Genomic DNA, 224530 nt, shown 5'->3' on the forward strand with positions numbered 1-224530 from the left:
GTTGCGGATGGACTCGATGATCATCGCGATGAACAGGGACACCACGGTCACCGGCAAGATGCCGCCCTCAAAGGGGATGACGCCCAGCTGCTTGAGGATGGCGGAGACAATGATGAGCAGCAGCGGCATGAGCGGCAGGATGGCGTAGAAGCCCGGCAGGGAGGCGGCGCGCGCGATGGCTTCCTCGGTGGCCTTATCGCTTAAGGACTCCGCGGTAACGTCGCCGGAATTGAGGGCCTTGCGCTCATCCGCCTTGTCGCAGCGACGCTGCCACCACATGTGGACGAAGGCGGTGATGAGCAGGGTAGGAACGGTGGCGTGGGCGACGGCGCCGTAGACGAACTCAGTCGGCGTCATGTTCGTCAGATCCGCGCCTTGAATGAGGCCGGCTTCCAGCGGAGTAGGGACGATGGTGGAAGACGTCACCACGATGGCGCCGACGGTCAGTGGGGTGAGGCCGGCGGCGATGAGTGCTGGGAGGAGCGTGGCGACCAGCAGGAGGGAGAGCGCTGCAGCAGAAGGGATAACGAGCGAGAGCAAAGTGCCCAAAATGAAGCCCACCGGCACGAGCCAGTAGGAACCTCTAAAGCGCTTGAGCGGGGCGGAAAGAATCACCACGGTCTTGGCGTCCGCGCCGATGTGGCGCATGTAGGACACGAAGCCGAAGAGCACCATGATGGCCATGCCGATGCCGGAGAAGCGGGACTTGAACAGGGCGTCGACCACCAGGAGTTGGTCGTAGAAAGCATTGCCGGTTGCTTCAATTTCTGTGGTGCGGAACTCCGCGCGGCCGGTGAGCGCGGCGAGCATGAGCAGGACTACGCCGACGGCGAAGATGGAGGCCGCGGCGTTGACCTTCTTGTAGATGAGATAGACAACGGCGGCGATGGCGAGCAGCGCGATGAGAAGATAGAGCATATCTGGTCCTTCTTCTGGTTATAACCAATTACCTTTTTAACCTAGCATCATGCAATAGTTCTGTCGCATTAGAGCCCACGGTTATGATGAAAAGCATGCAGATTGATGATCTTCTTGACCGCGCCCACGTGGTCTCCCTCCCCCTCGCCGTGCGGTTCCGTGGCATTACGACGCGGGAAGCGCTGCTTATTGAAGGCCCTGCGAGCTGGGGCGAGTTCGCCCCCTTCCTGGAGTACGGTCCGAAGGAATCCGCGCGCTGGTTGGCGGCCGGCATCGAGGCCGCCTTCGAGGGCTTCCCGGAGCCCGTGCGCGAATGGGTCGAGGTCAACGGCACCATCCCGGCCGTGCCTGCGAAGCAGGTGCCGGAGGTCATGGCGCGCTACCCGGGCTGCCGCACCTTCAAGATCAAGGTGGCGGAGAAGGGGCAGACACTGGCGGACGACGTTGCACGCGTTCGCGCCGTGCGCGCCCATATCGAGGCCCAAGGCCGCGTGCCGGTCCTGCGCGTGGACGCCAACGGCGGCTGGAGCGTGGAGGAGGCCGTGAACGCGGCGAAGGAGCTCATGCCGTTGGACTACATGGAGCAGCCCTGTAAGAGCGTGGAGGAGCTTGCGGAAGTGCGCAGCCAGCTCATGCGCGCCGGGCTTTTCGTCCGCGTGGCGGCCGATGAGTCCATCCGGAAGGCCAGCGACCCCTACCGGGTGGCGCAGCTGCAGGCAGCCGACGTCGCGGTGGTCAAACCCGCGCCGCTGGGCGGCGTGCGGCGCGTGCTGGAGGTGGCCACGCACCTGCGCGAGCGCCACATGGACATCACGGTGGCCTCCGCGCTGGATACGTCGGTGGGTATCTCAATGGGCTTGGCTGCCGTGGCCGCGTTGCCGCAGATTTACGACGACGAGGATGTCGACGTCACCCCGGCCGCCGCGGGCCTAGCCACGGGGTCACTGTTTAAGGAAGACGTCACCGCGCCACGCGAGCTTGTCGACGGCTTCCTGCGCGCCCGCCCCCTTGCACCCGAGCCGGATCGGCTGACTGCGCTGGCGGCCCCGGCAGATCGCCGCGACTGGTGGTTCGAGCGCGTGCGGCAGTGCTGGCCGCACCTCGAAAACTCCTGATAGCGGTCCGTGTCCGGGCAGCCGCGTACGCTGGTTGACATGACCATTTCTGTGAGAGACGCCCACCTGCACAACCTCCGCAATGTCGATGTGGACATCCCCCGCGGCCAGCTCGTGGCCGTGACGGGCGTGTCCGGTTCCGGCAAGTCCTCCCTGGCGTTCGGCACCATCCACGGCGAGGGCCAGCGCCGCTACCTCGAATCCGTCGCACCCTTCGCCCGCCGCCTCATCGCTTCCGCGGTGGACCCACAGGTCGGGGGCATCGAAGGGCTGCCGCCGACGGTGGCGTTGCAGCAGTCGGCGTCGGCAGGCGGCGCGCGCTCCACGGTGGGTACGATTTCCGCCATCTCCAACTCGGTGCGCCTGCTCTACTCGCGCTGCGGCGATAACCCCGAGGGGCTCTATTCCGATTCCTTCTCACCCAATACCCCGGAGGGCATGTGCCCGGAGTGCCAGGGCACCGGTGTCGTGCACGAGCCGACGGAGGCCTCCATGGTCCCGGACCCCACCTTGAGCATTGAGGACGGCGCCATCGCCGCCTGGCCGGGCGCCTGGGCGGGAAAGAACTTCCACGACATCCTGGAGGAGCTGGGCTACGACCTGGACTCCCCGTGGCAGGACCTGCCGCAGAAAGACCGCGACTGGATCCTCTTTACCGAGGAACGCCCGGTTGTCACGGTGAAGCCGCACCGCGGCGCGGACCAGATCCAGCGCAATTACGAGGGCACGTGGCGTTCCGTGGCGTCCTACCTGCGCAAGACCTACGCGGAGACGAAGTCGGACACGCTGCGCGCCCGCGCGCTCAGCTTCATGGAATCTCATGAGTGCACCACGTGCGACGGCCGTCGCCTCAACCCGCGCGCGCTCAAGGTGACCTACGCCGGGCTGCCTATCGACGAATTCAATAACCTCCCGCTAGACTCCGCCCTGGAGCGCCTTAACTCCCGCAGCCCGCAGCCGAACGATGCCGAGGACCTGCTGCTCAAGGCCATTCGCCCTGCGCTGGAATCGGCCCTGGAGCTGGGTCTGGGCCACCTGAGCCTGGACCGTCCCACCGAGACACTGTCCGCCGGCGAGGTGCAGCGACTGCGCCTGGCCGCGCAGCTGCGCTCCGGCCTCTTCGGCGTGACCTACGTGCTCGATGAGCCCTCCGCGGGCCTCCACCCGGCGGAGCGCGGAGCAGTGCTCGATATTTGCCGCCGCTTCATTGAGGAGGGCAACTCGGTCCTGCTGGTGGAGCACGACATGAACCTGGTCAAAGAGGCGGACTGGCTGGTGGATGTGGGCCCGCTCGCTGGTGAGCGCGGCGGCCAGGTGGTCTACTCCGGCCCGGTCGGGGACTATAACGATGACACCCCGACGGCCCGCGCCCTGGCCCGCCCGCACCCGGAACCCAACGCCGAGCCCCGCCCAGCCCACGGCAGCCTCGCACTGCGCTGCGTGCAGTCCCACAACATCGACGGCCTTGACGTGGACCTGGGGCTAGGCCAGTTCACGGTCCTGACCGGCGTGTCCGGCTCCGGCAAGTCCACCTTGCTGGGCGCGGTGAACGAGCTGCTCACGGGGGAGGACAGCCCCAAGGAGGTCAAGCGCGTGGTCTCCATTACCCAAAAGCCTATCGGCCGCACCCCGCGCTCCACGGTGGCGACCTACACCAACCTCTTCGATAACGTGCGCAAGCTCTTCGCCGCCACACCGGAGGCCAAGAAAAAGAAGTGGACCGTCTCGCGTTTTTCCTACAACGTGAAGCAGGGGCAGTGCCCTACGTGTGGTGGCGCCGGCCAGATCGAGGTCGAGCTTGTCTTCCTTCCCGGTTCCTACACGCAGTGCCCGGATTGCCACGGCCAGCGCTACAACGATGAGACCCTGTCCATCCGCTGGCAGGGCCGCACCATCGCGGATGTCCTGGACCTCACCGTGGAAGAGGCCCTCGAGGTCTTCGCCGACGAACCGGCGATTCTCCACGCGGCGCAGACTCTCGACGCCGTGGGGCTGGGCTACCTACGCCTAGGCCAAGGCGCCCCGGAGCTTTCCGGCGGCGAGGCACAGCGCATCAAGCTGGCCACCGAGCTGCAGCGCTCCCGCAACTCGCGCCGCGGCCACACCGTCTACCTGCTGGATGAGCCGACCACGGGCCTCCACCCGGCGGATATCGATCTGCTCATTAAGGAGCTGCACTCGCTCGTGGATGCCTCCCACACCGTCATCACCGTGGACCATGACGTGCACCTGATCGCCGGCGCGGACCGCGTTATCGAGATGGGACCAGGCTCCGGCGCCGAAGGCGGCCAGGTGGTGGCAGACGGCGCGCCGGGAGACGTTGCCCAGGGTGAGACTCCGACGGGCCGGGTACTCGCCGGCGCTCCTGCACGCTAAGGCACGATAAGGTAAGGCTCATGACCTACAACAATGGCAATTACGGCCGCAACGGCGATAACGAGACGCGCCAGTTTGGCCGCGTCACCGGTGACAACGAGACCCGCCAGTTCGGAGCGCCCGAGCAGCGCCAACAGCGGCCCCAGCAGTACTTCCCGGAGCCCGGAGCGCAGAGCACACCGGCGGGCCAGGGCGGTACCGGCTACGGGCAGGCCGCCGGCTACGGACAGCAGTCGCAGTATGACCCGGTACCGTCGAGCTACCAGGTGGAAGAAGAGAAAAAGGGCGGCGGCGCCCTAGCGTATGTCTTCGCAGCGATTGCGGCCATCGCCGTCGCCGTGGCTGCTGTGCTCTTTTTCCTATGGCGGGGCGCTGCGGCGGACGCCAACAAGCCCGCCCCCGAACCGGTGACCCAGACCCAGACCGTCACCACTGAGGTCCCCACCACGGTGACCACCACCGAGGATGCCCCGCAGGACGAGATTCCTACGGAGCTCCCCAGCGAGCTGCCCACGGATATCCCGCCGGAGCTCCAGGACCAGCTGGATCAGGGTGGCGAGGAGCTCGATAGCCTCCTCAACGATCTTCTCAGCGGCCTCGACCCGGAAGGCGGCGATAATGCCTAGCTCTGAGACCACCGATGCGATGCAGCTGGCCCAGTCGCTGGCGGCGCAGCTTTCCCGGCACATGACGGACATCGTGCTGTGCCCGGGCTCGCGCAACGCGCCGCTGGCCTTGGCGCTGCTGGCGCGCAACGACATACGCGTCCACACCCGCTTGGACGAGCGTTCCGCCGCCTTCGCCGCGCTCGGCATGGCGCGCGTGCAGCGCCGCCACGTCGGCGTAGTGGTGACCTCTGGAACCGCGGTGGCCAACGCCCTACCGGCGATGGTGGAGGCGCACTACTCGCACACCCCGCTGGCCGTTATCAGTGCGGACCGTCCCGCCCGCCTGGTGGGCACGGGAGCCTCACAGACCATTGAGCAGCCCGGGCTCTTCGGCGTCTTTGCCGAGACCACCCAGGTCACCCAGATTTCTGACATCCCCTTCGTGGCCGAGCGCTTCCTGGCTGACTGGCAGGTGCACATCAACGTGGCGCTCGACGTGCCCCTGGTGGGCACTACGCTGCCCGGCGAGCCCGCCGATCGCACTCAGCACCGGGCCCGCACGCCGCGCTGGTCCAACCACGGCGAGGTGGCCGTGGACCTGACCCGCAACACGCTGGTGGTGGCCGGCGATGAGGCATGGGAGGTCGAGGGGCTCGAGGACGTGCCGACCATCGCGGAGCCCACCGCGCCGGCGCCGTATCACCCGGTGCATCCGGCGGCAGCGCACATCTTCCGCCGCGCGCAGGTCTCCGCGAATGACTACGTGGTCAACACCAAGGTGGAGCAGGTCATTGTCGTTGGCCATCCCACTCTGCACCGCGGGGTGCTGGCGCTGCTTAGTGATCCCGACATTGACCTTGTCTGCCTGTCCCGCACCGAGGACTTCACCAACCCGCGCGGCGAGTCCGCGCAGCTGGGCACCACGGTCAAGACCAGCGGTGAGCCCACCGCAGAGTGGATGAAGATCTGCGATGGCGCAGCGCAGATGGCGGCCGACGGTGTGCGCGAGGTGCTCGCCGGCGAGGACGGGTCTGACCTGGGCTTCACCGGCCTGCACGTGGCTGCCGCGGTAGGGGATACCCTCGCCGTGGGCGACGTGCTGGTCTTAGGCGCGTCCAACCCGGTACGGGATGCATCGCTCATCGGCCTGCCCTTCGACGGAGTAGAGACCTACTCCCCGCGCGGAGCCGCCGGCATCGACGGCACCATTGCCCAGGCCATCGGCGTTGCTCTGGCTACCCAAGCCCGCGAGGCCGCAGCGCCCCGCGCCCCGCGCACCGTGGCGCTGCTGGGGGACGTCACCTTCCTGCACGATGCCACCTCCCTCATCCTGCCGGAGGACAATCCGCGGCCGGAGAACCTCACCATCGTCGTGGCCAATGACAACGGCGGCGGCATCTTTGAAACGCTGGAGCAGGGTGGGGAGGCTTTCCGCCCCGCGTTCGAGCGGGCATTCGGCACGCCGCACGGCGTGAGCGTGGCCCAGCTCGCGGAGGCCTGCGGGGCCGAGCACCGCGAGGCCAACTCGCCGCAGGAACTGCTGGACATCCTGGCAGAACTCAAGGAGTACTCCACCGGCATCACCGTGGTGGAGGCGCACACCACCCGTGCCTCGCGTCGCGCGCTGCAGGAAGCCCTCAACGCCAAGGTGGGCCACTAAGGTGTCGCAGCGGCGCGTGCGCCAGCTCATCCTGGTGCTCTACGCGGCGGCGTTGGTGGGCATGGCCGGCATGGTCATCGGCCCGTACCTCAACGATCGGACCATCAATGCCCATCAGGCCCGCGCGCTAGCCACGGTCACGGACGTCGGGCGCCTGCGTACCTTCGTGGATTTCCAGGACTCCGAGGGCATCTATCACACGCCGACTACCGGCCTGCTTTATCCCACGGGATTGGGCGAGGGCCAGCAGGTCTGGGTCCTCTACGCCACCACCAACCCGGACCTGGTGAAGGTGGAGGGCCGCGAGTGGACCTTGTCCATCATTCCGGCGCTGTCCTCCGGGGTCGCCGCCACGGTCATCGCCGGTGCTGCGTGGTGGGGGAGTGGGAAAATTAACCGAAACTTTGCGAAGGTGTTACCAACAGCCCACGAAGACAAGGAATGATAGGCGCTATGCGTGTAGCCATCGTCGCAGAATCCTTCCTCCCCAATGTCAACGGTGTGACTAACTCGGTGCTGCGTGTCCTGGAGTACCTGCACGAGCACGGTCACGAGGCCATCGTGGTCGCCCCCGGTGCCCGTGACGGTCAGGAAGAGATTCCTGATTACCTGGGGTTCAGCATCGTCCGCGTTCCCACCGTGCGCGTCCCGTTGGTGGATTCGCTGCCGGTGGGCGTGCCGACTTCGGCCGTGGATGAAGCGCTGCGGGAATTCAAGCCGGACATCATCCACCTGGCCAGCCCCTTCGTGCTGGGCGCGGCGGGTGCTTTCTCCGCGCGTCAGCTGCGTATCCCGGCGGTGGCGCTCTACCAGACGGACGTGGCGGGATTCGCCACCAAGTACCACGCCTCCGCGCTGGCCTACGGGGTCTGGGAGTGGCTGCGCACCATCCACAATGCGTGCCAGATGACGTTGGCGCCGTCGTCGCTCACCATCGCCGACTTGGAGAAGCACCACATTAAGAACGTGCGCCACTGGGGCCGCGGCGTCGACTCGCAGCGCTTCCACCCGTTGAAGCGCTCTGCGGTATTGCGCCGCCAGTGGGATCCCACCGGCCGCAAGCACATCGTGGGCTTTGTGGGGCGCTTGGCCGCGGAGAAGGGCGTGCACCGCCTCACCGCGCTCAATGACCGCGAGGATATCCAGCTGGTCATCGTGGGCGATGGCCCGGAGCGGCCCCTGCTGGAGGCGCAGCTGCCTAACGCGTTCTTTACCGGGTCGTTGGGCGGCGAAGAACTGGCGGCGGCCTACGCCTCGCTGGATATCTTCGTCCATGCAGGAGAATTTGAGACCTTCTGCCAGGCCATCCAGGAGGCGCAGGCTTCCGGCGTGCCCACCATCGGCCCCCGCGCGGGCGGTCCGGTGGATCTCATTGAGGAGGGCTACAACGGCCTGCTGCTTGACGTCGCAACGTTTGTGGAGGACCTCCCCAACGCCGTCGATGCGCTGCTCAACCCGGAGGTGCACCAGGAGCTGCGGGACAACGCCCGCCAGTCCATCGCTTCCAAGACCTGGCCGGCCCTGTGTGAGCAGCTCATGGGTTACTACGAGGAGGTGCTGGAGGGCGTTCGCGAGGTGCCGCTGACGATCTTTGGCCAGCGCCCGGAGCTGCCGCGCTGGGCCGCTCGCGCCCTGGGCGCGCGCGTGGCCTAGACTAGGCGCTTGTGTCTAAGGCAGATCTGGATAAAAAGCCCTTCGATGTCGCGCGCATGTTTGACGCGGTGGGCAAGAACTACGACATCACCAACACGGTGCTGTCCTTTGGGCAGGACGCACGCTGGCGCCGCCTGACCCGTGAGCGGCTCAACCTCCAGCCGGGGGAGAAGGTTCTAGACCTCGCCGCCGGAACCGCGGTGTCCACGGTGGAGCTGGCCAAGTCCGGCGCATGGTGCGTGGCGTGCGACTTTTCGCGCGGCATGCTCGCCGCGGGCGAAGACCGTGACGTGCCCAAGGTGGCCGGCGATGGCATGCGCCTACCGTTTGCGGATAACACCTTCGATGCCGTCACCATCTCCTACGGCCTGCGCAACATCCACGACTTTGAGCTGGGGCTGCGGGAAATGGCGCGTGTGACCAAGCCCGGCGGCCGCCTGGCGGTTGCGGAGTTTTCCAAGCCGGTCATCCCGGTATTCGGCACGGTGTACAAGGAGTACCTCACCCGCCTGCTGCCGCCGATTGCGAAGGTGGTCTCCTCCAACCCGGAGGCCTACATCTACCTCGCGGAGTCCATCCGCGCCTGGCCGGAGCAGCACGAGCTGGCCGCGGCCATCAACCGCAACGGCTGGTCGCAGGCCGGTTGGCGCAACCTCACCTTCGGCATCGTGGCGCTGCACTCCGCGATCAAACCTGCAGACTAAGGCGGCGAATTAGGGGAGTGCTCTAGGCCCAGAGCGGGGTATCGCGGCGCAGGCGCGTGACCGTGCCGCCGGCCAGGCGCCACGCGCGGGCCACGAGGTCCTTGTCCTCGGCAGTAATGAGGTTGCCCATGAGCCGGGCGGCGGCCGGCATGAGGAGGCGCCCCACCGGGCCGCGCATGGCAAGCGGGCCGGCCAGCGGCAGGAACTGGGGGTAGGTCAGAAGCCGGGCGGCGGTGCGGGCGAGCAGGAAGGCCTCGCCGTACTCGGCGCGCAGACGGTCCGGCCAGGCCAGCGTGAAGTCCTTGGAGCCGAGCATCTCCACCGCCAGGGCAGCGGTTTCGAGTCCGTAGTCAATGCCCTCACCGTTGAGCGGGTTGACACACGCCGCGGCGTCACCGATAAGCATCCAGTTCGCGCCCGCCACGCCGGAGACGGCACCGCCCATGGGGAGGAGGGCCGAGGAGACGTCGGAAAGCTGGCCCAGCCCCCACTCCGCGCGCTGCTGCTCGGCGTAGAAGCGCAACGCCTTCTTAGTGTTGAGGTGGGCGGGACGAGACTGAGTCGACAAGGCGCCGAGGCCGATGTTGACGCAGCCCTGGTCCCCAAGCGGGAAGATCCAGCCATAGCCCGGCTGCACCACCCCGTCCGGGTCCTTGAGCTCCACGTGGGAATGCATCCAGGGCTCGCCAGCGTGCGGGGACTCGGCGTAGGCGCGTGCGGCGATGCCGTAGACCTCCTCGCGGTGCCACGTGCGGCCCAGCTGCTTGCCAAAGGTGGAGCGCACGCCGTCGGCCACGATGACCCAGCGGGCGGTGACGCGCTGTTTGCCCACGACGAAGGAGGTCAGCCGGTTTCCGCGGAGCTCCGGTGCGGTGGCCGTCCCGGTGATGAGCCGGGCGCCGGCGTCCCGGGCGGCGTCCACCAGTACTGCATCAAACTGGTAGCGCGGCAGGGCCGTGCCCACCTGGCTGGGGTAGGTGGCGGGCCAGGGCGCGGTGACGGTGCCGCCGAAGCCGTGGAGCTTCAGCCCGCGGTTGCGGTAGGTGGCGTTGACGTCGACGCCCAGCAGATCCAGCTGATGCATGGCGCGCGGGGTGAGGCCGTCGCCGCAGGTCTTATCGCGGGGGAAGGGGGCGGAATCGATCAGCAGCGTATCGTGACCGGCCCGCGCGGCGTGCATGGCTGCGGCGGCACCGGCGGGACCAGCGCCGACGATGGCGACGTCTGCAAGGATGGAATCGAACTGCTCCGGCATGGCCACTATCATTACATGGGATAGCTGCCTTGAGTGTGTTCAGGTCCGTGCTATGGGTTACGGTATGTAAATAATACGATTTTTGAGTTAAAGGAACGCGTTTAATGTCACACGGCCAGACTCACGCCACGCATGTGGACTTGGGTGATGCGCAGCTCACCGAGCGTATTAACGCCGGAATGGCTGCCGTTGAGGAGAAGCTGCGCAGCGAGATCGACCGCGGGCCGGACTTCCTCAAGGACAAGGTAAGCCACCTCTCACACGCCGGTGGCAAGCGTTTCCGGCCGATGATGGCGCTGCTGGCCTCCGAATTTGGCAAGCGCCCCCAGTCCCCGGAGGTTGTGAAAGCCGCCACTGTCGTGGAAATGGTCCACGTGGCCACGCTGTACCACGACGATGTCATGGATGAGGCCGAGCGGCGCCGCGGCGTGGAGTCCGCGAACTTCCGCTGGTCCAACTCCGTAGCCATCCTGGCCGGTGACGCCCTGCTGGCGCACGCCTCCCGTCTGATGAGTGAGCTGGATACCCGCACGGTGGGACACTTCGCGGAGACCTTTGAGGAGCTCGTTACCGGCCAGATGCGAGAGACCATCGGCGCGGGGGAAGCCAATGCCGTGGAGCACTACACGGCCGTCATCCGGGAGAAGACCGCGGTGCTCATTGCTTCCGCCGGCTACCTGGGCGCTTACCACTCGGGGGCAGGTCCGGAGCAGTGCGAGGCGCTGCGCCAGATCGGCTCCGCGGTGGGCATGATCTTCCAGATTGTGGATGACATCATTGACATCTTCTCCGATCCGAAGGACTCCGGAAAAACCCCGGGCACCGACCTGCGGGAGGGCGTGTTTACCCTCCCCGTGCTCTACGCCCTGGAGGAAGAGGGAGAGGTCGGCGACGAGCTCCGCGCGCTGCTCACGGGCCCCTTAAGCGACGATGCCTCGGTCCAGCGCGCCATCGAGCTGCTCTGGAAGTCTGGGGGCAGGGACAAGGCGCTTGCCGACGTTAACGCGTACCTCCGCGTCGTCGAAGACCAGCTCTCCCTTCTCCCGGAGTGCACCGCGAGCGAAGCGCTGCGCCAACTGGCGGACTACACCGTTCAGCGCGTGGGTTAAATGGCCTCCTGCCTGCCGATTTGCATGGCGGCCGGGGCTTCGTAGTAAAGTACATAACCGCACTTGATAGTGCATGCCAGGTTGCCCGAGCGGCCAAAGGGAGCGGACTGTAAATCCGCCGGCATTGCCTTCAGAAGTTCGAATCTTCTACCTGGCACAGAATGAATCCCGCAGACACCATGCAGTGTCTGCGGGATTTTTCGCGTCTGCGGGTTCTGGCCTCCGAGAGAGTTAAGGGTGGGCTACCAAGCACACGCCGACAAGCCCCGACGTTCACGGCAAATAGCGGCCAAAAGTTCGAAATTTTTCGCCCTTATCTACCGTGAACGACAGTGAGGCTTAAGGGACACTTCGTGTGGATTTGCGGCGTATGCCGGGCCGCTGCCACCTCTGGGCCTTCGGTGAGGGGCTGGTGGAAGGGTAGTGCGTTACACGCGTTCTATAGGGCCCGAAAACGTGCGGTGTACTGGCGATTTGTGTTGTTTAAGCGTTTCGGGTTAATCTTTTCAAGGCTTCAACGAGAGCACAGCGGAGATACTCCGTTACTCAAAGAGGCTGTGCCCCCTTAGCTCAGTCGGCAGAGCGTTTCCATGGTAAGGAAAAGGTCGACAGTTCGATTCTGTCAGGGGGCTCCATTCATGTTTCCACCCAGTTTGGGAAAATGAATATGGCGGTGTAGCTCAGTGGTAGAGCAAGCGACTCATAATCGCTGTGTCGCGAGTTCAATTCTCGCCATCGCTACCGGGAAAGGAAAGCGCCCGTAACCCGGGCGCTTTTTTATTACCGACTCCCAGCCCAGCAAGGCGGGTGGTTTCCATGCGGAATCACCGTTCTGGTAGGGTTGTGCGTTGTCCCAAAAAGGACACGCAAAGGGGCGTGGCGCAATTGGTAGCGCAACGGTCTCCAAAACCGTAGGTTGCAGGTTCGAGTCCTGTCGCCCCTGCCACATCACTTCCAAGGAGGATTCGCCGTGAGCGATGAGAAGCAGCCCGGCACCGGCGCCGCACGCCCGACCGGTAAGCGCCAGCTTTCTGGCGCGGCTACCACCTCTACCGAGTCCTACAACGACAAGCGCGTCGTCCGCGTCGAGGACAAGAAGGAAGAATCTACTGGCGGTTCCATCGCCGCCTTCCCGGGTGAGGTCGCTTCCGAAATTAAGAAGGTTGTATGGCCCACCGGCAAGGAGATGCTCCAGTACGTGCTGGTGACCTTCGCCTTCCTCGTGGTCCTCACCGCGCTGGTGTGGGGCGTCGACACGCTCACCGGCCTCGGAGTTGAAGCGGTCCTCGCGCCGAAGTAAACTGACGTACATACTTTCATCCCGCCGAATCCCCTAGGGGAACGGCGGGATACTTTTTGCCCTGACCACGCGGGGAGCTCGGCCGAGTACCCTGGTGTGGACTAGAAAAACCTAGATGGAGAAGACAATGAGCGACGAAACCACCGGCACCTCCCTCGAGCAGGCCATGATCGACAACGTCCAGGATCAGGCCGCCGAGGCTGCGGAAGCCGCCGAATCCTCCGACGCCCAGACCGCCGGCGAGCCTCAGGACGCCCCGCAGGAGGCCCAGGAGGGCCAGGAAGCTCAGGAGGAGCTTAGCCCGGAGGAGAAGGAAGCTGCCGAGAAGGAGGCGGCCACCAAGGCTGCGGAGGCAGCGCTCGGCGGAAGCGCGGACGATGCGGAAGGTGCGGTCGAGGAGGCGTCGGAAGGCGCAGAAGCAGGCGCCGCAGCTGCCGCCGAGGCCGAGTACAAGACCCGCCTGCGCGCATTCACCCGTGAGCTGAAGAAGCAGCCGGGCCAGTGGTACATCATCCAGTGCTACTCCGGCTACGAGAACAAGGTGAAGACCAACCTGGACATGCGTGCCCAGACCCTCGAGGTGGAGGACTCCATCTTCGAGGTCGTCGTGCCGGTGGAGCAGATCCTGGAAAAGAAGGACGGCAAGAAGAAGGTAGTCAAGCGCAAGCTGCTGCCGGGCTACGTCCTGGTGCGCATGGAGCTTAACGACGCCGCCTGGTCCGTCGTCCGCGATACCCCGGGCGTGACCTCCTTCGTGGGCAACGAGGGCAACGCCACCCCGGTGAAGATCCGCGACGTGGCAAAGTTCCTCATGCCGAACGACGCCACCGTGACCCCGGAGAGCTCGGCTGCTGATTCCGACGGCGAGCAGGTCGTGGCCATGCCGGAGAAGGAGGCCGCCAAGGCCTACGCTCACGACTTCGAGGTCGGCGAGGCCGTCACCATCCTGTCCGGCCCGCTGGCCTCCGTCTCCGCCACCATCTCCGAGATCGATCCGGAGACCGGCAAGATGCAGGGCCTGGTGTCCATCTTCGGCCGCGAGACCCCGGTGGAGCTGTCCCCGACGGAGATCGAGCGCATCTCCTAAAAAGCGATTTTGAGCTGGGCGCACGGTGTTCTAAACTTGAACGCCGTGCGCTTTTGCGCATGAGAAAACGTTCATCCTCCGGTGGCCCACAACGCGTGAGCATCCGGACGGGGTGCAGTTATTCATCGTGGCGGCACCTCGGTACCACAGGAAAGAGGTAATTCGATGGCTCCCAAGAAGAAGGTTACTGGCTTCATCAAGCTCCAGATCGAGGCAGGCTCCGCTAACCCGGCCCCGCCGGTTGGCCCGGCACTCGGTGCCCACGGCGTCAACATCATGGAGTTCTGCAAGGCCTACAACGCTGCGACCGAGTCCCAGCGCGGCAATGTCGTCCCGGTGGAAATCACCGTGTACGAGGACCGCTCCTTCGACTTCAAGCTGAAGACCCCGCCGGCTGCGAAGCTGCTGCTGAAGGCCGCTGGCATCAAGAAGGGCTCCGGCGTTCCGCACACCGACAAGGTCGGCTCCGTGACCTGGGATCAGTGCAAGGAGATTGCACAGACCAAGTTCGAGGACCTCAACGCTCGTGACATCGACAACGGCGCCCGCATCATCGCTGGTACCGCTCGCTCCATGGGCATCACCGTTGACGGCATCCCGGCTAAGTAAATAACTTCACATCAGCGCGGTACATCACGTATCGCGCGTGGTAGGGCCAGCTACGGCCCGCATTGACCACATCAATCCAAGAAAAGGAATTGCATCATATGAGCACCAAGTCCAAGGCTTACAAGGCTGCTGCCGAGCTGGTAGACAAGTCCCGCCTGTACCGTCCGATCGACGCTGCCAAGCTGGCCAAGGAGACCTCCTCCAAGAACTTCGACGCCACCGTGGACGTTGTCTTCCGCCTCGGCGTTGACCCGCGCAAGGCTGACCAGTTGGTCCGCGGCACCGTTTCCCTGCCGAACGGCACCGGTAAGGACGTCCGCGTGGCCGTCTTCGCCGAGGGTGACAAGGCTGAGGCCGCCAAGGCTGCCGGCGCCGACATCGTGGGCACCGACGAGCTGATCTCCGCCATCAACGAGGGCAACATCGACTTCGACGTTGCTATCGCTACCCCGGACCAGATGGCCAAGGTCGGCCGCGTGGCCCGCGTCCTCGGCCCGCGTGGTCTGATGCCGAACCCGAAGACCGGCACCGTCACCGCTGACGTGACCAAGGCTGTTGCTGACGTCAAGGGCGGTAAGATTTCCTTCCGCGTGGACAAGGCCTCCAACCTGCACGCCATCATCGGCAAGGCTTCCTTCGACGCTGAGAAGCTGGCTGAGAACTACGGCGCGCTGTACGACGAGATCATTCGTCTGAAGCCGGCCTCCTCCAAGGGCATCTACGCCAAGAAGATCACCATCTCCACCACCTCCGGCCCGGGCATCCCGGTCGACGCTTCCGTGGAGAAGAACTACACCGAGTAATCCTCTCAGTGTTAACGGCGTCAAGGCCTCCGCTCGCGTGCGAGCGGGGGTCTTTTCCCGTTTTCTGGTCGGTGTTTATCCAGTGTATGTGCTGTTTTCTCACTAACAGGCAATTGGCAGGTTCGTGGTATGGCATTACAAGGAATGTGCCGCATAATAATGTTGTGCGTTTGAGAGAGGCGCATGAGAGATAGAGAGAACACCCTGAGTCTTGCAGGGCGGGCGGCGTGAGAAACCGCCTGATAAACAAGACCCTTTGCACCGCGGGTTCCGGATTCGTCCGGGGCCCGCGTTGTGCTGTGTGCTGCACTGTGGGGGTCAGCGTGGGGGGGCAACGTGGTCTCGGGCTTATGGGACCAACCTAAAGATGCCATTTGTGGCGCCACATCACGAAAAGACCAGGTGAATGGATGCGAGGGTGTGCATAAGGTGCCATTACTTCGGTCCCATTGCCCGTCGCACATCCCGAGCGCTACGGCTAGGAGGTGGCGTCCTTCATCTCCGCGTAGGCGTCGAGGGCCGCGCGGCGGGATTCCTTGAGATCCACGATGGGTGGCGGCGAAAGCGGCGGGGCCCAGCGCTTCACGTAAGCGCCGTCCGGGTCGAATTTCTTGGACTGGAGCTCGGGGTTAAAGATGCGGAAGTAGGGTGCCGCGTCATCGCCGCAGCCGGCCACCCATTGCCAGTTGAAGGGGTTTGAGGCTGGGTCGGCGTCCACGAGGGTGTCCAAGAACCACTCTTCTCCGTGGCGCCAGTCGATACCCAAGTTCTTTGTCAAGAAGGAGCCGACGACCATGCGGGCACGATTGTGCATGTAGCCGGTGTGCCAGAGTTCGGCCATGGCGGCGTCGACAAGCGCGATGCCCGTCTGTCCCCGGCGCCATGCCTCGAGCGGGGCGTAGGCGTGTGGGCGGGGATCGGTGCCGTCGGTGCGCACGCCCTCGGTGTCGCGATACCAGTCGAAGGCGCGGGACTGCTCGCGCACGGGTTCGGTGGCCAGTGTGGGGACGTGGTAGAGGCGGTGCCAGGCAAAATCGCGCCACAGTAGCTCGGAGTGGAAACTAGAGGCATCGCCAGGCAGCTCGCTGGCGGCGTGCCAGACTTCGCGGACAGAGATTTCACCAAAGCGTAAGCGTGGGGACAGCCGGGAGGTGGCAGGGCGGGCAAAGAAGTCCCGGTCGCGGTCGTAATGGTCAAGCTCAAGGTCTGCCACCGTTTTCCGCGCGGCGAGTTCACCGGGTTCCCAGTGGTCTGCAAGGCGTTGTTGCTAGGGGAGCGGGGCAGCGGTAGGGAATGGCTCGGTCAGTTCGGCAAAGGCGTGTGCGCCCGGGCCGCTGAGCGTGGGGATGGGTACCGGTTCGCCAAGAGAATGGTCGTGAAGGTGCTGGCGCGCGGCGCGTGCAGAGGGATTAGGGCCGCGGCTTCCCGTTCATCCAATACACGGACCAGATGACGTCCTCGCGCGGCACACCCCAGTCGTGCACAGCTATGGCGCGTACTGCTTTGGCGAGGTCCCCTTCGCCGGATACCCATACCGAATCGGGTGCGGTATCCGGGGTGAAACGAGAGTCAAGGAGCTGTTTGGCACGCGCAATGTGGTCCTCGTGCGGAGCGGAAACCATAGTGAGCGAGCGAACCTTGCCGCTCCACGTTTCCTCAAATTCATCCTCAATTTCGTCGTCGCTTGCGACCAGAGCAACGACGTCGACGCCGTCCAAGGAGTCCGGTGAAAAAGCTTCGTAATGTTCCAGGATGTGCCACAGCGCCGGAAGAGCGGAGGCGTCCGCGAGCAACAGTTGTGACTTCCTAGGTTCCTGCCACCGTGCTTGCCCGGTATATATTCCAGCGCTATCCCCGGGTTGGGCGTTGAGGATCCAGCGTGAGCCGGGGCCATTGTCGCCATGGGTCACTACGTCGACATCGATGGTGCACGCTTCCTGGTTGAGCTTGCGAATTGTGTACCACCGCAGTGCTGGGCGAATCTTGGCGGGCAATCCCGTGACGGCGGCGCGAACATTGGAATTTTCAACCGGAAATGGCGAAAAATCCTGCCCATCTTGGGGCATGAGGAGCCCAAAGTATTCGTCAGGCCCGGCTAAGGGGTAGGAACCAAACGCTGGTGAGTGAAAAGTTAGTCGGTGTAGCCGTGGCTTGAGGCGAGTGTTCCCGGTGAGGGTGACGGGTAGTAGGCGGTGATATGTCAAGGGGAGTGATCCTAGGTAGGAGGGAGATTTGAAACCATCATAAAGCCTAAGTTAGGCTAGCCTCAAATAAATTAGGGGTTGCGTATGCTCACGTGCTCGTTCCCAGCGAAGGAAAGGTTTATCCCATGGTTGCCATCAACCGGCGCGCGAAAGCCGTGCTTGCGATTGTCTCGGCGGCAGCGATTGCTCTGACGGGCTGCTCACGCGGAAGCGGCGATGACAGCGCGGGCGTGGCCGGCGCAGACGAGCCCAGGGTTGCAAGCCTTGGGCTGGGAGATGCCGATACCGTGCTGGCACTCGGACTCACTCCCGTTGCTGTGGCGCCGTGGGGTGCGAAAGGGGATGGTGATCCCTCCGGAGTTGGCCCCTGGGCGAAGGAGCTTTTGGGAGACGCCCAGCCCGAGGTGATCTATAACACCGCTTCCGGTTTCACGGCCGAGGTTCTTGAGCAGGTCACTGCCTCGGACCCCACACAGATCATCGCCGTGAACCAGGCAGTGGACCAAGAAGCAAAGAAATCCCTCGAGGATATCGCCCCGCTGACCGTGAAGCCCGAAGGTTTCGAGGACTGGCAGGTGCCCTGGGAGGAGCAAGTTAAGACCATCGCCTCTGCCGTGGACAAGGAAGAGGAGGGGGAGAAGCTCATTGACCAAGCGGAGGACGCCTTCGCGCAGTTCAAGGACTCCCACCCGGAGCTGCAGGGCAAGCGAGCAGCCATCGTCATGCCTTATGACGGGAAGCTGGGTCTCTACACAGCAGAGGACGGCCGCGGCCAGTTCATCGAATCTCTCGGCTTTGACATTCCGCAGGAACTGCAGGGTGATGGCTCCAGCTTCTTCGTGGACTATGCACCGGAAAACTACTCCCAGCTCAACAACGTGGACTACCTGTTCGTCTTGGATTACAACGGCGCGACCGATGAACTGAAGAAGGACTCCACGTTCCAAGGCCTCGACGTGGTCAAGGATGGCCGTGTTCGCTACCTGGGCACGGACACCGGCAATGCGATGAGCATGCCGAACCCGCTGACGATTCCGTGGGCCGTCGACAAGTTCGAAGAGAAACTTTAAGTGCTCGCGCTACCGAGGAAGGCTGACGCTATCCACGGTGCTGCGGGCACACACCACGGCGACAAGGCAGCCACACTGGACTCGCGGGGGAGAAGCCGCGCACTGCTTACCACGGCACTCGTTGTAGCGACCCTTCTCCTTTTCCTGTGCTCGCTAGTAGTGGGGTCCAGGACTATCCCGTTGCCTGATCTGTTCTCTGCCCTCCTTCACAGGGGCGAAGCAGATATTGAGAACATCGTGTGGGACTTGCGCATCCCCCGTACGTTCTTGGCCTACTTCGCGGGAGCGGCCATCGCGGTATCGGGTGTAATCGCCCAGTCCTGGACTAGAAATCCCCTGGCTGATCCGGGCTTTATCGGTATCACTGCGGGAGCCTCGTTCCTTGTCGCCCTCGGGACAACACTAGGAATCGCCACCTCAACTGGGATGCGGACAGCGCTCGCCCTCATAGGCGCCGGTATGGCCACAGCAGTGGTACTGGGTGTGTCCCGCAGGTTTCAGGATCCTTTGACGCTGGTCCTAGTCGGCGCAGGTGTTGCTGCTGCCTTGAGCTCTAGCGCCATGTTGCTCGGCCTGTACTCCACGGATGTCCTCGATAGCATGCGCCGGTGGACCATCGGCTCCACGTTTGGACGCGGCCCAGAAGATGTCGCCATCGCAGGTGCCGGCCTGCTTGTCGGACTTATTGTCGCCGCACGAGTGGCACGCCCGCTCGACCTTTTGGCAATGGGGGAGGAATCCTCGGTCGCACTAGGTGGCTCACCCATGCTGACGCGGCGCGGTGCGGCCTTGAGCATCGTTATCTTAGCGGGATGCGCTACTGCGGCGACGGGGCCCATTGCCTTTGTCGGATTTGCCATCCCGCATCTGCTGCGCCGGTTCACGGGGCCAGAAGTTACCGCGATGATCGCTCCGGCCGCATTACTTGGTGGTTGCTCCGTACTCGCTGCGGATATTCTCGGACGCCTCATCGCAGGCCCATCAGAGTTGGAAATGTCCATCGTCTTGGCCTTTGTGGGCGCGCCATTCCTCATCTGGGCCGTACACCGCGGGGAGCGCACGCTATGAGTGGGTTGCAGAAAGGGGACGTCGTCAAGCATCTGCGTTCCCACGAGCGGCAGCGTCGGACATGGATATGGGGAGCTACCTGTTTCTTTGTCCTAGTCGCGGCAAGCTCCTATGTCCTCCTGCTGGGACAGGGGCCTGTGGCCTTGAGCCCGGGGCGGGTCCTGGAGATCCTCAACGGCGGGGGAAGCCGTAGCGAAATCCGCGTTGTCTGGGACCTGCGCATGCCCGTAGCACTAGCGACCCTCATCGTGGGTGCCGCGCTCGGTTTGGCTGGTTCGTGGACGCAGTCGATGTCGCGCAATCCGCTGGCTTCGCCGGACATCCTGGGCGTGACTGGTGGCGCGTCTGTCATGGTGGTTCTCGGGACGGTATTCTCCCGGCCTGTGCTTGTCGAAGGGCTCTCGATGTTCTGGTGGCGGGCGGGACTCGCGCTACTGGGTGCCGTGCTAGCGGCCATTCTGCTGGTGGTGCTTGGGGGAATTGGCACGAGCAATCGCATCGTCATCGTCGGCATCGCGCTCTCACTTCTATTCCAAGCGCTGGTGGCGTATCTCTTGCGCGCAGCTGAGCTCCTCCGCGCGGCGCAATCGCAGCTGTGGCTGGCGGGAACCACGGGCTTCGTGCGGATGGAGGTCATTGTTCCACTGCTCGTGGGGTTAACACCTTTCGTCATCCTCGGCCTGTGGTGTGCTCGGGAGCTGCCGCTTCTTGCGCATGATGATCTCTCGGCCCTTTCCCTCGGGGTCAACATCACGCGAACACGCACGCTCCTGCTGGTGGCAGCTACGGGCATCTGCGCGGTGACTGTATCCGTGGCCGGTCCCATTGGTTTCATCGCGCTACTGGCCCCTCATCTTGGTCGCATTGCGGCCCGGACGCCCTCGCCTGTGCCGGTGGTGTCGTGTGCTGCTGGCGCCGCCTTGCTGAGCGCGTGTGCTGTCATTGCTGGAGCGTTGCCAATGGACGCTCCAGTGGGCGCCGTTACTTCCATTATCGGAGGGTGCGCCCTGGTCATTGCGGTGTGGAATGCCGCCCGGCGGAGAGGATAAAAGCTTATGAAAGACAGAGGAATTACGGCCACTGGTATTCATGCTGGCTATAAGGATGGGGAAGACATTCTGTCGGGCGTTGACTTGGTGGCCCGCCCGGGCGAAATCACTACGCTCATTGGGCCGAATGGTTGCGGCAAGTCCACGTTGCTGAAGACCTTGTCTAAAATTCTTCGCCCGCGCCAGGGGAGCGTGCACATCGGCGAATTGGACGTGCACGCCATGAGCCCGAAGGAAGCAGCTGCCCACGTGGCACTGCTTCCGCAGCAGCCGACGGCGCCGGACGGGCTACGGGTAGGCGAGCTCGTCGCTCGTGGCCGATACCCGCACCTGGGCCGTGGCCGGGGACTGTCTACGAAAGACCGCGACATCATTGCGCAGGCCTGCGTGGAGACTGGCATTACGGACTTCATCGACCGTGACATCGCCGCACTCTCGGGTGGCCAACGCCAGCGGGTGTGGCTCGCGCTTGCTTTGGCGCAGGATACGCCTGTGCTGCTTCTCGACGAACCCACAACTTTCCTCGATCCAGCCCACGCCATTAGCGTTCTGGAACTTGTGCGCAGACAAGCCGATGTGGGGAAGACCGTTGTCGTCGTGCTGCACGACCTGATGTTGGCTGGGCAGTACTCCGACACCATGGTGGTCATGAACAATGGCGAGGTCATCGCGCGGGGCACTCCCCGCCAGGCATTGACGAAAGATGTGCTGGCAGCTGCCTATGGCATCGACGTTGAAATCTGGGATGACCCGCGAAGCGACGCCCCCGTCATCGTTCCGCGTGGGGTGCTCGGCACGTCAGCATCCCCATAAAGAAACCCAAGTAAAAAGCCCTCAGGGGAGCGATTTGGAGTTTCAGCAGGTCGGGTTGTAAAGTACCTAGCGAAGTTTGAACGGCCCGATGAGGCCGAGTCAAAGTTCACCGAAGACCGTCGGTCATCCTTTTAAAGGATCGAAGGTCCCTCATTCTAGAGGGCGGCCCACGCAGGAGACACTTTGCGAATTACCGCGGATTTCCGCGCGCGCCCTGTGCTCTTGCACGGGGCTTTTGTTATTTCGGTTGTCGTTAACGACAACCGAGGTGGGAAAGGTCCCGGCGGAAAACACAAGAGATGTTTCGAAAGGAGGCGAAGTAGAAGATGGCAAACCCGAAGAACACCGCAGACCTCGCGGCACTGAAGGAGAAGCTCGATGGTGCTAACTCCATCGTGCTCACCGAGTACCGTGGCCTGACCGTGGGTCAGCTCCAGGAGCTGCGTAACAACCTCGGCTTTGACGTTGAGTACTCCGTCGCCAAGAACACCCTTTTCAAGATCGCTGCCAACGAAGCTGGCATCGAGGGTCTTGACGAGCACCTGACTGGCCCGACCGCTATCGCGTTCATCAAGGGCGAGGCAGTGGATGCTGCGAAGGTCATCACCAAGTTCGCTGATGACAACAAGGCACTCGTTATCAAGGGTGGCTACATGGACGGCAACGCTCTGTCTGCCGACCAGGTTGAGGCCATCGCCAAGCTGGACAACCGCGAGACCACCCTCGCAAAGCTGGCTGGCGCCATGAAGGGTTCTATGGCAAAGGCTGCCGCCGTATTCAACGCTCCTGCAACCAAGATGGTCCGCACCGCTGCGGCCCTGCAGGACAAGAAGGCTGCGGAAGCTTAAGACGCCGATTAAAGGCGCACAATTACACACACAAATTCATCTGGCTGCCTAAGGCGGCCAGGAAAACTGAGAAAGGATGCCAATCATGGCTAAGCTCACCAAGGACGAGCTCATTGAAGCTTTCAAGGAAATGACCCTCATCGAGCTCTCCGAGTTCGTCAAGGAGTTCGAGGAGGTCTTCGACGTGGAGGCCGCCGCTCCGGTTGCTGCTGTTGCTGCTGGTGCCCCGGCTGCCGGCGGTGCCGCTGAGGAAGAGAAGACCGAGTTCGACGTCGTTCTGACCGACGCTGGCGCTAAGAAGATCGGCGTTATTAAGGCTGTCCGCGAGCTCGTCTCCGGCCTGGGCCTGAAGGAAGCTAAGGAAATGGTTGAGGGTGCTCCGAAGGCCATCCTCGAGGGCGCTTCCAAGGACGACGCTGAGGCCGCTAAGGCTAAGCTCGAGGAGGCTGGCGCTTCCGTCGAGCTCAAGTAATTCACCTGAGTTACTTCAGCTTTTCCGCGCAGCACATTCGCTGCGCACCAACAACCCCGACCGCTCTGCGCGGTGCGGGGTTGTTCCCGTTTTGAGGGCCGAAGTGTTATGTATTGACACTAGTGTCGGGAAAGGACACTATTAGGGTCGCGCAATTTCGGAGTAGGAGTTTGGAACGGCGGGCTCAATTCGCAGTGGCGCATCATGTTCCAGTGGACACCCGAAGGAGCTGTTGACGTTGACTTTATCGACTACCACTGACGCGCAAACTCATGTTGATGTTGTTCCCGTTCCCCATCCTGGGGAAATTCTTCTTCTAGAATTCCTTAACCCGTGCGGTATTACCCAGTATCGACTGGCCAACGACATTGGCACTACTCGTTCCCAAATTTCCAAAATCACGCGCGGCGCGCTCGGTATCAGTGCTGATATGGCTTTGCGTTTGTCGGCCTATTTTGGGAATTCCGCGGAGTTCTGGTTCGGACTCCAAGAGGAATACGATCTGTGGAAAGCTCGCCAGACCACCGATGTCAGCACCATCGTTCCGTGGAATCACAAAGAAGACGCTGACTCGCGTTCGAGGTAGGGGCCGCCCCTCGCAGCAGCCCCATAAATCTGAAACGCACCATCCGGGAAAATGTGTTTTGAGCAAGCGAATCGGTAGGATAAGCCACCATGCTGCCCAAGTCCCGCATCTTTTCCGTCCTCCTGCTCGGCCTCGGCGTTGCGCTGATTGCCGCCGGCCTGGCGGCGTCGAGCTTTTTGAGCTTTAGCCCGCGCCTTCCGCTGGACATTAAGGGCACCACGTGGACGCTGCAGGATGACAACGCTTCGGCCCAGCAGCTGTCTGCCGACGGCACCACGCAGTACGAAGGTCCGATGACCTATCAGCTCAACCTGGACGTCCAGGACCCGACGGACAAGGACACCGCGACGCTGCGGGTGGGGGAGTCCGCCATTCGCGGGGGTACCGGCAACGTAGAGGACTTAAGCTTTGCGCGCGTGTGGACCTACCCGGTCGATCGCTTAAGCGGTGAGGCCACCGGCCCGGCCGCCTTGTCCCACACGTTGGGTTCGCCCACGGCCGAGGTGCCGGTGGAGGGCTACTGGATGAAGTTCCCTGCTGAGGCCGAGCAGACCACCTATCCGGTCTTTGACCCGGTGCTGCGTAAGGCCGCGGATGCTGTCTTCGAGGAGTCCCTCGACATCGACGGGCGCACGGTCTACCGTTACCACCAGGAGATTGAGCCCACGAACGTGGCCACGCTGTACGCGGGAGGGACCACGACCACGTTGGAGAACGAGGACGGCTCGACTGAGCAGGGCTACCTCTACCACGGCGCCAGCCGGGACCTGTACGTGGACCAGGTCACCGGGCTCGTGGTGGGCATGGAGGTCGATATCCGGGACTACTGGGGCGACCGCGCGGGCGCCGAGCGTGAGGTGCAGTTCGCGTTTGCTGGCGCTACCGACGAGGAATCCCGCGCGGAACTCCTCCAGCAGGCAGAGCGCTTCCCGCGCAGCGCGGTGGGGCAGTGGCTGCGCTGGGGGGGCATCGGTCTCGGTGCGGTGTTGGCTCTGGTGGGGCTGCTGGGTGCTTTCCGACGACCCACGGCTCGCCACTCCGACTAGACTCCCCCAGCTAGCCTCCCGGGCGCTGCTCGCGTGGGAGCGACACGCCATAAAGGCGTTTGCTCTTTACAAGTTGGCCTTTATGCTATAGGCTATTTCGTTGCGCTGGAATCTGGATCTTCGGTGCGCATTTAGCCTTTCGAGCGGTGATGGCAAAACCGGCTTGACAAGGTGATTTTGTGCATTCTGAACCCAGTCGTTCCACAGCAGACCGAATGCTAAATTTACCAGCGGTTTTGCGCTTCGTCGGCCAGGGCGAGGTGGCAATCCGCGAGAGGTACTGGAAGGACCCATCTTGGCAGTCTCCCGCCAGACCAAGTCAGTGGCCAACATCCCTGGAGCCCCGAAGCGATACTCCTTCGCTAAGATCAGCGAGCCCATCGCTGTCCCGGGCCTCCTTGATCTACAACTCGACTCCTACGCGTGGCTCATCGGCACCCCCGAGTGGCGCGAACGCGAGCAGGCAGAGCGCGGCGATGACGCACGCGTGACGAGCGGCCTTGAGGATATCCTCGAGGAGCTTTCTCCGATCCAGGACTACTCGGGCAACATGTCCCTGTCCCTGTCGGAGCCTCGCTTCGAGCCGGTGAAGAACACCGTGGACGAGTGCAAAGAGAAGGACATCAACTACTCGGCGCCACTGTACGTCACCGCAGAATTCATTAACAACGACACCCAGGAGATTAAGTCCCAGACCGTCTTCATCGGCGATTTCCCGATGATGACCGATAAGGGCACCTTCATCGTCAACGGCACTGAGCGCGTTATCGTCTCGCAGCTCGTGCGTTCCCCGGGTGTGTACTTCGATCAGACCATCGATAAGTCCACCGAGCGCCCGCTGCACTCCGTGAAGGTCATTCCTTCCCGCGGTGCGTGGCTCGAGTTTGACGTCGACAAGCGCGACACCGTCGGCGTCCGTATCGACCGTAAGCGTCGCCAGCCGGTGACGGTGCTGCTCAAGGCTCTGGGCTGGAGCGAGGAGCAGATTAAGGAGCGCTTCGGCTTCTCCGAGCTCATGATGTCCACCCTGGAGTCCGACGGCGTGTCCAACACCGACGAGGCTCTGCTGGAGATCTACCGTAAGCAGCGCCCGGGCGAGCAGCCCACGCGTGACCTTGCGCAGGCTCTGCTGGATAACTCCTTCTTCCGCGCCAAGCGCTACGACCTGGCCAAGGTGGGCCGCTACAAGGTCAACCGCAAGCTGGGACTGGGCGGCGACCACGACGGTCTCATGACCCTGACCGAGGAAGACATTGCTGTCACCCTCGAATACCTGGTGCGCCTGCATGCCGGCGAGCGTGAGATGAAGGCTCCGAACGGCGAGACCATCGCCATCCACACCGACGACATTGACCACTTTGGTAACCGTCGTCTGCGTACCGTGGGCGAGCTAATCCAGAACCAGGTCCGCGTCGGCCTGTCCCGCATGGAGCGCGTCGTCCGCGAGCGCATGACCACCCAGGACGCGGAGTCGATCACCCCGACCTCCCTGATTAACGTCCGCCCGGTTTCCGCTGCCATCCGCGAGTTCTTCGGTACCTCCCAGCTCTCGCAGTTCATGGACCAGAACAACTCCCTGTCCGGCCTGACCCACAAGCGCCGCCTGTCCGCGCTGGGCCCGGGCGGTCTGTCCCGTGAGCGCGCCGGCATTGAGGTGCGAGACGTGCACGCTTCGCACTACGGCCGCATGTGCCCGATTGAGACCCCCGAGGGTCCGAACATTGGTCTGATCGGCTCGCTGGCGTCCTACGCCCGCGTCAACGCCTTCGGCTTCATCGAGACCCCGTACCGCAAGGTCGTGGACGGCAAGGTCACCGACCAGGTGGAGTACCTGACCGCCGATGAAGAGGATCGCTTCGCCATTGCCCAGGCGGAGGTTGAGAAGGATGCCGATGGCACCCTGACCGGCGACCGTATTGAGGTCCGCCTCAAGGACGGCGACATCGGCGTGACCGACGCTTCCGGCGTGGACTACGTCGACGTGTCCCCGCGCCAGATGGTGTCTGTGGCAACCGCCATGATTCCGTTCCTCGAGCACGACGATGCTAACCGTGCCCTCATGGGCGCGAACATGCAGCGTCAGGCCGTGCCGCTGGTGCGTTCCGAGGCCCCGTACGTGGGCACCGGCATGGAGCAGCGCGCTGCGTACGACGCCGGCGACCTCATCATCACCCCGAAGGCGGGTGTGGTGGAGAACGTCACCGCAGACCTCATCACCATTATGGATGACGAGGGTCAGCGCGATACCTACATGCTGCGCAAGTTCGAGCGCACCAACCAGAACACCAACTACAACCAGACCCCGCTGGTGTCCCTGGGTGAGCGTGTGGAGGCAGGCCAGGTGCTTGCCGACGGCCCCGGTACCCACAACGGTGAAATGTCCCTCGGCCGCAACCTGCTGGTTGCCTTTATGCCGTGGGAAGGCCACAACTACGAGGACGCCATCATCCTCAACCAGCGCATCGTGGAGGAGGACATCCTCACCTCGATCCACATCGAGGAGCACGAGATCGATGCGCGCGATACCAAGCTGGGCCCGGAGGAGATCACCCGCGAGATCCCGAACGTCTCCGACGACGTCCTGCGTGACCTCGACGAGCGCGGCATCGTCCGCATCGGTGCTGACGTTCGCGCCGGCGACATTCTGGTGGGTAAGGTCACCCCGAAGGGTGAGACCGAGCTGACCCCGGAGGAGCGCCTGCTGCGCGCCATCTTCGGCGAGAAGGCCCGCGAGGTGCGCGATACCTCCATGAAGGTCCCGCACGGTGAGACCGGTAAGGTCATCGGCGTCTCCCGCTTCTCCCGCGAGGACGACGACGACCTGGCCCCGGGCGTCAACGAGATGATCCGCGTCTACGTGGCTCAGAAGCGCAAGATCCAGGACGGCGATAAGCTGGCCGGCCGCCACGGTAACAAGGGTGTTGTGGGCAAGATCCTGCCGCCGGAGGACATGCCGTTCATGGAGGATGGCACCCCGGTGGACATCATCCTCAACACCCACGGTGTGCCGCGTCGTATGAACATCGGTCAGGTCCTCGAGGTCCACCTGGGCTGGCTCGCACACGCCGGCTGGAAGATCGACACCGAGGATCCGGCCAACGCCGACCTGCTGAAGAAGCTGCCGGAAGAGCTGTACGACGTCCCGCCGGAGTCCCTCACCGCGACCCCGGTCTTCGACGGTGCCACCAACGAGGAAATCTCCCGCCTGCTGGCCTCCTCCAAGCCGAACCGCGACGGTGACGTCATGGTGGATGAGCACGGTAAGGCCCGCCTCTTCGATGGCCGCTCCGGCGAGCCGTACATGTACCCGGTCTCCGTGGGCTACATGTACATGCTCAAGCTGCACCACCTGGTGGACGAGAAGATTCACGCCCGCTCCACTGGTCCGTACTCCATGATTACCCAGCAGCCGCTGGGTGGTAAGGCACAGTTCGGTGGCCAGCGCTTCGGCGAGATGGAGGTGTGGGCAATGCAGGCATACGGCGCTGCCTACACCCTGCAGGAGCTTCTGACCATCAAGTCCGATGACGTCGTCGGCCGTGTCAAGGTCTACGAGGCAATCGTCAAGGGCGATAACATCCCGGATCCGGGCATCCCGGAGTCCTTCAAGGTCCTCCTCAAGGAGCTGCAGTCCCTGTGCCTCAACGTGGAGGTTCTCTCCACCGACGGCACGCCGATGGAACTGTCCGGCTCCGACGATGACGACATGGATGGAGCACCGTCCCTGGGCATTAACCTGTCCCGCGACGAGCGCTCCGACGCTGACATCGCCTAAGAGCTGCCTCATAGCTGCCTAGTTGCTTGGTCCGCCTCCGTAAACGGGGCGGGCATAAAGAATTATTTAACTCATAACAAGCCATCAACTTCCCCCGCCACGGGGGATGAAAGGGAGACATTACGTGTTTGACGTAAATCTCTTCGACGAGCTCCGTATCGGTCTGGCCACCGCCGACGACATTCGCCGCTGGTCCAAGGGCGAGGTCAAGAAGCCTGAGACCATTAACTACCGAACCCTCAAGCCGGAGAAGGACGGCCTCTTCTGCGAGCGCATCTTCGGCCCCACCCGCGACTGGGAGTGCTCCTGCGGTAAGTACAAGCGTGTCCGCTACAAGGGCATCATCTGTGAGCGCTGTGGCGTCGAGGTGACCAAGTCCAAGGTGCGTCGTGAGCGCATGGGCCACATCGAGTTGGCCGCTCCGGTCACCCACATCTGGTACTTCAAGGGCGTTCCTTCCCGCCTGGGCTACCTGCTGGACCTGGCTCCGAAGGACCTTGAGCGCATCATCTACTTCGCGGCCAACATCATCACCTCCGTGGACGAGGAAGCTCGCCACAACGACCAGCCCACCCTGGAAGCTGAAATGCTGCTGGAGAAGAAGGACGTGGAGGATGACGTCGAGTCCGAGATCGCTGAGCGCGCTGCCAAGCTCGAGCAGGATCTGGCCGAGCTGGAGGTCGCCGGTGCCAAGGCCGACGCGCGCCGCAAGGTCCAGAACGCTGCCGACAAGGAGATGCAGCACATCCGCGAGCGCGGCGAGCGCGAGGTTGCTCGCCTCGACGAAATCTGGAACACCTTCATCAAGCTGGCTCCGAAGCAGATGATCATCGACGAGACCATCTACGAGGAGCTCGTTGACCGCTACGAGGATTACTTCACCGGCGGCATGGGCGCTGAGGCCATCCAGACCCTGATCCGTAACTTCGACCTCGAGGCCGAGGCTGAGGTTCTCAAGGAGATCATCAACAACGGCAAGGGCCAGAAGAAGATGCGTGCCCTGAAGCGCCTCAAGGTCGTCGCGGCCTTCCTGCGCTCGGGCAACGACCCGGCCGGCATGGTGCTGGACGCCATCCCGGTGATCCCGCCGGAGCTGCGCCCGATGGTGCAGCTGGACGGTGGCCGCTTCGCTACCTCCGACCTCAACGACCTCTACCGTCGCGTGATCAACCGCAACAACCGCCTCAAGCGCATGATCGACCTCGGCGCCCCCGAGATCATCGTGAATAACGAGAAGCGCATGCTGCAGGAGTCCGTGGACGCGCTCTTCGACAACGGCCGTCGCGGCCGTCCGGTCACCGGCCCGGGCAACCGCCCGCTGAAGTCCCTGTCTGACCTGCTCAAGGGTAAGCAGGGCCGCTTCCGCCAGAACCTGCTGGGTAAGCGCGTGGACTACTCCGGCCGTTCCGTGATTATCGTCGGCCCGCAGCTCAAGCTGCACGAGTGTGGTTTGCCGAAGCTCATGGCTCTGGAGCTGTTCAAGCCCTTCGTCATGAAGCGTCTGGTGGAAAACGACTACGCGCAGAACATCAAGTCCGCCAAGCGCATGGTGGAGCGCCAGCGCCCCGAGGTGTGGGACGTGCTGGAAGAGGCCATTTCTGAGCACCCGGTCATGCTGAACCGTGCGCCGACCCTGCACCGCCTGGGTATTCAGGCCTTCGAGCCGAAGCTGGTGGAGGGTAAGGCCATCCAGCTGCATCCGCTGGCCTGTGAGGCCTTCAACGCCGACTTCGACGGCGACCAGATGGCAGTCCACCTGCCGCTGTCCGCCGAGGCACAGGCAGAGGCCCGCGTGCTCATGCTGGCTTCCAACAACATCCTGTCCCCGGCATCCGGTAAGCCGCTGGCTATGCCGCGTCTGGATATGGTTACCGGCCTGTACTACCTCACCATGGATAAGGGTGAGGACGAGATCGGTGGCGCGGGTCGCTACCGCGAGGCCACCGAGGATCAGCCGGCACAGGGCGTGTACTCCTCCTACGCGGAGGCCATCATGGCCCGTGACCGTGGCGTGCTGGGCCTGCAGGCCCCGATCAAGGTGCGCATCTCGCACCTGCGTCCGCCGGCAGACATCGAGGCCGAGCACTTCCCGGACGGCTGGCAGAAGGGCCAGGCCTGGATGGCAGAGACCACCCTGGGCCGCATCATGTTCAACGACCTGCTGCCGTGGAACTACCCGTACCTCGAGGGCGTCATGGTCCGTAAGGGCGGCGCCGGCAACAAGATGCTGCTCGGTGACGTCATCAATGACCTAGCCGCGAAGTACCCGATGATCACCGTTGCCCAGGTGCTGGACAAGATGAAGGACGCTGGCTTCTACTGGGCCACCCGTTCCGGCGTGACCATCACCATGGATGACGTTCTGGTCCTCCCGAACAAGCACGAGGTGCTCGAGTCCTACGAGAAGGAAGCAGAGCGCATCGAGCGTAAGTACTGGGAGCAGGGCGCTCTGACTGAGCGCGAGCGTTACGACCGCCTGGTGGAGCTGTGGAAGGACGCAACGGACACGGTGGGTAAGGCCGTCGAGGACATGTACCCCGATGACAACCCGATTCCGATGATCGTGAAGTCCGGTGCTGCCGGTAACATGCGTCAGATCTGGACCCTGGCCGGCATGAAGGGCATGGTTGTGAACTCCAAGGGTGACTACATCACCCGTCCGATTAAGACCTCCTTCCGTGAAGGCCTGTCGGTTCTGGAGTACTTCAACAACTCGCACGGTTCCCGTAAGGGGCTGGCGGATACCGCTCTGCGTACCGCCGATTCCGGCTACCTCACCCGTCGTCTGGTGGACGTGGCGCAGGACGTCATCGTCCGCGAAGAGGACTGCGGCACCCGCCAGGGCGTGCGCGTCCCGCTGGGCGTCGAGGTGGCTCCGGGCTCCTACGACCTGCACGAGCTGTGGGAGACCTCCGCATCTGGCCGCGTCGTGGCTAGCGACGTCAAGGATGAGAACGGCGAGGTCATCGCTGAGGCCGGTTCCGACCTCACCGAGGAGCTCAGCCGCAAGATCGTCAACGCTGGCGTGCTGGAGATCAAGGTCCGCTCCGTGCTGACCTGCCAGACCCCGTCCGGCGTGTGCGCGAAGTGCTACGGCAAGTCCATGGCCTCCGGCCAGCTGGTCGATATCGGCGAGGCCGTCGGCATCGTGGCTGCCCAGTCCATTGGTGAGCCGGGTACCCAGCTGACCATGCGTACGTTCCACCAGGGCGGTGTCGGTGGCGATATTACCGGTGGTCTGCCGCGTGTTCAGGAGCTCTTCGAGGCCCGTAACCCGAAGAACCGCGCTCCGATCGCCTCCGTTGACGGCACCGTGTCCCTGTCCGATGAGGGCAACTTCTGGACCCTGACCATCACCCCGGATGACGGTTCCGACAACGTGGTCTACGAGAAGCTGTCGAAGCGCCAGGGCCTGGCTCAGGTTCGTCGCCCGATGGAGTCCAACCCGGATGCCATGATTGAGCGCTCCCTGCGCGACGGTGACCACGTCACCACCGGTGACCGCCTCATGCGTGGCGCGGCTGATCCGCACGACGTGCTCGAGGTCCTCGGCCGCCGCGGCGTGGAGAAGCACCTCATCGACGAGGTTCAGGCTGTCTACCGCGCACAGGGTGTGGCCATCCACGACAAGCACATCGAGATCATCATCCGCCAGATGCTGCGCCGCGGTACCGTCATCGACGCCGGTACCACGGACCTGCTGCCGGGTAACCTCATTGACCTCTCTGAGGCCAAGCAGGTCAACGCGGCACAGGTTGCGGAGGGCGGCCAGCCGGCTCAGCTCCGCAGCGAGATCATGGGTATTACCAAGGCCTCCCTGGCTACGGAGTCCTGGCTGTCTGCGGCCTCCTTCCAGGAGACCACGCGTGTGCTTACCGACGCCGCCATTAACAAGCGCTCGGACCAGCTCATCGGCCTGAAGGAGAACGTCATCATCGGTAAGCTGATTCCGGCCGGTACGGGTATTTCCCGTTACCGCAACATCAGCGTCAAGCCGACTGAGGCTGCACGCAACGCCGCGTACTCCATCCCCACCTACGGTGATTCCATCTACGGCGACGACGGTTTCGGTGAGTTCACCGGCGCCTCCGTGCCGCTGGAGGAGGACTACACCTTCTAAGGCCACCGGCTAGGCGCACGCACGCCGTGCGCTGTAGTCTTGAACCCCCGCTTTACCCTTCCTGGGTGAGCGGGGGTTCTTCTTTTGAGCTCGGATTCACCGGTGCCATAGACCCGTCGATGGCTTGGGTACTTGCAGTGGTGCTAGTCGGACCGTGTGTTAACCTTCCGCCAGCTCGACGTGTTAGGGGAACTCGTCGCGGCTATTTTCGAGCAGAATTCTGTGAGGGTCATGGTGGCTGCCTACCTAAGGGACAGCGTCGTGCGCCACATTGCGTAGGTCAGAAAACGCGGTGGGGTGCACTTGCGCGGCTAGCGGGAGACACAGTGCTTGTCGACGTCTTCTCCCGCCCCTACGATTCCGATGACATCACCAACGCCGCTCAATATAAGAGGGAACAAAGTGGGACACGGCAAAAGAGTCCGCAAAACCTCAGGTAAACTTTGGGTGTGATACTAGTAACCTTTTAATGTTTCTGGCGTTTCACTGGGTGGAATTTGGGGGTAAATATAAGTAATTGACCACTTGATATACGGAAGTATTAATGTATAGTGAGCTCACCTTAAGTTATGTGCAAAAAGTTAAATGAATGTACACGTTGTGCACATGGCGTAATCTCAGTAAGATTTCAGCTTGAGTCCAGTCGAATACGTGGACATCCCGAATAATCCAGGGCTGTCAGTGGCTGCTCTGGACCGTTCTCTAAATTCCCTAAGGAAAGGACTTCTTCATGAAGGTGAAGAACTTCAACGGCACTGTACGCCGTCGTGGAACCACGATTGCTGCTGCCGCGCTCTCTGTTTCTTTGATTGCACCGTTCGTGCACCCGATTGCTGCTCCGCAGACTGCTGCGGTTGCTCAGGCTCAGGATGCTTCTGCCTCGGAAACCGCAGGGGATGCAAAAATCATCGACGCAGATGCTATTGCAAGCGGTCAGGTGACTAGGGCCTCTAACCTTACTGACTCCCTGGGGGTTGGTAAGAATGTCGTGTCCGGTCGAGCTCAGATTATTAACCCGGTTCAGGCCGCACAGCTGACTTCTACGTGGGATGGCTTCCAGCCGGTTCCTGGAAATCAGAAGGTATATCTTCAGTGGATTGACGCGAATGGCGCCGTCTCGCCGGTTTACTCCGCTGTCACGCATGACCTGAAGGGTGCTGGTGAGGGCGTCTATGCCTTTGAGCTTCCTACGTGGACGGATGGTGCTGGTAAGGAGCACAAGTTTGTTGCTGCGGCTTCTCAGCGCTACCGCATTTGGGGCGAAGATTTTGTGAACCCTGAAACCGGTAATGAACTTCGTCAGCTGCGTAGTGCGCCTGGTTACACTCCGTTCACTTACGGAAGGGGTTCGGGTGAGGGCCTCGGAGACTTCCCGGGTAGTGCAGGCACCGCTTCGAACACTGCAAAGACGGGTATTTGGTTCTACGAAGCGCCGAATGACTATGTGAAGTCTGACAACTTGGTCGAAACCACGGAAGACGAGTTCGTCGCTCCGGCAATCGTTTCCCCTGGTAAAATCTCCGGCCAGGTTTGGCTTGAGACGGACCGAAACCTTGAAAATCAGCTTCTGTCCGGTGCAACCAAGAATGCGAAGGATCCGGTTGCTTCGGGCTCGACCGTTTGGGCCTCTGTGCTGAGCGACGCTGGAATTCAGCGAAATAATGAGATTTGGAGCCTCCCGGCTGAGCAGCGCGCATCTGCTACCAAGGAGATGCTGCAGGATAAGAACAATCTTGCAAAGACGGGCTACGCGGTTGTTAACGAGGATGGTAAGTACACCATCGACCTCGGTGAGGACTACGATCCTGACAACCTCTACATGTGGGTGACTGATGCAAACGGCGACGTTATCTCCACCTACTCGTCGTTTACTCAGCCTGTGTTTACGAACCCGCGCAAGAACTTGGCTTGGGCACCGACTTCTGACCCGCTCGTGTACAGGAACTACGCATACAACGTAAACTTCGCGGCTATTGCCCTCCGAGAAGCTTCTCTTGACATCACCAACTTCGACATGACTGATAAGCCGGCTGCCCCCGGTGCAACGGCCAAGCTTGAGCTGAGTGGTCGCCTCGGTGAGGTCGACAACGTTATCGAGTGGAGGAACTCCAAGGGTGACGCCTTGAAGTCCTGCGATGTAGCCTCCGTGTCCGAACCGGGCGACTGTGCAACGTTTGAAGTTCCTTCCGACGCGAAGGACGGCGAGGTATTCCACGCAGTTCTGATTTCCAATGGAAACGAGGCGTCAGCAGACTCGTTTATCGTGTCTCTGAAGACCTCTGTTGATGATTCTGGCGTGAAGCCGGTTGAGCCGACTGCTGATGAGCAGGATTCTGGCATCAAGGTTTCTAACCGTGATGATGACACGAAGGTGTCTGCTAAGGATGAGGACGGTAAGGACGTTCCGGCCAAGATTGATGACAACGGCAATGTTGTTGTTACTCCGGGTGAGGATGTTGATGGTCCGATTACCGTGACTGTTGAGGATCCGGATCTTGATGGTGGTAAGGCCGTGGTTGAGGTTCCGGTTAATGGTCACAAGAAGGGCCAGGACGACAACAACTCGGATAAGGCTCCGGCTACCTCTGTTGATGATTCCGGTGTGAAGCCGGTTGAGCCGACTGCTGATGAGCAGGATTCTGGCATCAAGGTTTCTAACCGTGATGATGACACGAAGGTGTCTGCTAAGGATGAGGACGGTAAGGACGTTCCGGCCAAGATTGATGACAACGGCAATGTTGTTGTTACTCCGGGTGAGGATGTTGATGGTCCGATTACCGTGACTGTTGAGGATCCGGATCTTGATGGTGGTAAGGCCGTGGTTGAGGTTCCGGTTAATGGTCACAAGAAGGGCCAGGACGACAACAACTCGGATAAGACCGAAGAGCCGGGTACCAACCCGACCACTCCGGAAGGCCCGAAGGATACCGATGGTGACGGCATCCCGGATTCTGAGGACACCGACGATGACAACGATGGTGTCAACGATAAGGATGAAGAGGCTGCTGGCCTGGATCCGAAGAACCCGGATTCTGATGGTGACGGCACGAAGGACGGCGACGAGGACGCCGATGGCGATGGCAAGACCAACGCTGAGGAGTCTGACGCTGATTCCGACAAGATCACCGATAAGGACGGCGATAAGAAGGCCGACCTGATTGATGAGGACAACGAGGATGGTCCGACCGGTGACAAGGACGGCGACGGCATCGAGAACAAGGATGATGCTGATGCTGACGGCGACGGTGTCAACAACGATGACGAGAAGGAAATCGGCACTGACCCGCTGAAGACCGACTCTGATGGTGATGGCAAGTCTGACGGTGAAGAGGACTACGACAAGGACGGTAAGTCCAACGCTGAGGAGTCCGATGTTCCGGAAGATGGTCGCGCTGACGACACCGACAACGACGGCCTGGGTAACCCGGGCGTAACCGACAAGGGCGTCAATGGTAATGGCGAGGGGCCGAACGGCACCCCGGATATCCGTGAGACTGACACCGAAGAAGTTGCGCCGAAGGATACTGACGGTGACGGCATCCCGGATTCCGAGGACACCGACGATGACAATGACGGTGTCAACGATAAGGATGAAGAGGCTGCTGGCCTGGATCCGAAGAACCCGGATTCTGATGGTGACGGCACCAAGGACGGCGAGGAAGACAACGATGGCGATGGCAAGACCAACGCTGAGGAGTCTGACGCTGATTCTGACAAGATCACCGATAAGGACGGCAACGGTGTTGCTGACCTGACGGAGAAGGACACCGACGGCGACGGCATCCCGGATTCCGAGGACACCGACATTGATGGCGATGGCGTCAACAATGAGGATGAGAAGGCTGCTGGCCTGAATCCGGAGAAGAAGGATTCCGACGGCAACGGTGTTGAGGACGGTCAGGAGGACTCCGACGATGACGGCATCAAGAATGCTGACGAGTCGGATGAGAACTCCAAGACCATCACCGACAAGAACGACAACGGTGTTGCTGACCTGACGGAGAAGCCGGATGACGCTGCCGAGAAGCCGTCCATCGACGCTGGTTCCACCACCGACAAGGTTGTTGCTGACGGTGAGTCCCACGAGCTGGATGACACGGTCAAGAACCCGACCGAGGGCATGACTGGTGAGGTCATCGGTGAGAACGGCAAGGCTATCGACGGTGCCGAGGTCACTGTTGACCCGGAGACCGGCGAGATTTCTGTGACCGTCCCGGAGGGCACCAAGGCCCAGAACGCCACCGTTGAGGTCAAGGACAAGGACGGCAAAAAGGTCGGTGACATCGACATCGAGATCACCGAGCCGAAGGACAACACCGGCACCGGCGCCGCCGCTGGTGACGACGAGGGTGACGAGAGCCTGTCCTCCAAGATTGGTGAGCGTTGCTTGGCTACCGGCCTGGGCGCTGGTATCCCGCTGCTGTTCCTCATCCCGGTTGGTCTGGCTTCCCAGCTCAACATTCCGGGTCTGAAGGAGTTCGTGGCACCGATTGATGCACAGATTCAGGCGCTGAACACCCAGCTGCAGAAGCAGGCTGGCATCTTCCAGGGCCCGCTGGCTGGTCAGGCTGCTGCGTTCGACACTCAGCTCAAGCGCTTCGGTCTGAACGCTAGCTCCATCGCCCTGATTGCTGCTGGTGCGCTGGCTATCGGCCTCATCGCTGATGCCTGCACCCCGGGTGCTGGTTCTTCGGACGGTTCCTCTGAGGGTTCTTCCAAGTAAGAGGAGCAACAGGCTGCGCCACCTGTGATGGCGCCGCCGTTCGGGAAGGGCGTTATCTTCCCGCTCCTTAAAGTCGAAGGGATTTCCAGTAGTTCCGCAGTCACGGCGTTGCTGTGGCGGCGGGGGCTGCACACTATGGCCTTTAACTACTGCCTCTCACTGTTTGAGTAGGGACGGTTCGCGTAGGGGAAGAGCATATGCTACTTTCCTAACGCGTAACCGTTCTGTTATCCTCTCGAAGAATAATTTGCATAGAGTTAATTCTGCTGAAATACAGTAACGATATTTCAATACAGACTTGGGGCTTTCGAGAAGCTTTTCCTTTCCTTAAGCACTACACGAGAGTTCCCTTGGTGGCCGGCGCACTTAGAACCGGTCTCAGAGTGCCCCGTCGCGTAGGTCAGAGGACGCGACGGGGCACTGCGCAGTTTTCTGGCGTTCGGGGCTGGTCCCGGGTCGCTAGAAGTGGGGGAGTTGGGCTGGTCCCGGTAGACGTCGGCAAGCACATGCGTATCGGTAGTCTCGTTAGGCTGCGGGGAGCGGTGGCTGTTGCTGGGCGGACGCGAATACTGAGTGGTGTGGGCGCGCGGGCGCTTGCTAAGCTGTGGATGCTTTTTCGAAGTGTTCTTTCACTGGCTGTCGGCTTTCCTTGGGGAGGCGGTGCAGCCAATCAATTTTAACGTCACGGGTGCTTTTCCTGAACGCTTTGTGCTGTGTGCGCGGCTGCGCATGCGGGCACGAGGGGTGTTAGGGGAGGCTGAGACGCCGCGGGAGCGGTGAACCGTCGAACCTGATCCGGGTAATGCCGGCGAGAGGGAGGAAAAATGAATTCTGTATCTACTACCGGTGCCGCAGGTGCCACGCCGCAGCGCAGCCTGAACTGGCGCATCGTGGACATCGTGGTGGCATCCGTGCTCGGTGTGGCCTGTGGCCTCGTGTTCTTTGTGTGGAACACGGTGGGCTACGCCTGGTTCCAGGCCATGGACGCGCTCACGCCGGGTCTGGGCGGAATCGCCACGGGTATCTGGCTCATCGGTGGTGTGATCGGCGGGCTGGTTATCCGCAAGCCGGGTGCGGCGCTGTACGTGGAGTTGATTGCCGCGGTTGTCTCCACCCTGCTGGGCTCGCAGTGGAGTATTAGTACTGTGTACTCCGGCATCGCGCAGGGCATCGGTGTGGAGATCGTCCTCGCTATCTTCCTCTACCGCCGCTTCGGGTTGGGGGTAGCCATGCTCGGCGGCATGGCGGCCGGCTGGGGCGCATTCGTCCTGGAGCTGTTTACTTCCGGAAACCTGGGCAAGACGCTGCAGTTCAACATCATCTACTTCATTACCCTGAGCATCTCCGGAGCGATTCTGGCCGGAGCCGTGGGCTTCTTCGTGGTCAAGGCGCTGGCGAAGACCGGCGCGCTGGACCGCTTTGCGGTGGGCCGAGAACAGCACACCGTGTAGGCGTCGCCCCGCATTCCCTGTATTTTCCTTTCACTCCTTTGTCACGGGTAGGCCAATCCCCTTGGGCCTACGCGTGACTGTAACCCCCCTGTGCCTTAAGCCTATGGAGAATTTTGTTGCCGGTGCTACGCGGATTTCTGCCCGCGGGTACGGCTGGACGCACGCTGGGCGCACCGCGCCGGCGCTGGCGGATATTGATCTGACCATCGAGCCGGGGGAGAAGGTGCTGCTGTGCGGCGACTCCGGCTCCGGAAAGTCCACGCTGCTCGCCGCCATCGCCGGCGTGCTGGGCGGGGACGATGAAGGTACTCGTGTCGGCGAAATCCTGCTGGAGGACTCCCACGGGCAGGTAGAACAGCCCGGCCGGACCATCCCGGTGGGTCTGGTGCTCCAGGACCCGGACTCCCAGGTCATTGCTGCCAGGGTTGGAGATGACGTGGCTTTTGGCTGCGAGAACCTGGCCTACCCGCGCGAGGAGATCTGGCGGCGCGTCGGCGCGGCCCTGGATATGGTCGGTCCGTACGTCGACCTGGATTTTCCCACCGCGCAGCTCTCCGGCGGACAGAAGCAGCGCCTTGCCCTGGCGGGCGTCATTGCCATGGGCGCGGGCGTGGTGCTGCTGGATGAGCCCACAGCCAACCTCGATCCGGAGGGTGCCCGCGAGGTCATCGAGGCAGTAGCCGCCATGGCGGAGCGCACGGGTGCCACACTCGTCGTGGTGGAGCACCAGCACGCGGCGTGGCACGGGGTGCTCGACCGTGCGGTGGAGCTCAAGGATGGGCGCATCGTGGCGGACGGGCCGCTCGCTGAGGTCGTGGCTGAGCGCACGGTGGCGGATCTCCCGTCGGCGCGGGGCGCGGGCGTGGGCCGTGAACCCGCCCTGTGGAGTACGGACCTGGTCACGCGCTTCGGGCCGCCGCGCAGCTTTAGCCTGCCGCGGGGCGCATCCACGGTGCTCACCGGGCCAAATGGTGCGGGCAAGACCACGTGGATGATGACGGTGGCCGGGCTGTTGCCGGCGGAGTCGGGCGAGATTGGCGTGGCGGACTTCGTGCGCCGCGGCCTCAAGGGCTCGCCGCTGCAGTGGAAGTCCCGTCAGCTGGCTGATCGCATCGGCTTCGTCTTCCAGAACCCCGAGCACCAGTTCGTCGCCCGCACCGTGGCGGAGGAGCTGCGCGTGGGCCCGAAGGTCATGCGCCGCGAGGTTCCGGAAGCGCACATTGCGGAGCTTGTCGACGCCCTCCGGCTCTCCCACCTCCTCAACGCCAACCCCTTCACCTTGTCCGGCGGGGAGAAGCGCCGCCTGTCCGTGGCGACGGCCCTGGTAAGTGCGCCGGAGGTGCTGCTTCTCGACGAACCCACCTTCGGCCAAGACCCCCGCACTTTCAGCGAGCTGGTGTGGCTGTTGCGCCGCATGGTGGACGACGGCACGACGATTGCCTCAGTGACGCACGATCCGCTCTTCATCGCCGCCCTTGGCGACCACCGAGTGGAGGTGACCCGTGGCTAATCCGACGTCCGTGAGTGCGAAGGGTGCGTCGCCCGCCGGTCTTCTCACCAGGGTGAACCCGCTGACTCGCATCTTCCTCATGTTTGCGTGGGTCAGCCCGCTGCTGCTGTCGGTGGACTGGGTCTCCGCGGCGGTCTCCCTGGGGCTGACGCTGCTGCTGGGGCCGTTGTGCGGGGTGTCCTGGCTGCGCATGGTCAAGGCCGCCTGGTTCCTCTTCCTTATCGCCCCGATTTCAGGCATCTCGATGCTGCTCTACGGTGCCCCGGGTGGGCGCGAATACTTCACCCTGTGGCTCATCACGGTCAGCGATAACTCCATTGAACTCGCCATCGCCATCACCCTGCGCGTGTTCGCGGTGGCGCTGCCCATGGTGGTGCTGGCCCGCGCGATCGACCCCACCGAGCTGGGCGACGCCCTCTCCCAAATCCTCAAGTTGCCTTCCCGCTTCGTCATCGGCGCGGTGGCGGGCGTGCGGATGATGACGCTGTTCAAGTCAGATTGGCAGTTCTTGGGCATGGCCCGGCGAGCGCGCGGCCTGACTGATGAGGGCCGCATTAAACACCTCATCACCATGTCCTTCGGGCTGCTGGTGTTGGCTTTGCGTCGCGGCGGCAAGCTCGCTACGGCGATGGAGGCGCGCGGCTTTGGGCGCACACCACCCGGTGGCGGGCAACGCACGTGGGCGCGCCCCTCGCGCCTTGCGGCGCGGGATTGGCTGGTCATGGCCTTTGGCGTAGTGCTAGCCGCGCTTCCGGTGGTAGTTTCGGTGCTCAGCGGAGCCTGGAGATTCTTCGGGCTCTAAGGGCCAGAGCACGATTGAACCCAGAAGTGGTGATGAACCCCCATGCAGGACGCGCACGACGCCGACTACGACGACCAGCTAGAAAGGCTGCTGGAGGACGTGGTCAAGCTCGCGGCCTCCCGCAAGCGCCCCATGCGGCCGGTGACCGTGCTGATCGACGGCCCCTCGGGCGCCGGCAAGACCTGGGCATCGGCGTCCCTGGCGGACCGCACCGGCTGGCGCGTAGTACACCTCGACGAGTTCTACCCGGGCTGGCGCGGGCTGGAAGAGGGCTCCGCCATGGTGGCCGAACAGGTCCTGCGGGAAAACAACCCGGGCTACTGGCGCTGGGACTGGGAGGCCAACGCCCCGAAGGACTGGGCCAGCTTGGATGTGCGCGACGACCTGATTGTCGAAGGCGTCGGGTCAGTCACCGAGGCCAACATTGCCGCCGCCCGTGAGCGTGGCTCCGTGGTCACCGTGCGCATCGACGGCCCGCGCGAGCTGCGCCGCGAGCGCGCCTTGCAACGCGATCCGGACTACGAAGAATGGTTCGAGACCTGGGAAGAGCAGGAAAAGCAGTACTTTTCTCACCAGGCTGCCCAAGCCGATCTGTCCTGGGAGTGGAGCTAGCGGGATCGGGGATTTGGGGGAACCCGCGCGCCGGTGGTAGTCTACGTGAGGTTTCATCTTTGTATGAGATGAAAAGTCTGATCAGTTTCTCGGCCCACACGGCTGAGGGAAGATCTGGACATGCGGAAGGGCCCCGGAGAAGAGCCCCTATTTTTGCATGTTTGGCTCACCTTCCATGGTCAGTTGAAGCCGAAGTCATACAGAAAGACTAGATTTATGCCAACTATTCAGCAGCTGGTCCGCAAGGGCCGCCACGACAAGAAGGCCAAGGTTGCTACGGCCGCCCTCAAGGGCTCCCCGCAGCGCCGCGGCGTGTGCACCCGCGTGTACACCACCACTCCGAAGAAGCCGAACTCGGCACTCCGTAAGGTCGCCCGTGTGCGCCTGACCTCCGGTATCGAGGTCTCCGCCTACATCCCGGGTGAGGGTCACAACCTGCAGGAGCACTCCATGGTGCTCGTCCGCGGTGGTCGTGTGAAGGACCTCCCGGGTGTTCGTTACAAGATTATCCGTGGCGCACTGGATACCCAGGGCGTGAAGGACCGTAAGCAGGCTCGTTCCCGCTACGGCGCAAAGAAGGGACAGTAATCAACAATGCGTAAGAATGCTGCACCGAAGCGTCCTGTAGTTAAGGACCCGGTTTACAACTCCGAGCAGGTCACCATGCTCGTGAACAAGATCCTGCAGGACGGCAAGAAGTCCACCGCTGAGCGCATCGTCTACGGCGCGCTCGAGGCTTGCCGCGAGAAGACCGGCACCGATCCGGTTGGCACCCTGGAGAAGGCCCTGGGCAACATCCGCCCGGACCTCGAGGTACGCTCCCGCCGTGTCGGTGGCGCCACCTACCAGGTGCCGGTTGAGGTCAAGCCGGCCCGCGCCAACACCCTGGCGCTGCGTTGGCTGGTGACCTTCACCCGCCAGCGTCGTGAGAACACCATGATCGACCGTCTCGCTAACGAGATTCTGGACGCATCCAACGGCTTGGGTGCATCCGTGAAGCGTCGTGAGGATACTCACAAGATGGCAGAGGCCAACCGCGCCTTCGCCCACTACCGCTGGTAGTAGCGGCACGCCGTCGCTTCTAGCCCGAACAACGACATCAGTCTGTACCTGCGCTGTTGCTGCTTGGAGACGTCCCACCTGGGGGCGTCGCCAAGCACAGCGCACCGCCGCAGGACAAATACGTGAATACCGTTGTTCGGGCTATTTTTGTGTCCGGAGGGCCTTTAAAGACCCTGCGAGCACGGCCGCTGTGAGCATGCAGTAGCATGCAGGGCGGGGCGACGACTGCACAGGTGTGAGGCGCCGGAGGTGACTCACGCTGCCGCGTTGGCCCAGACGTGGCAAAATAGATCAAGACCTATCCATGAAGACGTCATTTTAAGATGAGTCGGTGAAGTGCTGGCTCGCGGCGTCGACGACAATTAAGTTGGGGTATAAACCGTGGCACAACAAGTGCTTAAGGATCTGCACAAGGTCCGCAACATCGGCATCATGGCTCACATCGATGCTGGTAAGACCACCACGACCGAGCGTATTCTCTTCTACACCGGTATCAACCGTAAGGTCGGCGAGACCCACGATGGTGCCTCCACCACTGACTGGATGGAGCAGGAGAAGGAGCGCGGCATCACCATTACTTCCGCTGCCGTGACCTGTTTCTGGGACAACAACCAGATCAACATCATCGACACCCCGGGCCACGTCGACTTCACCGTCGAGGTTGAGCGCTCCCTGCGTGTTCTCGATGGCGCCGTCGCCGTCTTCGACGGCAAGGAGGGCGTGGAGCCGCAGTCCGAGCAGGTGTGGCGCCAGGCCGCTAAGTACGACGTTCCGCGTATCTGCTTCATCAACAAGATGGACAAGATGGGTGCGGACTTCTACTTCACCGTGGACACCATCATCGAGCGCCTCGGCGCGAAGCCGCTGGTTTTGCAGCTGCCGATCGGCGCTGAGGACGACTTCGACGGTGTTGTCGACCTGATCGACATGAAGGCCATCACCTGGCGCGGCAAGGTCGAGACCGGCGCTGAGCCGACCATTGAGGAGATCCCGGAGGACCTCAAGGAGAAGGCTGAGGAGTACCGCGAGAAGCTGCTCGAGGACGTTGCTGAGTCCGACGAAGAGCTCATGGAGAAGTACTTCGGTGGCGAGGAGCTCACCAAGGAAGAGATCCAGGCTGCCATCCGCAAGATGACCATCAGCTCCGAGGTATTCCCGGTTCTGTGTGGTACCGCATACCGCAACAAGGGCGTTCAGCCGCTGCTCGACGCTGTTGTTTCCTACCTGCCGAACCCGCTGGACATCGGCGAGATCACCGGCCACGCTGTGGGCAACGAGGACGAGGTCCTCACCCGTAAGCCGTCCGTGGAGTCCCCGTTCTCCGCACTGGCCTTCAAGATTGCCGCTCACCCGTTCTTCGGTCAGCTGACCTTCACCCGTGTGTACTCCGGCCAGGTCGTGCCGGGTACCGAGGTGATGAACTCCACCAAGGGCAAGAAGGAGCGCATCGGTAAGCTCTTCCAGATGCACGCCAACAAGGAGAACCCGGTGGATCAGGCAGATGCCGGCAACATCTACGCCGTCATTGGTCTGAAGGAAACCACCACCGGCGACACCCTGTGTGACAAGGACAACCAGATCATCCTGGAGTCCATGGACTTCCCGGACCCGGTTATCAAGGTCTCCATCGAGCCGAAGACCAAGGCCGACCAGGAGAAGCTGGGTACCGCTATTCAGAAGCTGGCTGCCGAGGACCCGACGTTCACCGTCGAGCTCGACGAGGAGACCGGCCAGACCGTCATCGGCGGTATGGGCGAGCTGCACCTCGACGTCCTGGTTGACCGCATGAAGCGCGAGTTCAAGGTCGAGGCAAACATCGGTAACCCGCAGGTTGCTTACCGCGAGACCATCCGCAAGAAGGTCGAGTCCCTGGACTACACCCACAAGAAGCAGACCGGTGGTTCCGGCCAGTTCGCAAAGGTCATCTGCACCATCGAGCCGTACAACCCGGACCCGGAGACCCTGGAAGAGGGCGAGTCCGCAACCTACAAGTTCGAGAACGCCGTTACCGGTGGTCGCGTGCCGAAGGAGTACATCCCGTCCGTCGACGCTGGTATCCAGGACGCTATGCAGTACGGCTTCCTCGCTGGCTTCCCGCTGGTGAACATCAAGGCCACCCTGGAAGACGGCGCTTACCACGACGTCGACTCCTCTGAGATGGCCTTCAAGCTCGCCGGCTCCCAGGTCCTCAAGGAGGCCGTGGCCAAGGCGAAGCCGGTTCTGCTCGAGCCGGTTATGGCCGTCGAGGTCGTGACCCCGGAGGAGTACATGGGTACCGTGAACGGTGACATCTCCTCCCGTCGTGGCCAGGTCTTCTCCATGGAGGACCGCTCCGGCGCCAAGGTGGTTAAGGCTAAGGTGCCGCTGTCCGAGATGTTCGGCTACATCGGTGACCTGCGTTCTTCCACCGCAGGCCGCGCAAACTTCACCATGGTCTTCGATTCCTACGCAGAGGTTCCGTCCTCCGTGGCTCAGGAGATCATCGAAGAGCGCACCGGCAGCAAGGACTAACTTGGCCGGGGTTTCCCACCCCGTTGCCTAAGCCCCAGCGTGGGGCTGGTAGTCTTCGCCAGTAGACCGCCAGCTTGCTGGGGCGGGGTAGCGGTCGGCTGAGCGCGCACGCGTTGTGCGTTGAGCCGGCCGTTACCCTCCCAGGATCCTTAATAATGATTCTTGTCGAGGGTCAACGTCCGCACTACATGCGCGGGGTTACCTCCTATTTGGGCAGTTTGAAAAAACTGCGGCATAAATCTAGGATCGTGTAACTGGCACGTAAAGAAAGCGTCATTAGCGCTTATGGGCCGCGCGCCCGAAGTGCCAATGGCAATACAAACCACGTGGCTGCGAGATTCGTAGCCGCCATAGAGTCCAGGAGGACAAAACAGTGGCAAAGGAGAAGTTCGAGCGTACGAAGCCGCATGTGAACATCGGCACCATCGGACACGTCGACCACGGCAAGACCACCACCACCGCAGCGATCACCAAGGTTCTGGCTGACGCTTACCCGGAGGAGAACACCGCTTTCGCCTTCGACATGATCGACAAGGCTCCTGAGGAGAAGGAGCGCGGTATTACCATCAACATCTCCCACGTTGAGTACTCCACCCCGAAGCGCCACTACGCACACGTGGACGCCCCGGGCCACGCCGACTACATCAAGAACATGATCACCGGCGCTGCTCAGATGGACGGCGCTATCCTGGTTGTTGCTGCAACCGATGGCCCGATGCCGCAGACCCGTGAGCACGTGCTCCTCGCTCGCCAGGTGGGCGTTCCGTACATCCTCGTTGCACTGAACAAGTGCGACATGGTTGACGATGAGGAAATCATTGAGCTCGTCGAGATGGAGATCCGCGAGCTGCTCGCCGAGCAGGACTACGACGAGGAAGCTCCGATCGTTCACATCTCCGCTCTCAAGGCTCTCGAGGGCGACGAGAAGTGGGCACAGTCCATCGTTGACCTGATGCAGGCTTGCGATGACTCCATCCCGGATCCGGAGCGCGAGCTGGACAAGCCGTTCCTGATGCCGATCGAGGACATCTTCACCATTACCGGCCGCGGTACTGTTGTTACCGGCCGTGTTGAGCGTGGCTCCCTGAACGTCAACGAGGACGTTGAGATCATCGGTATCCGCGACAAGGCTACCAACACCACCGTCACCGGTATCGAGATGTTCCGCAAGATGATGGACTACACCGAGGCTGGCGACAACTGTGGTCTGCTTCTGCGTGGTACCAAGCGTGAGGACGTCGAGCGTGGCCAGGTTGTCATCAAGCCGGGCGCTTACACCCCGCACACCAAGTTCGAGGGTTCCGTCTACGTCCTGAAGAAGGAAGAGGGCGGCCGCCACACCCCGTTCATGGACAACTACCGTCCGCAGTTCTACTTCCGCACCACCGACGTTACCGGCGTCATCAAGCTGCCGGAGGGCACCGAGATGGTCATGCCGGGCGACAACGTTGAGATGTCCGTCGAGCTGATCCAGCCGGTCGCTATGGACGAGGGCCTGCGCTTCGCTATCCGCGAGGGCTCCCGCACCGTCGGCGCTGGCCGTGTTACCAAGATCCTGGACTAATTCTTGATTAGCCGGATGTTGTAACATCTGTCGAGCCGCTCAATCCCTTCTGTGGGGTTGGGCGGCTTTGTCGATCCTAGGGGTATTAGGCTGGTGTCCTATGGATGATCCCACTCGCATTGACCGCACCCTCGCTGCCCTTCGCGCCGCCTGGGAGGGCCAGCCGGACCTGCCTCTGGGCACGCTCTTCGGCATGCTCGCCGCCGAGGGCTACGGCTGGGGAGTGGCCGACTCCGAGCTCACACAGAGGCTGGAGGCCATGGCTCAGGTGCATCCGCCTTTGCTTGCGCTTGCCGACGACCACCTGCCCACCTCGGGCCGCTGGCTCCTCATCACTGAGACTCACCGCATCACCCTGGCGATGGTGTCCGGCTCCTGGCGTGCGGTGGTGCGCCCAGTGTCTCGCTCGGGGGAGAGGGGCCAGGCGGTGTCGTGGGAGGCCTCAGCCTTGCGTCCGGTGGGCCCAGGCCGCCCACTGGTCATTAAGGATGGTGAGGGCTTCGAGCACCGCTTCGGAGTTGTTGAGTCCATAACCCGACTCCGCGACGATAGCCGCGACCTCGCCGGCCTCAAGCGCCGCAGCGTCGGCGACCGCGTGTGGTTTATCCGCACCGACGCCGAGACCATCATCCTCGACCACGGCCTCCACACCACCCAGCGCAAGAACCGGGAGCTGGTGCGCACGGACTTTTCCTGGTCCCGTATCGCCGACTGCGCCCCTGGGCAGCTTCTCAGCGTCGAGCTTTCGAGAGGAACGACGCACACCTTCGGCAGCGTGGTGGAGGTCATCCTCGTGGAATCGGAGCCCTGGTCCGTGCCCACGCACGCCGAGTAGCCCGTCAACCTGGTGTGGTTGGCGGGTTTCGTTGTGGCTCTGCGCAGGCGCTTAGCCTGCGCCTGGTGGTTGTTCTGCGGTTAGTCTGGCGAGGGCTTGTTGGTATTCGGGTGTGGCGGTAATCGGTACTCCCCAGGGTGGTACGTATCCGATGCCGCCGGGCATTCTGAAGACGTAGCCTCTTCCGGTGGGTTTCGACGGGTCATCGTCGTTGATGCCGTTGTGATAGGCACACAAGAACGTCAGGTTCTTGATGTTGGTAAGCCCGCCTGCTTGCCAGGGGATGATGTGGTGGACCTGGCAGTAGTCAGCCGGCTTGTTACAGCCGGGGCGTGAGCAGGTTTGGGTTTCCGCGCATAGGGTGAGGCGTTGTTTCCAGTTTGCGTGGCGCTCAATCCGGTAGGAGTTGATGGGTCCTTCTACGGGGTGGGTAATGGTGGCGTAGCCAATCTCTGCAAACTTGTGGGTGAGGAATTCCGCCCCGGTCATGCGGGCACCGTTGGTGAGTTGGAGTTCGATTTCGTCGCCGTCGCCGTTGATGATGCGGTCGAATTCGTTGAGGGTGACTACGACTTGGGCGTGCACGGCGGGCTTGGTGCCGGTGGTGTTGCCACCCAGGAGGATGGTGGTGGCGGCGTCGAGCAGGTTGGTGGGGTTGACTGATTCGAGGGTGCCGCGGATATCGGCAATGACCGTTGGGGTGTCGGTGATGGTGACGGAGTTGGGGCCTTGTTTGCGGTAGGTAAAGCGCACCCCGGGTTTGTGTTCGCGTTTCGACCTAAGCTCTTTAAGCTTCTTTACGGCAACCTCACGGATGCGATGGGCTGGTGTGGCAGCCAGGCGTGCGCGCAGGTTCCAGGCGTCGAGTTCCTTCTTTACCCGAGAGGCGTAGGACTCGATGAGGTTTAGGGTGCTCAGGCCGTGGGCGTTGTTTTGGGCCGCGGTGCGGGCTTTGCGTTGCTTACCAGTAAAGCGGGTGGGGCCGAAGTAGATGCGGTGCAGGCGTGCGAGCTCGGCCGCGTCGGCTGTATCGGCGCCGAGCGCGCGGAGCTTGTCGGGTGAGCTGGATGCATGTTCCACTAGCGTCATCCCCGAGTTGCGGTAGTGGAAGTAGGTTTCTAATACCCCCATGACCACAGAGACTAAAGCAGGTCCACCAACCCTGCAACCGGAAGAGGAAAAGCCCCTCCGAAGAGGGGCTTGAACAGGGCGTTTATGCCACTGCGCGGCGGACCTGGCTGAAGTGCACCTTGTAGGTGGTGTCCAGGTCGGCATCGGGGAAAGCGACGCGGAAGTCTTGGTCGTTAACCTCGATAGCATCCTTGATGCGCAGCAGCGGCGTATCCGGGTCTGCGAGCACCTGGTACTGCAACGTCGGGCGGGCACGGTCGTAGGCCACGAGGCGCGAGACCTTTTCCACGCCCTCCACCTGGGCCAGGGTGTCGGCCACCGCGCCGGCGATGGCGGTCATGCTGGTCTTGATGGCGCCCTCCTCGTCGGAGGCGTCGGAATGCACTGTGTTGAAGCGGTGGTGGCGCAGGTTGGAAATGATCAGCCACAGGCCGAGCAGCGCGAGCACGATGGTCGCCGCACCCAGGGCGTAGACCCACCAGCTTTGGTGGGGCAGGCCGGCCCACGTGTCGTGGTCGACCCACTTGGCCAGGTACGTGGCGAACTCCACGTTGAAGTGGATGAGAATCGGCCACACGCCCAACGCAATGAGCACGATGCCGAGAAGTGCAAGGATGAGGCGGTCCACGCCAGCGAGTGTCTTAGACATTGGCAATGTCCTCCTGATCGTTCTCGATGACCACGGTGAGTTCCGGGGTGGGACGCACCGCTGCCAGCGCCGCGGTGACGGCCTCAGTGACGCGCTTCTTCAGCTGCTCATCCTGGGCGTCGCCAGTCGCGGTCACCGTAACGCGGGCGCGCTTGGACGAAATCTTGGCGCGGCTGCGCGCCGCCGTCGCTCCCGGTACGCGGCGCGCGTGGGCCGAGGCCACCCGGGCAATATCCACCGCGCGCAGCCACATTGATGCCTCGTCGGACTCTATGCGCACGTGCGTGGTCTTGCGGGGAGCGAATGCCGCCCACAGCAAGATGAGGCCGACCACGATGCCGATGCCACCGCCGACGAGCATCCACGTCGAGATGTCGGGCTGAGACATGACGTCAATGAAGGGCTGCAGCCAGGACGCGCCACCCTCATTGGCGCCCACCACCCAGGTTTCGTGACCGGCCACCACGGCGGCAGCGAGCAGCACGATGCCGAGGATGACCGTCCACGTGCGGGCCGGCGGTGAAGCCTTTGGGCGCTGGCCGAATCCGACGGGCAGGTTCTTCTCACTCATGGCGGCCTCCTTCGTGGAACGGCGTGATGGTGATGGCGCGCAGCGGGGCCGGACGGGGAACGTCGACCCGGCGGGTGAACTCCGCCGAGGGGCGAATCTCTACCGGGCGCAGTGCGGTGGCGCGGGGTACGGACACCGGACGGGTGCGCAGCGGGCGCGGGGTCTCCACGCGGCGCGGGCGCACCGGACGCGGGGCTTCCACACGCCGCAGCGAGAACTCACCGGGCAGCGGCACCGAGCGCACGGCCACCGGTTCCGGATCCCGTACGGCGCGCAGGGGTTCAGCCGGGGCCGTGGTGACCGGGCGCAGCTCGTCGTAGCGGTGCGTGGAAGGACCGAAGTCGGAGGTGCGCACTGAGACGTCGCCAAGCACTGCCACTGACTGCACCGGCGCTTCCGCCGGCGTGCGGACCCCACGGACTGCCGCGGCCGCGGGAGTGGCGACGTGGCGAACGCCCACGCCGGGCGCGGTGGTAACAGGGCGCAGTGCGTGCTCGGGCACGATGGCGGGGACCTGCGCGCGCAGCGGTGCGCGAGTGGAGACCTCGAGCGCGGAGGTGCGCTCGCCCGCCACAGCGCCGCCCACAGTGACGTTGACGCGGGTGGTGCGGAAGCCGGTGAAGTCCCGGACGGCATCACTCACCGCAGTACGGACCGCGGCCGCCACGTCGGTGACGGGGGAGGGCCAATACACGGCGATGGTGGTGTCCACGGCCACTACGCGCGCGTCCGGGTCCATCTGCGCCATGATGCGCGGGAAGGCGCGGCCGGCGAGGCCGGCCAGTTTGGCGTCGACAGCCGCGGTGCCGGGCACGCTCGCGATGGCCGCCGCGATGACCCGCTCCATCGCGCGCAGCGACAGTTGAGTCTTACCTGAGCTCGCCGGAGCAAGCTCGTTGAGCGGGGGCGTCACTATCCTTGGCCTCTATCCTGGCCGACCACGCCCTTCCACACGGCGGTCAGATCAATGCGGCCGTCGAAGTGCGCGCCGACCACACCGCCAATCGCGGCAAGCAGCACGGCAAGTACGAGGTACCAGATGCCGAGGTAGATGAAAAAGGCGAGAACCAAGCCGGCGATGACGCCGAGGGAGGTGTAATTCTTCATGGTTTTCCTTTAGTTCTGTGGGGAGGCGGAGGCGACGGCGTCGGCAAAAACGACGTCGACAGTCCGGGCGGCGGGCCACGTGGTGCGGACGGTGTCACGGACGGTCTCACCCAGCGCCGCCAGCGGCACGCCCGCGCTGACGTCGACGACGACGTGCAGCTCAAGGTGGGTGTCATCGCGCGGGGAGGGGCGGGAGATGCCGTGGATGCGCTCGCCTGGGAACAGGAGGGAGACCTCGCCGAAGCGGCCGGGGCTGAGCTTGGCGACGCCTTCGAGGCCCACCACCGCGGCCGCAATCGCGCGGGCGGTATCTGCCGTGAGCTCCGCCTTCTGGGTGGTCTGCTGGCTCACTTAGGCCTGGCCCTGCGTTACCGCCGGGGTGGTCTCGGCGGACTCGTCCTCGTCCTTCGGCAGCTTGACGTCGTGGACCACGACATCGACGCGCTCGACGGACAGGCCGGTCATGCGCTCCACGGCGTTCATGATGTTGCGGCGGATGGCCTCAGCCAGTTCGTGGATGGCCACGCCGTACTCGGCGATGATCGCAATCTCGATGGCGGCGACGCCGTTGGCGACCTCCACCGACACGCCCTGGCGGACGTCCTCGGAAGCGCCGAAGGACTCGCGGATGGAGCCCATCATGCGGGCGCCGCCGCCACCGAGGGCGGCCACGCCGGAGACCTCACGGGCGGCGATGCCGGCGATCTTGGACACGACGACATCGTCAATGCTGGTGGTGCCGAAGTCGGTCTCCAGGTTCTTGTTGCGCTCCTGGGCGGTGGCCGGGGTGGCGTCGGTGGTGGTCTGCTCGGCGACGTCCTTCGGGGTGGTGTTCTCAGCCATGATGAATCCTTCTCAATACTTATAGGGGTGGTTTGTGTGAGCGCGCCTGGCGCGCTCCCTTCCCCCGAGCTTATAGACGAAGCGCCCCGCCTGTAGGGCGCGCAGCAAAACTTTGTCCAAATCGTGATTTCTGGCACGGTTTCGGTAGCGGTTTGGAAAACGCGAGGTTACGTGCTTAAATACAAGGGTTGCTTTAACACAGCGGCGTGGCCACGAGCTGGTCTCGCAGGGCGTCGTTGCTGGTAGAGCGAACATGACACCTTTGTTGTGAGGCTTGAAAGAGTCGCACTCGAAGGTCATCAGATCGGGCTAGGTCCGCGCTAGAGCAGAGACATCCCGAGACGATGGACCGGAGAAGGAGCATGGCAAATAAACAGCGGCAGTATATGAATAAGACTTTGGTTGCAGATCTGTGATCGAACGCCCCAGTCTTCTTCCTATTGACTTTGACTACGGGTCTTGTACCCCGTCATGAGCACTGCACGGTGGGCATTTGCCTAGCGCTGTATCTCGTGGTCGTCATGGCAGTCAGACAACTGGCGTTGTGCCTAGGCTCCTGGCCCGGACAACGTTATAGAGAAATCGAGAAGCAATTTCCCACCGCTTCACGCCCCGGATAGGCCGGGAATGTGAAAGTGGGGAAGCGAGGAAGAGGATAAGCGTGGCGGGACAAAAGATCCGCATTCGGCTGAAGGCCTACGACCACGAGGCTATCGACGCTTCTGCAAAGAAGATCGTAGAGACCGTTACCCGTACGGGTGCTCGTGTTGTCGGCCCGGTGCCGCTCCCAACTGAGAAGAACGTATACGCCGTTATTCGTTCTCCGCACAAGTACAAGGACTCTCGCGAGCACTTCGAGATGCGCACTCACAAGCGCCTCATCGACATTCTCGACCCGACCCCGAAGACCGTTGACGCTCTGATGCGCATCGACCTTCCGGCAAGCGTCGACGTGAATATCCAGTAAGCGATCGACACAACGTATTTGGTGGAGAACTAACTATGAGTGAAAACGAGATCAAGGGAATTCTGGGCACCAAGCTCGGTATGACCCAGGTCTTCGACGAGGAGAACCGCGTTGTGCCGGTGACCGTCGTCGAGGCTGGGCCGTGCGTGGTTACCCAGATCCGTACGAAAGACACCGATGGCTACGACGCCATCCAGATCGCCTTCGGCGAGATCGACCCGCGCAAGGCCAACAAGCCGGCCGCTGGTCACTTCAAGAAGGCTGGCGTGACCCCGCGTCGCCACGTGGCTGAAATCCGCATGGATGACACCTCCGCATACGAGGTGGGCCAGGAGGTCAAGGTGGACATCTTCGAGGGCGTGACCTTCGTTGACGTCACCGGCACCACCAAGGGCCACGGCTACGCCGGCGCCATGAAGCGCCACGGCTTCCAGGGCCAGGGCGCTGCCCACGGTAACCAGGCTGCTCACCGCCGCGTCGGCGGTATCGGCGGCGCTTCGTTCCCGGGCCGCGTCTTCAAGGGCAAGCGCATGGCTGGCCGCATGGGCCAGGACCGCGTGACCACCCAGAACCTGAAGATTCAGAAGATTGATGCCGAGTCCAACCTGCTGCTCATCAAGGGTGCTATCCCGGGTGCGCGCGGTGGCCTCGTCACCGTTAAGACCGCAGTGAAGGGCGGTGCACACGCATGAGCAACCTCAAGCTAGACGTCCAGACCGCTGACGGTAAGACCAACGGCTCTGTTGAGCTGCCGGCCGAGATCTTTGACACCGAGGCATCCATTCCGCTGATGCACCAGGTTGTCAACGCTCAGCTCGCTGCTGCTCGTCAGGGCACCCACAAGACCAAGACTCGCGGCGAGGTCCGCGGCGGTGGCCGTAAGCCGTTCCGCCAGAAGGGCACCGGTCGCGCACGCCAGGGTTCCATCCGTGCACCGCACTACACCGGCGGTGGCACCGTGCATGGCCCGGTTCCGCGCGACTACTCCCAGCGCACCCCGAAGAAGATGATCAAGGCTGCTCTCTACGGCGCACTGTCTGACCGTGCACGTAACGAGCGCATCCATGTCGTCGAGGAACTCGTCCCGGGCCAGACCCCGTCCACCAAGCAGGCCAAGGCCTTCATCGAGCGCCTTACCGACCGTAAGAACGTGCTTCTGGTCATCGGCCGCGAGGACATCAACGCCCGCCGCAGCGCCAACAACCTGCCGAACGTCCAGATCCTGGACGCCGGCCAGCTGAACACCTACGACGTTCTCTTCTCGGACGACGTTGTGTTCTCCGTTGAGGCTCTGCACACCTTCGTCGAGCGCGCCACCGGCGCTGCCGAGGAAGCTAAGGAGGAGAAGTAATGGCTAAGCTCGCTAACCCGCGCGACATCATCATCGCTCCGGTTGTGTCCGAGAAGTCCTACGGCCTCATGGAGCAGAACGTGTACACGTTCTACGTCTCCACGGATTCCAACAAGACCCAGATCAAAGATGCCGTCGAGCAGATCTTTGGCGTAGAGGTTGCTTCCGTGAACACCGTGAACCGGGCTGGCAAGCGCAAGCGCACCCGCACCGGTTTCGGTCAGCGTAAGTCCACCAAGCGCGCCTACGTGACGCTCCGTGAAGGCAGCGACTCCATCGACGTCTTCGGCGCCGGCGCTTAAGCGCCACCGGAGAGCCGAAAGGAAAAGGAAGAATTATGGCTATTCGTAAGTACAAGCCGACAACTCCGGGTCGCCGCGCATCCTCCGTGTCCGAGTTCGAGGAAATCACTCGTTCCACTCCGGAGAAGTCCCTGCTGCGCCCGCTGAGCAAGACTGGTGGTCGCAACAACTACGGCCGCATCACCACCCGCCACATCGGCGGTGGCCACAAGCGCCGTTACCGTCTGATCGACTTCCGTCGTACCGACAAGGACGGCATCCCTGCCAAGGTCGCTCACATCGAGTACGACCCGAACCGTACCGCTAACATCGCCCTGCTGCACTACGCAGACGGCGAGAAGCGCTACATCATCGCCCCGAAGGGCCTGAAGCAGGGCATCGTCATCGAGTCCGGCCCGAACGCAGATATCAAGGTGGGCAACAACCTGCCGCTGCGCAACATCCCGACCGGTACCACCATCCACGCTGTGGAGCTCAAGCCGGGCGCTGGCGCTAAGCTGGCCCGCTCCGCTGGTGCCTCCATCCAGCTGCTGGGTAAGGAGGGCAAGTACGCCATCCTGCGTATGCCGTCCTCCGAGATCCGCCGCGTCGACATCCGTTGCCGCGCTACCGTCGGTGAGGTTGGCAACGCTGACCAGATGAACATCCGCTGGGGCAAGGCCGGCCGCATGCGCTGGAAGGGCGTTCGCCCGACCGTCCGCGGTGTTGTCATGAACCCGGTTGACCACCCGCACGGTGGTGGTGAGGGTAAGACCTCGGGTGGTCGCCACCCGGTGTCGCCGTGGGGCCACAAGGAAGGCCGCACCCGCAACCCGAACCGTTACTCGAACAACATGATCGTGCGCCGTCGTCGCCCGAACAAGAAGCGCTAAGAGGAGGTAAACAATGCCACGCAGCCTTAAGAAGGGCCCGTTCGTCGATGAGCACCTCCTCAACAAGGTTGATGCTCAGAACGAGGCCGGCACCAAGCAGGTCATCAAGACCTGGTCTCGCCGCTCCACCATTCTGCCCGATTTCATCGGTCACACCTTCGCCGTCCACGACGGCCGCAAGCATGTGCCGGTGTTCGTCGAGGACTCCATGGTGGGCCACAAGCTCGGCGAGTTCGCACCCACCAAGACCTTTAAGGGTCACGTCAAGGACGACAAGAAGGGACGTCGATAAGCGATGAGTGACACCATCACCTCCGCATCCGCTACGGCTCGCTACGTCCGCGTCACCCCGATGAAGGCACGCCGCGTCATCGACCTGGTTCGCGGAAAGTCCGTATCCGAGGCACTTGCAATCCTGAAGTACGCTCCGCAGGGCGCCGCTAAGCCGGTTGCCAAGGTTGTTGCTTCCGCAGCAGCCAACGCTGAGAACAACTTCGGTCTGGATCCGCGCACCCTGGTCATCTCCGAGGCATACGCCAACGAGGGTCCGACCATGCGTCGTTTCCAGCCGCGCGCACAGGGCCGCGCATTCATGATTCGTAAGCGCACCAGCCACATCACCGTGGTTGTCGAGAGCCAGAAGGAAGGGGCCAAGTAATGGGCCAGAAGATCCATCCTCACGGCCTACGTTTGGGTATCACTTCCGACTGGAAGACCCACTGGTACGCCGATAAGGACTACGCCAACTACGTAGCTGAAGACATCAAGATCCGCCAGTACCTAGAGAAGGGCCTCGACCGCGCCGGCATCGCCGACGTCGTCATCGAGCGCACCCGCGACCGCGTACGCGTCGACATTCACACTGCCCGCCCGGGCATCGTGATCGGCCGCCGCGGCGCCGAGGCTGACCGCATCCGCCGCGAGCTGGAGAAGCTCACCGGCAAGATGGTCGCCCTCAACATCCTCGAGGTCAAGCAGGTAGACGCCAACGCAACCCTGGTTGCGCAGTCCGTCGCCGAGCAGCTGGTCAACCGCGTGGCCTTCCGCCGCGCAATGCGTAAGGCCATCCAGTCCGCTATGCGCCAGCCGCAGGTTAAGGGTATTAAGATCCTCCTGTCTGGTCGTCTGGGCGGTGCTGAGATGTCCCGCACCGAGCGCTACCACGAGGGTCGCGTTCCGCTGCACACCCTTCGCGCCGAAATCGACTACGGCACCGCAGAGGCCCACACCACCTTCGGCCGCATCGGCATCAAGGTGTGGATCTACAAGGGTGACGTCGTCGGTGGCGTCCGCGAGTCCGAACTGAACGCTCCGTCGCAGGGCCGTGGCCGCGGTGACCGTAACGGTCGTCCGCGTCGTGGCGGCCAGCGTCGTCAGCGCGCACAGCAGAAGCAGGAGGGCTAATCCATGCTGATTCCTAAGCGCGTCAAGTACCGTCGTCAGCACCGCCCGACTCGTCGCGGTGTGTCTAAGGGCGGTAACCGCATCAACTTCGGTGACTACGCCATCCAGGCCCTCGAGCCGGCGTACATCACCAACCGCCAGATTGAGGCCGCACGTATTGCCATCAACCGCCACGTCAAGCGCGGTGGCAAGGTGTGGATCAACATCTTCCCGGACCGTCCGCTGACCCAGAAGCCGCTCGGTGTTCGTATGGGTTCCGGTAAGGGCCCCGTCGAGAAGTGGGTGGCCAACGTTAAGCCGGGCCGCGTCCTCTTCGAGATGACCTACCCGAACGACGAGGTCGCCATCGAGGCTCTGCGCCGCGCCGGCCAGAAGCTTCCGTGCAAGGTCCGCATCATCAAGAAGGAGGACCAGTTCTAATGGCTACCGGTACCCCCGCCCACGAGTTCCGTGAGCTCGACAACGCTGAGCTGGAGACCCGTCTGAAGGACGCGAAGGAAGAGCTCTTCAACCTTCGTTTCCAGAAGGCCACCGGCCAGCTGACCAACAACCGCCGCATCGGCACGGTTAAGCGCGACATTGCCCGCATCTACACCGTTCTGCGCGAGCGCGAGCTGGGCCTGTCCGTTGCTCCGGGAGCTGAGGCTTAATCATGAGTGAGGCAAACGTGAACACTAAGAAGGAAAAGGGCGCTCGCAAGACCCGCACCGGCATCGTTGTCTCCGACAAGATGGACAAGACCATCGTTGTCGAGCTCGAGGACCGTAAGCAGCACGCCCTCTACGGCAAGATCATGCGCTCTAACAAGAAGGTTAAGGCGCACGACGAGAACGAGACCGCCGGCATCGGCGACCGCGTTCTCATCGCCGAGACCCGCCCGCTGTCCAAGGACAAGCACTTCCGTCTCGTCGAGATCGTGGAGAAGGCTAAGTAAAATCTAGCCCTCCCACCCAAGTAAAGCCCCCACGTGGAAACGCGTGGGGGCTTCTTGCATGCCCGGGGAGGGCTTCCCGCGCGCACCGCGATTGCCCTCAGCGGCTGATAATCTGCTGGAGGTTCGCTCACAGAAAGGCTCTCACCGACATGAATTATCGCGCCCCGCTCGCCCTTACCGTCACCGCCGCGCTCGCTCTTGCCGGGTGCTCCAACCAGGACGGCCCTGAGCCTGCGCTTAACGACGCCTCCCCGGCCGCACAGCAGCAGACCTCCGCTAACGCCTCGGAGGCGGGTACGGATCCGCAGGACAGCGCGCGCAGCGTCTACGAGGAGGTTATCGCCCACCCGGGAGACATTGAGTTCAACTACCCGAACGAGGACGCTGGTCTCAGCAACGGCACCAAGTCCACTCCCTCCGGTTTCCAGTACGCGATTGTGGAGGCCACCGGGGACGACATTCCGGAGCTGCTGGTGCGCCGCGGCACGCTGGAGACCAACCCAGTGGCGGTGTTTAGCACCGAGAACGACGGCCAAGACCTAGTCACGGTGAAGGACGTGCTGGTGGACGGCGCGGCCTCTGCCGGCGGATACCGCGCCAGCGTGATGGCGGCGGAGTCAGGCGTGGGGCTTATCCAGGTCGAGGGCCAGTCCCTCAGCCGCTCCCACGACGCCACCGAGTTCACCATCGATGGCACGAAGCTGGTCGCGGGCCCCAAGGCCTCTTTTGACCCTTCCTCCAGTGGCCCGGCGGGCGCGAAGGCCATCGAGTGGACAGACACCGGCGATACGTCCGCCCTGGATACCATCAGTGCCGCCGGCGCGGGGACCGACTCTGCGGACAACGGCGCTGAGGCCGAGGTGGCGGAAGGCCCGAACCCGACCCCGCCGGCCGGAATGGCGCCCGGGGGAAGCGACGCGTCCTCCGGCGCAGACCCCGCACCTGATGAAGGTGCTACCAGCGCGGGCGACCTCGAAAAGTGCACGTACCGCAAGAACCGCCAGCGGGTCGACGGCAATCCAGCCGATGTGCCCTCTACCGTGACTGGTACCGTCCGCAAGGCAAAGGCACGAGAACTGGCTGGCGATGACCCCAACATCGTGTCGGAAGGCTATGGGTCCACCGAGGTCTGGATGCTGGTTCTGGATTCGCCGGTGACGTTGAGCGGCGAGAAGAGCGGCTCGCGGGGCAAGGTGCTGGTCAGAGCAAACCAGGAATGCATCGGCCTCAACAAAGGGGATGCGTGGGACGGCTACGAGGGCACGAAGGTCACCTTGCCGGTTGATGGCGCGGGCGGATACTGGCAAAGCGATGTCAGCGTGCCCATGGGCTCGCTGCGCATGCCCTACATACCGGCAGACATCCTTTAGCGAACCCGGCGGTGGGTCAGCGCGATGGCGATGCTAAAGACGCTGAGCACCGCGCCCACCGCGAGCAAAAAAGTCCCGACGCGGTAGGGCGCGCCGCTGACGAGGTCGATGGTGCGGAAGACCTTGAGCCACACCAGCCAGCCGGCGATGAGCGCTAGTGCGCCCAGCGCGGAGACGGCGCGCAGCCCGCGCGTAGGGCGCTGGGCGGGGGCGAAGGCATGGAAGGAGGCGTCGACAAGCGCGGCAATGCCCACCAGCACGGACAGACCCATCGCAGCCGGCACCGGCAGCAGCGCGCCCGTCCCGAAGACGACGGGGAGAATGAAGGACACCGCGACGACGAGGAAGAGCAGTCCGTGGAGCGCGCCCGTGCGCAGGGGATAGGTCACAGCTTCTCCTCCACCTCGGCGCGGGTAGGCGGCTGCGCGCCGGTGCGCGAGACCGTGATTGCCGCTGCGGTGGCCGCGAAGTGGAGTACGTCGCGCCACTCGGATTCACCCAGCGCGCCCGGGTCCGTCTGCGCTAGCTGCGCGAGTAGGGCGGCCATGACGGTATCGCCCGCGCCGATGGTGTCCGCCACCTCCACGGTCACCGGTGGGACAGAGACAGTCACCGAGCCGGCGCGCACGCTGAGCCCCTCCCCGCCGCGGGTGGTCACCACCACGGGAACCGACTTGAGGGCCTGGGCGCCTAAGAAGTCGACCTCTTCCTCGCTGAGCTTGAGCAGCGTGACGTGCGGCAACAACGACAAGAGGAATTCGCGGTGATCCTCGGTGGCAAAGAAGGGGCGGATGTTCGGATCCAGAGCCACCTTCGTGCCGCGGGCGGCCAGCTCCTTAAGCAGCTCCGCGTAGCGTGAGGCTCCCGGTTCCAGAGCAAGGGAGACGGTGCCGAAGCAGGCCCAGGAGACGTCGTCAAGCACCGGCTCCACCAGCCGGTCCGCCGTGCCCTCAGTGTAGAAGGAGTAGGTGGCCGAGCCGTCGTCGGCGATAGCGCACGCCGCCAACGTGGTGGGCTCCTCGCCGCGCTGCACCAGGGAGGTATCCACGCCCTCCTCCTGCAGGCGGTCCACCATCGCGCAACCGTACGCGTCCGTGGACAACCGCGATTGAAACCCCACGTCAGCGCCCAAGCGCCCCGCCGCCACCGCGACGTTGAAGGGGCCACCGCCCAGCGCCGGGGTAAGGTCCGCCAGCCGCCCGCGGCCGCGCGGAACGAGGTCAACGAGTCCTTCGCCACACACCATAATGTCCATAAAGCCCATAGTATCGAGGACATGAACTACCGTCCGCGTTACCATCTCTCCGCCCCCACAGGCCGCCTCAACGACCCGAACGGCCTCTTCCTCGACGGCACCACGCTGCATGCTTATTACCAGCATGATCCCTGCTTCCCGCACGCGCCGAAGCAGACCGGCTGGGGGCATGCGGCAGCCTCCGTGGAAGCGCCGGAGCCGTGGCGGCACTACCCGGACGCCCTGTATCCCATCCGTGGGCACGACGCGCACGGCTGCTACTCCGGCGGCGCGGTGGTCGACGGGGAGGACGTGTGGCTCTTCTACACCGGAAACCTCAAGCGCGACGGCGAGCGCATCCCGTCGCAGAACCGGGTGCGCGCGGTGGATGCCTCTGGCCCGGAAGGCGGCTTCTACGAGCACGACGCCGCGAACCCGCTCATCAATGGGCCCGCGGAGGGCTTTACCGGGCATTACCGCGACCCGCAGATTACCCGCGATGCTCAGGGCTGGCGCATGGTCCTTGGCGCCCAGAGAGAGGACGAGACCGGGCACGTGGTGCTTTACCGCTCCGCGGACCTTGCTTCATGGTCCTTCCAGGGCGCGCTGACCTTCGACACGTCTGGTGCGCAACCGGGCTTAAGCCCGGACATGGTGCCGGGCGGCTACATGTGGGAGTGCCCCAACCTCCTCACGCTGCGGGACCGCGCGACGGGTCAGGACAAGGAGGTCCTGGTCATCTGCCCGCAAGGATTGGAGCCGGTGCTTGCCGACGGCACTACGCACTACGCCTCCTCCGACCAGTGCGGCTACCTCGTGGGACGCCTCGAAGGAACCGTCTTCCACGTCGAGCGCGGCTTTAGCGAGCTGGACTACGGCCACCAGTTTTATGCGCCCCAACTGCTGGAGCGTGACGGTGAGGCGCTCATGCTGGGCTGGATGGGGCTGCCCGCCCAGGACGACACCCCGACCGTGGCCCAGGGCTGGGTGCACACGCTCACCCTGCCGCGGCGCGTGTGGTTGGAGGCGGGGGAGCTGCGCCAGGCACCGGCGTGGTCGCTGGCATCAGTGCCGCCGGAGCCGGCCCGCGAGGGCTTCGGGTCGGTGGCCACGCTGACCGCGGGCGAGGGCACGTACGCGCTTGTCGATTCCTCCGGGGCCGAGGCCTACCGCGTCACCTACGGCGGGGGAGAGCTGCGCCTGGCCTCTGGTGATGATGAGCGCGTGGTGCCCTGCCCGGCCGGAGACCTGGAGCTCATCGCGGACGGCTGCGCGGTGGAGGTCTTTGCGGGGGAGGGGCGGATCGCGGCGGCGTCGGCAGTCTTTGGCGCCCGCGATGCCCGCTGGCGGGGCTGGGAAGCCCGTTAGGGCGTGAAGTTTCCTACATATAGGTCCGAATAGTTGGCTTTATGTTGGTGTGTCGGGTCTAATGAGAGGTGACGCTATTTAGTTCATCTCACTCTAGGAGGCACGGCGGCATGGATCACTCTCAAGTCGCGCAGCGAACCCTCACAGCCATCGGCGGCGAAGACAACATCGTCGCCCTCGCGCACTGCGCCACCCGCCTGCGCATGGTGCTCAAGGACAGCAAGAAGGTCGACACGGCCGCGCTGGAAAATGACCCGGACCTCAAAGGCATCTTCGAGGCCGGCGGCATGTTCCAGGTCATCGTCGGCCCGGGCGACGTCAACATTGTCTTTGACGAGCTCAACAAGATGACCACCAAGGACATCGCTGTCTCCACCGACAAGCTCAAAGACATCGCCGCGAATTCCGGCAACTGGTTCTCCCGCGCGGTGAAGATCCTGGCGGACATCTTCGTGCCGCTCATCCCGATTCTGGTCGGCGGCGGTCTGCTCATGGCACTCAACAACGTCCTGACCGCCAACGGCCTGTTCGGCGAGCAGTCCGTCATCGAGATGTACCCGGCCATGGCGGACGTGGCGGGGCTTATTAACCTCCTAGCCTCCGCGCCGTTTGCCTTCCTGCCCATCCTGGTGGGCTTCACCGCCACCAAGCGGTTTGGCGGCAACGAGTTCCTCGGCGCGGGTATGGCCATGGCGATGGTGATGCCGGACCTGGTCAACGGCTACCAGGTCGCCGCCACCATCGACGCCGGGGAGATGAACTACTGGAACATCTTCGGCCTCGACGTCGCCCAGGCAGGCTACCAGGGCACCATCTTGCCCATCCTGGTTATCGCCTGGATTCTGGCCACCATTGAGAAGTTCCTGCACAAGCACCTCAAGGGCACAGTGGACTTCATGCTCACCCCGCTGCTCACGCTGCTGGTGACGGGCTTTATCACCTTCATCGCGGTGGGCCCGGTCCTGCGCACCGCCGGCGACATGCTGGGTGCGGGCCTCAACGACCTCTACACCTTCGCCGGCCCGGTCGGCGGCTTCATCTTCGGTCTGTTCTACTCGCCGATTGTCATTACCGGCCTGCACCAGTCCTTCCCGCCGATTGAGACGATGCTGTGGAACGAGGGCGGCTCCTTCATCTTCGCGGTGGCCTCCATTGCCAACATCGCGCAGGGTGGCGTGGCCCTGGCCGTGTACTTCCTCACCAAGTCCGAGAAGCTCAAGGGCCTGTCTGGTGCCTCGGGTGTCTCCGCGCTCTTCGGTATTACCGAGCCCGCCATCTTCGGTGTCAACCTGCGCCTGCGCTGGCCGTTCTACATCGGCATGGGTGCTTCCGCCATCGCCTCGACGCTCATTGCGCTTCTCGACGTCAAAGCCACCGCCCTCGGCGCCGCCGGCTTCATCGGCTTCGTCTCCATGCGCCCGGAGGACTACACCCAGTTCTTCATCTGCGCCTTCGTCTCCCTCCTCCTATCCTTTGGCGCTGCCTTTGCCTACGGCCGCTACCTGATTGCCAAGAACGGCTCCATCGACCCGGATGAGGCGTCTGCCGCCGCCGGTGCGGGCGGCGATGTTCCCTCCGCCACCGCCGACCCGAACGCCTACCGCGTGGCCTCCCCGCTGGAAGGCACCGCCGTGGCGCTGTCCTCTGTCTCTGACCCGATGTTTGCCGCCGGCAAGCTCGGCGCCGGCGGTGCCATCGAGCCCACCGAGGGCCGCCTGGTTTCCCCGATCGACGGCAAGGTCACCGTCACCTTCCCCTCGAAGCACGCCTACGCCGTGCGCGGCAAGGACGCCGACGGCAACAACGTGGACATCCTCATGCACATCGGCTTCGACACCGTGAACCTCAAGGGCGAGCACTTCACCTCTCACGTCTCCAAGGGTGACGAGGTGAAGGCGGGTGACCTTCTCTGCGAGTTCGACATCGACGCCATCAAGGCCGCTGACTATCCGGTGACGACCCCGGTTGTCGTGTCCAACTCCAAGAAGACGGGCACGGTCCTGCCGGCTTACCACTCGGGTGCGGACGTGAGCTTCGGCGACGCCCTGCTCACCGTCGATCCGAAGCCGGCCCCCGCCGCCGAGGCAGGCAGCGCGGCCTCGACTGCGGGAGGCTCGGCCGTTCCGGCCTCGAACGCCTAACCCCTGATCAGCACCCGGCCCCGGCATTCGTCGGGGCCTTTGCCATTGGTGCAGGAATGACATGCGTCCAGACCTGCAAGGCGAACCACGCTGGTCGTCGTCAAGCACTGCGCCGGCGCTTGATTCCACCGGGGCGGTGGCACAGCGAGGAGGGGGAGCGCGTGGCGCGCGTGCGGGATTTGGGGAAATGGGGTATGGCGTGGTTGAATGTACGGGTTGCATATGGCCGGTCGGTGCAGCGCGATGCGTTTCCGAATCGCCGCACCGAGACCCTTCGACCGCTGTGAACAGCGCGTTCGTCGCACAACCTATGCCACGCAAGCAAGTAGACCAGGTGTGTCAAGGACGGAAATCTTGACGCACGTTAATCCAGGTCAGGAGACCCATAGTGATTCAGCAAGAATCGCGTCTGCGCGTCGCCGACAACTCCGGTGCACGAGAGATCCTCGTCATCCGCGTTCTCGGCGGCTCCGTTCGACGTTTCGCTGGCATTGGTGACATTGTCGTCGCCACTGTCAAGGATGCCACCCCGGGTGGCAACGTAAAGGAAGGCGATGTCGTCAAGGCTGTCATCGTCCGTGCCAAGAAGGAGACCCGTCGCCCGGACGGCTCCTACATCGCATTCGATGAAAACGCCGCAGTTATTCTGAAGGGCGACAGCGAGCCGCGCGGTACCCGCATCTTCGGCCCGGTTGCTCGCGAGCTTCGTGATAAGCGTTTCATGAAGATCGTTTCTCTCGCACCGGAGGTGATCTAGTCTTATGAAGATTCATAAGGGCGATATGGTGATCGTTATTTCGGGTCCGGATAAGGGCGCGAAGGGCAAGGTCATCGAGGCATACCCGAAGCGCGACAAGGTCCTCGTTGAGGGCGTTAACCGCGTTAAGAAGCACGTTGCTAACTCCGCTACTGAGCGTGGCGCCGAGTCCGGCGGAATCGTGACCCAGGAAGCTCCGATCCACGTCTCCAACGTTGCGATCGTTGACTCCGAGGGCAACCCGACCCGCGTGGGCTACCGTTTCGATGAAAACGGCAAGAAGGTCCGCATCGCACGTAGCAACGGGAAGGACATCTAAAATGAGCGAGAACTACACTCCGCGTCTGAAGACCCGCTACCGCGAGGAAATCAAGAAGTCTCTGAACGACGAGTTCAAGTACGACAATGTGATGCAGATTCCGGGCGTCACCAAGGTTGTTGTCAACATGGGTGTGGGCGACGCTGCCCGCGACTCCAAGCTGATCAACGGCGCTCTCGAGGACCTCACCGCGATCACCGGCCAGAAGCCGCAGGTGCGTCGTGCTAAGAAGTCCATCGCTAACTTCAAGCTCCGTGAGGGCATGCCCATCGGCGCACGCGTTACCCTGCGCGGCGACCGCATGTGGGAGTTCCTGGACCGCCTGCTGACCATCGCGCTGCCGCGTATTCGTGACTTCCGCGGTCTCTCCGACCAGCAGTTCGACGGCCACGGCAACTACACCTTCGGTCTTACCGAGCAGACCATGTTCTACGAGATCGACATCGACAAGGTGGACCGCCCGCGCGGTATGGACATCACCGTCGTGACCTCCGCTACCAACGACGAGGAGGGCCGCAAGCTCCTGCGCGAGCTCGGCTTCCCGTTCAAGTAAATAGCGCTTGAGGCAATCCCCCGGCACTCCGTGAAGGAGGCCGGGGGATTTGTGCGTTTTAGTGGCGAAACCACACAGCTGCGCCGACAACGAAGAGGGCAGCGCACACGATGGCAACGATGGGCGACATTCCTTGGCCGAGGGAGTTGCCCAGTGGCGTGGTCTCTCCCACGTACCAGGGGAAGAGGGGCGCCAGTAACGACAGCGGGAGCGAAACTCCCGCAGAGGTCTTCGACCCCAGGCGGCTACGCAGTGCTAGCACGAGCCCAACTGCAGCGAGACAGAAGAGCAGCGTCGATGCAGAATGAATTGCTACCACCCCAATGAGCAATCCGAATCCGAACACTGCAGTCCACGAAGCAGCGGCCGCACCCAACAAGGCAAGTCTTTCCCTATGTAGTGAACGTGCGGTGCTCGCAGCTTCGTAGTTCTCGTCCCACGAACTGCTCAGCAACGCCAGTATGGAGCCTGTGACGAGTACTGGGAGGAGGTTGAAAACGAAAACGGGACGGTTCAGTGGAGCTCCGAAGAGCTGTGGAATGGCCAGGTTATCCAGGAACTGTGCCCCCAACCCAAGGCTGAGGATCAAGAAGAACTCCGGCCAACGGCGAAGTGTCAGGTAAGGGCTCATTGTTCAACCTCCAGTGGCGGTAGCTCGGAGTCGCACGTCTGCATGGTGTGCACAAAGGGAGCCAGAGCCCTGGCTTGTTCCGCGGGCGAACGGTGCGAAAGCTCGTTCTCAATCCAGGCACGCGCGGGAGTAGTTGAGCCTTGTGGGCTGAGGGTAGAAAACCTGTCGTCCTGCGTTCTGAAGGCATACGTGGCCCAGTCCGAGAGCACCTGGTGTGCGTTGCGAGAGGCAGCGGTTTCTTCGCAGGGGCGCTGAGCGCGTAGGGCCGCAGCTTGCGCTTCATAAACGCGGGTATACAGGGCCGCTGGGCTAGTAATTGTGTGGGATAATTCCGTGGCGTGCGACGAGCCAGGTTGACCGTATGTGCCGGTGAGGGGAGGGAGGCCGGCGTCGACAAGCACCTGCGTGAATTCCTGCCAGTGCGCGTCTGCAGCTACGACGAGTGCGGTGTCCTCGGGCCAACTGCAGTAGCGTTGTTCGTTCGCATTCTGGGTGCAGCTTGCCGAGGCCTCCGCGGTGTCCCGTGCCCGCGTACCCTGCGGTCCCACTGCCGCGGAGCCAACAGCGGCGACGGTGATGATGACTAGAAAACTCAGCGCGGTGTAACGCGGAGCAGGGTGGTGGCGCGTTAAGGCGGCAAGGACGCAGGAGCCCAAAACGGTAACCATGACAATGGAGATCCCGATAAGAGTCATCCGTGGTTGTCGGGCTATTAGCTCGTAGCCATTGCCGGGGAAGAAAAGAAAGCGCAGGAAAGCCGGGGTGGAATCAGCACGCGCCGAAACCACGCACAGTGCTAGCGCCAGGAGTGCTGCGAGCAACGCGGCGAGAAGCCGGCGCCGGATGAGGACGCCTAAGCTCGCGCCGAGAACAGCACAAAACCCAACCCACACGAGGCTGCTGAGTATTACGAGGAACCACGGTGAGCCGCCCACGGGCGCGGTATATACAAACCCCGCCAGGATCATGAAGCCGAAAAGTATGCTGGCCAAACCCCACGCCAAAGCCGGACCGACGAGAAGTGCCGCTGTGCGGGCGCGTGAGGTGGAGGCGGAGCGCAGGAACGTAGCATCCTGACTTCCTGCGTCCCAGGCTGTAGCACTTGCGAGAAGTACGCCTGTAGCCGCGGCGACAACCGCACAGATTGCGGTGGCCTCTGGCCAGGACCCGGCGATGCTACTGCCCCGAGCAGAGGCAAAGCTCAGCAGTGCGGTGAAAAGGGCAACAGGGATGAAGCGAACGTGTCTCACGAAGCGGTATCCTCGTGTGTCCCACTGGTGGCTGATTCGGTGACGGCGCAGAATCCTTCTTCCACGGAGCCATACCGTGCGAGGAAATCTGCGACAGGAGAATCGGCTGTGATGCACCCACCATTAAGAATGAGTGCGCGGTCGGCGGAATCCATATCAGCCGCCACGTGCGTTGACATCAGGACCGTGGTGCCGTCCGATGCCATGTCACGCAATGCGCGCATGAGCGAGGAACGGTGGTGTGGGTCGAGGCCTGCGGTGGGTTCGTCGAGAAGCAGCACATCTGGCTCGTGGACAATTCCGGCCGCGACCATGGCGCGGCGCTGCATCCCGCCGGACATCGCGCGCAGACGAGTAGCGCTGTGTTCCTCCAAGCCCATCAGCTCCAAGGCATTGACGGCGCGGTGGCGTGCCGTCGCGCGGTCCAGCCCGCGCAGCCAGCCCACGGCTGCCACGAAATCCACTGCTCGCTGCGCCGGATCGAACACACTGCGTTGCGGAACCCAGCCGACGCGCTGCCGCCACGAGTCGGAACAGCGAACGTCCTCACCGCCCACAAAGATGGTTCCTGCCGGCGGGTGTAGCTCCCCGGCAATAAGCTGCATGAGGGTGCTTTTCCCAGCACCGTTGGCTCCGAGGACGACGGTCAACTCTGGGGCGAGGTCAAAGGATATATCGCGAACAACCTCAGCGCGGGCGGAATAGCCATAGCTGAGGTGCTGGACGGATAGGGGGTGCGGCATCATCCAAGGGTTTCATAAGTGAAAAATGATTGCAATTGTTGATTGCGGAGAAGGGATACTTCAGAAGGCGTGTTCTGGGCAGGGTACGATACAAAGGTCTCTGAAATCTTTATTCTGCGAGGTAAACCATGTCTCTCAATGACTCCGCGGCGGCGGCCGCGACGAAGAAGGTCGCGCTCCTTGATCAGTCTTTCTCTCGCTTTGCTGTGCGTTCTACCTTGGCGGGCGTGTACCTGGCCATCGGTACGGCGTTTGCGGCGGTGCTGGGGATGGGTGTGGAGAAGCATGTGCCCGGCATGGGCGCGCTGGTCTTTGCCTGCTTCTTCGGGCTGGGCCTGTTCGCCATCGTCCTCCTCGGTGCGGAGCTGGCCACCGGCAACATGATGTACATGGTCTACGGCGCGGTGCGCAAGGACGTGGGCTGGGGCAAAGGCCTGTGGCTGCTCGTGGTGACCACGGTATTCAACCTGGTGGGCGCGGCCGTCTTCGCGGCGGCCATGGGCATGTCGGCGAAGCTGGGCAACATTGACCCGAGCCACCTCATTGACACGCTTTCTGCCGGCAAGCTGGAAAAGGGGCCCGGCGGGCTGCTGGTGGAGGCTATCCTGGCCAACTTCGTGGTCAACATGGCTATCGTCGGCGCGGTCTTTGCCAAGGACGTGGTGTCCAAATTCTTCGTCATCGTGCCGATCATTGCCTGCTTCGTGGGCCTGGGGCTCGAGCACGTGATTGCGAACTTCTGCCTGATGACCCTGACCTTCTTCTGCTCCAGCCCGCTGCCGGAGGGCTTTACCCTGGGCGCGGTGCTGGGCAACTGGTCCATCGTGTGGGTAGGAAACCTCATCGGCGGTGGCTTCCTCATCGGCGGCGTGTACGCCTGGCTTAACTCCGGCCCGGAAGCGTACCGCGACTAAGCTCGCCCGAATAGAGGTTGAAGCGGTCCCCGCGGGCAAAGCCCACGAGCGCCATGCCGGTTTCCCGTGCGGTTTCTACCGCCAGAGATGAAGCAGCGGAGACCGCGACGAGCATGCTGAAGCCGGCCATGGCGGCCTTGTTGACCAGCTCAAAGCTGGCGCGCGAACTCATCACCAGGATGAGGTCGCTGGCGGGGAGTTTGTCCTCCATGAGTAGATGGCCGATGACCTTGTCGGCGGCGTTGTGCCGGCCCACATCCTCGCGGACTACGACGGGTTCGCCGTCGAGGGTAAACGCGCCCGCGGCGTGGATGCCGCCGGTCTTGCGAAACTGCTTCTGCTCGCGCTTGAGAGCCTCGGGCAGCTTGGCGACAACCCCCGGATCCACCGGTACCCGCGGAATCTCGTAGCGGGACTGCTTCATCAGCGCCTCGATGGAGGAGGTGCCGCACACGCCGCACGCGGAGGTCGTGGTGGTCAGGCGCAGATCCGTCAGCGCGAGCGGCTGGGCATTGGTGAGCTCCAGGTCAAGCAGGTTGTAGGGGTTGCGCCCGTCCACGGACGCGCCCGCGCAGTAGCGCGCCTCCTGGACGTCGGTGACCTTCTCAATGTGCCCCTCGGAATGCAGAAAGCCGTGGGCCAGCTCGACGTCGTGGCCGGGCGTGCGCATCGTGGTGGTCAGGGTCTGGCCACCGACGCGGATCTCCAGCGGCTCTTCGCCGGCGACGGTATCGCCGCGGGTATCGACCTGCGTGACCTGCCCGGTGTCATCGAGGCGCACCTTGGTCACGGCAAACGTGGCGTTGACGCGCCCGCTCATCGGTTCAGGGCCTCCTTCAACGTGGCGATGTGCGCGCGGGCCTCGTCGACGTCCTGGGCGGCCAAGCCCACCAGGTACGCCGTCAGTGGGGCAGCGGGGCGAGACTGCGTATGTGCCACGTCCTTAGTTAGGTCCAGCAGCTCTTTGATGAGGGCGGTGGCGTCGGCCGGGGAGACGCCAACAAGCTCGGCGGCCTCCTCGAGCCATTCGTGCGCGGTGCGGATGGGGTCCTGTTCTTCACTCATGACGTTCCATGCTAACGCGTTTTGGAAAACTGCATGTCAGGGGGTAAGGTGAAGCGCTGGACTTGCATTCAACCCCCGCGTGACGCCGCATAAAGCGGCTCCACGCTGGGAAAAGTGCGAAGCCATGAAGAATTGAACACATCTACTTTGTTGTAGGCCCCTCGCCGTAGATAGCGGACCGTTGTCTGAATCAAAGGGTGGCGAGCGCCTCACGGTATTGACCGTGGGGAGCGTGAGTAGCCCGAAATCACACGGAAAACGCTTTGGTGAGTATTGGGAACCGCAACGAGAAAGGTTACAGGTCACTCATATGACTATGACTGATCCTATTGCCGACATGCTGTCGCGCGTGCGCAACGCATCTAATGCGCACCACGACTCCGTGTCGATGCCGACCTCTAAGCTCAAGGCAAACATTGCCGAGATCATGAAGCAGGAAGGCTACATCGCTGACTACTCCGTCGAGGGCCGCGAGCTGTCCCTCGAGCTTAAGTACAACAACCGCGAGCGTTCCCTGTCGGGCCTGCGCCGCGTGTCTAAGCCGGGTCTGCGTGTGTACGCAAAGTCCACCGAATTGCCGAAGGTTCTGGGCGGCCTGGGCGTGGCCATCATCTCCACGTCGCAGGGCCTGCTCACTGACCGCCAGGCTCAGGAGAAGGGTGTAGGCGGAGAAGTTCTCGCCTACATCTGGTAAGGGAGGATTGACACATGTCTCGTATCGGTCTAGCACCTATCGCCGTCCCGAAGGGCGTCGACATCACCATCAACGGCCAGGTCGTTAACGTCAAGGGCACCAAGGGTGCTCTGGACGTGGAGATCCCGGAGCCGATCACCGCAGCTGTCGAGGACGATGAGATCAAGGTCTCCCGTCCGGACGATGACCGCAAGAACCGCGCTCTGCACGGTCTGGCCCGCTCCCTGGTCAACAACGCTGTTGTCGGCGTGACCGAGGGCTACACCAAGAAGATGGAAATCTTCGGCGTTGGTTACCGCGTTCAGCAGAAGGGCAAGGACCTGGAGTTCGCTCTGGGCTACTCCCACCCGATCCTCATTGAGGCTCCGGAGGGCATCACCTTCGCTGTGGATGGCGCAACCAAGCTCTCCGTATCTGGTATTGACAAGCAACTGGTTGGACAGGTCGCCGCGTACATTCGCCGCCTGCGTAAGGATGATCCTTACAAGGGCAAGGGCATTCGTTACGAAGGCGAGCAGATCCGCCGCAAGGTCGGAAAGACGGGTAAGTAAGCAATGGCTAACACTGAAAACGCAAAGCGCACCCCGGTCGGCAAGGACATTTCCACGCGTCGTCGTGAAGCACGCGCGCGCCGCCACTTCCGTATCCGTAAGACCCTGCGCGGCACCCCTGAGGCACCGCGTCTGGTCATTCACCGCTCCTCCCGCCACATGCACGTCCAGGTCATCGATGACCTGGCCGGCCACACCCTGGTCGCTGCTTCCTCCATGGAGGCCGACGTGCGTGCGCTCGAGGGCGACAAGAAGGCCAAGGCAGCCAAGGTAGGCCAGCTCGTTGCTGAGCGCGCCAAGGCCGCTGGCATCGAGCAGGTCGTCTTCGACCGTGCAGGCTACAAGTACCACGGCCGCGTTGCTGCGCTGGCCGACGCCGCTCGTGAAGGTGGTCTGCAGTTCTAATGATTAAGGCACACGGAAACATCAACGGAAGGAACGCCTAATGTCGGACCGTGAACAGCGTGACGGCGGACGCTCCGCCGAGAACAACAACAACGACCGTAAGGGTCGCAACAACGGCCGTCGTAACGACCGCCGCAACCAGCAGGACAACGAGCGCGATAAGTACATCGAGCGCGTTGTGACCATCAACCGCGTCTCCAAGACCGTCAAGGGTGGCCGCAACATGTCCTTCACCGCTCTCGTCGTCGTGGGCGACGGCCAGGGCATGGTCGGCGTCGGCTACGGCAAGGCCAAGGAAGTCCCGGCCGCAATCCAGAAGGGTGCCGAGGAAGCTCGCAAGAACTTCTTCCGCGTCCCGATGATTGCCGGCACCATCACCCACCCGGTTGAGGGTCGCGACGCAGCTGGCATCGTCATGATGAAGCCGGCCGCTCCGGGTACTGGTGTCATCGCCGGTGGTGCTGCTCGTCCGGTGCTTGAGTGCGCTGGCGTGCAGGACATCCTGTCGAAGTCCCTGGGCTCCGACAACGCTCTCAACGTCGTCCGCGCTACCGTGGACGGCCTCAAGCAGCTGGTTCGCCCGGAGGAAGTTGCCGCACGTCGTGGCAAATCCCTCGAAGAGGTTGCACCGGCCCAGATGCTGCGCAAGCGCGCAGGTCAGGAGGCATAAGCAATGGCTCTGAAGATTACTCAGGTTAAGGGCCTTGTGGGCACCAAGCCGAACCACCGCAAGAACATTGAGGCTCTCGGCCTCAAGCGCATCGGACACACTGTGGTCAAGCAGGACACCCCGATCGTGCGCGGCATGGTTCACAAGGTGCGTCACCTGGTCACCGTCGAAGAAGTGGCAGGGGAGTAAACCATGGCTGATATCATCAAGCTCCACGACCTGCGCCCGACCGCAGGAGCAAACAAGCCCAAGACCCGCGTAGGCCGCGGTGAGGCATCCAAGGGTAAGACCGCCGGCCGTGGTACCAAGGGTACCGGCGCTCGTAAGCAGGTTTCCGCTGCTTTCGAGGGTGGCCAGATGCCGATTCACATGCGTCTGCCGAAGCTCAAGGGCTTCAAGAACCCGAACCACGTTGAGTACCAGGTAGTCAACGTCGCTGACCTCGCAGAGGCATTCGCCAACGGTGGCGACGTCACCGTTGCCGACATCGTCGCTGCAGGCCTGGTTCGCAAGAACCAGCCGGTCAAGGTTCTGGGCAACGGCGACATCAACGTGAAGTTGAACGTCACCGCTGACAAGTTCTCCAAGTCTGCTGTTGAGAAGATCGAGGCCGCTGGCGGCACCGCCACCACCAAGTAATTCTCTCCAGGCTGTGTAGAGAGCCTTCGGACCCTCCTGCCTGCCGCCTTCACAGGTGGCCGGTGGGAGGGCCTTTGGCGTTTTAGGGACGGGGGTAAAGGTGCCTTAGGGGCGGAACCTTATGGCCGAAAGGTTATGCAGCGACGTGGGGTTTTGCCGATTGGCGGCTCTAAAGGGTATTTCTCAAACGGTCCCTTTCCTCGAGAGCCTGCGGAATACCTGATAAATTCACCAGCTTTTTGCACCTGCAGTGGGGTGTGTGGCAGCGTTGCTAGCTGTTGGAGGAGTGGGGGCCTTGGCAAAGGTCCAGCGCAGTACAGGGATCGGGAAGGCCTGAAGAATCTAAGAGAAAGTGGCAAATATTTACTGGGGGTGCTATATTTCTTGCACAGGTTACAAATATTTGATTCTCAGGAGTTCGTCGTGCCTTCATTTACTTCTTTCGTTGCCGGTCTGGTCGCGTTTATCATGTCTATCTTCGGCATCAGCGCGCCGGTGGATAACAACAAGGTTGTGGACTTCCATCCGGCCGCGGCACACGTGGAGAACGCCGTGCCGGCAGACGAGGCGCCGGCGGCTACCCCGGGCGAGCAACTCACCCCGCAGCAGGCTGTGGAGCGCGAGCTGACCCTGGCCACCCAGGAACTGGGTCACGAGTTCGTGAGCGTGCGCTTCGAGGGCACCGACACCGCCCACCTCATGTTCTTCGAGACCTACAACCCGGACACCGACCAGGCAGCTGTGGACCGCGTCATGAAGGCGCTAGCGGATAACGGCTTTACCCGCGTCGACGCGGTGGCCTAAAGGCACGACAAACCACAAGTGAACCCCGCCCCAAGCTCGTGGAGAGCATGGTGGCGGGGTTTCGCGCGCCTAAAGGCGGGGTAGCTAGGCGCAGCTAGGCGCCGTTGACCGTCTTCTCGTAGAGCCCGGGGAAGCGGTTATCTGGGTCGGTAACGGCCTTAATGGTCTCCGGCAGGGTACCGCCGTAGAGCTCAGCAAACTTTTCCGGGGAGTAGAAGGCCTCCGAATAGAGGGACTTGTGCCCGCCCAGTTCGTTGACCTTGGCTTCGATGACGCGGTTGAACGCACCATTGCCGGGGGCGGAGGGATCGACATGATTGCCCTCCACGCCGGACCAGAAGCCCACGTTGACCCAGGTCTGGCCCGGCAGCAGCGGGTAGAGCGGCCAGGGGTCGGGCGAGTCTGCTGCAATGTCGCCGGTGCCGACGAGTTCTTCCACGCCCTCGCGCAGGCGAATCGGGCACAGCCACACCGGCTGGATGTCGGAGGCCCCAAAGAACCAACGCAGGAACTCCGGCAGGTTCTTCGGGGTGACCTCGATGTCCTGGACCACGCGCTCGCCGCGGGGCAAGCCCTTCGGCTTTTTAATGAAGTTGTATTCGAGCTCGTACGTGCGGTCCAAGCGCACGAGCTTCCAGTAGAAGGAGCTGCGCCGCAGCTCGCGCGGCCAGACCTTCCGCACCTTCGGGTTCTGCGCGCCGAAGGCCCGGGAGCACCAGAACCAGTCTGTATCCCAGCGCCAGATGTAGTCGCGCACCGTCAGTCGGTCGTGGCGGATCCCCCGGGCGTGTTGGAGGCTGCGGTAGAAAATCTTGTCCCGGGTGTAGTCCGAGGTCGGGCCCTCCTCGTCGGTGAAGCGGGCCATGACTAGGTAGGCCTCTTCCGGAGAGAAGACCACGCCGTCGAGGCCATGGACGTCGATGCCGTCGTAGGTGTGGTTCCGGGAGACGTCAGCAAGCACGGCACTGAGCTCGTCCACGTCGTTGAAGCGCACCTCTCGCAGCTCCACGTAGGGCTTGACGGCGCGCAGCTCAATCTTGAGGCGCACCGCATAGCCCAGGGAGCCGTAGGAGTTGGGGAAGAGCCGAAAGAGGTCGACGTTCTCCTCGCGGGAACAGGTGACAATCTCCCCGGTGCCGGTGAGGATGTCCATCTCGAGGACGGATTCGTGCGGCAGTCCGTCGCGGAAGCTCGTGGATTCCACACCCATGCCGGTCACCGCGCCGCCCAGAGTGATGGTCTTGAGCTGCGGCACCACGAAAGGCATGAGGCCGTGCGGGAGGGTGGCATCGACGAGGTCCTCGTAGGTGCACATGCCCTGCACGTCGGCTGTTTGCCCAAGGGGATCGACCTCAATGACCCCGCCCAGGCCAGAGACGTCTAGGCCTACCTGTTCGCCGCTGCGGCCGCGGAAGAGGTTGGAAGTTTTCTTGGCCAGGCGCACGCGCTTGTCTTGGGGCACGGCGCGGAAGCTACGCAGCAGCTTATCGACACCTTCCCGGTGCGCCCGCCAGCCCACCGGCGGGATTTCCACGGCGTCGACGCTGCGGTGCTCGCTGACACGGTTGATGAGACGCGAAAGCATAATCCTCCTCCTAGAAGCGCGAATCTTCCCACCAGCGGCGCTCGGGAACGCCCGCGCGGGAGCCGCCGTCCCCCAGCTTGACGCCAAGGAAGTGGTACAGGTTGATGATGTTGTGCTCGAAGCCCCACTCGGAGCCGGCCATGTAGATGGCCCACAGGCGCGCGGTGGGCAGACCCACCAGGGAGCAGGCCTCCTCCCACGTCTCCTTGAGGTTCTCGCACCACGCGTGGAGCGTGCGCATGTAGTCGAAGCGTAGGGACTCGGTGTGGACCACCTCGAAGCCGGCGTCCTGCATGCACTTGGTGATGGTGCCGGAGCCGGAGAGCTCGCCGTCGGGGAAGATATAGCGGTCGATAAACCCGCCCTTTGGCGTTTTGTGGTTGTCCGGGTAGGTGATGCAGTGGTTGAGCATGAGCCCACCCGGCTTCAGCTTGCCGTTGAGGAAGCTGAAGAAGGCGGGATAGTTCTTCACGCCGATGTGCTCGAGCAGGCCAATGGCGGAGATGGCGTCAAAGCCCTCCTCGCTCACGTCGCGGTAGTCCATAAAGCGGATTTCGGCCAAGTCCTCGAGGCCCTCTTCCTTGATCTTGGCCTGGCCCCACTCGGCCTGTTCCTTGGACAAGGTCACGCCGAGGGACTTCACGCCGCGTTTCGCGGCGTAGCGCACCATGCCGCCCCAGCCGCAGCCGACGTCCAAGTGGCGGTCTCCCTCCTTAAGGCGCAGCTTGTCAAAAATGAGGCGATATTTGTTCTCCTGGGCCTCCTCCAACGTGGCGTCGGGAGAGGGATAGTAGGCGCAGGTGTAGGTCATCGAGTCACCGAGGAAGAGCCCGTAGAAGTCATTGCCCACGTCGTAGTGGTCAGAGATGACTTCCGCGTCGCGCTCCTTGGAGTGCTTGGACAGGCCCTCGTGCAGCTTGCGGCGCAGCCAGGAGGCGCGCTCGACCTCGGGCACCGGCTGGATCTGGAACGCGCCCATGGACGCGAGCGAGCGGACCACGCGGGCCAGGGTCTTCGCATCCGGCTTGGTGAACTTGTCATACATGACGTGCAGTGCGTCGAAGATGCCGTAGGGGTGTGCCGGGTGCTCGCCCTCCACAGTGATGCCGTCGGTAACGTAGGCGCGGGCGAAGCCCACGTCGCCCGGCCGGGTGGCAATGTAGGCCAGTCCCTCCAGGCTGTTGATTGTGACGGTGAATTGAGCGTCGACAGGCCCGGTAGCGGAACCGTCGAAGGCCTCCCAGCGGAAGGGGTTCGGGCTGGGGACGAAGGCGTTAATAATCTCGGCCACGGTCATCGGTGTGAAACGAGTGCTCATAAAACTACATACTTCTTTCGCTACGTCGTCAGGCAGATATAAAACGGCCATACTCCGAGGCGCCTCAGGCGTCGAGGGAGAGGTCGAAGAGGTAGTAAAAACTTCAAAAACCTTGTAGGAACATTGCTTGAGAGCAACACAGGCCATGGTAGGCCGCTCGACCGAATCGCGCTAAGGACATCCGGAAAAATTCGGCCTGGCCTACACCACGCGCGCTGCGAGCGCGTATGACACGCCCCAGATATGGCGAACGGGGGCAAGACTGGTAGGGTAATGGGGTCAAAAGTGTTCAACCGTTCCTTTGCAGCGCCTGAAAGGGTGCTTATACAGCAGGAACCAATGTGTTTCCACCTCCGTGCGCGGTAGCTTCGGCCCGCAGTTGCAGCGCGGTGGCCAGGAGGATTGTGTAGTGTCCGCCATTTTGCAGGCTTTCAAAGACGCCGACCTGCGTAAGAAGATCATTTTCACGATCGTCATGATCATCCTCTACCGCGTCGGTGCGCAGATCCCGTCCCCGGGTGTCGATTACGCGACCATTGCGGGCCGTCTCCGTGACCTGACGCAGGAGTCCGGCAACCTCTACTCGGTGATCAACCTGTTCTCCGGTGGTGCGCTGCTGCAGCTATCCATCTTCGCCATCGGCATCATGCCGTACATTACGGCCTCCATCATCGTGCAGCTGCTCACCGTGGTCATCCCTCACTTCGAGCAGCTGAAGAAGGAAGGCCAGTCCGGCCAGGCCAAGATGACGCAGTATACGCGTTACCTCACCCTGGCACTCGCCCTCCTGCAGTCTTCCGGCATCGTGGCTCTGGCGGACCGCGAGCAGCTGCTGGGCCAGGGCGTGCGCGTCCTGGCGGAGGACCGCAACTTCTTCACCCTCATCGTTCTTGTTATCACCATGACCGCAGGTGCCATCCTGGTGATGTGGATGGGTGAGCTCATCACCGAAAAGGGCATCGGTAACGGCATGTCCCTGATGATCTTCGCGGGTATTGCCACGCGCCTGCCTACCGATGGCGTGAGCATCCTGCAGAACAACGGCGGCCTCGTCTTCGCCATGGTCCTCGCCGGCCTCATCGTTCTGGTCGTGGGCATTACGTTCATCGAGCAGGGCCAGCGCCGCATCCCGGTGCAGTACGCCAAGCGCATGGTGGGCCGTCGCCAGTACGGTGGTTCCTCCACCTACCTGCCGCTCAAGGTCAACCAGGCCGGTGTTATCCCGGTGATCTTCGCCTCCTCCCTGATCTACATGCCGGTGCTCATCACCCAGATCGTGAACTCCGGCTCCCCGGGGGTCAGCGATAACTGGTGGCAGCGCAACGTCATTGCGCACCTCCAGGCGCCCAGCTCCTGGCAGTACATCGTTCTGTACTTCGTGCTGACCATCTTCTTCTCCTACTTCTACGTCTCGGTCCAGTACGACCCGGCCGAGCAGGCAGACAACATGAAGAAGTATGGTGGATTTATCCCGGGTATCCGCCCGGGCCGGCCGACCGCCGAATACTTGGGCTTCGTCATGAACCGCCTGCTGTTCGTCGGCTCGATCTACCTCGCGGTCATCGCCGTCCTGCCGAACATCCTGCTGGACCTCGGCGTGGGCAGAGCGGGTGCTTCTGGCACCTCCGCGTTTGGTGGTACGGCTATCCTCATTATGGTCTCGGTCGCCCTGACCACGGTCAAGCAGATCGAGTCCCAGCTCCTACAATCCAACTACGAAGGACTGCTTAAGTAATGCGTTACGTACTCCTTGGCCCTCCCGGTGCCGGCAAGGGCACCCAAGCTGCTCTCCTCAGCGAGAAGCTCGGCGTCCCGCACATCTCCACCGGCGATCTCTTCCGCGCCAATATTGGTGAGGGCACCCCGCTGGGCGTTGAGGCAAAGTCCTACATCGACGCCGGCAAGCTGGTTCCGACTGACGTCACCGCCCGGATGGTGGAGGATCGTCTGAACCAGGAGGACGCCAAGGAGGGCTTCCTGTTGGACGGCTTCCCGCGCACCGTGGAGCAGGCTGACATCTTGGAGAAGCTGCTCGCTGACAAGAGCCTGAAGCTCGACGGCGTGCTCAACTTCGAGGTTTCTGAGGACGTGGTGGTGGAGCGCATGCTGGCCCGCGGCCGCGCCGACGATACCGAGGAGACCATCCGCACCCGCCTCGGCGTCTACCGCGACGAGACCTTCCCGCTCATCGAGCACTACGGCGACGCCATCATCTCTATCGAGGCTGAGGGTTCCGTCGAGGAGATTAACGAGCGCACGCTCAAGGCGATGGGTAAGTAGCTTCTCCCATGGCTTTCCGTCGTCGCACTAAGGAAATTCCCGCCCGCACCCCGGGCGAACTCGATGCTATGCAGGCCGCCGGCGAAATCGTCGGCCGTGCCCTGCAGGCGGTGCGCGACGCCGCCGCGGTGGGCGTGAGCACCCTGGAGCTCGACGCCGTGGCGGAGCAGACCATCCGGGACGCCGGCGCCATCCCCACCTTCAAGGGCTATGGCGGATTCCCCGGATCCATCTGCGCCTCCGTCAACGATGTGATCGTGCACGGCATTCCGGGCAGCGACATCGTCCTGGCGGAGGGGGACCTGGTGTCCATCGATTGTGGCGCCACGCTCGATGGCTGGGTGGGGGACAGTGCGTGGACGTTTGGCGTCGGCAAGCTCAGCACCCAGGCCCAAGCGCTGTCCGACGCCACCGAGTGGGTCCTCCACGAGGGCATGCAGGCTATGGTGCCCGGCAACCGGCTCACGGACGTCTCCGCTGCGCTCGAGCAGGCGACCTACGCGGCCGAGGATAAGTTCGGCGTCGAGCTGTTCATCGTGGACGGCTACGGTGGGCACGGCATCGGCCACGAGATGCACGAAGAGCCCTACCTGGCTAATGAGGGCAAGGCTGGGCGCGGCCCCCTTATCCAGGACGGTTCGGTCCTGGCCATCGAGCCCATGATCACCCTGGGCACGGAGGATAACGCCGTGCTTGACGACGACTGGACGGTCGTCACCACCGACGGTTCCCTCGCCGCGCACTGGGAACATACGGTGGCCGCCACGGAGAATGGTCCCCGGATCCTGACACCCCGCTACTAGTGGGGTAGGAAATTGCCGCACGAGAGTCTATACTTCTTGCCATGTCTAAAATTCGTTCTAGCTTTGGTGCACGTACCCTACGCCGTGTCACCGCGGCAGGCCTGGTAGCAGCCTCCCTGACGGTAGCTCCGGCTGCCAACGCGCAGACCACGCCTTCCATCGATACTCTCTCCTCCGATATCCAATCGCAGTTCAACGACCTGGCAGCGCAGTCCCGCGAGGACGCATGGAACTCGCGCAACGCCATGCTCGATTCCCTCGAGGCAGCCAACCCGCAGGCCGCTGACGCGCTGCAGCCCGTCATCGACGGCGCCGTAGAGCTCATCTTCCCGGGCCTCATCGAGCAGAAGAACGCAGAGATCCGCGCCGCCCGTGAGGCGGAGGAGCGCGCCCACGCAGAGGAGATTGCTCGCGAGAAGGCGGCCGCCGAGGAGGCTGCCCGCAAGGCTGAGGCCGAGCGTCAGGCCCAGCGCTTCGACGTTGGTCCGTGCCCGGCTGATGCTCGCATCTGTGTAGACCGCGGTGGCCGCCGTTCCTGGCTGCAGGACGGCAACGGTAACGTGACCTACGTGGCGTCTGCCATCTCCTCCGGCATGGCGGGTGAGGAGACCCCGGCCGGCACTTTCTACATCAACCGCAAGATTAAGGACGAGATATCGCGTGAATTCGGTAACGCGCCGATGCCGTACGCGATGTACTTCACCAACAACGGCCACGCCTTCCATGAGGGATCCCCGGCTTACGAGTCCAACGGCTGCGTGCACCTGACCCACCAGGACGCCGTCCGCTACTGGAACGATGTTCCGATGGGCTCCAAAGTCTTCGTCTACTAATTCAGCCGCGGGGCCATCAGCCCGCACATTCCCTATCTGCCCGTCGCCTCACTGAGGTGGCGGGCTTTCGGCGTGTCAGGAGAGAATCTCGCAGTAAAGTGCGCTAGCGGCATTTGGAAAACGCGTTGCCGCAGCGTATGCTTGAGAGCTGGTGTCTGCACGTAGTGCTTCACAAGCGTGATGCACAGGCGGGCGGCATCCAGTAGTAGACATCAAACATGCAGGTGAAGGGGACGGCGCCCAGTGCGGCGCACGCCCACCGTTCATCAGAAAAGTAGAGGTTATGGCTAAGGAAGGCGCAATCGAGGTTGAGGGTCGCATCGTCGAACCACTTCCCAACGCAATGTTCCGTGTCGAGCTCGACAACGGACACAAGGTTCTTGCACACATCTCTGGCAAGATGCGTCAGCACTACATTCGCATCCTCCCGGAGGACCGCGTTGTTGTAGAGCTGTCTCCTTATGACCTGACCCGCGGACGCATCGTCTACCGCTACAAGTAAAGACAGTAAGCCTCCTCACCCACGGACGGATCTAGGTCCGTCCTTTTCACCTCAGGCTGCGATGGCCTGAGCCCGTGCTGCCAAGCGTGCCCACAGTTCCCGGCTCGGTCCGGGCGAAGCGCACGTGTGGCGCGGGACGGATGAGGAGAAAACCATCGTAACAACCCGAAAGGACACGCCACATGGCACGTCTAGCTGGTGTTGACCTCCCGCGCAACAAGCGCATGGAGGTCGCTCTCACCTACATCTACGGCATCGGGCCTGCCCGTGCCAAGGAACTGCTGGAAAAGACCGGCATTTCTCCCGACCTGCGCACCGACAACCTGGACGACGATCAGCTGTCGGCGCTGCGTGACGTTATCGAAGCTACCTGGAAGGTCGAGGGTGACCTCCGCCGCCAGGTTCAGGCTGACATCCGTCGCAAGATTGAAATCGGCTGCTACCAGGGCATCCGCCACCGTCGTGGCCTGCCCGTTCGTGGTCAGCGCACCAAGACCAACGCTCGTACGCGCAAGGGTCCGAAGAAGACGATCGCAGGAAAGAAGAAGTAACACATGCCACCGAAGACTCGTTCCGGCGCGCGCCGTGGTGGTCGTCGCGTCGTAAAGAAGAACGTGGCCGCAGGTCACGCCTACATCAAGTCCACCTTCAACAACACCATCGTGTCCATTACGGACCCGCACGGTGCTGTCATCTCCTGGGCATCCTCCGGCCACGTTGGCTTCAAGGGTTCCCGTAAGTCCACCCCGTTCGCAGCGCAGATGGCTGCTGAGAACGCTGCCCGCAAGGCAATGGACCACGGTATGAAGAAGGTTGACGTATTCGTCAAGGGTCCGGGCTCCGGCCGCGAGACCGCCATCCGTTCCCTGCAGGCAGCAGGCCTCGAGGTTAACTCGATCACGGATGCCACCCCTCAGCCGCACAACGGCTGCCGTCCGACCAAGCGCCGCAAGGTTTAAGGGAAAGGAAGAGGTAAAACAATGGCTCGTTATACTGGCCCCGCTACCCGCGTATCCCGCCGTCTGCGCGTCGACCTGGTCGGCGGCGACATGGCATTTGAGCGCCGTCCGTACCCTCCGGGACAGGCCGGCCGCAACCGTATCAAGGAATCTGAGTACCTGCTGCAGCTCCAGGAGAAGCAGAAGGCCAAGTACACCTACGGTGTGCTGGAGCGTCAGTTCCGCCGTTACTACGCCGAGGCGAACCGCCGCCCGGGCAAGACCGGTGACAACCTGGTCGTTTTGCTCGAGTCCCGTCTCGACAACGTGATCTACCGCGCTGGTCTGGCCAACACCCGCCGCCAGGCTCGCCAGCTTGTCTCCCACGGTCACTTCACCGTGAACGGCAAGAAGATCAACGTTCCGTCCTTCCAGGTCACGCAGTACGACATCATCGATGTCCGCGAGCGTTCCCAGAAGATGGAATGGTTCGAAGAGGCCCAGGATCGCCTGATTGACGCCAACGTTCCGGCGTGGCTGCAGGTCGTCCCGGACACCCTGCGCATCCTCGTGCACCAGCTGCCCGAGCGCGCTCAGATCGACGTTCCGCTGCAGGAGCAGCTCATCGTCGAGCTTTACTCGAAGTAAACTTTCGATATCTGATCCTTTACCCCTTCTACCGGCGTCATATAGTGGGCGCCGACAAGGAGAAATTCCATGCTTATTTCCCAGCGTCCTCAGCTCACCGAGGAATTCATCGACTCGTCTCGTTCCAAGTTCGTCATCGAACCGCTCGAGCCGGGCTTTGGCTACACCCTCGGTAACTCGCTGCGTCGTACGCTGCTGTCCTCCATCCCGGGTGCAGCAGTAACCTCCATCAAGATTGACGGTGTGCTCCACGAGTTCACCACCATCAATGGTGTGAAGGAAGACGTTTCCGAGATCATCTTGAACATCAAGGGTCTGGTTCTGTCCTCCGACTCTGACGAGCCGGTGGTCATGTACCTGAGCAAGGAGGGCCCGGGTGAGGTGACCGCAGGTGACATCCAGCCGCCGGCTGGCGTGGAGATCCACAACTCGGATCTGCACATTGCGTCCCTGAATGAGTCCGCCAAGCTGGACATGGAACTCGTCGTCGAGCGCGGCCGTGGCTACGTCCCGGCTGCCGCTACCTCTGGGGAAATCGGCCGTATCCCGGTCGACCAGATTTACTCCCCGGTGCTCAAGGTCTCCTACAAGGTCGAAGCTACTCGTGTTGAGCAGCGCACCGACTTTGACAAGCTGATCATCGACGTCGAGACCAAGAACTCGATTTCTGCCCGCGACGCCCTGGCTTCCGCCGGCGGCACCCTGGTCGAGCTCTTCGGCTTGGCCCGCGAGCTGAACAACGCCGCTGAGGGCATCGAGATTGGCCCGTCCCCGCAGGAGACGGAGTACATCGCTGCCTACAGCATGCCGATCGAGGACCTGAACTTCTCCGTCCGCTCCTACAACTGCCTGAAGCGCCAGGAGATCCACACCGTCGGTGAGCTCGCCGAGTGCACCGAGTCGGACCTGCTGGATATCCGCAACTTCGGTCAGAAGTCGATCAACGAGGTAAAGATCAAGCTGGCTAACCTGGGCCTGGCCCTCAAGGACACCCCGGAGGACTTCGACCCGACCCAGCTCGAAGGCTACGACGCAGAAACCGGTGACTTCAAGGACCCGGCTGCTGAGGATTCCGAGTAAAGAATTCCGCTGAATCGTAACGGCGCTCTCGCGCCCGTTGCGCGCTCAATTAATCCGCACACGAGGAGTACATAATGCCAACCCCTAAGAAGGGTGCCCGTCTCGGCGGCTCCGCCAAGCAGCAGGCTCACCTGCTGAGCAACTTGGCAGCTAGCCTGATCGAGCACGGCGCTATCAAGACCACCGATGCCAAGGCGAAGGTTCTTCGCCCGTACATCGAGAAGATCATCACCAAGGCTAAGTCCGGCACCGTTGCTGACCGCCGCGCTGTTCTCAAGCTGATCCCGCACAAGGACGTCGTTGCTCACCTGTTTGATGAGCTGGCTCCGAAGTTCGAGAACCGTGAGGGTGGCTACACGCGCACCATCAAGCTGGAGAACCGCACCGGTGACAACGCCCCGATGTCCCAGATCTCCCTCGTTCTCGAGGAGACCGTGACCTCCGAGGCTAACCGCGCTACCCGCGCTGCTGCTTCCAAGCAGGCCGAGGAAGCTAAGGCTGAAGAGGCTGAGGCTGAGTCCGCAGAGGCTACCGAGGCTGAGGAGACCACCGAGGAGAAGTAATTCTTCCCGGCTCCACCATTGGGCCCGCGCTCACCACATTGCTGGTGGGGCGCGGGCCTTTGTCGTGCGTAGTATTTATGGCGCAGCGTGGGGAGGCAAGCTGAATGATGGTCCGTTTTAACAAATAGTGTGCTGAAATCAGCGGTTTTTAGACCCTTATTTGTTAAAACGGACCTCCGGATGCCGTCTGCGCAGAGTTTCCAGCGCACGGTATCATCAACCCCCATGAGTGAAAGCGTTCGCCTGCGACTGGACTTGGCTTATGACGGCACCGACTTCCACGGTTGGGCCAAGCAAAAGGGGGATCTCCGCACGGTGCAGCAGACCGTGGAGGAGAAGCTGACGATGATTCTGCGCCATCCGGTGGAGCTCACCGTGGCGGGGCGCACGGACGCCGGTGTGCATGCCAGCGGCCAGGTCGCGCACTTCGATACCACCCACGAGGCGCTCAGCCAGCGCAGCATCGACGGCGATCCTTTCACACTCGTCCGGCGGCTGGCCAAGCTGCTGCCTGCCGACGTCCGCGTGCACGCCTGCACTCAGGTCCCTGACGCCTTCGATGCGCGTTTCTCTGCCCTGCGCCGCCACTACGTCTATCGCATCACCACCCACCCGCGCGGCGCGCTGCCTATTCGCGCCCGCGATACCGCCACGTGGTTCAAGCCTGTGGATCTTGAGCTGATGCAGCAGGCAGCCAACGAACTTGTGGGCCTCAATGACTTCGTGGCGTTCTGCAAAGCCAAGCCGCACGCCACGACGATCCGCGAGCTACTTGCCTTCGAGTGGAAGGACGTGTCCACCCCGCAGGAGCCGCAGCTCTACGAGGCTCACGTGAGCGCCGATGCCTTCTGCTGGTCCATGGTGCGCTCCCTGGTGGGCTGTTGCCTGCGGGTTGGCGAGGGCTCGCGCGATGTCTCCTTCGCGGCCCAGATGCTGCGGGAGGACAGCCGCTCCTCCCAGATCCCGCTGGCGGATGCCCAGGGCTTGAGCCTGGTGGGCGTGGACTACCCGGAGGCGGACCAGTTGGCGGCGCGGGCGGAGATGACCCGTGGCCGTCGCGCTGCGGAGGAGACCGAGGTGCGTTAATCTAGAATCCACTGCGCCGAGGAGGGCGGCGCACTTCATCGGGGGAGGATTTCTCATGGCACGCGCGTTGCCGACCACCAAGGCCCAGGTATCCGGGCACAAGTTTCTCGTACGCCGGCTTGAGCACGGCCTGGTCTTCGGGGATATCAGGATGATTCATGATCCGCTCAAGCGGCGGCGCCGCGCGCTTCTTGGGGGAGTAGCGGCGGTGGTCTTTCTCTGCGTGGGCTCCGGGCTCATCGCCTGGATGCAGCCGGATCCCCAGCCGGGTGATGCCCCGGTGGTGCGCTCCGCCGAGGGCCAGCTCCTAGCGCTGGTCAATGGCACCTATCATCCGGTGGCCAACCTGGCGTCTGCTCGCCTCATTGCGAACGAGCCGGTGGATCCGAGCGCAGCCGGCGCGGGCTTTATTGACCAGGTGAGCCTGGGGACGCCGCTGGGGATTGCAGATGCGCCAAACCTCCTAGCTGCCTCCAGCGGTCGGGTGCCCGGCTGGGCGGCCTGTTTAGAGGAAACGACGGAGGGGGAGAACTGGCAGTCAAGCACCCGCGTGGGGACCGTCACCGTGGTGGCCCACCGCGCAGTTCCTGGCTTCGATGAAACGCACGGGGCGGTCGCGGAATCCGACGGCACCCAGTGGTTGCTCACCGGCCAGGGCCGGGTGGTGCTGCCGGAAGCGTCGAGCACGCAAGGCCGCGTCGTGCGCCGCGCGCTCGGGATGACCGCGGAGACAGCGGTGTGGGCCGTGCCGCCTGAGTTGCTCAACGCCTTCGCGGAGCTGGAGCCGCTGAGCTTTCCGGCGGCCGCCCCGCAGATTTTGGATACCGGGGAAAGCCTGTGGGTGCGCACGGAGCACGGGGTCACTCCGGTGACGCCGACGCAGGCGGAGATGCTGGTGGGCGTGGGCGCGCAGCGTCTGCCCGCGCAGGCCCAGGAGGTTGCCGCGCTTGGCGACGCCCCACCGGCCTTCAACCTCCCCACCACCCGCCTGGACTTCCTGTCACCCGAGCAGGGCTGGCTGTGCGCGAATTCCCAGAATGGCGCCGGAATGACCGCGCCGGTGACCGCCACCATCGATCTGCCGGGCGATTCCGCGGCTGCCCGCTTTGCGGGGCTGCGCGCCGGGGTAGGGGCGGATAGCGGGCACGGCTTTCACGTAGTGGCGGCAACCGGCCGGCGTCATGTGGTGGCGAACCCAGCGTCGCTCCACGCTTTGGGCCTAGGAGAGCCCGAACAGGTGCCGTGGGAAATCCTGCGTCTGCTCCCGGAGGGCTCGCCGCTTAGCCGCGAGGACGCGCTGGCGGCCCAGCACTAGCGGCCCGGCACGCGGCGAAAAGCGAGAGGGCTGCGGCCCCGGCGAGGAGCCAGCGCACACGTGCCCAGCGCGGGGAGGTTTCCGCCGCTGCCGGGGATACGGCCACGCTGCGCTCGGGACGATCGCCGGTTCCAGGGCGATAGGTCACGGCCGTGAGTGGATCTACCACTCCGTGGCCCGGCTCGGCAGAGTCCATGACGCGTGCCCGGAGCTGCGCTGCGGAATCCGCGGGATAGCGTTGGGCTAAGAGCGCTACGGTGCCGCTGACCAGGGGTGCGGCGAAGGATGTTCCTTGAAAGAGCACGTCCCCCTTCGCGGTCGCCCACCCGCCGCCGGGGGCTAGCGCGAGGGGGACGGCCCCCTCGGCGCTGAGCGGGGCGGCGAGAGAATAGCCGGCGAGGTCGTGCGGCGTCTCCAGCGCGCCGACTGCTAAAACGGTGTCTCCCTCGGCGGGGAAGACGACATCGCCCTTCTCGCAGCCACCCGACGTCGCGTTCCCCGAGGCCGCCACGACCACCACGCCTTCGTCTTCCGCCCGCGCGAGCGCGGCGTCTAGGCGGGAGCGGTCCACGCGCTCGGCGGCCTCCGGCGGCACGCAGGAGACCACGGAGACGTTGATTACCTTCGCCTTTGCCTCCACGGCGTCCTCGATGGCCGCCGCTAGCGTTGCTAGCGTTCCCGAGCTGGAGTCCGAGTCTTCGCCCGCACTGTCTTCCTGCGGCGAAGGGGAGCGGTAGTGCGCGCTGGTCTGGCGGATGGAGTATATCTCCGCGTCGGGTGCCACGCCCAGCTCACGGCCCGCAATGACCCCGGCCACGACGGTGCCGTGCAGGTCGCAATCGCGTAAAGGATCGGGTTCTGCAGGAGTAACGAAATCCTGGCCGGGGACCACGCGAATCTGCGGGTGGTCGGCCACCCCGGTGTCGATGACGGCCACGCGGATTCCCGCGCCGGTGGCAAAGGAATGCAGCCGGGAGCGGTAGTCCAGGTACTGTGCCGAGGGCGCGGGGCCACGGTCGGAAAACATCGCCGATGCGCACTCGACGTCGGGCTCGCGCGCAGCAACTGGGGGCACGGAGAGCGGCAAGAGCAGCGTCGTCGCGGATACCAGGAATGTGCGGGTTGGTACGGACAGACGCATTAGCCCAACCCCCGGATGAGATCGAACAAGCCGGCCAGGTGCGCGGCCAGCGGTAGGCAGGCGGCTAGGGCTAGGGCCTCGGCGCGCTCGAACCACACGATTGTCGTCGGCTCCAGGTGGCCCACGACCTCGGCCCACACGGGCGCAGACAACGCGGCCAGCACAATGGCGCCCGCCACCGCGGTGAGCACCCAGGTGGTTGGGGTCGGCGACGGGAAGGCCTGCCACACCCGGGCAGCGACGGCCACCGCGGCAAGGGCGGCGGCGACGCCATAGAGGCCCAGCGCCCACGCCGCCACCGTGCGCGCGTGCCGCGCAGCGTGGATGATGACCGAACCGCCCACGCCCACGCACAACGCCTGGGTGGCCCAGGCCTGGCCGGTGCTGGTGGCCAGCCACACCAGGTGCAGCAGCGCGGGGAGGCCGGCGAGTACGCATCCCACAGCCACGCCCTCGTAGGCGTGGGCGGCGCGCTGTGCCTTGGTGTCGTTATCGGTGGGGAGGCTGTCGGACACGCTCAGGTCCTGGCCCGCAGTGGGCAGCTGCGGAACACGTAGGCCAGCGATCCGGGTGGTCAACACCGGCGCACCGGCGAGCACGAGCACCGACGCGGCGAGAACTGGGGCCGGGCCCAGCAGCCCGACGAGTACCAGACCGCACCAGGCGGCAGCGATGGCACGGGCACGCAGGCCACCGAGCCGCAGGATCTGCGCCGCCACGGCGACAATCGCCACTGCACACGCCGCCGCGGCGAGCGCTGCGGACAGCTTCGGCCCCAAATCCAGCGACGGTGCGCCACCAATCAAGAACCACCCGGCCGCACCCGCCGCCACGTGCGCTGCCGCGAGCAGCGCGCCCCGGCGCGTCCACGCCGATAAGACCAGCGCCAAGCAGGCGGCGATGCCTGCGCCCACCACGGGCGATACTGCCGCGGCAGCGAGGCCACCCGTTCCGGCGACGCCCGCAACGCCCCACACACTCGTGAGCGAATGCAGAGGGGAGTCGCCGCCAGTGGCGGCCAGGGCCTCCGCGGCGTCGCGCACGATGGGTGCCGGGGCCTGCGCGGAAGGACTGAGCACCAGCACCGAGCCCTCTTCCAGCGGTGTGCGCTCCAGCGGGGCGGTCATGGAGATTGACTTGCCAGCCGCCGTGGTAGCGCGCCAGAGGATGGGGGCCGGGGAGACATCGACAAGCACGAGCAACTCTCCCAGCACCTCCCCAATGCTGGAGGACAACGGCAGGGACACGTCCGCCTCTTTGTGGATGTGGCCTGCATGAATGCGGACGGTGACGTGAATGGAATGCGCGAGTGCGCGGGTCATGGAAAATACCTCCCCCGAGAAAAATTTCTGGGCTACCCCTTGCCCATTGCCCCTCATTGTGGCTTACTAGTGGCACGCTGTCCACCGCACACGGAGGCGGTGGAGTACTTCGGGGGGAAGGACTTTTCACATGCGCGTACCTACACGCGTTGTCGATGCCGGATCGGTGGCCTATCGGGAGCCAGCGCCGCCACTGCCGCAAGGCAGTATTGATGCTGAGGCCGTGCCAGAGGCCGCTCGCGCCCAGCCGGTTCCGCTGGTGCGCCTCATGATGCCGCTGGTCATGGTGGCGGCCATGCTGGGCATGGTGGCGCTGATGGTGCTCGGCGCCGGAGATGCGCGCCGGATTAGTCCCATGAGCCTGATGTTTCCGCTCATGATGCTGGCCAGCATGGCCATGATGTTCAATCCTCAAGGAAGCGGGCAGGACCCGGATGAAACGCGCAGAACTTACCTGCGCCACCTCAAGGCGCTGCGGGAGCAAGCCCTGGACCGGGCGGCAGCGCAGCGCGCGCATGAGGAACACCGCAACCCCGCGCCGGGAGAACTTGCTGCACTCATTCCCACGCCCCGGCTGTGGGAGCGGGGAGTAGACGACCCGGACACCCTGGAGGTACGCGTGGGTACCGGGCCGATGGCGCTGTGTACACCCATTACCGTGCCCGATTCGGGCGCGGCCGAGGACCTCGACCCCGTCTGCGCGGTGAGCCTACGGCAGACGGTCCGCGCGGTGGGCACCGTGGCGGATATGCCGGTTGTCATCCAGCTGCAGGCATTTCCTGTCATGGGCATCGAAGGCGAGGACGCCGCCGGCGTGGCCCGTGCCGTCCTCCTGCATCTGGCGGTGCTACACGGTCCGGAGACGGTGGGAATTGAGTACCAGGGCAGCGGCTGGGAGTGGGTGAAGTGGCTGCCGCATGCCCGCGACCCGGAGCAGGCGCGACACCGCATCCGTGTCGTCGATGCGGGCGACGACGCTGCCCCGGCGGCATATCCAGGTGATACCCGGTTAGGGGAGCCCACGACTCTGATCGCAGTGGGAGTGAGCTCGCATTCCCCGCTGGGCCGCCGCGCGGAAGAGGAGGGAATCTACCTGCGCGCTGAGGGGGTCATGACGGTGGTGACCGCCGCGGGGGAGGAAGAGCTGGGCCGCTGCGATCCGGTGGGCGTGGCGGAGGCCCTTCTGCGGGCCCGCATGATTGCGCCGTATCACCGTCCCCCAGGCAGCGATGCAGCCGCGGCCCCGCGGTACGGGCGGGATGCTGACCTTCCTGCCCTGGTGGGCTACCGCGACGTGGATGAGCTCGTGGCCTCCGGCATGTGGCACGGACGTACTTCCTCCGAACGCCTGCGCGTTCCCCTCGGAGTGGATGAGCAGGGACAGGCGGTGATGCTGGATCTCAAGGAGTCGGCACAGGGCGGCATGGGCCCGCACGGGCTGTGCATCGGTGCCACGGGAAGCGGCAAGTCCGAGCTGCTGCGGACACTCGTGGTAGCACTGGCCGCCACGCACAGTCCAGATGAGCTCAACCTCGTCCTCGTGGACTTCAAAGGTGGTGCGACCTTCTTGGGATGCGACGAGCTGCCCCATACCTCCGCGGTGATTACCAACCTGGAGGAGGAATCCACGCTGGTGGAGCGCATGTACGACGCCATCTCTGGCGAGATGAACCGCCGCCAGGAGCTTCTGCGCAAGGCCGGCAACTTTGCCAACGTGGGCGAGTTCAACGCCTCTGCCGACGCCGTGGGGGAGTACGGCCCGCTGCCCGCACTGGTCATCGTGGTGGATGAGTTCTCCGAGCTGTTAGGGCAGCACCCAGACTTTGCCGAGCTCTTCGTCGCGGTGGGCCGGCTGGGCCGCTCACTGCACGTCCACCTCTTGCTGGCCTCGCAGCGCCTGGAGGAAGGCCGGCTGCGCGGGCTGGACTCGCACCTGTCCTACCGCATTGGCCTAAAGACCTTCTCCGCTGCGGAATCCCGCCAGGTGCTGGGAGTCACCGACGCATATCACCTGCCCGCCCAGCCGGGCGCGGGGTATCTCAAGACCGACGCGGATGCCCCGGCGCGCTTCCAAGCTTCCTATGTCTCCGGCCCAGTCACGCGCCGTGTGGCGCGTGAGGGAGAGGGGAGCCCAGACCGCCCGCCCGCGCGCGTGGAACTTTTCACCGGCTGGTCCGCGGAGGAGGAAACACCCGAAGTGGCGGTGGTGGTGGATTCTTCGACCACTCTGCTGGGAGCGGTCGTGGCGGCTGCGCGGGAGGAGGCGCAGGAGCGCAGCCAGGCGGCGCGCCGGATCTGGCTGCCGCCACTGCCGCCAGTGGTGGAGCTCTCCGCGGCGGTAGCACGTGCGGGCCAGGCCGTTCAGCCTGGGCAGGCGCCCGCCGTGGCGCAGAACCCGCCGCTGTGCGCGCCGGTGGGGCTTATCGACCGGCCCTATCATCAGCGCCAGGATCCGCTCGTCGTGGACTTCACTACTGGCGGCGGGCACCTGGCCCTGTGCGGCGGGCCGCAGTCAGGCAAGTCGATGGCGCTGCGTAGCGTGGTCGCCGGCCTGGCGCTGGTGCACTCGCCGGAGCAGGTCCGCTTCTACGTCATCGACCTCGGCGGCGGGCAGCTTGGGGTACTCGACCGGCTTCCGCACGTGGCGGGTGTCGCGGGGCGAGAGGACCCAGAGAAAGTGCGGCGTGTGGTGGACGAGGTAGCAGGCCTGGTGCGCCGGCCGGAAGGGCGCCACACCTTCCTCATCGTCGATGGCTGGCATCACATCGGCACTGCGGGCGCGGACTTTGAGGATCTGGCGGAGCCGATTACGCAGCTGGTCAACGACGGTGCCTCCGCTCGCATCCACGTCATCATCGCCGCCGCCCGGTGGACCAGCCTGCGCCCCTCCATCAGGGACCTCATCGCCGCCCGACTGGAGCTGCGCTTGGGCGAGGCCATGGATTCCCTCATTGACCGCAAGGCGCAGCAGAAGTTGCCCGCCGCGCCGGGCCGCGGACTGAACCTCAGCGGGGAGAATCTGCTCTTTGCAGCGACGTCCCCGCAAGACATTGCCCATATTTGTGGCGTGCACGCGGAGTCCGCGCCGGTACCGGCGTTGAAGATGCTGCCCGCCCGGCTGCGTCAGTTGCCGTCTCGTCCGACCGCGACACCCGGGATTGCGTGGGGCATTGGCGGTGCGGACCTGGACGTTCTTACCTGGGACCCCGACGCGCAGCCGCACCTGGTGTGCATCGGCTCCCAAGGCGCGGGAAAGTCGCAGTTTCTCGGCGTCATCCTGGCCGGCATCGGTGCCCTCGACCGGGAGGCAGCGCGGCTGGTGGTCATCGATGAGAGGCGTGCGCATCTGGGGACGCTGCCGGAGGAGATGGTGGCGGCCTATGCGGCGTCGGCAAGCGCGGCCACCCACACCATCATCGACACCGTCCGCACCTTAGAGCAGCGCCTTCCCGGCCCGGATGTAACCCCGGCGCAGCTTGCTGCCCGCAGCTGGTGGGACGGCCCCGACATCTACCTGGTCATTGATGACCTAGACCTGGTCAGTGAGATTGCGCTGGCGCCCCTCCTGGAGATCCTGCCGCACGCCCGCGACGTGGGGCTGCACATGGTGCTGGCGCGCAAGTCCGGCGGCATTGGGCGCGCGCTCTTCGGGCAGTTCCTGTCCGCGGTCCGTGACCTGCAGCCGGCGCTGTTGCTTCTCGACGCCGACCGGGACGAAGGCGCCATCTTCGGCATCAAACCCCAGACCCTGCCTCCTGGGCGCGGCCAGTGGGTGGTGCGCGGCACCGCCCACGGCCTGGCCCAGGTGTATTTCCCCGACAACGACACGACTAACCCGACAGGAGACCACTCATGACTACGACCCATGCACTGCGCACCCCGGCCGAATCTTCCACCACGACGACGTTGACCGTCACGGTTCTCGACGCCGCCACCATCTACGAGGGGCCCGAAACCGTCTACCGCTACGACCTGCCCGGCACCGGCATTGTCGACGGCTGGGCGCTCGAACCCGTCCTGGACCAGATGGAAAAGGTCTGCGACACCGAGTGGCCCGACGTGGAGGTTGAGGTGGTGGCGGATCCCTCCGGCACCGAGAAGACACTGAAGGCGGTGGAGATTGTGCGCCGGCAGCTTTCCGCTACCGGAGTAACGGTGCTCGAGCCTGAACCACTCGAGCCACCCGCGCCAGCGCATACCGTTCGCAGTGCCTCGCCCGCCCCAACCAGGCAGGAGGAAAGCCCAGACGCGGTATCCGTGGAGCGTCCTCGCTCGCACCGTCGCCGCACAGGCACGCCGGCGTGGATCCCTAGTGGCATCGATCCCTTCTACATCGCCATCGCCGTAATGGTCGTGCTCGTGGCCGGGGTGTCCTGGTGGGCGGTGGGGCGCAAGGACTCTGCCTCGGCCGCCTCTGAGGCACCGGCCAGTGCCGCGCCCGCAGCAGACACAGAAGACGAGGCGGGAGGACCACCAACTACTGAACCCGCCGGCTCAGACGGAAAAGATGCGCCTGGCGCCGGTGACACGGGCCTGCGCCCTGGACAACAGGCCATTGAGGTTGAAGGTATGTCGCTGGTGCTGCCGCAAGGATTCCGCACGAGCGTAGAAGACGGCCTGGTCACCGCTACCGGGGAGGACCCGAATTTGCGCATCCTGCTCGCCGCCGACCCGTTATTCAACGTGCCCGTGGACGCCCTCTTTGGCGAAATCAAGGCCCAAATTGATGCGGACCCAGCCCTCAAGGACCCCTCCGAAGATGCCGGCCGGCTCACCTACACCGAGGACCCCGGGGACGGCTCCCGCGTGACGTGGCTGATGTGGGAGGACAAGGGCCACCAGATGTCGGTGGGCTGCCACACCAAGTTTGAGCCCAACGTGGTGCAAAAGGCAGCGTGCCGCATGGCGGCGGAGTCCCTAGTCAAACAGTAATCGCGCAGGGAAGGGCAGAGAAAGCGAAAAAGTTGGACGGCGCCGGGAACCGATTGCGGTCAGCTCCAGTCCAATAAAGGTGAGAAGGACAACAGGGTGCTTCTCGGGGGAGACACACAGTTGGGGCCCCACAGTTTAAGCCCACAGTCACAGAAAGGGACAGAAAGATTATGACTCAGACTTTCCGCACTGAAGCCGATGTCATGGTGGCCACCGCCGGCCGCGTTGATTCTACGAACGATGAAGTACAGGGTGAGCTCACCCGCCTGCAGGGTGTTGTGGACTCGGTCCGCGCCAGCTGGTCCGGACGCGCACAGGTTTCCTTTGACAACCTCATGCAGCGCTACAACACCTCCGCGCAGCAGCTGCGTGAGGCACTGACCGCCATCAGTGACAACATCCGTGACAACGCCCGCAACTTCGACACCGTCGAGGCAGACAACGCCCAGTCCTTCGACAACGTCGGCGGAGCAGGCCTGGCGCTCTAAGAAACGCCGAACGCACCACCTATTTCACGCACATCCACCGTCACGAGACATCTACGAGATAAAGGAAGACGCAATGTCAGGAATTAAGTACCAGTTTGGCGCCATCGCCGGCGCCGCCGCCGACATCAACTCCACCTCCGGCCGCATCAACGGGCTCCTCGGCGACCTGAAGGCCACCTTGCAGCCCATGGTCTCCACCTGGGAGGGCGAATCCGCCTCCGCCTACAACGCCGCACAGGCCAAATGGGACAAGGCCGCAGCGGAGCTCAACACCGTGCTGGCCACCATCTCCTCCACGGTTTCCCAGGGCAACGACAACATGAGCGACGTCAACCGTCGCGCAGCTGCCAGCTGGGGCTAAGCACTCTGCACAACGCGCTTCTTCTGCAGCCACGGTGGGCTTTAAACATTCACTGTGTTGAGCGGTCAGCGGTGTGGAGAGGAAAGAGACGGACGCACACTCTTTCTTTCACCTACACCGAAGCTACCGAGGCTTCTCAGACTGCTGAGGCCACCGAGGCTGCGGAAGGCGCCGGTATCGCTTCTCGTCAACGTTTCTGACTCCGCTTCCCCCAATCCCCGAACTGGCGGGGGAGGAAGCGTTGGCGGGGGGCGATATCGGCGTTTTGGGTTTTAACCTGCTGCGTACTAGGGTGAGACACCTATGTGTCCGCGCCTTTTACAGGCGCACGCGTGCTGCAGGTCTCCACCGGCCGCTGTATGTACCGCGTAGGGGCTTACATAGCGTTGGCCGGCAGTTCCGAGACAGACTTTCAAGGAGTCATTTTGTCTACTTTCCACCCGAAGAGCGGTGACATCACCCGCAAGTGGTACGTCATCGACGCTACCGACGTGGTTCTGGGCAAGCTTGCTTCCACCGTGGCTGACATGCTGCGCGGTAAGCACAAGCCCCAGTTCGCACCGAACGTTGATTGCGGCGACCACATCATCATCCTGAACGCGGACAAGATCCACGTGTCCTCCAACAAGCGCGAGCGCGAGATGCGCTACCGCCACTCCGGTTACCCGGGCGGCCTGAAGTCCATGACCCTTGGTCAGTCCTTGGACGCCAACCCGGTTCGCGTTATCGAGGAAGCTGTCAAGGGCATGATGCCCCACAACAAGCTTTCCAACGCCTCCATCAAGAAGCTGCACGTTTTCGTGGGCGAGGAGCACCCGTACGCCGGCCAGAAGCCGGAAACCCTTGAGTTGAAGCAGGTGGCACAGTAATGACCGAGCAGAACATCGACAACAATGTAGCCGACGCTGCCGACATCGCTGCAGCAACTGCCGCTACCGAGGAGTTCACCAACACCATCGGTGATTCCCTGGCACCGGAGACCGACGCAGAGGCTGAGACCGCTGCTCCGGCCATCCACGAGGGCCCGATCCAGACCGTCGGTCGCCGTAAGCGCGCCGTCGCTCGTGTTCGCCTCGTTGCCGGTTCCGGCAACATCTCCGTCAACGGCCGTGCCTTTGACGAGTACTTCCCGAACAAGCTGCACCAGCAGGACATCCTCACTCCGCTGACCCTGCTGGAGCGGGATGGCCAGTTCGACATCAAGGTCACCGTCAACGGTGGTGGCCCGACCGGTCAGGCCGGCGCCCTGCGTCTGGCTATCGCCCGCGCACTGAACGTCTACAACCCGGCTGACCGCCCGGCCCTCAAGAAGGCTGGCCTGCTCACCCGTGACGCTCGTGCCGTGGAGCGCAAGAAGGCTGGTCTGCACAAGGCACGTCGTGCCCCGCAGTACTCCAAGCGTTAATCTTCGCGCACTGCATTTTTCGAAAGCCACTGCTTCCTTCGCTGGAGGCGGTGGCTTTCGCCGTTCTCACCCCATAGACGAGCTATAGTGCCGGGTGCTGTCACCTGCTTATTAGTGTTTGCCCATTTCATGGGGGTTTAAACAGCAGGCTTGGGGAAGGTGCGGCTCCCGATCTGCGCTAGGCAGGACCCAGAAGGCATAATTGAAGGCTATGACTCGTATTTTTGGAACCGACGGAGTTCGCGGTCTTGCGAACAAGAAGCTCACCCCGATTCTGGCTTTGCGCTTGGGACAGGCAGCGGCGGAGGTATTCACCTCTGACCGTGAATCCTATGAACGCCGCCCGCTCGCCATCATTGGCCGTGACCCACGCGTGTCCGGTGAGATGCTGGACGCTGCTATCGCTTCGGGTTTGGCGTCGCGTGGTGTCGACGTCGTGCGTGTCGGCGTGCTGCCTACCCCTGCAATCGCGTTCCTTACCGATGACTTTGGGGCAGATCTCGGCGTGATGATTTCGGCCTCCCACAACCCGATGCCGGATAACGGAATCAAGTTCTTCTCCGCGGGCGGCAAGAAGCTTCCCGACGACGTGGAGGACCGCATCCAAGCCACCATGGACACCATCACCGAAGGTGGACCCACGGGCACCAAGATCGGCCGTATCATCTCGGAGGCTCCGGACGGTCGTGAGCGTTACCTCAAGCACCTCAAGGAGGTCGTGTCTACCGATCTGAAGGGCATCAAGGTCGTGGTGGATACCGCGAATGGTGCGGCATCCAAGGTGGCGCCGCAGGCCTATGAGGCGGCCGGCGCGGAGGTCATCGCTATCCACAACAAGCCGAACGCCTTCAACATCAACGAGGACTGCGGTTCGACGCACATTGAGAAGACCCAGGCGGCCGTCGTGGAGCACGGCGCCGACTTGGGCCTGGCACACGACGGCGATGCGGATCGCTGCCTGGCTGTCGACGCCGAGGGCAACGTGGTCGACGGCGACCAGATCATGGCCCTGCTGGCCGTGGGCATGAAGGAGGAGAACGACCTTCGCTTCAACACCCTCGTAGCCACCGTGATGTCCAACCTGGGCCTCAAGATTGCGATGAAGGAGCAGGGTATCGAGGTCAAGGAAACCGCAGTGGGCGACCGCTACGTGCTGGAGGAGCTCAACCGCGGTGACTTCTCCCTCGGCGGCGAACAGTCGGGCCACGTGGTCTTGCCCGACGATTGCACTACTGGTGACGGCACCCTGACCGGCCTGTCCATCATGGCGCGCATGGCCAAGTCCGGGCAGACCCTGAAGGAGCTGGCCTCAGTGATGACGGTGCTTCCGCAGGTGCTCATCAACGTGCCGGTATCCGATAAGTCGGGTATCCTCAACTCCTCCGAGGTCAAGGAAGCCATCGCTGCCGCCGAGGCGGAACTGGGCGATACCGGACGCGTTCTGCTGCGTCCCTCCGGCACCGAGGAGCTCTTCCGCGTCATGGTGGAGGCCGCCGAAAAGGAGCAGGCGCGCAAGGTAGCCGGCAAGCTCGCGGCGGTCGTGGCCGCGGTGTAGCGCAGCTTAAGAAGGGGGCGGTTTCTCGGAACACTTTGTGGTTCCGGGGAACCGGTTGGGGGCTTTCTCAGTCCAATAAGGGCAGGAATAACTGTTCGTTGTGGACGAGAAGGAGGGGCTCGATGCCCGACGTATTTTTTGATGAGGACGAAGCCACGCGGCTTCTCAGTCACGTAATAGATCAGACGGCGGCGCAGAGCGACGCCCATCGGAGCGACGTGCCTGACTTTCCGGCGGCGTCGGCAGGCAGAGACTTTGGCGGTCATGCGTCTCAGATCCAAGGTCTGCTGAGCCGCCTGCACGAGCGCGGTGCGTGGCGTTTAGACAACATGTCCTCCACAGCGGATGCGGCGCGAGCTCAGGTAAGGGCTTTCGGGGACGTCGACCGGGGCCTTGCCGGGCAGCTCGGCGAACCGGGTGCGGGGGTGAACTGATGACCACCATGGTGAAGTCACTGTTGGGGGACTATTCGCAGGCAGTCTCTCAATTCCAGGCAGCCAGCAAGGGCGGCTACGCCGGCCCCAGCACTCCCATCGATCTACTGGGAGACATGGTGGGCTCTGTCGACGGAATCAAGCCCCAAGACCTGGTAGGAAGTACTGCCTCCGCCATGGGGGCGCGCCGCCCGTCCGGTGGTGGTTCCGGGCTCAAAGATTTTCTCCTCGGCACGGTGGTGTCGCTGGCTGGGGAAGCGATCATGGACCACCTGCGCGGCGTACAGGATGATTACGAGGAGGAACGCCGTGAGGCCGATGATCTGGTGGAGTCGGCGCAGCAGTGCTCAGATGCGATTGAGGACGTCGTGGACGTGTCCGACTCGGCGCTGGTGGAGCTTATCTCTGCCGTCATTCCTCTGCTCAACATCTTGACGGTGCTCCTGCAGCGCCACCCGCTGGGCAAGCTCATCATCCCGGTGATTTCCGCCATCGGCGGCGACCTCATCGAGCAGACGAATGACACGATCACGCAGACCTGCCGGGACCGCGATACCGCCATCGAGAACTGCTATTGCGAGTTTGAAAAGCGCTGTTCCGAGGTATGCGAGCGCGAGCTTCCGGAGACACCACCCGAGCCTGAGTGTGGCTGCGAGGAAGAGCCGAAGCCCTGCCCGCAACCAGAACAACCGCAAGCACCGGTGCCTACTCAGCCCGGGCAGCCGGCTGCGCCTTCCCAACCCGCTCAGCCCACGCAACCTGCCCAGCCCACGCAACCTGCTCAGCCCACGCAGCCGACCCAGCCAGTGGCACCGGAGGCCCCGGCCACACCTAGCGTGCCCGACGAGCCGGACACTCCCACCGAGCCTGCTTCCGTGCCTGCTAAGGAGTGCCCGCCGCCGACGACGCCACAAAGTGTTGTCACCCCAGAGTCCGTGAAGCCAGAACCAGAGCCAACGCCAGTCGAGCAGACGGTTAAGTCCTGTGATTGCGCAGCGAAATTCGAAGAGCGGGAGTGTGAGTGCGACACGCAGGTGCGTGAAACCATCACGACCACGCCCGCTGACGCTGCTACCGAAGTGACGACGGAGACCGAGTCTCCTATCCAAGAGTCAACCGCTGATGTCATCCAGGAGGAATCCTCAGACTGCGCTGTGGTGCAAGAGGAAGAGTCAGTAGTAGAAGTTACCGAGGCCGAGGAGTGCGAGGATTCGGAGGAGACAACCACCGAGTGCGCATGCGAGCCGGAGGTATCGTGCACCGGAATCCTTGGAGCTGTCGGTGTGGGCGTGGCCATCGTGGGGATTGGGCTGTTGGCGGATGCCGCACTCGAGTGCTTGGACAATCTCCCTGAACCGGACCCTGTCCCAGAGCCAGAGCCTGAACCGGAACCACTACCTGAGCCAGAACCAGAACCGCAGCCGGAACCTGAGCATGATGATGGGGTGATGGCACCGCCGCCGGAGCTCGAAACCGTTCCGGAGCCGGCTCCGCCGGCAGAAAAGGTTGCTCACATGCAGGCAGCTGCGGCACCTGCCCCAGACCCAGCTCCCGCGCCGGAACCCGTTTCTTCACCAGATCCCGCTCCTGCTCCGGCACCGGAGCCTGGCCCTGAGCACCGTGAGGAGCCAGGACCTAGCTCAGAATCCTCATCCGTCCAAGCACGAAAGGCAGGGCAGTGGTAATGCCGCACAATGATTTCGATGAGTTCGCACGCGGATTCCGTGAGCGCACGGCCGCCAGGCTCCTAGAGTTTGAAAAGGCAATGGCTAAGGCGCAGGACGATTTAGAGAAGTCTGCGCAGCGCGCCGCGCAAGCCCAAAATACCGATACGGCTCCGGGGCGAACCCCCGCGTCGCGTTCAGTACAGCCGAATCCACGGGTTAGCCGGGGTCGCCCACGTGGGCAGGTGCAGTCCGTGTTGCGGCGTGGATAACGGTTACTGAATCCAATAATTAAAAGTTGTTGCTATTCTCGTCCACATACTTTGTACGTGATGCCGGTAAACAGTGTGGAGGAGAACGAGTGCACATTCCCGCTCTTTATGACGCGCGGTGGGTCATTCTTCCACTTGCCGCTGCCATCATGCTGGGCGTGGTGTTGTGCGTGGAACTCAAATACAGGAGTTCAGCGGCGCGGACTATCGCATGGTCAGCGGTGCAGGTGTTTCTACCGCTTATCGGATTCGTTGCCTGGCTGGTGCTTGAACTTCCGCGGCTAAAACGTACACAGCAGGACGGATAAGTCTCCGTCCTGCGTGTTCTACGTGCCGGCCGCGTAAGACCTAGCGGGGTGCTAGTGGGTGCTCTCGTGACCAGCGCGCTTCGCCAAATCTTCCCCGGCGAAGCTCTCAACGCCCTTGGCAGCAGCGTCGGCAGCCGCGAAGTCGTCGTACTTGGACTCGCCGGCCAGCTCACTGAGCAGGAAGCCGGTGACCAAGCCACGGGCGGTCTCCACCTCGGAGCCCTGGAAGAAGCCGGAGCCGAGAGCGAGCTTGAAGAATTTGTCCTCGCTGAAGCCGGATTGAGTGCCCTTGGCAATCTCGCGGTACGCCACCGGTCCGCCCCAGGCGTTCGCCAGCTTGGCGGGGTTGCCGGCACGGAAGATGTCATCCTCGCCAGAGCCGATGATGAGGCCGTGCGCCTTGACCGACGGTGCTGCCTGCACCGCGGACGGAGACGTGTCCGCCGGGTACAGTGCGGCGACCGCACGGACCTTGGGGTTATCCACGGCTGCGAGGGTGGCTACGCCGCCGCCCATGCCGTGGCCCACGACGCCTAGCTTGGAGGCAGAGACCGAAATCTTGCCCGCGCCCAGCTTGACGCCGGTAGCAATCTGCAGGGCGGACTCAACGTCCGCGACCAAGTTGCGGTGCTTGGCAAAAGCGCCGGTCTCCGTATCGGGGGCAACAACGACGATGCCCCAGCTGGCCAGGTGGCGCAGGGTGGCGTGGTAGGCCTTGACGTTCTTCGTCCAGTCGTGGGCAAAGGCCACGGCGGGCAGGCCCTTTCCCTCAGTGGGCGTGTACACCTTGCCCTCCAGACCTGCATAGGACAGGTCACCGACGAGGACGCGGTGCGGGCCGCGCTTGGACAACGTACCGAGATGCTTCTTCAAATTCGCAGACACGCTATACAGAATAGAGGAAGCACGTTGCTCGCGGTGGAAAGCATGAGGATTGCTGTCCCAGGACGACGAGAATTGTCCTAGCACTTTTGTATAAAGCCCTGTCCTGTAGGATCAGGGCCTATGTGTGGAATCGTTGGATATGTTGGCCACAACACTGATGGCCGTGATTACTTTGCCCTGGACGTAGTGCTGGAAGGCCTGCGCCGTTTGGAGTACCGCGGATATGACTCCGCTGGTGTTGCTTTGTACGCCGACGGCGAGATTAGCTGGCGCAAGAAGGCCGGCAAGGTCGCCGCGCTGGACGCGGAGATTGAGGCCCGCCCGCTCAAGGACTCTGTCCTGGGCATTGGCCACACCCGCTGGGCCACCCACGGCGGCCCGACGGATCTCAACGCCCACCCACACGTGGTGGACAGCGGCAAGCTGGCCGTGGTGCACAACGGCATTATTGAAAACTTCGCGGAGCTCAAGCACGAGCTGACGGCGAAGGGACACAACTTCGTTTCTGAGACCGATACTGAGGTTGCGGCAACCCTGCTGGGTGACGTCTTCCACGGCGAGGCCGCCGGTGACCTGACCAAGGCCATGCAGCTGACCTGCCAGCGCCTGGAGGGTGCGTTCACCCTGCTGGCTATCCACGCTGACCAGGCTGACCGCATCGTCGCGGCCCGCCGTGACTCGCCGCTGGTTATCGGCCTGGGTGAGGGCGAGAACTTCCTGGGGTCCGACGTGTCCGGCTTTATCGATTACACCAAGTCCGCCGTGGAGATGGACAACGATCAGGTTGTCACCATCACCGCGGACGACGTGGAGATCACTGACTACTCCGGCAACCCGGCGCAGGGCAAGCCTTTCGAGATCAAGTGGGACGCCGCCGCTGCCGAAAAGGGCGGCTACAACTCCTTCATGGAGAAGGAAATCCACGACCAGCCTGCCGCCGTGCGCGATACCCTGCTGGGCCGCCTGGATGAGGACGGCAACCTGATCCTGGATGAGGTCCGCATTGAGGAGTCGGTGCTCAAGTCCATCGACAAGATCATCATCATCGCTTGCGGCACCGCCGCGTACGCCGGCCACGTTGCCCGCTACGCCATTGAGCACTGGTGCCGCATCCCGTGCGAGGTGGAGCTGGCCCACGAGTTCCGCTACCGCGACCCGATTGTTAATGAGAAGACCTTGGTCGTGGCCCTGTCCCAGTCAGGCGAGACCATGGATACCCTCATGGCGGTGCGCCACGCCCGCCAGCAGGGTGCGAAGGTGATTGCTATCTGCAACACCCAGGGCTCTTCCATTCCGCGCGAGTCCGACGCTGCGCTGTACACTCACGCCGGCCCGGAGATCGCGGTGGCCTCCACCAAGGCCTTCCTGGCGCAGATCACCGCCACCTACCTGCTGGGCCTGTACCTGGCGCGCCTGCGTGGCAACATGTTCTCCGACGAGGTCACCGCGGTTCTCAATGAGCTGCGTGACATGCCGGAGAAGGTACAGCACGTCATTGACAACGAAAAGCAGGTCTACGACCTGTCCAACGCTATGGTCGACGCCGACTCGGTGCTCTTCCTCGGCCGTCACGTGGGCTTCCCGGTGGCGCTCGAGGGCGCGCTGAAGCTCAAGGAGATCGCGTACCTGCACGCCGAGGGCTTTGCCGCCGGCGAGCTCAAGCACGGCCCGATCGCGCTGGTGGAGGAAGGCCAGCCGGTCTTCGTCATCGTGCCGTCCCCGCGCGGCCGCGATTCTCTACACTCCAAGGTGGTCTCCAACATCCAGGAGATCCGCGCCCGTGGCGCCATCACCATCGTCATCGCGGAGGAGGGCGACCACGCCGTGGAGGCTTACGCCAACCACGTCATCCGCATCCCGCAGGCGCCGACGCTCATGCAGCCCCTGCTGGCCACCGTCCCGCTGCAGATTTTCGCCTGCGGTGTGGCCACGGCGAAGGGCTACGACGTGGACCAGCCGCGTAACCTGGCTAAGTCCGTGACCGTGGAGTAACACCCACGCCACATCACCCCTCAACGAGCGGGCAGCGAGCTTCAGGCTCCTGCCCGCTCGTGGCACAATGAGGGACATGTTGAAAACCCTCATTGACCTTGACGCTATTGCCCATAACGTGGCCTGCGTCAAGGAAATCGTGGCGCCTGCGCGCCTGATGTGCGTGGTGAAGGCGGATGCCTACGGCCACGGCAGCCAGCGCGTTGCGCCAGTGATGGAGGCCGCCGGCGCTGATGCGTTCGGCGTGGCCACTCTGGCTGAGGCCGTGGCGCTGCGCCGCGTCATTCCCACTACAGACATCGTGGCGTGGCTGTGGGATCCGCAGGAGGACCTTTCGGAGGCGCTTGCCGCCGGGATCCAGATCGGCATCCCCTCCCTGGAGCACGCCCGCGCGCTGGTGGCCACGGGGCTAGACGCCGAGGCCTTCTTGATGGTGGAGACGGGGATGCACCGGTCGGGCGTCGATAAGCAGGCGTGGGATGAGGCCTGTGCCGTGCTTGCCGACGCCCCCACGGTCACCCTCCTCGGCCTCATGTCCCACTTTGCGTGCGCTGACGAGCCAGAGCACCCGCACAATGACCACCAAGAGTCCGAGTTCCGCGAGGCCCTGGCCCACGCGCGCGCCGCGGGCCTGGAGTGCCCGCTGAACCACCTGGCGAACTCCGCCGCGGCGCTGACCCGACCCTCCGCGCGCTTCGAGCAGGTGCGCGTGGGCGTAGCGCTCTACGGCCTGGAGCCCGTGCCGGGGCTGGACCACGGGCTGCGCCCGGCCATGACATGGGAGAGCTCCGTCGTGGCGGTCAAGCCGATTGGGGAGGGGGAGTCCACCAGCTACGGCCTGACCTGGACTGCGCAGTCGCAGCGGCAGCTAGCCACCGTCGCGGTGGGGTATGCCGACGGGCTGCCCCGCAACATTCAGGGCGCACTCCAGGTGGGCCTGGGTGGAAAGCTGTATCCGCAGGTGGGGCGCGTGTGCATGGACCAGATCGTCGTGGACTTGGGGGAGAACCCGCACGGCGTGCGCGCCGGGGACCGCGCGGTCATTTTCGGTGACGGCGGCATGAGCGCCACACAGCTGGCGGACGCGACCGGGACCATCAACTACGAAATCGTGTGTCGCCCCACCGGGCGCACACAGCGCACCTACGGTGAAGGAGGTAACAATGCGCGGTGATATTGCCCACGAAGGAACCCGGATTGCGGCGACCGCGGAAGACACCCAGGCCTTCGGCGAGGAGCTTGGCGCAGCCCTCGAAGCCGGGGACTTGGTCATCCTCGACGGTCCGCTGGGGGCCGGTAAAACCACCTTCACACAGGGTATTGCCCGTGGCATGCAGGTCAAGGGCAGGGTCACGTCTCCCACCTTCGTCATCGCCCGTGAGCACCCCTCGACCGTGGGTGGCCCTGCGCTCATTCACGTCGATGCCTACCGGCTGCTGGACCACTCCGATGATCCTCTGGGGGAGCTCGACAGTTTAGACTTAGATACCGAAATTGAGGACGCCGTCGTCGTTGCCGAATGGGGCGGCGATTTTATGGAGCGACTCGCTGACGCATGTCTGGTCGTATCCATCAATCGTGACTCCGACGATGATGTCCGTGAGTTCTCGTGGAAATGGGTGACGTAACGTGCTGACCTTCCTTGCCCAACAACCGCTGCTCACGCTCTTTCTCATCATGGCGGTGGGCTTGGCAATCGGAAAGATTAACTTTTTCGGGATTTCGCTCGGTGCTGCCGCGGCGATGTTCGTAGCACTCGGCTTGTCCGCTGCGAACCCCGATATCGCGATCCCGCCGTTTGTGTACCAATTTGGTCTGGCCATCTTCGTCTACATTATTGGTCTCAACTTCGGGCGCAGCTTCTTCCAGGATTTCCGGCGGCGGGGCTGGAAGATGTCCGCAGTGGTGGTCGTCTTCTTCTTCATCCTCGCGGGACTGGCCGCGCTCTTTGTCCGCATCTTTGACCTCGATCCGGCCATCGGCGTGGGTACGCTGGCCGGATCCTTAAGCTCGACGCCGGGCATGGCCGCCGTGGTGGAGGCGCTCAACGGCGACAGCACCCCGGTGGTGGGCTACTCCCTGGCCTACCCGGGCTGCATCATCGGTACCATCCTCGTCGCCGCGATCGGCGCCAAGGTCTTCCGCGTCAACCACGTCAAAGACGCCAAGGACGAAGGGATGCTGTCGGAGCCGCTGGAGTGGAAGGCAGTGCGTCTGACCAAGGATCCCGGCGTGACGGTGGGCGAGCTCCCAGAGTTCACCGGGGAGAAGGTGATTGCCACTCGCTGCGTGCGTACTGACAACCAGCACGAGCTGGCGGACCCAGACATGCGGGTGAAAGAAGGCATGGAGCTTCTGCTCAACGGCACGGGCCCGGCGCTGGACCGTGCGATTGCCCTCCTGGGTAAAGAGATTGATCTGAATCTGCACGAAAAAGATGGCCTCATCTACCGCCGCGTGACGGTGTCCAACCCGCAGGTGGCCGGCCGCACCATCGAGGAGCTGGACACGATGAGCCACGGCTTCCTCATCGCGCGAATCCGCCGCGGCGATACCCAGATTGTGCCGAACGACAACACCGTCCTGTACTACTCGGACCGCGTCCGCGTCGTGACCGCACCGGGTCGCCTCAATGACGTGCGCGACTTCCTCGGTGACTCGGAGTCCAAGCTGGGCAACCTGGACCTATTCCCCTTCGCGCTGGGCCTGCTTTTGGGCTTGCTCTTCGGCGCCATCCCGATTCCGCTGCCGGGCGGCACCACGTTGTCCTTCGGCTTCGGTGGCGGCCCCATCGTGGTAGGCCTCATCCTCGGCGCGATTGGCCGTACCGGCCCGATTCACTGGCAGATGCCGTTCCACTCCAAGCAGACCATCTCCACGCTGGGCCTGACGCTGTTCCTGGCGGGCGTGGGTACCTCGGCTGGTGGCCAGTTCCGCGATGCGATGTCGGACCCGACCTCCCTGAAGTACATGGGCGTGGGCATCATCCTCAGCCTGGTCTCCGCTATCGGCCTGGGCGTGGTGTGCACCCTGGTGCTGCGCTTGAAGTTCGACGAGGCCATGGGCGTGGCCGCTGGTATGACCACCAACCCGGCGATCATGGCCTACCTCAACCCGCAGACGGGCACCCAGCTGGCGGAGCGCGGCTACGCCACGGTGTATCCCACGACGATGATCGGCAAGATCCTCATGTGCCAGATGTTGGCCTTGATTATCGTTTGATAGCCGTCGCGTAGGATATTCACGTACTGCTGATTCCCGCCACCGCCCCGGAGGAGCGAATAACACCTTTATGAACAAGTTTGGCCAATTCATCACCACTGTCGTCATCGGCGCCTTCGCCGTCTTTCTGGTCGCCCTCATCGCGCTGCCGATGGTCCGGACTCCGGAGGCGGAGTCGAAGGAGCCGTCGACTGTTGCCCAGTCCCTGAACACGTACCCGAAGCACTTGGACTACGCTACGTTCATCCCGCAGGATGTCTACGGCGAGGAGTGGAATCCGATTGTCGGCGTGTGCCCAGGCGCTACCGAAGAGCAGCTTCAGAATATCGGCGTGGAGACGGACGGCCTGAACATTGATTTCGTTGATGGTGCCGTGCCGGACGACGTGAACTATCTCCTCCGGGTCTCGGTGAACAATGAGTTCAAGGCCGAGAAGCTGCCGCGCGCGAAGGCAGACATGTGCGACCGCCTGCTTCAGCAGCTGAAGTCCCCGGAGGCCGCGGGCCAGGACATTCCGCCGTTCGTGCCATTCCAGCAGGGACAGCCGCTGCAGTTTGTGCGCGATATCCCGCAGTACGAGGAGCAGATGGGCAAGGATAACCCGGACTACGTCGATACCGACTGGCACCTCCTGGGCTAATGAAGGTTCTCGCACTCGATACCGCAACCACCGATCTGGTGACCGGCGTCGTCGACACGGAGACCGGCGAGAGCACCGACCGCGTTCTCACCGATACCCGCGCCCACAATGAGCAGCTCATCCCGACGGTGGAGGCACTGCTTGACGACGTCTCACTGACCTACGCCGACCTTTCCGCCATCGTCGTGGGCACCGGGCCCGGCCCCTTTACCGGCCTGCGCGTCGGCATGGCCACCGCCTCCGCCCTGGGCGTGGCGCTGGGCCTGCCCGTCCACGGCGTGTGCACGCTCGACGCCATCGCGCACGGCCGGGAAGGAGAGTGGCTCGTGGCTATCGACGCCCGCCGCAAGGAGGTCTACTGGGCCACCTACTCTAACGCGCGCCGCGTGAGCGGTCCCGAGGTGTCCAAGCCGGAGGAGCTTGCCGGCGCGGCTGCGCGCCTGGTGTTCCCGGAATCCATCGCCCCGCGCCTGCCCGAGGAGCTTGCCGGTCTGCCGCGCGAGTGGGCCACCCCGCGCGCGAAGGGCCTGGTGGCGTGTGCTGACCTAGACGCGGAGCCAGCCCCGCTGGTGCCGCTGTACCTGCGCCGGCCTGACGCCAAGGTACCGAAGTCCGCGCCGCGCTCGGCCGCGCTTGTGGGCGGCGACGGCCGGCCAGCATCATGAGGCTGCGCCCGCTCACGGCAGCTGATGCCCCGCGCTGCGCCGAGCTGGAAAAGGTGCTCTTCCCCGGCGAAAGCCCCTGGCCCGCTCGCGCCTTCGAGCAGGAGATCGCGGCCGGGCACACCACCTACTGGGCGGTTGACGCCAGCAGCGACCACGCGGACAGCGAAGCACTAGGCTATGCCGGGGTGGGGCGCATGGGGCCGGCCGCCTGGCCAGAGTACGAAATCCGCACCATTGGCGTGGCGCCGGAGGCCCAGCGCCGCGGCATCGCGCGACTCATGATGGACGCCATCGTGGAACTCGCCGATTCCCACGATGCGCCCGTGTTCCTCGAAGTCCGCGTGGGCAACGATCCAGCCATCCGCCTCTATGAGGCCTATGATTTTGTCATCAACGGCCTGCGCCGCAACTACTATCAGCCCTCCGGCGCGGACGCCCACACCATGTACCGACCACGAAAGAGTGAGAGATGTTAATCCTCGGCATCGAGTCCTCCTGCGACGAAACCGGCGTGGGCATCATCGAGCTGTCCGACGACGGACACATGGAGATCCGCGCCGACGTCGTCGCCTCCTCCATGGAGCAGCACGCGCGGTTTGGCGGCGTGGTCCCCGAGATCGCCTCCCGCGCCCACCTCGAGGCCATGCCGCAGGTGATGGAGGCGGCGCTGAAAGAGGCGGGCGTCGACAAGCCTGATGCGGTCGCCGCCACCGTCGGCCCGGGCCTGGCCGGCGCACTCCTCGTAGGCGCCTCCGCAGCGAAAGCCTTCGCCTCCGCGTGGGGTGTGCCCTTTTACGGCGTCAACCACCTCGGTGGGCACGTGGCGGTGGCCAACCTCGAAGGCGAGGAGCTGCCGCACTCGGTGGCCCTGCTCGTCTCCGGCGGCCACACCCAGCTGCTGGAGGTCGAGGCCGTGGGCAAACCCATGAAGGAGCTGGGCACCACGCTTGACGACGCCGCCGGCGAGGCCTACGACAAAGTCTCCCGCCTCCTGGGCCTGGGGTATCCGGGCGGGCCGGTCATCGATAAGCTGGCTGGCCAGGGCGAGCCCACCATCGACCTGCCGCGCGGCCTATCCAAGGCCGAGGACTTGCGCGGGCCGAACCGCCACAACTTCTCCTTCTCGGGGCTTAAGACTGCAGTGGCGCGCTACGTGGAAAAGGCCGAGCGTGAAGGAACCACCATCCTGGTAGAGGACCTGTGTGCCTCCTTCCAGGAGGCGGTGGCGGATGTGCTCACCGCCAAGGCCGTGCGCGCCTGTAAGGACACCGGGGCTAAGGTGCTCCTACTTGGCGGCGGCGTGGCGGCGAACTCGCGGCTGCGCGCACTGGCGGCCAAGCGCTGCGAGTCCGCGGGCATTGAGCTGCGCGTGCCGCGTTTTAAGCTGTGCACCGACAACGGCGTGATGATCGCCGCGGTGGCCGCCCAGCTCATCCACGAAGGCGCGCAGCCCTCCGGGCTTGCCTGCGGCACCGATACCCAGCTGGAGGTCGAGGTCCCGCTGGTCGCAGCGGCGCGCTAGCGGATGCGGAAAGCCCAGCGCACCGGTAGTGTGGCAGGCGACTCTTTCTCACCTGCTTAACAAGGAGCTGTCTTCATGACCACTGGTTTCCTCGTCAACCCGGACCTCACGCGCCGCACCATTGAGTTCGAGCTCGAGCACGCCAACCAGTTCCTCGGTGGCACCACCGAGGACCGCGTGTCCGTGGCCTTCCAGGAGGACGGCCGGACCTACGCTGCACTGTTCAACCCGAACGCGAAGGCCGAGGGTGCGGATCCGAACCCGGTGGCCTCCCTGGCCCGCAACGCCGCCGATACCGGCAACTCCGCCTTCCTGCAGGATCCGATCCGCTCCATCTGCGGCCAGGTCATTTTCGTCGCCGCCGACGGCGAGGACAAGCACATCGACGAGGTCGTCGAGGCCGTCGAGCACGGCATCCGTGCCGTGAAGAACTACCGCGAGGACAACCCGGAGGAGTACCAGCTGTGGCGCGCGGCCGTGCTTAACTCCCACAAGCAGGTCTAACTCCCCTCAGCACACCCGCTGCACAGACGCGACGGCTCTCCGAGAGCCCGAGCGTCTTTTTGGGTTTTAGGTCCAGCTTCGTCGAGGTCGGGGTGCGAATCGTGACAACTCTCGCGCGCGGGAGGGATGCCGTTCGCGCTGGGCGAACGTGTTAGCGCCCCGGAACGTTGAGGGCTAGCAGTCGCGCGGGTAGAGTGCTAGACAGGTTGTTTGACCCGCAGTTGTTCACCCGCGACGACGGCTGTGCTGGACACCCACAACCGGCACGCGCGCGCCCATGAGGGCGCGCATGAAGAACACTTTGGAGGAAATCATCATGGCAAACATCAAGCCGCTGGAGGACAAGGTCCTCGTCCAGATCGTCGAAGCTGAGACCACCACCGCGTCCGGCCTGGTTATCCCGGACTCCGCGCAGGAGAAGCCGCAGGAGGCCACCGTCGTGGCCGTCGGCCCGGGCCGCACCAACGACAAGGGCGAGGTTGTCCCGGTTGGTGTCAACGAGGGCGACACCGTCATCTTCTCCAAGTACGGCGGCACCGAGCTGAAGTACGACGGCCAGGAGTACCTCCTGCTGTCCGCTCGTGATCTGCTCGCTGTCATCGAGAAGTAGGCGAATAACCTTATGTCAAAGCTGATTGCATTTGACCAGGAGGCCCGCGAGGGCATCCAGCGCGGCGTGGACACGCTTGCCGATGCCGTCAAGGTCACCCTCGGCCCGCGCGGCCGCAACGTCGTGCTGTCGAAGGCCTTCGGTGGCCCGACCGTCACCAACGACGGCGTTACCATCGCCCGCGACATCGACGTGGACGAGCCCTTCGAGAACTTGGGCGCCCAGCTGGTGAAGTCCGTGGCCGTCAAGACCAACGATATTGCTGGTGACGGCACCACCACCGCGACCCTGTTGGCGCAGGCGCTCATCTACGAAGGCCTGCGCAACGTCGCCGCCGGCGCTAACCCGATCGAGCTCAACAAGGGCATCGCCGCAGCGGCCGAGAAGGTCGTTGAGGAGCTGAAGAACCGCGCCACTCCGGTGAACTCCTCCGCGGAGATCTCCCAGGTTGCTACGGTGTCTTCCCGCGATCCGGAGGTCGGCGAGATGGTCGCCGGCGCGATGGACAAGGTGGGCAAGGACGGTGTGGTGACCGTCGAGGAGTCCCAGACCATCGAGTCCGCTGTGGACGTCACCGAGGGCATCTCCTTCGACAAGGGCTACCTCTCCCCGTACTTCGCTACGGAGGAGGAGACCTACAACGCCGTGCTGGACGACGCCGCAATTCTTCTCGTCCGCAACAAGATCTCCTCCCTGCCGGATTTCCTGCCGCTGCTGGAGAAGATCGCGGAATCCTCGCGCCCGACTCTCATCATCGCCGAGGACATCGAGGGCGAGCCGCTGCAGGCCCTCGTGGTCAACTCCATCCGCAAGGTCCTCAAGGTCGCCGCCGTGAAGTCCCCGTACTTCGGCGAGCGCCGCAAGGGCTTCATGGATGACCTGGCTGTCGTCACCGGTGCCACCGTGGTGGACCCGGAGGTGGGCATCAACCTCAAGGAGGTTGGCCCGGAGGTTCTCGGTTCTGCCCGCCGCGTCACCGTGTCCAAGGAGGACACCGTGATTGTGGACGGTGCCGGTACCGCTGAGGCCGTTGAGGAGCGCCGCGAGCAGCTGCGCCGCGAAATCGAGCGCACCGACTCCACCTGGGATCGGGAGAAGCTCGAAGAGCGTCTAGCTAAGCTCTCTGGCGGTGTCGCCGTCATCCGCGTCGGCGCTGCCACCGAGACCGAGGTCAACGAGCGCAAGCTGCGTGTTGAGGACGCCATCAACGCCGCTCGCGCGGCCGTTGAAGAGGGCGTTATCGCCGGCGGTGGTTCTGCGCTGGTGCAGATTTCCAAGGAGCTCAACGAGTTCGCCGAGGGCTTCGAGGGCGAGGCCAAGATTGGCGTGCTCGCCGTGGCCCGCGCGCTGTCCCGCCCGGCCTACTGGATTGCCCAGAACGCTGGCCTCGACGGCTCCGTCGTGGTCTCCCACATCTCCGAGCTGCCCAACGGTGAGGGCTTCAACGCCGCCACCCTGGAGTACGGCAACCTGCTCGAGCAGGGCATCATCGACCCGGTGAAGGTCACCCACTCCGCCGTGGTCAACGCCACCTCCGTGGCCCGCATGGTGCTCACCACCGAGGCCTCCGTGGTGGAAAAGCCCGCCGAGGAGGAGCCGGCACAGTCCGGCCACGCGCACGCGCACTAAACCTGCGCGTGGGAAGCAGTAACTTCCCACGTTGCCCTAAGGAAGGCCCGCCCGCCCGCATAACCCGCGGGGAGGTGGGCCTTTTCGTATCCGGAGGGCGCAGCACCCCGCCCCGTCGTTAGACTGAGGCACCGTGGAACGCGAATACATTACGGTCACCGGAGCCCGCGAGAACAACCTCAAGAACGTCGACCTGCGCATCCACAAGCGCGCTCACCGTCTTTACTGGCGTGTCCGGGTCTGGCAAGACCTCCCTGGTCTTCGACACCATCGCCGCCGAGTCGCAGCGGCTCATCAACGAGACCTACCCCGGCTTCGTCCAAGGCTTTATGGACTCGCCGCCGCGGCCGGACGTCGACATGCGCCAGCTCGTCGACGAGTCCTTGTCCCTCACGACGGCGCCATCGTCTAAACCGGCAAGAAGGCGGATTCGTGGATGTGGCGCGCCTACGCCGAGTCCGGGCTGTACCCGGCTGACGTGCCCGTTAAAGACTTTACTGCGGAACGGAAGCGTGACCTGTATGAGACCGAGACCAAGGTCAAGGTCGGCGGCATCAACGTGAGCTACACGGGGCTGGTCACGCGGCTGAAGACCAGCGTGCTGAGCAAGCCCGTGGAGTCCCTGCAGAAGCAGATGCGCGCCTTTGTAGAGCGCGCGGTGGTCTTCATCGACTGCCCGAGTGCCACGGCACCCCGCCTGGCGCAGCACGCGCGCGAGTCCTACATCGACGGGGTCCCATCGCGGACGTGTGCGCCATGGAGCTTGCCGACGCGCCCCCTTAACTCACTGCTGGCTGCCGCCCCGTTGCGCGGTCGGCCTGGGCTACTTGACCCTGGAGCGCCCGACGGGCACGCTCAGTGGCGGTGAGGTGCAGCGCACGCGCATGGTCCGCCACGTCGGTTCGGCGCTCACGGACGTAACTTACGTTTTCGACGAACCGACCGCCGGCCTGCGCCCACCCGACGTTACGCAGACGAACGACCTGCTGCTGCAGTTGCGCGATAAGGGCAGCACGGTGCTCCTGGTGGAGCACAACCCGGAGACAATGGCCATTGCGGATAGCGTGGTAAAACTCGGGCCGGGCGCGGGTGTGGCCGGCGGGAAAATCGTCACCGCGGACGCTGTCGAGGTTGAGAAGGCAAAGATCAAGGAGGATGTGCGCCAGCCCCACCGGCCACCTGGAGATCCGCGGTGCGTCCCGCAACAATCTCCAGGATCTCGACGTGGACATTCCGTTGGGCGTGTTCACGGTGGTCACAGGCGTGGCAGGCTCGGACAAGTCCTCCCTCATGGAGTGCCTGCCGGACAGTGACCGCATCCTTGTGGTGGACCAGTCTTCGCTGTTTGGTTCGCGGCGCTCCAACCCGGTCACCTACACCGGCGCGATGGACGCGCTGCGCAAGGCTTTTGCCAAGGCCAACGGGGGAGCGACCCCGGCATGTTCCCCTTCAACTCCGATGGCGCGTCCCCGGCGTGCTCCGGCGCCGGAATGGTCACCGTGGAGTTCGGTGCGATGGATAGTGCGGATGTGCACTGTGAAGTCTGCGAGGGCCGCCGCTTCGCCGCCGACGTCTAGGGCTACGAGCTGGCGGGCAAGAACTTCGCGGAAGTACCGGCGCTGCTGGCTGCCGATGCCGTCGAGTACTGCAAGGTCGCCAACGTTCCGGCAGCGAGTGCCAGCGTCTCAAGCTCGCGGTGTGCTTAAGTGTTCGCAAGGCCAAGGCGGACATCATCGTGCTGGATGAGCCGACGGTGGGGTTGCACCGAAAGGACGTCGATACGCTGCTGGCGCTTTTCGACGACCTCGTGGACTCCTCCCCTCACCCTCATCTGCGTCGAGCACAACCGCGCCGCATTGACCTCGGCCCCGGCGCGGGTTCGGCCGGTGGCGAGGTGATCGCGGCAGGCTTGCCGCGGGAGTTCCTGGAAACGGACACACTCACCGCGCGCTACCTGGCCCAGGTGGTGTAGCGCCGTGATGCTACTTAAAGAAACATCACGTTTGCCCAGCTCGACCTTAAGGCGCCGAGAAAGCGTTTAGGCGCTGACGGTGGCGCGCTCGCGGCGCGAGCGCAGGGCCACGACGCGCTCGGACTCGCTCATTCCGCCCCATACGCCGTAGGGCTCGCCGGAGGCCAGGGCGTGCTCGCGGCACAGCTCGATGACCGGGCAGGTGTGGCAGATGGCCTTGGCGCGGTTCTCGCGCTGGGCGCGGGCGCGTCCGCGCTCGCCGTCTGGGTGGTAGAACACGTCAGAGTTTTCGCCACGGCATGCGCCCTGGAGCTGCCAGTCCCACAGATCCGCGTTCGGCCCGGGGAGCAGGAATGACTGAGACACGTTCGATTCTCCTTCGTTGAAGATAGAGCTCTCGGCCGGCCGGTGCCGGTCGGGGTGAGACGAGATTGAAGTGTGTACCCCCTGGGTAAACGACACGTTACGCACTTCTGAAATCCAGGTATAACCCGCTGTCTTCCCTCCTGTCTGCCCGCTGTGACCAGCTGTTATGGTTAACATGAACGCTGCGTGAACTTTCGTGGGCGCGCAGTTGTGCGCTTGTCGTTTCGGGATTCGCGCCGCCGATGTGACATGATGTGAGCCTGTGCGCCCGCGGAAGAATTCGAAGTGGCGCTATCTATTCACTACTTGCAAGGAACCTTCAGGGAAATGGCTACAACGCGCGACAGCGATAAGGAGCTGGCGGACCTCGTCCCGCTGGCTGTCGACGGTAGTCGCCGTGCCCTCCAGGACATCATGCGCATCATTCACCCGCAGGTCCTGCGCTATTGCCGCGCTCGCATCGGTGGTAACCGCCAGCCCACGGCTGACGACGTGGCGCAGGAGATTTGCCTGGCCGTGGCGACGTCGATAAGCAGCTACAAGGATAAGGGCCGCCCCTTCATGGCCTACGTATACGGCATCGCCTCTCACAAGGTGACCGACGCCCACCGCTCGCTCAGCCGCGACCACTCCCACCCCACCGATGAGGTCCCGGACGAGGCCGTCACCGACGCCACGCCCGAGGAATCAGCGCTGGTGGAAGACGGTAGTAACAGAGTGCGCGCGTTGCTCGATACGTTAAGTGACAAGGCCCGGGACATTATCATCTTGCGCGTGTTCGTGGGACTGTCGGCAGAGGAAACCGCAGAGATTGTGGATTCCACCCCTGGCGCAGTCCGCGTGGCACAGCACCGTGCGTTGGCACACTTGCGAAAGACTTTAGATTCACAGCCAGCGACGTGAACTCACGGACTCTGACGAGTCTTCGGAACTTGGCACGGATAACTACAGAATTCTCTACATAAAGGAAGGGAGGACATCATGGCAAAGAAGGACCAGGAGCTCGAGCCGGGCGTGGCGGAGCAGCTGCAGCCTTTGGTTGACGATGATGCATTCCTCACCACTCTCTCTCAGGGCACTGACCCCTCCGACGGCGCTGATGAGCTGGCTGGCCTCCTGCTCGAGCTGCGCGGAGAGGTAACCGCCCAGATGCCGCCGGCGCCGCTCATCGAAGGCGCGGAGGAGGAGCCGGAGGTTATCTCCCTCGGAGCTGCGCGCCGTCGCCGCCGCGGCAAGCCGCTGATGTACGGCCTCGTGGGCGCGGCTGCGGCCACGCTGCTCATCGCGGGCTCCGGCGCCGTGCTGGTCAATGCCGGTCCGGGCTCCCCGCTGTATGGCGTGAACCAGTCGCTCTTCGGCTCGGACGAGCAGAATGTGTCGGTGGAGCTGGCCGGCACGCTCGAAGAGATGGAGAAGCGCTCCGCAGAGGGTGACATGGATGGCACCCGCCAGCTGCTGGAGGAAGCGCGCAAGATGGTGGACCAAGCCAAGCAGGACCGCGCAGAGCAGTCCGGGCAGGCCGGCCGCGCAACCCGGGAGAAGACCCCTGCCACCGTGACGGCAACCACCACCGTGGAGACCACCGCCCCGGCGGAGGAGAAGCCGCAGGAGCAGCAGGAGCCGGTCACCGTGACGCAGACGCAGACCGAGACCGCGGTCTCCACCGTCGTGGTCACCAGCACGGTCGCACCCGCCAACCCGCTGAACCCGCCGGCGCAGAACAATCAGGAGCCGGGCGAGCAGACCGGCGGCGAGCAGCGCCCGGGCGGCCAGGACACCGGCGCGCCCCAGGGCGGCAACAACGACGCTGGCCTCCCTCCGGTGCAGATCCAGCAGTAGCCGCACGCCGCTTAAAAAAAGAACCTCTCACCCCTTGCACCAGGGGAGAGAGGTTCTTTGCCGTTCGGCTAGTAACGCGCGTCCATGCCGTCGAGGTAGCCCAAAGCGTAATCCCACGGCACGTAGCGAGCCGGGTTCGGCTCCGCGCCGGGCTCGTGCACGGGGGCCAGCTCACCCTGCAGGCTCGCCTTCATGTTGGCGGCCAGGATGTCCCATTCGTAGAAGTGATTCTCCTCGCAGTCCTCGCAGAAGAAGAAAATCCCGTCGATGCCGCGCGGGGTCAGTGCGCGCGCAAACTCCTGGACCAGAGCGAGGTCATGGATGACGTTGAGGCGGTCTTCCTCAGACAGCGGCTCGACGTGGTCGTCCTCCTCCAGGAAGGAGGCCGGGTCGTTCGGGTCATCCGCGAAAGGATCGCGGGGCATGTTGGCGAAGAAGTTCACGCCTGCGAGCCTATTGACTCTCCGCGCGCATGGCAATTTTCTCCCGCGGACCCCGCCGGCCGCACGGCTACCACTACGGGCCGCCCACGCACTACAGTGAGGATCACCGCGAAAATTTCAACTGGTCTGTTTAGGAGAGCCCCACCCTCATGAGCCACGTCCACACCGGCGGAGACAACCCCGACAAGATTGCCCTGTACGGCCTCACGTTCGATGACGTTCTGCTGTTGCCGGCGGAATCCAACGTCGTTCCCTCCGAGGTTGATACTTCGGCGCAGTTCACCCGCAACATCCGCCTCGACGTGCCGCTGGCCTCGGCCGCGATGGATACGGTGACCGAAGCCCGCATGGCCATCGGCATGGCCCGCCAGGGCGGCATCGGTGTGCTCCACCGCAACCTGTCCGCAGAGGACCAGGCGCAGCAGGTCGAGATTGTGAAGCGCTCCGAGTCCGGCATGGTCACTGACCCGGTGACGGCCTCCCCGGACATGACCATCGATGAGGTCGATACGCTGTGCGCGCGCTACCGGATTTCGGGCCTGCCGGTCGTCGACAAGCAGGGCGTCCTCGTTGGTATTTGCACCAACCGTGACATGCGCTTCGAGCCGGACTTTTCCCGCAAGGTCTCCGAGATTATGACGCCGATGCCGCTGGTGGTGGCCAAGGAGGGTGTGAGCAAGGAGGAGGCTCTGGAGCTGCTGTCCACCAACAAGGTGGAGAAGCTGCCCATCGTTGATGACGCCAACAAGCTCGTCGGCCTTATCACCGTCAAGGACTTTGTGAAGACCGAGCAGTTCCCCAACGCTTCCAAGGATGGCTCCGGGCGCTTGCTCGTGGCCGCCGGCATCGGTACGGGTGAGGAGTCCTACCAGCGCGCGGGCCAGCTTGTCGACGCCGGCGTGGACGTCCTCGTCGTCGACTCCGCCCACGCCCACAACAACCGCGTGCTGGAGATGGTCTCCCGCGTGCAGAAGGACTTCGGTGACCGCATCGACGTCATCGGCGGCAACCTGGCCACCCGCCAGGCCGCGCGCGACATGATCGAGGCCGGCGCCGACGCCGTGAAGGTGGGTATTGGCCCGGGCTCCATCTGCACCACCCGCGTGGTGGCCGGTGTGGGCGCGCCGCAGATCACCGCCATCATGGAAGCCGCCTCCGTGGCTGGCCCTGCCGGCGTGCCGGTCATTGGTGACGGCGGCATGCAGTACTCCGGTGACATCGCCAAGGCGCTGGCCGCCGGCGCGGACGCCGTCATGCTCGGCTCCATGCTGGCCGGCACCACCGAGTCCCCGGGCGACATCGTGGTGGTCCAGGGCAAGCAGTACAAGCGCTACCGCGGCATGGGCTCCATGGGCGCCATGCAGGGCCGCGGCCTGACTGGTGAGAAGCGTTCCTACTCCAAGGACCGCTACTTCCAGGCTGACGTCAAGAGCGAGGACAAGCTGGTGCCGGAAGGCGTGGAGGGCCGCGTGCCCTTCCGTGGCGATATCGACGCCATCATCCACCAGATCGTCGGCGGCCTGCGCGCCTCCATGGGTTATACCGGTTCCGCCTCCCTGGCCGAGCTGAAGACCAAGCAGTTCGTCCAGATCACCGCGGCGGGGCTCAAGGAGTCCCACCCGCACCACCTTCAGCAAATCGTCGAAGCACCAAACTACCGCTAAGGACACTTTTTCATGCGTGACTACGTAGAAATCGGCGTCGGCCGCGAAGCGCGCCGCACCTACGACCTGAACCAGGTTTCCCTGGTTCCCACCCGCCGCACCCGTTCCTCCAAGGACGTGGACACCTCGTGGCACATCGACGCCTACACCTTCGACGTGCCTTTCGTCTCCCAGCCCACCGATGCGCTGGCCACCCCGGAGTTCGTCATCGAGATGGGCAAGCAGGGCGGCCTCGGCGTCATCAACGCGGAGGGCCTGTGGGGCCGCCACGAGGATCTGGAGGGCGCGCTGCAGCGCGTCCGCGAGAACTTCGGCGACCTGTCCACGCTGCAGGAGCTGCATGCGGCGCCGCTGAATGAGGAGCTGCTGGCGGAGCGCATCGCTCAGGTGCGCGATTCCGGCGTGACCGTGGCCGTGCGCGTCTCCCCGCAGCGCGCCCGCGAGCTCGCCCCAGTGGTCATCAAGGCCGGCGCGGAGCTGCTGTTCATCCACGGCACGCTGATTTCGGCCGAGCACGTGCAGACCGGCGGCGAGCCGCTCAACCTCAAGGAGTTCATCGGCTCCCTGGACACTCCGGTCATCGCCGGCGGCGTGGCGGACTACACCACGGCCCTGCACCTTATGCGTGCGGGCGCGGCCGGCATCATCGTCGGCTCCGGCGTGAACACCAACCCGGAGACGCTCGGCATCGACATTCCGATGGCCACCACCATCGCGGACGTGGCGGCCGCCCGCCGCGATTACCTGGATGAAACCGGGGGCCGCTACGTGCACGTGCTTGCCGACGGCGACATTTTCACCTCCGCCGACATCGCCAAGGCCATCGCCTGCGGCGCCGACGGCGTGGTGCTCGGCCCGGTCCTGGCGCGTGCTGCCGAGGCCGGCGGCAAGGGCTGGTACTGGCCGTCCACGGCTGGCCACCCGCGCTTCCCACGCGGTGTCATCGAGCCGGTGGGCCTGGGCGACGCCGTCCTGGGCGCCGACGCTTCCGACGAGGATGACGCCCCGTCGCTCGAGGTCGTGCTGCACGGCCCGTCCAACGAGCCGCTGGGTGAGCTCAACCTGGTCGGCGGCCTCAAGCGCGCCATGGCCAAGTGCGGCTACACCGACCTCAAGGCCTTCCAGAAGGTCGGCCTGGCCGTCCGCTAGCCCCGCATAGAGGAACCCGTTCATCAGCCCGAGAAGGGTTGGTGGGCGGGTTTGTTGTGGGCTGGGTTAAACTAGTGGCCGTGACTACCCCAAATACAACCCCGCGTCCTGTCCTCGTGGTGGACTTCGGCGCTCAGTACGCGCAGCTCATCGCTCGGCGCGTGCGTGAGGCCAACATCTACTCCGAGGTCGTCCCCAATTCCGCGTCGGTGGAGGAGATCAAGGCCAAGAACCCGGCCGCTTTGATTCTCTCCGGCGGCCCGTCCTCCGTGTATGCCGACGGTGCCCCGGCCTTAAAGCCGGAGCTGCTGGAGCTCGGCATCCCGGTCTTCGGCATCTGCTATGGCTTTCAGTCCATGACTCGTGTCCTCGGCGGCACCGTGGCCTCCACTGGTGCGCGCGAGTACGGCCGCACGGACATGACTGTGTCCGGCGGTGTGCTGCACGAGGGGCTAGAGGAAACCCACAAGGTGTGGATGTCTCACGGCGATTCGGTCTCTAAGGCCCCGGAAGGCTTCGAAGTCACGGCCTCCTCTGAGGGCGCGCCCGTCGCTGCCTTCGAGTGCTTGTCCAAGAAGATGGCCGGCGTGCAGTACCACCCGGAGGTCCTCCACTCGCCGCACGGCCAGGAGGTGCTGACCCGCTTCCTCACCGAGGTTGCAGGTCTGGAGCAGAACTGGACCGCGGAGAACATTGCGGAGCGTCTCATCAACGATGTGCGCGAGCAGATCGGCGAGGACGGCCGCGCCATTTGTGCCCTGTCCGGCGGCGTGGATTCCGCCGTGGCGGCCGCCCTGGTGCAGCGCGCTATCGGTGACCGTTTGACCTGTGTCTTCGTGGACCACGGCCTGCTGCGCGCGGGTGAGCGTGAGCAGGTGGAGAAGGACTTCGTGGCGTCGACTGGCGCCAAGCTCATCACCGTGGACGAGCGCGAGGCCTTCCTCAACAAGCTGGCCGGCGTGACCGAGCCGGAGGCCAAGCGTAAGGCCATCGGTGCGGAGTTCATCCGCTCCTTCGAGCGCGCCGTCGACCAGGCGCTGGACGGCCAGGACGCCGCCTTCCTGGTGCAGGGCACGCTGTACCCGGACGTGGTGGAGTCCGGCGGCGGTGACGGCACCGCGAACATTAAGTCCCACCACAACGTGGGCGGCCTGCCTGACGACGTCGAGTTCGAGCTCGTCGAGCCGCTGCGCCTGCTCTTCAAGGACGAGGTGCGTGCGGTGGGCCGTCAGCTCGGCCTGCCGGAGGAAATCGTGGCGCGCCAGCCCTTCCCGGGCCCGGGCCTGGGCATCCGCATCATCGGCGAGGTCACCGAGGAGCGCCTCGAGACCCTGCGCCAGGCGGACCTCATCGCGCGTACCGAGCTGACCAACGCCGGCCTGGACGGCGAGATTTGGCAGTGCCCGGTGGTGCTGCTTGCCGACGTTCACTCGGTCGGCGTCCAGGGCGATGGCCGCACCTACGGCCACCCCATCGTGCTGCGCCCGGTGTCCTCCGAGGATGCCATGACCGCGGACTGGACCCGCCTGCCGTACGACGTGCTGGAGAAGATCTCCACCCGTATTACCAACGAGGTCAAGGATGTTAACCGAGTCGTGCTCGACGTGACGTCGAAGCCGCCGGGAACCATCGAGTGGGAGTAAGCGCGCGGGAGTAAATCTCCCTCGCGATACTGCGCGGCCGGGCCCTTGAGGAATGGGATTCGGCCGCGTTCTGCGTTTTCGCTCCTTTGTTAGGGGATGATGCTGGCATAGAGTTCGACATCGCCACCGACAGGGACGAGCTGGTCGCCCTGAACTTGGAGCTGCACGGTGGCGCGCTCGGTGACACCTTCAGCGGTAGCCCCGGCGCGGCGGCCGAGGGTGGCGTGGAGGGTGTCGGCGCTAATCACCTGCACGTCTTTGATGCTTGCTGCCGTCACACCCGTGTTAGCCAATGGGTTCGGGCCAGCCCAGACGATGAGGCCCTGGGCTGTTGACGCCGCAATCCCGTTCGGTTTCTCGAGGTCGCCATAGGAGCCGGTGAGCACCGAGTAACTCAGCGGGGCACAGGGGTCAAAACCGCCTTCGGTGACAGTGAAGTAGAAGCGCGGTACGGCGTCGCTTCGCAGTGCCGTCTCACACTCCGCGGTAGGGTCTTTCGGCGTTTCGGGCACTGGCCGCCCTAGACGGGCCAGTGTGCAGGCATAGCCTCGTCGACGGCATGCACGAGTAGCCGCACGCCGAGTAGATTTCTCAGCGAGCGGCTGGTGTTCAGCGCAAGATGACCATCGCGCGGCATGGCAATACGGGGCACGGGCGGTTAGCCCGTGGGCGGTTCTCCTGGATCTGGCGGCGTCCCACTGCCATGCGGCCGCGAATTAGCCATTGCTCCAGGCGGTGGCGCGCCGGGGTGGGAGCGCGGCGGGTGTGCTGGGCTGGGGATCGTGATTGGCGGGCCGGCCCACGGCGGCAGGTAGTGCACGCGGCCCTCGATGCGGTCCATGCGCCCGCGGCCGGTGGGCTTTTCCGGGTTATCGTCGTTGACCGCGTTGTGATACGCACACAGCGGCACCAAATTGGCCATGTTGGTCGGCCCGCCGTCTTGGAAGCGGGTGAGGTGGTGGATCTGGGAGTCGTCGGCAGGCGCGTTGCACCCGGGCCACGCGCACGTGGGGTGCTCCGCAGACAGCGCTAGGCGCTGCTTGGAGTTGGCGAAGCGGCTGGCCATGTACAGGTTGACGGGGCCGAGGAAAGGGTGGACGAGGGTGATGAGGCCGACGTCGGCAAGCTTCTCGCGCACGAACTCCGCACCCGTCATCGTGGCCCCGTTGGTCAGCTGCAGCTCAATCTCCTCGCCGTCGCCGTCGACGATGCGGTCCAGCTCATCCAAGCGCACGATGACGTTGGACTGCAGCTTCTGACCCGCACCACCCCCGCCGCGGAAGACGGTGTGCGCAGCGGTGAGCAGGTCCGCGTCGGTGGTCTTGAGCACGGCCAACAGCTTGGAGATGTTGAGCGAAGAGTCCGTGATGCTCAGCGTGTGGTTGCGGCCCTCCCGGCGGGTTACGCGCACACCCGGGGCAGGGTCGCGCGGCGGCCGCCACTCTTTGAGCTTTGCCTTCGCCACCATGGGGACTTTCTCCCGCGGCGTCGCAGCCAGCAGCTGGCGCAGCTCCCAGGCCTTACGAGCCTTGAGCTTGGAGCAGTAGCGCTCGATATCAAGGAGCGTGAACACATCGTGGCGCGTGCGGCGCGCTTTGCGCTGACGGGAGCGGAACATGGTGTCCCCGAAATACACCTCATAGAGCCCCATCAGCTTCGCCGCGAAGTCCGGCTGCGCGCCCATCTGCACCAGCTGCGCGCGCGTGACATCGGCGCACTGCTCGACCACGTCGAGCCCGTGCGCGAGTGCCTGAATGTAACCCCCCAGTTGCATAGCCCACAGCCTAAACCAGGCCGAGCAACCTCGCTACTTGAGCGCAGAATTCGCAGGGCTAGCCGGTGATGGTGAGCTCGCCGATACCTTGGTTGATGTGGATATTCAACAGCGCATCAGGGTCCTGGCGGTCCGTGCAGTTGCTGTCTCCCAGCCCGCCCTCGCACGTCACCGAGACGGGAATGTCCTTCGGGAGGATGATCTCGACGCTGCCGACTCCGATATCGATGGTGACGTCGTGCTTAGTGCGCAGGTCTTCGATGTGGCTCAAATCCACCGTTGAGGTGCCGATACCCAGGTCGTAGTGCTCCTTGAGCTCATCCGCACTGGTAGGGGCGATGTGCTGAGAACCGACGTTAAAGCGGGCACTGAAGCTGGAGTCGTCGGCCTCGGAGACGAAGGAGACTCCAAAGAAGACAATCGTCAGAGCGACGCCGACGGCGCCTAGCGCAATTGCGCCCTCAGCCCACTGCGAACCGCGCTTCTTTGTCGGTTCCTCCTGCGGCTCTGGCTCCGGCAGGTCCCAGGCATCGGGAACTGCGCCGAGCGGATCCCAGGACGGCGGGGTCTGACGCCCTGGTGGGAAAGGGTGGCCGTCTGCCGGGGTATAAGAGTTGAGATTGACCGGCTCCTCACGCACCGGCTGCTCGGCGGCCAGCAGCCCGCTGGGTGGTAGTGGCTCGCGTTGGTGAAGGGCGTACCACGCCAGCGCCATCAGCCCGAAGGTCAGCACGGCAGGGGGAAGGCCGGTGAGGAATTGTCCGTCCAAGAATAACGGGCCGGAGCTAAAGGTAAGAAGGACGCCGACAAGCAGCACCCAGCCGAGCTCCCGCTCCTCTTTGACGCCATCCTTGCCCAAGGCCGCGTCGAGTGGGCAGTAGGGCGAGCCGAAGCGTGGCATGAGAACCCACGCGGTGAGATAAGCTGCGATGCCACCGCCGAAGGCGAGTGCTGCGACCACAAAGGCCACGCGCACAATCGTAGGATCGATCTGGTAGCGCACCGCGATGCCTTCGCAGACACCGGCGAGCTGCGCGTCACCGCCCTGCTTCTTGGGAAGGCGGACGGGGCGGGTTGTCCACATGTCGTTGAGAGTGTTGTTCTTCGTCATGCTTTTAATCCTGCCGCGCAGGGCCTCGCGGTGGTATCGGTAATCGCCCTGATTTTTCGACCTCAGGGTTGTCCCTGATGTGCCCGAGGGGTGGCGCGTGGGACTATGTCTAGTATGACTTCGCCCTATGTGCCCGCAGAAAACGCGGCGCCCTATCCCGTGATGTCGCGCCCCCAATCTGGCCGCGTGGTGGCCGGCGTGGCGGCGGGGCTGGCGCAGAATCTTCGGGTCTCGGTGCTCGCCATGCGCATCGCCTTGACGGTGCTGACCCTGCTGGGCGGGGTGGGGGCGATGGCCTATGCAGGGCTGTGGATTTTCACGCCCGCGCTTGACGACGCCCCCTCCGCCCGCCGCAGCCCCCTTTCCCTCGGACTGGTGATCCTGGCGTTGGCGGGTAGCGCGGTGGGCGTGTTGGGGGTTTCGGGGGCGTCGTTAAGCGCGGCGGTGCCGTTGGCGGTCGTGGCCGTCGGTGCGGTGCTGGCGTGGCTGGCGTATGACCGCGGGCTGAACACGCCGGTGGGGCTGGTCGCTGTGGCTGCCGGTGCTGTCTTGGTTTTAGGCGGCGCTGTGGTGGCGGCGGTGACGTGGGAGAACGGCTCCGGTTCGGCGATTGTGGCTACGGTGCTGACCCTGGTGGGCTTTGGTGCACTGGTGGTGCCGTTGGTGCTCAAGCTGTGGCGTTCGCTGTCGCAGGAGCAGGCAGCGAAGGCGGTGTCGGAGGAGCGCGCCGAGATTGCGGCCCGCCTGCATGATTCGGTGCTGCAGACGCTGGCGCTCATCCAGAAGCGGGCGGAGGATCCGCGCGAGGTCACGCGCTTGGCGCGCAGTCAGGAGCGGGAGCTGCGCACCTGGCTGTTCGACGCCCCCTCGGCCACCCCGACGACGTGCTTCGGCGCCTTGGAGACGGCGTGCGCGGAGGTGGAGAACCTTTTTGACATGCGGGTATCCCTGGTGACGGTGGGGGAGGACGCCGCGCTTGCCGACGCCTCCCTGGCCGCCACCCAGGCCGCCCGCGAAGCCCTGGTGAACGCGGGCAAGCACGCCGGGGCGGAGGCCGCGGACGTGTACGCGGAGGCGCTGGCGGGCGAGTTGAGCATCTTCGTGCGCGATCGCGGGGTGGGATTCGACGTGGATGCTGTTCCCGCTGATAGGCACGGCATTCGTGACAGCATTCGCGCGCGCGTAGAGAAGGTAGGCGGGCGCGTGCGGGTTTCATCGACCCCAGGGGAGGGCACCGAGGTGGAGCTCACGGTAGCGTTATGAGCATGGTGAAGGTCTTTTTGGTTGATGATCACTCTGTCTTCCGTGCGGGCGTGCGCGCGGAGCTGGCGGCGGCGCCGGAGATTGAGATCGTGGGCGATGCGGGGACCGTGGCGGAGGCGCTGGACGGCATCGCGCGGACACGCCCGGACGTGGTGCTGCTCGACGTCCACATGCCCGACGGCGGCGGCCTCGCCGTGCTGAATGCGACCGCGCACCAGGCTGCGCGGCCGGTGTTCCTGGCGCTGAGCGTGTCGGATGCGGCGGAGGATGTCATCGCGCTGATCCGCGCGGGGGCGCGGGGCTATGTGACGAAGAATATTTCGGGCCCGGACTTGGCGCGCGCGGTCCTGCAGGTCAACAGCGGGGACGCGTATTTCTCGCCGCGCCTGGCCGGTTTCGTGCTGGATGCCTTTTCCTCCGGTGCCCCCGCCCCGGAGCCGGAGGAGGGCCAGGACCCAGCGGTGGACGCGCTCACGCGCCGTGAGCTGGAGGTCTTAAGGCTGCTGGCGCGCGGGTACACGTACCGCGAGATTGGCAAGCAGCTGTTTATCTCGGTCAAGACGGTGGAGACGCACGCCTCCAATATTTTGCGCAAGACCCAGCAGTCCAACCACCACCAGCTCACGCGCTGGGCCACCTCGCGCGATTTGGCTTAAGGCGCGCTAGGCGTAGGCGAGCTTGCGGGAGCCGTCCACGTGCGGGAAGGCCACGAAGGCCAGAGCGAAGACCGCGAGCCACACGAGGGCACTGCCCCACGCCGGCAGCGCGATGAGCGGGGAGAGCATCACCGCGAGCCACAGCAGCATGAGGGGGACAAGCTGCGAGACGGTAGGTAGCATGGTGACGTTGTGGCGCTGGGCAAACGCGCGCATCTGGCCGCGGTAGGGGTGCAGCATGACGAGGGTACCGGCGGCGACGAGGAAGAGCAGGCTTAGCCCCAGCGCCGCGCCGAAATGGATGCGGCTGGTGCCCACCGCCACGGCCGCCCCTGCCAAAAGTGAGCCGCCGAGTCGCACCCACGGCGGGGTCGGAATCGGGGTGGTATGTGCGCGCAGGGGGTTCATGGCGCCTAACGCTACCAGTGCAATTGCGCGTGTCCGAGGTGGGGTTCATAATGGGAGACATGAATCAAACGGGTGTTCGTGCAGTGGCTGGGATGCGGGGCGGTTCGCAGGCCGACCGCATCGCGGCGTTGCGCGCCCAGATTCACCGCCTGGAGGCCCCCGATTCCTCCGTCGAGGTACAGCCGGATGTCGATGTCCTTGGTGTCCCCGAGGGCCTATCATCCCTGCTCCCCGGGGGTGGACTGCCCCGGAAGCGGGTTACCTCGTGCGCGGAGTGCGCGGCACTTGTTGTCGATCTGGTCTCTCATGTTAGCGCGGCGGGCGGACACGTCGGCGTGGTGGACTGGCCAGATCTCTCTCTCGCACAGGTGGACGAGGATGGAGATCTCTCCCGGGTCATCGTGGTGCCGGATCCTGGGGCGGAGCCCTGGGCGGTGACCGGGGTGCTGTGTGAGGGGCTGGACTTGGTGGTGCACCGGGGCGTCGGCAAGCTCAGCCCCACCCGCGCACGCCCGGTGCTGGCGAAGGTTCGTGGCGGGCAGGCGGCGCTGCTCACCGTCGGTACGCGGCTGCCGGGCACGGCGATGGACATCGGGGCGGAGGTCGTCGCGGTGCGCGGCTTGGGGCGTGGTGTGGGGCGCATCCGCGGGGTCGATATTGACGTGCGCGTGGCCACCACCGGGGCGCCGCCGCAGCGCGGGCTGCTGAGCTGCGGGGCGCGCCCGGAGCGGCCGCACCTGGAGGCGGTGTGAGGGTCGCGGCCCTGTGGTTCCCGGATTGGCCTATCCAGGCGCTGCAGGAGACCGCGGTGGGGGCGTGTGCCATCGTGTCCCAGCATCGCGTCGTTGTGTGCAACGCGCCGGCGCGCCGGGCGGGGGTGCGCCGCGGCATGCGCGTGCGCCAGGCCCAGGCCGTGCTGCCGGAGCTACGGGTGGAGGAGGCTAACCCGGATCGGGATGGCGTGGTGTTTGCGGAGATCGCCGCAGGGCTTGATGCGGTGGCGTCCTCGGTGGAGGTCCTGCGCCCGGGGCTGGTCATCGTGGATGCGGGCGCGGCGGGGCGTTTCCACGGCAGTGAGGCGAAGGCGGTGGAGATGCTTGTCGACGCCGCAGCGAGAGCCCACCTCGACGCCACCGTCGGCGTCGCGGACGAGATTGCGACCGCACTCATTGCCGCGCGCCACGAGAACCTCGGCGCGGTGGTGCCGGCCGGTGGGTCGCGGGAGTTCCTCGCCGCCCAGCCGGTGGGCGTGCTGGCGGCGGAGGTGTCGCTGGGCTGCCCGCTCGACGTGGTGGACACGGTGCAGCGCCTCGGCGTGCGCACGCTGGGCGAGCTTGCGGCCCTGCCGCTGCGCCAGGTCACCACGCGCTTCGGTGAGGCGGGGCGGCGCTGCCACGCGGTGGCGTCCGCCGCCCCCGACAGGCGGGTGGCCCCGGAGCTGGCCCGCCCGGACCTGGGCGTGGAGGAGGTCTTCGAGGAGCCCCTGGAGCGCGTCGACGCTGCTGCCTTCGCCGCGCGTCAGCTGGCGGCGCGCCTCCACGCGGCGCTGGATCGCGCCGGGCTTGTGTGCGTGCGCCTGCGCATCGGTGCCGAGTTCGAAGGAGGCGAGCGCCTCGAGCGCATCTGGCGCACCCAGGAGGCCTTGAGTGAGGCCGCCACGGCGGACCGCGTGCGCTGGCAGCTCGATGGATGGTTAAGCAGCGCGCGGGCGGGCGACGGCGGGGGTGTGCTCAAGCTCGTGCTGGAGCCGGTGGAGCTCGCCCCGCCCGGGGACAGCGTGCTGTGGGGCGCGGCCGAGTCCGATGAGCAGGCCAAGCGCGTCATCGCGCGCGTGCAGTCCCAGCTGGGCGTGGACCGCGTGCTGCAGCCGCGCCCAGCCGCCGGCCGCGGGGTGGCCGAGCGCATCGAGCTCGTGCCCTACGGCGAGCAGCGCGATCCCGCCCCGGAGGGCAGCTGGCCCGGGCGCATCCCCTCGCCGCTGCCGGCCAGCCTGGCGCACCCGGCCGCGCGCATTCGGCTAGTCGACGCCTCCGCGTCCGACATCATCGTCACCGCCGAGGCCCTCCTCTCCGGCGAACCCGCAGGCCTCAGCTGGGGCCGCCACCGCTACCGGGTGACCGGGTGGGCTGGGCCCTGGCCGGTGGACGCCGCCTGGTGGGACCCGAACGCGGCGCAGCGCTGCGCGCGCCTGCAAGTGGTGGGGGAGAACGCGCAAGGACAGCGCGCCTGGCTGCTGGTGTGGGCCGGCGGGCGCTGGTCGGTGGAAGCGACCTACACCTAGGTGCGGGGTCTAATGCAGGACGTCGATAACCAGGCGCGTCGGCTCGTTGAGCACCTGCACGGAATAGGGATGGCGCCCGTCGAGGCCAATAACAAACTGCGAGCGGGCCTCGAACGTGCCGCCGCTGAGCACCTGGGTCACTACGCCGCCCGCGCCCGGGACCGTGCCGATATTCGGGTCCTCCATTTCCAGCTGGAAGGGGTAGGCGGTGCCGTCAATGCTGACGTCGAGCGCCGTGGCGCCCTGGTAGGAAATCGGGTTGCCCGAGCCCTGCTGCGCGGGGGAATCGGTGTAGTCGATGAACCAGCCGGGCGAGCCCTTACCGGTGAAGTCGAAGACCACGCGGTCGAACCCCTCGTGCTTGCCCACACGCACGCTCGTGACAACGAGCTCGGAAGGAGCGGGGGGACGCAGGGTTTTCATGGCCAGGTTGGCGTCGCCCAGCGGGGTAAGCCCAGCCGGAGCCATGGGGGTCGGCGCGTGCGCGGTCACGGACGGCGTCGACGTCGTGGCGCCGGAGAGGGTGGCGTCAAGAGTCTTGGTGGGCCCAGCGCCGGAGTCTGAGGAGGCGGCGCAGCCCTGCAGCACGAGCGCACTCGAGAAAGCGAGTGCGGCCACGGGGATGGCTGCGCGCACGAGAGTGTGAGTCGGCATAACTCCGAGCGTAGCGGCCCAGCGCGGCGAACTCGGAACGGAGATGGGCATCGTAACCACATTGTTGTGAAGGTAGTTAAACTAGCGGCATGTCCTTTTGCTCCGACACCCAGATTGAGCCCCTGCCCGGTACCGCCAAGCAGGAGTCCGTCTACGTGCTCTTCGAATGGCCCGCGGCGTGGTCCCGCGACGTCCTCGACGGCGACACCTTCGGCCCCGGCCTCACCGACAAGCTGAAGGCCAAGCTCAAGGGCGTGGCGGGGCTGCAACTGATCCGCCGCCCCGGGCGCGCCGGGCACGAGCGCGGGACCGGCCACTTCCGCTGCTTCGTGGTGTGGGCGCGCGAAGGCCTGGTGCAGGATTACGTGCTCAACGGCCCGGAGGACATCCTGGACCTCGACCTGGAGCACCCCACCGGCACGTGCCTGCCGCTGGTGCTGGTGTGTACCCACGCCAAGCGCGACGCCTGCTGCGCGGTCAAGGGTCGCCCGCTGGCGGCGTCGCTGGCCTGCGAGTTTGAGGAGACGGTGTGGGAGACCTCCCATACCAAGGGCCACCGTTTTGCGCCCTCGGTGCTGCTGATGCCCTGGGGCTATTCCTTCGGCCGCCTCAACGTGGAGGCCGGGCGCGAGCTAGTGGGCAAGTCCCTGCGCGGCGAGTACTTCTATCCCGCCAACCGCGGCAGCGGCCTGATCACCCCGCGGGGCCAGGTAGCGGAGCTGGCGGTGGCGCGCCTGCTTCTCGGCGCCGACGAGGCCCTCCACTACGGCGACCTCCGCGTCGACGCGGAGGACGAAGCCGCGGGGGAGGGCGACACCGTCGTGGTCCGCCACACCGACGGCCGCGCGTGGGACGTAGAGCTGGAAGAAAAAGAGGCCTCCGGCGTCGTCTCCTCCTGTGGAGACGAGCCGAAGACCTCTCGATACTTCGCCGCGCGCCGCGTCGCGCGGCGCGGCTAGCGGCGCATAATCTTGGCCGAGAGCCAGTTGCCGAAGAACTGGGCGGCCTGCACCAGCACGATGATGATGAGGGTGGCCACCACGGTGACTTGCCACTCGAAGGCGCGGTAGCCGTAGACGATAGCGAAGTCGCCCAGACCGCCGCCGCCGACGTAGCCGGCCATGGCGGACATGTCGACGATGCCGATGAACAGGAAGGTGTAGCCCAGCACCAGCGGGCCCAGGGCCTCCGGCACGATGACCGTGGTGATGATCTTCCACGGCGAGGCACCCATCGCGCGGGCGGCCTCGATAACGCCCGGGTCGATGGCCACCAGGTTCTGCTCCACGATGCGGGCCACCGCGAAGGTGGCCGCGATGACCATGACGAACGTGGCCGGCTCGCGGCCGATGGAACTGCCCAGCACGGCCACCGTGAGGGGCTGCGCGAAGGCGAGCAGGATGATGAACGGGATCGGGCGAATGAAGTTCACCAGGATGTTGATGATGAAGTAGATGAACTTGTTCTGCAGGATTCCGCCCGGGCGGGTGGTGTATAGCAGGACGCCGAGGACCAGGCCGATGAGGCCGGCGACCACCATGGTGGTGGCGACCATGATGAGGGTGTCCTTGATGGCGTCGACAAGCGTGCCGCTCAGCCGGTCCCAGTTGGCTTCCGCGAGGTAGGTGACGTTCATCGTTGAATCTCCTCAATGTCGGTGGTGCGTTGCATGCGGGCGTAGAACTCCTCGATAGCGTCGGCCGGGCCGTTGAGGCGCACGGTGAGCTTGCCAAAGGAGTGCTTCTGCAGGGTCGTGATGCCGCCGTGGACCACGGCGATGTCCACCCCGCGCTCGGCCAGCTGGCCGGCGGCGTCGAAGAAGCCAGACTTCTCGGTCAGGTTGATGGTGAACAGGCGGCCCTCGTGGGCTAGCAAGTCGTCGGCCTCGACCACGTCCGGGGTGTTGCGCAGGGAGGTTGCCACGAACTCTTCCGCCACGGCCGTCTTGGGCTGGGAAAAGACCTCGTAGACGCTGCCGGACTCGATGACGCGGCCGTTTTCCATGACGGCGACCTTGTCAGCGATGGAGCGCACGACGTCCATCTCGTGGGTGATGACCACGATGGTGATGCCAAAGTCGCGGTTGACCTTGCGTAGCAGCTCCAGGACTTCCTTGGTGGTGGTGGGGTCGAGGGCGGAGGTGGCTTCGTCGGCAAGCAACAGCGAAGGCTGCGTGGCCAGCGCACGGGCGATGCCAACGCGCTGCTTCTGGCCGCCGGAAAGCTGCTCCGGGTAGTTATCGCCCTTGTCTCCCAGGCCGACGAACTCAAGGAGCTCCTGCACGCGCTGGGTACGCTCTTGCTTGCCGACGCCCTGCAGCTTCAACGGGTACTCAACATTGCCCGCCGCGGTGCGCGAGGACATGAGGTTGAACTGCTGGAAGATCATGCCAATGTTGCGGCGGATGCTGCGCAGCTGCGACTCGGGGAGGGGGACAACATCGGTGTTGTCCAACAGCAGCTGCCCCGACGTGGGCTTGTCCAGGCCGTTGATCATACGCACCAGCGTGGACTTGCCGGCGCCGGAGAAGCCGATGATGCCGACGATTTCGCCGGGCTCGACGGTCAGGGAGACGTCGTTAAGCGCTGTGGTGGTGGTCTTTTTGTTCCTAAAGACCTTGGTGATGTTGCGGAACTCAATCCGGGTGCCGCTGCGGGCGCCAGTCTGTTGTGTCACGGGGTGTCCTTTGTCAGTGTGAGTAACGGCCAAATCCCCCGGCCGCGCATGTCAGCGCGACGCGGGGGCTGAGGTGGTGGGCCTACGCCGAGGATGCTTCCTCTTCGAGCCGGTCCACAATCTCTTGGAGTTCGGCCTGCGGTTTGTCCACGAAGATGGTGGTTCCACCCGTGGTGTCTTGAACTGCGGCCTTGACTTCGTCGGAGAGGTAGAGCTCGGCGAGCTTCTTGACTTTCTCGTTGTCCTTATCCTTGTCCTGAACGGCCCAGACGTTGACGTAGGGGTCGAAGAGGATGTCGGGGTCAGCGTTGGGGTTCTCCGGGTCGTCGTACAGCACGGCGGCAGCCGGGTCGATTCCCGCCCGCTTGAAGAAGGAATTGGTGATGATGGCCGGGTGGCCTTCGCCGTACGCGGAGGGGGTCTGGGAGGCATCCACCGGGGTGATGGTCACCTTGGAGGCGCCCTCATCGATGTCCGCCGGGTCCGGCGTGAGCTTGCCCTCCTCCTTGAGCTTCAGCAAACCGTTGGCGGCCAGCAGGTTGATGGCGCGGCCTTGGTTGGTGGCGTCGTTGGGAATGGCGATGTCCTGGCCCTCGATGCCGTCGATGCTGTCGTGGCCCTTCCAGAACAGTGGCATGGGGTAGACCTGCGTGGAGGCAACCGGAACGAGGTCCGTGCCATTGCCCACGTTGTATTCGGCCAAGAACTTCAGGTGCTGGAACTTATTGGTGTCCGTGCTGCCCTCTGCCAGGGACTGGTTGGGGGTGGCATAGTCCGTGAAGCTCTTCATCTCGATCTCGATGCCCTCCTGGGCCGCGAGATCCTTGAGCACGCCCCACTCCGGGAGCTCGGCATCGGTGGTGCCGATGATGATGGGATCTTCGGCAGTACCGGCGGAGAACGCAGAGCTTGACGACGAACAAGCGACCACGCTGGATGCGGCCACGAGGCTAGCTGCGGCGGCTGCTACGAGGTGGCGGATGCGCATGAATCGTCCTTTGCTGTCGTGGTGGGCTTAAACTTCCTCTTCGAGGCGGTCCAGAATCTCCTGAAGCTCCTCCTGCGGGCGGTCCACGGCCACGGCGGTGTCGCCGGAGGACTTCAATACAGCCTCGGTGACCTTCGGGTCCTTCCACAGCTTGGCCAGCTCGTGGAGGGTTTCGTTATCCGCATCTTCAGCGCGCACGGCCCAGACGTTGATGTAGGGCTCGGCCTCTTCGGAGTTCGGATCGTCCTGTGCCACAGCGGACTGCGGGTCGATGCCGGCGCGCTCCAGGAAGGAGTTGTTGATGACGGCCGGCTTGCCCTCGCCGTAGGCCGCCGGGGTCTGGGCGGCGTCGACCGGGGAGACCTTGACCTTGGACTTGCCCTCATCGATGTCCATCGGGGACGGGGTCAGCGGGCTGTCTTCCTTGAGGGTGACCAGGCCTTCCTGTGCCAGCAGGCCGATGGCGCGGCCCTGGTTGGTGGAGTCGTTCGGAATGGCGACTTCCTGGCCTTCCACGCCGGAGAGGTCCTTGTGGTCCTTCCAGTAAATAGCCAGCGGGTAAATCTCGGTGGCGGCGAGCGGGACGAGGTCGGTGCCGTTGCCCTTGTTGTACTTGGCCAGGAACTGCAGGTGCTGGAACTTGTTGGTGGTCAGTTGGCCCTGGTCCAGTGCTTGGTTCGGAGTGTTGTAATCAGCGAAGTTCTCGAGCTCGACCTTGTAGCCGGCCTCCTTGGCCAGGTCTTGGAACACGGACCACTCTTCCATGTTGGCGTCGGTGGTGCCGATGCTGATGGTGGAGTCCTTGGTGATTTCCTCTCCGGAGCCGCTGGAGTCCGAGGAGTCGGAGGAGCAAGCTACCAGGCCGGTAGTGGCGATGACGGCCGCAGAAGTGGCGGCAAGTACGCGACGGATGCTCATGATGGGGTTCACATGTCCCTTCTATATCGGGTGCGGCGAGGAAAAATCACCGCAGGTGTTTTGCACTGTTCGTCAAACTAGCAACGATTGAACCGCTTTGTCTATTCTCTGGATTGCTCAACGAAAACCTTGACAGGAAAATGTGTTCGAATATAGGGTGTGGCTCATGAGGTTTAATGGGGGGCAGGCACTGCCATGGTCGCGGGTGGAGCGGATCTTGTCCGGCCGGCCGGGGCCTACTCCCGTGCCGGTGGACCACCTGTCGCAGCGGGTGGGGGAGATTAAGGCGGGATACTCCACTGTTCCCTTCGCGGAGCTGCACGCGGTGAGTTCCTATAGCTTCCTGGAGGGGGCCTCGGAACCAGAGGAGCTGGTTACCCGGGCTGTCGAGTTGGGGCTGCGTGGATTGGCGCTGGTGGATAGGGATGGGTTCTATGGGCTGATGAAGTGTGCGGAGGCCGCCGCAAAGGTGGGGCTGCCTGCTATCTTCGGTGCGGAGCTCAGCCTAGAGCCGGCACCGCTGACTGTCTTGGCGCGAACTCCGGAGGGGTACCGCCGCCTATCCCGACTCATCTCCCGCGCCCGCATGGCGGCGGGGAAAAAGGGCGCTGTGGCCTACCCGCCGCTGGCGGAGATTGCCGTAGAGCTACAGGACGAGTGCCTCTTTCTCGTGGGGTGGGAATGGGCGGAGTATTTCGATCTTCTGCTCGATAGAATAAAAATAGACAGCATGGTTTTGGAGTACGCCTACACGCTCACTCCGGAGGACGCTGACCACCACGCGGCGCTGGATAAGCTCCCCGTGTCGCGCGCCATCGCCACCGCCCACCCGGCCGCCGCCACCCGGGATCGCGCGCGGCTGGCGGGAGCCAAGCAGGCGTTGGGCAGGCGCCTGGCGCTTGGCGACGCCACACCGGACGCCCACCCCATGGGAGCACACTGGCTGCGTTCTGGAGAACAGATGGCGCAGCTTGCCCCCGACCGGCCTGAGCTCATCGCCGAAACCGTTCGCGTGCTGGAGGAGTGCAGCTTCACCTGGGCCGCACTCGCGCCCAACCTCCCGGACTTCGAGGTACCCGCCGGCCACACCGAGATGACGTGGCTGGAACACCTCACTTTTGAGCGCGCGGAGGCGCGCTATGCCTCGCGGCCCCAGGAAATTCGAACGCGGGCATGGGAGCAGATGCGCTACGAGCTGGACGTCGTCAAGCAGCTGGGCTTTCCCGGCTACTTCCTCATCGTGTGTGACTTCGTGGATTTTTGCCGGCGGGAGAACATTCTGTGCCAGGGGCGAGGCTCGGCGGCGAACTCCGCGGTGTGCTTCGCGTTGGGGATTACGAACGCGGAGCCGATTTCCGCGGGTCTGCTTTTTGAGCGCTTTTTGTCCCCGGACCGCGATGGCCCGCCGGATATCGACATTGATATTGAATCGGGACGGCGCGAGGAGGTCATTCAGTACGTCTATGCCAAGCATGGTCGCGAGCGCGCCGCGCAGGTGGCCAACGTGATTACCTACCGCCGCAAAGGGGCGCTGCGGGATGCCGCCCGGGCGTTGGGCTATCCGCAGGGCTCGGCCGATGCGTGGTCGAAGGGGATTGCGCCCGCGCCTGGCGACGTCGAATCGTTGGCCGAGCAGTTCCTCGGCCAGCCGCGCCATCTGGGTATTCACTCTGGTGGCATGGTGCTGTGTGACCGGCCGATTGCGGATGTCGTGCCCGTGGAATGGGCGCGCATGGAGAACCGTTCGGTGCTGCAATGGGATAAGGACGATTGTGCTGCAGCTGGCCTGGTGAAGTTCGACATGCTGGGCCTGGGCATGCTCGAGGCCCTGCATCACATGATGGACTTAGTGGAGGAGACTACGGGCCGGAAGGTCAACCTGTGGGAGCTGGACCTAGCGGACCCGGAAGTCTACGACATGCTCTGCCGCGCGGATGCGGTGGGCGTGTTCCAGGTGGAATCGCGCGCGCAGCTGAGTACGCTGCCCAGGCTGAAGCCGCGAGTCTTCTTCGACCTCGTGGTGGAGGTAGCGCTCATTCGCCCCGGTCCCATCCAGGGCGGGTCGGTGCACCCGTACCTGCGCCGCCGCGATGGCAAGGAACCGGTGGAGTATGACCACCCGGTGCTGGAAAAGTCCTTAGGCAAGACGCTGGGCATTCCGCTTTTTCAGGAGCAGCTGATGCAGATTGCCGTTGATGCCGCCGGTTTTAGCGGCGCGGAGGCTGATGACCTGCGCCGCGCGATGGGCTCGAAGCGCTCGCCGGAGAGGATGGCCGCGCTCAAGCAGCGTTTCTACGACGGCCTCAAGGAAACCAACGGGATTACCGGGGAGGTCGCGGACAAGCTGTGGACCAAGATTGTCGCCTTCGCCGCTTATGGCTTCCCGGAGTCTCACTCTCAGTCTTTTGCCTCCTTGGTCTACTTTTCGGCGTGGTTTAAGCATTATTACCCGGCGCAGTTTTGCGTGGGCTTGTTGCGCGCGCAGCCGATGGGCTTCTACTCGCCGCAGTCTCTTATCCAGGATGCGCGCCGCCACGGCGTGGAGGTGCTGCCGGCCACCGTTAACGATTCGGGTCGTGAGGCCCGTGCGGTGGTGGGGGAGGATGGCCAAGTTCGTATCCGTTTGGGGCTCAACCTCATCAAGGGGTTGGGTGATAAGGCCGCTGATCGCATTGAGGCGGCCGCGCCGTTTGCTAGCGTCCCCGATCTCTCTCGCCGCGCCGATCTCACCGTCGATCATGTGGAGGCCCTCGCGGTGGCGGGGGCCTTGGATGTCTTTGGGGTGGATCGACGCCAAGCGCTGTGGCAGGCCGGTGTGGCCGCGACGGAGCGAGAGGGGATGTTGCCGGGGCTGTCGGCCATCGCGGCGCCGTCTTTGCCGGGGATGAGTGCTTTCGAGCTTATGGCGTCGGACGTGGCGAGCACCGGTGTGACGCACAATCAGCAGCCGATGGAGCAGCTTCGTGGGGCGCTGCGGGCCCGCGGGATACTGTGTGCCGCGGAATTGCCAGGCGTGGAGGATGGTACCCGAGTGCGCATTGCCGGGGTGGTCACGCACCGTCAGCGCCCGCAGACGGCGGGTGGTGTGGTGTTCTTCGGTTTAGAGGATGAGACCGGGCTGATGAACGTCATGGTCACGCCTGGCCTGTGGGCTCGGGATAAGGTCACCGCCCGTACCGCGCCCGCGCTCATCGTGCGTGGCATCGTGCAGAATGCCTCCGGAGCGGTCACCATTGCCGCGGACCAGCTGGAGCCGCTGGCTTTCGGCGAGGCGCTCTCGCGCGGCTCGCGGGACTTCCGCTAAATGGTTTACTCCTTGGAGATGAGCTCGTCGCGGTTCATCTTTCCGGCGAGGGAACGCGCCACGGAGAAGGGGACCCACACCATGAGCAGCAGGATGATCTTGAGGTAGAGCTGGGATACGAACACGCCGTCCATCATGGGCATGGTCCGCGCGCCCCAGGCGATAAGGCCAGTGACTGGCAGCAAGATGACGAGTGCGGCGAGGGAGAACTTGAGGCCGTCGTCGCGGGCTTCGAGGTGCTGCTGCATCTCGTACTCATCAAGTTCTGTCCTGGGTAGGTCTGCTGCGTTAATGGTGGTGCGCAAACGTGCAGTCAACAGTGCGCACAGCAACGTGCCGAGGCAGGCCACCATGATGGAGGTGAAGGAGTCCCAGAACTGCAGGGGGATGGACGCAATGATAAGGACGGTGGACAGGTCGGTCAGGGTGATGTAGCGCTTGCGGGTCTTAACGGAATCGGGAATAGGGGCGGACATGTGCGGGCTAGTCCTTTCGGTAGATTTCGGAGGACATGGGGGTGAATTCGGTCCGGGAGAACACGGCTTCCACGGGCAGGTCGAAGACCTCGCAGACGCTGAACGCAAGATCCAGGCTGGGAGAGTGGTCACCGCGCTCGAGTGCGCCGATGGTTTGGGGGTTGACCCCGATGGCGTCGGCAAGCTGTGCACGCGTCATGTCCCGTTCAACGCGGAGCACGCGGACCCGGTTAAAGAGTGGGCGTGTGGGTTTCTTCTTTGGGGACATGCATCACAGTGTTGTATAAACCCAACAGCTTGTCAAGAGTCCGTGTTAGAATGGTGGCATGAATCCGGTATCACCGAAGCTCACCAAGGCCCGCTACATTACGAATTTGAGCTGGGATATTGTTCTCGCCGCCGTGGCGGCCGCCGCGGCATATTTCTTCTGGGACTGGCTCTATTGGGTCGCCGGCGCGCTCGTTGTGTGGGCGCTCTACGAACTCTGGCTCATCCCCGCCCAAGTCAAGAATTTAGGCTGGCAGGAAACCGCCGACGAATTGCTCGTGACCCGCGGCAAAATCTGGCACACCTTCACCGTCGTTCCCTATGGTCGTATCCAGTTCGTCGACGTCACCGCCGGCCCCGTGGAACGGGCGATGGGACTGAAAAAGGTGAAGCTGCATACGGCGTCGCCCAGCAGCGATGCCACCATCCCCGGCCTGCCCGCAGTTGACGCCGACGCCCTGCGCGAGCGTCTCGCCATCAAGGCACGTGAGAGGATGAGCGGACTGTGAAGGATCGCGCGCTTGTCGACGCCGACGGCTACACCCGCGTCCATCGCCTCACCCCGCTGCTGCGCTTTTGGTCGCTGATTCTGGCCCTAGTGGCCGTCTTTGTTCTCAATATCAACGCCTCGATGCTCTCGGACGTTCTGTCCTACCTGCAAGGTGGCCACCTTGGTGAGGTTGGACGCGGAACGCTGCTCGGTATCGGTGGCTTCGTGCTGTTGTGCGCGGTCATCTGGTTGGTGTCCAGCATCTGGTGGCGCAAGCTGGGCTACAAGCTCACCGAGGATGAAGTTGCCCTGCGCCATGGAGTTATTTCCACGTCCTTTCGCTCCGCGCGCTACGAGCGCATTCAGGCGGTGGACGTGGTGGAATCCGTCATCGCGCGTTTGCTGGGATTGGCCACGGTGCGCGTGGAGACCGCTGGCGGTAGGTCATCCGTCATCAAGATCGAGTACCTGTCCAAGGCGAAGGCGGAAGAGCTGCGTGAAGAATTGCTGCGCCGCACGCACGGAGAGGACTCGGCAACTGCACCGAGCATGGAGGTAGAGGAAGAACCCGCCGCGGATGCCTTGATTCCGGAGATTCCTATCCTGCGCACGCTTCTTGCGGAGCTGTTTCGTCTTCCCACGCTCGTGACCGCGATCTTCATCGGTGGGTTGCTCTTTATTCCTGGCATGTGGACGGCACTTCTGCCGGTCATCGTGGGCTATGTGGGGCGCGTGTGGAGCCTGGTGGATTCTTCGTGGACGTTCACCGCGCTTCACGACGCCCTCTCCAACTCCCTCAACATCTCCTATGGCCTAGCGGATCGTCGCCGCCAGACCATCCGCATCAATCGCATCCACGGTGTTCGGGTCAGCCAGCCTTTCCTGTGGCGGCGTTTCGGCTGGTACGAGGTGCACGTATCGGTCGCAGGCTATGGCGCAAAGGGCGGCGGCAAGCAGTCCGGCTCCACGCGCATCCTGCCGGTGGGCACCCGTGAGCAGGCGCTGGAGCTGCTGGCGCTCATCTCGGATCTGGACCGCGCGCAGATTGAGGACTTCGCCCGGCCCGAGGGGCACACGCAGCCCACGTATACCTCGCCGCGCCGGGCGCGGTGGATCAGCCCGGTGGACCGCAGGCAGCAGTCGGTCACGCTGGTGGAAGCCCCGAAGCCGGTCACCATCGTCCACCGCGGCCGCGTCAACCGCCGCGTCATGGTGATTGGCACCCCGCACATTCAGGAGCTCACCCTCAAGGCGGGCCCGCTGAGCCACCTGGCAGGCGTGCGCACCGTCCGCTTCGACCTCGTGGCGGGCCCAGTAAAGATGGCCGGTCAGGACCTCACGCCTCATGATGCCGCCGAGCTCCTCACCCGCCTGCGCAGCCGCCGCTTGCCGGCTCTGGAGGGGCCGATTAGCGGTCCGCAGGGCGGCGAAGCTTAAGCAGTACCGGCCCGCGGGTGCTGCTGGGGCCGGCGCAGGCAGAGGCCGCGGAACAGGACCCGCACCCGCCCGCGGGGCACGAGCCCAGCGGCTCCATGTCCAGCACGCCGGAAGCGGTGAGGTAGTCCAGGATGAGATCCACCGTGCCAGGCTCCAGCCCGGTCTCGGCAGCTATGGCCGAACGAGAACGCACTCCGGATTCGATGGCTTTCTGCACGGCCTGGATGGGGGAGGCAGGCATTAGATAAACACCTTCAGAATTTGGAAGGCCGCCACGGCCAGTACCCACGCGGTGACAAGCTGCATGCCGAAGCCAAAGAGTGTCCAGCGCCAGCCAATCTCACGACGCTGCGCGGCAATCGTGGCCACGCAGGGAGTGTAGGCCAAAAGGAAGAGCATGTAGGCCCACACCGCCGCCAGGGTATGACCGCCGGAGGCTTGCGCGAAATCTTCGCGCACGTGGTCACTGAGCGCGCTGTGGGATTGTTCCTCGGCAGAGGCGTCGGTGACGTCGTCGACGGCGTAGGTCTGCGCCCACGTCGAAATCAGGGCCTCCTTGGCCACGAAACCAGTGACCAGCGGGCCGGCCAGGGACCAGGAATCGAAGCCAGCCGGAGCAAAGGCCGGAGCGATGGCGTGGGCAACCGCGCCGTAGGCAGAATCCTCCGGGGCTGGGGGCTCGCCCAAGGTGGTGTCGTGGACGGCAGCGCCGACCGGGATGGCCATGAGCAGCCACACCACGACCACGGTGCTCACGATGATGCCACCGGCAGTGTTCAAGAACCCTTTCAAGCGCGTCCACATCACGCTCAGCGCCAGGCGCACGGTGGGCAGCTGGTACGTCGGCAGGTCAATAACGAGCGCTTCTTCCGGGACCGCGTGCCACAGCGTCTTGCGCAGCGCCAAGCCCACGAGCACGAGCAGCGCAATCGAGATGACGTACATGATAAACACCACGCTGCCGGCATGCTCCGGGAAGAACGTGGCCGAGAGCATCACGAACACCACCAAGCGCGCCGAGCATGACGTAAATGGGATGAGCAGCGCAGTCATGATGCGGTGGGGCGGGCTGCCCAGTACGCGCGTGGCCGAAATCGCCGGCACATTACAGCCAAAGCCCACGACGATGGGGATAAAGGCCTTGCCCGGCAGGCCGATGGCGCGCATGAGGCGGTCGGTGACCACCGCCGCGCGCGCCATGTAGCCGGAATCCTCCAGTACGGCCAGGCACAAGAACATCAGTGCCATGAGTGGGGCGAAGGTGAGGACCATGCCGACGCCGCCAATGAGGCCGTCGACAAGCAGGCCCGTAATGAGGGGGTGACCCAGGCCGATGGTCTCAAGACCCGCCCGCGCCCAATCGCTCAAAGGCCCGGAGACCAGCGCCTCCAGGCCGTCCTGGAGGGGTGCGGCCACCGTCGTGGTGATCTGGAAGACTAGCCACATCACGGCCAAAAACAGCAGGGGACCGACAACCGGGTGCAGTGCTACTGCATCGAGGCGGTGTGAGAGGGGAGTGGCGTGCTCGACCTCACGGACGGAGGCTTTCGCCGCCGCATCCAGCTCCGCGAAGCGTCCCTCCAGGCCGGTATCCTCGCGCAGCTGCACAGGGTGGTGCGCCAAAGACTCAAGCACGACCTCGCGCAGCTTCTCGGCTCCCTCCCGCTTGCGCCCATCCACAACCACCACCGGAATGGAGGTGGCCTCAGCGAGCGCTGCGTCATCAACCGCCTGGCCCTAGTTGAGCGCTACATCCGTCTTCGTCAGAGCGATGATGATGCGGTAAGGCTGCTCCGCTAGCTGGAGCGCGACGTTGAGACCGCGGGCCACAGCGGTGGCGTCCACCACCACGATGACAGCGTCGGGGCGCTCATTCTCAGCGCACTCAATAAGCATGGCGCGGGTCAGCGCCTCATCTGGGCTGAGAGGATCGAGCGAATAAGTACCGGGGAAGTCGATGAGATCGGCGGTGCGATCACCCAATTTTCCACGCGCCGCGGCTGACCTCCACCGTGGTACCCGGCCAGTTGCCGGTCTGCGCCTTCGCGCCGGTGAGCGCATTAAACAGCGTGGATTTTCTGGAGTTGGGGGAGCCTACGAGCGCGAGGATGGGCGCGCCGGCAGGGGCGAGCGCGCCGCCCAGATCGCCGTGGCAGCTAGGGGAGGAGGCCATGGTTTAGACCTCGATGGCTTTGAGAGTTGCCTTGTCGATGGCGTAGCGGCAGCTACCTACCGAGACCACCCGCGCGCCACCGGCTACGCGCGGGCCCATGGTCAGCGTGGCGCCGGGGCGGATCCCCAGCTCACCGAGGCGCACCGCCAAGGCGGCATCGCAGGTGCAGGAAATGCATTCGCTACCCAAGGTTACGGTGCATCCGGTGGGGGTGGCGTCGGCGGTTTGCCGTGGGCACCCAGACAACATATGGTCGGCTCTCTTCCTATCGTGTATTCCTATATAGGCTACCCTAAGTAAAGAAGAAAGTGCCTACTCCTGAAGTGCACTTATTAGGTGATCCTCACCACGCGGCGCGACTGTGCCGCGTGGTGGTGCACTAGTTAGTCCAGCTGCCCACCTGGCGCAGCATCTGGCGATTCTTCAGGCGCGAGCGGCCGAGCTTCCGCGACATCCGGTCAAGAATTTGGATGGCCTCCGTGATGTGCGGACCTTTGTTGAGCATGACGCACTCCGCACGCAGCGCATAGCCGGCGTCGGTGATTTCGGCACGTGAGGGAAGGCCGGTCTTAGCCAAGGTCTCCAGCACCTGCGTGGCCATGATGACCGGGATGTGTGCGGCCTCAGCAAGCTTCATGATGCGCCCCGGAACCTGCACCATGCGCTCAAAGCCCAGCTCTACGGCGAGGTCACCGCGCGCAATCATGATGCCGAATTTCTCGTGGCGCATGCCCTCCAGTAGCACGGTGCCCAGCTGTTCGTAGGCTGGCACGGTTTCGATTTTGAGCACGACGCCGAGGTTGCGCACGCGCTGTGCCATATCCTCGGAGTCCTGTTCCGCAGCAATCTCTTCGATGGTGCTGAGGAGGAAGGAAACGTCAGCAGGTGTGCGGATGAAGGACACCGCTGCGATGTCGCAGTGCGTGGCGACGAAATGCAGCGCCGCAATGTCCTCCTCGGTGAGGCTGGGCAGCGGGATGTCGGTCTCCGGAAGGTTGATGCCCTTATACGCTGCCAGGTTGGTGCCGTTAGGCCCAGCGTGCTCAATAGCAATGACGGCCTCGTGGTCCTCGCCCTGAGTGCGGATTTCGGTAACACGGCCCGAAATGGCGCCGTCATCGAAAATCACGGCATGCCCCACCTCGAGCGCGGTGACGACCTCCGGGATGGTGCAGCCAATCGTTGTCACTTCGCCTTCCGCAATCTGCGCCGGCTCCTGCGAGGTGCTTAGCACCAGTTCATCGCCGCGGTGGAGGCGAATTTTCTGCTCTAGTGCTGGAACCCCGCGCACCTGTGTCGTCTCGGCACCGTGGCTGAGCACCGTACCCTCCGCTAGGTAGCAATTGCGCTCGCCGCGCAGCACCGCCACGCCCTCTTCAACAGACTCCACGGTGAAGGACCGCGAACGGCCGCGAGCCTCGGTAAAACGCACCTCGCTGCCCGGTTCCAGATCGGCCAGCCACGCGCCGTCAACCTCTACGGCGATGGCCGGGCGAGCCACGCTTGCCGACGCCCCCTTCGCCACCTCCTGGGCCTCGTTGGCCCGGGAGACGTCGTAAAGCACGAGCGTTGGATGGGCCAGAAGTTCACCCGCCGCGGAGCGCTCGCCGCGCACCCGAACCACTCGCGGCCCCGGCTCGATGGCGCCGGTGCGCACCTTGGGGCCGGCAATATCGCAGGAAATGAGAATCTCGCGACCCACCTCCGCGGCGGCGCGGTGGACGTGCTCGACCATCTTCTCCCACGCGGCCTCACCGTCGTGGGCACAGTTGATGCGGGCCAGCTCCATGCCGGCGCGCGCGAAGTCCAGCACGAGCTCATAGTCCTCTGCCGCCTCTGTGGGAAGCGTGACCATAATGCGCGCGTGCGTGCCCTCCTGCGTGGGGCCGAGCAGGGCCTGCGTGTTGGCATCCAAGAGGTCATCGGCGGCCGCATACGCCGAGGCGATGGCCTGCATGGGGTAGGTCGGAGCCTGGCCGTCGAAAGCATCGAGCACGTTGCGCGCCGCATGGAGGCGCTCCAGCACCGCCGGCTCCGGGTGGCTCAAGCTTGTCGCGCCCAGCGCGCTCAGCCCCTCCTGCAGCTCCACCGCGTCCTGGGAGCGCAGCGCCATGTAGCGCACCAGGTTTACCGCGCCCGGGCGGTGAGTGGGTGCGACCTGAGCAATCTGCTTAGTGTGAACAGCGGCAGCGTTCTCAACGCGCGTGGTGAGGGAATCAAGAAGTGGGCGTAGTGCGGTCATGGTGCTCCTTCATCGTGGACGTCACCAATATTGTGCCGCTACTTGCTAGATCGCGCCACGGAAGCCGAGCTGCCGCCAGGCCTCGTACACGGCCGTCGACGCCGCGTTGGACAGGTTCATCGAGCGCCTAGCTGGCATCATGGGGATGCGTACACGCTCGGTCACGCGCGGGTGGAAGGCGTGCTCCTCCGGCAGGCCGGTCGGCTCGGTGCCGAAGAGGAGGACGTCGCCCTCCTGGTACTCGACGTCGGTGAACCACTTATCCGTGTGGGTCGTAAAGGCGAAGACGCGCGCGCCGGGCAGGGCCTCCATGCAGGCGTCGAAGTCTTTGTGGATTTTCAAGTCCGCTAGGTCGTGGTAGTCCAGGCCGGCGCGCTTGAGGTGCTTGTCCTCGAAGTTGAAGCCCAGTGGTTCGATAAGGTGCAGGCTCGCGCCCGTGACGGCGGCGGTGCGGATGGCGTTGCCGGTATTGGTGGGGATCACGGGGTTGTCGAAGACAATGTGCAGGCGGCTCATAGGCATCAGTCTAGGATGGTGGGTATGAGCGCTACCAAACTAGACGGCAAGCTGTACCGCGACGAGATTTTTGAGGACCTGGCCCAGCGCGTGGCCGCCCTCAAGGAGAAGGGGATTACCCCGGGATTGGCCACGGTCCTGGTGGGTGATGACCCGGGCTCGCACTCCTATGTGAAGATGAAGCACCGCGACTGCGAAAAGCTCGGCATCAATTCGATTCGCAAGGATCTGCCTGCCGACGTTTCCCAGGAAGAACTCGAGCGCGTCATCACAGAGCTTAACGACGACGACGCCTGCACCGGCTACATCGTTCAGCTGCCGCTGCCGAAGCACCTGGATGAGAACCGCGTGCTGGAGCTCATCGACCCGGCCAAGGACGCCGACGGCCTGCACCCGATCAATCTGGGCAAGCTGGTGCTCAACGAGGACGCGCCGCTGCCGTGTACCCCGAACGGCTGCATCCACCTGCTGCGCCGCTTCGGCGTGGAGCTGAACGGTGCGAAGGTCGTGGTCATCGGCCGCGGTGTGACCGTGGGCCGCCCGATTGGCCTCATGCTCACCCGCCGCAGTGAGAACTCCACCGTGACGCTGTGCCACACCGGCACCAAGGACCTCACAGCGGAGACCCGTGCGGCCGACGTCATCATCGCTGCGGCCGGCAAGGCACACATGCTCACCGCCGACATGGTCAAGGAAGGTGCGGCGGTTCTCGACGTCGGAGTCTCCCGCGTCGACGGCAAACTCGCCGGCGATGTGGCCGAGGACGTGTGGGACAAGGCCGGCTACGTCTCCCCGAACCCGGGTGGCGTGGGCCCGCTGACGCGCGCGTTCCTGGTCAGCAACATCGTCGAGCGCGCCGAGAAGCTCGCCGCGCAGTAGTTAGCAGTAGTTTTATGCCCACGCAGAGCCCGCAGGGGCGTGGCCAAGCAGCACCGGCGCAGCCACCGGTGTCCTTGGCGAACCCGCACGACGCGCACCTGAAGCCCTCGCCACTGCCGCCGGTAGTGCAGTGGGTGGCCATCGGCATGGTTGTTGCGGCAGTGGCGGTCTCGGGAATCTTCGCGGTCTCCGAGCACTGGCGCCGCGCCACCATGCTGCTGGGCGGCGCACTCATGTGGCTCACCGTGGTGCGCCTGACCTGTGATTCCTCGCGGGTCGGCGTGCTGGCGGTGCGCTCGCGGCGCTTCGACGCCTGCTTTACCGGCATCCTCGGCGCGGCGATGGTGTTTTTGGCCTTGTCCATCGACGCGCTTGGATCGTAGCGAGCCCGATCTAGATGTAGTATTCGTCGCCCACGTACGCCGGGCCGACGTCGAGGCCATTCGGCGCCGAGAGCAGCAGAAAGTTGCGCAGGATGCGGTTCATCTGCCGGGTCTCGGTGAGGAAGGCATCGTGGCCCACGGGGGAGACCACCTTGGCCATGGCCAGCAGCTGATTGACGTTGCGGGAGATGTGCTCTTGCTGGTGATAGGGGTAAAGGATGTCCGTGTCCACGCCCACGACCATCGTCGGCGCCTGGGAGGCCGCCAGCGCTTTGATGAGGCCGCCGCGCCCGCGGCCGACGTCGTGGCGGTTGAGCGCCTCGGTGAGCACGACGTAGGAGCCGGCGTCGAAACGCTCGGTGAGCTTGGCACCCTGGTAGTCCAGGTAGGAGTTCACCGCGAAACGCTGAGTGTGTTTGCGGTAGGGGCCCAGCGGATTCTCGCCCTGCTGCGCGGAGGCGCCGAAGCGCTCGTCGACTTCCTGCTCGCCGCGGTACGTCAGGTGCGCGATGCGGCGGGCGGCCGCCAGCCCGTCACGTGGGGTTTTATCCGTGCGGTAGTAGTTGCCGCCGTGCCAGAACGGGTCGCGCTCGATGGCGGAAATCTGCGCGGACTGGATGCCGATCTGCCAGCCCGACGCCCTAGCGGAGACCGCGATGACGCACACCGCGGACACGCTCTCCGGGTGGAGCAGGCTCCACTCCAACGTGCGCGCCCCGCCCATCGAGCCGCCGATGATCGCGTGGACGCGGGAAATCCCCAGCTCGCGCAGGCAGGTGTGCTCGGCCTCGACGAGGTCCCGGATGGACAGTGCAGGGAAGCGCCCGCCCCAGGGAGTTCCGTCCGGGTGCAGGCTGCCCGGCCCGGTCGAGCCGTTGCAGCCGCCGAGGGCGTTGGTGGCGATAACGCACCACTTCGTGGTGTCCAACGCCTTGCCCGGGCCAACTAAATCGGACCACCACTCGGCCACGTTGGAGTCGCCGGTCAGCGCGTGCTCGACGAGGAGGACGTTGTTGACCCCGTCCGGGTCGCCGGCGAAGGCACCCCAGCGTTGGTAGGCCAGGGTGGCGTCGTCAAGCACGGCGCCTGCTTCCGTGGTGAAATCGCCGATGGAAACCTGGGTCAGCTCGCCCTCGGGCGCGAGCTCCGGGACGGCGCTAACCAATGGCCGCGAACCCGCGCTCGAGGTCAGCAATAATATCCTGGACATCCTCGATGCCCACCGACAGGCGCACCGTGGCCTGGGTAATGCCCGCGGCCTTGAGCGCCTCCTCGTCGGACTGGGAGTGCGTGGTGGAGGCCGGGTGCACAACGAGAGAGCGGGTATCGCCGATGTTCGCCAGGTTGGAGTGCAGCTTCAAGGCGTCGATAAACGCCCAGGCCTCCTCGCGGCCACCGTCGATGTCGAAGGAGAGCACGGAGCCGGTGTAGGCATAGCCCAGCTTCTCCTTGACCTCCTTATACGGCGAGGAATCCAGGCCCGCGTAGTTGACCTTCGCGACCTTGGCGTGGCCCTCCAGGTACTCAGCCACGGCCTGGGCGTTGGCATTGTGCTTCTCGACGCGCAACTGCAGCGTCTCAATGCCATTGAGCGTCAGCCAGGCGTTAAACGGGGAAATGGCAGCGCCCGTATCGCGCAGCAGGCCCGCGCGCGCCTTGATGGCGAAGGCCGGCGCACCCAGGTCGGCGTACTTGAGGCCGTGGTAAGCCTCGTCCGGGGTGACGAAGTAGGGGAAGACCGGCGTACCGTCGCGTTCGACGGTCCAGTCGAAGGAACCGCCGTCGATGATGGCGCCGCCAATGGCGGAACCGTTGCCGGTGTAGAACTTCGTGGTGGAGACCACGACGACGTCCGCGCCCAGCTCCAGCGGGCGGGCCAGCGCGCCGGTGGCGATGGTGTTGTCCACGATGAGCGGGACCTGGTTGTTGTGCGCGACCTCGGCGACGGCGAGGATGTCGAGGACGTCGGCGACCGGGTTGCCGAAGGTTTCGCCGTAGAAGGCCTTGGTGTTCGGCTGCACGGCGGCCTGCCAGGAGGCCGGGTCATCGGGGTTCTCCACCAGGGTGACGTCGATGCCCAGGCGCTTGAGGGTGACGGTAAAGAGGGTGGAGGTGCCGCCGTAGAGACGCGGGGAGGTCACGATGTGGTCGCCGGCGGAAGCAAGGTTCAAGATGGCCGCGGTTTCGGCGGCCTGACCGGAGGCGAAAGCCACGGCGGCCACGCCGCCCTCCAGCGAGGCGAGTCGCGCCTCCAGCGCGTCCTGCGTGGGGTTGGTCAGGCGGGTGTAAATCGGGCCTGCGTCCGAGAGGTTGAAGCGGTTGGCCGCGTGCTCGGCGTCGTTGAAGACGTAGGACGTGGTCTGGTAAATCGGCACGTTGCGTGCGTTGGTGGAGCCGTCTAGGTTCTGGCCGGCGTGGAGGGAGCGGGTGGCGAAAGACCACTCGGAGACTGCGGAATTATCGTACTTGGTGCTCATGCCAGGCAAGGCTAGACCAAGCGGTTCAGAACTGTAAGTGGCCTACCGGAAAATGCAGGCGAGCGGCGGAATAAAAATAGACCGAGCGGTTGGTTCGGTAGGCGTGGTTGTAGGAGGCACTATGTCTACGGATGTGACCGGCTAACGTGCAGGTCCATGCAGGTCACAGTAAGGGATCGTTTCATATGATCCCCTTTTTTATGCGCAAGCGAAGTTAACATCAGAAGAAAGTTCACATCAGGAAAGGAACTATCTCTCATGCTGACCGCACTTTTCGGACTCATCCCACTTGCTGTCCTGGCTTTTCTCACTTGGTCTTTAGGAAAACGCGACACCACCCGTCCCCGTGCTCCATGGGTGGGATTTGTTGCGGGTGTAGTTGTTACGGGCCTGTTCTTCTTGCTTCCGGATTCAGATAGCAGCTTATGGGTAGCAATTGTTGTATCAGCAATCATTGTCGCCGCAGTTGTCGCCACCGCGCATGGCTGGGCCGCCGCTTTCTTAGAGGTGACGGTTCTAGCGACGGTTGTTGTGTTCGCGCAGATTGTTTATGCCCTCCTACCAGGGGGTGACGGCTCGGGCCTCGATGCAGTGGGAGCCGTCCTGTTCTGGCTGACTATGTTCCTTCCTGGAGTACTCCTTGGGGCTATCGTGCAGGTGGTGCGTCACACGTCGATGGGCTCGCCCAGCGCGGGGCGCCGATAGCCGGTGACGCCTGCGCTGTGGAGCATCCCATCGGTGACGCGCTTGCCGACGTCGGAAAGCACCGCATCATGAATCGGCACCGTCAGCCGCGCACCGATGCGCATGGCGTAGTCCGCCGCATCCGCCCCGCGCACCCACGGCCCAGCGATGGGCAGCAACAACGCCTCGACCGTGCGCCCCTCGGGGACGCACCACTGGTCGCCCGGGTGGAGCACCCCGCCGAAGAGGTAGCCTAGGTTCTCCGGGCGTGGGATGTTGGGGTGGATCTCCTCGTGGAGGCCGCCCAGAGCCTGAATCTCAAGGCCTAGAACCGTAAACGTCTCACCCGCATGCACGGCGTTGCCGGAGCCGACGGCGTCGACGGCCTCCTGCGTTCCCCACACTGGCAGGCCGGTGGCGCGCACGGCATTGACGTCGAGGTGATCAGCATGCGCGTGAGTCAGCAACACCGCGCCGGCGCCCTCGAGGCAGCTCAAGTCGGAGAAGGGGCCCGGGTCGATGACGATGCGGCCCTCAGGCGCCTCGACGGCGACGGTGGATTGTCCATGCAGCGAAATCTTCATGGGCCCCACGCTAGCCAAAAGTAAAGGAATACAGCGAGAGCCCTTCGCTTACTTCCAGCTCGATAGTTTCGGTGTGGTTCTCGGGCTCCCGAATAAGATCCACCGTGCCGTCCTGGGTGATGTCGAAGGTGCGTACCGAACCATCAGCGCGATGCAGGCGGATGGTTCCGCGTCCAGAAGTAACCAACTGTACCCATGCGGCGCGGTAGTTGAGGCGTAGGCGTGCGTTGGAGCCGGCACTAATGGGCTGGTCAGCCAGTGTCCACGTGCCGCCCAGTGAATACTGTTCCAGCAGAGGATTACCCAGGGCGAACTGGTGCGTGCCATTGCGATAGTCGGCATGGGCGAAGAATTGCGCGCGTGCGGTGCCGAGGTACGTCTCCGGTGAACGCGGCGTGCTATGCGCATCGGCGGCCTCAATCGGTGCGGGTAGAGCCACGGAGGGGTCGCGCTCGATAAGAAGCTCACGAATGAGGCGCTCGGTCTCGGCGTAGTCACCCTCGCCATGGTGGGAGTGGCGTAGCATGCCGTGCTTATCGACGAGATAATGCGCCGGCCAGTACCGATTCTCAAAATTCTTCCAGGTGGCGAAGTCATTGTCCTGCGCCACCGGATACTCGATTCCCTGCTCGCGGGCCGCACGGCGCACGTTGTCGGCCTCGTGCTCGAAGGCGTACTCCGGTGCATGGATGCCGATGATGTCGAAGCCGTAGTCCTTGTAGTGTGCATAAAGCTTGGTCAGGTGGGTGTTGTTGCGCTGACAGTTGATGCACGCGTAGGCCCAAAAATCGATGAGCGTGACCTTGCCGGAGGTGCGCGGATCGACGGGGGCATCCGTGTTGAACCAGCCGGTCAATCCTGCGAACGCAGGAACTGGGGTCCCTTCCGCAGTGAGGGCGGCCTGCTCAACGGGGGTGGCTTCGACGTTGATGCTGGGGAGTTTGTGCTGCAGCCAGGCGGGTGCGCCGAGGGAGATAGCGCCGGCCATGGCGATCACCACAACTCCTGCGGTGATGCGCACGCCGCGCTGGTGAGAGCGGAAGGCATCGACGCGGTTGCCCACTTCGTTGCCGCCTAAGGCGAAAGCTAGCAGTGGGATCGCCACGCCGAGGGCGAAGGAGAGGCAGAGGGTGAGGATGTGGGCGTCGACAGTCCCGGTGGCACCCGCCACTGAGATTGCGGCCAATACCGGGCCTGCGCAGGGAACGAAGACAATCCCCATGGCTAGTCCGACGACGAAACCGCTCTTGTCACGGGCTTTGGCTTGCAGGCTGCCGGCTTTCGGGAGCTTCTGGAAAGGCCACTCGAGGATTTCCTGCACGCGGGGGAACACCATTCCCAGGCCCACGAGAACGAGTAGCGCGATTCCCACCTTCCACAGAATGTCGGCGGGCAGGCCCAGGGCATTGAGCAGCGTTGTGGCAAAGAGCGTGACGAGGCTAAAACTCGTCACCAGCCCGCCGACGACCTGCCATGGCCGCCACCGTGAGCCGCCGCTGACTGCGAGGACGAGAGGTAGGACCGGCAAGATACAAGGCGAGATGCCGGTGATAAGACCACCGGTAAACCCAATGAATAGTGTTGATAACATCCTGTGCTCCTTCGCTTGTGGTGCGGTATGGGTATGCAACCAGTTCGGAACACAAGCGATAAACGGATTGGGACAAACTCTTTTACATCCATCCAATCCACTCGGTGGGGTGGCTCCGAATGGTGAGATACAGGGCCCGGAAAGGCCGGACCCGAAAGCTTGAAAAGGAGCACCGAAATGAAGAAGTTTGTTACGACCGCCGCTGCACTTGCCGTTGCCGCCAGTGGGCTGGTTGCCTGCAACGATAAAAAAGAAGAGATGGACATGGAACCCAGCTCGGAGATGATGGCTCCCAGCTCTGACGCCATGATGAGCGAGGAAATGAGCAAGTAAAACTGCCATGCCCGCTCCGCTGCTGGAGGTAAGCTCTACACCTGTGCCTGCGTTGTCACCTGATGAACACACGCGGCTGAACCATTTGCTCGTTCAGACCGCTGCGGCAGACAAGCATGCCTTCAGCGAGCTTTACGACGCCCTCGCGCCCACCGTGTACAGCGTGTGCCTGAGTGTTCTTCGCAATCCCGCCCTCGCGGAGGAAGTCGCTCAAGACATCTTCGTTGAAGTATGGACTTCAGCGGCGAAGTTCGACCCGCAGCGGGGAAATGCTCGCTCCTGGGTAGGTAGATTGGCGCATGGGAGAGCCGTCGATAAGCTGCGTAGCCACGTTGCAGCGGTGCAGCGTGACGACCGCGATGCGATGCTAGGCCAGGCTACCTACGCTGAGCCCCTCGAAGATGAGGCCCTAGGACATGTAGAAGCTCAGCACTTGCGTCGGGCTATCGAGGAGATCGGGGAACCGCATTCCACCGCGGTCGCCCTCGCGTTTTTCGATGGCCTGACGCATGCTGAACTGGCAGAATCAACGGGTGTACCGCTGGGTACGGCGAAAACGCGCGTGCGCGATGGTGTTAAGAAGTTAAAAGCGGTCCTCGGAAAGGAGGGAAAATGAGCAATACGCACGAGTTTTCTGATGAGACTTTCGATGACTTCCTCGATTCCCTCCCCGACGTGCACCCGCCAGCGCGAATGAAAGAGGCTGTTTTTGCGGACATTGGCGCCGAAACCTCCGATGCCGAGGTGATCGAGCTTCCACGACGCCGCTGGCGAGCTTTCGTGGCAGTGCCAGCGGCCGCGGCAGTGTTCGTGGTGGGCGTGGTTGCCGCGCCGCAGCTTCTGCAGTTGGGCCAGCCCGATGCGGCGGATAGTGCGCGAGTAGAAGCCGAATCGCCGGGCGAGAAATCGATGCACAAAATTATGGGCGCAGAGGATCTCATAAAGGGCGACGCTGATGCGTCGGGCGCGCAACTGGATATCGTTTCCTCCGCGTCGATGGCGAAATCCGGCGCGATGGTGGATGGCCAGCCCCAGCTCGCTGACGGCATGGGAGCCCAAGTGTGGGCTGTCAGTGCCGACGGCGATATGGCCTCAGCGGGGGTTATCGGCCAGGACCCACACGATGGGGTGTGGATGCCCTTTGAAGGGGCGGCGGTCAAAGTCATGGTCACCGAGGAACCTGCAGGTGGCAGCGAGCGCCCCACCGGCCGCACCCTCGCCACCGTTACCTTGGCCAGCGCAAGCTAGGCCGGTGCGGGCCATCTCAGCGTAGACCTGCTCAGTGTCCGCTAGCTAAAGCCTGCTTGACCAGCTCCAGCGCGGCGGCGAGTTCGACGTCGCTTAAGTGGCCGAAGCCCAAGACCACGCCCTCCTCGGCGGTGGCACCTCCCCAGTAGTCGCTGAGCGGGGTGAGCGTGAGCCCGAGGGTCGCGGCGCGCTCTACCACGGCGTTATCGCACAGCAACACCGCGTGGAGGCCGCCGTGGATGGGCAGGAGGGTGGCGGGGGAATCCGCCAGCGCCTCGCGGACGAGGTCGCGGCGCCGCTTATAGGCGCGGCGCATTCTGCCGGTGTGCCGGCGCAGCGCGCCGCTGGCCAGGTAATTCGCCAGCGCCGCCTGGGGGATGGCGCCGACCGGCTGGCCAAAGACCTCGCGCACCTGATCCACGCTCGCGCGCAGTTCCGGCGGCACGACGAGATAGCCGCAAGCAATCGACGGCGAAATCACCGAAGAAAACGTACCCAACAGCACCGTATGCTCCGGGGCGAGCGCCGCCAGCGCCGGAAGCGGCTGGCCCACATACCGCAGCTCGGAGTCAAAGTCGTCTTCGACGATCAGCACATCGTTCGCCCGTGCCCACTCTACGAGCTCGCCGCGCCGTGCGGCCGGCAAGGAACCGCCGTAGGGGTGCTGGTGGGAGGGGGTGACGATGAGAACGTCGAGGTCCACGGTGGGGACGGTGACGCCTTCGGCGTCCGTGGGGACGTCGACAAGCACGTGGCCCAAGGCCTGGGGCACGCGGCGCAGGCTGGGGTAGCCCGGCGATTCCACCCCCACCCTGAGGGTGCCGCCCAGCGCGCGCAGCAGCACCGACAGTCCGTCGCGTGCCCCGGCGGTCACCACCACGTAGGCCGGGTCGACCGTGAGCCCGCGCATGTGGCGCAGGTGTGCGGCGACCTCCCGCGGCAGGTCCCCCGTGGGTTCCACCGCGGCCTTGCGCCACGCCGCCCTCCATTCGGGGGTGAGGATGCCGGCGGTGTCCGGCAACCCCGGCGTGAGCTCCACGCGGGGTGGGGCCGGCTGCGGTGCGGGCGCCGGATGGGGCTGCGGCGCGCGGGCGTGGGGCAGGTGCGGGTTGATGACAGTACCCGACCCCACCGCCGCGGTGAGGTAGCCCTCCGCGGTGAGCTGCTCGTAGGCGGTAACCACGCTGCCTCGGGAAATGCCCAAATCTCGCGCCAGGGTGCGCGTGGACGGAACCTGCTCGCCCGGCAGCAGAATCCCGGCGGCCACTTGGGCGCGGAGGGCTTCAGCAATCTGCACCGGCAGCGCGCGCGTATCAGATGGGTCGAGGTGGAAAGACACAGACCCATCATAAGTGGTCTAATCCAACACCCGGAAAATGGCTCTTGTCTTGGACCACTTTTCGGGGCCATGATGTGAGCTATGACTGATAAGAAGAATGAACAGGGACGCGCCACTACGCGCGTCAAGCGTGGACTGGCCGATATGCTCAAGGGCGGCGTCATCATGGACGTCGTGACCCCGGAGCAAGCGCGCATTGCGGAGGACGCGGGTGCTTCTGCCGTCATGGCGCTGGAGCGCGTGCCGGCCGATATCCGCGCCCAGGGCGGCGTGGCTCGCATGTCGGATCCGGAGCTTATCGAGGGCATCGTCGAGGCCGTCGACATCCCCGTTATGGCCAAGGCGCGCATCGGCCACTTTGTCGAGGCGCAGATTCTGGGAGAGCTGGGCGTGGACTTCATCGATGAGTCCGAGGTGCTCAGCCCGGCCGACTACGTCAACCACATCAACAAGTGGGATTTCGACGTGCCGTTCGTGTGCGGTGCGACGAACCTGGGCGAGGCTCTGCGCCGCATCACCGAGGGTGCGGCCATGATCCGTTCCAAGGGCGAGGCCGGTACTGGCGACGTCTCCGAGGCCGTCAAGCACCTGCGCACCATCAAGGGTGAAATCGCGCGCCTGAAAAACCTTGACCGCGATGAGCTCTACGTTGCGGCCAAGGAGTTGCAGGCCCCGTATGACCTCGTCGCTGAGGTGGCGGAGACCGGAAAGCTGCCGGTAGTGCTCTTTGTCGCCGGTGGCGTGGCCACGCCTGCCGACGCCGCCTTGGTCCGCCAGATGGGCGCCGAAGGCGTGTTCGTTGGCTCCGGCATCTTCAAGTCCGGCGAGCCCGCCAAGCGTGCGGAGGCCATAGTGAAGGCGGCGACCCTCTACGACCAGCCGGCCGAGCTGGCGAAGATCTCCCGCGGCCTGGGTGAAGCCATGGTGGGCATCAACGTCAACGACGTCCCCGCGCCGCACCGCCTGGCTGAGCGCGGATGGTAGCCACGGTCGGCGTCCTGGCGCTGCAGGGAGGCGTCGAGGAGCACCTGCGCATCCTCGACGAGCTCGGCGTCGCCACGCGCCGGGTGCGCCTGCCCCAGGACCTCGACGGCCTGGATGGGCTCATCCTGCCCGGCGGCGAGTCCAGTGCGATTGACAAGCTCGCCCGGGCTTTTGGCGTGGCGGAGCCGCTGCGGCAGACGCAGCTGCCGGTCTTCGCCACCTGCGCGGGGCTCATCTACAGTGCCCGCGAGCTGGAGAACCCTGCGCCGGGGCAGCAGACGCTGGGGCTTGTCGACGTCACCGTGCGCCGCAACGCCTTTGGCAACCAGCGCTTCTCCGAGGAGCGCACCGTGCCCGTCGCGATGGGGGAGGGCACGCTCGAGGTGGAGGCAAGTTTTATCCGCGCGCCCATCGTCACCCGCGTGGGCGACGGGGTGGAGGTGATCGCCACGGTCGCTGGCGCGGATGGCGATGTGGTGGTGGGCGTGCGCCAGGGAGGCGTTACCGCCTTGAGCTTCCATCCGGAAGAAAACGGCGATTCACGCCTGCATGCCGCGTGGCTAGAAAGTTTATAAGCGCCGAGGAGTGGTCTGGGATACATTAAAGGCTAACCGCCTGACAGATCACACCCCGAAAGGCTTGCCGTGAGCACACCCGCCCCAGAAGTCGTCCGCGAAGATATCCGATTCCTCGGCCGGGTGCTCGGCCGGGTTATCGCCCAGCAGGAGGGCGAGGACGTCTTCGACCTTGTCGAAGCTACCCGCCGCATGGCTTTCGACGTCGCGCATGGCGACGCCCAGCCGGAGGACCTCGTCGCCATCTTCCGCGACCTCGACATCACCAAGGTCAACCTGGTGGCCCGCGCGTTTAGCTACTTTGCGCTCATCGCCAACCTGGCGGAGGACTTGGACGACGAATCCGTCGAGGCGCCCGTCGCCCTGCGCAAGACCTTTGCCAAGCTCAAGGCCGAGGGTGTGGCTCCCGCCGACGCCGCCGCCACCGTCCGCGGCGCCCACGTCGCGCCCGTGCTCACCGCGCACCCCACCGAAACCCGCCGCCGCACCGTCTTCGATACCCAAACCCGCATCAAGAACCTGCTCAAGGAGTCCCACCGCGGCGGGGACATGGCGGCGATTGAAAAAGAGATGTACCTGCGCATGACCCTGCTGTGGCAAACCGCGCTCATCCGCATCGCCCGCCCGACCCTCGAGGATGAGGTGGACGTGGGCCTGCGCTACTACAAACTCTCGCTCCTCGACCAAGTCCCCGCCCTCAACCGTGCTATCCGCCACGCCATGCGCGAGACCTTTGGCCAGCAGCTACCTGATTCGCCCGTCGTGCGCCCAGGTTCCTGGATCGGCGGCGACCACGACGGAAACCCCTACGTCACCGAGCACACACTTACCTACGCCACCCGCAAAGCCGCGAAGATGGTCCTGCGCTATTACGAGGAGCAGCTCGCAGAGCTGGAGCGCGAGCTCTCGATGTCCGATCGCTACTCTTCCAGTTCCAAGGAATTGGGCGCGCTGGCCGACGCCTCCGGGAACACCGAAAAGTCCCGCGTCGACGAGCCCTACCGCCGCGCCATCTACGGCATCCGGCACCGCGTGAAGGAGACGCTCAAGGTGGTGAAGGGGGAGACGTCGGCAAGCGCGTATGCGTCGCCGGACGAGCTCAAGCGGGACCTGGACGTCATCGACCGCTCGCTGCGCCAATTCAATGATGACATCATCGCCGATGACCGCTTGGCGCGGTTGCGCTCCGCCGTGACGACGTTCGGGTTCCACCTGTATTCGCTGGACATGCGCCAGAATTCTGAGTCCTTCGAGAACGTACTCACCGAGATTTTCGCGGAGGCCAGCATCGCCGAGGAGTACCGCGCGCTGGGTGAGGACGACAAGGTTGCGCTGCTGGTGAAGGAACTGCAGACCAACCGCCCACTGCTCTTCCCGGACGCCGAATTCAGCGAGAATACCGCCAAGGAGCTCGGAATCTTCCGGGCGGCGGCACGGGCGGTGCGGGACCTGGGGCCGGAATCGGTCTCGCACTGCATCATCTCCATGACCGGTACCGTCTCCGACATTCTCGAACCGATGGTGCTGCTCAAGGAAGTGGGGTTGAAACAGGTGGATGTGGTGCCGCTGTTTGAGACCATCGAGGACTTGCAGGCTGGCGCGGGGATCCTGGAAAAACTGTGGGCGGTGCCGGTCTACCGCGAGCACCTGCGCTCGCGCGGTGATATCCAGGAAGTCATGCTGGGCTACTCCGATTCCAACAAGGACGGCGGCTACCTGCAGGCGAACTGGGCGCTCTACGACGCCGAACTGGAGCTTGTGGAGCTGTGCGCGCGGCACGGCGTGGAGCTGCGCCTCGCGCATGGCCGCGGTGGCGCGGTTGGTCGCGGCGGCGGCCCCACCTATGACGCGATTTTGGCCCAGCCAAAGGGCGCGGTGGCGGGAGCAGTGCGCATCACCGAGCAGGGCGAGGTCATCTCCGCGAAGTACGGTGCCCCAGAGACCGCGCGCCGCCACCTGGAGGCCTTCGTCTCGGGTGCCCTGGAGGCCTCCCTGCTGGATACTGAGCCCATTGCGAACCCGGAGCGTGCCTACGAGATCATGCGCGAGCTGGCTACTTTAAGTGGCGCGGCGTATCGCCAGCTTGTCGACGACCCCGGCTTCATCTCCTACTTCACCCAGTCCACGCCCCTGCACGAGATCGGTGAGCTCAATCTGGGCTCGCGCCCGACCTCCCGCAAGCAGACCACCGCGATTACGGACTTGCGCGCGATTCCGTGGGTGCTGTCGTGGTCGCAGTCCCGCACGAACATCCCCGGTTGGTTCGGCGTGGGCAGCGCGGTGACGTCCTGGGTGGCTCAAGGTGGAGGCAGTGCAGCGGGCAACGTAGCGGGCGAGGATGCGGAGGCGCGGTGGGAGGAGCTTAGCGAGCTCTACCGCACCTGGCCCTTCTTCCGATCCGTGTTCGCCAACATGGCCCAAGTCATGGCGAAGGCGGAGATGCAGCTCGCGCGCCTGTATGCCAACCTTGTCGACGATAAGGCCACCGCCGACCGAATCTTTTCCCTCATTTCCGAGGAATTCGAGCGCACCCGAAAAGTCTACCTGCAGGTCACCGGCAACGCGGATCTGGTCAGCGAGAACCAACGCCAAGCGCGCTCGCTCAAGCGCCGCTACCCGTACCTGCTGCCGCTCAACGCCGTCCAGCTGGAGCTGCTGCGCCGCTATCGCCAGGGCGATGACCAATTCCTCGTGTCCAAGACCATCCAGGTCACGATGAACGGCCTGGCCACCGCGCTGCGCAACGCAGGTTAATCAGGCACACCGAAGCCCCCGTCAGGAGAAGCTCTCCAGCGGGGTTTCGGGCCGGCGATTAGTTGAAGGGGCTGGTGAAGACCGGGGAGGCGTCGTAAGGCGGCAGCCACGCGGGGCGCCCGCCGATGCGGTCCATCCTGCCGCGCGAAGGCGGGGCAGCGGGGTCATCGTCGTTGACTCCGTTGTGGTACGGGCACAGCGGCACCAGGTTGAGGATGTTGGTTGGTCCACCGCGGGCCCACGCCACGATGTGGTGAATCTGGCACTTTTCGAAGGGTACCTTGCAGCCTTTCCACGCGCAGCAGGGATTCTCCGCGGCCAGCGCCAGACGCTGCTTGCCAGTGGCGAAGCGCTGGAAGCGGAAGACATCGAGCGGGCCGTGCTCGCGGCTGACCGCCACGACGATGCCCTTGTCCAACATCGCGCGCTCGACGAGCTGCGAGCCGGTCATCGTCGCCCCATCGGTGGTGCGGACGATAAATTCCTCGCCGTCCTTGTCGGTGTTGCCCTTGAGTAGCTCGGCATAGTCGTCGACCTGCAGGACAGCCATCGCTGTCACCTCGGTCTTGACGCCGCCCCCCTCGAGGTTTTCCAGGAAGCTCGCGCCGGGGCGTTCCTGGTCGATGCCCTTGAAGACACCGGTAAGCTCCAGCGAATCTGCCGTCACAGTGAGCGTGGCCAGACCGTTGTCGTGCTGGGTGAGCTTGGCGCGCTCGGCGTACGTGCGGGGCGCGCGCATCTCACGCAAGCGCTTGCGCGCGACGTTTTCCACCAGCTCCGCGCTGGTCTGGCACAGCTCCACGCGCAGGTCCCAGGCCTTATTGTGGTCCCGGACCTTGGCCACGAAGGATTCGATGAGCTGCAAAGTGACCAAGCCGTGGCCGCGGGTGCGGGCGGCGTCGGCGGCGGTGCGTTGCTTGCGGGTGAAGCGGGTAGGTCCGAAGTAGGTGTGGTGGAGGGAGAGGAGCTGGGTGGCGTCGGCAGGCGCGGCTCCAAAGGCTACGAGGTCGGCTTCAGACAGGCCCGCGCACTCGGCCACCAGGTCAATAGCCCGGCCGAGTGCGGCGAAGAAGGTCTGAACTCTCATGAGCCTCAGACTAGAATCACTCCACCCCGCCCACCAGGGGCAGCGTGCACCGGCCGCGCAAACTGTGGATAACTAGCCCCGACTCAAGCTCCGGCGAGGCCGCGGCGCTTAAGCAGCGGGGCGAGGTCCTTATCGCGGCCGCGGAACTCGCGGTAGGCCTCGGTGAAGTCGCGGGATGCGCCCTTGGACAGGATGACCTCGCGGAACTTCTCGCCGGCGGCGCGCAGGTCCGACTGGCCCTTGAACCACTCGAAGCCGTCGGCGTCGAGGGCCTCGGCCCACAGGTAGGAGTAGTAGCCCGCGGAGTACCCGCCGGCGAAGATGTGATTGAAGTACGTCGAGCAGTAGCGCGGTGCGATGAGCGGGTTATCCAAGCCAGCAGCGCGCAGGGCTTCGGCCTCGAATTCGGCGACGGCCTCCGGAGTGGCCTCGAGTTCTGCAGCCTCGGCGGCGCTGAGCGAATGCCACGCCAGGTCGATGATCGATGCTCCCAAGTACTCCGAAGTGGCGAAACCCTGGCCGAACTCGGAGGCGGCGGTGATGGCGTCGAGAAGCTCGTCCGGGATGGGCTCGCCGGTCTCCACGTGCCGCGCGTACTCCTTGACCAAGCTCCTATCGAGCGCCCAGTTCTCGTTGATCTGCGAGGGGAATTCCACCCAGTCGCGGGGGACGTTGGTACCGGCGAAGGTGGGGTAGTAGACGTCGGAAAGCAGGCCGTGCAGGGCGTGGCCGAACTCGTGGAACACGGTGCGAACCTCGTCCATGCTGAGCAGCGGCTGCGAACCGTCGGCGGGCTTGGTAATACCCATGACGTTGACGATGACCGGCTTGCGCTGCAGTAGGCGCGACTGTCCCACGAACTCGCTCATCCACGCGCCGCCGCGCTTGGTGGGGCGCCCGAAGTAGTCGGTGAGCAGAAGACCGATTCCCATATCCCCGTGATTGACGTCTCCGTCAATCACCTCCCAGACGCGAACGCCCTCCGCGTAGCCCTCGAGGTCATCGCGTGGGGTGACGGTGATGCCGTAGAGGCGCTCAGCAGAAGCGAACACGCCCTTTTCCAGGACCTGGTCGAGGGGGAAGTATTTGCGCAGCTCGGCCTCGTCGAGGGAGAAGTCGCGGGCGCGGACCTTGGACTCCCAGTAGGGCCAGTCGGCGGCGGTAAAGCCTTGGCCGTTGAGGTCGGCCTCTTCGGCGAGGAGCTTCTGCTCGCCGGCGGCGTTGGCTGCGGCGGCGGGGGCGAGGTCGAAGAGCATGGCCCGGGCGGCGTCGGCAGTCGCGGCGGTTTCTTCGGCGATGACGTAGTCGGCATGCGTGGCGTATCCCAAGAGCTCAGCGCGCTCGGCGTGGAGTTGTACGGCCTCGATCAGCCCCGGGATGTTGTTCTCGGAGCCTCTGCTTGCCGACGCCTCATACAACCGCCCCCGCGCCTCCTCCCGCGCCAGGCGGCTGAGCTCCGACTGCACGGTCGGCAGCTCCAGGGGGAGGACATAGCCCTCGCGGCCTAGTGCTTCGGCATCGGCCTTGGCGGAGGCAATACGTTCTTTGGGCAGGCCGTCTAGTTCCTCCTCGGTGAAGGAGACCGCGCGCTCGCGGGTCGACGCCATGAGGTTGCGGCCGAATTCCTCCGAGAGCGCGGACAGGCGCTGGTTGATCTCGGATAGGCGGGCCTTGCCGGCCGCGTCCAGGTCGGCGCCCTTGCGCGCGAAGGTGCGCAGGAGGTGGTCGTGGAGGCGCTGGCCTTCCGCGTCGTCGGCAGGCGGCGTGGCCTCCTTGAGCCGCGCGTAGAGCACCTCGTTCTGGTACATCGCGTCCATGTGCGCGGCCAGGCGCGGGTAGATGTCGGCGGCGATGTCCTCCATCTCCTCCGTGACGTCTGTGCCGGAGAGGTTGCCGAAGACCGCCATGACGCGGTCGAGGTCCTGGCCGGAACGCTCGAGCGCCACGACGGTGTTTTCCCACGTGGGGTCGGCGGGGTTATCGGTGATGGCGGCGATCTCGGCGTCGTGAAGCGCGAGTGCTTCGTCGAAGGCGGGGCGGTAGTGCTCGACCTTGATGTCCGCAAAGGGCGGGAGCTGGTAGGGCAGCGTGGAGGGAGTCAGCAGTGGGTTAGTCATAAGAAACTACCGTACCTATGCCTCCTGCTCTATGTGATGGCATTCACTAGTTTCTTCTGTCGTGGCGTGTGGATGAGGATGGCATCGAGAACCAGGAACGCCGCCAAGGTGATTCCTAAGAGCGGCAGGAAGACGCCCACGGTGGCTGCAAACAGCGCGCCCAACCCTGTGGTGGCCCAGCTGAAGTGGGCAGTCGGGAGGAAGCGCGGGCGACGTTTCCACCACATGTAATAGCCCAGCACCACGAGGGCGGCGGTGGCGAGGCCCAGGGCGAGCAGCGCGATCTGCAGTGGCAGCCCGAACATGATTCCCATGTGGAGGTAGATGCCCCAGCTGCTGAGCTTGCTAAACAGCGGCAGGCTGGAGAAGGGCTGGCGGTCGATGACCTCTCCGGTGGCGCCGTCTACGGAGACCGCGTCGGAGGTGGTGCGCCATTCCACCCACCGTTCGCTGACCTGCCAGGCGGAGTGGGCGTCTTCCGGCGGGTACAGGCGCAGCGGTCCGGTCAGCCCTTCGGCGCGGCCGGTGGCGAGGACGCGCTCGGCGTCGGCAGCCACGCTTATGCTTGACGACGCCCCTCCAGCCCCATGTCCTGCATGTCCTTCATGCCGGGTGTGCTCATGTGTTTCAGCGGTGGTGCCGGGGAGGGCAGTCTCGATGGGAGTGGCCTTCCACTGCATGCGCTCGACGAGGGAATCGACGTTGTCGCCGGCCAGACCTGACCAGGTAATACCGGTGGCAGACAGGCCAAGCAGACCGATAAAGATCCAGGCGCCAATAGTGGAGTGTAGGCGGGTGACCTTCCAGCGGGCCGAGCGCTTGGGTTGCTGTTGCGCGGCGTTCGCGGTTGCTTTGTTCTTCGGGCGGCGGCGAATCCACCACATGTAGAGGCCTCCGCACGCCATGACCCACAACCAGGAGGCTGCTAGCTCCGAGTAGAGCTCACCGACCTTGCCCAAGTGGAAGCTTTCGTGCAGGGAGGAAATCCAGCGGCGCAGCGGCATCTCGCCTATGCCGGAGTAGGTGGGGTAGTCCCCGATGATCTTGGCGGTTGCGGGGTCGATGAAGACGGTGCGCTGCAGGCTTTCATCGATGCTGTCATCGGACACCAGTACGCGCGTGGAATCTGTCGGTGTCGTGGCCGGCCACACCTGAGTGACCGGCATGTCTGGGTGCTCGTGTTGCGCGGCTTGGATTTGTTCCTCCAAGCTCAGTGGCTTCTCCACGGTAGGCACCGTCAATACGTCGTGGTAGACGACTTTCTCCAGGGAGGGTGCCACGGCATAAAGACAGCCGGTCAGGGCCGCGATGAGGATGAAGGGGCCGACGAACATGCCGCCGTAGAAGTGGATGCGCTGAATAAACGATCGCAGAGCCGTCCGACTCATAGGTAGTGCTCTTTCGGGGTCTATCGATTAGGGCCCCTGCTGAACGTTCGCGGGGCGTTCAGGAAGGGCGATGGACAGGTGCTGATATCAACTGCACTAGTAGTCGGAGGCGATGGTTTCTCGGTTCCCAAGTATTGAAAAACTTTTTAACTAACTGGGGGCCTCGGTGTGAAAAGCAAGAAAAGCTAGAACTCGAGATTGAAAGAGGCGAAGCCGCCATAACCGTCAGGAATTCCTGTGGCTGCGATGGTGTGCGTAGTGGAGTTTTGGTTGACATCAACATACAGAGCAAAGGCGGCCGAAATGTGGTTTTCGGTGCTGTCTATGTCTTGGCACTCGAGCCGAGTCAGGCTGATTTCGCCCGCCCCGAGACGGAGTTTGTTACGAAAGACATCGGGCTGGTTTTCCAACAAGGAACGAAGACTCCGCTCGGCTTCTTTCACCACGGTGGCCGGTTCGATGAAGAAGAGCTCCTGCAAAATGTCGTGGGTGGGCAGGTCTGCAGCGTGGGCAGGAAGGAGCGTCCCAGTCTCCGCATTCAGGCGGTAGGAGGCGGTGCGCTGTCGGCCGTTCCACAGCATGGTGAGGTCGAGGAGGTCGGCGTTGCCACGCTTGATAGCGACCACCGGGTGTCCCACCGCCGCAGGCACCTCAGCGGAGACGGGGAGGAACGCAACGGTGTCGAGGCTTTGCGCCGTGCGGCGCGCGGTGGCGAGGTAGCTTTCCCAGGACTGATCCGGGCGGCGCAGGGGAAGAATCGGGTGACTGGGAAGCGAGAGCTCCACCTGGCGGATGAGCGCGTGGGCCAGGTGCGGGTCGGCTGCAGCCACGACGAAGACGCTGCCGGGCGTTAGCGGCGGGAAGAACTCGCGCATCTCAGGAAACGGGTACATGGCAGTTCCGGATCAGTGTCGTGCGGTGAAGAGGAGATATTCCACGGCGTCGGCGGGCAGGTCGGGGCGCCACCGTTCAAGGGCGGCATGGACAGAGGCGAGGTAGAGCTCGTACTCGGTGGTGCGCCAGCCGCTGTGGATGGTCCAGCCCATGGCTTGGGCGACGAAGCGATCCAGAATCAGTGGGGTGACCTCGCCGGGGCGCGGCGGGTGGCTGAAATACAGCAGCTTGGTGAAACATGCAGGTCCCAGTCCAGGCACGCGCCGCCCGCGACCGGAGTCGCTGTTGTTGAAATAGCGGTACGCGGCCACGGGGTCGGCGGGCATGCCGGCGATGGCATCGAGGAGTTTGCCAGTATCAGTGGGGCTGGCCAGTGGGGTCATGACGCGGTAGCGCATCAGCCCCTTGGTGCCGGTTCCCCAGGCGGCGAGGGTGGCGAAGAAGGACAGAATCTCCGCCGGAGAATCGAGGCGCTCGGCGGCCGCAAACACCTGGCGGCGCGTCAGCGTCCCGCGGGATGAATCGGTGTCAAACACCGCGGGCGGAGGACCCAGGTGGGGATGCTGAGACCACGCCGTGCGCCACCCGGCGGCGTCGAAAGCGACGTGGTGGTTGAGGACGTCCTCGTAGGAAAACGACGACGCCGCGCGCTCCACAACGGAGTAGATACGCGCGGCGGTCGGAAACACGAGGAGACGAAGAACTACTTCTTCAGGCCGTCAATGATCTCGTTGAAGGCAGCGACTGGGCGCATGACCTCGGCCAGCTTCTCCTCGTTCGGGGCGTAGTAGCCGCCGAGGTCGACGGGGGAACCCTGGACGTCGAGAAGCGCCTGCTCAATCTCGCCCGCCTTGGCCTCGAGGGCCTCAGCGACCGGCTTGAAGGCCTCGGCCAGCTCGGCGTCGTCAGTCTGCGCAGCCAGCTCCTTGGCCCAGTTGAGGGTCAGGAAGAAGTGGGAACCGCGGTTGTCGTTCTCGCCCACCTTGCGGGACGGGGACTTGCCCTCATCCAGCAGGGTCTCGGTGGCCTTGTCCAGGGCTGCAGCCAGGACGCCTGCCTTGGCGTTGCCGTTGGTGTTGTGCTCGTGGCGGAAGGACTCAGCCAGGGCCAGGAACTCACCGAGGGAGTCCCAACGCAGGTGGTTCTCCTCCTCAACCTGCTGGACGTGCTTCGGGGCGGAGCCGCCGGCGCCGGTCTCGAACAGGCCGCCGCCTGCCATGAGTGGAACCACGGACAGCATCTTGGCGGAGGTGCCCAGTTCGAGGATGGGGAAGAGGTCGGTGTTGTAGTCACGCAGGACGTTACCGGTGACGGAGATGGTGTCTTCGCCCTTGCGGATGCGCTCGACCGAGGTCTTGGTGGCGGTGACCGGGTCCTCGATAGAGATGTCCAGGCCCTCGGTGTCGTGGTCGGCCAGGTACTTCTTGACCAGCTCGATGAGGTTGGCGTCGTGGCCGCGCTCCGGGTCGAGCCAGAAGATGGTCTTCATGCCGGACAGGCGAGCACGGTTGACAGCCAGCTTGACCCAGTCCTGGATCGGGGCGTCCTTGGTTTGGCAGGCGCGCCAGATGTCACCCTCCTCCACGTCGTGGGAGATGAGGACCTCGCCCTGGGAGTTGCGAACCTCGACGGTGCCGGCTTCCGGCACCTTGAAGGTCTTGTTGTGGGAGCCGTATTCCTCGGCCTTCTGAGCCATGAGGCCGACGTTCGGGACAGTACCCATGGTGGTCGGGTCGAAGGCGCCGTTTTCCTTGCAATCCTCGATAACGGCCTGGTAGACGCCGGCGTAGGAGGAATCCGGGATGACGGCGAGGGTGTCCTGCTCCTCGTCGTTCTTATTCCACATGTGGCCGGAGGTGCGGATCATGGCGGGCATCGAGGCGTCAATAATGACGTCGGAAGGCACGTGCAGGTTGGTGATGCCCTTGTGGGAGTTGACCATGGCGAGGTCGGGGCCGTCGGAAAGCGCGGCATCGAAGGCCGCCTTGATTTCTTCGCCGTTGTCCAGGTTCTTCAGGCCCTCGTAGATAGCGCCCAGGCCGTTCTCGCCGTTGAGGCCGGCAGCCAGCAGCTCCTCGCCGTACTTGTCATACACATCGGCGAAGAAGGCGCGGACGACGTGGCCGAAGAGGATGGGGTCAGAGACCTTCATCATGGTGGCCTTCAGGTGGGTGGAAAACAGCACGCCTTCTTCCTTGGCGCGCTTGACCTGTGCGATGAGGAACTCATCTAGGGCCTTGGCGGACATGAAGGTGCCGTCGATGACCTCACCCTTGAGAACCGGCAGCTTCGGCAGCAGGGTCTGCTCGCCGTCGGCGGTCTTCAGGACGATGGACAGGGTGTCCTCGTTGTCCAGAATGACGGACTTCTCATTGTGGCGGAAGTCGTTGTCCGCCATGGTGGCAACGTTGGTCTTGGAGTCCTTGGACCACTCGCCCATGCGGTGCGGGTGCTTCTTCACAAAGTTCTTCACGGCCTCCGGTGCGCGGCGGTCGGAGTTGCCCTCACGCAGCACCGGGTTAACGGCGGAGCCCTTGACGGAATCGTAGCGGGCAGCGATGTCCTTTTCTTCCTCGGTGGAAGGATTATCCGGGTAATCAGGCAGGTCGTAGCCGGCAGCCTGCAGCTCGGCGATGGCCTTCTTTAGCTGCACCAGGGAAGCGGAAATATTCGGCAGCTTGATGATATTTGCTTCCGGGGTCTTGGCCATCTTGCCCAGCTCCCCTAGGGCGTCTTCGACCTTCTGCTCCTCGGTCAGGCGCTCTGGGAACTGCGCGGCGATGCGGGCGGCCAGCGAGATATCGCGGGTTTCCACGTCGATGCCAGCGGTGGAAGCGAAGGCCTCCACAATGGGCTTGAGGGAGTAGGTCGCCAGCAGCGGCGCCTCATCGGTACGGGTCCACGTAATCTTTGCCATGATTCTCCTAATTAACGTTGGAAAATTGTTCAAGTGCCCAGATTACCGATTTTGTGGGCGGCATGTGGGCCAGTTTGCTGATAGTGATCCCCCATTTGCGCCCCTTGAAAAGGGTTGCGTGGCCGCTGTCACCCATGCGCGGGAGGGGTGGAGATATTCACGAGCCCCCCGCTGCGAGCATGCTGCAGTCGCGCACTGGGTGTACCCTCACACCCCATGAAAATCATCGATGAGCTCAGCCCGCGCAGCGCACACGAACACCGCATTCGCCGCCGTCCGCTGCCGTTGCAAACGGAGATTACCGCCCGCCGCCGCGCCATCGTCATGGTGGCCATGGCCCTGGGCGCGTTTGCCATCGGCACGACGGAGTTTGTGTCCATGGGCCTGCTGCCGCTCATCGCGGATGATTTTGGCATTTCGGAAGAAAACGCCTCCACGCTCATCACCATCTATGCGATGGGCGTGGTGGTCGGCGCCCCGCTGATTGCGGCTTTTACCGGCAAGCTCCCGCGCCGCCGCTTAATCTTGCTGCTCATCGGCTTCCTCGTGGTGGGCAATCTGCTTTCGGTCTTGGCGCCGAACTACGCCATCCTCATGGTGGCGCGCTTTATTGCGGGCATGCCGCACGGCGCTTATTTCTCCGTGGCTAACCTTTCTGCCGCATCCATGGCTCCTCCCGGCGGCCGCGGCAAGGCCATGGCTTATGTGGGCATGGGCCTGGCCATCGCCACGGTGATTGGTGTACCGGCCGCCCAAGCCCTCGGCTCCGCGCTGGGCTGGCAGGCTGCCTACCTGGTGGTCGTGGCCTTGGGCATTGTCACCGCCATTGCGTTGTTCTTCCTGATGCCGCACATGACAGAGATGAAACAGACCGATATCCGCACCGAATTTGGGGCGTTCAAGAACAGCCAGGTGTGGTTCACCGTCATCATGGGCGTGGTCGGCTTTGGCGGCATGTTCTCCGTCTATACCTATATTTCGTGGACCATGACCGAGGTCGCCGGCATGGACCAGAACCTCATCTGGGTGGTGCTTATGGCCTATGGCATCGGCATGACCATCGGCAATGCCTTCGGCGGCTGGCTTGCTGACCGCAATCTGGAGTTTGGCATTATCTTTGCCCTGGCCTGCCTCATCGTTATCCTCACGGCCTTCTACTTCCTCTCCGGCCACGCCATCCCCGCTACCTTGTGCTTTGGCTGCGTAGCGTTTATGGGCTCCACCTTGGTGCCTTCGCTGCAGCTGCGCTTGGTGCATGTGGCTGGCGACGCCCAGACTTTGGCCGCAGCCCTCAACCAGTCCGCGCTGAATATCGCGAATGCGGCCGGTGCGACCATTGGCGGCGCCGTGGTGGGTGCGGGCCTGGGCTACTCCGCCCCGGCGCTGGCGGGTGCCGGCCTGGCGGCTGCGGGTTGCCTGGTGTGGGCTGCAACGATGTGGGATAAAAAGCGTCTTGCTCGCCGCGCCTAGGCATACCGATATGCTGTTGGCATGACCCTTACCATCGCGAGCGTTAACGTCAACGGAATCCGCGCTGCGTGCAAGCAGCGCAATGAAAATAACCCCGGTATGAACGCCTGGCTAGAGGAGACTCCGGCCGAAATCGTGCTCATGCAAGAGGTGCGCGCAACCCCGGAGCAGGCCGAAAAGGCCTTGGCCCCAGCCCTGGAGGCGGGATGGCACTTAGCGCTTGCCGACGCCGCCGCAAAGGGCCGCGCCGGCGTCGGTATCCTGTCTCGCACCCCGCTTGCCGACGTCGAAGTGGGCTTCGGCTCCTTTACCGACGCCGGCCGCTGGATTGCGGCTACCACCCGCGATATTCGCGTCGCCTCCTTGTACTTGCCTTCCGGCGATACCGGTTCGCCGAAGTTGGATGAAAAGTACCGCTTCTTGGACGAGTTCCAGGAAATTCTGGCGAAGAACGCGGCGCGGACGAACTCCGATGGCAGCCCCGCCGACATGGTCATCGGCGGCGACTGGAATATCTGCCACCGCGCCCAGGACCTGAAAAATAATAAGGCCAACGAAAAGAAGGCCGGCCACCTGCCGGAAGAACGCGCCTTCATGGATCACGTCTTTGGCGCGTTCCCGGATGCTGAGCCGCAGGAAAAGAAGAACCTGGGGCAGTGGCAGGGTGTGGTCGAGTACGCCGGCGGCGAGCCGTGGTCCCCGGCCGCAGATCCGCAGTGGTTCGACGTCGCCCGCCGCCTGCACCCAGAAGAAGATGGTCCCTATACCTGGTGGACCTACCGCGGCCAGGCATTTAATAACAACGCCGGGTGGCGCATCGATTACCAGGCGGCCACCCGCCCGATGCTGGAGCGCGCGCAGCGCACCTGGGTGGATAAGGCTCCTACCGTGGAGCAGCGCTGGTCCGACCATTCCCCACTGCTGGTGGAGTACCGCTGATGACGCCACTATTTACCGTCCTGTATGTAGTTGGTATTACGGCCGAGTCCATGACCGCCGCCTTGTCCGCCGGCCGCCAAAAGCTCGATCTATTCGGCGTCACCATGATTGCCTCCATGACGGCGCTGGGCGGCGGCACGGTGCGCGATATGATCCTCGATGACCCTCCCTTTACCTGGGTTGAGCATCCCATTTATTTGGTGATCGTCATCGTGGCGGCCGTGGTGACGGTAGGCATGTCCTTCCTCATGCACTACTTCCGCCACCTCTTCCTGATCTTGGATGCCCTGGGGCTCGCGGTCTTTTCGGTGCTGGGCACCCAAATCGCGGTCCACCTGGGACATGGGTTCATTATTGCCTCGGTGTCTGCAGTGATTTCCGGCGTCTTTGGCGGCGTGCTGCGTGACCTGCTTTCAGATCGCATTCCGCTGGTCTTTTCCGGCGAGTATTATGCCGCCATCTCGCTGTTGGCCGCGGCGCTGTTTATGGCGCTCTACCACGGCGGCTTGGCTGAGGAACCGGCCGCGATTATCACCGCCTCTGTGTGTTTCATCGCCCGCTTGGCTGCGATTTACTTCAAGAAAGGCCTGCCCGTCTTCGAATATCGTGATGCCGAACAGCAGATGGACCCGCGCCTGCGTTTGTCCGCGCGCATCGTGCGCGATGGCGCCCGCAAAGCCAAGCGCAAGGCGGGCGCGGCCACGCGCTATGCCAGCCCCATCACGCGCCCGCTGACTAGGCCTTTAAGTCGCTCGTTTAAGAACAAGACACGAGCTTTTTCTACTGCGGCAGAGGGGGCGGACTACGACGATTTTTCGAGCAACCGCATTGCGCGCCGGCCGAAGCAACAGTGGATTACGCGGCCGAGCGGTCGGCACTCGCCAGGGGCGAGGGGAGTAAACGTGGAGCAGCAGTGGAGCTTTAATAAGGAGGACGTCGGCAAGCGCAAGGCGCCCAAGCACAAGCAGTAGTGCTATTATGGTTAGGTCAAAAAATTCAGTAATCTGCAACGGAGAAAGTTCATGGCTCGCGCAATTATTTCTTTCGTCCTCGGCGCTGTAATCCTCGGCCTGAGCATCTGGTGGTGGACCGTTGTTGGTCCGTCCTTCGCTTTCCTCGGCCCCATCGTGCTCATGGGCGTGGGCGGCGCGCTGATGGTATCCGGTTGGGCCATCCTGATGGACGTGGTCAGCCCGACCTCCCGCAAGCTCTAAAATCCTTGCGCCGCATCCCTTGCCCAATCGGGCAGGGGATTTTTCGATCCCTCGCTCAGGCGGCGCCGGGGAAGGATGTGAACCGTGCGTCGGGGCTAGGGGGTAGGATAAGGCACCATGACTGCAGACAATTCCACCGTTTCCCGTGTCCTGTCCGGTATCCAACCCACCGCTGATTCCTATCACCTGGGTAATTACCTGGGAGCGCTCAAGCAGTGGATTGACCTGCAGGAGAGCTACGAGGCTTTTTATTTCATCCCGGACCTGCATGCCATCACGGTGGAGCAGAACCCGGAGGAGTTGCGCCACCGCACCATCGCGGGCGCCGCGCAGCTTATCGCCCTGGGCATTGACCCGGCGAAGTCCACGCTGTTCGTGCAGTCGCACGTGCCCGCCCACACGGAGCTGACCTGGGTGCTGCAGTGCCTGACTGGTTTCGGCGAGGCCTCCCGCATGACCCAGTTCAAGGATAAGTCCGCCAAGCAGGGCCAAGACCGCACCACCGTGGGCCTGTTTACCTATCCCATGCTCATGGCCGCCGACATCCTCCTGTACTCCCCGGATTACGTGCCGGTGGGCGAGGACCAGCGCCAGCACCTGGAGCTCACCCGTAACTTGGCGGAGCGTTTTAATAACAAGTATGGCGAGGTCTTCCGCGTCCCGGAGGCCTTCATCCCGGAGGGCTCGGCCAAGATCTACGACCTGCAGGAGCCGACCTCCAAGATGTCGAAGTCGGGCGCGAACCCGAAGGGCATTGTCAATCTTCTCGATGCACCGAAGACCTCCGCCAAGCGCATCAAGTCCGCCGTGACCGATGACCTGGGCGTGGTGGCCTTCGACCGGGACAAGCAGCCGGGCGTATCCAACCTACTGGCCATCCAGTCGGCGCTGACGGGTGAGGCTATCGACGCTCTCGTGGACAAGTACGCCGGCCAGGGCTACGGCCACCTCAAGGTCGATACGGCCGAGGCACTCGAGGCGTTTACCACCCCGCTCAAGGCCCGCTACGACGAGCTGATGGAGGACCGCGGAGAGCTCGAGCGCATCCTGGCGCAGGGCGCTGAGCGCGCCACAGAGATTGCCACCCCGCTGGTAGACAAGGTGTACGAGGCCGTGGGCTTCCTCCCAGCACGCCGGGGCTGAGTTGGATAGCATAGTCGGTTAGCATATGAGGGACGCTTAACTGACAACACAAAAGGGGTTTGCCCGTGGCACCATCGACTCGACCCGATGAGAAAAAGACCGACGACTACGGCATCGAGCGCGCCCACGCCGACGAGCCGGGTGCGGTAGACAAGGTCCGTGAGAAGTCCGGCTTTGTCGACCACATCATGAAGATGCTGGACCGCTACGGCAGCCAGGGCGGCAACCAGTTCGCCGCGGGCATCACTTATTTCTCGGTGCTGGCCATCTTCCCCATCTTCATGCTCGTGGTAGCAGTGACGGCCACGGTCCTGGCTAACCGCCCGGACCTCATGGCGGATCTGGAGCAGCAGATTTCGGACTCCGTGTCCGGTGACCTGGGCAACTCCATCACGGAACTGCTCCACACCGCGATTGAGCAGCGCGCCGCCATGTACGGCATCGGTGGCCTGACCACCCTATGGTCCGGCCTGGGTTGGATGAATAACCTGCGCATCGGCATCTCGGCGATGTGGAACCTAGACCCCAACGACGCCCCGGGCAACTTCTTCACCAAGAAGCTCGGCGACCTGTTGGGTCTGATCGGCCTGCTCGTGGCGATGATCATCGCCTTCGGCGTGACTGCGGCGGGCTCCTCCGGACTGACCCAAAAGATTTTCGAGCAGGTCGGCATCGATTCCTTTCCCGGCATGGATGCAGTCATCGTCCTGGCCGGTATTGCCATCGGCCTCATCGCCAACTTCTTTGTCTTCTGGTGGATGGTGGCCTTCCTGCCGCGCACAAAGGTGCCCACCAAGTCGGGCCTTATCGGTGCCGCCATCGGTGCCGTGGCCTTCGAGCTGATCAAGCAGCTATCCACCGTTATCATGTCCTCGGCTGCGGGCAACCCGGCCGGCGCGGTCTTCGGCCCAGTCATCGTCCTCATGGTGGTCATGTACCTGGTCTGGCGCGTGGTCCTGTACGTCTCCGCGTGGACGGCGACGACCCATGAGTCCCTGGAGCTCCTCGAGCCGCCGGTACCGGATCAGGCGGTCATCCGCGTGCGCACCGAAGTCAAGCAGGGGCCGAACGCCGGCGTCGCGCTGGGTGCGGGCGCTGCCCTCGGCGCCGCTGCGGCCGGCGCGTGGGCGCTGTTGCGCCGCAAGTAGCACCGCACACAAACTCTCTCCCGAGCCCCATCTGTTCAGAAAGGTTCTCCTGTCATGCTGCCCGCTACTCCCGCACCGAACCTGTACGGGTACTTCCTGGTTGATTCTCGCTCCACCTCCCGCGAACTCAGCGTGAAGTTGGCGGCGGCGGACATCCAGCTGGCAAATACCGGCTACCTCCCGGAGGACCAGCGCCGCCAGGAGTTGGAGATCGCCTCGAAAATCCTGTGTGAGCCCTCCATGCGCGCGAGCTACGACCAGGAAATCGAACGCGGCTTCCAACCCACGTGGGCGCAGCTGGAGCAAGTCGCGGAGACGGGGCGGTGGCCGCAGCAGGCGCCGCAGCCCGGCTACGGTGGCGGTCCGGCCGGAGCTAGCGCGGCCTTCGGGGCGTCGGTCCCGGTGGCGGCGTCGGCGCATCCGGAGCGCGCCAGCGGCGGAGAGCGGGCCACGATGGCCATCCTGGACTTCGTCCTCGCCAGCATCGTGGCCTCGCTCTTCGGCGCCGCGACCACCCCGACTTCCGCCGAAAGCGGGAGCCTGGCTGCATTTGTCATGGCGGTCGTCGTCGTGGCGTACTTCGTTGGCTTCGAGGTTATCCTCGGCGCGACGCCGGGCAAGATGCTCTTCGGGTATACGGTGCGAAACGCCACCACCCACGACAAGCTCACGTGGGGCCAGAGCATCCAGCGCAACTGGTGGCGCGTGGCGGGCCTGGTCCCGGCGGTGGGGCCGCTGATTTCACTCCTGGCCGGGCTCTACCTCATCACCACGATTGGGCCGAACACGCAGCTGCAAGGCAAGCAGGACCGCATGGTCAACGCCGAAGTAGCGAAAAAGTAGCTACCGCCACAACCAGGAGAGCCACCAGCGCGGTAATGAGCCAGCCGGCCCAGCTCTGTACGGAATCGAGTGACGAGGAGGCGTCGGCAGGCGCGGCCGCGGCATTCGGAGCAGTACTGGGAGCGGGCGCTGCTGACGTCGGGGTGACAGAATCCGACTGGGCGCTGAAGTCCGCGAGCTCACCCACGCCGTCGCCCGGGTCTACGTCACTGGCCTCCCGCAGGAGCATCTGCGCCTGCTCCCACGCGCGGAAGCCGTGCTCCACGGTGGTGTCCAGAATGACCGCCTGGAGGCGGCGCCCATCGTGGTCAATCGCGCCCACGAACGTGTGGTGTGCGTCTTCCGTGTAGCCGGTCTTTCCACCGATCCCCTCCGGATCGTTGAGGTACAGGCCATTGTCGTTCCACAGCTCGTAGCCGGGAAGATCCTTCCATCCGGGGAAATCCACGTGCTCGGTATCGACAATCCGCGCGAAGGTCTCGTTGGAAAATGCCGCGCGGTAAATGAGCGAGATGTCCGCGGCGGACGTCGACATGCCGGCGGCATCGAGGCCGTGGTAGCTCGCCGCCACGGTGGAGCGCGTGCCCAGCTTCTTCGCCAACTCGTTGACCTTCTTCAGCGCGACCTCGTCCCCGCCCAGTGCCTGGGCCAGCGCGTGGGCGGCATCGTTGCCGGAGGCCATGAGCAGGCCTTCGAGGAGCTGCTCGACAGTGTAGGTGCCATCGGGGCCGATGCCGACGGCGGAGCCTTCCACGGAGGCGTCGTCCAGCGTGGCGGTGATGCGGCGGTCCAGGGGTAGCTCGTCGATGGCCACGAGCGCCAGCAGCGCCTTGATGATGGAGGCCGGGCGGTAGCGCCCGTTGGGGTCCTTCATCGCGATGATTTCACCGGTATCGATGTCACTGACCATCCACGCCGAGGCCACGACGTCCTTGTTGACGTTGAACCCCCGGGGCACGCTCACCCCGCACGGTGCGCCCTCCACCGCGGGCAGGGGAGTGGGGGTCTCCTGACCAGGTGCCAGGCGCTCCGACGTTGTGACGGGTTCAGCCGGCACGAGCGAGTGTGGGCAGGAGTCCGTATCGGGGGCTTCGGTGCGGATGGCGGAAGACTCTTCGGACTCCTCCGCCAGCGCAACGGGCGGGCAGGTTAAGGCGAGCGCGGCCAGGAGGGCAGGGACGCGAGTGAGACAGCGGTGCATAACATGCTTCATCCTAGACCGCGCCCTAGTATGAACCCCATGCATGACGCACCATTAATTAGCCCTGAAAACAAAGATTCCGGTGCCGAGATCTTCGCCGGACTGCCCAAGGTGGCGCTGCTGTCACCGTTGCCTGCCGACGCCGCGACGGCCGACGCCCTCCGCGAGGCCACCCGCGCGCACGTGGAAGCGCTGCTAAACGACCACGTGGTGTACGCCGAGCTGCGCTTGACTGTCGACGCTTTCCCTTTCCCGCCCGCCGAGGCCATTGCTGCGGCAGTGCAGGGCATGGACGTCGAGGGCATCGATGCTCGCCTTATCGTGACCGGCGAACTGAGTGAGCCGGCCGTCGGCGTGGCGGCGCGCAACGCGGGCGCGGTGGAGGCCGCGGAGAAGCTTCGCGGCGAGTTCGTGCCGTGGGAGGCGGATGTGGCGTCCTTCGAGGAGGCCGTCGCCGCCGTTCAGGCGGGGGCCACCCGCCTGGTTCACGCGACTGACCTGGTGGATGACTTCGGCGCTGACCTGGACGGCATCCGCCCCGGGAAGGCCTCCTCCTGGGTGCGCGACCGCCGCATCCCCCTGGTCTTCGCCCCGCTGGCGGAGCTGCCGGATGAGTTGAGCGATCACCCCCTGCCGCTGCTGCAGCAGCTGGGTTTTACGTGCGTGGTGGCCGGCGAGGTGCTCAGCGACGTCTTCGTCGCGCTCAGCGAGACCTTTGGCTACGGGCTGGAGGAATTCTTCGATCTGACCATCAAGGCCATCGAGAACTCTTTTGCTAGCGAGGAGGACCGCCAGCGTCTCATCGAGGAGCAGATCCTGCCCGCCTACGAGGAGCTCGCGGACCCCGAGTTTGCCGAAGATGCCGACGCGGAGGACCTCGACGGCGCCGAGTCCTAAGCGGCCTAGAAGCGGGAGAAGCGCTTGGTCAGCATGTCCTGCAAGCCCTTCCAGGACTCCGCGTGCTCGGTGTACGGCTTGGACGGCACGTAGCCGGCGTGCTCCGTGGAGCCGAGCATGTAGCCCAGGTAATCCTGGAAGCGCGGGTGCTCCAGCATGTAGGAGTTAATCGAATCGTCGCCCGCCCAGTCGGCAGCGTCCGCGCACACCTCGTAGCAGCGGCTCATCTGCTCGGCATCGACGGACTCGGGGCCCTTCTCGATGTCGTGGACGATGCCATTGAAGGTGTACTGGTTGTCCGGGTGCACGGTGACGTCGAGCTCGCCGGCGTTGGCCGCGGCGACGACCTCTTCCCACGTGGAGACCTTAGCCAGATCGTGGTCATCATTTTCCATGATCCAGCGGATGAGCACCTTGGACGTGGGGAAGGTGAAGATCTCGCCCCATTTGCCCAGGAATACCGGCTTGCCGTCGAGGTAGGTGCGCAGGGTGTAGACCGACTTCTGGTCCGCGGTGATCTTCACCGGGTCGATGCCGGCGGCAGCCCACGGGGAGCTGTCGTAGGGGTCGGCGGCCTCGGCGGCTGCCTTGCGCTCCTCCTCGGCCTTGGTGCGGGCCTCTTCGGCGGCGGTGGTGGCCGCGGAGATGCGCGTTGCGGCGTCGGCAGTAGCGGCGTCGTCAAAGTCAGACGACGGCACGACCTTGACTACCTTATCCAGGTCCTCAATGACCTCGCGCCAGTTGGCGTGGACCACGCGGCCCACGCCGGACCACTCGTTCATGCCGGCATCGCCGGCGTAGTGGTCGGCGCCGCGGGCGGTGTTGCGCAGGATGGAGTGCGAGGCGAAGAAGATGACGGTGTGCTCGGCAGCGGCAACCTCAGCCAACGCGCGGGCCATCTCCAGGCAGCGGGCCACGGTGGATACGTTCTCGTGGCTCGGGCGGCCTGCCAGGAATTTCGGCATGGCCACAAGATCGTAGACATCCTTCTTGGACGCAACGACGCGGTTAGCCGGCTGGGAGTTAAAGGCCTCCCACTTGGGGTGGTCAAGCAGGTCGTGCTTCTTGCCGGATTCGAGGAAACACAGCATGGCGGCCTCAGTGGGGAAGAGGAGGATGGACTCATCGTCTCCCAAGAAGGCCTGCCACTCGGAGCCGTTCTGGCGCCACTTCGGCGCCCACAGGGTGTAGAAGTCTCCCTCGCTAAGGGAGAGCTGGACGGGGATGATAGCGCGGGTGTTCATGGGGAAACAGTCTACCCTGTAGGCCTCCAGAACCCTTTGAAAGCCATCCCCATGTTGTTGGTGCGCAGCGGATTGGTCTGCACGGGGCTTCCCGCCTCCACCATTAGCCCATCGCCGGAGTACATGGCCACGTGCCCGTCCCATACCACGAGGTCCCCCGGCTGCAGCTCCGCGGCGCTGACCTGCCGACCCACCGCCTGGCTCTCCGCGGTGCGCGGGAGCTCCACCCCGGCCTGGCGCCACGCCCACTGGGTGAGGCCGGAACAGTCGAATCCGCCGGCGCCCGTACCGCCCCACACGTATGGAGTTCCTACCTGGGACATCGCCGCCTGCACCGCCGCCCGGCCCTGGGTGGAGCCGGACGAGTCCGCGGGGGCGTGGGCGGCCACCGGAGTAGGCACATCAGCCTCGGCGGAAGTGGGGGCGGGGAGTGCATGCCGAGTCACGGTGGTGTTGTCCGGCTGGCTGCCGCGCACCGCCGCCTGCACTGCGCGCTGCGCAATGGGCAGCAGCGGGGCCGAAGCCTGGAGCAGTTCGCCGGCCAGTTGCTTCACGCGCTGCACGGCCCGCGCCACGTACTGCGATGCCAGACAGCGCAGCTTCGCCAACGCCGCGGCGCGCACTGCAGGGACAGGAATAAGTAGCCGCAGCGCAATAGGGAAACCGCGCTGGAGAAGCTCGATGCCGAGGCGGAGCAGATCCCCCAGAGTGGCCCCGATAAGCCGGCGAGCCTTTCCTAGGGCTGCCTCGATGGTGGAGCGGTCCTCCGCCGCCACACGAGCCGCAGCGAGAAGCGGGGCGGCATTGCCGTGCGCGATGTCCGCCAGGGGACGCGCGGCAGCAAGATCCGGCACTGCTGGAAGGCCTACGTGCGGAAGCTGCTCTGGTTGCAGGCGCGCAATCTGCGCGATGGCGGTCTGCAGCATCACGCACCTCCTAAGGCAGCGGCCAGTCCGTCGTCGGAGTCCTCGGCCTCCCTAGCCATGCGGAAGCTTGACTCCGCCACCGCCGTGGCATCGGCCCTTACCTGGGCCAGCCGAGCATCGAGGTTGGAGAGTGCTCCTTCGAGAGCAGTAATGAAGCCACTCAACGTGGGATCGGTGGGAAGTGCGGGAGGTGGGGTGGGGGAGGCCTGGGCGGCGTCGGCAAGCTCGTGCGCTAACCGCCGCGTGTGTTCGGTATCAATCTGAAAGGTCGTCATGACGTATTAGACTGCCCGTCCCACCGATCGGTTCCCGCCCAACTCTTATACAGTGGTGGGCATGGATATCCACGTTGTAGACCACCCCCTCGCCGCCTCCCGCCTGACGCTGATGCGCGATGCCCGCAGCGATAACGCCGCCTTCCGCGCCGCCCTGCGGGACCTAGGCACCATGCTCGTCTATGAGGCCGCGCGCAACCTCCCTGTCGAGCACTTCGACTGCGCCACCCCCGTGTCCACCGCGGAGGGAACACGCCTTCAGAACCCGCCCATCATCGTCCCCATCATCCGCGCCGGCCTGGGCATGGTGGACCCGGCACTGTCCATGATTCCGGATGCACAGGTGGGATTCATTGGTATGGCGCGCGACGAAACGACGCACCAGCCGGTGCCGTACCTGGAGGCCCTCCCTGAGGATCTGAGCGGCCGCAGCGTATTCGTGGTGGACCCCATGTTGGCCACCGGCGGCTCGCTGCTGCACTCCCTCAAGTTGCTGGCAGACCGCGGCGCAACCGACATCACCGCCATCTGCATGGTCTCCGCGCAAGAAGGCGTCGACGCGTTGGCGAACTCCGGCCTGCCCGTCCGCTTGGTGACTGCCGCGATTGACCCGCAGCTCAACGAGGACGCCTACATCGTGCCCGGCTTGGGTGACGCCGGCGACCGCCTGTACGGCCCGCGCAACATCGATCTTTAGCGCGCCGTACGAGCGGACCGCTCAGTGCCACGCGTGGCTGACCTGCGCGGCTAACTGAACCGCATGGTCTAGTTGTAGACTCTTCCAGAAAGGAACCGTGGAGGAGGAAGCAATGATCTCAGAGTTCGTGAGTGAGTGGTTTAGCAGCCACCGCGCGGAGGTCATCGCGTGGCGCCGCCATATTCACCGCCACCCGGAAACCTCGAACAACGAGGTGGAGACGACGCGTTTCATCGCCCGCACCCTGCGCGAGTATGGCCTGGAGCCGCAGCTCTTCCCGGAGACCGGCCTCATGGTGGACATTGGACCGGATACCGAGCTTGGGCGCTTGGCATTCCGCGCCGATATTGACGCGTTGCCCGTCACCGAGGTCACTGGCCTCGAGTACACCTCCGAGGTGCCCGGCGTCATGCACGCCTGCGGCCACGATGTGCACACCACAATCGCGCTGGCCACTGCCTGCGCGCTGGCGGATCTCACTCGTGCACACTCCCTCGACTTTGGTATCCGCGTTATCTTCCAGCCGGCTGAGGAAGTATGGGTGGGCGGTGCCACCGACGTCATCGAGTGGGGTGCGCTGGAAGGCGTGAACTCCATTTTTGCCGTCCATGTGGAGCCGAAGCTGCGCGTGGGCCGCATCGGCGTGCGCGCAGGTGCAATTACCTCTGCGACGGACGTCGTGGAAATCAACGTCACCGGACCCGGCGGGCACACCTCGCGCCCGCACTTGTCGGCCGACGTCGTCTATGCCCTGGGCAAGTTGCTCACTGATCTACCAGGCCTACTGTCGCGCCGGGTGGATCCGCGAACCGGCACCGTCCTTGTCTTCGGCCAGGTCAACTCCGGCTACGCCCCCAATGCCATCCCGGAGACTGGCTCGGTGTCCGGCACCATGCGCACCGCTGATATCGCCATTTGGCGCGAGATGCAGACGCTGTTCGCGGAGCTGGTGGAGCAGGTGCTGGCCCCCACGGGGGTGGAGCATGAAGTGGTCTACCACCGCGGGGTTCCGCCGGTGCTTAACGACGACGTCTCGACCGCCCTCCTCGCCAGCGCTGCCCAAGCCATCGACCCACAAGCCGTGGTCCAGGCGCCGCAGTCTTCCGGCGGTGAGGATTTCTCCTGGTACCTGGAGAAAGTGCCCGGCTCCATGGCCCGCCTCGGCTGCTGGTCGGGAGAAGGGGAGCAGCACGATCTCCACATGGGGGATCTGGCGCCGGATGAGCGCGCGATTGGCGTGGGCGTGAAGCTTTTTGGTTCCGTGGCGGAGCAGTTTGCCAACGTGGAGGAATAAGCTTCCAACCATTAAACTGTGACACGATTTCTATTTAATTTCTTGTAGAAGGAGCGACAGTGTCACAGGAAGCCCCCCGCATCGTGATTATTGGCGGTGGCCCCGCAGGCTACGAGGCCGCGACTGCCGGCGCTAAGTACGGCGCACACATTACGTTGGTGGAGGACCAGGGCCCCGGCGGCTCCTCCGTTATTTTGGACTGCGTGCCGTCAAAGTCCTTTATTGCCGGCGCAAATATTCAGACCGACTTCCGCCGTGCCGATGACATGGGGCTCAATAACCAGCTCAGCTCGCTGAAGCTGAACCTGCAGGCGCTCAACGGCCGTGTGCAAGCACTTGCCGGCAACCAGTCGCAAGACGTGCGTGACGGTCTGGAGAAAATCGGCGTCCAAGTTATTGATGGCCGCGCGGCGTTCTCTGAGGATCAGAACGGCGTCACGGGCGCTGCCCATAGGGTTGATGTGACTCATAATGACGGCACCACCGAGACGCTCGACGCTGACCTCGTCCTCGTCGCCACCGGCGCCACCCCGCGCATCCTGCCGGGCGCGCAGCCGGACGGCGAGCGAATCCTTACCTGGCAGCAGGTCTATGGCCTTAAGGAGGAGCCGGAGCACCTCATCGTCGTCGGTTCCGGCGTTACCGGCGCCGAGTTTGTCTCCGCCTTCGCGGAAATGGGCGTGCGCGTAACCATGGTGGCGTCCCGTGACCGCATCCTGCCGCATGACGACGCCGATGCGGCCGACGTCCTCGAGACCGTCCTGGCAGAGCGCGGCGTGGAGCTGGAGAAGAACTGCCGCGTGGAGACCGTCTCCCGCACCGAGGATGGCAACGTGGTGGTCAAGACACAGGACGGCCGTGAGATCCACGGCTCCCACGTCATCATGTCCATCGGCTCCATCCCTAACACCAAGGACCTCGGCCTCGAGCACGTGGGCGTGGCCACCACCAAGTCTGGTCACATTGAGGTCGACCGCGTTTCCCGCACTAACGTGGCCGGCATCTACGCCGCCGGCGACTGCTCTGACCTGTTCCCGCTGGCCTCCGTTGCCGCGATGCAGGGCCGCATCGCCATGTACCACTCGCTGGGTGAGGGAGTGTCGCCGCTGCGTCTGAAGACCGTGGCCACCGCCGTGTTTACCCGCCCGGAGATCGCCGCGGTGGGCTTTACCCAGGCAGAAATTGAGGCCGGTGAGGTCGCAGCCCGCACCATCACGATGCCGCTCAAGACTAATCCGCGCGCCAAGATGCGCTCCCTGCAGCACGGCTTTGTCAAGCTCTTCTGCCGCGCCACCTCCGGTCGTGTCATCGGCGGCGTCATTGTCGCCCCAACGGCTTCCGAGCTCATCCTGCCTGTGGCGGTCGCTGTGACCAACCAGCTCACCGTGAACCAGCTGGCGGATTCTTTCGCCGTCTACCCGTCGCTGTCCGGCACCATCACCGAGGCCGCCCGCCGTCTGGTTGCCCACGACGATCTGGAGTAGGCACTGCTCAAATGCCCCCGAGGGCGGCCCCGACGGCAGAAAATAAAGGCAGCTGGTCAGACCAGCTGCCTTTTTTCTGCGCTTTCTCTGTGCTTTCGCCGCCCCCGCGGCCTAGGCCCGGGGCAGGAAGAGGTAGGCCAGCAGCGCGATAAAGCCCACGGCGAGGGCCGCCAGGCCCGTCAGGTTGATGGACGCGGTGCCGGTCAGCGCGATGAAGGACCCCACTCCCGCGATGATGAGTGCGGCGCCGAGGCCGCCCACAATTTTCGGCATCCGCGGCGCCTGCGGGCGGGCCAGGATGGCCACGAGTGCTGCCACCGTGACTGCCAACGCCACCCATTCCATTACTCGAAAAGCTGTACCAAACTCCATGGACATGCAAGCAATCGCGACAACAATCGATACGAGCGAGAGAAAGCACAAAACTCTTGCATTTGTCACCTAAATCAACTCCAATCCGGTGCTCAAGGGGCTAGTCGAAATAAGAAGCGGCAGTGACCGCACCATAATAAACATCGGCGGTGGCTTCGCAATCGAGAATACACACGAGGTTAGCGCCGCATTTCCAGTCGGCGGCCTGAGCCGGATTTGGTTCCGAGTGATATGGGGGTGGGGCGTTTAGAAGTATGCATGGTGAGTTTAGTGAGAAACTGAGCAATTTCTGTTGATCTATCTGTCGAAGTTCGCCCGTACGAGCCCGAAGGACACTACTCTGAGATCTGTATCGTGCTTGTCTGAAAGGATTACACCCAGTGTCTGATACCGCCCAGAAGTCCTTCTCCAAGATTCTGGTGGCCAACCGCGGCGAGATTGCCGTGCGTGCCTTCCGCGCCGCCTTTGAGGTGGGTGCGAAGACCGTGGCCATCTACCCGAAGGAAGACCGCAACTCCTTCCACCGTGCCTTTGCTAATGAGGCCGTCCGCATTGGCACCGAGGGACAGCCGGTCAAGGCATACCTCGACATCGATGAGGTTATTCGCGCCGCTAAGAAGGCCGGCGCTGACGCCATTTACCCGGGCTATGGCTTCCTGTCAGAGCGAGCTGACCTGGCCCGCGCCTGCCGTGACAACGGCATCAAGTTCATCGGCCCCACCGCCGAGACCCTGGACTTGACCGGTGACAAGGCCGCTGCAGTAGCCGCTGCCGAGGAAGCTGGGCTGCCGACGCTGAAGGACTCGAAGCCCTCGACGGACGTCGATAAGCTGGCGGAGTACGCCAAGGACTTTGAGTTCCCCGTCTTCGTGAAGGCAGTGGCCGGCGGCGGTGGCCGCGGCATGCGCTTCATTGAGAACGAGGCGGAGCTGAAGACCAAGTGCGCTGAGGCGTCCCGTGAGGCAGAAGCCGCCTTCGGTGACGGCCACGTCTATCTCGAGACTGCGGTGATCCGCCCGCAGCACATCGAAGTGCAGATCCTGGGTGACTCCCAGGGCAACGTCATGCACCTGTACGAGCGCGACTGCTCCGTGCAGCGTCGCCACCAGAAGGTCGTGGAGATTGCCCCGGCTCCGACGCTGGACCCGGAACTGCGTGATCGCATCTGTGCGGACGCCGTGAAATTCTGCGAGCACATTAACTACGAAGGCGCCGGTACTGTCGAGTTCCTCGTTGATGAGAAGGGCAACCACGTCTTCATCGAGATGAACCCGCGCGTGCAGGTGGAGCACACCGTGACCGAGGAGGTCACGGGCGTGGACATCGTGAAGTCCCAGATGCAGATTGCCGCTGGCCTCTCCCTTAAGGAGCTGGGCCTCAAGCAGGAGGACATCCACATCACCGGCGCGGCACTGCAGTGCCGTATCACCACTGAGGACCCCTCCAACGGCTTCCGCCCGGATACCGGCACGCTGACCCAGTACCGTTCGCCGGGTGGCGCGGGCGTGCGTCTCGACGGTGCAACGGCGGTCGGCGCAGAGATCTCCCCGAACTTCGACTCCCTGCTGGTGAAGATGACCTGCCGTGGTGCCACTTTCGAGCAGGCCGTAGCCCGGGCGCAGCGCGCGCTCAACGAGTTCACCGTGGCCGGCGTGGCCACCAACATCGGCTTCCTGCGCGCCCTGCTACGCGAGCCCGATTTCGTCAACACTCGTGTGGACACCAGCTTCATCCCGGAGCACCCGGATCTACTCAAGGCACCACCGGCCGTCGATGAGTCGGGTCGCATCATCGATTACATCGCTGACGTGACCGTCAACAAGCCGAATGGCGAGCGCCCGACCACCCTACGTCCCTTCGATAAGCTGCCGGATCTGGACTTTAACTCTGAGCTGCCACGCGGTTCCCGCGATGAATTGCTGGAGCTCGGTCCAAAGAAGTGGGCTGAAAAGATCCGCAAACAGGACGCCCTGGCGGTCACCGATACCACCTTCCGCGATGCCCACCAGTCCCTGCTGGCCACCCGCGTGCGCGGTACTGCGCTGGTTACGGCCGCTGAGGCCGTAGCCCGCATGACCCCGGAACTGTATTCCGTGGAGGCCTGGGGCGGTGCCACCTACGACGTGGCCATGCGCTTCCTCAAGGAGGACCCGTGGGTTCGCTTGGACCTGCTGCGTGAGGCTATGCCGAATCAGAACATCCAGATGCTGCTGCGCGGCCGCAACACCGTGGGTTACTCGCCATACTCTAACGATGTCTGCAACGCCTTTGTGCAGGAGGCCGCGAAGTCCGGTGTGGATGTCTTCCGTATCTTTGACGCGCTGAACGACGTCACCCAGATGCGCCCGGCTATCGATGCTGTCCTGGAGACCAATACCACCGTAGCTGAGGTCGCCATGGCGTACTCCGGCGACATGTGCTCCCCGGATGAGAAGCTCTACACGCTGGATTACTACCTCAAGCTGGCCGAGGAGATCGTCAACACCGGTGCCCACGTCTTGGCTATCAAGGACATGGCGGGCCTGCTGCGCCCAGAGTCCGCATCTAAGCTGGTTATGGCCCTGCGCAAGGAATTTGACCTGCCGGTTCACGTGCACACGCACGACACCGCTGGTGGCCAGCTAGCTACCTACTACGCGGCAGCGCTGTCCGGCGCCGACATCGTGGATGGTGCCTCCGCTCCGCTGGCGGGTACTACCTCTCAGCCTTCGCTGTCCGCCATCATCGCGGCGTTCTCGAACTCTTCGCGTGATACCGGCATCTCCCTCAAGGCCGTCTCTGACCTGGAGCCCTACTGGGAGGCAGTGCGCCAGCTCTACCACCCGTTTGAGAAGGGTATTCCTGGACCGACCGGCCGCGTATACCGCCACGAGATTCCGGGCGGCCAGCTGTCCAACCTGCGCGCGCAGGCTACCGCGCTGGGGTTGGAGGACCGCTTCGAGGTCATCGAGGACACCTACGCGGCTGTGAACGAGATGCTGGGCCGCCCGACCAAGGTGACCCCGTCCTCCAAGGTCGTGGGCGACTTGGCGCTGCACCTGGTGGGCGCGGGCGTCGACCCAGCGGACTTCGAGGCCAACCCCACCAAGTACGACATCCCGGACTCCGTCATCGCCTTCCTGCGCGGCGAGCTCGGTACCCCTCCGGGTGGCTGGCCGCCGCTGCGTGACAAGGTCCTGGAGGGCCGCACGCCGGGCGACGTCACCGTGAAGCCAGTCCCGGAGGAGGAGAAGGAGCACCTGACCTCAGAGAACTCGGGTGAGCGCCGTGCTAGCCTCAACCGCCTGCTCTTCCAGAAGCAGTTCGAGGAGTTCAACGAGTTCCGCCGCACCTTCGGCAACACCGAGGCGCTCACGGACACGATCTTCTTCTACGGTCTGGAAGAAGGCAAAGACTACATCGTCCACTACTTTCCGGAAGGCTCCAAGGACCGCGCGAACCTTACCCCGATCACCGTGCGTCTCGACGCTATCGGTGAGCCGGACGAGAAGGGCATCCGCAACGTGGTGCTCAATGTTAACGGTCAGATTCGCCCGCTCAAGGTGCGCGACCAGAACATCGAGTCCAGCGTCCCCACCGTGGAGAAGGCCGACCCGTCTAATGACGGTCATGTTGCCGCACCGTTTGCCGGCGTGGTTAACCCGACCGCCAAGGTCGGTGACGAGGTCAAGGCCGGCGATCAAATCGCCGTCATTGAGGCCATGAAGATGGAAGCCTCCATCTCCTCCACTAAGGATGGCGCCATCGAGCGCGTCGCCATCGGCACCGCCACCAAGGTTGAGGGCGGCGACCTCATCGCCGTCATCAACTAAACCGCCGAACCCCCTCCTGGCTGCTATAAAACTAGCCAGACAGGAGGGGGTTCGGGTGTTTGTGCCGACCGGTCCGCTGAAGGTGTCGAGTATAGTCGACACTTCTAGGAGAAAACGAGAAAGTGTCGAGTATAGTCGACACCCTTTGTTGGCTTGTGCTGCTAGAAGCGCTTGAGCATCACTTGGGCGTCTGGGCGGCCGGGGACCACAATGTCGACGAAGCCTTCGGACTCATAGAGCTTGCGGGCACCGGTGTTCTCGGGTTCGATCCAGAGCGATACGGCTGGGGCCTCTTGGGCCTCAGCGAGGTCGCAGGCGTTGCGCAGGAGGCGTCGTCCAGCGCCCAGGCCCCTGTAACGTGACTCCACGGCGAGGAAGAGCTCAGGAATGTCCTCCGGATCGAGGTCGGTGGCCCACTGGGATTCGTCGAATGGGTCGGCCTCTGGGTTTCCGGTGTAGGCTGCACCCTTCTGCTCGGTGGTGTAGTAGCGCAGCCAGGCTCCGCCGACGGGGACGCGGTGGCTGGAGACGGCGATGACGCCGCCGTCGACCTGCGGTGACCACTCATCAATGTAGAGCCCCACATCCGGCGTGTGGAAGTCCCCAAGGTGGGCGTTTTCATCACCGAGGACATCGGCGAGGAAGAGGAGACGGGAGAGATAGGTGCGGTCGTGCTCCTTGGCTAGCCGCACTCCGAATTCGGAATCGTTGACGCTCATGCCTTTCGAGGCTACTTGATCTCCAGAATCGGCTCGCCCTTGTTGATCTGCGCGCCGGTGGCGACCTTGAGGTCGGTGACGGTGCCGGATTTGTGGGCCTTGACGGGGTTTTCCATCTTCATGGCCTCGAGCACGACGACGACGTCGCCTTCTGCGACCTCCTGGCCTTCCTCGACGGCCACCTTGATCACGCTGCCCTGCATCGGTGCGGTCACTGCATCGCCGGACACGTTGGCCTGTGCACCGCCGCTCCGGCGCTTCTTCGACTTCTTGCGCTGCTGGCCGCCGCCCAGCAGTAGATTGCTGGGCAGGGCTACCTCGAGGCGGCGGCCGCCGACCTCCACGACGAACTTCTGGGAGTTCTCCTGCGCTTCTGGTTCGACGGAATCCTCCGCTGCGGGAAGCTCGTTGACCCACTCTTCCTCGATCCACTTGGTGTAGACCGTGAAACTGCCGTCCTGCGCGGCAAACGCCGGGTCGCTAAGAATGGCTTGGTGGAAGGGAATGACGGTGGGCAGGCCCTCGACGCGGTATTCCGCCAGGGCGCGGCGGGCGCGCTCGATGGCGGTGGCGCGGTCCGGTCCCCACACGATGAGCTTGGCCAGCATGGAGTCGAACTGGCCGCCAATGACGGAACCCTCACGCACACCGGAGTCCACACGCACGCCGGGGCCGGCTCGGTGTAGCCGGTGATGGTGCCCGGGGCGGGAATGAAGCCGGCAGCGGCATCCTCGCCGTTAATGCGGAACTCGAAGGCGTGCCCGCGCGGGGCAGGATCTTCAGTAATGGAGAGCTCACGGCCCTCAGCGATACGGAACTGCTCGCGGACGAGGTCGTAGCCGGTGGTCTCCTCAGTGACGGGGTGCTCCACCTGGAGGCGAGTGTTGACCTCAAGGAAGGAGATGAGGCCGTCGGAGCCGACGAGGTATTCCACCGTGCCGGCGCCGTAGTAGCCGGCTTCGCGGCAAATGTGCTTGGCGGACTCGTGGATGGCGGCGCGCTGCTCGTCGGTGAGGAACGGGGCAGGGGCTTCCTCGACAAGCTTCTGGAAGCGACGCTGCAGGGAGCAATCGCGGGTGCCCATGACGACGACGTTGCCATGCTGATCCGCCAGGACCTGAGCCTCAACGTGGCGGGCCTTGTCCAGGTAGCGCTCTACAAAGCACTCGCCGCGGCCGAAGGCGGCGGTGGCCTCGCGGGTAGCGGACTCGTACAGGTCTGCGATCTCCTCGCGGGTGTGCGCGACCTTCATGCCGCGGCCGCCACCGCCGAAGGCGGCCTTGATGGCGATGGGCAGGCCGTGCTCGTCGGCAAAGGCCTCAACCTCCGCGGCGTCCTTGACCGGATCCGGGGTGCCGGGGGCCATGGGGGCGTCGGCGCGCTCAGCAATGTGGCGAGCGGTGACCTTGTCACCCAGGTCCGCGATGGACTGCGGGGAGGGGCCGATCCAGGTCAGGCCGGCGTCAATGACGGCCTGGGCAAACTCGGCGTTCTCGGACAAAAAGCCGTAACCGGGGTGGATGGCGTCGGCGCCGGACTTAGCGGCGGCGTCGAGAAGCTTGGCACTGTCCAAGTAAGACTCTGCCGAGGTCTGGCCGCCGAGGGCGAAGGCCTCGTCCGCGAGCGTGACGAAGGGAGCATCGGCGTCGGGCTCGGCGTAGACGGCGACGGATGCAATACCGGCATCCCGTGCCGCGCGGATAACGCGGACTGCGATCTCACCGCGGTTGGCCACGAGGACCTTGGTGATGTTCTTGGTTTCAACTGCCACGGCAGGAACCCTCCTCCAAAAATTGTGATAGGACTGCGTACTATTCTTGCACACCAAAACATGCGAACATTGTCACGTGTCCAAAAAGAAAACCCGCACCAGCGCGGATGCGGGCTTCGTTGAGGCGCGTTGTTCACGCCAATGTTAGCGCTCAACGGGCATGCGGATCATATTCCCCCACTCGGCCCACGAGCCATCGTAGACCCGCGCGGAGCTAAAGCCCAGCAGGTACTTGAGCACGAACCACGTGTGTGCGGCCTGCGCGCCAACGTGGGAATAGAGCACCGTTTCAGTCGCCGGCTCCAGATCCCCGTAGTTGATCTCGAGCTCGTTGTGCGCGCGGAAGCAGCCGTTGGGGTACACCGCGCGGTCCCACTCCAGGTTGGAGGCGCCGGGGATGTGGCCGTGCGTCATCGTGGTGCCGTAGGGAGACTCCCCGTTTCCCGAGGTGCGCGCGGCCTCGCCGCCATACTCCTCGGGGCTGCGGGTATCTACCAGATTGGCGGAGGCGCCGCGCAGTTCCTCGACGAAGATGCGCGCCGTGTCATCGCGAGTGACCTCCGGGTAGGAGGACACAGGGAAGTCGGGCACCATGAAGGACGTATCGCGCTCCTCAGACATCCACGCATCGCGTCCGCCATCCAGAATGCGCACGTCCGGGTGGCCGTAGAGTTCGAAGACCCACAGGGCGAAGGCGGCCCACCAGTTCGACTTGTCGCCGTAGAAGACCACGGTGTCCTCGCGCTCAATTCCCTTATCTCGCATGAGCTCGGTGAAGCCCTGCTCATCAATGAGGTCGCGCGTCGTGGGGTCCATCAACTCCTTCTGGAAGTTGATGCGGGTGGCGGTGGGGATGTGGCCGATGTCGTAGAGGAGGGAGTCCTCGTCGACCTCGATGACCCGCAGGCCTTTCACGCCCAGGCGCGCGGACAGCCACGGTGCGGATACGAGACGCTCAGGGTGCGCGTACTCCTGGAAGGGGGGATTCGGGTCAAAATCGGCCACAGTCCACCTACCTTTTCATTAGAAGGAATGGTCGCCTCAACTCTAGCGCGGATGACGGGTGAGTGGTCACCCGGGGGAAACTTTTGTGGTGTTGGATACACATGGCCTGCGAAATCAGCCCCGTTACAGTCACTGGTTATAACAACCGTGCAGGTCAGGGGATGGAGTGGTGTGTGAGCTTGACTTTTGGGGGGTAGCAGCTTTGACAAGCGCAGAGTGTGTGACTGAGTTATTTTAGGAAGTGACCCCGCAAATTACCCCAACGAAAGGGATTAGCTGTGCATAAGGCAATCGTCGTCTTCGAGGTCGAGGGCGGTTCTGACAAGCAGTTCAACGGCCATCGCAAGGACACCCTGCCCATTGTTGACTGTATTAAGGATGCAGGCTGGCACGCAGAGGTTGTGTTCTACCGCCCTGAGTGGTCCGAGAAGCTCTTCGAGTACGTCTCTGAGAACTTTGATGCCTACATTTCCCGCGTGAACCCGGGCAACATCCCGGGCGGTGAGAAGGGCTACTTCGACCTGTTGAGCAAGCTTGCTGAGGCTGGCCTGGTCGGCATGTCCACCCCGGCCGAGATGATGGCCTACGGCGCCAAGGACGCACTGGTCAAGCTCAACGACACCGACCTGGTGCCGTCCGACACCGCGGCCTACTACGACGTGGAATCCTTCCACAGCACGTTCCCGACCTCTCTGTCCTACGGTGAGCGCGTCCTCAAGCAGAATCGCGGCTCCACCGGCTCCGGCATCTGGCGCGTGCGCTTGGCGGATGAGTCCGTTGCCGAGTCCGTCGAGCCGGGCACCGCGCTGCCGCTGGACACCAAGCTCAAGTGCACCGAGGCCGTGGACAATCACACCGAGGAGCGCGAGCTGGGCGAGTTCATGGACTTCTGCGACCAGTACATTGAGGGCGATAACGGCATGCTCGTGGACATGCGCTTCATGCCGCGCATCGTGGAGGGCGAAATCCGCATCCTCCTCGTCGGCCCGGACCCGGTATTCGTCGTGCACAAGAAGCCGGCCGAGGGCGGCGACGCCTTCTCTGCCACCCTGTTCTCCGGCGCGAAGTACACCTACCAGAAGCCGGAGGAGTGGCAGGAGCTCATCGACATGTTCGCGGAGGTTCGCCCGGTGATCGCTGAGAAGCTCGGCGGCGATAACATCCCGCTGATCTGGACCGCGGACTTCATGCTTGCTGATGGCGACGATGGCCAGGACACCTACGTTCTGGGTGAGATTAACTGCTCCTGCGTGGGCTTCACCTCGGAGCTGGACATGGGCATCCAAGAAAAGGTGGCCGCCGAGGCCATCAAGCGCGTGGAGGAAAAGCACGCCTAATGCGGAACACTTATTACTGAGTGTTTCATTCTTGCTCTTCCCTCTCTCCATGCATTGTTAAAACCAGTGTGTGGTGAGGGGGATTCCCCGTTTTGGGGCGTAGTCCCCAAACCGTGCTGCCAGTGAAAGGGATCTCAGGTACGTTGAGACTGGTACACACAACTGCTCTCCTAGATTTCTCTATGAAAGGACTACCGAGCACATGACGAACCCCAACCAGTTCGGCGAGAACGGCGAAAACAACAACAACGGTTTCGGCGGCGGCTTCGGCTCCGACTACACCCCGAACCACTCTGCTGATTCTGCCGCTGACTCCTCGGCTGATTCCTCCTCCAATCAGGGCTTCGGCTGGGGCGGCCAGTCCGGTTTTGGTTCCCCCTCCCAGGACTCCGGTTTCGGCAGCTACGGCGACAACTCCGCCCAGGGCTCCACCGACTCCCACGCCGCTGAGGAGTCCGCCTCCTCTGCGGGTAGCTACGGCGACTCTGCATCCGCCGTCCCGGCGTCCGAGTCCGCGGATTCCTCCTCCGCCTCTGAGGCTTCCTCCTCTTCCTCCTACGGAAACTACTCCGACGATTACTCCAGCCCCCAGAGCACCTCCAACGAGGGCACTGCGGCGCAGGGCTCGGGCTTTGGCCAGCAGCCGACCGAGACTTTCGGCGCGCAGCCGGACTACAACCAGTCCACCGCTCAGTCCTCTGGCTTCGGCGGCTACCAGCAGGAGCAGCAGTCTTCGGGCTTCGGCTCCCAGACCCAGACTCAGTCCCAGGGCTTTGGTCAGCAGGAGCAGCAGAACAACGGCTTCGGTGCTCAGCAGAACCAGGGCTTCGGCTCCCAGTCCCAGGGCTTTGGCCAGCAGGTCGCCCCGTTCGGTGCAGGTGCCGCTAACCAGCAGCAGTACCCGCAGCAGAACAACCAGGCTGGACAGGCCAACAAGGGTGGGGGCTTCTTTAAGGCCCTGTTTGATTTCTCCTTCAAGAACTTCATCACCCTGGATTTCGCGTCCTTCATCTACATCCTGACCGTCATCCTGGGCGCCATTTTCTGGGCAGTCACCGTCCTCTTCTCCTTGTCGGCCTTCGCAGACAGCATCCTGCTCGGCTTCCTGGCCTTCTTCCTGACGTTGATTCTGGGCGGTATCCAGTACCTGCTCTACGTCATCGGAGTTCGCCTTGTCCTGGAATTCTTCGTGGCGAACATCCGCACCGCGCAGAACACCTCCCAGCTGGTGGAGCAGGGCGAGAAGACGTCGACCAAGTAGCGTCAGACGTAGCTTCCGCACATAAGCGCAATCCCGCGGCCTCTTTCGAGAGGACCGCGGGATTTGTGGTTGTGGTGGGTTAGTCCAGGAGACCGGCGACGGCGTCCGGTGAAGCGTCGGAAAGCATCTGGCGTAGGCGGTCGTACTCGTCATCCTCGCCGATAGCCTGCGCGGCATGCGCGAGGGTTGCGATGGCGCGCAGAACGCCCTGATTCGGCTCGTGAGAGTAGGGAACCGGGCCCCAGCCCTTCCAGCCATTGGCGCGCAGGCGGTCGAGGCTGCGGTGGTAACCGGTGCGGGCATAGGCATACGCGGTGATGTAGGCCGTCGGCAGGGCCTCGTCCTCCCGCAGGCGGGCCAGCTCCTTCTCCGCCAGCAGCGCCCACAGCAGTGGCGAATTGGGGTGGGCTACGATGCCTGCCTGCAGATCGTCGGTGGCACTCGCCCCCGGATCCTCCGGGAGTTCGATGGGCTTCGGTGCAAGCATGTCTTTCATTTCCATAGGACACACCCTAGCGGGATTGCCAGAAAGATGACACGGACAGATCGAAAGAATACAGCGCGCGGCGTAGCACCGGCAGGGACAAGCCGATGACGGAGGACGGATCGCCCTCGATACGGTCGATGAACCAGCCGCCGATGGCCTCCAAGGTAAAAGCCCCGGCGCACTCGAGGGGCTCACCGGTGCGGGCGTAGGCGGCGATGTCGGCCTCGGTCGCCTCGGCAAAGTGCACCGTGGTGCGGGAGGCCTCCTCGAAGCGCTGCCCACCGAAGAGGACGCAGTGGCCGGTAATGAGCTCGGCCGTGCGGCCGGCCTGGGCGCGCCAGCGCTCTACCGTGGCGGCCTCGGTGTGGGGCTTGCCCTGCAATTCGCCGTTGAGAAGCAGCATGGAATCGCCACCCACGACGACGTCGTCGGGGTACTCCGGCGCGATGGCCTCCGCTTTGGCGGTAGCCAGGGCGCACACGATCTCCGCCGGGAAAGCCCCCTCCAGCGATGATTCGATGGCGCGCTCGTCCACGTGTGCTGGGGCGATGGTGGGCTCCACGCCGGCGCCGCGCAGGATCGACGCGCGGGAGGGGGACTGAGAGGCCAGAACTATGCGCATCGTTAGCGGCCTAGTAGTAGCGGACGTTGCGGAAGGCGGACGGGTTGAACACGTCGCCCGGCTGGCCCCACAGGTCGCGCGCGGAGCGCGTGTCGGCAGCCTTAGCGCGGGCTTCCGAGTCGAGCTGCTTGAGAACGGAGTTCAACGCCTCCACCTCCGCGTCGGTGGGATTGCCGCGGAGCACAGTGAATAGGGGAGTAGTCATAAAACCTCTAGAGAACGATGTTGCCGTGCTTCTTCGGCAGGGTAGGGATGATCTTGCGGTCCAGCAAACGCAGCCCCTCAACCAGGGAACCGCGGGTGGCCGCCGGGGTGATCACGGAATCCACCAGGCCGCGCTCCGCAGCCTGGTACGGGGTGAGGTACTGCGCGGCTTCGTCCTCGCTCAGCTCCAGCTCGGCGGCCAAAGCAGCGGCGTCCGCCACAGCAATCTCTGCGGTGGGCCAGGCGTAGGACAGGTCCGCGCCGAGCTCCTTCGAGCCGAAGGCAATGTAGCCGGTGCCCAGGGCGCGGCGCACGATGACGCTGATCTTGCCCACGCTGGCTGCCGCGTAGGCATGCACGAGCTTGGCCAGTGCGGACTTCTCCACGGTGAGCTCGGGGGCGTCGACGAACTCGACGATGGGGGTGTTGAACGCATCGCACAGGCGGATAAAGCGCGCGGCCTTGGAAGCCGCCGCGGCGTCCAGGGTGCCGCGGTTGGCCACAATACCGATCGTGCGGCCCTCGATGCGGCCAAAACCGGTAAACACACCCTCGACGCGTGCGCCGATTTCGTAGACGTCCTCGCAGGTGGCGGTGACCACGTCTGCCAGATCGACCGCACCGTCATCGCCCACGAGGGAATCCAGGGCGCGGTCGGCGTCGTTGATGTTGTCCTCGACGGAGCCGGCCACGATGGTGGCGTCGGTACGCGGGGCGGCGGCGCGGTTGTTGGACGGCAGGTAGGACAGCACGCGCTTGGCGACGTTCACCTCGTGCTCACCCTCCGTCGTCAGGTCGCCGTCGGGGGCAATGGCGACGTCGGAGAGCGCGGCGACCAAGGAGGCGTCCTTGGAGTCGGCGTAGACGGCGGTGACCTGCGGGATGAGGCCGGAGGCCGTGGTGGCACGGGCGAGGATGCGCGCCTGCATGGCGGAGGAAACAATGCCCTCCTGGGCGCGCGGCTTATCGCCGGCGACGAGGGCCACGATGGGCACGCCGGTTTTGATTGCCAGGTCGTAGAGCTTGGTGACCTTCTCGCCGTAGACCTCACCCATCGTGCCGTCGAAAAGCGAGGCATCCTGGGCGTAGGCGCAGACCTTGCGGCCATCCACGGTGCCGTAGCCGGTGACTACGCCGTCGGTGTAGGGGCGGATGTGCTCGCGGCCGAACTCGGTGGAGCGGTGGCGGGCCAGCGCATCGGTCTCCACGAAGGAGCCGGCGTCAAAAAGCGCCTCGATGGCGCTGCGGGCGGCCGGGACGTCTCCCTGCGGCGCGCGGGACTCAGTGAGCTTGGAGCTCAGATCCTCGATCTTGCCAGCGGTCGTCTTCAAGTCAGTCATGGCTCACTAGTCTAATACAGCGCGGGCACAAGACTTGAGGCGTGCCGATCAGAGTGGGATTCAGAGCGGGATATTGCCGTGCTTGCGAGCAGGCCGGGACACGCGCTTGTCGGAGAAGAACCGCAAGCTCTTGGCAATGGTGCTGCGGGTTTCGGAGGGGTCAATGACGGAGTCAATAAGCCCCCGCTCCGCGGCCCGGTAGGGGTTGAGCATGTGGTCTTCGTACTCTCGCTCAAAGGAAGCCACGAGGTCAGCCAGGTCGTGGTCGCTTAGACCTGCGTCGCGGGCGTGCTGGACTTCTCTGCGGTGCAGGAAGCCGACGGCGCCGGCGGCCCCCATGACCGCAATCTGGGCGGTGGGCCAGGCCAGTGTGACGTCCGCGCCCAGGCCCTTGGAACCCATGACGCAGTAGGCGCCGCCGTAGGCCTTGCGCAGCGTGACGGTGATTTTGGGGACGGTGGCCTCGCCATAGGCGTAGAGCAGCTTGGCGCCGCGGCGCAGGATGCCGTCGCGTTCCTGCTCGGCACCGGGGAGGAAACCGGGGACGTCGACAAGCAGCACGAGCGGGATGTTGAACGCGTCGCACGTGCGCACGAAGCGCGCGGCCTTCTCGGAGGAGGCAATGTCGAGGCAGCCGGCCAGCACCTGCGGCTGGTTCGCCACAAAACCCACGGTGTGGCCCTCGATGCGGCCGAAGGCGGTGACGATGTTTTCAGCGCGCCCGGCCTGGAGCTCCAAAAAATCGCCGTCGTCAGTGAGGGCCTCGATGACCGCCTTCACGTCGTAGGGCTGGGTGGGGGAGTCCGGGATGAGCTCATCCAGCACGTGCTGGCCCGCGGCTTCTGCGCCGTGCTCGTCATCCGGGCCCTCGACGGGCTCGACTGGTGGGAACTCGCGGTTGTTGGCGGGCAGGAAGGCCAGCAGGTCGTGCACCCAGTCCAGGGCGTCCTCGTCGCTGGTGGCGGTGTAGTGCGAGTCCCCGGCGTCGGCCATGTGCATGCGAGCACCGCCGAGCTCCTCCTGGGTGACCTCCTCACCGGTGACGGTCTTGACCACGTCGGGGCCGGTGATAAACATCCGAGAGGTCTGGTCCACCATGACCACGAAGTCAGTCAGCGCCGGGGAGTAGGCATTGCCGCCGGCGCAGGCTCCCATGATGACCGAAATCTGCGGGATGACCCCGGAGGCCTGCACGTTCTGATAGAAGGTCTGGGCAATCCAATCCAGGGAGACCGCACCGTCCTGGATGCGCGCGCCGGCGCCCTCGTAGAGGCCGATGAGGGGACGCCCGGACGTGATGGCCAGCTCCATCACCTTGATCATCTTCTCGCCGTGGACCTCTCCCAGCGCACCGCCGAAGACGGTGCCGTCCTGGGAGAAGATGCAGACCTCGCGGCCGTCGATGGTCCCCCAGCCGGTAATGATGCCGTCGGTGACCGGGCGCTTCTTGTCCATCCCGAAGTCAGTAGTGCGGTGCACGGCCAGCATGCCCGTTTCCACGAAGGAGCCAGGGTCCAGGAGATAGTCCACCCGCTCGCGCGCGGTGAGGCGGCCCTGGGCGTGGAGCTTCGCGTGCGCTTCGGGTCCTACGGGGTGAGCCGCTGCTTGTCGACGCCTCTCCAGCTCAGCTATCTGGGCCGCTGCGGTGGGGGTGTCACTCGGGTTCATAGAATTTCGCATGCGGGCAGGTTTAGGTGCTGAGCGCGCTTCGGAGACGCGCAACATGGAGTGCAATGTAGGCAAGCTCGTTGTCGTTAATTGCGTGACCGTTCCCTTCTAAGTGGGAACGAACCTTTCGTGCGATGCGGACTGCTTCGGCATCGTCGTGCTCGATGGCTGCGAGCATTGAATGCAGGGGCGCCTCCGCTTCCGACTTTGGCGAATCCAACCGCGTAAATAGGTACCGAAGATGAGTGATGAATCGAGTAACGGTGGGAGAGCCCGGGGAAAGCGAGAGCCCCAGCTCGGAGGACACTAAGCGAATGAGAACTGAGATTTCCTTAGTGGTGTTCTCTGCCTTCGTCATGTCGCCGTCGACAAACTGTGCGTTAATGAAATGCATCGCTATCGCGGCGGCTTCGTCGCTGGGCAAACGAGCGCCAGTTTCCTTTTCGACAAGCTCGAGCGCTTTTAGGCCTAGCGCAAATTCGTCGGGGTACAACGTTGATACTTCCCAGACAAGCGGGTAGCTGACTTCGATGCCGGTGTTGGCTCGCTCGATGGCGAAAGAAATATGGTCCGCTAAGCCCAGAATAAGGAGTTGGGGCTCCTTGACAGCTGAATGTTGTGCCACGAATGTCGCCACAAGGTTGACAATGTCCAGCGGAATTTCGGTAAGTAGGGCCGTCAGATTTGCAATGGGGTGCATCGTGCTGGGGCGGAAAACCTGTTCCACGTTGTTGCCGTCAATTTCATCGCCCAATTTTCGGCCAAAGCCAATGCCCTTGCCCATGCAGATCACCTGGGCTCCCTGTGAATCGGTACACAGCACAGCGTTATTGTTTAGCGCACGGATGACATCCATGGCTCAAGATTACAGGGCACTCCACGAACACCAAGCACATGGCTCGTCTCGTGAAGTGCCCTGAACGATTGGAGGAGCTAGTTAGAGCTCCGCGCCATTGGTCGCGATGACATTGCGGTACCACTCAAACGAATCTTTCTTTGAGCGCTTCATCGTGCCTTTGCCTTCGTTGTCACGGTCGACGTAAATCATGCCGTACCGCTTCTTCATCTCGCCCGTAGTAAATGACACCAAATCAATAATTCCCCACGGCGTGTAGCCCATGAGATCAACGCCGTCTTCAAGTACTGCGGCCTTGACAGCAGCGAGATGGCTGCGGAGGTATTCGATGCGTGCCTCGTCGTGAATGGAACCATCAGGTTCTACAGCGTCGATTGCTCCGAATCCGTTCTCAACAATGAACAGGGGCTTTTGATAGCGGTTGTACATAGAGTTGAGCGCGTAGCGCAGACCCTGGGGGTCGATGGGCCAACCCCAATCGGAAGTCTTGAGATGGGGATTCTCTACCGAGTTTGCAAGGCCACCGTTCACCGAGGAACCGGTGTCAGCTACCGCGTCGTGCTTGACGGTATTTGTCATGTAATACGAGAAGCCGAGGTAATCGACCGTGCCTTTACGGAGAATTTCTTCGTCGCCGTCCTGGAAGCCGGGCTCGATGCCCTCGCGTTCAAACTTCTTCAGTGCATAGGCGGGGTAGTATCCGCGCAGCTGAACGTCAGGGAAGAAGTACCTATCGCGGCTGGCTACCTCTGCTGCCATGATGTCTTCAGGGTCGCAGCTGAATGGGTAGATGGGAACCATCGCGACCATCGCTCCGATCTGGAAGTCGGGATTGATGTCGTGTCCGAGCACAACGGCCCGTGCTGAGGCAAGAAGGCAATTGTGCGCCGTCTGGTATAGCACCTGCTGAGGGTTTTCGCCCTCACCAACGGTCACGCCCGAATTAGTCCACAGGAACAACGGGTTGTCCACGTTCATCTGGTTGTTGATCTCGTTGAAAGTCATCCAGTACTTGACTTTGTCGCTGTAGCGCTCAAAGCAGACGCGGGCGAATCTTTCAAAGAACTCAACCAGCTTGCGGTTCTTGAATCCGCCGTATTCGCGTGCCAGGTGGAGAGGCATTTCGAAGTGGCTCAACGTAATGACCGGTTCAATGCCGTGCTTGAGCAGCTCATCGAAGACCTCGTCGTAGAACTTGAGGCCCTCTTCGTTGGGCTCAAGCTCATCGCCCTTGGGGAAAATTCGGGACCACGCAATCGAGGTGCGGAAGCACTTGAGTCCCATCTCCGCGAAGAGCTTGATGTCCTCACGGAAATGCCCGTAGAAGTCGATGGCTTCGTGATTGGGGTAGAACTCGTTTGGTTCGATTGCTTTCGTGATGCGCCGCGGAACGCCGTGGGCGCCTGCCGTGAGGACGTCGACGACAGAGGGGCCCTTACCGCCCTGGTTCCAGCCGCCTTCGAATTGGTGTGCAGCGACGGCTCCACCCCACAGGAAATTTGGGTTGAATGAAGTATCCATTTACTTTGCTCCTTCGAGTTGAGACTGGTGTGGGGAAGTGGCGGCAACAGCCATGAGCTCGTTTCCGTGTGTGGTCCGAGTTGATGGATGGATTACCACATCTGCGAAACGCTTCGTATTGGTGATAATGACGGGGGTGGTGAGCGAGTAACCAGCTTGGAGGATAGATTGGGAATCAAACTCCACCAAGAGGTCACCCTCTTCCACGTGTTGTCCTTTCTTTACGTGGCTGGTAAAAGGCTTGCCCTTAAGTGCCACGGTGTCAAGACCAATGTGGACTAGTACTTCTACGCCGTCATCAGAGATGATTCCGACGGCATGCTTGGAGGGAAGGACTGTGGCGATTGTTCCATCGAAAGGGGCGTACACCTTGTTGTCTGTAGGTTCCACGGCTACGCCTTCGCCCATCGTGCCTTGTGCGAAGACTGGGTCGTCTACTTCGCTTAGTGCAAGCACGGTGCCGGTTACCGGGCTGGAGATGTGATAAACGGTGTCCATCTGAGATAGCTGGCTGTGGTATTCGGCTGAAGCTGCGTCGGAGTCCGAGGAGCTATCAGCGTCCTCGGTGGTGGTCTCCGAAAGGACATCCGTGAAGCCAACCACGTAGACACCGATTGCAGCGCCGAAGAAGGCCACTGAGCAGCCAATGACCTCACCCATGAGCGAGTTGGTGCCGGGCTCGTAAGCATTCATGATTGTGAGAATGCCGGGAAGACCTGCATAGACGTATTGGAGGGAACCAAAGAGGGAAACCACGATTGCGCCGATGGCGCCGGCGGCGCAGCCTACGATGAACGGCTTCTTTAGACGTAGTGTGACACCGTAGATAGCAGGCTCAGTGATGCCGAAGACACCCGTGAGTGAGGCCGACGCAGCAATTTTCTTCATCTCGGCGCTGCGTGACTTAAGGAATACTCCGAAAGCAGCGCCAACTTGGGCGATGACTGCTGCAGTCTGGAACGCCTGGAACGGGTCCGAACCGTATTCATCGAAGTTGGCCAGCACCATCGGGGTAACTCCCCAGTGCACGCCGAAGATAACGATGACCTGCCAGAATCCGCCGACGATGGCCGCAGCGACCGGGGGAGCGACGTCGACGAGCCAGTTGAAGCCATCCGCAATGAGAATTGCGCCTTGGTTCGACAGAGGACCGATGATCAGAACCGTGAGCGGTACAGCGATGATCAGGCAAAGCAGCGGTGTGAACAGCTGGGTGACGACTTCCGGAAGGTGCTTCCGGAAGAACCGCTCAAGGTAGGACAGACCCCAGACGATGAAGAGGGGAGGCAGGACTGTCGAGGTGTAGGTAGTCTCACTGAGCGCGAATCCAAAGAGCGTGATGTGCTCTCCCTCGGAGACACGCGTAGCAATATCTGTCATCTGCGGCGCTACCAGAGCACCGACGGCAGCGACGGCGATGAAGGTGTTGGTCTTGAAAAACTGTGCTGCGGTAATCGCGATGAGGATAGGCAGGAACGTAAAAGGCGCCCAACTCATGAGCGAGAAAAGCTCGTAGGTGCCGGTGCTCTCAAACTCAGGCCAGGCAGCGGTGATAAGGATTAACGCACCTTGGATAAGGCCTGCAGCGGCGAGGACGTAGATGAACGGGGCGAAGACTGCGGACATCATTGCGATGATCCGGTTCATCAGGGTGGGCTTGCTGTCCCCGTCTTCAACCTGCTGCTCATTGGGGTCGATGCCCAATTCGTCGATCGCTGCTTCGTATACTTCGCCGACGCGGTTACCAATGACGACCTGAAATTGGCCGCCCTTTTCCACCGTGGTGATGACTCCGGGAAGATTCTGGATTTTGTCGTGGGCGCCCTCAGGAGTGTCTTTGAGGACTAAACGTAGACGGGTTGCGCAACGCGCAATTCCTGTGATGTTGGAGGGCCCGCCGACGAGCTCAATGACATCGTGGGCGAGTTTAGGGTAATCACGTACCAGGGCGGTCATGATTCCTCACTTTCGTTTCTAGGCTAGTGAAGAGTCCCAAAACGAAAAAGACTCGCGAGTGCAATGAAGCTGAAGTCCCTTTCGTTACAGGGGATTCCGCTTCAGGTTCTTGCCTCTTGCGAGTAACAGGCCTGATAGCCGATGTCTAAAATAATAGCCCTTCATGCGCCTAGGCACAAGAAGGGCTAAATGTGATGTGGGCTATGCCAGCCAACCGAAGTCCATCAGGAAGAGCTCAACCTCTGCAAGGTCGCCCTCGCGCGGGAAGTCGCCCGTGAGGGCGGCATAGGTCTCTTCGACATCCTTGCGGGAGGCGGGGACGAGGTCGTGGTTGAACAGGTCCTCGGCTACTTGGGCTGCGATGGGCGCAGCGGTAATGGTGTCAAGACCGGTACCGGTGGCGCTCTTGAACGTGTTGGTGATAGCGGAGAAAAATCCGGAAATGGCATTCATTAGTGCTCACCTCTCTTGTCTCTTGTAGGGATGGTACGGGGTTCCGTACCGTTGGGATTCACCAACTATATCGCCCAAAGCCGCAAAACGCTACATGGATTTCAGTTTTAGTTAACTTTTTGTTCACTTTGGATTCCTGTTGCGTACGTCACTTAAGGGCTGCGGCTCTCTGCCGGGGGAGTGGGTGCCTGGCTGGCGCTGCGGCTGTGGAAAACGCCGAAGGACGGCGCCGTCGCGCGGTGCGACAGTGCCGTCCTGAGGCGGATTCCGGCTGTGTGCCTAGCGGCCCTTAGTGGCCGCCGGCGATTCCGCCGAAGGGCTCCCAGCCGGTGTAGTGGGCGATGGAGTCCTTTGCAATCCAGGTGATGGCGAGGAGGATGAAGAGGCCGAGGACTGCGTAGACGGTCCAGCCCAAGACCTTCATCTGGGTCGAAGCCTGGGTGTCATCAACGACGACACCCTCGGTGTTGCGGATCGGGTCGCCGGTCATGCAGCGCATACCCAAGGCGAACAGGAGCGGGATACCAGCGCCGAAGGCGAGTGCCAGGGCGGCCACGCGAATCAGAGCAGTGACAATTTCCAGTGCGGTCATGATGGGGGATCCTTAGTTGTCCTTGAGGGCGGTGTGGTCCTTGACCACATCGTTGACGGCGTGAGCGGCGCCCGGGGAGTTGCCGGCCGGCACGCCGGCGGCAACCTTCTCGCGGCGGGACATGGAGGAGTCGACAGACTCGGAGTCCTCGTCCCAGTCCTCATTGACGTTGTTGGCGTCAACCGGATTGCGGCGAGCGCGGATGAGGATGAGGGCGACCATGCCCAGCAGGATGAGCAGGTCCACGATGGCGCCGATCATGGTGTTGGTGGCAGTGCCCACACCCTTAGCAATCCACCAGGTGACGAAACCGACAAACGCAGCGCACGGCAGGGTGATGAGCCAAGCAGCCACCATGCGCATGGCAACACCCCAGCGGACCTTGGCGCCCTTGCGCCCCAGGCCGGTACCCAGGATGGAACCGGTGGACACGTGGGTGGTGGACAGTGCCATGCCGCCGGTGGCGGAGGTCAGGATGATGGCGGCGGAGGTTGCCTCAGCAGCCATGCCCTGCGGGGATTCAATCTCCACAAGCCCCTTGCCCAGGGTGCGGATGACGCGCCAACCGCCGGACATGGTGCCGGCTGCGATGGCCACGGCGCAGCCGATGATGACCCAGGTCGGGATGCGGGAATCGGCGTTGGCCTCGCCGGCAGCGACGAGGGCTAGGAAGATAACGCCCATGGTCTTCTGCGCGTCACCGGTGCCGTGTGCCAGGGAGACCAGGCAGGCGGTGACGATCTGGCCGTGGCGGAAGTGCTCGTTCTTGACCTTGTTTGGAATGGTGTTGGTCACCCAGTAGACCAGCGCGGTGCCGCAGGCGGACACGAGGGCGGCGATGAACGGGGAGGCGATGGCCGGGATGATGATTTTGCCGGCGATGGAGGACCAGGCTACGCCGCCGGTACCCAGGGCTGCGAAGGCGGCGCCGATAAGGCCACCGAACAGGGCGTGGGAGGAGGAAGACGGCATACCCAGGAGCCAGGTGAACAGGTTCCAGGTAATACCGCCGATGAGGCCGGTGAAGACGACCATGAGCAGGGCGTCGCCGTCGGCGGGGACGGAGACGTCGTACTGGTCAAGGTTGACAATTCCTTTGGCCACGGTGGCGGCCACGTTAACGGAGAGGAATGCACCGATGAGGTTGAGGACTGCGGAAATGGCAACAGCGGTAAAAGGCTTCAGGGCGCCGGTGGCGATCGACGTCGCCATGGCGTTGGCGGTGTCGTGGAAGCCGTTGGTGAAGTCGAAGGCCAGTGCCGTGATGACCACGATGGCCAAGATGATAAGTGTCGCTGACACGAGCGTGATCCCTTTCAGGACTAGGGCAATAATCTACAAAGAGGGGTCAGCGTGCCGAGCACTTTTGGGAAGGTGCGGCGACTGCGTGCTAACCGCGCTAGACACTAGTCCCGAAAAGGTGCTTAGACAATTGTTAGGATAATGCCGTTGACCTGCGAAAATCCGAATTATGTTTGGCTAATCGGTTATAAAATGTAGTAAATCGTCCGAAAGTTACGGTGTAGTACATGGATTGTTCATGCGTTGTTTACCAACGTCACCAGAAAAGGGTTAGGCCGGAACTAGACCTCAGGCGAAAAACTACACCTCCACCGGTAGCCAGGCATAGCCATAGGGGCCCAATTCCACCGGGCCCAAGGCCACGGCCTGGTCGGTGAAGTTATGCAGGCACAGCAGCTCTCCGCGCTGAAATCCCAGAACGCCGGTGTGCCCGGTCTCAACGGCCTCGAAGGACGCGGTTCCTAGCTCCGGGTGTGCTTTGCGCTGCTGGATGAGTCCGCGGAGGCGGTGCAGGAGCGAGTCGGGGTCTTCCAGCTGCTCCGCGACCGACACCCCGGCGCCGCCGACGACGGGGCGGTGGGGACGTGCGGACTCGGTAAACCCTGCGCCCTCGCCCGGTTCCCACTGCATGGGCGTGCGCACGGCATCCCGGTCCGGCAGCTCGGGGGCGTCGTTCATGCCAATCTCGTCTCCGTAATACAAAAAGGGCGCGCCCGGCAGGGTCATCAGCAGCGAGTAGAACAGCTCAATCCGGCGGTAGTCGTTGCCCAACAGCGGGGCAAGCCGCCGTGCGATGCCCACATGCGCGCGCATCTGATCGTCTGGCAGGTAGTGCTGGTAGAGGACCTTGCGCTGGGCGTCATCGACCATCTCCAGGGTCAGCTCGTCATGGTTGCGCAGGAAGGTTCCCCACTGGCAGCCCTGGGGAAGCTTGGGGAGAGCGGACATGATGTCGTAGACCGGGGTGGCGTCGCCAAGCGCCAGCGCCTGATATAGCCGCGGCATGACGGGGAAGTTGAACACCATGTGGAAGCGGTTGCCGCTGCCGTAGAACTCCATGGTCTCCGCCGGCGGCTGATTGGCCTCCGCGATGAGCACCGCATCTGGGTAGTGGGCATCCAGGAAGCTGCGCACTTTCTCCACAAAGGTGATGGTCTCCGGCAGGGACTCGCCGCCTACGCCATCGCGCTCATACAGATAGGCAATGGCATCGAGGCGGAATCCATCAACGCCCTTGTCGAGCCAAAAGGACAGGACCTTGAAGACCTCCTCGTGCACGGCGGGATTGTCGTAGTTCAGGTCCGGCTGATGCGAGTAGAAGCGGTGGAAATAGTACTGCTTGCGCACCGGATCCCAAGCCCAGTTGGAGGTCTCCGTGTCGGTGAAAATGATGCGAATCTCCGGGTAGCGCTGCGGATCATCGCCCCACACGTAGTAGTCGCCGTAGGGCCCGTCCGGATCGGTGCGCGAGGCCTGGAACCACGGGTGATCGGTTGAGGTGTGGTTGAAAGCTAGGTCCGTCATCAACCGCATGCCGCGAGCGTGGAGCTCGGTGACAAGCTCATCAAAGTCCTCCATCGTGCCGTAATCCGGGTGGATGGAGTAATAATCGGCGATGTCGTAGCCGTCATCGCGCTGTGGGGAGGCGTAAAAGGGGGAGAGCCAGAGACAGTCGACGCCCAGCCACTTCAGGTAGTCCAGCTTCTCAATGACCCCGCGCAGCGTTCCGACGCCCTGGCCGGCGGTGTCCTTGTAGGACCCAACCAGGGCCTGGTAGAAGATGGCGTTGGTGTACCAGCTCATCGAAGATCCTTCCGTTTAGCCCGCCAGAGCAGGTACTCCGTCAGGCACAGCGCTCCGGCGAGGAGCCCCGGCCAGATGGCGGGGGAGGGGGCGAACAGGTTGAGCACTGCCTGCAGCAACGCCAAGGCGGCGAAGAATCCGACGAATCCCAGCGCGGTGTCCCAGAGCAGTGCGCGGCGCATTAGGCCTTGACACCTCCGGCGGTGAGACCTGCCACAATGCGGTGCTGGAAGATGAGCACCATGATGATCAGGGGAATGGTGACCAGCGCGCCGGCCGCCATGGTGGCGGCGTACGGGTACTCAAAGGCGGACGGTCCAGAGAAGCGAGCGATGGCCACGGTGACTGGCTCGGTGTCGGTGGTGGACAGCTGCTTGGCCAGCATGAACTCATTCCACGTGGTGATGAACGCGATGATGGCCGTGGTAAACAGCGCCGGGGCCGCCAGGGGCAAGAGTACGAGGCGGAAGGCCTGGCCCCGGGAAGCACCGTCCACGCGGGCTGCCTCTTCTAGCTCCCACGGCAGCTGTCGGAAGAAGCTGAGCAGCGTGTAGACCGTGAGCGGCAGCGCGAAGGAAATGTTCGGAATGATCATCGCGCGGTAGGTGCCAATCCAGTCGAGGTTGCCAAAGAGTTGGAACAGCGGGGTGACCAGCGCGATGGCCGGGAACATCGACGCGGCCAAGATGATGCCGGTGACCAGGCCCTTGCCCGGGAAGTCGTAGCGCGCCAGGGCATAGGCGGTGAACACGCCGATGAGCACCGCCACCGCCGTCGTAATCAGGGAGATAAGCAGCGAGTTGCCCAGCGCCCCTAGGAAGTCATTGCCCTTGTCCGTAGCTAGTGCATCGCGGAAGTTATCTAGGGTCACGTGCGTAGGCCACGGCGTGGTGTCAAAGGTGTGGTCCTTGCTGCGCAGGGCGGTGACCACCATCCAGTAGAAGGGGGCCAGCCCCCAGAACATGATGAAGAGGATGCCTAGGTAATGTCCCAGCTTTTTCATGAGTTCTTCTCCTTCTTCATGCGGTTGCGGCCCGAGACGTCAGCGCCCAGGAAGCGGACCAAGACAAAGGCCACGGCGAAAATGAGCAGGAAGATCAAGGTGGAGAGCGCGGAGGCCGAGTTGAAGTGGCCCTGGCGCATGTCCTCCACCACCAGTTGGGAAATCGTGGCCGTCGGCGAGTTGGAGGAGCTGGAAATCATGATGACTGGCAGGTCGTACATGCGCAGAGCGTCCAACGTGCGGAAGAGCACGGCCACCATGAGCGCGGGTTTGACCAGCGGCAGGGTGATGGAAAAGAAGGTCTGGACGCGGGAGGCGCCGTCGACGCGGGCGGCGTCGTAGACGTCCCGCGGAATCATCTGCAGCCCGGCCAGGATGAGCAGCGCCATGAATGGTGCAGTCTTCCACACGTCCGCGATGATGACGGCGAGGCGGGCATAGAACGGATCCGTGGTCCACGCTATGTGGGTGCCCAGCAGCGAGTTGACGATTCCTTCCGGGGCAAACATGAACTGCCAGAGCTTGGCCGTCACTGCGGTGGGAATGGCCCATGGGATGAGAACGGCGGCGCGGACCAGACCGCGGCCGCGGTACTCGCCGTTCATCACCAACGCCATGAACATTCCCAGGATGGTCTCCAGCACCACGGTGACGACCGTTAAGAAGAGCGTGATCTTTAGCGCCGGCCAGAAGTCGGTGGCGATGACACCGTCCGGGCACGTGGTGGCCTGGCCAGTGGTGGACATGCACTGGTTGGTAATCCAGTAAAGGTAGTTGTCCAGTCCGGCGAAGGCACCTTCCTCAAACAGGCCGGTGGTGGGGTTGAGCCGCTTATTGCCCTGGAAGGACAACATGATGGCGCGGACGATGGGGTAGCCAATGACGATGGCCAAGGCAATGAGCGCCGGCGCGATGAGCCCGGCGGCCTGCAGGTAATGCTTGCGGGATTGCGCGGTTCGCGTCGATCCAGCCATGCGGTTCCTGCCTTTCTCGCTAGAAGGGATGGTGGGGAAGAGTGAGGCCTGCTGATCCGTGTGGGTGGAAAACGCCAGCGGCGCGGGCAAGTCACGTGGACTTACTCGCGCCCTAGTCAGCTCACGGGACTAGCCCTGGGCTGCGGCCTCGATGGCGGCCTTCATGTCCTTCGTGGCATCGTCGACGGACTTGTCCGCGGTCAGTGCAGCGTAGGCGTTGTCCTGCACGGCCTTGGAGATGGCGGTGTAGAACGGGGAGACCGGACGCGGCGCGGCGTTTTCCAGGGACTCCTTGAGCGCCGGCAGGTACGGGAACTGCTCTACCAGGGATTCATCGTCGTAGATGGAGGCCAGCACCGGCGGGAAGGAGGATTCCGCAAAGGACTTCTGGTTCTCCTCGTTGATGACGAACTTCATGAAGTCCAAAGCCGTGGCCTTGTGCTCGGAGTTGATGTTGATGCCGTTGTTGTAGCCACCCAGCGTGGACACGCCCACGCCGTCCTTGCCCACCAGCGGCTGGACCTCGAATTTAACGCCGTTGTCCTTGGCGTTGGTGTACATGTACGGCCAGTTGATGGCGAAGGCAGTCTTGCCCTCGGTGAAGGCCAGGTTGGTTTCCTCCTCCGTGGCGGCGGTGGAATCCTTGGAGATGGTGCCGTCCTTGTAAGCATCAACCAGCGCCTTAAGGCCCTCCTTGGACTTGTCCGAGTCCACGGTGACGTTGCCCTGATCATCCAGGATCTCGCCGCCCCAGCCCTCGATGAAGCCGGCGGTGTTGACCGTCAGGCCCTCGTACTGCTTGAGCTGCGTAGTCAGGCAGGAGGTGTCCTCCTTGAGGGCCTCGCAGGCAGAAGCGATGTCGGCGAACTTCTCCGGAGCCTTGTCCACCAGGTCAGTGTTGCGGTAGAGCAGCTGGCCGTTGGTGTTCTGCGGCAGGGCGTAGAGGGTGTCGTTGTAGGTGGCGGACTCGACGGTGGGCTCCAACAGACCAGAGGTGTCCACCTCCAGGTCACCGGTCAGCGGGGCGAGCCACTGGTTGGCGGCGAAGTCCGCGGTCCACACCACGTCAAGCGCCATGACGTCATAGTCGGAATTGCCCGCCTGCAGGGACTGGACCAGGGTTTCGCGCTGCGCGTCTGCCTCGCCGGCGAGCTCCTTGAGCTCAACCTTCTCGTCCGGGTGCTCTGCGTTCCACGCCTCAATAATCGGCGTGATCTTGTCGGTGTCGTTCTTACCCATGGCAAAGGTGATGGGGCCGCGACCGGTACCGTCTACGGGCCCGGCTTCGGAGCCAGCGTTGGACTGTGATCCGTCGTCGCTCGATGAACAACCCGTCAGCGTCAGGGCGAAGGCGGCAGTGGTGACAACAACCCCGCGGCGGACGGCGCGGGCGGGGAGGAAGGACTTCTTCATGGAGTATTCACCTTTCGGAAAACTTCTGGTGACTTAAACCTAAGGGATCGCCACCACATCGCACGAGCTTTTGGCACATATTCCACACGCGGCGGGGGTGAAACTACCCCTCTGCACGCTAGCCTTTTTCGATCCGGTTGCCCGTCTCGGGGTCAAAGTGGTGTGCTTCACGCGGGCTAAAGCTCAGCACTACCTCGTCCCCGCGCTGCGGGACATCGCCCTGCGCCCGGGCGACAAAGCGCTGCTCACCCACCATGACGTAGACGAAGGCTTCGGCGCCGAGCTCCTCCACGAAGTCCACGACACCCGGGAAGCCAATGGGGCCCTTGTTGATGTACATCTTTTCCGGGCGCACGCCGATGCGCCCGCCGTTGTAGTCGAAGATATTCATGGCCGGGGAGCCTATGAAACCCGCCACGAACTCGTTCGCCGGGGCATCGTACAGCTCGCGCGGCGGGGCCACCTGTTGGAGCACCCCATCCTTGAGCACCGCCACACGGTCACCCATGGTCATGGCCTCCACCTGGTCGTGCGTGACGTAGACGGTGGTCGTCCCCAGACGCTGCTGGAGGCTGGCCAGCTCCGCGCGGGTCTGCACGCGCAACTTGGCGTCGAGGTTGGATAGCGGCTCATCCATGAGGAAAGCCTTGGGCTCGCGCACGATGGCGCGGCCCATGGCCACGCGCTGGCGCTGGCCGCCGGAGAGGTCCTTTGGCTTGCGCTTGAGGTACTCCGTGAGCCCCAGGGTCTTCGCGGCTTCTTCCACCTTGGCTTTGATTTCTGCCTTGGGACGCTTGGCCAGCTTGAGGGAAAAGCCCATGTTCTCCGCCACGGTGAGGTGAGGGTAGAGGGCGTAGTTCTGGAAGACCATCGCGATATCGCGTTCGCCCGGCTCAAGGCCGGTGACATCCTTATCGTCAATGAGGATGCGTCCGCCGGAGACCGGTTCCAGGCCAGCCAGCGCGCGCAGCGTGGTGGACTTGCCGCACCCGGAGGGACCGACCAATACGAGGAATTCGCCGTCCGCAATCTCCAGGGTGAGGTCTGTGACCGTGGGCTTGTCAGCGTGGGGATAGGTGATGCCGACATTCTCAAAAGTGACCTTTGCCATGCAGCAACCCTAACACTCGGCAGGGACACTCAGCGGCCGATGGCCATCACAGAACGGGCACGTGCTGCACTAGTACGATCGGGGACCATGACAGCTCTTGATCTGGACCGAATCCGCGAAGCCCTCAAGGATGACTTCGCCGTCATCGATTACACCGAGTCCACCGGCTCCACCAATACCGACCTCATGCAGGCAGACAGGGTGGCCGATGGCACCGTCCTGCTCACCAACGAGCAGGTCTCCGGCAAGGGCCGCCTGGGCCGCCACTGGGTTAGCCCGGCTGGCTCGCAGCTCATCTTCTCCATGCTTATCCTCCCGGAGACGCTGGATCACCTGGGAACCCTGCCCTTGGCCGCAGGCCTGGCTGTGACCGATTCCGTCGAGGGCGCGGTGCTCAAGTGGCCCAACGACGTCCACATCGACGGCAAGAAGCTGTGCGGCATCCTGGCCGAAGCCGGCCCGGTGGGGGAGGCGTTCAAGTCTGCGCCGAAGACAGAAGTGTCGAAGACTGAGGTTTCTAAGGCCGAGGTCTCGAAGACGGAGATTAACAAGGCCGAGGTCGCCCCCAAGACGCAGGCCGCGAACCCGCCCTCGGCCCGCGTCGTCGTCGGCATGGGCATCAACGTCACCCTGACGCGTGAGGAGCTGCCCATCGTGGCTGCGACGTCCCTCGCACTCGAGGGCCGCGATACCGACCGCACCGCGTTGGCGATTACCGTGCTGAAGAACCTGCGCCGCCGCGTCACCCAGTGGGAGCAGCAGGATCCACAGCTCATGGCGGACTACCGCACGGTGTGCTCCTCCATCGGACAGGAGGTTCGCCTCGAGGCCCCGGCCGGGGACGTCACCGGCACTGTTGAGGGAGTGGCTGACGACGGCCGCATTAACGTCGGCGGCGAGTACTACTCCGCCGGCGACGTTATCCACCTGCGCCCAGCCGGGCAGTAGCGCCTTTTAGTACGTAGTGGTACGCAGGTGAGTTAGGCGTCGTTTGTCGCACTGTTCGTGGCGGTGTGTTCGCGGTCCTCGCGGCGGCGCTCCTGGTTCGCCTGCGGTGGCCTCGGTGTCGTTTCCGTTGACGGAGAAGGCGTAGATCTCACCATTAGTGATGTCGGCTTGGCGGGCGTCGGGATTATCTGCAGCGGCTGCTCGGCGCCTAGCGCGGACGGTGACCCGAGCCGTGTCGTTGACGATGTAGAGCTCGAGGACGGTGGTGGACAGGATGTCGGCGTGGAGAAGAATGTTCGCTGCACACGTCCTGTGAGCGTGTGCTGGTGGTGTCCGCGCCACATACCTGTGCGCGGGGGAGGTGCCGCCCGGCACATGTGAAACAGCGGGTGGGTATCATGAACCCCATGAATCTCATGCAGATGGGCCGCGGGGAAGTGGTACGCGCAGATATGACGGCGCCTTTCCGCACGTTGCTCTTCCCGTTTCTTGAGCTCATCGTCATCACCGGCGTGTGCTGGATTGCCATCGGCTGGTGTGACTACAACGGTGTTGACCTAGCGCTGCGCAACGGGCTCGTCGCGCTGTGGGCGCTGCTTGTCGTGTGGCGCTTCATCGTGCCGTTAGTGAAAACGCGGCGCAAGCGGTTTATCGTGACCAACCTGCGCGTTATCGCCCGCGATGGCAAGCGCGTCGATTCGATTCCGCTCACCGATATCCGCGGGGCCCGCCGGCGCCGCGGCGGAATCTCACTGGCTCTGCATGGCTGGGAGCGCCCCCTCTACTTCCCAGCCGTGCCGAAGGCCAAGCGGATTGAGGAGATTCTTACTGAGCCGGCGGTGTTTTAATCTCCGTGGTGTGTAGCTGCGAGTCCAGATCCTCCGGGGCCAGGTTCGCCGCACCGAACTCGTTGGTCAGGGGCAGGCGCAGCTCGAGGTCCGTGCCCGGGCACAGCTCAATCGTGGCCTCGTCGATGGTGTAGTCCAGCACGTGGCCGCCGGAGGTGCGGTCGGAGTCGATGAAGTGCACGTGGCAGCCCGGCACGGAAATACCCTTCTCAAAGACCGGAGTACGGAAGCCGCCGATGACGCCCTCGACGTCGGTAAAGCGCAACTCCTTATCGCCGCCCACGGCGTGGGCCATTGGCGGGTAGGGCTTCGACTGCTTGACCACTGTGCGGGTGACTACGTCGCTGAAGCGGCCGGTGATGCGCACCGCGTACATGTAGTTGGCGGAGGGCTCGAGCTCATCGATGAAGGCGGAGAGCTCGTCGCGCTTGAGGCCCTTCGGTGCGGCCACCTTAATGCGGGGGACGAAGTTCGTCGCTACCGCGAAGGGGGTGTTCTGATCGAGGCTGGCCACGGTGGCGGTGCCGTCGCCGCGGAGCTGGTAGCACACGCCATCGAGAATAATCATCTCTCCGTCCAGCGCATCGAAGGTGCCGAGGCCGAAGTTGCCTTTGCCGAGGAGTTCGCCGATGGTCATCTCGCCGTCGTAAATGCCGTCCAGCAGGGCGGTCATGAGCGAGTTCTGAAAGATAGTATGCCGAACAATCATGCCCCCAAGGCTAGTATTGATGGGGTGAGTCAACAACACAAACCTATCGTTACTGTTTACGGAGACGGCCAGCTCGCACGCATGATGCAGCCGGCCGCCGCTGAGCTCGATATCCACCTGCGGGTGCTGGCCTCCTCGCCGGACAAGTCCGCCGCGCAGGTCATCCCGGATGTCGTGCTTGGTGACTATCACGACTACGAGGTGCTGACTCGTGCCGCTGAAGGCGCGGACGCGTTGACCTTCGAGCACGAGCACGTCCCCACGGAGCACGTGGAGGCCCTCATCGCCGCGTCCTACAACGTGCAGCCGCAGCCGTCCGCGCTCCTGTACGCGCAGGACAAGCTGCTGATGCGCCAGAAGCTGGAGGAACTCGGCTCCCCGGTGCCGCGCTATGCCGCTATCGACTCGGTGGAGGATGCCCGGGCCTTTGCGGAGTGCGTCGATGGAAACGTGTGCCTGAAGGCCCGCCGCGGCGGCTACGACGGGCACGGCGTGTGGTTCCCCTCCGCGGAGGAGTTGGAGCCGCTGGTGCAGGAGCTTCTCGACGCCTCAACGCCGCTCATGGCCGAAGAAAAAGTCCAGCTCACCCGTGAGCTGTCGGTCTTGGTGGCGCGCCGGGCTTCCGGCGAGGTCAAGGCTTGGCCCATCACTGAGTCCGTGCAGCGCGACGGCATCTGCGCCGAGGCTTGCGCTCCGGCCCCGAACCTCTCGCCCGAGCTGGCGGAGCGCGCCTCCCAGGTGGGCATTCAGATCGCCACCGAGCTGGGGGTCACTGGCGTGCTGGCCGTCGAGCTCTTCGCCTTCGCCGCCGCGCAGGACGCCGGCTCCATCTTTGCTTCCGCCTCCGGTGCTCCCGGCATGGTGTTGGAGGAGGACATCGCCGTCAACGAGCTGGCCATGCGCCCGCACAACACCGGCCACTGGACCCAGGACGGTTGCGTGACCTCGCAGTTTGAGCAGCACTTGCGCGCAGTGCTCGACCTGCCGCTGGGGGAGACCACCCCGCTCGCCCCGATCACGGTCATGGCCAACGTGCTGGGCGCAGACGAGGACCCGGAGCTGCCGATGCCGGAGCGCGTGCGCGCCGTCATGGAGCGCTACCCGGAGGCCAAGGTCCACCTGTACGGCAAGGACCACCAGCCCGGCCGCAAGATCGGCCACGTCAACGTCACCGGCGACGATGCCGATGAGACCCGCCGCATCGCGCGCGATGCCGCCCACTTCCTCGTCCACGCGCAGTGGGCCAACAACTAAGCCAACTAAGGAGGACACGTTATGGAACCGCTCGTTGGACTCATCATGGGCTCGGACTCGGACTGGCCCACGGTGGAACCCGCCGCGAAGGTGCTTGCCGAATTCGGCGTCCCCTTTGAGGTAGGCGTGGTCAGCGCCCACCGCACCCCGGAGAAGATGCTGGCCTATGCCAAGTCCGCGCACGAGCGCGGGCTCAAGGCCATCATCGCTTGCGCCGGCGGCGCCGCGCACCTGCCGGGCATGGTCGCCGCGGCCACGCCGCTGCCGGTCATTGGCATCCCGCGCGCCCTCAAGGAGCTGGATGGCCTGGATTCCCTGCTCTCCATCGTGCAGATGCCCGGCGGCGTGCCGGTGGCCACCGTCTCCATCGGTGGTGCGAAGAACGCCGGCCTGCTCGCCGTGCGCATCCTGTCCGCCGGCGACCCCGCTCTGGTGGAGAAGATGGCCGCCTACCAGGAGAACATGGCGGCCGAGGTGGAGAAGAAGGACGCGAATCTGCGCTCTAAACTCCTGGGTGACTAGTTAGCCGGGAAGCTGTGCGGTCAGGTCCGGGTAGGAGGCTTGCGCGCCCTGACCGGTGACCGAATAGGCCCCGACCCGCGCGGCGTACGCCGCGGCCTCAGCCACGCTGTCGCCCTGCAGCAGCCGCGCGCACAGGGCGCCGGCGAATCCGTCGCCGGCCCCGGTCGTGTCGACGGCGGTGACCTGCGGGGAGGGGACTGCCACGAGGTCAGTTCCCTCAGCGACGAGGGCGCCGCGTGCGCCCAGCGTGAGAACTACCGAGGCACAGCCGGCCTCCCTTAAACGGCGCGCTAGCTCCTCCGGCGAACCGTCGCTACGCACACCCAGCTGCTCCAGGATGAGGCCGGCCTCATGCTCGTTGGCCAGCAGCGGGTCGGCGCGTAGCAGCGCCTTGGCGTCCACCTCGACCACCGGCGCCAGATTTACCACCACCCGGCCCCGGGCCAGCGCGACGGCGCGGGCGAAACCCTCGGCGGGAATCTCGCCCTGCAGCAGGACCAGATCTGCTGCCTCGATGGGGGAGGAATGGGAGGAGACAAAAAGGTCGTCGACAAGCGCGTTGGCCCCCGGCACCACGATGATGGTGTTCTCGCCCTCCTGGTCCACGGTGATGACCGCCAGCCCCGTGACCTCGTCGGTGACGTCCACGTGCTCCAGGTCCACGCCGCTGGTGCGCAAGTATTTCATGGCCGGTTCCGCGTAGGCGTCGCTGCCCACCGCGCCGACGAAACTCACCGTCGCTCCCTGCAGCGCAGCCGCCACCGCCTGATTGGCTCCTTTGCCGCCCGCGAAAATCTCGCCGCCGTGTCCCAGCAGCGTTTCGCCCGGCTGGGGATGGCGCGCGGTGTGGACCACGAGGTCAGCGTTGATGGACCCGACTACGCACATGTTCATGCTGCCCAGTATGCACGCTATGCTTGCGGGCATGCAGTTTCCGGTTCTGGTGTTGGGGGCGCGCGTGGTGGACGGCGAGCCCGGCTCCCTCCTGCGCAGCCGGCTCGACCGAGCACTCGTCGCCGCGCGCCTCATGCCGGATCAGCCGGTCATCGTGTCCGGCTTCGGCGAGGCCGAGCCCATGGCCCGCTATCTCATCTCCCGCGGCTTGGATCCCGCCCGAATCATCGTCGAGCCCCTCGCTACCAGCACGAACGAGAACCTCGAGCGCGCCCACGCGCTCTGCCCGGACTACCGCTACTTCCGCGTCGTGACGAATGATTTTCACGCCCTGCGCACCCGCCTGTGGGCGTGGCACCTGGGCATTCGCGTGCGCGTGCACGGCGTGCCCACCCCCGCGGCTGACCGCGGCTGGAACTACGTGCGCGAAGTGGGCGCTACGCCGCACTCCGTGGCGCGCATCGCCTGGCGGCGCGCGGTGGCCCGACTGCGGTGATGTTGCCCGGACGGCCTTAGAGCCAGACCGGAAGACTAACCGATAATCACCAGCAGAATCGCGATGAGCCAGATGACAAACCAGTGGCGCTTTTGTGGCTCGGTGGGGTTGGTCTTTTGCTGGATGGACTTGATGAAGTACCAGGCGCCCGGCAGGCCGAAGCCGAGCCCGAAGAGGATGTCTCCACTGTCGAAGGATCCGAGGGCTCCCATCACCGAGATGAAACTAAAGAACCCTTTGACAAAGGAAAAGCGGTGAATCGTGCCCTCCTGCGGCGCGGCGGGCTGTGCCGTCAGCTGCGGGTCCGCCTGGGGCGCGGTGAGGTAGTTCGGGGCCGGCTCGACGGCGCCGGACTTGAAGGGGGAGCGCTCGTGCGACTCGGGCGACTCGGACTTGAAGTTCGGCGTCGGCCAGGCTCCGCGAAGGGATTCGCCCCGCGGCCGCGGTAGGAATCGGCCGGCTCCTCGAATGGATTTGAGTCAAAGGGATTGGTCATAGGCTATACCGTAGGACACCCGCGGCCAGAACCCGAATTAGAGCTTGGATAAAGCCTTCGAGATTCCCTCCATCAGCGTGGCGCGGGATTGCTTCATCGGGTGCGCAATGGCCCGCAGCCCCATGTATGCGATCTGGTCGGCGGCGCGGTTGAGCGGGTCGCCCGCATGTCCCAGCACGCGGCGGATGGTTACGTCGCACACGCCATCGATGTCATTCCAGGCCTGCTGAAAGCGTGAGCGCGAGCCGGAGGATAGCCCCCGCCAGATCCCGCGGGAGCGCACCGCCTTCGAGCCCTTCGTGCGGATCTGCTGCACGGCCTCTAAGGCCGCCACGGAGTCGGATTCGATAATCGCCTTCTCGGCGCCTACCTTGAGCAGGTATTTTAAGGCCAGGGTGAGGGACTCGAGCTCTAGCTCGTCGGTGCTCGCGGTGGTTTCGCGGGTGCGCAGGCGGTAGTCGCCGTTGCCCGCCACGAAGCACATCGAGCCCTTAAAGACCGTGTCCGAGGAGGCATCCGTGGCAATCCGGACCGTGGCTTCCTCCGGCCATGAGGACGCCGTGGCGAAGTTTGGCCACCAGTGCGCCTTAGGCGTGTCCACCTTGACCGCTTGCTTCTTGCGGGGAGCCTCGCCTTCCTTCTTGGCGCGGCGCGCGGTCAGCCCGGCCTGCTTGCGGCGCACGGAGCTAGCGCTTTTCGACGCCCTATTCTCCTCCGCAAAGCTGCCCGTCACCGTGTAGCCGCGCTTTTCCAGCGCTGCCCGCAGACCCGCCTGGCGGCGGCCGGTAACAATCCATTTGCGGCCGCGCAGCCCCTTGGTGGCCTTCTCAAACTCGCGCACCGCCACCTCGACGATATCGCCCTTCTTGATCTGGCCCTTGCGCACGAAGCGGGTCTTCTTGGTGTTGACGGCGATCACCCAGCCGTCGACAGTCCCGCCCTCCGCTGAGTCCCAACGCTCGTCCCACAGGGCGATCGCCACGTGCACCGGCGCCGAGACCATGTCCGCGGTGATCTTGCGCGTGCCGTACGTGCGGGACTGGGTGCCGGTGAGGGCAGAGAGCTCGAGTGGTTCCATCCCTACTAGTAAACCATCAGCAGTGGCCGTGGACCCAGAGTGGGCCATATCTTTGGGAGGATTAGTGAAAGGCTGTAACGCTGACCGGAAAGCTGCCACATACTCAGCGAGCCCATCAGAATTCTGGAGATGATTAGTGTCTGTCCTAACCCTGCCTGGCGCGCGCAAGCGGGAGTTTTCCCGCCTGTTCCGCCAGCACTACCCGGCGGTCCTGGCCTTTCTGCGCCGCCGCGTGCCCCCAAGTCATGCCGAGGAGCTGGCTGCCGACGTCTTCGAGCGCGCCTGGACCCGCTTCGATTCCCTCGAGGGAACGCCGCTGCCGTGGCTCTACGGCATTGCCCGCAACGTGATGCGCGAGTTCTACCGCTCCCGCCGGGAGACCGAGAACCTCGACGACCATGAGCTCGAGTCCTACGCGGGCTACGACGCCATCGACCTAAGCCTCGACATCTCCGAGGCCTTCCTCCGCCTGTCCTACCCCGATCAGGAAATCCTCTCCCTCCACGCCTGGGAGGGGCTCGACCACCCGGAGATCGCCGAGGTCCTCGGCATTTCCCGCAGCAACGTCCGCGTCCGCCTCCACCGCGCCCGTACCCACTTGTCCGAACTCACAGGAGACTTCGATGCCTAACTCTCTTGACCAGCTTCGCGCCGCCAATCCAGTCCCCGACGCCACGCTTTCCGACGTCTCCCGGGACCACTCCGAGCGCACCCTCGCCCGCATCACCCGGCCCCGCTCCACGTGGACCGTCGCCGCGGCCGCGCTCCTCGCTCTCGCGCTGGTGGGCGGGGTAGTGCCCCTGCTCAACCACTCTGAGCCGGTGGCCTCCGCCGCGGAAATCCTGACCCAGGCGGGAGAGTCCGCTGCAGCACGCCCCGACGCCGCGGACAAGGGGGTCACCGCCAAGGAGTACATGAAGCGCGTGGACACACTCGGCGACGCCACTGCGGTTACCGAATACTCCGTGGACGCCGGCGGCGCCGTGCAAGTGACCTCCCAGGGTGAGGTTCCCGGCTTCGACCCCCAGCCTTCGGTCAACCCGGAGGACCTTGTCATCGCCACCGACCGCGCTGGACTGGACAGGCTGGCGGATAGCTTTCCCAACCGCGCGCTTGGCGCGCTGGAGCTTCTGCTCCAACCGGGGCTAAGCAGCGAACAGCACAAGATTGCCTACGACATGCTGGCAGAGGCCGAGGGCAACGAGGTCGGCACCGTCGACGGCGAGGGCGAGGACCAGCTGGTCACCGTGCTGCGCGACGCTGACCACGTCAGCTTCTCCGTGCTGCCCGCCACCGGTCAGCTCGTGCGCGTGGTCGGACTCGTGGGCCCGGGGGTGGAGACGACCATCGACGCCACCGCCATCCTGGACTGCGTCTCCGTTACCGGCCTGGAAGGCCCCGACCGCATCTCGCTGGCCTGCGGCGACAACAACTATCTGGTCAACCAGCTCGAGTGGTCCAACTGGGGCGCGGACGCCGCCGAAGCGGAGGGGCAGGCAATTGAGAACAACTGCGACCCCAACTGCGCGGAGGGGGAGTTTAGTGAGGAGAAGGTCAAGGTAGTCGTCGATAAGCGCATGGCGTGCGGCTACAATACCGAGGTCTACTCTCGCGTGCGCGTGCAGTACCCGGACGGCCGCGAAGAGGAGCAGCCGATAGGCTGTGCGCCCTAGGTGAGCTGGCGCAGGGCGAACTGGCCGTACATGTCTCCCAACTCCTCGGCGGTGTAATCGCCGTCCGGGGAGAACCATTGCGCGACGCCGATGCCCATATCAATGAGCGCCCAGCAGGCAATCTTCAAGTTCTCCGCGTGGAAGTTGCCCGCATTGACCACGGACATCCAGCGCGCCACGTAATCGCGGCGCAGCTGGAGTACCACCGACTTGTGGGGTTCTTCCAGGTTGGTGAGCTCGTTGTTGACCACGCGCACGCGCCGGGCAAAGGTGGCGTGGTAGACCACGTGAGCCTTCATGGTGGCCACGAGCTTCTCGCGGGGATCCTTGAGTCCCGCCAGGCCGGCGGCGTTGGCGCGGAGGAGGTCCTCCATGGCGGTGATGGTGACTTCCGCCAGGAGCTCCTGCTTGGAGGAATAGTGGTTGTAGAGGCTGGAGGCGCGCATGCCGACGGCTTTGGCGATGTCCTCCATGCCCGTGGCGTGGTAGCCGCGCTGATCGAAGAGGTCGAGCGCGGCGGCGGCGATTTGGTCGCGACGTTTCTGGTTGGCCACGGCGGGGTCCCTCCTGTGCTAGCTAATGGTCATTAGCATACCGTGCAGCTGCTTGACAGGTGTGGAGAGGTGGGTCACAATTGTGGCTAATAGTCATTCGTATTACCTGGAGAGCCAACCATGTCCCACAATCTTTTCGCGCCCACCACCGACTTCCTCGGCGTCTTCGACGGCCTCTCTTCAGCCGACGCCGCGGGTTGGGAGCGCGCCGCACAGTTCCGCCAGCATTCCGACCCGGTGATCAACCAGCACTGGCAGGCTTCCGAGTACCCCCTGGACTTGGTCTCGCGCTTGGGTTCTTTGGATGTGATGACGGACGGGCTCGACGTTCCAGGCCACAAGAAGATGTCCACCCTCGAGGCAGGTTTGACGCTCATGGAGGTCACGCGCGCCGATGCCTCGATGGGGACGGTTATCGCAGTTCAAGCAGGACTGGCCATGCGCTCGATTGCGATGCTGGGATCGGAGGAGCAGAAGTCTGAGTACTTGCCGCAGATGGCCTCGTGCTCTCTACTCGGTGCTTTCGGCCTTACTGAACCGGACCACGGCTCGGACTCCATTGCCTTGGAGACCACCGCGGTTCGCGATGGTGACGAATGGGTTCTCAACGGCGAAAAGAAGTGGATTGGCAACGGCGCTTCCGGCGGCATCACCATCATCTATGCCCGTATGGAAGACGGTAACGTCAGCGGCTTCATCGTCCCGCAGGAAAGCCCCGGCTACTCCGCTACCGTGATTGAAGGCAAGCTCTCCCTGCGTGCCATCCACCAGGCGCACATTACGTTGACCGACTGCCGCATCCCCGCCGCCAACCAGCTGCCGGGCTGCCGTAGCTTCAAGGATGTCTCCCGCGTCCTGACCTCCACCCGCATCGGTGTGTCCTGGATGGCGCTCGGCTCCGCGGTGGCCTGCTACGAGATTGCTCGCTCCTACGTGCTTGAGCGCGTGCAATTCGGCCGCGAGCTGGCCAAGGCCCAGATCATCCAGCAGCGCCTGGCCAACATGGTCCTCGACTTGAGCCAAATGATGCTCACTTGCCGCGAGGTCTCTCAGCGCGAAGATGCTGGCACCCTGGCTCCGGAGCAGGCCTCGGCGGCCAAGCTCCACAACACGCGTGCTGCCCGTCGCATCGCCGCCGACGCCCGCGACATGCTCGGTGGTGTCGGCATTTTGCTGGAGAACGACATTGCGCGCCACTTCGCGGACATCGAGGCCATGCACACCTACGAGGGAACAGATACCGTGCAGTCCCTCATCATGGGCAAGAAGATTACGGGCTTCTCGGCCTACAAGTAGCCCAGTGTGCGCGGGGTGGAAAGGCTCGCTTGGTGGCCCCTCTAGTTTGGTTCTCTTACTTTGGTCCCTTTTCGGGGTTAAGGGACCAAACTAAAGAGACCACCGAAAAGGGACCTTATAGCCTGCGGGACCGAATTCCTAGACCACTCCAACCCCAAGTAGGGCTCTACGCAGTCGCACCAGCTGGCCTTGAATTTGAGGTCAACGACACTGTGGTGACGGTCGTTGATCTTCCCTCCAACCAAATTGCGAAGCGTGCAGCCGCCGAAAGTGATGATGAACCAATCAAGGCTGCTTTTGGTCTGTCCCTAATCGACCGTGTGGACATTGTAGGACAGCCCGAAGGTACGCGATACATGGTCTTTCCTACGGTCTTGGGAAGGGCAATGCAGTCACCAATCCCTGAAACTGCAGGTTGGAATGAAGCACAATTCAAGGGGGGTGCGGATACCGGAAGCCTCCACAACCAGTCTGTGTGTCACCCGCTATCTCAAGTCGCCCGAGTTAAGCCTAGTTGGAACTTGGAGGATTGGCGCCCTGATGTTGGACATCCTAGAACAATAGCCGAATGAGGTTACCCTCGTTTAGTGGACACCCTATTTGTACGGATCTTGTGTCCGTAAGAGAGGATGTTCATTGTGAGTCAACAGCGCAAGAAGTACACGCCGGAGTACCGGCGTGAAGCCGCGAACCTGGTAATCGAGTCAGAGCGACCGATCGCTCATGTGGCTAAGGAAATCGGTGTTTCCGCCGGGCTTTTGGGCCGGTGGGTCAAACTCGAACGTGAACGCCGAGGATCCTCCGATGGGATGAGCGAGGCTGACCTCCGAGCTGAGAATGCTCGTCTGCGCCGGGAGCTGGCAGAAGCCAAGATGGATAACGAGTTTTTGTCAAAAGCGACAGCCTTCTTCGCCGCGAAGCAACGCGAGCAGAAAAGTTCGAACTAATGCAGCAGGAGAAGGCGAACTACAGCATCAAGCGCATGGCACGACTATTAAAAGTATCTCGGTCTGGATACTACAAATGGGCCCATGCGCAGCAGAAACGACTATCCGGCGAAGATGATCGGGCAGCATTTTACGATGATGTTGACCGAAAGATTCATCAGATTTGGAAAGACTCCGATGAGGTTTATGGTGCTCCGCGGATCACCGCAGAGCTTGCCGAGCGCTACCAGATCACCTTGAATCGCAAGACTGTGGCTAAACGGATGCGCATGATGGGCATTGAAGGGATTTCACCGCGTGCCTTTGTCCCGGTGACAACGATTCAAGCCAAGCGTAAGTCAACTCTTCCTGACCTGGTCAAGCGCATGTTTGATACTGGTCAGCTCAACCGAGTGTGGATGTCAGATATTACCTACCTGCGCACCGGTGAGGGCTGGTTGTACTTGTGCGCGGTCCGCGATGGTCATTCCCGCAGGGTACTGGGCTGGGCTATGGATAGCGTTCAAGACACACACCTGGTTGAACGGGCCCTGCGGATGGCGCATACGCTACGCGGTGATGTTCCTGATGGGCTGGTGTTTCACGCTGACCGCGGAACGCAATTTACCAGTGAGAAGCTCTGGGAGGTCTGCCGCAACCTGGGCATTGCCCAGTCTGTGGGGCGTACTGGTGTGTGCTTCGATAACGCGATGGCTGAGTCGTTCTGGTCGACGCTAAAGACTGAATTCTATGACCGGCAGCGCTGGGCGACCCGTGATGCTGCACGCAAGGCCGTTGCCTACTGGATTGAAGTCGTCTACAACCGCCGACGCCGGCACTCTGCACTCGGGATGGTCAGCCCCGTCGACTTCGAAAACCACATTGGTCTAACCACCAGTAGAAAAGAAATAGCTGCCTAACCACTAGGTAGCTCCACTACGTGTCCACGATTTGCGGGCAACCCCACGAACGATGTAATCTGGGTGGGGGAGACGACTAACCACACAAACCCGCGCTAAAACAGCAAACATGTATTGAGGAGGATGGCATTGATGCGTAAACAGAAAAGCGCAGCCTCCTGGTGGAGCGTTACGGTCGTTGTAGTGCTGTTCATCGCAACGCTTGTAATCAATTATCTAGCAGGACTAAGTGCTGATGAATCATACTTTGGAGCACATTGGTGGCATCGTCTGGCGTGGGTTACGCCACTGTTGTTCTTGGCTTCTTTGATTTGGGCTTGGTTCGAGCGCAGGAAGGTGCATCGGTATCCGCATTGACCCATATTTAGTAGCGTCGGGCGTGAATGAGAAGGAAGCTTTTGCGCTTGGGTGAAAGATGCTTGTGCTCTAGTGGGGAGTGTCGATCCTGCTTTAGCCAATTGGATGACCGGGACTAGCACTGTTAGTGCTCGCCTGGGTATTGGTTCTGAAATGGCAAGCACCCCACACGAAACGTGTGGGGTGCTTGGTGCGTGTGGTTGGGTTTTAGCCGAGGTCTGGGTATTGCTTGATGATGACGTTGCGTGCGTTGGCGAGTCCTTCGCGACGCATTTGGGCGATGCGTTCAGCTTTGGTGCCTTGGCGTGAGGTGGTCTTGATTCGTAGCACACTGTTGTTTGACTTTTTACTGGTTGGGGTTTTGGTCGCCATTGTTGTCACCTCCTGGGGTTTCTTTATTTGATTCTACATCGTTTGCTTCTGAGGCTTCGGTGGTTAGTTCAAGGATTGCTTGGGATAGGTCTTTATCTTGAGTGTCGCGGAAGCTGCTTTCGAGGATTACGGGGAGCAGTTTGGAGCCGATGTATACGTCGGTTTCGTTGTCGGATGCGATTTTGTCGAGTGTCCATTCGATGCGTTTCCACCATGTGTTGCGTCGTTCGAATTGGTTTTGGGTGTAGACCTTGTAGAGGGCGATGGATGTACCGAATGCGACCAGAATGATTGAGAGTGTTTGGAGAAAGATTGCTGCGGTCATGTTCTGTCCCGTCTGTGATTGCGTTTAGCTTATGGCGATGAATTTACGGTGCCCACCAACATAAGGTAGGCAGCGTTTGTCTTAGTGTTCGCCTGGCTACTCGCGGATGGGGTTGCCCGCAAATCGTGGACACGTAGTGGAGCTACCTAGTGGTTAGGCAGCTATTTCTTTTCTACTGGTGGTTAGACCAATGTGGTTTTCGAAGTCGACGGGGCTGACCATCCCGAGTGCAGAGTGCCGGCGTCGGCGGTTGTAGACGACTTCAATCCAGTAGGCAACGGCCTTGCGTGCAGCATCACGGGTCGCCCAGCGCTGCCGGTCATAGAATTCAGTCTTTAGCGTCGACCAGAACGACTCAGCCATCGCGTTATCGAAGCACACACCAGTACGCCCCACAGACTGGGCAATGCCCAGGTTGCGGCAGACCTCCCAGAGCTTCTCACTGGTAAATTGCGTTCCGCGGTCAGCGTGAAACACCAGCCCATCAGGAACATCACCGCGTAGCGTATGCGCCATCCGCAGGGCCCGTTCAACCAGGTGTGTGTCTTGAACGCTATCCATAGCCCAGCCCAGTACCCTGCGGGAATGACCATCGCGGACCGCGCACAAGTACAACCAGCCCTCACCGGTGCGCAGGTAGGTAATATCTGACATCCACACTCGGTTGAGCTGACCAGTATCAAACATGCGCTTGACCAGGTCAGGAAGAGTTGACTTACGCTTGGCTTGAATCGTTGTCACCGGGACAAAGGCACGCGGTGAAATCCCTTCAATGCCCATCATGCGCATCCGTTTAGCCACAGTCTTGCGATTCAAGGTGATCTGGTAGCGCTCGGCAAGCTCTGCGGTGATCCGCGGAGCACCATAAACCTCATCGGAGTCTTTCCAAATCTGATGAATCTTTCGGTCAACATCATCGTAAAATGCTGCCCGATCATCTTCGCCGGATAGTCGTTTCTGCTGCGCATGGGCCCATTTGTAGTATCCAGACCGAGATACTTTTAATAGTCGTGCCATGCGCTTGATGCTGTAGTTCGCCTTCTCCTGCTGCATTAGTTCGAACTTTTCTGCTCGCGTTGCTTCGCGGCGAAGAAGGCTGTCGCTTTTGACAAAAACTCGTTATCCATCTTGGCTTCTGCCAGCTCCCGGCGCAGACGAGCATTCTCAGCTCGGAGGTCAGCCTCGCTCATCCCATCGGAGGATCCTCGGCGTTCACGTTCGAGTTTGACCCACCGGCCCAAAAGCCCGGCGGAAACACCGATTTCCTTAGCCACATGAGCGATCGGTCGCTCTGACTCGATTACCAGGTTCGCGGCTTCACGCCGGTACTCCGGCGTGTACTTCTTGCGCTGTTGACTCACAATGAACATCCTCTCTTACGGACACAAGATCCGTACAAATAGGGTGTCCACTAAACGAGGGTAACCTCACGGAGATTGATCCGGTTGGTTTTCTTTGAGCGCTTGGAAGATTGTTTCTTCGATCTGGTTGAGTGCGACGTC

224 protein-coding genes, 4 tRNA genes, 3 pseudogenes and 1 riboswitch (1 of these 232 running past the window's edge) are annotated in these 224530 nt (G+C 63.7%); of the genes and pseudogenes, 145 read left to right on the forward strand and 86 right to left on the reverse strand.

Annotated elements, in window-relative coordinates:
• Window positions 1-918: the 5' portion of a C4-dicarboxylate transporter DcuC gene (dcuC, locus tag ACLI1P_RS01890; RefSeq protein ID WP_296133722.1), read on the reverse strand. It extends 492 nt beyond the left edge of the window; only the first 918 of its 1410 coding nucleotides appear in the window; it begins with the start codon at window positions 916-918; the stop codon falls past the left edge of the window.
• Window positions 919-1013: 95 nt separating this feature from the next.
• On the opposite strand from dcuC, the gene ACLI1P_RS01895 reads away from it, so the two are divergent.
• From ACLI1P_RS01895 to ACLI1P_RS01925, 7 genes are read left to right on the forward strand one after another with little or no spacing between them, the layout of a single operon-like run.
• On the forward strand, window positions 1014-2033 hold the full coding sequence (locus ACLI1P_RS01895; protein ID WP_411709283.1) for an o-succinylbenzoate synthase: 1020 nt from the start codon (window positions 1014-1016) through the stop codon (window positions 2031-2033).
• Between the two features lie 39 nt (window positions 2034-2072).
• Window positions 2073-4409, forward strand: a complete 2337-nt coding sequence (locus ACLI1P_RS01900; protein WP_411709284.1) for an ATP-binding cassette domain-containing protein — start codon at window positions 2073-2075, stop codon at window positions 4407-4409.
• A gap of 20 nt (window positions 4410-4429) precedes the next feature.
• A complete protein-coding gene (locus ACLI1P_RS01905) occupies window positions 4430-5035 on the forward strand; it encodes a hypothetical protein (RefSeq protein WP_408932084.1) in 606 nt (201 codons plus the stop codon).
• Window positions 5028-6677 (forward strand): 2-succinyl-5-enolpyruvyl-6-hydroxy-3-cyclohexene-1-carboxylic-acid synthase, encoded by a 1650-nt coding sequence (gene menD / locus ACLI1P_RS01910; RefSeq protein ID WP_408932083.1) that lies wholly within the window; start codon window positions 5028-5030, stop codon window positions 6675-6677. Before ACLI1P_RS01905 ends, menD begins: the two co-directional genes overlap by 8 nt.
• A 1-nt stretch (window position 6678) precedes the next feature.
• Window positions 6679-7122 carry a DUF3592 domain-containing protein gene (locus ACLI1P_RS01915; protein WP_411709285.1) on the forward strand — a complete coding sequence of 148 codons (444 nt, stop codon included), beginning with the start codon at window positions 6679-6681 and terminating at the stop codon, window positions 7120-7122.
• Window positions 7123-7130: 8 nt separating this feature from the next.
• The gene (locus tag ACLI1P_RS01920) at window positions 7131-8330 is read left to right on the forward strand and encodes a glycosyltransferase family 4 protein (RefSeq protein ID WP_411709286.1); all 1200 of its coding nucleotides are present in this window, start codon (window positions 7131-7133) and stop codon (window positions 8328-8330) included.
• A gap of 11 nt (window positions 8331-8341) precedes the next feature.
• Window positions 8342-9034, forward strand: coding sequence for a demethylmenaquinone methyltransferase (locus tag ACLI1P_RS01925; RefSeq protein WP_306507781.1), 693 nt, complete (start codon window positions 8342-8344; stop codon window positions 9032-9034).
• Between the two features lie 22 nt (window positions 9035-9056).
• On the opposite strand, the gene ACLI1P_RS01930 is transcribed toward ACLI1P_RS01925, so the two are convergent.
• Window positions 9057-10301 carry a geranylgeranyl reductase family protein gene (locus tag ACLI1P_RS01930; RefSeq protein WP_411709287.1) on the reverse strand — a complete coding sequence of 415 codons (1245 nt, stop codon included), beginning with the start codon at window positions 10299-10301 and terminating at the stop codon, window positions 9057-9059.
• Window positions 10302-10393: 92 nt separating this feature from the next.
• Between ACLI1P_RS01930 and ACLI1P_RS01935 the strand changes: the two genes are divergently transcribed.
• The 9 genes from ACLI1P_RS01935 (at window position 10394) to rplA (ending at window position 15197) form a co-directional block, all read left to right on the forward strand.
• Entirely contained in the window at window positions 10394-11398 is a 1005-nt protein-coding gene (locus tag ACLI1P_RS01935; RefSeq protein ID WP_408932081.1) for a polyprenyl synthetase family protein, read from the forward strand.
• Between the two features lie 75 nt (window positions 11399-11473).
• Window positions 11474-11555, forward strand: a tRNA-Tyr gene (locus ACLI1P_RS01940).
• A 402-nt stretch (window positions 11556-11957) separates the two neighbouring features.
• A tRNA-Thr gene (locus ACLI1P_RS01945) sits at window positions 11958-12033 on the forward strand.
• A 34-nt stretch (window positions 12034-12067) separates the two neighbouring features.
• Window positions 12068-12139: transfer RNA gene (locus ACLI1P_RS01950), tRNA-Met, on the forward strand.
• A gap of 129 nt (window positions 12140-12268) precedes the next feature.
• Window positions 12269-12344, forward strand: a tRNA-Trp gene (locus ACLI1P_RS01955).
• A gap of 24 nt (window positions 12345-12368) precedes the next feature.
• Entirely contained in the window at window positions 12369-12698 is a 330-nt protein-coding gene (gene secE / locus ACLI1P_RS01960) for a preprotein translocase subunit SecE (protein ID WP_411709288.1), read from the forward strand.
• A 127-nt stretch (window positions 12699-12825) separates the two neighbouring features.
• On the forward strand, window positions 12826-13785 hold the full coding sequence (gene nusG / locus ACLI1P_RS01965) for a transcription termination/antitermination protein NusG (RefSeq protein WP_408930040.1): 960 nt from the start codon (window positions 12826-12828) through the stop codon (window positions 13783-13785).
• A gap of 165 nt (window positions 13786-13950) precedes the next feature.
• Complete coding sequence (gene rplK, locus ACLI1P_RS01970; protein WP_296134763.1) at window positions 13951-14394, forward strand: 50S ribosomal protein L11; 444 nt, start codon at window positions 13951-13953, stop codon at window positions 14392-14394.
• 98 nt (window positions 14395-14492) lie between these two features.
• Window positions 14493-15197: a 50S ribosomal protein L1 gene (gene rplA / locus ACLI1P_RS01975; RefSeq protein WP_296134761.1), complete on the forward strand. Its 705-nt coding sequence runs from the start codon at window positions 14493-14495 to the stop codon at window positions 15195-15197.
• A gap of 478 nt (window positions 15198-15675) precedes the next feature.
• Here the strand turns inward: rplA and ACLI1P_RS01980 are convergent, their stop codons facing one another.
• On the reverse strand, window positions 15676-16410 hold the full coding sequence (locus ACLI1P_RS01980; protein ID WP_373692309.1) for a cryptochrome/photolyase family protein: 735 nt from the start codon (window positions 16408-16410) through the stop codon (window positions 15676-15678).
• Between the two features lie 196 nt (window positions 16411-16606).
• The gene (locus ACLI1P_RS01985; protein ID WP_296134759.1) at window positions 16607-17401 is read right to left on the reverse strand and encodes a siderophore-interacting protein; all 795 of its coding nucleotides are present in this window, start codon (window positions 17399-17401) and stop codon (window positions 16607-16609) included.
• 125 nt (window positions 17402-17526) lie between these two features.
• Here ACLI1P_RS01985 and ACLI1P_RS01990 point away from each other — a divergent pair, with 125 nt between their 5' ends.
• From ACLI1P_RS01990 to ACLI1P_RS02085, 20 genes are all read left to right on the forward strand, one after another.
• Window positions 17527-18471 carry an ABC transporter substrate-binding protein gene (locus tag ACLI1P_RS01990; RefSeq protein ID WP_296134758.1) on the forward strand — a complete coding sequence of 315 codons (945 nt, stop codon included), beginning with the start codon at window positions 17527-17529 and terminating at the stop codon, window positions 18469-18471.
• A gap of 102 nt (window positions 18472-18573) precedes the next feature.
• Entirely contained in the window at window positions 18574-19539 is a 966-nt protein-coding gene (locus ACLI1P_RS01995) for a FecCD family ABC transporter permease (RefSeq protein ID WP_411709681.1), read from the forward strand.
• Window positions 19536-20588, forward strand: coding sequence for a FecCD family ABC transporter permease (locus tag ACLI1P_RS02000; RefSeq protein ID WP_408930042.1), 1053 nt, complete (start codon window positions 19536-19538; stop codon window positions 20586-20588). Before ACLI1P_RS01995 ends, ACLI1P_RS02000 begins: the two co-directional genes overlap by 4 nt.
• Window positions 20589-20594: 6 nt before the next feature.
• A complete protein-coding gene (locus tag ACLI1P_RS02005) occupies window positions 20595-21401 on the forward strand; it encodes an ABC transporter ATP-binding protein (protein WP_408930043.1) in 807 nt (268 codons plus the stop codon).
• Window positions 21402-21727: 326 nt separating this feature from the next.
• The gene (gene rplJ / locus ACLI1P_RS02010; protein ID WP_408930044.1) at window positions 21728-22249 is read left to right on the forward strand and encodes a 50S ribosomal protein L10; all 522 of its coding nucleotides are present in this window, start codon (window positions 21728-21730) and stop codon (window positions 22247-22249) included.
• A gap of 85 nt (window positions 22250-22334) precedes the next feature.
• Complete coding sequence (rplL, locus tag ACLI1P_RS02015) at window positions 22335-22721, forward strand: 50S ribosomal protein L7/L12 (protein WP_408930045.1); 387 nt, start codon at window positions 22335-22337, stop codon at window positions 22719-22721.
• A gap of 238 nt (window positions 22722-22959) precedes the next feature.
• Window positions 22960-23307: a HigA family addiction module antitoxin gene (locus ACLI1P_RS02020; protein WP_366780818.1), complete on the forward strand. Its 348-nt coding sequence runs from the start codon at window positions 22960-22962 to the stop codon at window positions 23305-23307.
• Between the two features lie 89 nt (window positions 23308-23396).
• Window positions 23397-24353 (forward strand): DUF3068 domain-containing protein, encoded by a 957-nt coding sequence (locus ACLI1P_RS02025; protein WP_408930046.1) that lies wholly within the window; start codon window positions 23397-23399, stop codon window positions 24351-24353.
• A 295-nt stretch (window positions 24354-24648) separates the two neighbouring features.
• The gene (locus ACLI1P_RS02030) at window positions 24649-28128 is read left to right on the forward strand and encodes a DNA-directed RNA polymerase subunit beta (protein ID WP_408930047.1); all 3480 of its coding nucleotides are present in this window, start codon (window positions 24649-24651) and stop codon (window positions 28126-28128) included.
• A gap of 124 nt (window positions 28129-28252) precedes the next feature.
• Window positions 28253-32248, forward strand: a complete 3996-nt coding sequence (locus ACLI1P_RS02035; RefSeq protein ID WP_408930048.1) for a DNA-directed RNA polymerase subunit beta' — start codon at window positions 28253-28255, stop codon at window positions 32246-32248.
• 730 nt (window positions 32249-32978) lie between these two features.
• Complete coding sequence (locus ACLI1P_RS02040) at window positions 32979-36971, forward strand: hypothetical protein (RefSeq protein ID WP_411709289.1); 3993 nt, start codon at window positions 32979-32981, stop codon at window positions 36969-36971.
• A 674-nt stretch (window positions 36972-37645) separates the two neighbouring features.
• Window positions 37646-37807: riboswitch (TPP riboswitch) on the forward strand.
• Entirely contained in the window at window positions 37796-38422 is a 627-nt protein-coding gene (locus ACLI1P_RS02045) for an ECF transporter S component (protein ID WP_296134780.1), read from the forward strand. Its footprint overlaps the riboswitch before it by 12 nt.
• A gap of 103 nt (window positions 38423-38525) precedes the next feature.
• Window positions 38526-39932 (forward strand): ABC transporter ATP-binding protein, encoded by a 1407-nt coding sequence (locus tag ACLI1P_RS02050; RefSeq protein ID WP_411709290.1) that lies wholly within the window; start codon window positions 38526-38528, stop codon window positions 39930-39932.
• Window positions 39925-40734, forward strand: a complete 810-nt coding sequence (locus ACLI1P_RS02055; RefSeq protein WP_296134784.1) for an energy-coupling factor transporter transmembrane component T family protein — start codon at window positions 39925-39927, stop codon at window positions 40732-40734. Before ACLI1P_RS02050 ends, ACLI1P_RS02055 begins: the two co-directional genes overlap by 8 nt.
• A 42-nt stretch (window positions 40735-40776) precedes the next feature.
• On the forward strand, window positions 40777-41346 hold the full coding sequence (locus ACLI1P_RS02060; protein WP_296134786.1) for a hypothetical protein: 570 nt from the start codon (window positions 40777-40779) through the stop codon (window positions 41344-41346).
• A 216-nt stretch (window positions 41347-41562) separates the two neighbouring features.
• Window positions 41563-41934: a 30S ribosomal protein S12 gene (gene rpsL, locus ACLI1P_RS02065; RefSeq protein WP_005286791.1), complete on the forward strand. Its 372-nt coding sequence runs from the start codon at window positions 41563-41565 to the stop codon at window positions 41932-41934.
• Between the two features lie 6 nt (window positions 41935-41940).
• The gene (rpsG, locus tag ACLI1P_RS02070; RefSeq protein ID WP_296134789.1) at window positions 41941-42408 is read left to right on the forward strand and encodes a 30S ribosomal protein S7; all 468 of its coding nucleotides are present in this window, start codon (window positions 41941-41943) and stop codon (window positions 42406-42408) included.
• 381 nt (window positions 42409-42789) lie between these two features.
• Window positions 42790-44919: an elongation factor G gene (fusA, locus tag ACLI1P_RS02075; RefSeq protein WP_408930051.1), complete on the forward strand. Its 2130-nt coding sequence runs from the start codon at window positions 42790-42792 to the stop codon at window positions 44917-44919.
• Window positions 44920-45292: 373 nt separating this feature from the next.
• Window positions 45293-46483: an elongation factor Tu gene (gene tuf, locus ACLI1P_RS02080; protein ID WP_143335892.1), complete on the forward strand. Its 1191-nt coding sequence runs from the start codon at window positions 45293-45295 to the stop codon at window positions 46481-46483.
• A 100-nt stretch (window positions 46484-46583) separates the two neighbouring features.
• Window positions 46584-47318 (forward strand): hypothetical protein, encoded by a 735-nt coding sequence (locus tag ACLI1P_RS02085; RefSeq protein ID WP_411709291.1) that lies wholly within the window; start codon window positions 46584-46586, stop codon window positions 47316-47318.
• A gap of 51 nt (window positions 47319-47369) precedes the next feature.
• On the opposite strand, the gene ACLI1P_RS02090 is transcribed toward ACLI1P_RS02085, so the two are convergent.
• From ACLI1P_RS02090 to ACLI1P_RS02120, 7 genes are all read right to left on the reverse strand, one after another.
• Window positions 47370-48449: an HNH endonuclease signature motif containing protein gene (locus tag ACLI1P_RS02090; protein ID WP_411709292.1), complete on the reverse strand. Its 1080-nt coding sequence runs from the start codon at window positions 48447-48449 to the stop codon at window positions 47370-47372.
• Between the two features lie 82 nt (window positions 48450-48531).
• A complete protein-coding gene (locus ACLI1P_RS02095; RefSeq protein ID WP_306508353.1) occupies window positions 48532-49098 on the reverse strand; it encodes an alkaline shock response membrane anchor protein AmaP in 567 nt (188 codons plus the stop codon).
• Complete coding sequence (locus tag ACLI1P_RS02100; RefSeq protein ID WP_306508352.1) at window positions 49091-49669, reverse strand: DUF6286 domain-containing protein; 579 nt, start codon at window positions 49667-49669, stop codon at window positions 49091-49093. The genes ACLI1P_RS02095 and ACLI1P_RS02100 overlap by 8 nt, the downstream gene beginning before the upstream one ends.
• Window positions 49662-50582, reverse strand: a complete 921-nt coding sequence (locus tag ACLI1P_RS02105) for an Asp23/Gls24 family envelope stress response protein (protein WP_408930056.1) — start codon at window positions 50580-50582, stop codon at window positions 49662-49664. Before ACLI1P_RS02105 ends, ACLI1P_RS02100 begins: the two co-directional genes overlap by 8 nt.
• Complete coding sequence (locus tag ACLI1P_RS02110) at window positions 50582-50776, reverse strand: hypothetical protein (protein ID WP_306508350.1); 195 nt, start codon at window positions 50774-50776, stop codon at window positions 50582-50584. The genes ACLI1P_RS02105 and ACLI1P_RS02110 overlap by 1 nt, the downstream gene beginning before the upstream one ends.
• 9 nt (window positions 50777-50785) lie before the next feature.
• Window positions 50786-51127, reverse strand: coding sequence for a hypothetical protein (locus ACLI1P_RS02115; protein WP_411709293.1), 342 nt, complete (start codon window positions 51125-51127; stop codon window positions 50786-50788).
• Window positions 51128-51619 carry an Asp23/Gls24 family envelope stress response protein gene (locus ACLI1P_RS02120; protein ID WP_306508348.1) on the reverse strand — a complete coding sequence of 164 codons (492 nt, stop codon included), beginning with the start codon at window positions 51617-51619 and terminating at the stop codon, window positions 51128-51130.
• Between the two features lie 661 nt (window positions 51620-52280).
• Between ACLI1P_RS02120 and rpsJ the strand changes: the two genes are divergently transcribed.
• The 12 genes from rpsJ to ACLI1P_RS02180 all read left to right on the forward strand — a co-directional run bounded on the left by rpsJ (window position 52281) and on the right by ACLI1P_RS02180 (window position 58819).
• Window positions 52281-52586, forward strand: a complete 306-nt coding sequence (gene rpsJ, locus ACLI1P_RS02125) for a 30S ribosomal protein S10 (RefSeq protein WP_003848085.1) — start codon at window positions 52281-52283, stop codon at window positions 52584-52586.
• 35 nt (window positions 52587-52621) lie between these two features.
• Window positions 52622-53278 carry a 50S ribosomal protein L3 gene (gene rplC / locus ACLI1P_RS02130; protein WP_408930059.1) on the forward strand — a complete coding sequence of 219 codons (657 nt, stop codon included), beginning with the start codon at window positions 52622-52624 and terminating at the stop codon, window positions 53276-53278.
• Window positions 53275-53937 (forward strand): 50S ribosomal protein L4, encoded by a 663-nt coding sequence (rplD, locus tag ACLI1P_RS02135; protein WP_306508346.1) that lies wholly within the window; start codon window positions 53275-53277, stop codon window positions 53935-53937. The genes rplC and rplD overlap by 4 nt, the downstream gene beginning before the upstream one ends.
• Entirely contained in the window at window positions 53937-54239 is a 303-nt protein-coding gene (gene rplW, locus ACLI1P_RS02140) for a 50S ribosomal protein L23 (RefSeq protein ID WP_408930060.1), read from the forward strand. Before rplD ends, rplW begins: the two co-directional genes overlap by 1 nt.
• Before the next feature lie 35 nt (window positions 54240-54274).
• Entirely contained in the window at window positions 54275-55111 is an 837-nt protein-coding gene (rplB, locus tag ACLI1P_RS02145; protein ID WP_408930061.1) for a 50S ribosomal protein L2, read from the forward strand.
• Between the two features lie 13 nt (window positions 55112-55124).
• Window positions 55125-55403, forward strand: coding sequence for a 30S ribosomal protein S19 (gene rpsS, locus ACLI1P_RS02150; RefSeq protein WP_010189646.1), 279 nt, complete (start codon window positions 55125-55127; stop codon window positions 55401-55403).
• 3 nt (window positions 55404-55406) lie between these two features.
• A complete protein-coding gene (gene rplV / locus ACLI1P_RS02155) occupies window positions 55407-55769 on the forward strand; it encodes a 50S ribosomal protein L22 (RefSeq protein WP_039673710.1) in 363 nt (120 codons plus the stop codon).
• A complete protein-coding gene (rpsC, locus tag ACLI1P_RS02160; protein ID WP_408930062.1) occupies window positions 55769-56515 on the forward strand; it encodes a 30S ribosomal protein S3 in 747 nt (248 codons plus the stop codon). Before rplV ends, rpsC begins: the two co-directional genes overlap by 1 nt.
• A gap of 3 nt (window positions 56516-56518) precedes the next feature.
• A complete protein-coding gene (gene rplP / locus ACLI1P_RS02165) occupies window positions 56519-56935 on the forward strand; it encodes a 50S ribosomal protein L16 (protein WP_408930063.1) in 417 nt (138 codons plus the stop codon).
• The gene (rpmC, locus tag ACLI1P_RS02170; RefSeq protein WP_005276944.1) at window positions 56935-57165 is read left to right on the forward strand and encodes a 50S ribosomal protein L29; all 231 of its coding nucleotides are present in this window, start codon (window positions 56935-56937) and stop codon (window positions 57163-57165) included. Before rplP ends, rpmC begins: the two co-directional genes overlap by 1 nt.
• Window positions 57166-57167: 2 nt before the next feature.
• Window positions 57168-57449 (forward strand): 30S ribosomal protein S17, encoded by a 282-nt coding sequence (rpsQ, locus tag ACLI1P_RS02175; protein ID WP_296134905.1) that lies wholly within the window; start codon window positions 57168-57170, stop codon window positions 57447-57449.
• Between the two features lie 149 nt (window positions 57450-57598).
• Window positions 57599-58819 carry a hypothetical protein gene (locus ACLI1P_RS02180; RefSeq protein WP_411709294.1) on the forward strand — a complete coding sequence of 407 codons (1221 nt, stop codon included), beginning with the start codon at window positions 57599-57601 and terminating at the stop codon, window positions 58817-58819.
• Here the strand turns inward: ACLI1P_RS02180 and ACLI1P_RS02185 are convergent.
• Together ACLI1P_RS02185 and ACLI1P_RS02190 are read right to left on the reverse strand one after the other, a co-directional pair.
• Window positions 58816-59208: a hypothetical protein gene (locus tag ACLI1P_RS02185; RefSeq protein WP_306508365.1), complete on the reverse strand. Its 393-nt coding sequence runs from the start codon at window positions 59206-59208 to the stop codon at window positions 58816-58818. The two genes, ACLI1P_RS02180 and ACLI1P_RS02185, sit on opposite strands and share 4 nt — an antisense overlap.
• Window positions 59205-60074 carry a carbohydrate kinase family protein gene (locus ACLI1P_RS02190; protein WP_411709295.1) on the reverse strand — a complete coding sequence of 290 codons (870 nt, stop codon included), beginning with the start codon at window positions 60072-60074 and terminating at the stop codon, window positions 59205-59207. Before ACLI1P_RS02190 ends, ACLI1P_RS02185 begins: the two co-directional genes overlap by 4 nt.
• 21 nt (window positions 60075-60095) lie before the next feature.
• Here ACLI1P_RS02190 and ACLI1P_RS02195 point away from each other — a divergent pair, with 21 nt between their 5' ends.
• The 5 genes from ACLI1P_RS02195 (at window position 60096) to rplE (ending at window position 65191) form a co-directional block, all read left to right on the forward strand.
• Entirely contained in the window at window positions 60096-61421 is a 1326-nt protein-coding gene (locus ACLI1P_RS02195; protein WP_306508363.1) for a glycoside hydrolase family 32 protein, read from the forward strand.
• Window positions 61422-61531: 110 nt separating this feature from the next.
• Complete coding sequence (locus tag ACLI1P_RS02200) at window positions 61532-63562, forward strand: sucrose-specific PTS transporter subunit IIBC (protein ID WP_411709296.1); 2031 nt, start codon at window positions 61532-61534, stop codon at window positions 63560-63562.
• Between the two features lie 388 nt (window positions 63563-63950).
• Window positions 63951-64319, forward strand: a complete 369-nt coding sequence (gene rplN, locus ACLI1P_RS02205; RefSeq protein ID WP_296134921.1) for a 50S ribosomal protein L14 — start codon at window positions 63951-63953, stop codon at window positions 64317-64319.
• A 4-nt stretch (window positions 64320-64323) separates the two neighbouring features.
• Complete coding sequence (gene rplX, locus ACLI1P_RS02210) at window positions 64324-64638, forward strand: 50S ribosomal protein L24 (RefSeq protein WP_005527724.1); 315 nt, start codon at window positions 64324-64326, stop codon at window positions 64636-64638.
• Window position 64639: 1 nt separating this feature from the next.
• Window positions 64640-65191, forward strand: coding sequence for a 50S ribosomal protein L5 (rplE, locus tag ACLI1P_RS02215; RefSeq protein ID WP_411709297.1), 552 nt, complete (start codon window positions 64640-64642; stop codon window positions 65189-65191).
• A gap of 58 nt (window positions 65192-65249) precedes the next feature.
• Here rplE and ACLI1P_RS02220 read toward each other — a convergent pair whose 3' ends face one another.
• The 3 genes from ACLI1P_RS02220 to ACLI1P_RS02230 all read right to left on the reverse strand — a co-directional run bounded on the left by ACLI1P_RS02220 (window position 65250) and on the right by ACLI1P_RS02230 (window position 67818).
• Entirely contained in the window at window positions 65250-65822 is a 573-nt protein-coding gene (locus tag ACLI1P_RS02220) for a hypothetical protein (protein ID WP_411709298.1), read from the reverse strand.
• On the reverse strand, window positions 65819-66814 hold the full coding sequence (locus tag ACLI1P_RS02225) for a hypothetical protein (protein WP_411709299.1): 996 nt from the start codon (window positions 66812-66814) through the stop codon (window positions 65819-65821). Before ACLI1P_RS02225 ends, ACLI1P_RS02220 begins: the two co-directional genes overlap by 4 nt.
• A gap of 254 nt (window positions 66815-67068) precedes the next feature.
• Complete coding sequence (locus ACLI1P_RS02230; protein ID WP_411709300.1) at window positions 67069-67818, reverse strand: ABC transporter ATP-binding protein; 750 nt, start codon at window positions 67816-67818, stop codon at window positions 67069-67071.
• Window positions 67819-67943: 125 nt separating this feature from the next.
• Between ACLI1P_RS02230 and ACLI1P_RS02235 the strand changes: the two genes are divergently transcribed.
• Window positions 67944-68729, forward strand: a complete 786-nt coding sequence (locus ACLI1P_RS02235) for a formate/nitrite transporter family protein (RefSeq protein WP_296135227.1) — start codon at window positions 67944-67946, stop codon at window positions 68727-68729.
• Here the strand turns inward: ACLI1P_RS02235 and fdhD are convergent.
• Both fdhD and ACLI1P_RS02245 read right to left on the reverse strand, forming a co-directional pair.
• The gene (gene fdhD / locus ACLI1P_RS02240) at window positions 68698-69549 is read right to left on the reverse strand and encodes a formate dehydrogenase accessory sulfurtransferase FdhD (protein WP_411709301.1); all 852 of its coding nucleotides are present in this window, start codon (window positions 69547-69549) and stop codon (window positions 68698-68700) included. The genes ACLI1P_RS02235 and fdhD overlap by 32 nt on opposite strands.
• Window positions 69546-69794: a DUF6457 domain-containing protein gene (locus ACLI1P_RS02245; RefSeq protein WP_296135224.1), complete on the reverse strand. Its 249-nt coding sequence runs from the start codon at window positions 69792-69794 to the stop codon at window positions 69546-69548. The genes fdhD and ACLI1P_RS02245 overlap by 4 nt, the downstream gene beginning before the upstream one ends.
• Window positions 69795-70104: 310 nt before the next feature.
• Between ACLI1P_RS02245 and rpsH the strand changes: the two genes are divergently transcribed.
• The 7 genes from rpsH (at window position 70105) to ACLI1P_RS02280 (ending at window position 73557) form a co-directional block, all read left to right on the forward strand.
• The gene (rpsH, locus tag ACLI1P_RS02250; RefSeq protein ID WP_408932041.1) at window positions 70105-70488 is read left to right on the forward strand and encodes a 30S ribosomal protein S8; all 384 of its coding nucleotides are present in this window, start codon (window positions 70105-70107) and stop codon (window positions 70486-70488) included.
• A gap of 14 nt (window positions 70489-70502) precedes the next feature.
• Entirely contained in the window at window positions 70503-71039 is a 537-nt protein-coding gene (gene rplF, locus ACLI1P_RS02255; protein ID WP_408930069.1) for a 50S ribosomal protein L6, read from the forward strand.
• A 3-nt stretch (window positions 71040-71042) separates the two neighbouring features.
• Window positions 71043-71444 carry a 50S ribosomal protein L18 gene (gene rplR / locus ACLI1P_RS02260; protein ID WP_408930070.1) on the forward strand — a complete coding sequence of 134 codons (402 nt, stop codon included), beginning with the start codon at window positions 71043-71045 and terminating at the stop codon, window positions 71442-71444.
• A 40-nt stretch (window positions 71445-71484) separates the two neighbouring features.
• Window positions 71485-72114: a 30S ribosomal protein S5 gene (gene rpsE, locus ACLI1P_RS02265; RefSeq protein ID WP_408930071.1), complete on the forward strand. Its 630-nt coding sequence runs from the start codon at window positions 71485-71487 to the stop codon at window positions 72112-72114.
• Between the two features lie 3 nt (window positions 72115-72117).
• Entirely contained in the window at window positions 72118-72303 is a 186-nt protein-coding gene (gene rpmD / locus ACLI1P_RS02270) for a 50S ribosomal protein L30 (protein WP_408930072.1), read from the forward strand.
• Between the two features lie 3 nt (window positions 72304-72306).
• Window positions 72307-72753 (forward strand): 50S ribosomal protein L15, encoded by a 447-nt coding sequence (gene rplO, locus ACLI1P_RS02275; protein WP_411709302.1) that lies wholly within the window; start codon window positions 72307-72309, stop codon window positions 72751-72753.
• 423 nt (window positions 72754-73176) lie between these two features.
• The gene (locus tag ACLI1P_RS02280; protein ID WP_306508339.1) at window positions 73177-73557 is read left to right on the forward strand and encodes a hypothetical protein; all 381 of its coding nucleotides are present in this window, start codon (window positions 73177-73179) and stop codon (window positions 73555-73557) included.
• Between the two features lie 94 nt (window positions 73558-73651).
• On the opposite strand, the gene ACLI1P_RS02285 is transcribed toward ACLI1P_RS02280, so the two are convergent.
• On the reverse strand, window positions 73652-75142 hold the full coding sequence (locus tag ACLI1P_RS02285) for an FAD-binding oxidoreductase (protein ID WP_411709303.1): 1491 nt from the start codon (window positions 75140-75142) through the stop codon (window positions 73652-73654).
• 10 nt (window positions 75143-75152) lie between these two features.
• The gene (locus tag ACLI1P_RS02290; RefSeq protein WP_411709304.1) at window positions 75153-76460 is read right to left on the reverse strand and encodes a class I SAM-dependent methyltransferase; all 1308 of its coding nucleotides are present in this window, start codon (window positions 76458-76460) and stop codon (window positions 75153-75155) included.
• A 409-nt stretch (window positions 76461-76869) separates the two neighbouring features.
• Here ACLI1P_RS02290 and secY point away from each other — a divergent pair, with 409 nt between their 5' ends.
• The 12 genes from secY to eccB all read left to right on the forward strand — a co-directional run bounded on the left by secY (window position 76870) and on the right by eccB (window position 86508).
• Window positions 76870-78195, forward strand: a complete 1326-nt coding sequence (gene secY / locus ACLI1P_RS02295) for a preprotein translocase subunit SecY (protein ID WP_411709305.1) — start codon at window positions 76870-76872, stop codon at window positions 78193-78195.
• Window positions 78195-78740, forward strand: coding sequence for an adenylate kinase (locus tag ACLI1P_RS02300; protein ID WP_408932036.1), 546 nt, complete (start codon window positions 78195-78197; stop codon window positions 78738-78740). The genes secY and ACLI1P_RS02300 overlap by 1 nt, the downstream gene beginning before the upstream one ends.
• 8 nt (window positions 78741-78748) lie before the next feature.
• Complete coding sequence (gene map, locus ACLI1P_RS02305) at window positions 78749-79543, forward strand: type I methionyl aminopeptidase (protein ID WP_408932035.1); 795 nt, start codon at window positions 78749-78751, stop codon at window positions 79541-79543.
• Window positions 79544-79584: 41 nt separating this feature from the next.
• Window positions 79585-80376, forward strand: coding sequence for a L,D-transpeptidase family protein (locus ACLI1P_RS02310; RefSeq protein WP_411709306.1), 792 nt, complete (start codon window positions 79585-79587; stop codon window positions 80374-80376).
• A 283-nt stretch (window positions 80377-80659) separates the two neighbouring features.
• On the forward strand, window positions 80660-80878 hold the full coding sequence (gene infA, locus ACLI1P_RS02315; protein ID WP_003854422.1) for a translation initiation factor IF-1: 219 nt from the start codon (window positions 80660-80662) through the stop codon (window positions 80876-80878).
• Window positions 80879-81060: 182 nt separating this feature from the next.
• On the forward strand, window positions 81061-81429 hold the full coding sequence (rpsM, locus tag ACLI1P_RS02320) for a 30S ribosomal protein S13 (protein ID WP_010189542.1): 369 nt from the start codon (window positions 81061-81063) through the stop codon (window positions 81427-81429).
• Window positions 81430-81432: 3 nt separating this feature from the next.
• Window positions 81433-81837, forward strand: a complete 405-nt coding sequence (gene rpsK / locus ACLI1P_RS02325; protein ID WP_039673766.1) for a 30S ribosomal protein S11 — start codon at window positions 81433-81435, stop codon at window positions 81835-81837.
• A gap of 21 nt (window positions 81838-81858) precedes the next feature.
• Window positions 81859-82464, forward strand: coding sequence for a 30S ribosomal protein S4 (rpsD, locus tag ACLI1P_RS02330; protein ID WP_408930078.1), 606 nt, complete (start codon window positions 81859-81861; stop codon window positions 82462-82464).
• A gap of 69 nt (window positions 82465-82533) precedes the next feature.
• Window positions 82534-83544 carry a DNA-directed RNA polymerase subunit alpha gene (locus ACLI1P_RS02335; RefSeq protein ID WP_408930079.1) on the forward strand — a complete coding sequence of 337 codons (1011 nt, stop codon included), beginning with the start codon at window positions 82534-82536 and terminating at the stop codon, window positions 83542-83544.
• A 74-nt stretch (window positions 83545-83618) separates the two neighbouring features.
• Window positions 83619-84107: a 50S ribosomal protein L17 gene (rplQ, locus tag ACLI1P_RS02340; protein WP_408930080.1), complete on the forward strand. Its 489-nt coding sequence runs from the start codon at window positions 83619-83621 to the stop codon at window positions 84105-84107.
• A 225-nt stretch (window positions 84108-84332) separates the two neighbouring features.
• A complete protein-coding gene (gene truA, locus ACLI1P_RS02345) occupies window positions 84333-85193 on the forward strand; it encodes a tRNA pseudouridine(38-40) synthase TruA (protein ID WP_411709307.1) in 861 nt (286 codons plus the stop codon).
• A gap of 55 nt (window positions 85194-85248) precedes the next feature.
• Window positions 85249-86508 carry a type VII secretion protein EccB gene (eccB, locus tag ACLI1P_RS02350; protein WP_411709308.1) on the forward strand — a complete coding sequence of 420 codons (1260 nt, stop codon included), beginning with the start codon at window positions 85249-85251 and terminating at the stop codon, window positions 86506-86508.
• Here eccB and ACLI1P_RS02355 read toward each other — a convergent pair.
• Together ACLI1P_RS02355 and eccD are read right to left on the reverse strand one after the other, a co-directional pair.
• Window positions 86474-87649, reverse strand: coding sequence for a S8 family serine peptidase (locus ACLI1P_RS02355; protein ID WP_411709309.1), 1176 nt, complete (start codon window positions 87647-87649; stop codon window positions 86474-86476). The two genes, eccB and ACLI1P_RS02355, sit on opposite strands and share 35 nt — an antisense overlap.
• A complete protein-coding gene (gene eccD / locus ACLI1P_RS02360; protein WP_411709310.1) occupies window positions 87649-88971 on the reverse strand; it encodes a type VII secretion integral membrane protein EccD in 1323 nt (440 codons plus the stop codon). Before eccD ends, ACLI1P_RS02355 begins: the two co-directional genes overlap by 1 nt.
• Before the next feature lie 130 nt (window positions 88972-89101).
• Here eccD and eccCa point away from each other — a divergent pair, with 130 nt between their 5' ends.
• From eccCa to ACLI1P_RS02410, 10 genes are all read left to right on the forward strand, one after another.
• Window positions 89102-92827 carry a type VII secretion protein EccCa gene (gene eccCa / locus ACLI1P_RS02365; RefSeq protein ID WP_411709311.1) on the forward strand — a complete coding sequence of 1242 codons (3726 nt, stop codon included), beginning with the start codon at window positions 89102-89104 and terminating at the stop codon, window positions 92825-92827.
• Complete coding sequence (locus ACLI1P_RS02370; protein WP_411709312.1) at window positions 92824-93903, forward strand: type VII secretion-associated protein; 1080 nt, start codon at window positions 92824-92826, stop codon at window positions 93901-93903. The genes eccCa and ACLI1P_RS02370 overlap by 4 nt, the downstream gene beginning before the upstream one ends.
• A gap of 170 nt (window positions 93904-94073) precedes the next feature.
• Complete coding sequence (locus ACLI1P_RS02375; RefSeq protein WP_296134474.1) at window positions 94074-94391, forward strand: WXG100 family type VII secretion target; 318 nt, start codon at window positions 94074-94076, stop codon at window positions 94389-94391.
• A gap of 73 nt (window positions 94392-94464) precedes the next feature.
• Window positions 94465-94752 (forward strand): WXG100 family type VII secretion target, encoded by a 288-nt coding sequence (locus tag ACLI1P_RS02380; RefSeq protein ID WP_296134475.1) that lies wholly within the window; start codon window positions 94465-94467, stop codon window positions 94750-94752.
• A 425-nt stretch (window positions 94753-95177) separates the two neighbouring features.
• The gene (gene rplM, locus ACLI1P_RS02385; RefSeq protein WP_408930086.1) at window positions 95178-95621 is read left to right on the forward strand and encodes a 50S ribosomal protein L13; all 444 of its coding nucleotides are present in this window, start codon (window positions 95178-95180) and stop codon (window positions 95619-95621) included.
• The gene (gene rpsI, locus ACLI1P_RS02390; protein ID WP_408930087.1) at window positions 95621-96157 is read left to right on the forward strand and encodes a 30S ribosomal protein S9; all 537 of its coding nucleotides are present in this window, start codon (window positions 95621-95623) and stop codon (window positions 96155-96157) included. The genes rplM and rpsI overlap by 1 nt, the downstream gene beginning before the upstream one ends.
• 211 nt (window positions 96158-96368) lie before the next feature.
• Window positions 96369-97712, forward strand: coding sequence for a phosphoglucosamine mutase (gene glmM / locus ACLI1P_RS02395; RefSeq protein ID WP_411709313.1), 1344 nt, complete (start codon window positions 96369-96371; stop codon window positions 97710-97712).
• 122 nt (window positions 97713-97834) lie between these two features.
• Window positions 97835-98146 (forward strand): hypothetical protein, encoded by a 312-nt coding sequence (locus ACLI1P_RS02400; protein WP_306507011.1) that lies wholly within the window; start codon window positions 97835-97837, stop codon window positions 98144-98146.
• The gene (locus ACLI1P_RS02405) at window positions 98146-99831 is read left to right on the forward strand and encodes a zinc metalloprotease (RefSeq protein ID WP_411709314.1); all 1686 of its coding nucleotides are present in this window, start codon (window positions 98146-98148) and stop codon (window positions 99829-99831) included. Before ACLI1P_RS02400 ends, ACLI1P_RS02405 begins: the two co-directional genes overlap by 1 nt.
• Window positions 99832-100171: 340 nt before the next feature.
• On the forward strand, window positions 100172-100390 hold the full coding sequence (locus ACLI1P_RS02410; protein WP_306507013.1) for a PLDc N-terminal domain-containing protein: 219 nt from the start codon (window positions 100172-100174) through the stop codon (window positions 100388-100390).
• A gap of 51 nt (window positions 100391-100441) precedes the next feature.
• On the opposite strand, the gene ACLI1P_RS02415 is transcribed toward ACLI1P_RS02410, so the two are convergent.
• Window positions 100442-101275: a dienelactone hydrolase family protein gene (locus tag ACLI1P_RS02415; RefSeq protein ID WP_411709315.1), complete on the reverse strand. Its 834-nt coding sequence runs from the start codon at window positions 101273-101275 to the stop codon at window positions 100442-100444.
• A gap of 120 nt (window positions 101276-101395) precedes the next feature.
• Here ACLI1P_RS02415 and glmS point away from each other — a divergent pair, with 120 nt between their 5' ends.
• The 16 genes and pseudogenes from glmS to ACLI1P_RS02495 all read left to right on the forward strand — a co-directional run bounded on the left by glmS (window position 101396) and on the right by ACLI1P_RS02495 (window position 114031).
• The gene (gene glmS, locus ACLI1P_RS02420; RefSeq protein WP_411709316.1) at window positions 101396-103267 is read left to right on the forward strand and encodes a glutamine--fructose-6-phosphate transaminase (isomerizing); all 1872 of its coding nucleotides are present in this window, start codon (window positions 101396-101398) and stop codon (window positions 103265-103267) included.
• A gap of 67 nt (window positions 103268-103334) precedes the next feature.
• The gene (gene alr, locus ACLI1P_RS02425) at window positions 103335-104441 is read left to right on the forward strand and encodes an alanine racemase (RefSeq protein WP_411709317.1); all 1107 of its coding nucleotides are present in this window, start codon (window positions 103335-103337) and stop codon (window positions 104439-104441) included.
• Window positions 104431-104895, forward strand: a complete 465-nt coding sequence (gene tsaE, locus ACLI1P_RS02430) for a tRNA (adenosine(37)-N6)-threonylcarbamoyltransferase complex ATPase subunit type 1 TsaE (RefSeq protein WP_306507019.1) — start codon at window positions 104431-104433, stop codon at window positions 104893-104895. The genes alr and tsaE overlap by 11 nt, the downstream gene beginning before the upstream one ends.
• A 1-nt stretch (window position 104896) precedes the next feature.
• Window positions 104897-106489 (forward strand): aspartate:alanine exchanger family transporter, encoded by a 1593-nt coding sequence (locus ACLI1P_RS02435; protein WP_411709318.1) that lies wholly within the window; start codon window positions 104897-104899, stop codon window positions 106487-106489.
• A 70-nt stretch (window positions 106490-106559) separates the two neighbouring features.
• Window positions 106560-107129: a hypothetical protein gene (locus tag ACLI1P_RS02440; RefSeq protein ID WP_296131516.1), complete on the forward strand. Its 570-nt coding sequence runs from the start codon at window positions 106560-106562 to the stop codon at window positions 107127-107129.
• Window positions 107129-107794: a tRNA (adenosine(37)-N6)-threonylcarbamoyltransferase complex dimerization subunit type 1 TsaB gene (tsaB, locus tag ACLI1P_RS02445; protein WP_411709319.1), complete on the forward strand. Its 666-nt coding sequence runs from the start codon at window positions 107129-107131 to the stop codon at window positions 107792-107794. The genes ACLI1P_RS02440 and tsaB overlap by 1 nt, the downstream gene beginning before the upstream one ends.
• Window positions 107791-108270, forward strand: a complete 480-nt coding sequence (gene rimI, locus ACLI1P_RS02450; RefSeq protein WP_408930095.1) for a ribosomal protein S18-alanine N-acetyltransferase — start codon at window positions 107791-107793, stop codon at window positions 108268-108270. Before tsaB ends, rimI begins: the two co-directional genes overlap by 4 nt.
• Entirely contained in the window at window positions 108264-109316 is a 1053-nt protein-coding gene (tsaD, locus tag ACLI1P_RS02455) for a tRNA (adenosine(37)-N6)-threonylcarbamoyltransferase complex transferase subunit TsaD (protein WP_296131524.1), read from the forward strand. Before rimI ends, tsaD begins: the two co-directional genes overlap by 7 nt.
• A 75-nt stretch (window positions 109317-109391) precedes the next feature.
• Window positions 109392-109820 carry a hypothetical protein gene (locus ACLI1P_RS02460; RefSeq protein WP_296131526.1) on the forward strand — a complete coding sequence of 143 codons (429 nt, stop codon included), beginning with the start codon at window positions 109392-109394 and terminating at the stop codon, window positions 109818-109820.
• Window positions 109821-110130: 310 nt separating this feature from the next.
• Window positions 110131-110430: a co-chaperone GroES gene (gene groES / locus ACLI1P_RS02465; protein WP_296131649.1), complete on the forward strand. Its 300-nt coding sequence runs from the start codon at window positions 110131-110133 to the stop codon at window positions 110428-110430.
• A gap of 12 nt (window positions 110431-110442) precedes the next feature.
• A complete protein-coding gene (groL, locus tag ACLI1P_RS02470; RefSeq protein WP_411709320.1) occupies window positions 110443-112059 on the forward strand; it encodes a chaperonin GroEL in 1617 nt (538 codons plus the stop codon).
• A 133-nt stretch (window positions 112060-112192) separates the two neighbouring features.
• Window positions 112193-112460 (forward strand): annotated as a pseudogene (locus ACLI1P_RS02475) (excinuclease ABC subunit UvrA); the annotation flags it as partial.
• A 35-nt stretch (window positions 112461-112495) separates the two neighbouring features.
• Complete coding sequence (locus ACLI1P_RS02480) at window positions 112496-112927, forward strand: hypothetical protein (RefSeq protein WP_411709732.1); 432 nt, start codon at window positions 112496-112498, stop codon at window positions 112925-112927.
• Window positions 112887-113372, forward strand: coding sequence for a hypothetical protein (locus ACLI1P_RS02485; RefSeq protein WP_411709321.1), 486 nt, complete (start codon window positions 112887-112889; stop codon window positions 113370-113372). Before ACLI1P_RS02480 ends, ACLI1P_RS02485 begins: the two co-directional genes overlap by 41 nt.
• Before the next feature lie 126 nt (window positions 113373-113498).
• Complete coding sequence (locus tag ACLI1P_RS02490; RefSeq protein WP_408930098.1) at window positions 113499-113636, forward strand: hypothetical protein; 138 nt, start codon at window positions 113499-113501, stop codon at window positions 113634-113636.
• 119 nt (window positions 113637-113755) lie between these two features.
• Window positions 113756-114031, forward strand: a complete 276-nt coding sequence (locus tag ACLI1P_RS02495) for a hypothetical protein (RefSeq protein WP_411709322.1) — start codon at window positions 113756-113758, stop codon at window positions 114029-114031.
• Window positions 114032-114097: 66 nt separating this feature from the next.
• Here the strand turns inward: ACLI1P_RS02495 and ACLI1P_RS02500 are convergent, their stop codons facing one another.
• Window positions 114098-114397: a WhiB family transcriptional regulator gene (locus tag ACLI1P_RS02500; protein ID WP_296131530.1), complete on the reverse strand. Its 300-nt coding sequence runs from the start codon at window positions 114395-114397 to the stop codon at window positions 114098-114100.
• 327 nt (window positions 114398-114724) lie between these two features.
• Here ACLI1P_RS02500 and ACLI1P_RS02505 point away from each other — a divergent pair, with 327 nt between their 5' ends.
• Window positions 114725-115300, forward strand: coding sequence for a sigma-70 family RNA polymerase sigma factor (locus ACLI1P_RS02505; protein WP_296131532.1), 576 nt, complete (start codon window positions 114725-114727; stop codon window positions 115298-115300).
• Window positions 115301-115378: 78 nt separating this feature from the next.
• Window positions 115379-116236: a hypothetical protein gene (locus tag ACLI1P_RS02510; RefSeq protein ID WP_306507028.1), complete on the forward strand. Its 858-nt coding sequence runs from the start codon at window positions 115379-115381 to the stop codon at window positions 116234-116236.
• 68 nt (window positions 116237-116304) lie between these two features.
• On the opposite strand, the gene ACLI1P_RS02515 is transcribed toward ACLI1P_RS02510, so the two are convergent.
• The gene (locus tag ACLI1P_RS02515) at window positions 116305-116679 is read right to left on the reverse strand and encodes a DUF5319 domain-containing protein (protein ID WP_296131536.1); all 375 of its coding nucleotides are present in this window, start codon (window positions 116677-116679) and stop codon (window positions 116305-116307) included.
• 149 nt (window positions 116680-116828) lie between these two features.
• Between ACLI1P_RS02515 and guaB the strand changes: the two genes are divergently transcribed.
• From guaB to guaA, 3 genes are all read left to right on the forward strand, one after another.
• Window positions 116829-118343, forward strand: coding sequence for an IMP dehydrogenase (guaB, locus tag ACLI1P_RS02520; protein ID WP_411709323.1), 1515 nt, complete (start codon window positions 116829-116831; stop codon window positions 118341-118343).
• A gap of 12 nt (window positions 118344-118355) precedes the next feature.
• The gene (locus tag ACLI1P_RS02525) at window positions 118356-119492 is read left to right on the forward strand and encodes a GuaB3 family IMP dehydrogenase-related protein (protein ID WP_411709324.1); all 1137 of its coding nucleotides are present in this window, start codon (window positions 118356-118358) and stop codon (window positions 119490-119492) included.
• A gap of 80 nt (window positions 119493-119572) precedes the next feature.
• Window positions 119573-121135: a glutamine-hydrolyzing GMP synthase gene (guaA, locus tag ACLI1P_RS02530; protein ID WP_411709325.1), complete on the forward strand. Its 1563-nt coding sequence runs from the start codon at window positions 119573-119575 to the stop codon at window positions 121133-121135.
• A gap of 89 nt (window positions 121136-121224) precedes the next feature.
• On the opposite strand, the gene ACLI1P_RS02535 is transcribed toward guaA, so the two are convergent.
• The 3 genes from ACLI1P_RS02535 to ACLI1P_RS02545 all read right to left on the reverse strand — a co-directional run bounded on the left by ACLI1P_RS02535 (window position 121225) and on the right by ACLI1P_RS02545 (window position 124020).
• Window positions 121225-121647, reverse strand: a complete 423-nt coding sequence (locus ACLI1P_RS02535) for a hypothetical protein (RefSeq protein ID WP_411709326.1) — start codon at window positions 121645-121647, stop codon at window positions 121225-121227.
• 146 nt (window positions 121648-121793) lie between these two features.
• Window positions 121794-122909 carry an HNH endonuclease gene (locus ACLI1P_RS02540; RefSeq protein WP_411709327.1) on the reverse strand — a complete coding sequence of 372 codons (1116 nt, stop codon included), beginning with the start codon at window positions 122907-122909 and terminating at the stop codon, window positions 121794-121796.
• A 58-nt stretch (window positions 122910-122967) separates the two neighbouring features.
• Window positions 122968-124020 carry a PspC domain-containing protein gene (locus tag ACLI1P_RS02545; protein ID WP_408930105.1) on the reverse strand — a complete coding sequence of 351 codons (1053 nt, stop codon included), beginning with the start codon at window positions 124018-124020 and terminating at the stop codon, window positions 122968-122970.
• A gap of 114 nt (window positions 124021-124134) precedes the next feature.
• On the opposite strand from ACLI1P_RS02545, the gene ACLI1P_RS02550 reads away from it, so the two are divergent.
• Complete coding sequence (locus ACLI1P_RS02550) at window positions 124135-125283, forward strand: PspC domain-containing protein (RefSeq protein ID WP_411709328.1); 1149 nt, start codon at window positions 124135-124137, stop codon at window positions 125281-125283.
• Between the two features lie 2 nt (window positions 125284-125285).
• On the forward strand, window positions 125286-125939 hold the full coding sequence (locus ACLI1P_RS02555; protein ID WP_411709329.1) for a response regulator: 654 nt from the start codon (window positions 125286-125288) through the stop codon (window positions 125937-125939).
• Window positions 125940-125945: 6 nt separating this feature from the next.
• Here ACLI1P_RS02555 and ACLI1P_RS02560 read toward each other — a convergent pair whose 3' ends face one another.
• Window positions 125946-126347: a hypothetical protein gene (locus ACLI1P_RS02560; protein ID WP_411709330.1), complete on the reverse strand. Its 402-nt coding sequence runs from the start codon at window positions 126345-126347 to the stop codon at window positions 125946-125948.
• Window positions 126348-126406: 59 nt separating this feature from the next.
• Between ACLI1P_RS02560 and ACLI1P_RS02565 the strand changes: the two genes are divergently transcribed.
• Window positions 126407-127099, forward strand: coding sequence for a hypothetical protein (locus ACLI1P_RS02565; RefSeq protein WP_411709331.1), 693 nt, complete (start codon window positions 126407-126409; stop codon window positions 127097-127099).
• Window positions 127096-128628: a DNA polymerase Y family protein gene (locus ACLI1P_RS02570; protein WP_411709332.1), complete on the forward strand. Its 1533-nt coding sequence runs from the start codon at window positions 127096-127098 to the stop codon at window positions 128626-128628. Before ACLI1P_RS02565 ends, ACLI1P_RS02570 begins: the two co-directional genes overlap by 4 nt.
• Window positions 128629-128637: 9 nt before the next feature.
• On the opposite strand, the gene ACLI1P_RS02575 is transcribed toward ACLI1P_RS02570, so the two are convergent.
• Entirely contained in the window at window positions 128638-129282 is a 645-nt protein-coding gene (locus tag ACLI1P_RS02575) for a hypothetical protein (RefSeq protein WP_296131570.1), read from the reverse strand.
• Window positions 129283-129371: 89 nt separating this feature from the next.
• On the opposite strand from ACLI1P_RS02575, the gene ACLI1P_RS02580 reads away from it, so the two are divergent.
• Window positions 129372-130241 (forward strand): sucrase ferredoxin, encoded by an 870-nt coding sequence (locus tag ACLI1P_RS02580; RefSeq protein ID WP_411709333.1) that lies wholly within the window; start codon window positions 129372-129374, stop codon window positions 130239-130241.
• On the opposite strand, the gene ACLI1P_RS02585 is transcribed toward ACLI1P_RS02580, so the two are convergent.
• The 4 genes from ACLI1P_RS02585 to ACLI1P_RS02600 form a co-directional block, all read right to left on the reverse strand.
• Window positions 130238-130918: a methionine ABC transporter permease gene (locus tag ACLI1P_RS02585; RefSeq protein ID WP_408930113.1), complete on the reverse strand. Its 681-nt coding sequence runs from the start codon at window positions 130916-130918 to the stop codon at window positions 130238-130240. The genes ACLI1P_RS02580 and ACLI1P_RS02585 overlap by 4 nt on opposite strands.
• Window positions 130915-131958: a methionine ABC transporter ATP-binding protein gene (locus tag ACLI1P_RS02590; protein ID WP_408930114.1), complete on the reverse strand. Its 1044-nt coding sequence runs from the start codon at window positions 131956-131958 to the stop codon at window positions 130915-130917. Before ACLI1P_RS02590 ends, ACLI1P_RS02585 begins: the two co-directional genes overlap by 4 nt.
• 82 nt (window positions 131959-132040) lie before the next feature.
• Window positions 132041-132946, reverse strand: a complete 906-nt coding sequence (locus tag ACLI1P_RS02595; protein WP_411709334.1) for a MetQ/NlpA family ABC transporter substrate-binding protein — start codon at window positions 132944-132946, stop codon at window positions 132041-132043.
• A 27-nt stretch (window positions 132947-132973) separates the two neighbouring features.
• Complete coding sequence (locus ACLI1P_RS02600; RefSeq protein ID WP_411709335.1) at window positions 132974-133864, reverse strand: MetQ/NlpA family ABC transporter substrate-binding protein; 891 nt, start codon at window positions 133862-133864, stop codon at window positions 132974-132976.
• A gap of 166 nt (window positions 133865-134030) precedes the next feature.
• Between ACLI1P_RS02600 and ACLI1P_RS02605 the strand changes: the two genes are divergently transcribed.
• Window positions 134031-137168 (forward strand): error-prone DNA polymerase, encoded by a 3138-nt coding sequence (locus tag ACLI1P_RS02605; protein ID WP_411709336.1) that lies wholly within the window; start codon window positions 134031-134033, stop codon window positions 137166-137168.
• Between the two features lie 5 nt (window positions 137169-137173).
• Here ACLI1P_RS02605 and ACLI1P_RS02610 read toward each other — a convergent pair whose 3' ends face one another.
• Entirely contained in the window at window positions 137174-137644 is a 471-nt protein-coding gene (locus ACLI1P_RS02610; RefSeq protein ID WP_411709337.1) for a hypothetical protein, read from the reverse strand.
• Window positions 137645-137651: 7 nt separating this feature from the next.
• Complete coding sequence (locus tag ACLI1P_RS02615) at window positions 137652-137912, reverse strand: helix-turn-helix transcriptional regulator (protein ID WP_411709338.1); 261 nt, start codon at window positions 137910-137912, stop codon at window positions 137652-137654.
• 58 nt (window positions 137913-137970) lie between these two features.
• On the opposite strand from ACLI1P_RS02615, the gene ACLI1P_RS02620 reads away from it, so the two are divergent.
• Both ACLI1P_RS02620 and ACLI1P_RS02625 read left to right on the forward strand, forming a co-directional pair.
• Window positions 137971-138420 (forward strand): PH domain-containing protein, encoded by a 450-nt coding sequence (locus ACLI1P_RS02620; protein ID WP_408931991.1) that lies wholly within the window; start codon window positions 137971-137973, stop codon window positions 138418-138420.
• Window positions 138417-139838, forward strand: coding sequence for a PH domain-containing protein (locus ACLI1P_RS02625; RefSeq protein WP_411709339.1), 1422 nt, complete (start codon window positions 138417-138419; stop codon window positions 139836-139838). Before ACLI1P_RS02620 ends, ACLI1P_RS02625 begins: the two co-directional genes overlap by 4 nt.
• Here the strand turns inward: ACLI1P_RS02625 and ACLI1P_RS02630 are convergent.
• The 5 genes and pseudogenes from ACLI1P_RS02630 to ACLI1P_RS02650 all read right to left on the reverse strand — a co-directional run bounded on the left by ACLI1P_RS02630 (window position 139810) and on the right by ACLI1P_RS02650 (window position 144769).
• Window positions 139810-140079 (reverse strand): hypothetical protein, encoded by a 270-nt coding sequence (locus ACLI1P_RS02630; protein WP_411709340.1) that lies wholly within the window; start codon window positions 140077-140079, stop codon window positions 139810-139812. The two genes, ACLI1P_RS02625 and ACLI1P_RS02630, sit on opposite strands and share 29 nt — an antisense overlap.
• Window positions 140079-142011: pseudogene (gene feoB, locus ACLI1P_RS02635) on the reverse strand (ferrous iron transport protein B). The gene ACLI1P_RS02630 and the pseudogene feoB overlap by 1 nt, the downstream one beginning before the upstream one ends.
• 3 nt (window positions 142012-142014) lie before the next feature.
• A complete protein-coding gene (locus ACLI1P_RS02640; protein WP_411709341.1) occupies window positions 142015-142200 on the reverse strand; it encodes a FeoA family protein in 186 nt (61 codons plus the stop codon).
• Between the two features lie 190 nt (window positions 142201-142390).
• A complete protein-coding gene (locus tag ACLI1P_RS02645) occupies window positions 142391-144253 on the reverse strand; it encodes a pyruvate kinase (protein ID WP_411709342.1) in 1863 nt (620 codons plus the stop codon).
• 45 nt (window positions 144254-144298) lie between these two features.
• Window positions 144299-144769, reverse strand: coding sequence for a tRNA (cytidine(34)-2'-O)-methyltransferase (locus tag ACLI1P_RS02650; RefSeq protein WP_411709343.1), 471 nt, complete (start codon window positions 144767-144769; stop codon window positions 144299-144301).
• Window positions 144770-144793: 24 nt separating this feature from the next.
• Between ACLI1P_RS02650 and ACLI1P_RS02655 the strand changes: the two genes are divergently transcribed.
• Both ACLI1P_RS02655 and ACLI1P_RS02660 read left to right on the forward strand, forming a co-directional pair.
• Complete coding sequence (locus ACLI1P_RS02655) at window positions 144794-145648, forward strand: bifunctional methylenetetrahydrofolate dehydrogenase/methenyltetrahydrofolate cyclohydrolase (RefSeq protein ID WP_411709344.1); 855 nt, start codon at window positions 144794-144796, stop codon at window positions 145646-145648.
• A gap of 68 nt (window positions 145649-145716) precedes the next feature.
• Window positions 145717-146031, forward strand: coding sequence for a DUF3017 domain-containing protein (locus tag ACLI1P_RS02660; RefSeq protein WP_411709682.1), 315 nt, complete (start codon window positions 145717-145719; stop codon window positions 146029-146031).
• Window positions 146032-146041: 10 nt separating this feature from the next.
• Here the strand turns inward: ACLI1P_RS02660 and metX are convergent, their stop codons facing one another.
• Both metX and ACLI1P_RS02670 read right to left on the reverse strand, forming a co-directional pair.
• Window positions 146042-147241, reverse strand: a complete 1200-nt coding sequence (gene metX / locus ACLI1P_RS02665; RefSeq protein ID WP_296131618.1) for a homoserine O-acetyltransferase MetX — start codon at window positions 147239-147241, stop codon at window positions 146042-146044.
• Entirely contained in the window at window positions 147189-148508 is a 1320-nt protein-coding gene (locus ACLI1P_RS02670; RefSeq protein WP_296131621.1) for an O-acetylhomoserine/O-acetylserine sulfhydrylase, read from the reverse strand. Before ACLI1P_RS02670 ends, metX begins: the two co-directional genes overlap by 53 nt.
• 258 nt (window positions 148509-148766) lie before the next feature.
• Between ACLI1P_RS02670 and ACLI1P_RS02675 the strand changes: the two genes are divergently transcribed.
• Window positions 148767-149213 (forward strand): hypothetical protein, encoded by a 447-nt coding sequence (locus tag ACLI1P_RS02675; protein ID WP_411709345.1) that lies wholly within the window; start codon window positions 148767-148769, stop codon window positions 149211-149213.
• Here the strand turns inward: ACLI1P_RS02675 and ACLI1P_RS02680 are convergent.
• Together ACLI1P_RS02680 and ACLI1P_RS02685 are read right to left on the reverse strand one after the other, a co-directional pair.
• The gene (locus ACLI1P_RS02680; RefSeq protein ID WP_411709346.1) at window positions 149174-149776 is read right to left on the reverse strand and encodes an MBL fold metallo-hydrolase; all 603 of its coding nucleotides are present in this window, start codon (window positions 149774-149776) and stop codon (window positions 149174-149176) included. The two genes, ACLI1P_RS02675 and ACLI1P_RS02680, sit on opposite strands and share 40 nt — an antisense overlap.
• A 10-nt stretch (window positions 149777-149786) precedes the next feature.
• Window positions 149787-151367 carry a cytochrome c biogenesis protein CcdA gene (locus ACLI1P_RS02685; RefSeq protein ID WP_411709347.1) on the reverse strand — a complete coding sequence of 527 codons (1581 nt, stop codon included), beginning with the start codon at window positions 151365-151367 and terminating at the stop codon, window positions 149787-149789.
• 177 nt (window positions 151368-151544) lie between these two features.
• Between ACLI1P_RS02685 and ACLI1P_RS02690 the strand changes: the two genes are divergently transcribed.
• Genes ACLI1P_RS02690 through ACLI1P_RS02700 form a run of 3 tightly spaced genes read left to right on the forward strand, consistent with a single transcriptional unit; the run spans window position 151545 to window position 152948 of the window.
• The gene (locus tag ACLI1P_RS02690) at window positions 151545-151700 is read left to right on the forward strand and encodes a hypothetical protein (RefSeq protein ID WP_411709348.1); all 156 of its coding nucleotides are present in this window, start codon (window positions 151545-151547) and stop codon (window positions 151698-151700) included.
• 7 nt (window positions 151701-151707) lie between these two features.
• Entirely contained in the window at window positions 151708-152316 is a 609-nt protein-coding gene (locus ACLI1P_RS02695) for a sigma-70 family RNA polymerase sigma factor (RefSeq protein WP_411709349.1), read from the forward strand.
• The gene (locus ACLI1P_RS02700; protein WP_411709350.1) at window positions 152313-152948 is read left to right on the forward strand and encodes an anti-sigma factor; all 636 of its coding nucleotides are present in this window, start codon (window positions 152313-152315) and stop codon (window positions 152946-152948) included. Before ACLI1P_RS02695 ends, ACLI1P_RS02700 begins: the two co-directional genes overlap by 4 nt.
• Before the next feature lie 31 nt (window positions 152949-152979).
• On the opposite strand, the gene ACLI1P_RS02705 is transcribed toward ACLI1P_RS02700, so the two are convergent.
• The gene (locus ACLI1P_RS02705) at window positions 152980-154287 is read right to left on the reverse strand and encodes a PLP-dependent aminotransferase family protein (protein WP_411709351.1); all 1308 of its coding nucleotides are present in this window, start codon (window positions 154285-154287) and stop codon (window positions 152980-152982) included.
• 81 nt (window positions 154288-154368) lie between these two features.
• Here ACLI1P_RS02705 and pdxS point away from each other — a divergent pair, with 81 nt between their 5' ends.
• From pdxS to ppc, 3 genes are all read left to right on the forward strand, one after another.
• On the forward strand, window positions 154369-155271 hold the full coding sequence (pdxS, locus tag ACLI1P_RS02710) for a pyridoxal 5'-phosphate synthase lyase subunit PdxS (protein ID WP_296131643.1): 903 nt from the start codon (window positions 154369-154371) through the stop codon (window positions 155269-155271).
• Window positions 155265-155846: a pyridoxal 5'-phosphate synthase glutaminase subunit PdxT gene (gene pdxT / locus ACLI1P_RS02715; RefSeq protein WP_411709352.1), complete on the forward strand. Its 582-nt coding sequence runs from the start codon at window positions 155265-155267 to the stop codon at window positions 155844-155846. Before pdxS ends, pdxT begins: the two co-directional genes overlap by 7 nt.
• A 69-nt stretch (window positions 155847-155915) precedes the next feature.
• Window positions 155916-158600 carry a phosphoenolpyruvate carboxylase gene (gene ppc / locus ACLI1P_RS02720; protein ID WP_411709353.1) on the forward strand — a complete coding sequence of 895 codons (2685 nt, stop codon included), beginning with the start codon at window positions 155916-155918 and terminating at the stop codon, window positions 158598-158600.
• A 58-nt stretch (window positions 158601-158658) separates the two neighbouring features.
• Here ppc and ACLI1P_RS02725 read toward each other — a convergent pair whose 3' ends face one another.
• The 6 genes from ACLI1P_RS02725 to ACLI1P_RS02750 all read right to left on the reverse strand — a co-directional run bounded on the left by ACLI1P_RS02725 (window position 158659) and on the right by ACLI1P_RS02750 (window position 167003).
• Window positions 158659-159687, reverse strand: coding sequence for an HNH endonuclease signature motif containing protein (locus tag ACLI1P_RS02725; RefSeq protein WP_411709354.1), 1029 nt, complete (start codon window positions 159685-159687; stop codon window positions 158659-158661).
• Between the two features lie 83 nt (window positions 159688-159770).
• A complete protein-coding gene (locus ACLI1P_RS02730; RefSeq protein WP_411709355.1) occupies window positions 159771-161804 on the reverse strand; it encodes a M3 family metallopeptidase in 2034 nt (677 codons plus the stop codon).
• Window positions 161805-161833: 29 nt separating this feature from the next.
• A complete protein-coding gene (locus ACLI1P_RS02735; protein WP_411709356.1) occupies window positions 161834-163192 on the reverse strand; it encodes a PepSY-associated TM helix domain-containing protein in 1359 nt (452 codons plus the stop codon).
• A gap of 185 nt (window positions 163193-163377) precedes the next feature.
• Window positions 163378-164085 (reverse strand): hypothetical protein, encoded by a 708-nt coding sequence (locus ACLI1P_RS02740; RefSeq protein ID WP_296134820.1) that lies wholly within the window; start codon window positions 164083-164085, stop codon window positions 163378-163380.
• Window positions 164086-164097: 12 nt separating this feature from the next.
• Entirely contained in the window at window positions 164098-164775 is a 678-nt protein-coding gene (locus ACLI1P_RS02745) for a hypothetical protein (protein ID WP_411709357.1), read from the reverse strand.
• A 14-nt stretch (window positions 164776-164789) separates the two neighbouring features.
• Window positions 164790-167003, reverse strand: a complete 2214-nt coding sequence (locus tag ACLI1P_RS02750; protein WP_411709358.1) for an NADP-dependent isocitrate dehydrogenase — start codon at window positions 167001-167003, stop codon at window positions 164790-164792.
• 216 nt (window positions 167004-167219) lie between these two features.
• Here ACLI1P_RS02750 and ACLI1P_RS02755 point away from each other — a divergent pair, with 216 nt between their 5' ends.
• The 7 genes from ACLI1P_RS02755 to ACLI1P_RS02785 all read left to right on the forward strand — a co-directional run bounded on the left by ACLI1P_RS02755 (window position 167220) and on the right by ACLI1P_RS02785 (window position 173760).
• Window positions 167220-168473 (forward strand): MFS transporter, encoded by a 1254-nt coding sequence (locus ACLI1P_RS02755; RefSeq protein ID WP_269954150.1) that lies wholly within the window; start codon window positions 167220-167222, stop codon window positions 168471-168473.
• A 21-nt stretch (window positions 168474-168494) separates the two neighbouring features.
• Complete coding sequence (locus tag ACLI1P_RS02760) at window positions 168495-169412, forward strand: exodeoxyribonuclease III (protein ID WP_411709359.1); 918 nt, start codon at window positions 168495-168497, stop codon at window positions 169410-169412.
• A complete protein-coding gene (locus tag ACLI1P_RS02765) occupies window positions 169412-170383 on the forward strand; it encodes a trimeric intracellular cation channel family protein (protein ID WP_408931967.1) in 972 nt (323 codons plus the stop codon). The genes ACLI1P_RS02760 and ACLI1P_RS02765 overlap by 1 nt, the downstream gene beginning before the upstream one ends.
• A 51-nt stretch (window positions 170384-170434) precedes the next feature.
• Window positions 170435-170626 (forward strand): hypothetical protein, encoded by a 192-nt coding sequence (locus tag ACLI1P_RS02770; protein WP_005322618.1) that lies wholly within the window; start codon window positions 170435-170437, stop codon window positions 170624-170626.
• A gap of 117 nt (window positions 170627-170743) precedes the next feature.
• Window positions 170744-171769, forward strand: coding sequence for a tryptophan--tRNA ligase (trpS, locus tag ACLI1P_RS02775; protein WP_408930143.1), 1026 nt, complete (start codon window positions 170744-170746; stop codon window positions 171767-171769).
• A gap of 65 nt (window positions 171770-171834) precedes the next feature.
• A complete protein-coding gene (locus tag ACLI1P_RS02780) occupies window positions 171835-172917 on the forward strand; it encodes a YhjD/YihY/BrkB family envelope integrity protein (RefSeq protein WP_296133473.1) in 1083 nt (360 codons plus the stop codon).
• A 54-nt stretch (window positions 172918-172971) separates the two neighbouring features.
• Window positions 172972-173760, forward strand: a complete 789-nt coding sequence (locus tag ACLI1P_RS02785) for an RDD family protein (protein WP_296133472.1) — start codon at window positions 172972-172974, stop codon at window positions 173758-173760.
• Here ACLI1P_RS02785 and ACLI1P_RS02790 read toward each other — a convergent pair.
• A complete protein-coding gene (locus tag ACLI1P_RS02790) occupies window positions 173735-174961 on the reverse strand; it encodes a D-alanyl-D-alanine carboxypeptidase family protein (protein WP_296133471.1) in 1227 nt (408 codons plus the stop codon). The genes ACLI1P_RS02785 and ACLI1P_RS02790 overlap by 26 nt on opposite strands.
• Before the next feature lie 39 nt (window positions 174962-175000).
• Between ACLI1P_RS02790 and ACLI1P_RS02795 the strand changes: the two genes are divergently transcribed.
• Window positions 175001-175858: an adenosine deaminase gene (locus ACLI1P_RS02795; protein ID WP_411709360.1), complete on the forward strand. Its 858-nt coding sequence runs from the start codon at window positions 175001-175003 to the stop codon at window positions 175856-175858.
• Between the two features lie 5 nt (window positions 175859-175863).
• Here ACLI1P_RS02795 and ACLI1P_RS02800 read toward each other — a convergent pair whose 3' ends face one another.
• The 3 genes from ACLI1P_RS02800 to ACLI1P_RS02810 are packed head-to-tail and all read right to left on the reverse strand — an operon-like array spanning window position 175864 to window position 178303.
• Window positions 175864-177102: a hypothetical protein gene (locus tag ACLI1P_RS02800; RefSeq protein WP_408930146.1), complete on the reverse strand. Its 1239-nt coding sequence runs from the start codon at window positions 177100-177102 to the stop codon at window positions 175864-175866.
• An 11-nt stretch (window positions 177103-177113) separates the two neighbouring features.
• Complete coding sequence (locus ACLI1P_RS02805) at window positions 177114-178028, reverse strand: C40 family peptidase (RefSeq protein ID WP_408931017.1); 915 nt, start codon at window positions 178026-178028, stop codon at window positions 177114-177116.
• Window positions 178028-178303, reverse strand: coding sequence for a hypothetical protein (locus ACLI1P_RS02810; protein WP_296133465.1), 276 nt, complete (start codon window positions 178301-178303; stop codon window positions 178028-178030). Before ACLI1P_RS02810 ends, ACLI1P_RS02805 begins: the two co-directional genes overlap by 1 nt.
• A 61-nt stretch (window positions 178304-178364) precedes the next feature.
• On the opposite strand from ACLI1P_RS02810, the gene upp reads away from it, so the two are divergent.
• From upp to ACLI1P_RS02825, 3 genes are all read left to right on the forward strand, one after another.
• Window positions 178365-179000 carry a uracil phosphoribosyltransferase gene (gene upp / locus ACLI1P_RS02815; protein ID WP_411709361.1) on the forward strand — a complete coding sequence of 212 codons (636 nt, stop codon included), beginning with the start codon at window positions 178365-178367 and terminating at the stop codon, window positions 178998-179000.
• A 112-nt stretch (window positions 179001-179112) separates the two neighbouring features.
• Window positions 179113-180294 carry an amidohydrolase gene (locus ACLI1P_RS02820; RefSeq protein WP_411709362.1) on the forward strand — a complete coding sequence of 394 codons (1182 nt, stop codon included), beginning with the start codon at window positions 179113-179115 and terminating at the stop codon, window positions 180292-180294.
• Between the two features lie 59 nt (window positions 180295-180353).
• A complete protein-coding gene (locus ACLI1P_RS02825; RefSeq protein WP_411709363.1) occupies window positions 180354-181778 on the forward strand; it encodes an NAD(P)H-quinone dehydrogenase in 1425 nt (474 codons plus the stop codon).
• 111 nt (window positions 181779-181889) lie between these two features.
• On the opposite strand, the gene ACLI1P_RS02830 is transcribed toward ACLI1P_RS02825, so the two are convergent.
• Window positions 181890-182123 carry a hypothetical protein gene (locus tag ACLI1P_RS02830; RefSeq protein WP_408931957.1) on the reverse strand — a complete coding sequence of 78 codons (234 nt, stop codon included), beginning with the start codon at window positions 182121-182123 and terminating at the stop codon, window positions 181890-181892.
• A 407-nt stretch (window positions 182124-182530) separates the two neighbouring features.
• Between ACLI1P_RS02830 and ACLI1P_RS02835 the strand changes: the two genes are divergently transcribed.
• Window positions 182531-185962 carry a pyruvate carboxylase gene (locus tag ACLI1P_RS02835; protein WP_411709364.1) on the forward strand — a complete coding sequence of 1144 codons (3432 nt, stop codon included), beginning with the start codon at window positions 182531-182533 and terminating at the stop codon, window positions 185960-185962.
• A gap of 161 nt (window positions 185963-186123) precedes the next feature.
• On the opposite strand, the gene ACLI1P_RS02840 is transcribed toward ACLI1P_RS02835, so the two are convergent.
• The 3 genes and pseudogenes from ACLI1P_RS02840 to ACLI1P_RS02850 form a co-directional block, all read right to left on the reverse strand.
• A complete protein-coding gene (locus tag ACLI1P_RS02840) occupies window positions 186124-186681 on the reverse strand; it encodes a GNAT family N-acetyltransferase (protein ID WP_408930149.1) in 558 nt (185 codons plus the stop codon).
• Window positions 186682-186692: 11 nt separating this feature from the next.
• Window positions 186693-188452: pseudogene (locus ACLI1P_RS02845) on the reverse strand (acetyl/propionyl/methylcrotonyl-CoA carboxylase subunit alpha).
• 144 nt (window positions 188453-188596) lie between these two features.
• Window positions 188597-189457: a sulfurtransferase gene (locus ACLI1P_RS02850; protein ID WP_411709365.1), complete on the reverse strand. Its 861-nt coding sequence runs from the start codon at window positions 189455-189457 to the stop codon at window positions 188597-188599.
• A 278-nt stretch (window positions 189458-189735) separates the two neighbouring features.
• Between ACLI1P_RS02850 and ACLI1P_RS02855 the strand changes: the two genes are divergently transcribed.
• Both ACLI1P_RS02855 and ACLI1P_RS02860 read left to right on the forward strand, forming a co-directional pair.
• Window positions 189736-190794: a Cj0069 family protein gene (locus tag ACLI1P_RS02855; RefSeq protein WP_408930152.1), complete on the forward strand. Its 1059-nt coding sequence runs from the start codon at window positions 189736-189738 to the stop codon at window positions 190792-190794.
• A gap of 202 nt (window positions 190795-190996) precedes the next feature.
• Window positions 190997-192055 (forward strand): DUF4282 domain-containing protein, encoded by a 1059-nt coding sequence (locus tag ACLI1P_RS02860; RefSeq protein ID WP_408930153.1) that lies wholly within the window; start codon window positions 190997-190999, stop codon window positions 192053-192055.
• Between the two features lie 79 nt (window positions 192056-192134).
• Here the strand turns inward: ACLI1P_RS02860 and ACLI1P_RS02865 are convergent, their stop codons facing one another.
• The 17 genes from ACLI1P_RS02865 to ACLI1P_RS02945 form a co-directional block, all read right to left on the reverse strand.
• Complete coding sequence (locus ACLI1P_RS02865; RefSeq protein WP_408930154.1) at window positions 192135-192557, reverse strand: DUF3151 domain-containing protein; 423 nt, start codon at window positions 192555-192557, stop codon at window positions 192135-192137.
• 10 nt (window positions 192558-192567) lie between these two features.
• Window positions 192568-193164, reverse strand: a complete 597-nt coding sequence (locus ACLI1P_RS02870; RefSeq protein ID WP_408930155.1) for a Maf family protein — start codon at window positions 193162-193164, stop codon at window positions 192568-192570.
• 10 nt (window positions 193165-193174) lie between these two features.
• A complete protein-coding gene (locus ACLI1P_RS02875; RefSeq protein WP_296133443.1) occupies window positions 193175-193369 on the reverse strand; it encodes an acyl-CoA carboxylase subunit epsilon in 195 nt (64 codons plus the stop codon).
• A 7-nt stretch (window positions 193370-193376) separates the two neighbouring features.
• Window positions 193377-194708, reverse strand: a complete 1332-nt coding sequence (locus tag ACLI1P_RS02880; protein WP_411709366.1) for a carboxyl transferase domain-containing protein — start codon at window positions 194706-194708, stop codon at window positions 193377-193379.
• A gap of 60 nt (window positions 194709-194768) precedes the next feature.
• Window positions 194769-196388, reverse strand: coding sequence for an acyl-CoA carboxylase subunit beta (locus tag ACLI1P_RS02885; RefSeq protein ID WP_411709367.1), 1620 nt, complete (start codon window positions 196386-196388; stop codon window positions 194769-194771).
• 10 nt (window positions 196389-196398) lie between these two features.
• Window positions 196399-197232 carry a PRD domain-containing protein gene (locus ACLI1P_RS02890; RefSeq protein ID WP_408931946.1) on the reverse strand — a complete coding sequence of 278 codons (834 nt, stop codon included), beginning with the start codon at window positions 197230-197232 and terminating at the stop codon, window positions 196399-196401.
• Between the two features lie 81 nt (window positions 197233-197313).
• Window positions 197314-198753, reverse strand: a complete 1440-nt coding sequence (locus ACLI1P_RS02895) for a 6-phospho-beta-glucosidase (protein WP_408931945.1) — start codon at window positions 198751-198753, stop codon at window positions 197314-197316.
• Window positions 198754-200709, reverse strand: a complete 1956-nt coding sequence (locus tag ACLI1P_RS02900) for a beta-glucoside-specific PTS transporter subunit IIABC (protein WP_408931944.1) — start codon at window positions 200707-200709, stop codon at window positions 198754-198756. It abuts the gene before it with no gap.
• Window positions 200710-200910: 201 nt separating this feature from the next.
• Window positions 200911-201162: a hypothetical protein gene (locus tag ACLI1P_RS02905; protein ID WP_408931943.1), complete on the reverse strand. Its 252-nt coding sequence runs from the start codon at window positions 201160-201162 to the stop codon at window positions 200911-200913.
• 289 nt (window positions 201163-201451) lie between these two features.
• Window positions 201452-201754 carry a hypothetical protein gene (locus ACLI1P_RS02910; RefSeq protein WP_408931942.1) on the reverse strand — a complete coding sequence of 101 codons (303 nt, stop codon included), beginning with the start codon at window positions 201752-201754 and terminating at the stop codon, window positions 201452-201454.
• Between the two features lie 12 nt (window positions 201755-201766).
• Complete coding sequence (locus ACLI1P_RS02915) at window positions 201767-203056, reverse strand: anion permease (protein ID WP_408931941.1); 1290 nt, start codon at window positions 203054-203056, stop codon at window positions 201767-201769.
• A 300-nt stretch (window positions 203057-203356) separates the two neighbouring features.
• Window positions 203357-204859: a maltose alpha-D-glucosyltransferase gene (gene treS / locus ACLI1P_RS02920; RefSeq protein WP_411709368.1), complete on the reverse strand. Its 1503-nt coding sequence runs from the start codon at window positions 204857-204859 to the stop codon at window positions 203357-203359.
• On the reverse strand, window positions 204856-205041 hold the full coding sequence (locus ACLI1P_RS02925; protein ID WP_411709369.1) for a hypothetical protein: 186 nt from the start codon (window positions 205039-205041) through the stop codon (window positions 204856-204858). Before ACLI1P_RS02925 ends, treS begins: the two co-directional genes overlap by 4 nt.
• Window positions 205041-205862: a carbohydrate ABC transporter permease gene (locus ACLI1P_RS02930; RefSeq protein ID WP_411709370.1), complete on the reverse strand. Its 822-nt coding sequence runs from the start codon at window positions 205860-205862 to the stop codon at window positions 205041-205043. Before ACLI1P_RS02930 ends, ACLI1P_RS02925 begins: the two co-directional genes overlap by 1 nt.
• Window positions 205859-206836 carry a carbohydrate ABC transporter permease gene (locus ACLI1P_RS02935; RefSeq protein WP_411709371.1) on the reverse strand — a complete coding sequence of 326 codons (978 nt, stop codon included), beginning with the start codon at window positions 206834-206836 and terminating at the stop codon, window positions 205859-205861. The genes ACLI1P_RS02930 and ACLI1P_RS02935 overlap by 4 nt, the downstream gene beginning before the upstream one ends.
• A 129-nt stretch (window positions 206837-206965) precedes the next feature.
• Entirely contained in the window at window positions 206966-208249 is a 1284-nt protein-coding gene (locus tag ACLI1P_RS02940; RefSeq protein WP_411709372.1) for an ABC transporter substrate-binding protein, read from the reverse strand.
• A 118-nt stretch (window positions 208250-208367) separates the two neighbouring features.
• On the reverse strand, window positions 208368-209360 hold the full coding sequence (locus ACLI1P_RS02945; RefSeq protein ID WP_411709373.1) for an ABC transporter ATP-binding protein: 993 nt from the start codon (window positions 209358-209360) through the stop codon (window positions 208368-208370).
• Between the two features lie 87 nt (window positions 209361-209447).
• Here ACLI1P_RS02945 and ACLI1P_RS02950 point away from each other — a divergent pair, with 87 nt between their 5' ends.
• Complete coding sequence (locus tag ACLI1P_RS02950) at window positions 209448-210308, forward strand: biotin--[acetyl-CoA-carboxylase] ligase (RefSeq protein ID WP_411709374.1); 861 nt, start codon at window positions 209448-209450, stop codon at window positions 210306-210308.
• A 6-nt stretch (window positions 210309-210314) separates the two neighbouring features.
• Here ACLI1P_RS02950 and ACLI1P_RS02955 read toward each other — a convergent pair whose 3' ends face one another.
• Window positions 210315-210650, reverse strand: coding sequence for a hypothetical protein (locus ACLI1P_RS02955; protein ID WP_411709375.1), 336 nt, complete (start codon window positions 210648-210650; stop codon window positions 210315-210317).
• A 65-nt stretch (window positions 210651-210715) separates the two neighbouring features.
• Here ACLI1P_RS02955 and ACLI1P_RS02960 point away from each other — a divergent pair, with 65 nt between their 5' ends.
• A complete protein-coding gene (locus tag ACLI1P_RS02960; RefSeq protein WP_411709376.1) occupies window positions 210716-211156 on the forward strand; it encodes a hypothetical protein in 441 nt (146 codons plus the stop codon).
• Here the strand turns inward: ACLI1P_RS02960 and budA are convergent.
• Window positions 211134-211865 carry an acetolactate decarboxylase gene (budA, locus tag ACLI1P_RS02965; RefSeq protein WP_296133575.1) on the reverse strand — a complete coding sequence of 244 codons (732 nt, stop codon included), beginning with the start codon at window positions 211863-211865 and terminating at the stop codon, window positions 211134-211136. The two genes, ACLI1P_RS02960 and budA, sit on opposite strands and share 23 nt — an antisense overlap.
• Between budA and ACLI1P_RS02970 the strand changes: the two genes are divergently transcribed.
• Window positions 211851-213119, forward strand: coding sequence for a 5-(carboxyamino)imidazole ribonucleotide synthase (locus ACLI1P_RS02970; RefSeq protein WP_411709377.1), 1269 nt, complete (start codon window positions 211851-211853; stop codon window positions 213117-213119). The genes budA and ACLI1P_RS02970 overlap by 15 nt on opposite strands.
• Window positions 213120-213140: 21 nt before the next feature.
• Complete coding sequence (purE, locus tag ACLI1P_RS02975; RefSeq protein ID WP_411709378.1) at window positions 213141-213641, forward strand: 5-(carboxyamino)imidazole ribonucleotide mutase; 501 nt, start codon at window positions 213141-213143, stop codon at window positions 213639-213641.
• On the opposite strand, the gene ACLI1P_RS02980 is transcribed toward purE, so the two are convergent.
• Complete coding sequence (locus ACLI1P_RS02980; RefSeq protein WP_411709683.1) at window positions 213642-214529, reverse strand: ribokinase; 888 nt, start codon at window positions 214527-214529, stop codon at window positions 213642-213644.
• Between the two features lie 37 nt (window positions 214530-214566).
• Here ACLI1P_RS02980 and ACLI1P_RS02985 point away from each other — a divergent pair, with 37 nt between their 5' ends.
• The gene (locus tag ACLI1P_RS02985; protein ID WP_411709379.1) at window positions 214567-215031 is read left to right on the forward strand and encodes a YdcF family protein; all 465 of its coding nucleotides are present in this window, start codon (window positions 214567-214569) and stop codon (window positions 215029-215031) included.
• A 35-nt stretch (window positions 215032-215066) separates the two neighbouring features.
• Here ACLI1P_RS02985 and ACLI1P_RS02990 read toward each other — a convergent pair whose 3' ends face one another.
• Together ACLI1P_RS02990 and ACLI1P_RS02995 are read right to left on the reverse strand one after the other, a co-directional pair.
• The gene (locus tag ACLI1P_RS02990; protein ID WP_411709380.1) at window positions 215067-215246 is read right to left on the reverse strand and encodes a hypothetical protein; all 180 of its coding nucleotides are present in this window, start codon (window positions 215244-215246) and stop codon (window positions 215067-215069) included.
• 318 nt (window positions 215247-215564) lie between these two features.
• Window positions 215565-216605 carry a ribonuclease HI gene (locus ACLI1P_RS02995; protein WP_296133564.1) on the reverse strand — a complete coding sequence of 347 codons (1041 nt, stop codon included), beginning with the start codon at window positions 216603-216605 and terminating at the stop codon, window positions 215565-215567.
• A 136-nt stretch (window positions 216606-216741) separates the two neighbouring features.
• On the opposite strand from ACLI1P_RS02995, the gene ACLI1P_RS03000 reads away from it, so the two are divergent.
• Window positions 216742-217236, forward strand: a complete 495-nt coding sequence (locus ACLI1P_RS03000) for an RNA polymerase sigma factor (protein ID WP_296133560.1) — start codon at window positions 216742-216744, stop codon at window positions 217234-217236.
• On the forward strand, window positions 217229-218278 hold the full coding sequence (locus ACLI1P_RS03005; protein ID WP_296133558.1) for a hypothetical protein: 1050 nt from the start codon (window positions 217229-217231) through the stop codon (window positions 218276-218278). The genes ACLI1P_RS03000 and ACLI1P_RS03005 overlap by 8 nt, the downstream gene beginning before the upstream one ends.
• Here ACLI1P_RS03005 and ACLI1P_RS03010 read toward each other — a convergent pair.
• Complete coding sequence (locus ACLI1P_RS03010) at window positions 218275-218832, reverse strand: TetR/AcrR family transcriptional regulator (protein ID WP_296133555.1); 558 nt, start codon at window positions 218830-218832, stop codon at window positions 218275-218277. The genes ACLI1P_RS03005 and ACLI1P_RS03010 overlap by 4 nt on opposite strands.
• 120 nt (window positions 218833-218952) lie before the next feature.
• Here ACLI1P_RS03010 and ACLI1P_RS03015 point away from each other — a divergent pair, with 120 nt between their 5' ends.
• From ACLI1P_RS03015 to ACLI1P_RS03025, 3 genes are all read left to right on the forward strand, one after another.
• The gene (locus tag ACLI1P_RS03015; protein WP_408931924.1) at window positions 218953-220128 is read left to right on the forward strand and encodes an acyl-CoA dehydrogenase family protein; all 1176 of its coding nucleotides are present in this window, start codon (window positions 218953-218955) and stop codon (window positions 220126-220128) included.
• A 320-nt stretch (window positions 220129-220448) separates the two neighbouring features.
• Window positions 220449-220700, forward strand: a complete 252-nt coding sequence (locus ACLI1P_RS03020; protein WP_411709684.1) for a DUF2599 domain-containing protein — start codon at window positions 220449-220451, stop codon at window positions 220698-220700.
• A gap of 57 nt (window positions 220701-220757) precedes the next feature.
• Window positions 220758-221974, forward strand: a protein-coding gene (locus ACLI1P_RS03025) for an IS3 family transposase (protein WP_115021451.1) whose coding sequence is annotated in 2 segments (ribosomal slippage) — window positions 220758-221019 and window positions 221019-221974 — 1218 coding nt in all. Because the reading frame shifts where the segments join, the coding sequence is not laid out codon by codon here.
• 564 nt (window positions 221975-222538) lie between these two features.
• Here ACLI1P_RS03025 and ACLI1P_RS03030 read toward each other — a convergent pair.
• The 3 genes from ACLI1P_RS03030 to ACLI1P_RS03040 all read right to left on the reverse strand — a co-directional run bounded on the left by ACLI1P_RS03030 (window position 222539) and on the right by ACLI1P_RS03040 (window position 224398).
• The gene (locus tag ACLI1P_RS03030; protein ID WP_411709381.1) at window positions 222539-222703 is read right to left on the reverse strand and encodes a hypothetical protein; all 165 of its coding nucleotides are present in this window, start codon (window positions 222701-222703) and stop codon (window positions 222539-222541) included.
• A complete protein-coding gene (locus ACLI1P_RS03035) occupies window positions 222678-223028 on the reverse strand; it encodes a hypothetical protein (protein ID WP_411709382.1) in 351 nt (116 codons plus the stop codon). The genes ACLI1P_RS03030 and ACLI1P_RS03035 overlap by 26 nt, the downstream gene beginning before the upstream one ends.
• A 153-nt stretch (window positions 223029-223181) precedes the next feature.
• Window positions 223182-224398 (reverse strand): IS3 family transposase gene (locus ACLI1P_RS03040; RefSeq protein WP_115021451.1). Its coding sequence is split into 2 segments (ribosomal slippage): window positions 223182-224137 and window positions 224137-224398, totalling 1218 coding nucleotides; the frame shifts between segments, so codons are not numbered across the junction.
• Between the last annotated feature and the right edge of the window lie 132 nt (window positions 224399-224530).

The organism is Corynebacterium tardum (genome assembly GCF_046717785.1).
Taxonomy (GTDB): domain Bacteria; phylum Actinomycetota; class Actinomycetes; order Mycobacteriales; family Mycobacteriaceae; genus Corynebacterium.

Coding starts and splice junctions, on each gene's coding strand:
- ACLI1P_RS01895 (WP_411709283.1), top strand. CDS start 1,014: ATGCAGATTGATGATCTTCTTGACCGCGCCCACGTGGTCTCCCTCCCC.
- ACLI1P_RS01900 (WP_411709284.1), top strand. CDS start 2,073: ATGACCATTTCTGTGAGAGACGCCCACCTGCACAACCTCCGCAATGTC.
- ACLI1P_RS01905 (WP_408932084.1), top strand. CDS start 4,430: ATGACCTACAACAATGGCAATTACGGCCGCAACGGCGATAACGAGACG.
- menD (WP_408932083.1), top strand. CDS start 5,028: ATGCCTAGCTCTGAGACCACCGATGCGATGCAGCTGGCCCAGTCGCTG.
- ACLI1P_RS01920 (WP_411709286.1), top strand. CDS start 7,131: ATGCGTGTAGCCATCGTCGCAGAATCCTTCCTCCCCAATGTCAACGGT.
- ACLI1P_RS01930 (WP_411709287.1), bottom strand. CDS start 10,301: ATGATAGTGGCCATGCCGGAGCAGTTCGATTCCATCCTTGCAGACGTC.
- ACLI1P_RS01935 (WP_408932081.1), top strand. CDS start 10,394: ATGTCACACGGCCAGACTCACGCCACGCATGTGGACTTGGGTGATGCG.
- nusG (WP_408930040.1), top strand. CDS start 12,826: ATGAGCGACGAAACCACCGGCACCTCCCTCGAGCAGGCCATGATCGAC.
- rplK (WP_296134763.1), top strand. CDS start 13,951: ATGGCTCCCAAGAAGAAGGTTACTGGCTTCATCAAGCTCCAGATCGAG.
- rplA (WP_296134761.1), top strand. CDS start 14,493: ATGAGCACCAAGTCCAAGGCTTACAAGGCTGCTGCCGAGCTGGTAGAC.
- ACLI1P_RS01990 (WP_296134758.1), top strand. CDS start 17,527: ATGGTTGCCATCAACCGGCGCGCGAAAGCCGTGCTTGCGATTGTCTCG.
- ACLI1P_RS02000 (WP_408930042.1), top strand. CDS start 19,536: ATGAGTGGGTTGCAGAAAGGGGACGTCGTCAAGCATCTGCGTTCCCAC.
- ACLI1P_RS02005 (WP_408930043.1), top strand. CDS start 20,595: ATGAAAGACAGAGGAATTACGGCCACTGGTATTCATGCTGGCTATAAG.
- rplJ (WP_408930044.1), top strand. CDS start 21,728: ATGGCAAACCCGAAGAACACCGCAGACCTCGCGGCACTGAAGGAGAAG.
- rplL (WP_408930045.1), top strand. CDS start 22,335: ATGGCTAAGCTCACCAAGGACGAGCTCATTGAAGCTTTCAAGGAAATG.
- ACLI1P_RS02025 (WP_408930046.1), top strand. CDS start 23,397: ATGCTGCCCAAGTCCCGCATCTTTTCCGTCCTCCTGCTCGGCCTCGGC.
- ACLI1P_RS02040 (WP_411709289.1), top strand. CDS start 32,979: ATGAAGGTGAAGAACTTCAACGGCACTGTACGCCGTCGTGGAACCACG.
- ACLI1P_RS02045 (WP_296134780.1), top strand. CDS start 37,796: ATGAATTCTGTATCTACTACCGGTGCCGCAGGTGCCACGCCGCAGCGC.
- ACLI1P_RS02050 (WP_411709290.1), top strand. CDS start 38,526: ATGGAGAATTTTGTTGCCGGTGCTACGCGGATTTCTGCCCGCGGGTAC.
- ACLI1P_RS02060 (WP_296134786.1), top strand. CDS start 40,777: ATGCAGGACGCGCACGACGCCGACTACGACGACCAGCTAGAAAGGCTG.
- rpsL (WP_005286791.1), top strand. CDS start 41,563: ATGCCAACTATTCAGCAGCTGGTCCGCAAGGGCCGCCACGACAAGAAG.
- rpsG (WP_296134789.1), top strand. CDS start 41,941: ATGCGTAAGAATGCTGCACCGAAGCGTCCTGTAGTTAAGGACCCGGTT.
- ACLI1P_RS02085 (WP_411709291.1), top strand. CDS start 46,584: ATGGATGATCCCACTCGCATTGACCGCACCCTCGCTGCCCTTCGCGCC.
- ACLI1P_RS02090 (WP_411709292.1), bottom strand. CDS start 48,449: ATGGGGGTATTAGAAACCTACTTCCACTACCGCAACTCGGGGATGACG.
- ACLI1P_RS02095 (WP_306508353.1), bottom strand. CDS start 49,098: ATGTCTAAGACACTCGCTGGCGTGGACCGCCTCATCCTTGCACTTCTC.
- ACLI1P_RS02100 (WP_306508352.1), bottom strand. CDS start 49,669: ATGAGTGAGAAGAACCTGCCCGTCGGATTCGGCCAGCGCCCAAAGGCT.
- ACLI1P_RS02110 (WP_306508350.1), bottom strand. CDS start 50,776: ATGAAGAATTACACCTCCCTCGGCGTCATCGCCGGCTTGGTTCTCGCC.
- ACLI1P_RS02120 (WP_306508348.1), bottom strand. CDS start 51,619: ATGGCTGAGAACACCACCCCGAAGGACGTCGCCGAGCAGACCACCACC.
- rplC (WP_408930059.1), top strand. CDS start 52,622: ATGAGTGAAAACGAGATCAAGGGAATTCTGGGCACCAAGCTCGGTATG.
- rplD (WP_306508346.1), top strand. CDS start 53,275: ATGAGCAACCTCAAGCTAGACGTCCAGACCGCTGACGGTAAGACCAAC.
- rplW (WP_408930060.1), top strand. CDS start 53,937: ATGGCTAAGCTCGCTAACCCGCGCGACATCATCATCGCTCCGGTTGTG.
- rplB (WP_408930061.1), top strand. CDS start 54,275: ATGGCTATTCGTAAGTACAAGCCGACAACTCCGGGTCGCCGCGCATCC.
- rpsS (WP_010189646.1), top strand. CDS start 55,125: ATGCCACGCAGCCTTAAGAAGGGCCCGTTCGTCGATGAGCACCTCCTC.
- rplV (WP_039673710.1), top strand. CDS start 55,407: ATGAGTGACACCATCACCTCCGCATCCGCTACGGCTCGCTACGTCCGC.
- rpsC (WP_408930062.1), top strand. CDS start 55,769: ATGGGCCAGAAGATCCATCCTCACGGCCTACGTTTGGGTATCACTTCC.
- rplP (WP_408930063.1), top strand. CDS start 56,519: ATGCTGATTCCTAAGCGCGTCAAGTACCGTCGTCAGCACCGCCCGACT.
- rpmC (WP_005276944.1), top strand. CDS start 56,935: ATGGCTACCGGTACCCCCGCCCACGAGTTCCGTGAGCTCGACAACGCT.
- rpsQ (WP_296134905.1), top strand. CDS start 57,168: ATGAGTGAGGCAAACGTGAACACTAAGAAGGAAAAGGGCGCTCGCAAG.
- ACLI1P_RS02180 (WP_411709294.1), top strand. CDS start 57,599: ATGAATTATCGCGCCCCGCTCGCCCTTACCGTCACCGCCGCGCTCGCT.
- ACLI1P_RS02190 (WP_411709295.1), bottom strand. CDS start 60,074: ATGGACATTATGGTGTGTGGCGAAGGACTCGTTGACCTCGTTCCGCGC.
- ACLI1P_RS02195 (WP_306508363.1), top strand. CDS start 60,096: ATGAACTACCGTCCGCGTTACCATCTCTCCGCCCCCACAGGCCGCCTC.
- ACLI1P_RS02200 (WP_411709296.1), top strand. CDS start 61,532: ATGGATCACTCTCAAGTCGCGCAGCGAACCCTCACAGCCATCGGCGGC.
- rplX (WP_005527724.1), top strand. CDS start 64,324: ATGAAGATTCATAAGGGCGATATGGTGATCGTTATTTCGGGTCCGGAT.
- rplE (WP_411709297.1), top strand. CDS start 64,640: ATGAGCGAGAACTACACTCCGCGTCTGAAGACCCGCTACCGCGAGGAA.
- ACLI1P_RS02220 (WP_411709298.1), bottom strand. CDS start 65,822: ATGAGCCCTTACCTGACACTTCGCCGTTGGCCGGAGTTCTTCTTGATC.
- ACLI1P_RS02230 (WP_411709300.1), bottom strand. CDS start 67,818: ATGATGCCGCACCCCCTATCCGTCCAGCACCTCAGCTATGGCTATTCC.
- ACLI1P_RS02235 (WP_296135227.1), top strand. CDS start 67,944: ATGTCTCTCAATGACTCCGCGGCGGCGGCCGCGACGAAGAAGGTCGCG.
- fdhD (WP_411709301.1), bottom strand. CDS start 69,549: ATGAGCGGGCGCGTCAACGCCACGTTTGCCGTGACCAAGGTGCGCCTC.
- ACLI1P_RS02245 (WP_296135224.1), bottom strand. CDS start 69,794: ATGAGTGAAGAACAGGACCCCATCCGCACCGCGCACGAATGGCTCGAG.
- rpsH (WP_408932041.1), top strand. CDS start 70,105: ATGACTATGACTGATCCTATTGCCGACATGCTGTCGCGCGTGCGCAAC.
- rplF (WP_408930069.1), top strand. CDS start 70,503: ATGTCTCGTATCGGTCTAGCACCTATCGCCGTCCCGAAGGGCGTCGAC.
- rplR (WP_408930070.1), top strand. CDS start 71,043: ATGGCTAACACTGAAAACGCAAAGCGCACCCCGGTCGGCAAGGACATT.
- rpsE (WP_408930071.1), top strand. CDS start 71,485: ATGTCGGACCGTGAACAGCGTGACGGCGGACGCTCCGCCGAGAACAAC.
- rpmD (WP_408930072.1), top strand. CDS start 72,118: ATGGCTCTGAAGATTACTCAGGTTAAGGGCCTTGTGGGCACCAAGCCG.
- rplO (WP_411709302.1), top strand. CDS start 72,307: ATGGCTGATATCATCAAGCTCCACGACCTGCGCCCGACCGCAGGAGCA.
- ACLI1P_RS02285 (WP_411709303.1), bottom strand. CDS start 75,142: ATGCTTTCGCGTCTCATCAACCGTGTCAGCGAGCACCGCAGCGTCGAC.
- ACLI1P_RS02290 (WP_411709304.1), bottom strand. CDS start 76,460: ATGAGCACTCGTTTCACACCGATGACCGTGGCCGAGATTATTAACGCC.
- ACLI1P_RS02300 (WP_408932036.1), top strand. CDS start 78,195: ATGCGTTACGTACTCCTTGGCCCTCCCGGTGCCGGCAAGGGCACCCAA.
- map (WP_408932035.1), top strand. CDS start 78,749: ATGGCTTTCCGTCGTCGCACTAAGGAAATTCCCGCCCGCACCCCGGGC.
- ACLI1P_RS02310 (WP_411709306.1), top strand. CDS start 79,585: ATGTCTAAAATTCGTTCTAGCTTTGGTGCACGTACCCTACGCCGTGTC.
- infA (WP_003854422.1), top strand. CDS start 80,660: ATGGCTAAGGAAGGCGCAATCGAGGTTGAGGGTCGCATCGTCGAACCA.
- rpsM (WP_010189542.1), top strand. CDS start 81,061: ATGGCACGTCTAGCTGGTGTTGACCTCCCGCGCAACAAGCGCATGGAG.
- rpsK (WP_039673766.1), top strand. CDS start 81,433: ATGCCACCGAAGACTCGTTCCGGCGCGCGCCGTGGTGGTCGTCGCGTC.
- rpsD (WP_408930078.1), top strand. CDS start 81,859: ATGGCTCGTTATACTGGCCCCGCTACCCGCGTATCCCGCCGTCTGCGC.
- ACLI1P_RS02335 (WP_408930079.1), top strand. CDS start 82,534: ATGCTTATTTCCCAGCGTCCTCAGCTCACCGAGGAATTCATCGACTCG.
- rplQ (WP_408930080.1), top strand. CDS start 83,619: ATGCCAACCCCTAAGAAGGGTGCCCGTCTCGGCGGCTCCGCCAAGCAG.
- truA (WP_411709307.1), top strand. CDS start 84,333: ATGAGTGAAAGCGTTCGCCTGCGACTGGACTTGGCTTATGACGGCACC.
- eccB (WP_411709308.1), top strand. CDS start 85,249: ATGGCACGCGCGTTGCCGACCACCAAGGCCCAGGTATCCGGGCACAAG.
- ACLI1P_RS02355 (WP_411709309.1), bottom strand. CDS start 87,649: ATGCGTCTGTCCGTACCAACCCGCACATTCCTGGTATCCGCGACGACG.
- eccD (WP_411709310.1), bottom strand. CDS start 88,971: ATGACCCGCGCACTCGCGCATTCCATTCACGTCACCGTCCGCATTCAT.
- eccCa (WP_411709311.1), top strand. CDS start 89,102: ATGCGCGTACCTACACGCGTTGTCGATGCCGGATCGGTGGCCTATCGG.
- ACLI1P_RS02370 (WP_411709312.1), top strand. CDS start 92,824: ATGACTACGACCCATGCACTGCGCACCCCGGCCGAATCTTCCACCACG.
- ACLI1P_RS02375 (WP_296134474.1), top strand. CDS start 94,074: ATGACTCAGACTTTCCGCACTGAAGCCGATGTCATGGTGGCCACCGCC.
- ACLI1P_RS02380 (WP_296134475.1), top strand. CDS start 94,465: ATGTCAGGAATTAAGTACCAGTTTGGCGCCATCGCCGGCGCCGCCGCC.
- rpsI (WP_408930087.1), top strand. CDS start 95,621: ATGACCGAGCAGAACATCGACAACAATGTAGCCGACGCTGCCGACATC.
- glmM (WP_411709313.1), top strand. CDS start 96,369: ATGACTCGTATTTTTGGAACCGACGGAGTTCGCGGTCTTGCGAACAAG.
- ACLI1P_RS02400 (WP_306507011.1), top strand. CDS start 97,835: ATGCCCGACGTATTTTTTGATGAGGACGAAGCCACGCGGCTTCTCAGT.
- ACLI1P_RS02405 (WP_411709314.1), top strand. CDS start 98,146: ATGACCACCATGGTGAAGTCACTGTTGGGGGACTATTCGCAGGCAGTC.
- glmS (WP_411709316.1), top strand. CDS start 101,396: ATGTGTGGAATCGTTGGATATGTTGGCCACAACACTGATGGCCGTGAT.
- alr (WP_411709317.1), top strand. CDS start 103,335: ATGAGGGACATGTTGAAAACCCTCATTGACCTTGACGCTATTGCCCAT.
- tsaE (WP_306507019.1), top strand. CDS start 104,431: ATGCGCGGTGATATTGCCCACGAAGGAACCCGGATTGCGGCGACCGCG.
- ACLI1P_RS02440 (WP_296131516.1), top strand. CDS start 106,560: ATGAACAAGTTTGGCCAATTCATCACCACTGTCGTCATCGGCGCCTTC.
- tsaB (WP_411709319.1), top strand. CDS start 107,129: ATGAAGGTTCTCGCACTCGATACCGCAACCACCGATCTGGTGACCGGC.
- rimI (WP_408930095.1), top strand. CDS start 107,791: ATGAGGCTGCGCCCGCTCACGGCAGCTGATGCCCCGCGCTGCGCCGAG.
- tsaD (WP_296131524.1), top strand. CDS start 108,264: ATGTTAATCCTCGGCATCGAGTCCTCCTGCGACGAAACCGGCGTGGGC.
- ACLI1P_RS02460 (WP_296131526.1), top strand. CDS start 109,392: ATGACCACTGGTTTCCTCGTCAACCCGGACCTCACGCGCCGCACCATT.
- groL (WP_411709320.1), top strand. CDS start 110,443: ATGTCAAAGCTGATTGCATTTGACCAGGAGGCCCGCGAGGGCATCCAG.
- ACLI1P_RS02480 (WP_411709732.1), top strand. CDS start 112,496: ATGTGGCGCGCCTACGCCGAGTCCGGGCTGTACCCGGCTGACGTGCCC.
- ACLI1P_RS02490 (WP_408930098.1), top strand. CDS start 113,499: ATGTTCCCCTTCAACTCCGATGGCGCGTCCCCGGCGTGCTCCGGCGCC.
- ACLI1P_RS02505 (WP_296131532.1), top strand. CDS start 114,725: ATGGCTACAACGCGCGACAGCGATAAGGAGCTGGCGGACCTCGTCCCG.
- ACLI1P_RS02510 (WP_306507028.1), top strand. CDS start 115,379: ATGGCAAAGAAGGACCAGGAGCTCGAGCCGGGCGTGGCGGAGCAGCTG.
- guaB (WP_411709323.1), top strand. CDS start 116,829: ATGAGCCACGTCCACACCGGCGGAGACAACCCCGACAAGATTGCCCTG.
- ACLI1P_RS02525 (WP_411709324.1), top strand. CDS start 118,356: ATGCGTGACTACGTAGAAATCGGCGTCGGCCGCGAAGCGCGCCGCACC.
- ACLI1P_RS02540 (WP_411709327.1), bottom strand. CDS start 122,909: ATGCAACTGGGGGGTTACATTCAGGCACTCGCGCACGGGCTCGACGTG.
- ACLI1P_RS02545 (WP_408930105.1), bottom strand. CDS start 124,020: ATGACGAAGAACAACACTCTCAACGACATGTGGACAACCCGCCCCGTC.
- ACLI1P_RS02550 (WP_411709328.1), top strand. CDS start 124,135: ATGACTTCGCCCTATGTGCCCGCAGAAAACGCGGCGCCCTATCCCGTG.
- ACLI1P_RS02555 (WP_411709329.1), top strand. CDS start 125,286: ATGGTGAAGGTCTTTTTGGTTGATGATCACTCTGTCTTCCGTGCGGGC.
- ACLI1P_RS02560 (WP_411709330.1), bottom strand. CDS start 126,347: ATGAACCCCCTGCGCGCACATACCACCCCGATTCCGACCCCGCCGTGG.
- ACLI1P_RS02565 (WP_411709331.1), top strand. CDS start 126,407: ATGAATCAAACGGGTGTTCGTGCAGTGGCTGGGATGCGGGGCGGTTCG.
- ACLI1P_RS02575 (WP_296131570.1), bottom strand. CDS start 129,282: ATGCCGACTCACACTCTCGTGCGCGCAGCCATCCCCGTGGCCGCACTC.
- ACLI1P_RS02580 (WP_411709333.1), top strand. CDS start 129,372: ATGTCCTTTTGCTCCGACACCCAGATTGAGCCCCTGCCCGGTACCGCC.
- ACLI1P_RS02585 (WP_408930113.1), bottom strand. CDS start 130,918: ATGAACGTCACCTACCTCGCGGAAGCCAACTGGGACCGGCTGAGCGGC.
- ACLI1P_RS02595 (WP_411709334.1), bottom strand. CDS start 132,946: ATGCGCATCCGCCACCTCGTAGCAGCCGCCGCAGCTAGCCTCGTGGCC.
- ACLI1P_RS02600 (WP_411709335.1), bottom strand. CDS start 133,864: ATGAGCATCCGTCGCGTACTTGCCGCCACTTCTGCGGCCGTCATCGCC.
- ACLI1P_RS02605 (WP_411709336.1), top strand. CDS start 134,031: ATGAGGTTTAATGGGGGGCAGGCACTGCCATGGTCGCGGGTGGAGCGG.
- ACLI1P_RS02610 (WP_411709337.1), bottom strand. CDS start 137,644: ATGTCCGCCCCTATTCCCGATTCCGTTAAGACCCGCAAGCGCTACATC.
- ACLI1P_RS02615 (WP_411709338.1), bottom strand. CDS start 137,912: ATGTCCCCAAAGAAGAAACCCACACGCCCACTCTTTAACCGGGTCCGC.
- ACLI1P_RS02620 (WP_408931991.1), top strand. CDS start 137,971: ATGAATCCGGTATCACCGAAGCTCACCAAGGCCCGCTACATTACGAAT.
- ACLI1P_RS02630 (WP_411709340.1), bottom strand. CDS start 140,079: ATGCCTGCCTCCCCCATCCAGGCCGTGCAGAAAGCCATCGAATCCGGA.
- ACLI1P_RS02645 (WP_411709342.1), bottom strand. CDS start 144,253: ATGACCGCACTACGCCCACTTCTTGATTCCCTCACCACGCGCGTTGAG.
- ACLI1P_RS02650 (WP_411709343.1), bottom strand. CDS start 144,769: ATGAGCCGCCTGCACATTGTCTTCGACAACCCCGTGATCCCCACCAAT.
- ACLI1P_RS02655 (WP_411709344.1), top strand. CDS start 144,794: ATGAGCGCTACCAAACTAGACGGCAAGCTGTACCGCGACGAGATTTTT.
- metX (WP_296131618.1), bottom strand. CDS start 147,241: ATGTCCAGGATATTATTGCTGACCTCGAGCGCGGGTTCGCGGCCATTG.
- ACLI1P_RS02670 (WP_296131621.1), bottom strand. CDS start 148,508: ATGAGCACCAAGTACGATAATTCCGCAGTCTCCGAGTGGTCTTTCGCC.
- ACLI1P_RS02675 (WP_411709345.1), top strand. CDS start 148,767: ATGCTGACCGCACTTTTCGGACTCATCCCACTTGCTGTCCTGGCTTTT.
- ACLI1P_RS02680 (WP_411709346.1), bottom strand. CDS start 149,776: ATGAAGATTTCGCTGCATGGACAATCCACCGTCGCCGTCGAGGCGCCT.
- ACLI1P_RS02685 (WP_411709347.1), bottom strand. CDS start 151,367: ATGTTATCAACACTATTCATTGGGTTTACCGGTGGTCTTATCACCGGC.
- ACLI1P_RS02690 (WP_411709348.1), top strand. CDS start 151,545: ATGAAGAAGTTTGTTACGACCGCCGCTGCACTTGCCGTTGCCGCCAGT.
- ACLI1P_RS02695 (WP_411709349.1), top strand. CDS start 151,708: ATGCCCGCTCCGCTGCTGGAGGTAAGCTCTACACCTGTGCCTGCGTTG.
- ACLI1P_RS02700 (WP_411709350.1), top strand. CDS start 152,313: ATGAGCAATACGCACGAGTTTTCTGATGAGACTTTCGATGACTTCCTC.
- pdxS (WP_296131643.1), top strand. CDS start 154,369: ATGACTGATAAGAAGAATGAACAGGGACGCGCCACTACGCGCGTCAAG.
- pdxT (WP_411709352.1), top strand. CDS start 155,265: ATGGTAGCCACGGTCGGCGTCCTGGCGCTGCAGGGAGGCGTCGAGGAG.
- ACLI1P_RS02725 (WP_411709354.1), bottom strand. CDS start 159,687: ATGAGAGTTCAGACCTTCTTCGCCGCACTCGGCCGGGCTATTGACCTG.
- ACLI1P_RS02730 (WP_411709355.1), bottom strand. CDS start 161,804: ATGACTAACCCACTGCTGACTCCCTCCACGCTGCCCTACCAGCTCCCG.
- ACLI1P_RS02735 (WP_411709356.1), bottom strand. CDS start 163,192: ATGAGTCGGACGGCTCTGCGATCGTTTATTCAGCGCATCCACTTCTAC.
- ACLI1P_RS02740 (WP_296134820.1), bottom strand. CDS start 164,085: ATGTACCCGTTTCCTGAGATGCGCGAGTTCTTCCCGCCGCTAACGCCC.
- ACLI1P_RS02750 (WP_411709358.1), bottom strand. CDS start 167,003: ATGGCAAAGATTACGTGGACCCGTACCGATGAGGCGCCGCTGCTGGCG.
- ACLI1P_RS02755 (WP_269954150.1), top strand. CDS start 167,220: ATGAAAATCATCGATGAGCTCAGCCCGCGCAGCGCACACGAACACCGC.
- ACLI1P_RS02760 (WP_411709359.1), top strand. CDS start 168,495: ATGACCCTTACCATCGCGAGCGTTAACGTCAACGGAATCCGCGCTGCG.
- ACLI1P_RS02765 (WP_408931967.1), top strand. CDS start 169,412: ATGACGCCACTATTTACCGTCCTGTATGTAGTTGGTATTACGGCCGAG.
- ACLI1P_RS02770 (WP_005322618.1), top strand. CDS start 170,435: ATGGCTCGCGCAATTATTTCTTTCGTCCTCGGCGCTGTAATCCTCGGC.
- trpS (WP_408930143.1), top strand. CDS start 170,744: ATGACTGCAGACAATTCCACCGTTTCCCGTGTCCTGTCCGGTATCCAA.
- ACLI1P_RS02785 (WP_296133472.1), top strand. CDS start 172,972: ATGCTGCCCGCTACTCCCGCACCGAACCTGTACGGGTACTTCCTGGTT.
- ACLI1P_RS02790 (WP_296133471.1), bottom strand. CDS start 174,961: ATGCACCGCTGTCTCACTCGCGTCCCTGCCCTCCTGGCCGCGCTCGCC.
- ACLI1P_RS02795 (WP_411709360.1), top strand. CDS start 175,001: ATGCATGACGCACCATTAATTAGCCCTGAAAACAAAGATTCCGGTGCC.
- ACLI1P_RS02800 (WP_408930146.1), bottom strand. CDS start 177,102: ATGAACACCCGCGCTATCATCCCCGTCCAGCTCTCCCTTAGCGAGGGA.
- ACLI1P_RS02805 (WP_408931017.1), bottom strand. CDS start 178,028: ATGCTGCAGACCGCCATCGCGCAGATTGCGCGCCTGCAACCAGAGCAG.
- ACLI1P_RS02810 (WP_296133465.1), bottom strand. CDS start 178,303: ATGACGACCTTTCAGATTGATACCGAACACACGCGGCGGTTAGCGCAC.
- upp (WP_411709361.1), top strand. CDS start 178,365: ATGGATATCCACGTTGTAGACCACCCCCTCGCCGCCTCCCGCCTGACG.
- ACLI1P_RS02820 (WP_411709362.1), top strand. CDS start 179,113: ATGATCTCAGAGTTCGTGAGTGAGTGGTTTAGCAGCCACCGCGCGGAG.
- ACLI1P_RS02830 (WP_408931957.1), bottom strand. CDS start 182,123: ATGGAATGGGTGGCGTTGGCAGTCACGGTGGCAGCACTCGTGGCCATC.
- ACLI1P_RS02840 (WP_408930149.1), bottom strand. CDS start 186,681: ATGAGCGTCAACGATTCCGAATTCGGAGTGCGGCTAGCCAAGGAGCAC.
- ACLI1P_RS02860 (WP_408930153.1), top strand. CDS start 190,997: ATGACGAACCCCAACCAGTTCGGCGAGAACGGCGAAAACAACAACAAC.
- ACLI1P_RS02865 (WP_408930154.1), bottom strand. CDS start 192,557: ATGGAAATGAAAGACATGCTTGCACCGAAGCCCATCGAACTCCCGGAG.
- ACLI1P_RS02870 (WP_408930155.1), bottom strand. CDS start 193,164: ATGCGCATAGTTCTGGCCTCTCAGTCCCCCTCCCGCGCGTCGATCCTG.
- ACLI1P_RS02875 (WP_296133443.1), bottom strand. CDS start 193,369: ATGACTACTCCCCTATTCACTGTGCTCCGCGGCAATCCCACCGACGCG.
- ACLI1P_RS02880 (WP_411709366.1), bottom strand. CDS start 194,708: ATGACTGACTTGAAGACGACCGCTGGCAAGATCGAGGATCTGAGCTCC.
- ACLI1P_RS02885 (WP_411709367.1), bottom strand. CDS start 196,388: ATGCGAAATTCTATGAACCCGAGTGACACCCCCACCGCAGCGGCCCAG.
- ACLI1P_RS02890 (WP_408931946.1), bottom strand. CDS start 197,232: ATGGATGTCATCCGTGCGCTAAACAATAACGCTGTGCTGTGTACCGAT.
- ACLI1P_RS02895 (WP_408931945.1), bottom strand. CDS start 198,753: ATGGATACTTCATTCAACCCAAATTTCCTGTGGGGTGGAGCCGTCGCT.
- ACLI1P_RS02900 (WP_408931944.1), bottom strand. CDS start 200,709: ATGACCGCCCTGGTACGTGATTACCCTAAACTCGCCCACGATGTCATT.
- ACLI1P_RS02905 (WP_408931943.1), bottom strand. CDS start 201,162: ATGAATGCCATTTCCGGATTTTTCTCCGCTATCACCAACACGTTCAAG.
- ACLI1P_RS02910 (WP_408931942.1), bottom strand. CDS start 201,754: ATGACCGCACTGGAAATTGTCACTGCTCTGATTCGCGTGGCCGCCCTG.
- treS (WP_411709368.1), bottom strand. CDS start 204,859: ATGAGCTGGTACACCAACGCCATCTTCTACCAGGCCCTGGTTGGGTCC.
- ACLI1P_RS02925 (WP_411709369.1), bottom strand. CDS start 205,041: ATGCGCCGCGCACTGCTCTGGGACACCGCGCTGGGATTCGTCGGATTC.
- ACLI1P_RS02930 (WP_411709370.1), bottom strand. CDS start 205,862: ATGAAAAAGCTGGGACATTACCTAGGCATCCTCTTCATCATGTTCTGG.
- ACLI1P_RS02935 (WP_411709371.1), bottom strand. CDS start 206,836: ATGGCTGGATCGACGCGAACCGCGCAATCCCGCAAGCATTACCTGCAG.
- ACLI1P_RS02940 (WP_411709372.1), bottom strand. CDS start 208,249: ATGAAGAAGTCCTTCCTCCCCGCCCGCGCCGTCCGCCGCGGGGTTGTT.
- ACLI1P_RS02945 (WP_411709373.1), bottom strand. CDS start 209,360: ATGGCAAAGGTCACTTTTGAGAATGTCGGCATCACCTATCCCCACGCT.
- ACLI1P_RS02950 (WP_411709374.1), top strand. CDS start 209,448: ATGACAGCTCTTGATCTGGACCGAATCCGCGAAGCCCTCAAGGATGAC.
- ACLI1P_RS02960 (WP_411709376.1), top strand. CDS start 210,716: ATGAATCTCATGCAGATGGGCCGCGGGGAAGTGGTACGCGCAGATATG.
- ACLI1P_RS02970 (WP_411709377.1), top strand. CDS start 211,851: ATGCCGAACAATCATGCCCCCAAGGCTAGTATTGATGGGGTGAGTCAA.
- budA (WP_296133575.1), bottom strand. CDS start 211,865: ATGATTGTTCGGCATACTATCTTTCAGAACTCGCTCATGACCGCCCTG.
- purE (WP_411709378.1), top strand. CDS start 213,141: ATGGAACCGCTCGTTGGACTCATCATGGGCTCGGACTCGGACTGGCCC.
- ACLI1P_RS02980 (WP_411709683.1), bottom strand. CDS start 214,529: ATGTGCGTAGTCGGGTCCATCAACGCTGACCTCGTGGTCCACACCGCG.
- ACLI1P_RS02985 (WP_411709379.1), top strand. CDS start 214,567: ATGCAGTTTCCGGTTCTGGTGTTGGGGGCGCGCGTGGTGGACGGCGAG.
- ACLI1P_RS02995 (WP_296133564.1), bottom strand. CDS start 216,605: ATGGAACCACTCGAGCTCTCTGCCCTCACCGGCACCCAGTCCCGCACG.
- ACLI1P_RS03005 (WP_296133558.1), top strand. CDS start 217,229: ATGCCTAACTCTCTTGACCAGCTTCGCGCCGCCAATCCAGTCCCCGAC.
- ACLI1P_RS03015 (WP_408931924.1), top strand. CDS start 218,953: ATGTCCCACAATCTTTTCGCGCCCACCACCGACTTCCTCGGCGTCTTC.
- ACLI1P_RS03030 (WP_411709381.1), bottom strand. CDS start 222,703: ATGGCGACCAAAACCCCAACCAGTAAAAAGTCAAACAACAGTGTGCTA.
- ACLI1P_RS03035 (WP_411709382.1), bottom strand. CDS start 223,028: ATGACCGCAGCAATCTTTCTCCAAACACTCTCAATCATTCTGGTCGCA.